We start from the raw sequence: 230,686 nt of genomic DNA, 5'->3' as shown, positions 1-230,686 counted from the left end.
CTAACAGGTGCGTATCGTGAATAACCAGAACCTGCTCTTTATCAAATCCCTGCGTTTTAGTCTGCATGAATTTGAGTTGCTGATACGAGACAATGGTGGCAATGATCAACGCCCCGGAAATAGCGAATTGGAAAACCACTAATCCGCTGCGCAAACCGCCCCGGCCGGCCGACTGAAGCACGGAACCGCCTTTTAAAACGGCGGTAATTTTGGAAAAAGCCAGGAAGAATGCCGGGTAGATTCCGGCCAGAATACCGACGAATAACCCCAGGATTAAAAAGCCCGCTATACTTTTTAAAGTGAACAACGTATAAACTTCGATTTGCTTACCCGCCAGCTCATTGAAGAAGGGTAAAAGCAGCACCACGAAGCCGATCGAAAGCAGGAGAGCCAGCAAGGTAATAATGATCGATTCGAGCAGAAACTGCCCCATTAACTGGGCTTTGATGGAACCCATCACTTTCCGGATGCCGATTTCTTTGGAGCGTTTGGCGGCTCCGGCCGTCGACAGGTTGGTGAAATTAACAATGGCCAGAAGCAAAATAAACAGCGCCAGAACGCTGAAAATATACACGTAATTGATGTTTCCGTTGGCTTCCAGTTCGTATTTCGTAGCCGAATGCAAATGAATCTTTGTCAGCGGTTGTAAATAGAACACGAACGTTCCGACCGATTTTTTGGCTTCGGCCAGACTGACGCCCATGTCGCGCTGGATTTCCGGCACAACGTGCTCGGAAACCAGTTGCGGAAATTTTGCTTCCAGTTTCTGCGGGTCCGCGCCTTTTTTCAGCACCAGGTAGGTGAACGTACCGACGTTGCTCCAGGTCTGGGTTTGGGCATAGGGGAAGTCGACCAAACTCAAAAAGGCATCAAAATGGAAATGCGAATTTTGGGGAATAGCCCCGATCACGCCCGTTACTTTACGAACGTCTTCGCCATTGCCAAACGTTAGAATTTTCCCGAGTGCCGGTTCATTTCCGAAATGCCGCTTCGCAAACGCTTTCGTGATGACCATCGAACGGGGTTCTTTCAGGGCGGTTTTGGCGTCACCTTCCAGAAACGGTATCGAGAAAACTTCCAGGAAGTTGGAGTCCACAATAGCAATCGACTTCTCCTTGATCTGCTTTTCTTTATAGCGAATAAACACCTGGCTCCACCGCATCAGCCGCGTGGCCGCTTCGACTTCCGGAAAAACGTTTTTAATGCCCTGACCAACGGCTACATCCACATTTGGAAAATCCGTTATGGCCCCATTGCCGAGCAAATGCAAGCCTACGCGGTAAATCTGGCCGGCTTGAGCGGGGTATTTATCGTAACTTAATTCATCGACTACATACGCCGTAATGAGGATGCAGCAGGTTAACCCGACCGATAACCCAATGATGTTGATGAACGAAAACACCTTGTTCTTCATCAAATTCCGCCAGGCGATTTTAAAATAATTTTGTAGCATTTTTAGGGAAGAGTTATGAGCTAAGAATTAAGAGTTGAAAAGCATCCTTTCTGTTTTTAATTCTTTATTTTTTATTCGGAACGAAGTGACCTAACCGGGTTCATCAAAGCGGCTTTTATAGCTTGAAAACTCACTGTTAACAGCGTTATTATGGCGGCTCCCAGACCGGATATGCCAAAAATCCACCAGGAAATATCGGTTCGGTATTCGTATTGTTTCAGCCAGTCACTCAGGAAATAATACGCAATGGGTATGGCGATGAGAAAGGAAATAATAACGAGCCTTACGAAGTCTTTGGACAACAGGCCCCACAAACTGAATACCGACGCGCCCAGTACTTTCCGAACGCCAATTTCCTTGATGCGCTGCTCGGCTACAAACGAGGCCAGCCCGAAAAGCCCGAGGCAACTGATGAATATGGCGAGGGTCGCAAAAATCCGGGCCAGCTTCCCGACGCGTTCTTCGGCCCGGAACTTGGCGTCGTATTCAACGTCGGCAAACTGAAAACTGAAGGGGCTATCCGGATCATGTTTTTTAAAGATCGCTTCGACTTTTTTAACGGCGGTTTCAACCGGAACATTAGGCATCAACTTGATATTGAAGACATTGGACCAGCCGTAATTGATCATAAAAATGGTCGGTTTGATGGGTGTATACGGCGACTCCATCACCATATCTTTCACGACGCCGACAACCTGACACGCCTTGCCGTTGTAGCGAATGATTTTGCCCACAATATTCTTGAGTCCGGTCAGTTTGACGGCTGCTTCGTTGAGGACAAAAGCGGTGGAATCGGTGGCGTAGTCCCGCGAGAAATCGCGTCCTTCCTTGATCTGCCAGCCGATGGTTTTTCCGAAGTCGTGCGAACAGGCCACCACACCGAACAGCGGAATTGACTGCGGGTCTTTGCCTTCCCATTCAAAACCGATCTGGTTGGAACTGATGTAGGTGGTTGGACTCGAGGATTTACTCACTTCAAAAACCGCTCCCGATTTCAGTAAATCATTCCGCAAAGGATCATACTTTTCGCGGAGAATACTGCCGATGTAAATTTGCAACAGACCCTCGCGGTTGTAGCCAACCGGGCGGTTTTTGGCGTGCTGAATTTGCCGGAAAACAATGAGCGTCCCAATGATGAGGGTAATGGAAACGGTAAACTGGATGACCACCAGTACTTTACGGGGGATTGTCGCCCAGCGGCCCACTTTAAACGTCCCTTTTAATACCTTCAGCGGATTGAACGACGATAGATAGAAAGCCGGGTAACTTCCTGCTAAAAGACCGGTGATCAGTGAAAATGAAAGGAGCAGTCCCCAGAAAGCGGGATCCTGATAAGGCAGACTCACCTTCTTTCCGGCTAGTTCGTTGAACGCGGGAATCGAAAGTAATACCATGACAATTGCCAGAAACAGGGCGAAAAAAACGACCAGCATCGACTCGCTGATGAACTGAAAAACCAGTTGCCGCCGTTGCGAACCGACGGCTTTGCGGATGCCGACTTCTTTGGCTCGTTTTTCGGAGCGGGCGGTGCTGAGGTTCATAAAATTGATGCAGGCCAGCAGCAATACGAACGCGCCGATGATGCTGAAAAGCCAAACGAATTGGATGCCGCCCCCGGTATTTTTCCCATCTTTGAAGTCGGAATACAAATGCCAGCGACTCATGGGATGCAGGAAATATTCGGGGTTTTCCTGGGCTGACGTATGCTTTTTCTCAACGTCGCGGATTTTCGCCGAAACACTTTCCATCGTGGCCTGGTCGGCTATTTGGGCATAACACTGAAAGGAGTGATTGCTCCATTGTTGCTGGGATTCTTTTACCCAGGACTCATCGGCCAGATAATCACTCCACGTCAAATAGCACTGCACCCGGTTGAATTCGGAATTGAAGGGGAGGTCTTCAAAAACCCCCGTTACTTTGACATTATTTCTAGCATCGACTTTGATGATCTTGTTCATCGGATCAGCCTCGCCGAACAGCGCTTTGGCAGCCGACTCCGCCAAGAGGATGGATCGAGGTTCTTTTAAGGCGGTGGCGGCATTCCCTTTGAGCATGGTTAGGGAAAGCATCTGCGGAAAAACCGGCTCGACATACATGCTTTCGCGGTTTATCTTCTTTTCCCCGTGCACTAGCAAATGGCCGAAGCTCCAGGACGCCATTGACACGTATTTGAAGTTGGAAGCGTACTTGGTTTTTATTTCGGTTGCCGACGGGATCGAAACCGCTCGCCCGGTGCCGGTGCTGCCGTTGAAGGTCTGGTGGATGTATAGTTGCGCCAGCCGGTCGTAATTCCGGTGAAATTTATTGAACGATAATTCGTCGTAAATCCACATTCCGATCATCATCGCCACGGCCATTCCTACGGCCAGGCCCAGGATATTGATAAACGAAAAAACCTTATTTTTAGCAAGGTTTCGGAGGGCAATTTTGACGTAGTTGCGTAACATAATCGGCCGGATTAGACGTGAGGAGACAAGTACCGCTCTTGCTCGACCAAATGACATACCAGAATTTTAATTAACTGATAATCAATTTTATACGCAGAAGAAATAAAATAAAATGTCCGTAAACGGACGCAGGGCGTACATTTACGGACAGGTTTACGAATGCGGTATTTTGCAGGCCGGTAGGGCCTCAATTCGGAATCATTCCGTGCGGATCGATTACGAATTTTTTGGCGGCTCCTTTATCAAAATCCTGGTAACCTTTCGGGGCTTTGTCCAGACTGATCACTTCCACGTTGACGGCTTTGGCAATCTGGATTTTGTCGTATAAAATGGCGTTCATCAACTGCCGGTGGTATTTCATCACCGGACATTGGCCCGTGTAGAACGAGTGCGACTTGGCCCAGCCCAAACCGATGCGAATGCTCAGGCTTCCCTCCTTGGCGGCATCGTCGGCAGCCCCCGGATCGCCCGTGACGTACAGGCCCGGAATGCCGAGCGCACCCCCGGCGCGGGTGATGCTCATGATGGCGTTCAATACCGTGGCCGGCCGTTCAACACCGGCATCGGAACCGTGGCCGCGGGCTTCGAAACCCACGCAGTCGACGGCGCAATCTACTTCCGGAACGCCAATTATTTCGGCAATCTGCTCAGACAAGGGCGTTTCTTTTCGTAAGTCAACGATCTCGCAGCCAAAGCTTTTCGCCTGCTCCAGCCGCTCGGGAATCATGTCGCCGACGATGACAACGGCCGCACCCAGCAGGTGACACGAAGCCGCGCAAGCCAGACCAACCGGGCCCGCCCCGGCCACATACACGATGGAACCCGGCCCCACGCCCGCCGTGACGGCACCGTGGTAGCCCGTTGGGAAAATGTCTGATAGCAGAGTAAGATCCCGGATTTTGGCCATCGCCTGGTCTTTGTCCGGAAATTTCAGCAGGTTGAAATCGGCATACGGCACCAGGACATATTCGGCCTGACCACCCACCCAGCCGCCCATATCGACGTAGCCGTAAGCTGCACCGGGGCGTGATGGGTTGACATTCAGGCAGATACCGGTTTGCCCCACCTTGCAGTTCCGGCAACGTCCGCAGGCAATGTTGAAGGGAACGGACACCAGATCGCCGACTTTGATGAATTCTACATCGCGACCAGCTTCGATGACCAATCCGGTAATTTCGTGACCCAGCACCAGGCCCGCCGGAGCGGTTGTCCGGCCCCGAACCATGTGCTGGTCGCTGCCGCAGATGTTGGTCGAGACGATTTGCAGGATGACGCCGTGCTCACATTTGCGGTCGCCGAGCGCCAGTTTGGGGTATTCAATGGATTGTACTTCCACCACACCGGGTTTGATGTACGCAACACCGTGGTTTTGACACATACTCCTAGGTTTAAAGGGTTATCGGTTTAGTAAATGAACTTTCGATTTACAAGATAATGCCAATAAATACTACTAATATCCAAGTTTATTATGCAGTAACCCGAACCTAGCCCGCCTGCGTACAGACGCGATTAATCGCGTCTCCGGCGATACCATTCCCCGTTATTCGCGCCTTTGGTGCTGATCATTTCTGATTTTAGACGCGAATAATAGGGGGCGAAACGTGGGTAATGGGGGGCGAAACGCGAATATTGGGGGTAGAGACGCGATTAATCGCGTCTCTACGTTGTGGGAATATGGATGATTTGTACAAACATAAATACCGGATTCCATCAACCCGACTGCAGTCGTGGGATTATGGAACCAATGCCGCTTATTTCGTGACGATCTGTACGCACGAACGCCATCATGCTTTTGGCAGCATTCAAAATGGGGAAATGCAATTGAACGCGGCCGGGAAAATAGCGGCCGAGATTTGGCAGTTCCTCCCCACCCAATTCCCATACGTTATACTGGATGAGTTCGTCGTTATGCCTAATCACATGCATGGATTGCTTTATATCGATAAACCGCCCATTGGTGGAGACGCGATTAATCGCGTCTCTACGGCGCATCAAATCACCGGCGGAATAACGGGCCACAAAAATCCCATGTTGCACGAAAACCTGTCCCGAATCATCCGGTGGTATAAAGGTCGAACCACATTCGAAATCCGTAAATGGAATGGGGGCGGAGAAAAATTTGCCTGGCAAACCCGTTTCCATGATCATATTGTTCGAACGAACGATTCTTTCCGGCGTATTCAGGCTTATATTGTGAATAACCCGCAGAAATGGAGCGAAGACAAATTTTATTTTAGTCACTACGCAGACTCTTCACCGGATTCATCAAAGCCGCTTTGATGCTTTGGAAACTGACCGTCAATCCGGCAATCAGCATGGCAGAACCGCCCGCCAGGGCGAACATCCACCACTGAATGGCCACTTTGTATTCAAACGCCTGCAACCACTTATCCATCGCGTACCAGGCAACGGGCGAGGCAATCAGCATGGACAGCACAACGAGTTTCAGGAAGTCTTTGGACAGCAGCGTGACAATCCCGGGGACGGAGGCTCCCAGCACTTTCCGGATGCCGATTTCTTTCGTACGGGCTTCCACCGAGAACGTAATCAGCCCCAGCAGGCCCAGACTGGCCACCAGCAGGGTCAGGCCCGTAAAGCCGTTAAACAACCGCATCAGCTGCTGCTCTTTGGCGTAGAGCTTATCGTAAGCATCGTCGAGAAAATAATAATCGAACGGCACCGCCGGTTTGCTGGCATCATAAAGGGCCTTCAGTTTTTCCAGTGATTTCGACACGTCCGTGTGGGGATTCAGGCGAACCAGCAGAAAACCGCCCCGGGCTACCACCGCTTTAGACGTATCGCTCACCACACTCAGTTGCATGGGCGAAACCGGTCCGTGCAGGCTGCGGACGTGGAAATCGGCGACAACACCGGCGGTTTTTACGTCCTTAAAGGGCGGGGCCTGGTGCAGCGGATTGCCTTTGATTCCGGCTTCCTTCATCAACGTCTGGTTGAAAACCGTTAGCTCGTTTGTGACCGGTTTTTGATCCCAGCCGACGGGCGCGTATAACCAGCGAATTCCCATCATTTTAAAGAACGTTTTGTCCACCGCCAGCACATTCACCATCACCTGCTTTTTGGTTTTTTCCGTCTTCATAAACCAGGTAGAGATGTTGTTGGTAAACAAAGCCGTATTGGAAACCGCCACGTTTTCGGGACCCGCCCACTGCCGGACTTCATCGCGCAAGGCCGGAAATTGCGTCGCCATTTCGGCATCGATCTTCATCGCAACGACTTGTGACCGGTTGATGCCCAGATTTTTAGTGCGTAAAAACCGCATTTGGGTATACAACACAATGCTGCAAATCAGCAGACCGATCGAGGTGGCAAACTGCATGGTGGTAAACACCCGGCGAACGGCGGCCCCGCTGCGGCCCGAACTCATGGTGCCTTTCAGGACTTCCTGTGGCCGGAACCGTGACAGTAGCAACGCCGGATAACTCCCCGCCAGCAGCGAACACCCCAGCCACAATGTCAGCAGCAAACCCCAATACGGCCCCTGTTGCAACACCCGGTTGTCCATGTGCAGGTCCAGTGCCTGATTGGCCCACGGAAACAACGCCTGCAAAACGCCCAGCGACAGGACAAAAGCCAGGGTAGTAGTCAGGAATGATTCGGTAAAAAACTGGCCGATCAACTCATTTCGCTGTCCGCCAACGGCTTTCCGAACGCCCACCTCGCGGGCGCGTTTGGTGGCGCGGGCGGTGGTCAGGCTCACGTAATTGATGACCGCCAACGCCAGAATGACCAGGGCAACGGTCAGGAGAATGTAGAGCGATTGCCGGGCGGTTTTGGGTGCCATCCGGCTGTCGAGGTGCAGCGTAGGCATCGCTTCGAGAACATAGTTGGCACTTATATCCACGAACTGAATACCGGCATTTACTTTTTTGAGCTTGGCTTCAACCCGGGCTATGTTGGCTCCCGGACGAAGCACCAGGTAATGGGTTAAAAAACCGGCTGATTTATAGATATTTTGCGCATTTGGCCCCAGCGTTGGCATCGAGCTTAAGGACACCAGCGCGTTGAACTGGAGCACCGAGTTGGTCGGCAGGTCGTCGAGCACGCCCGAAACCGTGAGTGTGTAGTGTTTGTCGTAGACCAACGGGCGTCCGATGGGATACTGGTTTCCGAAATACTTTTCAGCCAGGGCGCGGGTCAGCACGATACGGCCCGGTTCGCTGAGGGCGGTTTTCGGATTCCCACTGAGCAGGCGAAGGCCCAGAACCGACAGAGCCGGACTTTCGGCAATACCAATATTTTCTTCTTTAAACCGGTGTTTTTCATCCGACTGCAATACGACATCGCCAAACCCGTCGGATAACCGCACCACCTCTTCCGCTTCCGGAATCTGTTGTTTAATGGCCGTAGCGAACGACTCGTGCAAACCGGCCATCATGAACTCATCGCCACCGTATTTGGAAACTGACAACAGGCGGTAGGTCCGCCCGGCGAACGGATGATGGCGGTCGTAATGAAACTCGTGCCAGACGTAGAGGGCGATGAACGTGCTGACGGCCAGTCCGACGGTCAGACCGAGGATGTTCAGGAAGCTGAACAATGGGTTGGATCGCAGTTGGCGAAGGGCGATTTTGACGTAGTTCCGGATCATAACGTACCCACGGACTCAAGTCCGTATTTTTTGAAATGGTTGTTGAATAAATAAAAACACGGACTGAACGGGGCGGTCCGTGGGTACGCTATTCCGTCTTCAAGCTCTTGACCGGATTCATCAAAGCCGCCCGAATGCTCTGAAAACCGACCGTCAGCAAGGCAATGAAAACCGCCAGCGACCCCGCCAAAGCGAAAATCCACCACGAGAGATTTACTTTATAGGCGAATTGGCTCAGCCAGTCGTTCATCACGTACCAGGCCGGAAAAGACGCCAGGGCTATGGCGACCAGCACCAGGACCACAAACTCGCCGGAGATCAGCATAAAAATACCGGATAGCGATGCTCCCAGCACCTTGCGAATCCCGATCTCCTTCGTTCGTCGCTCAACGGCGAACGAAGCCAGTCCGAACAGGCCCAGGCAGGAAATAAACAGGGCCAGACCCGAAAACCAGGTAGCGAGCGTACTCACCTGTTGTTCAGTGCGATACATCCAGTCGTAGCCCTGATCCAGAAAAATATAGTTGAACAAAAAGCCCGGTTTGAGCGACTGATACGTTTTCTCCAGCGCACGGACCGTACCGGGTACGTCATGCCCGTCGATTCGGGCAAAAATCAACTGCGTCTCTGCCGGACGATACCGGATAATCAGCGGTTCGATGCGCATATGGATGGTGGACAAATGAAAATCTTTGACCACGCCGATGACCTTTCCTGAAATACCCTCTGCCGTCATCAACTGACCAATAGGTCGTTTCAGCTTCATTTGCCGGACCGCTTCCTCGTTCAGGATGACGTTGGCGGTATCGGTGGCGAAGGTGCGCGAAAAATTCCGGCCCGTTTTGAGTTGAATCCCCATCGTCGGCAGCAAATTAGCGTCGGCGTTCAGGATACCCGTCAGCACCTGGGCGTTGGCGGGTTGGCCGGGCCAGGTGGGGTAGCTTTTGCGCCCGATGCCCAGAAAATCGGTGTTGGCCAATGTAACGGCTTTTACGCCCGGTGTGTTAGCGATTTTTTGCAGGGCGTATTCCAACCGGTCGATGTCGATATCGCCCCAATTAAAGTACAAGACGTTCTCTTTCTGGTAGCCCAGGTTGATGGTTTGAATGAAACGGATCTGCCGGTAAACAACGACCGTACCAATCACCAACAGGACACTTGCCATGAATTGCACGACCACCAGCGATTCCCGGATGGTCGGCAACCGAAGCCATCCGGTCCGTACGGTATAGGTACGCAAACCCTTCAATACCCGAACCGGCTGGAACGACGACAAGACAAAAGCCGGATACAAACCCGCCAGCAAACCCGTTAGCAACAATACCCCGAAATAGGCCCCGTAGTACCCCGGGTTCTGCCAGTCGATAAAAATCCGGTTTTCAGCGGGTGCGTTGAAATACGGTTTTCCCAGCAGCTCATTGAAGAATGGCAACACCAGCAACACAAGCCCCACGGCCAGCCCGCCAGCCAGAAAGGTCAATAGCAGGGACTCGCCCAGAAATTGCCGGATCAGCATCGATTGGTTGGCCCCGATGGCCTTTCGAACCCCTACCTCCTTCGCCCGTTGCATCGCCCGGGCGGTGGAAAGGTTCATGAAATTAATGCAGGCAATCAACAGCACAAACAGAGCGACCAGGCCAAAAAGCCGGACGTACACGATGCGCCCGCCCCCGGCGTAGCGCCCGTTCCTGAAATCGGTACGCAAGTACCAGTCGTTCATGGCCTGGAGGAAGTACGCCCGGTCCTTCATGGTGGGCAGGTGCCGACGGGTCATCCGTTGCAATTGGGTTTGAACCGCTTCTGCGCTGGCCCCCGGCGTAAGCATCACAAACACCTGGATGTTGTTATCCGCCCAATCGGCCGATTGAATTTTTTTCGCTTGAAAAGGTCGGAGGTAATCAAATCGCAGGGTCGAGTTGGTGGGGATGTCGGCCAGTACGCCGACCACTTTACAATCCGTTGACTGATCGATGTGAATCACTTTCCCCACCGGATTGGTTGCTCCGAAGTATTTTCGGGCCAGCCGTTCCGTAATCAACAAGGTATTGGGTTCGGTCAATGCGGTGGCCGGGTTACCCCTTAGCAGCGGGAAATGGAAGATTTTCAAAAAGTCCGGTTCGACGGATCGCCCTTCCTCCGTGATCGATTTGTCGCCGAACGAAAACAACGTTCGTTCACCCCACGAAAAGCGCGTCGCCCGCGCCACGCCCGGTATCTCGCGCTTGAGGGCGTCGGCCATCGGCATCGGTACGCTCTCGTAGGTCTGCGTTGCGTCGGAAGGGGGCGACAGATTCAGCATCACCCGGTAGATGCGGTCGTGCTGGGTGTGAAACCGGTCATAACTGATCTCATGATGTATCCAGAGCAGAATCAAGAGCGTCGTCGCCAGACCCACGGCTAAGCCCGAAATGTTGATACCGGAGTAAATTCTGTGCCGAAGCAAGGTACGACAGGCGATTTTGAGGTTGTTTCGGATCATGCTCGTACCCACGAACTAAAGTCCGTGTTTTTGAACTACGTGTTGAATAAATAAAAACACGGACTGAACGGGGCGGTCCGTGGGTACGCTATTCCGTCTTCAAGCTCTTCACCGGGTTCATCAACGCGGCTTTGATGCTCTGGAACGAAACCGTTACAAACGCAATACCGACGGCAATGACGCCAGCGACGACGAAGACCCACCACTCCACGTCGATGCGGTAGACGAAGTCCTGCAACCAGCGGTTCATGGCCCACCACGCCAGGGGCGAAGCGAGAACGATCGCGATCAAAACCAGCTTCAGGAAATCTTTGGAAAGCAGTAGCACAATGTTGGGCACCGACGCGCCCAACACCTTCCGGATGCCGATTTCTTTGGTACGCTGCGCCGTTGTATAGGCCGACAACCCGAACAAACCCAGACACGCCAGCAGAATGGATAGAAAAGAGAAGACGCTGAAAATCTGACCGGTACGACTTTCGGCAGAATACAGTTTGTTGAATTCTTCATCCAGAAATTCGTACTCGAACGGACGCGACGGTACCAGGCTTTTCCACTTTTCTTCCAGAAACTGCAGCGTGTTGGGCAACTGGCTTCCCGACAGTTTTACCAGCAGCACGTGACCACCCTGTTCCGGAAAAATGACCAGCGGGCTGATTTTCTGCTTCATGGAGGCAAAATGAAAATCTTCGATCACGGCACCAACGATACCGGGTCTTTGCTTGCCCATATCCATTTTCTGGCCAACGGCTTCCCGGGCCGATTTCCAGCCCATTTCTTTCACCGCCGATTCATTCAGGATAAAATGAAAATGGCGCAAACTGTCGCTGCCGGGTGTGGTGGCCTGTTCCAGATCTGCGGGCGTCCAGTCGCGACCCACCACAATCCGCAGGCCCATCGTTTTGACAAAATCTTCGTCGGCGGGCAGGGCCGTTACCGATTTGTACTGGTCTTCGGGGGTGCCGGTGCGGTGCATGCCGTAGCCGCCGTTGATATACACCGGCGATTCGTAGGCCCGGGTCACCTGCTGCACATTCGCATTCTGCCGGAACTCGGATTTCAACGCCCGGATTTTTTCGTTCACATCCCGATCGGCAGGCAACACCAGCACATGATCTTTGCTGTAGCCGAGTTTTTTATCCTGAATATAGGACAACTGGTTGCGAACCAGCAAGGTACAGACAATCAGGAAGGCGGTAATCGCAAACTGAAACACGATCAGCGCCCGGCGGAAGTGCCCGGCTCCGGCGGTTTTTAAATGCCCTTTCAGAACACGAACCGGCTCAAACCGGGCCAGCACCAAAGCCGGGTAGCCACCCGCAATAAAACTGACCAGCAGCACAAGCGCGAACAATCCCAGCAGATTCGGCGGTTGCATCAAACTGGCGAATGAAAATGCCCGGTCGGTCAACTCGTTGAACAACGGAAGGGTCAGGTAAACCAGCAACAGGCCCAGGCCCAAAGCGGTGAAGGTGACTAGAACCGACTCGCCGATGAATTGTCCGAACAACTGCGCCTGCAACGCACCCATCACCTTCCGAACGCCCACTTCCTGCGCCCGCTCCACGGCCCGCGAAGTCGCCAGGTTGATGTAATTGACGCAGGCAATGACCAGAATCAGCAACGCAACGGAGCCGAAAATATAGATGTAAAGCAGGTCGCCGTTGGGTTCGAAATTCCCCTCGACGTCCGAATGAAGGTGCACACTCCGCAGAGGCTCGAGGCTGTAAGTCAGGTAATTACCGCCCGACATCTCTTCCTTGCTGAACTGCGTTTTCATAAAACCGGGAATCTTGGCCTGCAGCGTGGCAATCGACTCCGGTTTGCGCAGCAGTAAATACGTGGCATAATTGGCCGAAAACCACTGTTCATCTTTGGACGCGGAGAGCGTGGTAAACGACGCCAGCAGGTCGTATTTGATTTGGGAGTTGGCCGGACAATCCTGCACGACACCCGTCACGGCATACTCCTTGTCCCCACCTCCGGCGTTGATCCGCACGGTTTTTCCGACCGGATTTTCGCTGCCGAAATACTTTCGGGCCGACGTTTCCGACAAAACGACGAGGTTAGGGCCCGCCAGCGCGGTTTTGGGATTTCCCTGTTTCAATTGAAACGAAAAGATGGAAAACAGCGCCGAATCGGCATAAACTACCCGTTTCTCGCTGAACTTCTGATCCTTGAAACTAACGACGGCCTGGCGGTTTTCCAGCCGGACGCCCGCTTCGACCTCCGGAAACTGCCGCCCAAATTCCGGTGCCACCTTCGTTCCGGTGACGGGTACTTTATTGACCTGCCCTTCCATGCTGTACTCCATCACGACCCGCACCGTTCGGTCGGCTTTCTGCTGAAAGTTATCGTAACTTAACTCGTGCGAAATGTACAGGTACAGCAATAGGCATGACGCCAGCCCGACGGCCAGCCCAAACACGTTGATACCGGAGAAAACCTTGTTTCTCCACAGATTCCGAAAGGCGATTTTGAAGTAGTTTCTTAGCATAAGGTTAAGAGCGTTTTTTTGCGAAATGATGGAGTGAGTTTTATTCACCACGTAATACGTCTGCGGGTTTTATCCAGGATGCCCTGATGGTCTGCGACAACACCGTCAATGCGGCCACCAACGACACGAGTCCAAAAGCCATCAGCAGGTTTTCGGGCCCCAGGTCAACGCTGGACGCCATGCGGTCGCGCAACAGTTTTCCGCAGAACCAGCCCGCCGGTATGCCGAATGCGCCCGCCCACATGAGCAATTTTACAAACGTTTTCGACATGGTCCAGATTACTTCTCCAGGTCCTGCGCCCAGCGTTCGGCGAATGCCAATCTCCCGTGTGCGTACTTCCACAGCGTAGGCCGAGATTCCCAAAATTCCCAGGCAGGCTACCAGCATGACCAGTCCGCAGAAAAAGCCAAAAAAGGTATTCAATTGACCAAAACCGCTCTGGAAGTCCTCGTGAATTTTCTGATCGTATCGATACACTTCGGGCAACCGGTTGGGCACCAATTGCTGCCAGATACGGCGGCTGCGTTCCATCACGGCGGCTTCGCTACCCGGTTCGGTTTGTAGGGCCAGCAGAGTCGCCAGATTGGGCTGGTAGCGGTAAACGGTAGCCTGCGCAGGAGCCAGTTGAGCGTCGGGTTCCACCACGACACCCGCCACGAAAACTTCCGCCGAATCAAGGCGAATCCGTTGCCCTACGGCGGTTTCGGGTTTGTTGCCGGGAAGCTGCCGCGCCAGCATTTCATTGATCAGCACGTATTGCTCCCGGTTTGACGAACGATTCGGCGGCAGGTTTCGACCCGCCCGCATGGTCAGTCCGAAAACGGGAACATACGTTTCATCGATGGCTTTTGAAACCACCGTCCGGGCGGTCGGAACACCCGCTACCCGCAGCGTGCAGGTATTCATGGCGGGATAAACGGCTACCTGATTGGTGGCGGTTACGCGCCGAACCTGGCTAAGTTGCTCCAGTTGCAATCTGAGCGTTGCCGCCGACTCCCCCCGGAGTGAGAGCAGCACCACGTTGGTGGGTAATACGCCCCTTAAGCGGTCGCTGGTCTTGACACCGACGTCGCGCAACACCACCAGAAACACCATCAGCATGGTGGTAACGGCAAATTGAATAACAATCAGAACCCGATAAAAACCGACGCCCCGGAACAGGCGAATCGTCTGCAAATTGCGGAGCACCTCTACCGGCTGAAAACGCGCCAGGAAACCCGCCGGGATTGCTCCCGCTGCCAAACCGGTCAACAACGCATACAGACACAGCCAGCCCATCAACGAAGCATCGGGCCAGGATGCGCGGGCATCGGATTGTGGCAGCCAGCCCGAATTGATAACCGAATACCAGAGAAAAAAACCGACCAGCAGCGAAAGCAGGGCGATGAGGGTGGACTCGGTCAGAAACTGGCTCATAATCTGATTGCCCAGCGCACCACTCGCTTTGCGAATGCCAACTTCTTTCGCCCGGGTGAGCGATCGCGCCAACGACAGACTGGTGTAATTGAAAGCCGCCAGCAGGGTAAGAGCCGCTACTAAAAACAGGTTCAGCCCAATGCCCGACCAGTTTGTCCCGGCGTGCAGGTCATTCCGAATAGCCGGGTCCCAGGGGGTAATGTCTTCGAGGGGTTGCGCCGAAAAAGCCAGCGTCTGCCGTTGGCCGGCCTGTTGTGACTTTGGGTACAGACGACTTAGCAACTGATTGAAGGCCGGAGCATCGTCGGCCGAGCGTAACAGGGCATACGTGGCCGTGGATTTGTAGTCAGTCCACTCCTCCGACAACGCGGGAATACGCCCGTTTTTTTCCAGACTCCGGGCGGCTTGCAGGGAGAATACCGCTTCAACGGGCAGGTGCGTCCGTAAAGGCGGCTCCTGAATAATACCCGCCACCGTAAACAGTCCCAGCCCGTCGAACAAAACCGTCTGCCCCACCGCATCCTGTCCGCCAAAAAGCCGGAGCGCAACCGGTTGACTCAACAACACCGTTTGCGGTGACTGCAAAGCCATACTGGCATTTCCCGATACAAGCGAGAACCCAAAGACGTTGAAAAAGGAAGGTTCCGTAAAAACCGTCCTGATGTCGATTTCTCCTTTCCCGGTCAGTACCCGGACTGTGCCACCCTGCCTCACCTGTACCACGTCTTCGACCGGGCTCATTTGCCGGATGGAGGATGCGATTGGTTGCGGAGTGGTGGCCCAGCGCGTTTTGCTTTCGGGTGCCGTGGCATCCGTCAAAATGCGGAACGTGCGCTCCAGGTATGGATGAAAATGATCCGTCTCAAAATTAGCCTTCAGACTGGTCAACATCCCGATTCCGACGGCCATGCTCAAAGACAGTCCGATGATGTTAACCAGCGAAAATAGTTTGTTGCGCGAGAGGTTGCGCAGGGCAATCTTGAGGTAGTTGGTTAGCATAGGGTAAGAACGAAAAACGTTTATTCTGACTTCAATGATTTCACCGGATTCATCAAAGCCGCTTTGATGCTCTGGAACGAAACCGTGGCAAAAGCGATCAAAATGGATGCCGCGCCGACCAGCGCAAAAACCCACCATTCCACGTCGATGCGGTAGCTGAATTCGTTCAGCCAGCGGTCCATCGCATACCAGGCAATCGGCGTGGCGATGACGAGTGCCAGCAATACCAGTTTCAGGAAGTCTCTGGAAATCAGGGCCACAATTCCCGTAACGGATGCACCCAGCACTTTCCGGACGCCGATTTCTTTCGTCCGCCGTTCGATGGTAAATGTGGCCAGTCCCCATAAGCCTAAACAGCAGATTATCAGTGCAATACCGGCAAATACGCGCAAGAGTGAGAATTGCCGCTGCTCGTCTTCGTACAATTCCTGAAGGCTGTCGTCCAGAAATTTGGCTTCAAACAAGCCATCCGGGTAGATTTGTTTCCAGGCTTTTTCAAGGGCCGCCATCGTGGTTGCGTAGTTGCTCGTCCGCAGTTTGAGCCCCACGGAATAATAGAACTCCGGCAGGTTCATCATCACCATCGGCTCAATCGGTTTGTGCAGCGAACTGGTGTGAAAATCTTTCACGACGCCCACAATTTCGGCATCGATGTCGTTGATGCCCACCCGAATTTTACGTCCTAATGCCTGTTCCGGTTTGGCGTATCCCAGGGCTTTGACGGTATTTTCGTTGACGACAAAAACATACCTCCGTTTTTCTTCCGGAATGCTCCCCGAAATCGCCAGCGTATCGCGGTGTTCGAGGAATCGTCCGGCAATCAGTTTCAAGCCATACGTTTTCAGGTAATCGGCGTCGGCCAGTTTGAGCGAAATGGTTATTTTCTTCGCCGGGTTCGCCGGATCGGGGCGCATGTCGGTTCCGAAATTGTTGGGCGATGTGGGCGCTCCCAACGCAAACGAAAGGTGCTCGACGCCCGGAATCTGCCGCAGGGACTGACCCAGAACCGTCATTTTCTTCGAATCCGGAATACCGACCGTAACGATGGCATCTCGTTTGAAACCCAGGTCTTTGTGCCGGAAATAATTCATCTGCCGGTAAATAATCAGCACGCCCACCGCCAGAATCAGAGAAATTGAAAACTGAAAAACCACCAATCCCTGCCGCAACCAGACTCGGCCCGAGCGCAAACCATCTGCTTCCGTGGTGGTTTTCAGGGCCCGGATGGGCCGGAAGCGTGACAGGAAAAAAGCCGGATACAAGCCAGCCAGCAAAGCCGTGAACAACGCCAGAATCACCAGAATACCGCTGGTCTGGATTCCCGGTGCCGTAATCTGCTTCTGCAAAAAATCATTGACGACCGGTAACATGCCACGAGTCAGGAAAAAAGACAGCAGGGCCGAAATACCGGTCAGCCACAAGGCTTCGCTCAAAAACTGCCACACCAGCTGGCCTTGCGTGGCGCCGATCACCTTCCGGACGCCCACTTCCCTGGCGCGGGTCATGGCCCGGGCGGTCGACATGTTGATGAAATTGACGCAGGCAATCAGCAGCACGAACAGGCCGACGGCCCCAAATACGTAGAGATACGTCGGCGAAATGGCGGGAGCCAGGATGGTGCCGTCATAGTCCGGGTTGAAGTGAATGTCGTGCAGCGGCTGGAGAACAAAGGTGCTGGTTTCGCCGTCGCGCGTGGAAAAGTATTTTTTTTCGGCCTGCCGAAGCCGGGCGGCATACTGTTCCGGCGACTTGCCGTCGGGCAATACCGCAAAGACACTGCCGCCCGACCGAAGTCCCCACTGGTCGATGCCGAACGAGAAAAAGGTTTTCATCGACGAAAAGGAAACCAGCATCGTTACCGGGAAATTCGTCTGCGCCGGCGCATCCCGCATGACGCCCGCCACCTGAACCGTCAGGTCGTTGCCCAGCCGCAGCGTTTTGCCAATGGGCGAAGCGGAACCGAAGTACTTCTGAGCAGTTTTCTCCGTCAGAATCACCTGATTCGGTTCGGCGAGAATCTTTTTGCCGTTGCCCTGCACCATCTGAAAATCAAACAGATCGAGGAAGTCGGGTTCCGCAAAAACGACGTTATCTTCTTTCAGCACTTTCTGGGGCGAAACCAGCACGGAGAGGTCGCGGTCGGCGTGGATGCGCGTCACTTTTTGCCAGTCAGCAAAATCGGTTCGCAAGGCCGGAGCCAGCGGATACGGCGTAATGCCCGACTTCTCGACTTCCGCGCCCGTTGTCCGGATGAGGTTTACGCGGTACATCCGGTCGCCCAGCTTGAGCGTCCGGTCATAGCCCCATTCGTTTTGCACAAACAGCAGAATCAACAGGCAGGTGGTCAGCCCGAGCGTCAGCCCGATCAGGTGAATGCTGGTGGTGGTTGGATGCTTCAGCAGATTCCGCCAGGCTATTTTGAAGTAATTACGAAGCATATCGGTTTGTATTTACGTATCTTTGATTTACTTGACCACACGCAATTCCGACTTATGAACTATCCGAACGTTCCTTCCGATTACGCGTTTGTCCGCGAGGAGGAGATGGCGGTTTACGGCCTCAAAGACCATCAGCGCGTGATCAGTAAACTCAATACCCATTTGGGTCTATTGTACTACGTTGAAGGCACCATTACGCTCGAACCCTTCCCGGAAACGATGCTCGATGAATCCAAAGCCAGCCCGGTTCCGGATCTTTTGCTTTATGACAACGAAACCGCCGAAAGTCCCATCATTGTCGAAGTCTGCAATCAGGAGGGCCTGAAAAAAGACCTCAAAAAAGTAATGCAACTGGTCGACGAAGACAACTACGGAATCGTCGAAGGGTATGTTTACAATTACAAAAGCCAGCAATGGCACCAATATCACAAAGGCATCGGCTGGGTTTTGGATGAGCCTTCGTTTTCACAACTGCTCCAACTCGACCTCCACTCGTTTCTTTAGTGAAGCGTTAAGAGTTGGCTGACGCATACAGCTCATAACTCTTCACTAATCATTCTGAACGTAGTGAGTTAACCGGATTCATCAAAGCCGCTTTGATGCTCTGGAAACTCACCGTGATAAAAGCGATGAACAGGGCTAAGCCACCGGCGGCTACGAAAATCCACCACGGAATCGCAATTTTATAGGCAAAATCCTGGAGCCACTGGTTCATGGCCCACCACGAAACCGGCGAGGCAATCACAATGGCGATGATCACCAACCTCAGAAAATCCCTGGAAAGCAACAGCACAATGTTGGTTATCGATGCGCCAAGTACCTTTCGGACGCCAATTTCCTTCGTTCGTTGCTGGGCCGCAAAAGCCGCCAGACCGAACAAGCCGAGGCACGAAATCAGGATGGAAATGGCGGTAAAATAGGTGACAATACCGGATGTTCGAACTTCAGCCTGATAATTTTTCTGAAAATCCTCGTTCAGAAAGGTGTATTCAAACGGCTCGTCGGGGCGCAGGGCTTTCCATTTCTTTTCCAGAAAACTCAGCACATTTTCCATATTCTCCGTGTTGACGTGCGCAATCATGTAGTTGAAGTTCGGGCGGGTCATCAACATAAAGGCATAAGGTTCAATGGGTTGATGCAGACTTTCGTAGTGAAAATCTTTCAGGACACCAATCACTTCGTATTGATACGTCTGTCCCTGCCAGTTAAAGTTCAGCTTTTGCCCAATGGCTTTCTTGAGTGGAATCCGGAGTTTCCGCAGCGTTGATTCATTGACAACAAGCCGGTTATTGGTATCACCCGGAAACTGCCGCGAGAACAGCCGCCCGGCAACCAACTTGAAACCCATGGTTTGCAGGTAGTCGAAATCGACCTCGCTGTTTTTGATATTCTGCATTTCACTGACGGTTTGGTCGGGGCGATACAAACCGAAATCCGTGGGGTTGACAATGCCGGGGTAATACTGGGTTCCGGCCGCCGAAACCACCTGGCTATTTTGTAAAATCTCGTTCCGAAACACCGAATAAATCCCGCGCGACTCCGTGCTTCGCAGCGGAATGGCAATCTGCTGATCCTGCGTAAAACCCAGCGACTGATTCCGTAAAAACCGCATCTGTTCCTGAATAACGAACGTCGCCAGCACCAGACCGATCGAGACTACAAACTGAAAAACCACCAGTCCACGGCGCAAGGCCACCGCCGACAGACTGTTGACAAACCGACCTTTCAGCACTTGTACCGGATTGAACATCGACAGGAAAAAAGCCGGATAACTTCCTGCTATCAAACCGGTCAGTAGAGCTAGTCCGCTGAAAACCAGGACAATCTGCGGTTCCATCAACTCGGAAGTCTGCAAGTTTTTACCGGCCAGTTGATTGAATACCGGCAGAAGCAGCGAAACCAGCACAAAGGCAATCGACAGCCCAATTAACGACAAGACCATCGACTCGCCCAGAAATTGACCGATCAGCGAACTCCGCTCGGCCCCCATCACCTTCCGGATACCGACCTCAGCCGCCCGTTTGGCCGAACGTGCCGTCGAAAGATTCATGAAATTAATACAGGCAATCAGCAGCGTGAAAAGCGCAATCGACGCCAGGATGTACAGGTACTTCGTGCTGTTGGTCGGCGTCACGATGCTCTGAATCGAACTATACAAATGCAGTTTCGGAACCGGAATCAAGAACAGTTTTTTGTCGTATCCGTACCGTTTCAGTTCACTGCGCATGTATTTTTCGACAAACGCCGGTATTTTTTGTTCCAACTGCTTTGGATCGGAAGCTGGTCTTAACCGTAAGTACGTGTTAAACAGGTTATTATTGGTATAGTCCATTTTCCGATAACGCAGGTAATTGCCGATCATGCCCGCATAGATCGGCACAAAAAACCGGGCGTCGATGTGAGAATGGGAACTCTGGTCGCGGTAAACGCCGGTAACCCGGAAATTTTCGCCATTACCCGTCGATCCGCTGATCCGAACGATTTTATTCAGTGCCGGCGTTTTTCCGAAAAGTTTCTGCGCTACTTCTTCCGATAACACAATCGAGTTAGTCTGAAACAGCGCCTTTTGGGGCGTTCCCTCCGTAAATTCATAGGAAAACAGATCAAAAAAGGTTGAATCAACCTGATACCCCTGCGTTTCATAAAATGACTTCATTGGCTTGCCCGCTTCCTGCACCTGCAACAGCGTTTTGTCATCCATGATGTTTACGTAGAGCCGCGCGACTTTTTCAACCTCCGGAAATTCCGATTGAATGGCGGCTGCAAGCGGCCCCGAAAGGCGGGGATATTCTTCATCCAATCCGGGTGATTTTGCGGCACTCGCCATCAAATACAATTCCTTCGCGTGCTGATGGTGTCGATCGAACGATAATTCACTACGAATGTAGAGCAGCAGCAACATACAACACGTCATGCCGACCGACAGGCCGAGAATGTTGATGGCCGAGAACGTCTTGCTCCGCAGCAAATTCCGGATGGCGATTTTTAGATAGTTGGTCAGCATAATCGCTATAGTTATGAGTGAAGAATTAGGAGTTGTATGCGTCAGCCAACTCTTAATTCTTTATTCTGAACGCAGTGACTTAACCGGATTCATCAGAGCGGCTTTGATACTTTGGAAACTCACGGTGGCAAAGGCAATCAGAACCGCCAGCAAACCCGCCAGCGCAAACACCCACCATTCCAGGTCGATTTTGTAGGCAAACGCTTTAAGCCACTGGCTCATGGCCCACCACGCAATCGGTGAGGCAATCAGAATGCCCACTAATACCAGCTTCAGAAAATCTTTGGAAAGCAAGGCGACAATGCCTGTAATGGACGCCCCCAGCACCTTGCGGATGCCGATTTCCTTGGTCCGTTGCTGGGCCGTGAAGGTTGCCAAACCGAACAAGCCGAGGCACGAAACCAGAATGGCAATACCGGCAAAAAAGTTGAACAATTGCCCCGTCCGCTGTTCCGATTTATACATTTCGTTGTACTGGTCGTCCATGAACTGGTACTCGAACGGATAATCGGGACTGTAGCGTTTCCAGAGTTTTTCAGTTGCCGCAACGGCTTTGGCGGCATCGCGGCCGGTCGTTTTGATGTAAAGCCGACCGTAGTCATGATTCGGTCGGTAGTAGAAAACCGCCGGATCTACTTTCTGGCGCAGTGATGCAAAATGGAAATCTTTCACCACACCGATGATGGTGCCTTTGGTCTGACCCAGTGTAAAACTCTTGCCGATCGGATTTTTGATGCCCGCGTTTTTGACGGCGGTTTCGTTCAGGATGTAATGCATCGAATCCGCCGGCGAACCGGTAAAGGTTTCTCCCTGCGCCATTTTCAGGCCGAAGGTGGCCATGAAGTCTTTCTCGACCTGCATCCGGGTCACGATGAACATGCTGTTTTTCGGCTTCCCGTCCCAGTCCGTGTCGCCGGTGGAATTGCCTAAACTAAGCAGGTTTCCGTTCGAAGCGGTGACGCTCCGGACGCTGGGCTGGCGCGACAGTTCGGCTTTGACGGCATCGTAATGCTTCATCATTTCGCCGGTCATCCAGAAAGCGAAGACGTTTTCCCGGTCATATCCCAGGTTGCGTTCCCGCATAAACCGCAGTTGGTTACCGATAATGATCGTTCCGACAATTAAAGCGGTCGAAAAGGCAAACTGCGTCACCACCAGCGTTTGCCGGAACGTGACGCCTTTGCCACCCGTGGCCATTTTCCCGCGCAACACTTTCAGCGGTTCGAACGACGACAAAACCAACGCCGGATAGATGCCCGCAACGGCCAGGGTAAAGACCAGCGCGCCCACCAGCACCAGCCACGTCTGCGGATCGGCCAGGGAGAACGGTTGCGTTTTGCCGGTCAGTTCGTGGTAGGTGGATTCCATCCCCTTGATCAATGCGATGGCCAGCACCAGCGCCACGATAAAAATCAGCAGGGACTCGGCCAGAAACTGGCCGATCAGGTGTTCGCGACCCGCGCCTACCACCTTCCGGACACTCACTTCCTTCGCCCGTTGCGTGGCCCGCGCGGTGGCCAGATTTACGTAGTTGATACAGCCGATCGCCAGCAGAATCAAGGCGACGATGCCCATCATTTTCACTTCCTGCAGAGCTCCCGGTGTGCCGTCGGGGCGGTAGAGGTGGATGTCATCGAGGGGTTGCAGCCGGTAAACCGTCACCTGGTCGTACTTGTTACTGGCGTGGTGAACGTCGTTCAGCGTTTTGACGATCTTATCCAGGTTGGCACGCGGATCGATCCGGAAAAAAGTCTGGGCATACCAGTTGCCCCAATCCGAATCCATGGACTTCCAGTAGTCGTTGGCCTGATAGCCTTTGGCCACGATTTCGATGGGAAACAGCATGTTGCATTTGATGCTGGAATTGTCCGGAAAATCGCGGATAATACCGCTCACGACGAAGTTCTGTTTCTTGGGAATCGAATACAGGACTTTTCCCACCGGCTCGGCCCGGCCAAAGTATTTCAAAGCCGCCGATTCCGTCAGGACCACCGATTGTATATCCGGAAAAGGCCGCTGGCGGTTTCCTTTCACCCATTCAAAGTCGAAAAAGGTAAAGAAACCCGGATCGACGTAGACGGCTTTTTCTTCCACCAGGGTTTTGTCCTGTACTTTGAACGGCGACGTGTCGTAGTTATCCACGATTCGCACGGCGTCTTCCACCGACGGCATCTGTTGTCGGGCATGGGCCGCCACAGGAGCCACAATCCGGTTCGCAAACTGCTGGGCGTCCCCCGACCCGAATCCGCCATTGACGCGGTAAATCCGGTCGCCCTTCGTGTGAAAGCGGTCGAAACTCATTTCATCTTTCACCCACCACAGCAGCAGAATGCCGATTCCCAGCGCCACGGCCAGCCCGCCGATGTTGATGGCCGAATAGCCTTTGTTGTTGAGCAAACCACGCCAGGCGGTTTTGAAGTAATTGCGGATCATAAGACCGTTATTGATTCGTTTTCGTTATTTTTGAAAAAACCCCGTTGTGATATGGAAACGCCTTTTCATGATCTGATCGAAGAATACCACTCCGAAGACATTATGTCGCTGAACCATTCCCGCTTAATTTACCGGATCAGTGTCGCTCTTGGTCGGTATGATGGGGAATACGATATATTCCCCGAACTCGAACTTGAGTTATCAACCGGCAAGTGCAAACCGGATATTTGTGTCTATCCCAAAATGCCTTACGACTGGCTCAATGACGTTATTTATTTCAAGAAACCGCCGGTATTAGCCATCGAAGTCCTGTCGCCGAAACAGGGCTTGTCTGATATTACAGATAAAGTAACTAAAATCTACTTCCCTGCTGGTGTTGAAACCGTCTGGATTGTTGTACCCGGGCTTCAACTGATTCAGGTTATGACTTCCGATGGAAAACGCCTGACCTCAACGGAAGGCGTGTTAATTGATCCCATCACTGCAATTGAACTCGACACTTCGTATGTTTTTCGTTAAGTACCCCCGGACTTTAGTCCGTGAGATACTGGGCATAAATGTGGCATCAGAATAGGTGAGTATCTCACGGACTAAAGTCCGGGGGTACTATTCCGAACGCAGTGAGGTGACTGGATTCATCAAAGCCGCCTTCACCGACTGAAACGATACCGTCAACAGCGCAATGGCCAGCACCAGCACGAACGGCAGGACAAAAAGCCACCATTGCAGATCTGCCCGGAACGCATACGTGTTGAGCCACTGACTCACGGCCAGCCACGCCAGCGGAGTCGCTACCACGCAGGCAATCAGAATCAGGATGGCAAACTCTTTGTAAAGCATCTGCACGATTTCGGGTACCGACGCTCCCAGCACCTTGCGAATGCCGATTTCCTTCGTCCGCTGGGCCGTGGTGAACGATGCCAGCCCGAACAGACCCAGACAGGCCACCAGAATGGCTAAACCGGTGAACAACCCGAAGACTTGCCCAAACCGCTGGTCGGCCTGATACTGCGCATTGAAATGTTCGTCCAGAAAGAAATATTCAAACGGGTTACCGGGAAAAAACCGGTTCCATTCGCTCTGCACCGTCGCAATGGTGGTTTTCAACTCACTCGATGCCATTTTGATCGAGAAATAACCACCCGCGTCGGGAATCAACCGGAGAATCAAGGGTTCAAAAGCATCGCGCAGGGATTGCTGGTGGAAATTGTCAGTCACGCCAACGATCGTAAAAGGCTGGCCCCAGAAATCAATTTCTTTGCCAATGGCCTCCGCCGGGTTGTTGAACCCTAATTGCTTGATGGCCATTTTGTTGAAGATGACGGCTTTCTTTTCCAGACCGTATTCTTTCGAAAAATCGCGTCCGGCCAGCAGTTTCAGGTCGAAGGTTTTCAGGAAATCATAATCGACGGCAATGACCCGGTATTGGCTGCCTTTGCTTTCGTCGGCCCCTTTTAGTCGAATACCGCCCGCGTTCCAGTCCGACGCCTGGCCGGGAACAACCGACGACGCGGCCACGTGCCGAATGGTGGGTTGCCGCAACAGTTCTTCCTTGAAAGCCACCATTTGCCGCATAAAGGTGGAATCCGTCCGGATAATGGGCGGGTTGATCACCAGCGTCTGGTCGATGTTGATGCCCAGACTTTGCTCCTGCATAAAGCTGATTTGCCGGAATACCGCCAGCGTTCCGACCAGCAGAAACAGCGAAGCCGCAAACTGAAAAATGACCAGCGATTTCCGCAGAATAATGCCTTGCCGCGAAGTCACCATCTTGCCTTTCAAAACCGTTACCGGCCGGAAACCGGACAAGACAAAAGCCGGATATAAACCCGAAAAGAAGGTTCCGATGACAAATAAGGTGCTCAACGCCAGCCAGAACGTCCAGTTGCCCAGCAACGACAGCGTCAGATGCTGGCCCGATAACGAATTGAAAAGCGGCATGACGGCAACGACGAATCCCAGGGCCAGAACAACGGCCAACCCGTTGAGCAGTACCGATTCGATCAGAAACTGCCGGATCAATTGGCCCCGCTGCGACCCGACGGCTTTGCGAATACCGACTTCCCTGGCCCGGTTGATGGCCCGCGCCGTGGCGAGGTTGATGTAGTTGACCCAGGCAATGACGACGATGAAAAACGCAATCGCCAGCAGGAGATAAACCGTATTGCCGTCGCCGTTGGGTTCGGCCTCTTCCATCAGGTGCGAATAAAGGTGAATGTCTTTCAGGGGTTGAAGCGTATATACTGCACCGGCATCGTATTTTTTCAGTTCTGCGCCGATGGTTTTTTCGATATACGGAACAAATTTGGCTTCCAGGGCTTTCGGGCTGGCATCCGGGCGCAGCAGCAAATACGCCAGGGCACCGTCCCACATCCAGGCGTTATCCGGGTTGTTATCCGGCCCAACTTCCTTGATAAACGTCACGTGGGGAATCAGCAGATCGGCATGTAAATGCGTATTGGCGGGCATATCCCGGTAGACGCCCGCTACTTTGACGGCTTTTTGCTGGTTTAACCGAATGGTTTTGCCAAGCGGTTGCTCCTTGCCAAACAGCCTTTTAGCCACCGATTCGGACAGCACGATGGTATTGGGTTCGGTCAGCACGGTATTGGGGTCACCGGCCAGAAGCGGGTACGAAAAGATCTTGAAAAAGGACTGGCTGGCAATAAATACCTTCTCGACTTTCAGGCTTTTTTCGCCGTAATCGGCAATCAACGCCCGGCGTTTCAGCACTTTCACGTAATCTTCGACTTCCGGGAAGTTGGCTTTGAACGAATTTCCGGCCGCCTGTGCGCCCCCGGCCCACTGCGTGCTCAGCTTGCCTTTGTCGTACCGGTCCTGCTTGACGCGGTAAATCCGGTCGCCCTTCGCGTGAAAGTTGTCGTAGCTCAACTCAAAGTCGACGTACTGCAAAATCAGCAGGCAAGCCGCAATTCCGATGGCCAGCCCGACGATGTTGATGGCCGAGAACACCTTATGGCGTACCAGGTTCCGAAAAGCGATTTTGAAGTAGTTCGTTAGCATGTTGGTTGTACCCACGGACCGCCGGGCGGCCCCGTTTAGTCCGTGAGATTCTGGATGTATAGAGGTTTCACGGACTTTAGCCCGTGGGTACGTTATTCCGTTTTAAGGCTCTTCACCGGATTCATCAAAGCGGTTTTGATGCTGTGGAAACTGACCGTCACGAAAGCAATGACAATGGCGAGCAAACCGGCGAGGGCGAAAACCCACCATTCAATGTCGATCTTGAACGCGTATTCCTGCAGCCATTGGTTCATCAGCCACCACGCCAGGGGGGAGGCAATGACAATACCGACCAGGACCAGTTTCAGGAAGTCCTTCGACAACAACGCGACGATGCTGGCGACGCTGGCTCCCAGGACTTTCCGGACGCCGATTTCTTTGGTCCGCTGCGCCATGATCATGATGGCAATGGCGAATAAACCCATGCACGACAGCACAATGGCCACTCCGGCGGCTGTGATAAACAGTTTCGCCATTTGCTCTTCCGACTGGTATTGCCGGTCGGTATTTTCGTCGAGGAAGCTACCCTGAAATTCGGATTTGGGCGCAACATCCTCCCAGGCTCTTTTCAAAACCGCCATCGTGGCCGGTACGTTGTCCGGGGCAATTTTGACCAGAACGTACCCAATCGGCCACTCCTGGTTCATGAGCAGCGTATTGGGCTGGACGGTTTTCTTGAGCGATTCGTGGTGGTAATCTTTCACGACGCCGATCACCACCAGGGGTGGTTCGCCGTCGTTTACGTTCAGAAGGGTTCCGACGGGGTTTTTCTCGCCCAGTTCTTTCGCCATCGTTTCGTTGATGATGACGCTGGTGGTGGTGTCCGTGGCGTATTTCCGGGAAAAATCGCGTCCGGCCAGCAGCTTGATGTCGAGGGTTTTCAGGTAGTCGTAATCGATGGGCTGCCAGTGGCTCCGAACCACTTTGTTTTTGTGCTCAAAACCCACAATGGATGTAACGGTTGAACCGTCCAGACCGCGCCCAAAATTCTTGTAGGCTCCCGTAACACTCAGAACGCGGGGCTGTTGGGCGAGTTTATCCCGGAAAAGTTTCAGGACCTGCCGCCCGTTGACCGAGTTTCCGACAGGAATGCTAATCACCTGGTTTTCATTGAACCCCAGCGGCATATTCCGCAGAAACGTGACTTGCTGCCAGGCAATCAATGTGCAGGCAATCAGAAAGGTAGCAATGGCAAACTGAACAATCAGCAGCGTATTGCGAACCGCCCCGGTTTTGCCCAGCGACACCCGGCCTTTCAGAATCTGAATGGTGTTCAACCGCGCCACAAACAAGGCCGGATAGCCGCCGGCTACGAAGGTAATGAGCAGAAAAACCACCCCCATAGAAATCAGGACGCCGGGGCTGGTCAGGTACGAAAGGGATGCTTTCGTTTTTAAAATGTTGTTAAGTTCAGACACCAGACCCAGCACCAAAAGACTACCCAAGACCAGGGAAAGCAGGCAAAGAATAAAGGCTTCGCCCCAGAACTGGAAAACCAGCTGCTGTTTGAGGGCACCCAGCACTTTGCGCATACCGACCTCGCGGGAGCGCGTCATGGAGCGGGCGGTGGAAAGGTTGATGAAGTTGATGCAGGCAATCAGCACGATAAAACCGGCGACCACCAGCAGCAGAATCGGGTAGGATCGCTTGACGGGCGAGCCATTGCCTCCGCCAATTTCGGTGTCGAAATGCAAATCGGCCAAGGGCAGCAACCGCAGGCTGGTCAGGTCGCCGTTTTCGTCGGGTTGGCCGCCGTCGCGTTTCAGATTCCGGATGTTACCGGCAAAGTATTTGGCAACGAAAGGCCGGAGCCGTTTTTCAAACGCGGCCTGGCTGGTTTTCCGATCGACCTGGATAAAGACCGAGTGGAAGCGGTTGTCCCACTGATCTTTATTTTGCTGGTATTCCGGATAGGCTTCAAACCGGGCCAGCATATCGAATTTGAGACTGGAATTGGTGGGTGCATCGGCGACGACGCCCGACACCACGAACGGTTTCCAGCTTTCACCGACGCGCAGCGACAGTGTTTTTCCGACGGGGTCGGCCGTTCCAAAAATAGACTGGGCGGTTTTTTCGCTGATAACGATGCTGCTCAGGCTGTTGAGAACGGTGAGCGAATGGCCTTTCCGCAGCGGAAATGAAAACATCTCGAAAAAATCGGGATCGACAAACCGGATGCTTTTTTCAAATTCCTGATCGCGATACCGCACGGCACCGCCCCCGTCGACCACCCGCGTAATGTGCGCAATTTCCGGCAGGAGGTCTTGCCGCAGGGCCGGTGTCAACGGAGCGGGCATCGTGGCCGATTTTTCCTTTGGCCCCGATTGTTGATAAATCATGTACAACTGCTCGCCGTTGGCGTGGAAGTTATCGAATGTCAGGTGCGACCAGGCGGCCAGAAACAGCAACAGGCAGCTCGCAAAAGCTACCGACATGCCAATGACATTGACCAGTGCGAACGTTTTGTGTTTCCACAGGTTCCGCAGCGCAATTTTGATGTAGTTGAAAAGCATACGAAAGAAGCCGGTTCGCCGGTTCGGATAAACGTATAAACAGACCGGTACACAGGGTCTGGCTTCAAATGGCAACCCTGTGTACCGCTTCGAATGGTGTGGATGCGCTTAAATGGCCAGCGCCCGGACAAATTTTACCAAGGTCGGTTCCGGCAATTTGCAATCTGATCGTTGGCTGTCCCTCGTTTTCGGTACATACTGTTTCACCTTCCGGTGGGCCGAAAAAAGGTTGTGTGGATGGCCAATCGCGGAAGCAGACTGGCCCAGGCAAACCATCACGAGCAAAAGGAATAACGTTTTCATAGGAGTGGGGTCTTCCGGGCACAGCCGGGGAAGACCCGATTTTTAGACGTGGAAATTTTCCGTCACAATCTTGCCATCGAACAGGTTGACGATTCGGTGGGCAAAACCGGCATCGTAGGGTGAGTGCGTCACCATGATGATGGTCGTTCCTTCCGTATTCAACTGGTTCAGCAATTTCATCACTTCCTCCCCATTGGTAGAGTCGAGGTTACCCGTCGGTTCATCGGCCAGAATCATCTTGGGTTTGGCAACCACCGCGCGGGCAATGGCCGTCCGTTGCTGCTGCCCGCCCGATAATTGTTGCGGGAAGTGGTTGCGCCGGTGCATGATGTTCATCCGTTCGAGCACTTCCTCAACCGCTTTCTTGCGGTCTTCGGCCGGTGTTTTGAGGTACAGCAAAGGCAGTTCGACGTTTTCGTAAACCGTCAGTTCATCGATCAGGTTAAAGCTCTGAAACACAAAGCCGATGGAGCCTTTCCGCAACTGCGCCCGCTGGCGTTCCGACATCTTCGACACCTCGGTGCCGTAGAAGTGGTATTCGCCTTCCGACGGGTTGTCGAGCAGGCCGAGGATGTTGAGCAGCGTGGATTTTCCACAGCCCGACGGGCCCATCATGGCCACGAATTCGCCATCCTTGACATCCATGGAAATGCCGTGCAGCGCGGTGGTTTCGACTTCTTCAGTCGCAAAAACTTTCTGTAGATTTACGGTACGTATCATATTGCTGAACTGGTTTCTGATTGATTACTCTGCTATTCTCTGCGTAACTCTGATTTTCTCTGCTCAACTCCGCGTAACAAGTTAATTGCTATTTCGCGGAGGTAAGCAGAGAAAAGGGAGTTCAGCGGAGTTAAAATTCAAGGACTTCGTTGTCTCCAAAGTTTTCGTACGACGACGTAATGACCTGTTCGCCAGGCTCCAGGCCGGTCAGTACTTCGAAATATTCAGGGTTTTTACGGCCCAGCGTGATGTTCCGTTTCACGGCCCGGTTGCCCAGTTTATCCACTACATACACCCAGTTGCCACCCGTATCGGAGAAGAAACCGCCCACCGGCAGCAGCGTGGCTTTCGACGCTTTACCCAGTTCGAGTTGAATTGGGGTCGACTGGCCGCGTTTGAGACCTTCGGGAGCGGCTTTCATAAAAATCATATCGACATCGATCCGACCGTTGCGCGATTCCGGATAAACCCGGGTAATTTGCAGCGGGTGGTTGGCACCGTTGTATTCAAAAGAGCCATTCAGGCCGGCGAAGATGCGGTTGTTGTAGTGTTCGTCGACCCCAACCCGCATTTTGAAACCGTTCAAATCGTCAATCTGGCCGATGTTCTGGCCCTGGTTGATGTTCGAGCCCACTTCAATGTCGATCGACGAGAGTTGGCCGGAAACCGGTGCTTTCACCACCAGGTTGTTCAACGTCTGTTGCCAGAGTGCTACGTTTTTCTGCGTCCGGGCCAGCGTTTCTTCCAATTGTTTGATCTGGATCAGGGAGTTTTCCTGCTGGTATTTCTGCGATTCGACTTCAATTTTCCGTTGTTCAACCAGGCGGTCATAATCCCGTTTGGCGGTCAGATAATCCTGTTCGGGAATGGCTTTGTCTTTATACAGTTTCGACTGACGATCGAAAGCATCTTTGGCCTTGTCGAGTTGAAAATCCAGATCCGAGAGGGTTTTTTGCAGTGTATAACGTTCGACCCGCAACCGCTGGCGGGTGTTTTGCAAATCGTTGACCAATCGGTTGGCTTCGGTTTCAGACTGGAGGAAATTGAGTCGCAGATTCTGGTTTTCCAACCGGAGTAAAACCTGTCCCTGTTTCACCATCGCTCCGCCTTCCACTAATTTCTCCGTCACATAGCCACCGGCAATGGCATCGAGCCGAATGGTTTTCAAGGGCTGAACAACACCGGTTACCACAATAAAATCGTCAAAAGTCCCGGTTGAAACGGTTGAAATCGTAATTTTATCCTTCTCGACGTTCAGTTTCGAACGGTGATCGGCCCATAGAAAGTTGTACGCCAGCAACCCCACTACTGCTAGTCCACCGACTGCGATTGCAATCCGCTGGCTTGTCCAAAATCGTTTAGGTAATACGCGATCCATTAATTCTTAAAGATTGATTGGTTGAATAATTAAAAGTTGATAACGTTTAACTGACGGTATCTCGTTGATCATTCTAATGCCAATTGACGTGCCAGTAATTTACTGCTACTGATAATCAGTAGGTTATAATGCTTTTGAGGCCTAATTCCTGTCCACATGCGGACAGACTTTGTCCGAAAGCGGACACGGACAAAACGACCGTATCGGCCCTCATTCTACCGTCTGTGTAAGCCGTTTTGCAGCGAACCGGCAGACTGCCTATATTTAGGCTGTAAACAGGCATCCTGACTGACAAAACCGGGTTGTTTAGTGCACCGTCTTGAAAATTTTATGTCGAAACTTCTGATTATTGACGACGATGTCGATGTGTTGAGTGCAGCCAAACTGTTGCTCAAACGCCATTATCCCCAAGTTGATATTGAAAAGAACCCCGAACGGATTCCGTTTTTGATCACCAACGGAAGCTACGATCTGGTGCTGCTCGATATGAATTTCCAGCGCGACAACAGCAGCGGCCGGGAAGGTTTTTTGTGGCTCGACCGCATTCTGGACATTAAACCGACTACGGCGGTTGTTCTGATTACGGCCTACGGTGACGTCGAAATGGCAGTGCGGGCCATCAAGTCCGGTGCGCGGGATTTTGTGCTCAAACCGTGGGAAAATGACAAACTGCTCGCCACGCTGCAAAGTGCCCTGGAAGGACGCAAAGATGAGGGCAACGGATTGTCAAAAGCCGGTGCCCAAACCGGATCGCCGGACCGAGGATCCGCGGGTAAATCACAAAACCAGTCCAGTTACGTCGCCGTCAGCCCCGCCATGCGGCAGGTCTTTGCGACCATTGAGCGGGTTGCCGAAACCGATGCCAATGTACTGATTCTGGGCGAGAACGGGACCGGAAAAGATGTCGTGGCCCGGGCGTTGCACCAACGCTCGCTCCGGCGCGACAAACCGTTTGTGAGCGTCGATCTGGGGGCCTTGAGCGACAGTTTGTTCGAAAGCGAATTGTTCGGCCACGTCAAAGGGGCCTTCACCGACGCCCGCGAAGACCGAACCGGGCGGTTTGAGGAAGCGCAGGGCGGGACGATTTTCCTGGACGAAATCGGCAATATTTCACTGCCCCAGCAGGCCAAGCTCCTGACGGTGCTGCAACAGCGGGTCGTCACGCGCCTGGGGACAAATAAGCCCAAAAATATTGACGTCCGGCTGATCTGCGCGACCAACTCGCCGATTTACCAGCACGTCAGTGACCGGTCGTTCCGGCAGGATTTGCTATACCGGATCAATACCATCGAGATTCACATTCCTCCCCTGCGCGAACGGCCCGAAGACATTGTGCCGCTGGCCGAGCATTTTCTGAAGCAATACCGCAAGCAATACAACCGGAAAGTGGCTTCCATCAGCCCGGCGCTAACGCGGCAGTTGCAGCAATACCGCTGGCCGGGCAACATCCGCGAATTGCAGCACGCCATCGAACGGGCGGTTATTCTGGCGCAGGGAACTGTGCTCGAACCGGAGGATTTTTACTTTGGCGCCAATGCGCCGACGGCCATTCCGACGGACAAGGATTTGCCCTTTCAGGAAAATCTCCAGATTGAGGACATGGAGAAAAAGATGATTCAGCAGGCGATGCAGAAATACCACGGCAACATCACGGACATCGCCCGGGAGTTGGGCCTTTCGCGGCAGGCGCTCTACCGGCGGCTGGAGAAATACGGTTTATAAATCATGAAACGATTCGCCATTGGGCTCTTTATACGGATTTCGATCATTCTGGTTACTTGCCTGCTCATTGCCTACGTCTGGTGGAAAGTTCCGGCCAGCCGGTCGCTACTGGTGGGCGTCGGCATCATTTTATTGACGGTTCAAACGGCCAATTTGCACCGGTATATTACCAGCCTGAACCGCAAACTGACCCGCTTCATGGAGTCGGTCCGGTATTCGGATTTTGCGGTTGCCTTCAAAGCCGACAACGAACTGGGGCCGAGTTTTAAGGAATTGAACCAGCAATTCAACGAAGTGCTGGAAGCGTTCCGGCAGGCCCGCGCCGAAAAAGAAGCCAATCTGCACTACCTCAACACCATCGTTCAGCAGGTGAGTGTCGGACTGATTTCGTTCGATATGTCCGGTAATGTTGAGATGACCAACCAGGCGGCTTTGCGGTTGCTGGGTATCTACAGGCTACGGAACCTCAGTGATTTACAGACGGTTCATGCCGGTTTATACGAAATTCTGACCGCGACACCCAGCAGCACGCCCGCTATTTACCAATCCAGTTTTGAACAGGAACTGTCGGTGCGCTGTGCCACCGTCAGTTTGCGCGGCCGCCCGGTGACGGTGGCCTCCATTCAGAATATTCGCTCCGAATTGCAGCAGAAAGAGCTGGAAGCCTGGCAGAACCTGACCAAAGTACTGCGCCACGAAATCATGAATTCCGTGACGCCGATTGTCTCCCTGGTCGGAACCATGCAGCAGATTGTCAATACGGAACTGGCCGGTGCGGATACCGAAGCGGTCAACGACCTGCGCGAAGCCCTGACCACGATCGAACACCGCGGACGCGGCATCATGCGGTTTGTGGATGCCTACCGTAATTTTACCGCCATTCCGCAACCGCGTCTGGCCGAAATCTCCGTCGAAAACCTGCTGAAGAACGTCATTGCGCTGGTCCAGACCGAGTTGCAGCAACGACACATTATTCTGCAAGCTCCGCCCGTGCCGTCGTATCTGATGATTTTTGCCGATGCCGGTCAAATCGAAATGGTGTTGATCAACCTGATTAAAAACGCCATGGAAAGTCTGGATGGACACCGCAAACCGAAACTCCGGCTGGAGGTAAAATCGCAGGACAATCGCCTGATGATTTACGTTTCCGACAACGGGCCGGGCATCGAGCCGGAAGCTATCGAGAAGATTTTCATTCCCTTTTATACCACCAAAAAAACCGGTTCCGGGATTGGATTGAGCCTTTCGCGCCAGATCATGCAGCTCCACAACGGCCAGTTGAAAGTGACCTCGACGCCGGGACAGGGCAGCACGTTTTCGATGATTTTCTGATAAAGATTTGAAGTTATCGGTAGATTAAACTTTGTTGGTATTATCTACGTTTGGATTTTAGTATGCATCCTATTAATATTACAAGCGACCACTCCGGATTAAGTTTATGAAAGAAAAATTATAATTATGATTTTTCTTTTGGTCTGGTGTGTGCAGGGAGATATCACGAAAACAAACTAACTGGCTAAGGGGTAGTCAGAGCGAAAAACGGGTAAATTGGGCGATATTGGTCTATATCTGTTAACGCCATACCTCAAGCCGCAACACTTTTGAGACATGGCAGAAGTAATTGTAAGTCCTAAAGATGTCATCAAAAAGATGGCTGAGGACCAAAGAAAAATAGAAGAATACATTAAGAGTGGAGACAAGTCCAAGAAACCTGCCGGAATCAAATTTGTTAATCCCTTCAATGTATCTTCACGAAGAGGTTGATGAAGGGGAGTTTCTTTTTGTTACCGAAAGCGGTTCCAGCTACAATGTCTATTTTACAGATGGTTCTAATTACCTGCCTGACGAGCCCTTCTCTCCTTTGATTTATATGTTTGGTTTTGAGCGGGTGCAGCGCGTAAAAACCAAAATAGGGTCAGATCCAAGAATTTTACAAACCATTGTTCATATTCTTTCCTTAGTATTTGAAAAAAATCCTGATTCAATAATTGTATACGTTTGTAGTCAAACAGGGGGACTTCAACGAAAGCGGAGTCTGCTATTTGAAGATCTGTTTCACCAATTTGGCACAGGCTTCAAGAAAATAAATTACAGCGATAGTGAAAGTTTCTATTGTTCAGCCATTTTCAGAGAAGAAAATACTTATTCGTTTGAAATAGAGGAAAGCATTCGATCTTTTGTACGAAATAAACAAAACCCAGTTTAAGTTTTAGGGGATTTTTGCCTTGTACTGTTCAAGTATACAAGCCCGTTACCTACCTTGCTGACCATCAGCTTCTCGCCCAGAGGATGTAATCCGTCTTCGGGGCTTCGGCCAGTTGCGGACGAATCAGCTGCACAATCTGTCCGCGGTGGTAAGCCGCGTGGTGACTCATGTGAGTCAGAATATCGGTCATCTGGCTCATGAAGGGCTCCCCGGCCGAGTTGGTATACGAAATCAGGCGGTTTAAACCGGTTTCGGATTCGCTTTCCAGCATGCTTTTCAAACGCATGAAATTCCGGTCAGACGTTTCACCCATCCAGGCAATCGGAATATCCTCCCAAATGGCCACATAACTGATCTCACCCGTTATCCGCGACAGCCAAACCTGGTGCGCCGATAAAATGTGCCCCATCAGTTGCACCGCCCGCAGGGGCGGGTTGTCAACGCTGTCCAACGCATCAATAACGGCCCGGTTGGCCCACTGCTCGTACTCTACCAGGCGAATCAGATAGTCTTTCATTCGCAGTCAGGAGGTTTAGTTGCCTTGCAGAAAAAGGAATCGCGCTTACGGCGTCGCCAATATGCTGGCCAGATTAGACGACGGCCCCCGACGGATGGCCTCATACAGCGCATCGGCGATGTTAGTCCGGATGTTCAGGGTAATGAGCTTGGTGTGGGTGCGACTCGGATACACCCGGTTTGAAAAAAACACATACGACGTATTATACTGCGGATCAATCCAGATGAACGTTCCCGTATAACCCGAGTGTCCGAAACTCTGCGGACTGGCAAACCGGGGCGCATTGCCCGAATAGGTGAACGTCGGTTTATCAAATCCTAATCCCCGCCGGTTGCCTTTTTCGGGAAACTGGTAGCGGGTAAATTCGGTAATCGTCTCGGGGCTAATGAACTGTTTTCCACCATAATACCCTTTTTGTAAATACATCTGAACGAGTTTCATCAGGTCGTTGGACGAACCAAACAAACCGGCGTGTCCCGAAACGCCACCGAGCATGGCGGCTCCTTCGTCGTGAACCCGGCCCCAGACCAGCGTCTTGCGAAACACCGAATCATATTCCGTTGGCACCATGCGCGGCAACGGATAAAACCGCAGGGGATTGAAAGTCAGCGTCGTTGCACCCAGTGGCTCATACACATTTTGTTTCAGGTAGTCTTCAAACTTCTGGCCGGTCATTTTTTCAACGATCTGCGGATACAGAATGAACGACAAATCGCTGTAAACATAGTCTTTTTTGGCGCTCACCGGCGAATCGCGGATGGTTTCGAAAATGGTTTTCCGGTATCGGCGGTGCATGTACAGATTGTCCGTAATCTGGACTTTATACGGCCCGTGTTGTTTTTCATCGAACGTCTTGTCTTTCCAGGTTCCATCGGGATTTTTGGTGTCCACCCAGAATGCAATGGACGCCTTCAAACCAGCCTGATGGGTCAGTACATCACGCCAGACCAGATTCGCTTTGTTCGAGTTTTTAAAATCCGGCAGATAATCCGCCATGGTTTTTTCCAGATTGAATTTTTTCTCGTCAACCAGCCGCATCAGCGCCAGCGTCGAGGTGGTGACTTTGGTCACGGACGCAAAATCGAACAGATCGTCAACTTTCGTAGGCGTCAGTCCTTCATAGGTGTGCGTACCGTAGGCTTTCCGGAAAATCACCTTGCCATCTTTCGCCATCTGAACCACACCGCCCGGCGTGGCTTTTTCGGTGATGGCCACCTGCATGAGGGAGTCGATTTTGGCTGTCAGAAAATACGAATCCACGCCCACTTCTTCCGGAATGGTGTACTTCAACCGGGAAAGGGCCGGTGTGCTGATGCCGTCATTGAGTTTGTAGGTCTGATTCACTGTAACGGGCAATTTGCCTTTGGCCGGAATGGCCCCAAAAATCAGTTGAGCGGCCAGTTCTTCCGTAAACTGAGTCAGTTGATAAGCCAGAATCAGCCCCCGTGCTTTGTCGAGCCCTTCGAGTTTATCGAGCGCATACGGATTCCCGAAAACCGAGACGACGGCTTTTCCGGTTTCGCACAATTCTTTCAACACCGCCACGGTTTTCGGCGTAACGCCGTATTGCACCGCCGGGCGGATGTTGCTCAAATGCACCCCCACCAGCAACAAATCATACGACTTCAACTCGTTCCGAATCCGCTCCAGAGTCGTATCCGCCGTGGCTGCCGAGAGGTTAAAATGGGTGACAGCGGTGTAATTGGCGAGCATTTTCTGGAAATAGGTCTCCTGATCGGCGTCGAGCGAAACCGTCGCAATTCGTTTGGTACCGAGGTTCAACAACGGAATCAGGGGCTCGCCGGATGGCTCTTTATCATTTTTCAGAACGGTCAGGGCTTCTTCCGTCAGCAACCGATTGATCACGTTGGATTCCGGTTCGTTCAGATCCCGGACAAGATTCATCAGGTTGATGGGTTTGTAGCGATCCAGACCCGCCCAGGCTTTGGCTGCCAGCACTTTACGGCAACGGGCATCAATGTCGGTCTGTAAAAGCCGGCCGTCGGCAATGGCCTGTTTCACTTCCGCAATGGCGCGGGGAATATCCAGCGTATATTCCAGCACATCCATACCGGCTTCGATGCCCATCAGATCGGCAACGCCGGACGGATAATATTTCAGGACCCCCTTCATATTCATCGCATCGGAGAAGACCAGGCCGCCAAACCCCAGCTCGTTTTTGAGCAGGTCAGAAACCACCTTGTGCGAAAGCGTACTGGGTAAATTGGGCGTCGAGTCGAGAGCCGGGATGTTCAGGTGGGCGATCATGACGCCCGAAGCACCCGCGTCGATCAGCTTCCGAAACGGATACAGTTCCAGATCGTCCAGTTGCTGGCGGCTTTTCGAAATCAGGGGCAGATCATAGTGCGAATCCGTGCCGGTATCGCCGTGGCCGGGGAAGTGTTTCAACGAAGTCAGCAAACCGTTATTCTGCATGCCGTTCATGTAGGCCAGTGCCTTACGGGCTACGGATTCTTTGTCTTCACCAAAGGAACGGAAATTGATAACCGGATTATTGGGATTGTTATTGACATCGGCCACCGGGGCAAAATTGATGTGAATGCCCATCCGGCGGCTTTGACGAGCCACGGCGGCCCCCATTTTATAAAGCAGATCGTCGCGTCCCTGAATGGCGCCCAGGGTCATTTGATACGGAAACCGCACCGTACTGTCCAGCCGCATCCCAAGCCCCCACTCGCCGTCGATGGCAATCAGCATCGGAACCTTAACGACGGTTTGCAGCCGGTTGACCAACCGGGCCTGCCGGATCGGGCCACCCTGAAAAAATACGACTCCGCCAATCTGGTAATTCTTGATCAGGGTCATCAGGGAATCTTCGTAGCCCTTGCTCCGGTTGGAAAAACCCGCCACCATGATAAGCTGCGCAATCCGCTGGTCGGGCGTCAGGGCGTTAAAGACCGAATCGACCCAACGCGGATTTGCCTTTAAAAATGATGGTACGGTTTGAGAATGAGCCGTTTGAAATGATAGTAAAAAACACAGGGAGCAAGCCAGCAAACGCAGACGGACGGAGAAAGGCATAAGCTATAAATTCAATGGTTAGGCAAAAGTAACAAAAAGAGGGGCTAAATCTGCTCAAAAGCCAGTTTCAAATCGGCAATCCGTACGTCCGGTTCGGCCAGACCACGCTAAGGCCGGATCAGGTTGTCGCCCGGGTCGCCGGGTTGCGGATTTTTAGTTGAAAAGGGATGTAAACCTGCCGGACTTTGGGGTGGTTGTCGAAGAAACCGGCGATTTCGACGATCCACTGCGCCACAATGACCGGCTTCCGGACGACGCTGGCAACGTCGAAAACGGAGCGTTTCGGTTGAGTCATCGGGCGGTTATTTCTTGCGGTTGTTCCGGGCCGCCTGCGCTTTTTGCGCCTGTTCGCGTTCGTATTCCTGACGGTGGCGTTTTTCGGCCGACAGGTTGCGGTACAATCCGTTCAGAACGTAAACATCGTCCACTTCGTCGATGAGCAGATGCAGTTGTTCGCGTATTTCGTTGATGTTCATACTTAATCAATCAATTCAGTTTTGGGTACCGGTTAAAAACTCGTCCAGCGCGGGATGGTTTAAAGCTTTTTGCCGTAACCTGTTGCCTGCTCAATGAAAAAAGAAGTATCCCAGCGCAATACCGGCAATGACGCCCGCTGCGTCGGCAATAAGTCCGGCAACGATGGCATACCGGGTTTTCTTGATGCCGACCGACCCAAAATACAGGGCAACGATGTAGAAGGTCGTATCGGCAGCCCCCTGAAAAATACAGGACAACCGCCCCACGAACGAATCCGGGCCAAATTCCTTCATGGCGTCGATCATCAGCGCCCGCGACGCGCTTCCGCTCAGGGGGCGCATCAGCGCAACGGGCAGGGCATCGGTAAAGTCCGTATTGATACCGGCCATGCCGATCACGTATTTCATGCCGTCGACCATGTAGGCCATGGCACCGGAATTGCGCAGGGCACTAATCGCCACCAGCATCCCGACCAGATACGGAATAATCCGGACGGAAGTTTCAAAACCGCCCTTGGCACCTTCAATAAAGGTGTCGAAAATATCGACTTTCTTTCGCATCGCCCCCAGCAGAAACGCGACGATGATCACGAACAGAATCACGTTACCGACCACTTTGGAAACCTGCTCGATTTCTTCTTTCGGCAGCGACGACAAATACCACAACGCCAGCGCCAGAAAAGCTGTTATGCCGCCTAACCAGCCCATAACCAGCCCATTGAATAGGTTGATTCGTTGTTTCAGGGCCACCAGAAACATACTGAAAACCGTCGCCACGTAGGTCCCGATCAGGCAGGGAATAAAAATGTCGGAGGGGTCCTGCGCCCCCAGAATCGCCCGTTGCGCCATGATGCCCAGCGGCACGATGGTCAGGCCGGACGTGTGAAGCACCAGAAACATGATCTGGGCGTTGGAAGCGGTTTCTTTCTCCGGGTTCAGCTCCTGCAAACTCTGCATGGCTTTCAGTCCGAAGGGTGTGGCGGCATTGTCCAGACCGAGCATGTTGGCCGAAAAATTCATGATCATCTGGCCGTTGGCGGGATGATCTTTCGGTACCTCCGGAAATAATTTATTGAAAAACGGGCCGATGATTCGCGCCAGAAAATTGATGGCCCCGGCTTTTTCACCGATGTTCAGCAAGCCCAGAAAAAAGGTCATCACGCCCGCCAGGGGCAACGCAATGTCCATTACCGCCGTTTTGGAGGAGTCGAACAACCCCTCGACAATGATCTTGAAGATTTCGGTATCGCCCAGAAAAATCAGTTTAAAGAGCGCAATTAGAAAGGCAATCAGGAAAAAAGCTACCCAGATGTAGTTAAGGGCCATGTTACGGTGACGCGTTATTCGTAGCAAAATAGGTGGTTTTTCGTTATTTCGCAACGAATTAGCTTCTCTCTGCGAAACTCTGCTTTTCTCTGCTTACCTCCGCGAAAGAAGAAAAAGAGTTGTATCGCAGAGTTAAGCAGAGAACATCAGAGTTTATCAGAGCGCATAGAATGAAAAACCTCGCGTTATTACTTTTTGTCTTTCCCCAACTTCTTCTGGCGCAGGGCAAGCTGGAGCAGGCGATGGTCCGGCAGGGACTGGTAGATATTCAGACGGTTGACCGGAGTCTTCTGGTTGAGTTGAAGTATTCCACTACAGATAATTTTGTGGGGAAAGACGTCTATGGCGACCTGACCCGGGCCTATCTGCAACCCCTGGCCGCTCAGAAACTGGCAAAAGCCAGCAGACTTCTTCAGCAAAAGCATCCTGACCTCCGTTTGCTGGTTTACGACGCCACCCGGCCCCGCTCGGTGCAGTGGGATTTGTGGAACACGCTGAAACACCTGCCGGTGGATGAACGGGGAAAATACGTCTCCAATCCGCGCAACGGCTCGGTTCATAACTACGGGTGCGCCGTCGATCTGACCCTGGCCACCCAGGCCGGAAAACCGCTCGATATGGGCACCAAATTCGATTACTTCGGCGAACTGGCTTATCCCGAAAAAGAAGATCTGTTGCTGAAACAGGGAAAATTGACCCGCAAACAGGTCGAAAACCGGCGGCTGTTGCGCTCGGTAATGCGCTCGGCGGGGTTTTCTTCCCTGAAAGCCGAGTGGTGGCACTTCAACGCTTTATCGCGCGCGGAAGCCAAAAAGCGGTATAAAATCGTGGAATGAGATCTAAACGTTTACTCCTCCGAACCTGATCAGTCCCTGCAAGTCGTTCATCAGCAGCCGTTCGAAAAGCTGGACGGTGGCCGCTGCGTCGCCGTGGGCACGGTGGCGGTTGCTGACGGGAATCTCCAGCGAACGGCACAGTTTACCGAGGCTATAGGAAGGAAGCCCCGGAAAAATCCGGCGGCTGAGTTGCACCGTACAGAGCCGGTGACGCTCAAAGGGCAAACCAATCCAGGCAAATTCTTTTTTCAGAAAACCGTAGTCGAACGGGGCGTTGTGGGCTACGAAAACCGCCCCTTCCGTCACCCGGGCAATGTGATGGGCTACGTCGGCAAAGTCGGGAGCCGTCTCCACCATCTCATCCGAAATGCCGGTCATCCGCGCAATAAAAGGTGGAATCGGGCAGTGAGGGTTCAAAAGCGAGTGAAAGCTATCGACAACCTCAACACCGTCGTACCGAAAAATGGCCACTTCTGTCAGACGGGTTGGTCCACCGATTCCCCCCGTCGTTTCTACGTCAACAATTGAAAACATCGTTTTGCAAGATACAATTTTTTCTTTTTTCAGTAAGATTTTGGGGATGCATGCCGAAAAATAAGGTTGTACTACGGACTGATCCGTCCAACCAAACAACCGCCCATGAATCGTCGTGAAGCACTTGCCTCCATCGGGCTTTTAACTACCGGCCTGAATACCACCGAACTTTCAGATACCCACCGGCGAAAACGGGTGTTGCGCGTTGCCCATCTGACGGATATTCACATGATGCCCCGTCCCAATGCCGAAGTAGCGCTGGCAAAGTGTCTGCACCGCTTGCAATCGATGAAAGACCGTCCGGCGTTTATTCTCAACGGGGGCGACACAATCATGGATGCCCTGTCGCGGGACAAGAGCACGGTCCGAAAACAGTGGAACGTCTGGAACCGGATCCTCAAGCAGGAAAACGCCCTGCCCATTCACCATTGCATCGGGAATCACGACGTTTGGGGCTATGCTGGCTCCAAAAACGATCCGCTGTATGGCAAAGCCTGGGCCGTGGAGCAGTTGGGACTCGCCAACCGGTATTACAGTTTCGACCACAGTGGCTGGCATTTTATCGTGCTGGACAGTACGCAGCCCCGGCCCGAAGGCGGCTGGTATACCGCCCGGCTCGACGATCAGCAACGCGACTGGCTGGAGAAGGACTTGCGGAAAACCGACGCCAAAAAACCGGTGCTCATTCTGTCGCACATTCCAATTTTGTCGGCCTCCGTGCTATCGAACCAAAAAGTGCCGAAAAACGGCCGCCGGGAAATTTCGGGTGGGTTGCTGCACACCGATGCGGCCGAACTGATCCAGTTGTTTCACAAACGACCAAACGTGAAAGTGTGCCTGAGTGGCCACACCCATTTGCTCGACCGGGTCGATTACAACGGGGTGACCTACCTCTGCAACGGCGCGCTTTGTGGCGACTGGTGGGACAAACCGATGTACCACCAGACCCGCGCCGGTTATGCCTTGATTGACTTGTTCGATGACGGATGGGTGGAGCGGACGTATGTGGCGTATTGAGTCATTTGCGGACGTACTCACTGTTTCTCCAGTTTCTTCAACTCCTTCTGAATATACGCTTTCGACAGCCAGTTGGTCCCGATCATCACGCCTTCGATGTTTTTGGTCTGGCCGATGTCTTTCAGCGGATTGCCGCTCAACAAGACCAAATCCGATACATTACCGGTTTTGATAACACCCGAATCCGGTTTTTTGAGATACGAAGCCACGTTGACGGTTCCGGTTCGCAAGGTTTCATACGGCGTCAAGCCCGCGCCGACGAGGAACTTCATTTCGTGGTGGATCGAAAAACCGGGGACGTTGAAAACCTGGGGCGCATCGGAACCCAGCAGAATATCGACGCCGTTTTTCTGGCATTCGTAGAGGATTTTCCGGCGCATTTCAATGTACTTCCGGGCGTGTTCTTTCGTGAACTTCGGGTTGCTGTTGTAGTTGTTTTTGGTTCTCGTCCAGTTCTGCACGTCTTCCGGTTTCATGTATTTCATCTCGGGATCTTTCGTGAATTCCTCCGCCGGAAGGGGCGAGAGCCAGCGCTCGGCCAGGGCCTCCGTCGGAACCACGCGGATGTTTTTATCGTGCAATCCTTTCACCAGCTTCGGGATCATCGCCGGGTCGGCGCGGTAGCCAATCCAGGAGCCGAATAAACCGGTTTCCTGCTCCACCAGCGTGTCCGAACCGGGCGTAATGGCTTCCATAAAACTGTCCAGATGGTCGATGGAAGAATAGCCCGCGTCGATGGCCATCCAGGTCCCGACATTGAACGAAACGTGCCCCACAAACGGCATACCGACTTCCCTGGCGGTTTTGGCAATGGCCGGAAAAGTTTCTTTGGTCAAACCGGGGTGTAGTTTCAGGAAATCATAGCCGGCGGCTTTCTGGTCGCGCACCATTTGCGCACCCTGTTCCGCCGACTTGACGGTTTGTCCGCTAAACGACGGGCCAGACGGGTAAAAATGGGGTCCCAGAATTTCACCACTGTTGATTTTGCTGCGGAGTTCAAGGTGTTTGGGGTGGCCCAGCATGCCGCGAATGGTCGTAATGCCATTGGCCAGATACAGAATCAGCACGTCTTTCATCGGCTCGATGTCATCGATTGGCGGCACGTGGGCGTGAATTTCGGCCCAGCCGGGCGTCAGGTATTTGCCGCTGGCATCGATCACCTGCGCGTCTTTGCCATACTGTACTTTTCCTTCGGCACCCATGGCGGTAATCCGGCCATTTTTCACGACAACGGTCTGGTTTTCCAGAACCCGTTCCTGGTCCATCGGGATGACGTTGACCGATTTAAAAACCATCTCTTTCTGGCGGTTACTGACCAGTTCCTGCGCAAAAACCGATGGCGTCAGGAGAACAAATAGAAGGGATACGAGGCTGCGCATGAGTTGAACAGATTTGGAATAGCCGGATAGGGGAACGTTGACGTATATTTGCGGGAATCTCACCTTTTTTATACGCAATGTCTTTTAAAAAAATAATAAAAGGAAGTTTTAGTTGGCTGGTTTTTGCTATAATGCTCCAGCCGCTGGCGACCAAGGCCCAATTGGCGAAAACCGTTCCGCTGGCGCAACGCCAGCAGGATTTTGTCGATCTGCGGTTCGGAATGTTCATTCACTTCAACATCCCGACGTTCATGGAAGACGACTGGGCCGATCCTGACGCATCTCCTGCGTTGTTCAATCCGGCCAAACTGAATTGCGACCAGTGGGCCAAAGCCGCCAAATCGGCGAAAATGTCGTACGGTGCGCTGACCACCAAACACCACAGCGGTTTTTGCATCTGGAACACCAAAACGACCGATTACAACGTCATGAACAGCCCGCAGAAACGCGATGTGGTGAAGGAATACGCCGATGCGTTCCGGGCGAATGGCCTGAAAGTGATGCTGTATTATTCAATTCTGGATACGCACCATAAACTGCGTCCCGGTTTTATTACGAAGCAGCACGTTGCGATGGTGAAAGCGCAGCTGACGGAATTGCTGACCAACTACGGCGAGGTTTCGGCACTCATCATCGATGGCTGGGACGCGCCCTGGTCCCGGATTTCGTACGACGACATTCCCTTTGAAGAAGTGTACCGGCACATCAAAACCCTACAGCCGAACTGCCTGGTGATGGATCTGAATGCCGCCAAATACCCCGCCGAAGCCTTATTTTATACCGACATCAAATCGTATGAACAGGGTGCGGGTCAGCACATTTCGAAGGAAACCAACCGATTACCCGCGCTGTCGTGTCTGCCCATCAACAAGGCCTGGTTCTGGAAAACCACGTTTCCGACCGAACCCGTGAAAGATCCGGCGGTTTTAGTGAACGACAACCTGGTTCCGTTCAACAGAGCGTATTGTAATTTTATCCTGAATGTGGCACCGAATCGCGACGGTTTGATTGATGACAATGCCCTGACGGCGCTGGCCAAAATGGGTGAATTGTGGTCGGGAAGCGACGTTCGGGCCCTCTTGCCGGTTTTCGATGCGCCCATTATTTCGACCAATCTGGCCAAACACCGGCCAAGCAATGCGAGCTGGAGCAGCGACATGTGGATCATGGATTTTGGCAACGACGACAATTTCAAAACCGCCTGGATTTCCAATTCTTCGGTTAAAAAACCGTGGTACGAAGTGGTTTTTGATCAGGAAACAGCCTTCAATCTGATTACGGTTCTGGAAAAACAACCCGGTATTAGTAAGTATCGACTGGAATATTTCACCAATGGCAACTGGAAACCCATTCTGACGAGCACGGATACCGGCCCGGCCGGAATTAGTCGGGCAAAGATCAACCGGTTCAATACCGTAAAAGGAAGCCGGGTCCGAATCCTGATCGATGCGTTCACAACCCCGCCCGCCATTGCCGAATTTGGGGTGTATAACGAACAAAACTAATGCCCGAAAACCGCCCGTTCATTCTTTCTCACGTTATTTTCCCATGAAAACACTGGTAATCGAAGACGACCAACGGGTGGCCGACCTCATCAAGCGGGGGCTGGAAGAGGAAGACTGGCAGGTGGACCTCGCGTTCGACGGCGAAATCGGAAGCCGGTTGGCACTGACGGTGGACTATGATCTGGTTATCATGGATATTATCCTGCCCAAAATCAATGGGTTGGACATTTGTCAGCAGGTGCGGCTGGCCAAACCGAACGTGCCGATTATCATGTTGACGGCGCTCGGAACCACCGACGACAAAGTGGAAGGTTTTGATGCCGGGGCGGATGATTACCTGGTCAAACCGTTCGATTTTCGCGAACTGCACGTTCGCATCCGGGCCCTGCTGAAACGTCAGGCCCATGTGCCGATTGCGGCCACATCGGTTCTGAAAATGGCCGATCTGGAGATGAATCTGCGGAATAAAACCGTTGTTCGGAGTGGTCGGCCGATTAGTTTGACACCGAAAGAATTCAAGCTGCTCGAGTTTATGATGCTCAATTCCGGTCGGCTGCTGACCCGCACGGAAATCGCGGAAAAGGTCTGGGAAACGCATTTCGATACGGGGACCAATTTCATCGATGTGTACATCAATTATTTGCGAAAAAAACTGGACAAGGCGTTTGAAAAAAAGCTGATTCACACCAAAACGGGAATGGGATTTATTTTTGAGGAAGCCTGAACGATGCGTATCCGGACGAAACTGGCCCTGCTGTTTACCGCCATTACGGCGGCTGTGCTGCTGTTTTTTGCCATTTCGATTTACCTGTCCTACGCCGATTACCGGGAAGATGCCTACTACAAACGACTTAAACAACAGGCACTTACGAAGCTGCGGCTGTTGCTGGAAGCCAAAGTGGAACCGTCCGTTCTGAAGGTGATTTATCAAAACTCGCCGAATGCGCTGTTTCAGGAGGAGGTTGCCGTTTACGATGCCCGTTTCCAACTGGTTTATCACGACGATCAGCAGGGCGATTTCGTAAAAGAAACGCCGGAGTTTCTGCATTCTATCCAGCACCGGCCGGAAATTCAGTTCGAGCAGCAGGGGAGGCAGGTGGTGGGGTTTCCGTACCGGTTTCAGGGAAAAACATACCTGGTGACGGCTGCCGCTTACGATGAGGTGGGCCTTTCGAAACTCGAAAACCTCCGGATCACGCTGATCATCACCTTTTTATTAAGCTTGTTGATCGTGGCCCTGTTGAGCCGGCTGGTGGCCCGGCAACTGCTAAGGCCCATTTCGACCGTGGTGCGGCAGGTCGGGGAAATTACCGCTACCAATCTGGATCGTCGCGTCGATGCCGGCAATGGACGCGACGAACTGGCCGAACTGGCGATCACCTTTAACCAGATGCTGGACCGGCTGGAGCAGTCGTTCGATGCCCAGAAGCAGTTTGTCTCCAACGTCTCGCACGAACTGCGAACCCCCCTGGCCGCCATCACCGGCGAACTGGAACTGGCCGCCAACAAACCCCGGAGTGTGGCGCAGTATCAGCAGGTAATCGACCGGACGCTGCGGGATGCCCGGCGGCTGACGCACCTTTCCAACGGTCTGCTCGATCTGGCAAAAGCCAGCTACGATGCCAGCGAAATCGCTTTTCGGGACGTGCGGCTGGATGAGTTGCTGATGGACGCCCGCGGGCAGGTACTCCACCAGCAACCCGCGTATCGGGTGACGATTATTTTTGAACAGGAAATTGAAGACGATCAGTTGATTTCGGTGCGCGGCAACGCCTATCTGCTGCGGGTGGCGTTTAGCAATCTCATGGAAAACGGCTGTAAATTCTCCCCGGATCACCATTGCACCGTCACCATTACCTCCCTTCCGCAGCTCTGTCGGCTGCGGTTTATCGATCAGGGAATTGGCATTTCCGAAGACGATTTGCCGCATGTCTTTACGGCTTTTTACCGGGGCCAGAATCTGAATTATGCCGAGGGAAACGGCATCGGCCTCTCCCTGACGGACCGGATCATCAGTCTGCACAAAGGCGGTATTTCGGTGGCGACGCAACCGGGTCAGGGAACCACGTTCGAAGTGGAGCTACCGCATCTGTAAGGTTCTTTAACGGACTTTTAATAGCATTCTAATAACTCTCTAACGGTCTTCCGGTTACGTAAACTTTACTTTTGCGGCTCTGTGGCTTGCCTATCACACCACCGAATCAGCAAGGAATTATGAAAAACCGGATGGCGAACCCGCACACAGTACAGGTCTGCTTTCTCCTGAATTTTCTGGTGAGCAGTCTGCTTTACGCCCAAACGCCCCGCACGCTGACGCTGGCGGAAGCGGTGGCCGAAGCCCGGCAGAATAACCCGGTTTTACGGTCCGAACAGCTTTCGGTGCAGTCGGCGCAGGCGGATGTCGTAACGGCGGGGCTTCGACCCAATCCGGTGCTCAATAACCAGACGCTCCAACTCGCCAAACCGTCTTCGTTTCCGGAAAATACCAATGCCCTGAACGCCCGAAACCGGCAGGTCTGGTGGCAGGTAACAACGCCCGTCAATGTGGCGAAAAAACGCCAGAAAGCCGTGGCGCTGGCCGAGAAGAGCGTCGAACTCACCCGCCGGAATGTGGCCGAACTGGAACGGAACCTGCTGCTGGAAGTAGGAAATCAGTGGCTCGACGCCTGGAGCGCCCGCCGTCGGCTCGATCTGATTCTTCAGGCCCAGCGAAACGTCGATACGCTGGTGAACATAAACCAGGTTCGGCTTCGGAATCAGGTGATTACGCGGACTGACCTGCTGCGTACGCAGATTCTGGCCGATCAATACCGGCTACGCAGCCAGACCACCCGGCAGGAATACCTGAATGAATTGGCCGTACTGAAACGGCTTCTGGGCACGTCCGACAGCCTGGATGTGGCTCTGACGGATACGACGCTGGTTTGGAAAGCCGGCCCGACCGATACGCTCCTGACCCGCGCACACCTGACCCGCACGGACGTCCGGTTTGCCGAGCAGGCCGTTGAAGTGGCCGCCCAGAACACGCGCCTGCAGGAAGCTCTGCGTGCCCCTCAACCCGAAGTAGGCGCTATTTATAACCCGCAGAACAGCATACCGTATATCGGTTTTTACGGCACCTTGCCGCTCCCGTTTTTTAACAAAAATCAGGGCGAAATCCAGAAAGCGAAGGTGCAGCAGGAACAGACACAGCAGGTCGTTCGCTACACCCGGCAGCAGGTGCAGACGGAAGTGCAAACGGCCTACCGGAGCTACCTCACACAAGGCGAAAACATAAACCGGTACGGCGGTATTTTGCAGCAGTCCGAGCAAATTCTGACCAGTGTTCGCTACGCGTATCTGAAAGGCGGAACGACCATTGTCGATTACCTGGAGGCCCAGCGTTCGTGGCTCGATGTGCAGCAGGAATACCTCGATGCGCAGGAAGCCTACCGCCGGAGCCTGCTTCAACTTTGGTTTGTCACGGGTCAACTCCCGACCCTAACCCGATAACAATGAAAAAGATCAGTTTGGGATTGCTTTTGATGGTGTTCGGAACGGCCTGTCAGAAAGAAAAGCCAGCGGGCGGTGTGGTCCAGAAAACCGTACCCCGGCCCGTTGTGCAGGACAGTGGGCGGTTGATTGAAGTGGCACCGGATTCAACCACGATCCGGTTCTTCCAGACGGAAGCCGTGCAAAACCGCACCCTGACGGCTGATTATCAGGCGCCCGCCCACGTCGTTGCCACAGTGATTGGGTCGGAAGAAAGTCAGGGAAAGCCGATGGTGCTGTTCGACAACCCGGACCTGACCGATACCTATTCGCAGTTGCAGCAACGACTGACCAACATCCGCCAGATTCAGGACGTCAATATCAAGCAAAAAGAAATTGAACTGGGGCGGGCCAAAGACCTGGCCGAACACGGAGCCGCCACGGGCCGCGAAGTGCTGGAAGCGCAGTCGGCGCTGGCGATGGAGCGCACCAACCTGGCCAACGAACGCTCGTTGCTGGCCGAACACGAAACCAAGCTGAAACTCGCGGGCTTCGACCCGATGAGTCTCCAGCGCGCCCGGCCGGGGCAAGCCTGGTTGATTTGTGATGTGCCTGAAAGTCAGGTGAATAAACTTCGGTTGGGCAACACGGCCACCATCAGGTTTACGGCCTATCCCGACGAAACCGTCAGCGGACGCATCGAGTCGTTTGGGGATGTGGTCGACAATGTGACGCGGACCATCAAACTCCGGATTCGGCTGGATAATCCGCGCGGTAAATTCCGGGCCGGGATGTTTGCGACGGTCGCTTTCGGGATTTCCGAAGGCCAGTTTATGTCGCTGCCTCAAACGGCGCTGGTGACGGTTCAGGGGAAGGATTACGTGTTTGTTAAATCGGCACCCCGCCGGTTCGAACGCCGGGAGGTGACGCTGGGGCAGCAGATCGGAGACCGGATTGTGGTTTTTCACGGACTAAAAGAGGCCGAAGCGGTGGTGATCAAAGGCACGATGCAGTTGAAAGGTCTGAGTTTCGGGTATTGACTATGATACAAAACGCACTAAAAATCGCCCTCGCAAACCGCACCGGTTTTGTCGTTGCCGCCCTGGTTTTGATGAGCGCCGGGCTGGTTTGTTTCCGGTTTCTGAAAATCGAAGCCTATCCGGATATTGCCGATACCAACGTCATTGTCATTGCGCAATATGCCGGTCGGGCGGCTGAGGAAGTGGAGCAGCAGGTGACGATTCCGCTCGAACGGGCGCTCAACAACACGCCCCGCGTCATTGCCCGGCGGTCGCGCACGATATTCGGTCTGGCGGTGGTGCAGCTCAATTTTGAAGACGGAACGAACGATTATTTTGCCCGCCAGCAGGTTATCGAGCGGCTGGCTTCGGCGGATTTACCCGATGGTGTGACGCCGGAACTGGGTCCGTTGACGACGGCGGTGGGCGAAATTTACCGGTATGTGGTCGAAGCTCCGCCAACGTTTTCACCGATGGACTTGCGGGATTTGCAGGACTGGGTGATTCGTCCGGCGCTGACGCAGGTTTCGGGCGTGGCCGACGTGGTTACGTTCGGTGGTCCCGTCAAGCAGTTTCACGTACTGACGTCGCCGGATCGCTTGCGGAAATACAACCTGACGATGGAAACCATTATTCAGGCGGTGCAGGCCAATAACCTCAATACCGGGGGCAGCATTGTGGAACGCGGAGGCCAGGGATTTGCCGTTCGGGGGCTGGGCGCCATTCAGCGGGCAAGTGACATCGAAAACATTGTGCTGACGACGATCAACGGCGTTCCGGTCTACGTTCGGGATGTGGCCAGTGTTGAAATTGCTCCTCCGCAGCCGCAGGGGATTCTGGGGTACACGATTCCGGTGAAGGGCGTCGATGTTAATTCCGGCGTGGAAGGCATTGTCTCGTTGCGCCGGGGCGAAAACCCGACGGAGGTGCTGAAAGCACTCAAGGAACGGATTGCCGATTTGCAGGACAACGAACTCCCCAAAGGCGTCACCCTGCAAATCATCTACGACCGCTCGACGCTGGTCGATTACACGCTGGAAACCGTATCGCACACCTTGCTGGAAGGGATTTCCATTGTCGTGATTATTCTCGTTTTGTTTCTCGGCGACATTCGCTCGGCCCTGGTGGTGGCCATTACGATTCCGTTTTCGCTGCTGTTTGCCTTCATCATGATGAAGATGACCGGTATTCCGGCCAATCTGCTGTCGCTGGGAGCGATTGATTTTGGAATCATCGTCGATGGCGCCTGCGTGATGGCGGCCCATCTGATTCATACCTACCGGCACGCCCACGAATCGGACGAACCTAAAAAAAGCATTGTCGCGCTGACGATCGACTCGGCGGGCGAAGTCGGGCGGGAAATTTTCTTCGCCGTCATGATCATCATTCTGGCCTATCTGCCCATCCTGACCATGCAGCGGGTGGAAGGCAAACTGTTTTCGCCGATGGCCTTGACGCTGGCCTTCGCCGTGATGGGATCCATGCTTTTCGCGTTGACACTGATACCGGTTCTGATGACGTTCGTGTACCGGAAACAGGTGGAAGAAGTGGCGTCTGAAAAAAAGAAACGACGCACCCTTTTCGACCGGATTCAAAACCGGTATGAGCGACTCATCCGGCGAACCCTGAACCAGCCGCGCACGGTATTTCTGGTGGGAATAACCGTCGTCCTGATCGTCATTGGTCTGGGCGCGCGAATCGGTACGGAATTTTTGCCCACGCTCGACGAAGGTTCGATTTTCATGCGGTCGTTTTTGCCCGCCGGAACAAATATTACGGAAAACCAGAAAATTGCGCCCGTCATCCGGCGGGTGGCCGCGCGGCATTCCCAGATCGAAAGCATCATTACGCAATCGGGTCGAAATGACGACGGCACCGACCCGTTTCCGTCGAACCGCACCGAAATTCTGATGATTCTGAAACCGTATGGCGGCTGGGTTCACGACACGACGAAGCAACAGTTACTGACCACCATCAAAAGCCAGCTGGAAGAGCAGTTGCCCGGCGCCAACCTGTCGTTCGGACAGCCGATTATCGATCAGGTTACGGAAATCGTTACGGGTTCGGCGTCCGATCTGGCCATCAACCTGACCGGTTACGACCTGACCTTGTTACGTTCCAAAGCCGATCAGGTGCTGAAAATTGTGCGCGGCATCAACGGCAGTTCGGAATCCGGCATCGAGCAGGAGGGACCTCAGGCGCAACTTAGCATCAACATCAATCGCCAGCAGGTGGCCCGGTACGGCATCAACGTAGCCGCGATTCAAACCATGATTGAAGCCGCCATTGGCGGAAAAGTAATCAGCACGCTCTACGATGGTCCCCGTCGCTACGACATTGTGGTGCGGTATTTACCGGAAAACCGCAACAACATCGACGTCATCCGGAACTTGCAGGTGCCGTCGCCGGGCGGATCGCTGATTCCGATGAGCCAGCTGGCGGATGTGAAATTGATTGACGGTCAGACGAATATCTACCGGCTGGACGGCAAGCGGCTCGTGACGGTTCGGACCAACATCCGGGGGCGCGATCAGGGAAGTTTTGTGGCCGAAGCCCGGCGGAAAGTCCGGCAGGCGGTGACCCTGCCACACGGCTACGGCGTCGATTACGGTGGTCAGTTTGAAAACCTGGAGCGGGCCGGAAAACAGCTGATGATTGCCATTCCGCTGACGGTCGTGATCGTGCTGGCGGTTTTGTTTCTGCTGTTCCAGTCGGTTCGTTATGCGCTGATGACGGTCGTGTGCGTCCTGTTTGGACTGGCGGGCGGTATTGGGGCTTTGCTGCTGCGCGGCTACAACTTCAATGTGTCGGCGGGCGTCGGTTTTGTCTCGCTGTTTGGTTTGTCGGTCATGGCGGGTGTGCTGTTGATTTCGGCCATCAACCGGGAGCGGGAACTGGGCGGTTTGCCACTGAACCAGCTGGTAGTACGGGCGTCGGGTGGGCAACTGCGGGCCATCATGATGATGCTGATTGTTGCCATTATTGGTCTGATTCCGGCGGCAACCTCGTCCGGAATTGGCTCGGATGTGCAGCGCCCGCTGGCGACTGTGATCATTGGCGGATTAACCTCGACCTTACTTTTTACGCCCTTTTTATTACCGTCTTTGTATTTCTGGATGGAACGGAACCGGAAGAAAAAACCGGTTCCGGCGGCTGAGGAAGTGGGTAGTTGATTTTCGATTTCACCTCCTCAGCCGCTCTTCATCCCAATTTATCTGGTCGATGATGAAACCAGTGTGTCGTGTTTTCCAATTTTTACGGAAATGACGCGGGCTTTGATCCGTGGAGCCCTGTTTCAAACAGCCCCAAAAACCGGTGTTCGTCTGTTACGCCAGACTTAACCGAATCAAATCTCAGCGAGCTGAAGCAGGAGCTAAGCCCTGTCTTTCCCGGTATAAAACCATACCGGCGTGGTACAGAATGCCGTCCCGGAACTCGCCGTCGGCGGTAAAACCGGTGTCATCCACGTAGTCGATGTGATTTCCGGTTAGGGTGTAATTCCCCCGATAAGCACTTTTTCGGTTTCCGCGGGCTTCGTCGTAGCGCCCGCCCGGCAGGAGTTCATGGCGGATGTAACCGTCTTTGGTAACCCACATGCCAAGATAAGAGGGTGTTTCCATCGCAATAGATCGTAAATCAGTTGGTAATCGTTTCGGCGGTAAAACCGGTTGAAACCGTTACGTCCTTCCAGCTTTCCAGGTCATTCTGCACCGCGTTGATTTTCTGATAGGCCATATCGTACGAATCCTGACCCAGAAACAAATGCAGGGGCGGGTTGGCTTCCGATGCAATCCGGATCAGGGCCGCCACGGCTTTTTCGGGATCGCCAGGCTGGTTTCCGTTGATCTGGTTCTGGTGAACCTGTTGCGAATCCCGCACGTCTTTGTAGGCGTCGATCTGCTTTTTAGGAACGCCCAACGAACCGGAAGTCAGGAAGTCGGTCCGGAAATAACCCGGTTCGACCACCGTCACGTTGATACCGAGTGGTTTGGCTTCGGCCGCCAGCGATTCCGAGAATCCCTCGACGGCAAACTTGGTTGCGCAGTAGATTCCAAAACCGGGGAAGGCACCGGTAAAACCGGCGATGGACGAAATGTTGATGATGTGCCCGGATTTCTGTTCCCGCAAATACGGCATCACCTGCCGGATGACGTTCAGCGAACCGAACACATTGATGTCAAAATTCTCACGGGATTCTTCGTCGGACAGTTCTTCGATGCTGCCCAGCAAACCGTATCCGGCGTTGTTGACGACCACATCGATCTTTCCAAACTGGTCGATGGTTTTTGAAATCGCTTCCGCCACACTCGATTCGGTTTTCAGGTCGACCGCCAGCGGCAGGAATCGGTCGTTGGCCGGACCAACGGCCCGGCGCAGATCGTCGAGGTTGCGGGAGGTTGCGGCTACGCTATAGCCTGCGTGTAACACTTGTTTTACCAAAGATAGTCCCAGACCTTTCGAGGCTCCGGTGACAAACCAGACTTTTTGTGTGCTCATTTTTTTGTTTGTTTTGATGAAACAAAAGTAGAGCCGTGGAGCAGGCGGAGCATTGCGGTTTTCAAACCGATGCTTGCAAAATTCAAACAGCGCGGAAGGCCGAGGGCGTCAGGTGCGTCTGTTTCTTGAAAAAGTTGTTGAAATGGGCCGGTTCTTCGAAGCCGAGGGTATAACTGATTTCGGAGATGTTCCAGTCGGTGTGTTTCAGCAGCGCTTTGGCCTCGCTGGCCAACCGCTCGGCAATGTGGTCGGTCGTCGTTTTGCCCGTTGTTTCCCGAATGGAGCGGTTGAGGTGGTTGACGTGCACGGAAAGCTGCTCGGCAAAATCCTTCGCCGATCGCAAGCGGAACCGTTGCGACGGCGATTCGATGGGAAACTGCCGTTCGAGCAACTCCGTGAAAACGGCGGTAATCCGGGATTTCGCATCCGTGTGCTGATAGAGCGTCTCGGAGGGCTGCATTTTCAGCGCATAATGCACCAGTTCCGTCACGTAATTCCGCAGCAGATCGTATTTATACCGATAATCCGAATTGATTTCGTCGATCATCTTCTGAAACAGCTGGCTAATCTGCTCATCCTGAACGTCGTTCAGAACATACGCCGGTTTACCGCCGATGGCATACATGGGCAGTTCGTTAAGATTACCCCGCATTTTTTCGGTAAAAAACGCCTCTTTGAAAATGCAGAAAAAACCGCTCGTCTCCTCCGACAACGATTCCCAGCTGTAGGGCACCTGCGGATTAAAGAACATCAGCGTCGTTCCGTTGACTTCCAGGCTCTTATCGGCGTAATGGTAGACGTTACGGCCCCGGATCAGGGTGATTTTATAAAAATCCCGACGGCTGTACTGAACCGGTTCTTTCCCCTCACCGACGCAATCCTCCAGTCGGAACACGTTGAAATGCCCGATGTCCTGTTGCAGGTTATCGGGTAGCCAATTGAATTTGACCTGATAAAAATCTTCGAGCGATTCTGGTTTTGACATGCTGCGAAGTTACAAAATTCAAACCAATGTTAGCCAAAAACCAATCGAATTAGGGAACAGACGGCTGTTTAGACACCTTCCTGGTCATTAAGCGACGCCCTGGTAATGGCCTAATTTCAAGAAAATAGGTTAGGGAGCACGTTGCGATCAGACTTTTTATCAGATTACAACGCGACCTCTAATCTTATGCCATTGCTTGTCGCGAAGACACCAACTGCGCGTAGCTATAGACCGGGAATCAGCCCCTGGGTTAAAATAAAGTTCGTAGCAGGTACTAAAACCGTTGAAACGGTTTCGGTACCTGCCGACAGTGGAGCTTGCTGAAAATACGCGACAAATCACCCGCTGCTGAAGCGGATTTTTGTCATTTGAAGCTTGCTGAAGTACTTTTACCTAAAAACAGTCAGCCGGTTTTTAATACACTTCCATCTCCGGTTGCACATCGCGGGCCCAGCTGTTGATGCCGCCCTGAAGGTTCATGAGGTTGGTGAAATTGAACTCTTTCTGAAGATAATCGACCACATACTGGCTGCGAATCCCGTGGTGGCAATAGACCACCACCGGCCGATCGTTCGGAATGCGTTTGACGTTGTTGGCGATGATATTGACGGGGATCAAAACCGCATTGTCGAGGTGGCAAATGTTGTATTCGGGCCGTTCGCGGACGTCGAGCAGAAAAATATCTTCGTCCTGCGCCAGCCGTTCGGCCAGTTCGGTAGCGGTGATGGTTTTCCGGGCTTCAGTTTTGACGGCCACCCGCTGGCCTTCTTCCCACCCGTTCTGGGCGGCTGCTTCGGCATCGAGCCGACGGCGCACCCGGATTTTCTGGAACGACATCGCCAGCAAATCCACCATCAGCAGTTCTTCGCTGAGCAGGTGACCGATACCGGTAATGAGTTTGATCACTTCGTTGGCCTGATAGGTGCCGATGACACCCGGCAAAACGCCCATTACACCCGTTTCGGCGCAATTCGGGATCTCCATCTGGTTCGGAAATTCCGGGAACAAACACCGGTAGGTGGGTCCGCGACGCACTTCTTCCGGCTGAACGTCCGATGCCGCCAGCCGTGCGTTCAAAACCGCAACCTGGCCTTCAAACCGGTGAATAGCGCCGTAAATAAACGGTTTTTCCTGCATCACGCAGACGTCATTCACCAGATACCGGACCGTAAAATTGTCGGTACAGTCAACCACCAGATCATACTCGTCGATCAGCGAACGGGCATTGGAACGGTCGAGCGCATACGCGTACGAATTGAAACTGATTTCGGGGTTGATTTTTTTAAGTGAATTTACGGCAATCGTTGCTTTGGGTTTACCTACCTGTTCGGTCGTATAAAGGACCTGGCGTTGCAGGTTACTGATGGCAATCGTATCGGGGTCGATGACCCCGATGGTCCCCACGCCGGCAGCGGTCAGATACAGCAATACCGGGCAACCCAACCCACCTGCGCCTACGACCAGCACACGAGCTTCTTTTAGTTTCAATTGCCCTTCCACGCCAATTTCGGGAAGATTCAGGTGTTTTTCGTAACGGGCGTATTCCGCAGGTCGAAGCATAGTTGATTTGTTGTTGAGATACCGCACTACATTTTAAACGAAAAAGCAATTCGAATTACATTTCCACTTCTAATTTTATTTTACGACAACCCCTTAAGTAGAAATCCTGCTTTCGGACTTGCAAACCTGCTTAGGTGGTTTAACTTTGGTACTCAAACAATTAACCTTTCGTCATGAAACAAAGACTTGGATTTACCGCCCTCACGCTGATGCTCTGGATTTCAGTCAGCGGCTTCACCATCAAACCCAAAACCGTCGCTCAGATGACGACGGAATGGCAGCGCGCCAAAGAGTTTACCAAGGAGTATCTGGATGCGATGCCGGAAGACGGCATGGGGTACAAGCCAACGCCCGAAATTCGGAGTTTTGCGGAACAAATGCTGCATTTGACCGCAGCAAATTACAATTTTACGTCGGCAGCAACTGGAAAGGCCAATCCGATGCAGGGCAAAAAGCTGGAGACGATGGATGAGTTGAAGACGAAAACCGCCCTGACCAAAGCCGTTATGGACAGCTACGATTTCGTTCTGGATGGCATTAAAAGCCTGAGCGATGCACAACTGGCCGAGAATGTGAAGATGGGCCCGCGCGAAATGTCCCGGGAAACCGTGTTTGCCAAAGCCTTCGAACACCAGACGCACCACCGCGGACAGGCAACGATCTACATTCGGATGAAAGGAATCAAGCCACCGAATGAGAAGTTGTTTTAGAAGTGACGAGTGAAGAGTTGGCTGACGCGCGCTTGAATGCGTCAGCCAACTCTTCACTCTTAATTCTTCACTCTTCACTTTTTAGCTACTGCAATCTGCAACTCATCCAGTTGGGCCTGTGCAATGACGGCTGGGGAGTCGATCATGACGTCGCGGCCCGAGTTGTTTTTCGGGAAAGCGATAAAGTCGCGGATGGAATCGGCACCCCCGAAAATGGAGCACAGGCGGTCGAAGCCGAACGCAATACCGCCGTGGGGTGGAGCGCCAAACTCGAACGCATCCAGCAAAAAGCCGAACTGCGCCTTGGCTTCCTCGGGCGTGAAACCCAGTAGATCGAACATTTTAGACTGCAAATCCCGCTGAAAAATCCGGATTGACCCGCCACCCACTTCGGTGCCGTTGATCACCATGTCGTAGGCATTGGCCCGCACGGCACCGGGATCGGTTTCGAGCAGGGCAATATCTTCCGGTTTGGGCGACGTAAACGGGTGGTGCATCGCAAACCAGCGTTTTTCTTCTTCGCCGTATTCCAGCAGCGGGAAATCCAGTACCCACAACGCACTGAACGTATTGGGGTTACGCAAGCCCAGTCGATTGCCCATCTCCAGCCGCAATTCGCTCAATTGTTTGCGGGCTTTGTTGGTATCTCCCGACATAACCAGCAGTAAATCACCGGGTTCGGCCTGGAACTGGACCACCCAATGTTTCAGGTCTTCTTCCGAATAGAACTTGTCGACGGATGATTTAATGGTTCCGTCCTCGTTATAGCGGACATAAATCAACCCCTTTCCGCCAATCTGCGGGCGTTTGATAAAATCGGTCAATTCGTCCATCTGCTTGCGCGTGTAGTGGGCGCAGCCTTTGGCGTTGATACCGATGACAATCTCCGCCGAATCGAATACCGCGAAATTTTTGCCCGACGTTAAATCCACCGTATCGAACGCGCCTTTCAGCTCGACAAACGGCATACCGAAACGTGTATCCGGTTTGTCGGAACCATACAACCGCATGGCTTCCGCGTAGGTCATCCGGGGCACTTCGTCCAATCCAATGCCTTTCACGGTTTTGAACAGGTGGCGAACCAGCCCTTCGAACATTTGCAGAATATCTTCCTGCGTAATGAACGACATCTCGCAGTCGATCTGCGTAAATTCCGGCTGGCGGTCGGCCCGCAGGTCTTCGTCGCGGAAACACTTGACAATCTGGTAATACCGGTCGAAACCTGACACCATCAGCAGCTGCTTGAACGTCTGGGGCGATTGGGGCAGGGCGTAAAATTCGCCGGGATTCATGCGGCTGGGTACCACAAAATCCCGCGCGCCCTCGGGCGTCGATTTGATCAGAACCGGCGTTTCGACTTCGATAAAGTCCTGACCGTCCATGTAAATCCGCGTTTGCTGGGCCATTTTATGCCGCAGTTCGAGGTTTTTACGAACCGGATTCCGGCGCAAATCGAGGTAGCGGTATTTCATCCGCAAATCATCGCCCCCGTCGGTTTCGTCTTCAATCAGAAACGGCGGCAGTTTGGCCGGATTCAATATTTCCAGTTTTTCCAGCCGGATTTCGATATCGCCCGTTGGCAAATTGGGGTTTTTGGATTTGCGCTCGATCACTTCGCCGGTGGCTCGCAGGACGAATTCGCGGCCCAGCGTCCGAACCATCGCAATGGTTTCCGGGTCGGTTTTTCCTTCTTCGAGCAACAGCTGGGTCAGGCCGTAGCGGTCGCGCAGGTCGATCCAGATCAGACCGCCCTTGTCGCGGATACGCTGTACCCAGCCGCAGAGAATCACCTGTTTAGTAACGTGTTCGATGCGGATTTCTCCGCAGGTATGAGTTCGAAGCATACTCTTCAAAAGGTTCAATAAGCCGCAAATGTAGCCAAAGTATGTCCGCCTATCAAGCCGATTGTAAAATCGATACGGGATCAAGGTAACATTTATCGGGTAGCCGTAACCGGCTGCTTCTGTAAAAATGCCTGCGCAAAGAGTTGTGTATAGAGGGTAGCAGCGGTCTGATTCAGGTGCTGTTTGTCGTCGGAGCAGTCGGCGGGAAAAGGTGGCGTAAACTGGCGCCGGTAAGGCATGGAGATGCGGTAGCGCTCGGGCAGAGCGGCATAGATGTTGGGCAGGGTTTGTTTCTCTTCGTCCATCATCCGATTCGGCAAATAGAAATAAATGGCTACGTTTTTTGCTTCGCAGCGTTGCGCCAGCTGCATCAGGCGGTTTACATAAAACCGGTCCCGCTCGGTGAATGGAACACGCAACGTGGTCGTATCCGGCGGGGTTTGGGCACTTACCCGGTTGTAGTGCCGGTTAAGAAAGGCGCTGGGGTGAAAATACCGGTAGCCGGTGGGCGTCATGACAAAATTATCCCGGTCGTTTCTTACCACCGTCGCCACCAGCATAAGGATTGCACTTCTGAGCATGATAAAATGGGTCAGAAAGGAGTCGTACAGCGTGATTCCCCGTTGCACCCTTTCCCGTCCGAAGTTCTGTTCCCGCCTGAAATAACTGTTTTTGAAACTAAATTCATGGAATAAATTGCCCCTTCCAAAGGGGTCTTCGTGGGCTTTCAGTGGCGGAAATGATAACTCCAAAAAGATGGTTTTCAGGTGCAGCCCATCCATTTTTAGCAATTTTTCACATTCGGCAAACGTGTTGGGAGCAAACATCGCGCTGATGCCATGGTTGAAAGACCGGGTCTGGTGCTGGGTGGCTGAGTCGAAAACCGCGGGATTAACACTGTGAGCGGTTCGGCTTGAACCCACAAAAACCGTATTGATCTCCTGCCGGATTGGCTTCAGCATGGAATCGAGTTTATACCCGCTTTCGTCAAAACGTCGGGTTTGGTAGGTGTGCAAATAGGCCCAGATCGCCATTTTTACGCCCAGAAGAACTGTAGTCAACGCCAGCAATTTTAAGACGAGTTTCAGCATACCCTTCAAAACTGGTAGTAAAAAAAAGGCGTGTCAGTGATCCGGCCAAAGGTCAGAATCAGAATGCAAAGCGCCAGGTAAAAGCTCCAGCGGGGAAGCCCGTGATACGACGCCAGCAATTCGGGGAGTTCCCGACCGTTCAGGCGCCGGTTGACGATGTCCATCAACAGCAGCCCCAGGACGACCGGAATAAAGGGCTTTACACCCCCGATGGCACTCACTTCCCAGCGGTTTGCGGAGACCAGGCCGGTCAAAAAAGCTCCGGCTGCCCCAACGGTCGGAGCGCGCAGAAAAACACCCATCAGCGCTCCGGCATGAAAAACCAGGAGGGTCGATAAAAACCGGTGTGCGGGCGCATTCAGATCGGGCCATAAACGGCGAAAAAAGGACTGCCGCTGGGCTTTGGTGGCGTGTTCGGCAACGAGCCAGAGCCCGTTGAGCAGTCCCCACAGAATATAACCCCAGGTCGCACCGTGCCAGAGACCGGTCAGGAAATAGACCACCAGTAGGTTCATATACAGGCCCGTACGGGAACGCAGGGATTTGCTCAACGGGAAATAGACATAATCCCGAAACCAGGACGTCAGGCTAATGTGCCAGCCTTTCCAGAACTCGATGCGGGAGGAGGAGGCATAAACCCGGTCGTCGAAATTACGCATCAGATGAAGGCCCAGCATGCGGGCCGAACCCCGGGCAATGTCGGAATACCCCGAAAAATCGCAGAAAATCTGGAACGGAGCGAAAATCAAAGCACTGTACAGCACCAACCCGGACTGACTTTGGGGTTGGGCAAAAACCGGGTCGAGCAGGGCCGCAAGCTGGTTGGCAATGACCACTTTCTTGAACAGGCCCCAGGCAATGAGCTGCAAACCGGCCACGGCGTTTTCGTAGCGAAACGGCTGGGGCGTGTGCAATTGGGTCAACAGCCGTTTGGCGCGTTCGATTGGACCCGCCGACAGGGTTGGGAAGAACGCCAGGTAGGTGGCAAAATACCCGAAATGCCGCTCCGGTTTGAGGTAGCCCCGTCGAATGTCAATGAGATAACTGATGGCCTGAAATGTATAAAACGAAATGCCGACCGGCACCAACGGCGCCCAGGAGGGAAATGGACTGGAATGACCCCAAAAACCCAGCAGGCTGGTCAGATTCTGATTCAGAAACGCGTAGTATTTAAAAAACAGCAGCGGAAGCAGCAGCAGGCCGACGCCGGACCCGAGCAGAAGCCGGGATTGGGATGGCTTCACCAACCGGCCAAAACCGTAGGCAACGCTGGTCGAAACCACCAGCAGAATCAGGAAAAGCGGGTGGAAGGTGAAGTAAAAAAAATAACCCGCCAGCAGCAGCCAACTCCAGCGGAACCGGTGCGGAAGCGCGTAATAAACGGCAAAAACCAGCAGCAGGAAGAACAAATACAGGATTGAACTCAGCGACATGGTTTACTCGATTTGTGGTTTTCGATGTACTGAAAACGGCTTACATAAGATCGGTATACAACTGCCAGTATTGCTCGGCTGCGCGTTCCCAGCTAAACCGGGCGGCTCGCTGGCGGAGTCGATCGGCGCGGAAGGGGTTGGCCCGGAAATCGTTCAGGCCCTCAAAGACGGTTTCGGCCATCGACTCCGGTTCATCGGAATCGAAATAATACGCATCTTTTCCGCCAATTTCGGGCAGGCTTGTCCGTTGCGACAGGAAAACCGGTTTGCCATAGCTCATGGCCTCGACCACCGGGAGCCCGAATCCTTCGGAAATCGACGGAAACAAAAATGCGTCACAATGCTGGTAAAACCAACTTTTAGTCGGTTCGTCAACGGCTCCCGTTACCGTTAACCGCTCCTGGATACCGAGTTGCCGGGCCTGTTCCCGCAGGTAGGTCGCGTAGGGGTGGCGGTCGGGACCGGCCAGCACCAGTTGCCATTCCGGAAACGCTTCGAGCAGGGGCAAAAGCGTATGCAGGTTTTTTTTGGGATGAAGAACGCCGACGAACAGGAAAAATGGCCTGGCGACGTTGAACGGCGGAGCAATGGCCTGCTGGGGCAGGTTGTCGGGTGGTGAGTGGCCGTTGTGGATGACACGGAGCGGAATGGGGGCGACGTTCAGGTGATTACGGACAACGGAAGCGGTATACTCCGAGATGGTTGCGATGGCCGAGGCCCGGTCGACTTTGCGCTGCACGGCGGCCCGTTTGTGGGCTTTTTTCGCGTCGCTGTAATCGGGGCGTTCCAGAAAATTAAGATCGTGAATCGTGAAAACCAGCCGACTGTGTTTGGCGGCAGGCAGAAAATCAGAATCCTGATGCGTACAATGCCAGATATCATAGGCTCCGGGCGTATACCATTTGCGCCACCAAACCGCCGTTTGATAGCTCACGTCCGGGCCAAAAACGCCCTGCTGCCCCTGCGGAACCAGGAACGTAAGTTGAGCCGATGGCGGTCGTTGCCGGACCAGTTCGCGGCCCATTTGCAGGCAGAACTGCCCTAAACCGCTGTGTAAATCCCGCAGACGCTCGGTATCGATAAAGAGGTTCATCCCGTCAAATCAATTTTCCAATTCTCACTTTTCGGATAAACCGGCCCAGCGAATCGGTTCCGCGAATGTCCAGCCGTTGGAGCTCAAACCGGTTGCCAACCGGAAACCGGTTCAGGCGGTTTCCGATGCGGAAAGCCAGCCGGATGCCCGACTGTTGCATCAACTCCTGCATGGCCCGTTTGATGGCCGGATCGTTCGGTCGACCGCCGTACGGATACGCAAAGGCCCGGACATACGGTATCTGGAGCGTTTCGAAAGCCGCCAGGTTTTGAGTTAAATCCGCCCGGATTTCGTTCACAGTCAACGTTTTATAATTCAGGTGCTGGTGCGAATGCAGCCCAAACTCGAACGTGGGCATGAGTTGTTTCAACTGATCGGCTGTCAGCAAAGGATCGGTGCAGCCATCCCACTGGTTGCAAAGGCCCACAAAAGCCGTCGGCACAAAAAGTACCGCCTTCATGCTGAAGCGTTCTAATACCGGTAGCGCATACAGCAGGTTATTGACATACGCGTCATCGAAGGTAATTAAAATTGACCGCGCCGGCAATGCCCGGTTCTGCTCCACCGACGTCAGGAGTTCGGCCAGCGTAATGGTTTGGTAGTTATGGGTCTTTAACCAGTGCAGATGTTGTTCAAATTGCGGCAGGGAAACCGTCAGGGAATCCTGCCGTTTGGGGTCAATTTTGTGGAACATTAACACGGGTAAGGCTCGGGTAGTGCGGAAAAAATACCACACCAGGCCGGTGAGTAGCAGGCTGGCGATGAGCCAAATCATAATTTTTACTAGTTTTTTCGGATCAAAAGTCACGATAATTTGCGTTATATAACAAATTACTGCCCAATTGACAGCTTATTTTCGGCGCATTGCTTTCTATCAGTCATAATGACGCTAAAACCGGCCTGTTTAAATTAGGTACGCAATTTGTTTTATAGAACCGTATACAACCAACAAGTACGATTATGAAACCGATAGAAAATACGCTGAAGGGAATGGGCGGCCAATTCGATTTGCTGAACACGCTTTATGGTGGCTCGAGCATGACCCGTATGGAAACCGAGCAGGAAGATGACCGGTTGGTGATTAAATTGTCTGCTCCCGGTGTTGGCCCGGATGCGTTCAATGTACTGATCGATGGAAAAAAACTCGTTTTATATACTTTACTCCAACAAAAAAATGCACTGGAAGGTCAGAGCCTGGCCGTACCGATGTTTTTAAGAGTGATTGACATTCCGGATTTTGTCGATGCCGAACATATTGAAGCGGTGCAGGACCACGGACAGGTGTTGATCAACCTGCCGTTTAAGGACGGCCAGCATTTCCAGCGCCGGGTTGAGATTCAGAACCTGTTTTAAACCGTACGGGCCTCATCCCGGTAAACAAACGAGCACCCGTCAGGTTTTAGCAAGCTGACGGGTGCTCGTTTGTTTACCGGATAATCGGCTTGGTTAGGCCGACCCCCGAATAAAGTCTTCCAGGGCGTTTAAATGATCCGTAAAGGCCTGACGGCCAGCGGCTGTTGCGGTATAGGTGGTGTTGGGTTTACGGCCGACAAACTGCTTTTTCACGGAGACATACCCCTGCTCTTCCAGCGCCCGCAGGTGCGTCGCCAGATTCCCGTCCGTCATGTCCAGCAGTTCTTTGAGGGAATTAAAACTCAGGGTTTCATTCACGATCAAAACCGACATGATGCCTAACCGGGCCTTACTCTCGAATGCTTTATTAAAACCTATCAGGAACTCTCGCATCAGCGCTTCAGTTCGTCTCGTTCATACTTGAGATACATTACGGTGCCGTACACAATGTGCAGCACGCCAAATCCAACGGCCCACGTCAAGAGTGAATAGCCCGTCCAGAACAGGGCTATTAAACCCAGCATAATTTCGGACAGCCCCAGGTATTCAACGTCGCGGACGGTGTATTTACTGCCGCTGTAGAGTGCCATGCCGTAAAAGATGAGGGTTGTCGGAAACGTCAGCCAGATCAGGTTGAACCGGATCAGGGCCAGACAAAAAATACCGCCCGTCACCAGCGGTATGGTCAGCGCCCAGACCAGCCGTTTCGAGATGCTGTTCCAGACACCATGCCCCAGTCGCCGGGCCTTGCGGACCGTGAAAAAGATCCCGAGCAGCAAAGCCGCTATCAGCACGATGACCCCGTCGAGTATCAGAAAATTGACCATTTCCTGCCGTGCGACCCCGTTCAGGCGCGTTATGCGTTCATAGCTCATCAGCGACAGGTTGTTATTCTGGAGCCGGGCATACGCTACTCCCGCGCCTAAAAGAGCTACGACTCCCGCCGATATGCCTGATAACCCGCTCAATGACAGGAACTTCGATGAGCGTTCCATCAGGCTCCGTATCTCCGTCAGGGTCTGTAAATGTTCGTGCGATTCGGCCATCGGGAATAAGAGTGAATGGTTAAGTGGATTAAAAATGACTTTCCAGGTTTTAGAGGCTAAAAATGGTTGAACGTTCGCTGGTGCTCATCGGTTTGCCCATCAAACCATTAAAGCCAATCCGCTTTCGTAAAAATCATTTCGATCAATTTAGTGCCAAATATCAATATACCGACAACTACCGCCAGAATTACCACCAGCAACACGGCTCCCGCTGATAAATCCTTGACGGCTTTGATCAGCGGATGATGCTCCGGCGAAACGACATCGGCGAGTTTTTCGATGGCGGTATTAAACGCTTCGGCCGCCAGCACCAGCCCGATCTGCGTAAGGATCAAGGCCCACTCGACGCGATCAATCTGGAGCCAGATTCCGGCCACAACGACGGCAATTGCCGCTAATAAGTGAATTTTGGCGTTATTTTCAAACCGGAACAGGGCGATAATTCCCTCGGCAGCAAATCGAAAACTTCGTAAATTCTTCCGAACATCAATCCAGCGGCTCATGCGTTCGGCGTTGAACGTACTGGGTGAAGCCGACATAAAGCGTCACCAGGGCGAAAGTATACGAAAGTGTGAGCTTCAATGCAAACGGGCTAACCAGGCTCCGACCGATAATTTGGGCCAATTCCAGCGGATCGGTGAATAAATCCCAGCTGTTCAGGCGGATATACCGGCCGAGATAAACTCCGAAACTGGTCAGGATCAGACAACCGATCATCACCGCCCACGTCTGCGTGCGACCCAGGCGGGCGTTGAGCATCCGGTGCACCAGCAGTTGGGAATACAAACCCGCCAGCAAGCCCGTGAGGGCACACATGAAAATCATCATGGTATCGAACCAGACGGTTTCTTCCGAAACGCTCCGGACGTGGAACAGATCGGTGATGATATACGGCGAATTGGGCAGAAATAGCAGCCAGAACAGCAATCCCGGCCAGAGCGTCCATTTCGGCAAGTATCGGCTTTCCAGCCCTTCGTGCAGAAACAGGGCGACGACGAGGGGAATCCAGGCCAGAAACAAATTCCAGCTCAGCATCTTGAAGAAGAAGTAGTTGTGGCGGACTATCACCATCGCAATGCTCATTACCGATAATAAAATCAGCATCCGCAGGCCTTCGCCGGAGCGGTAAACGGCAAGTAGTTTGTTCAGCATAGCATAAAAGAACTTTGAACCACAAAGTAGCAAATTGAAGCAATGCGGGGCAAGTGAATGGGGAAAAATATTTAGGAATGGAGAATTCGGGCAATTTGGGGTCTGGGCAATTGTGTTGAGGATAAGTGTTTTTGTCGAGATTGAAAGGTGTAACTTTGTAAAAAATAATCCCGATGCAAACCAACCTGAATCAACAACTGGAAACGATGCCCCTTCGGCGGCAGGAACAATTACTGGCTTTTGACCGCCTGCTGACCATCATGGACGAATTGCGCGACCAATGCCCCTGGGACCGCAAGCAAACCATGGACACACTTCGGCACCTGACCATCGAAGAAACGTACGAACTGTCCGACGCCATTCTGGAAAAAGACCTGCCCGAAATCCGGAAAGAGCTGGGCGACGTCATGCTGCATCTGGTTTTTTACGCCAAAATTGCTTCAGAACCGCAATCCGGGGCAACCTTCGACATTGGCGATGTTCTGAACAGTGTTTGTGACAAGCTGATTTCGCGCCATCCGCACATTTATGGCGACGCCAACGGGAATACCGTGGTGGCCGATACCGAAGAAAAAGTGAAGCAGAATTGGGAGCAGTTGAAGCTGAAAGAAGGGAATAAATCGGTGCTGGCCGGAGTTCCGGGCTCTCTGCCGGCTTTAGTGAAAGCCATGCGGATTCAGGAAAAAGCGCGGGGTGCCGGTTTCGACTGGGAAGAAAAGCAGCAGGTTTGGGAGAAAGTGGAGGAAGAGATGCAGGAATTCAAGGACGAGTTCAACGCCGAAACCGATGAAGTTATCGACCTCGAACGCGCTGAGAAAGAATTTGGCGATGTGCTGTTTTCGCTGGTCAACTACGCCCGCTTCATCGATATCAACCCCGAAACGGCGCTGGAGCGCACCAACAAGAAGTTCATCAAACGGTTTCAATACCTGGAAGAACAGGCCCGAAATGCCGGTCGGCAACTGAAAGACATGACGTTGGACGAGATGGAAGTGTATTGGCAGGAAGCCAAACAGTTTACTTGAAGTTTACGGGACCAAAGGTTAGTTCAACTTAAAATAGTGAAGTTTATTAATTATAAAATTATATTGGAGTAAGTTCATTACTTTTTTAAAAACCGTGCGTCAAACGGGTGTTAGTATTCGCATTTCGATCCACTTAACACGCTGTGCCATGAAATACGGTTATCTTATTTCTGCCGGGTTTGTCGCTCTGCTGAATTTTTCATCTGCTTTTGGGCAAGATCTGGATTTTGCTACCACAGCACCGCTTTATCCGGCGGGAGCAACCTCACACTCGTATGTTGGAATTGGTACCCCTTCGGTCAATGTTGCTATCAATATCAGCGGTCCCGGGTTATTTTCAAACGCTTCGCCCAATGCGGTAGGGACAGGTTTATCGACACCCAGTGTGAACTTTTCCAATGCAAGTGAAACCAAAAATTACAGTTTCACCTTCGGTGACCCCGTTACCGGCCTGGAATTTCCCCTGAATGCGCTTCAATACAAAACCGATTTTACCAATCCGAACGGGAACTATCAGGATAAAGTAACCATCATTGCAACGGATGAATTCGGTAATCCGGTTATGCCGGTTATTACGGCCGGAGCAGGCTACAGTGTCAATGGGAACGAAATCCTGGCTACTTCCTCTACGGCATCGAATGTCAGTAAAGTATTTTTTCCAACCAAGGTCAAAACCCTCATCATCGTGTATGGGAATGGCCCCTTAGCGGGATCGAACCCGAATCCGCAGGGATTTACCATCGGCGATATGGACTGGTCGGGCGTCGTTCTGCCGGTTGAAATGTCGTATTTCCGGGCCAAATCCATCGGCAGTGTCATCCAGCTTGCGTGGGAAACGGTTTCAGAGCGCAACGCCAGCTATTTTTCGGTTGAGCACAGTTTAAATGTGGAGGAGTTTACGCCCATCGGCCGGGTCAGGGCCAGCGGGGATGCGACCCGCCGTCAGTTGTATTCCTTCGTCGATGACCAGTCGCACCAACTGACCAATTATTACCGGTTGCAGCAGGTGGATAAAGACGGTTCGAAGCAGTATTCCAAAATCATTTCCGTTCGGCACGACAGTCGGTTGCCCGACCTGGCGGTTTACCCCAATCCGTCGGATGGTCGGGCTATTTACCTGCAATTCAATGATATCGATTCGAAATCCATCAAAGTAACGGATTTGAACGGGCAAACTATCGAATTCAATTTGGTGGAAACCAGCACGGGACATCTTTCACTGGAACCCCTGACAGCTTTGAAAACCGGGGTGTATTTTCTGCAGGCAACCGGCCATAAAGCAATTCGCCTGCTGGTTGATTCAACTACGCGTATCCGCAATTAAATCCCTGCATCCATGAATACTATTTTACGATTGATCAGCCTGGCTGTCTTTATTTTCCTCGCGCCGAAACCGGTTATGGCGCAAACCATTTATTCCCAGAATTTTACCTCCGGTTTGGGCGGTTGGGTGCCAAGCAGCACAACGGCTATCGTTGTAAATTCCACCTCCCCAAGCGGGACTTACACCACACCGTTTACCGCTTCCGGAGGAAATAATTTATCACTCGGTGCCTGCGGAGGAAGTTCGGAACAGACGGCTACATCACCCGCCATCAGCACCGTAGGACAAACCAGTATTATGGTCGGTTTTGGTCGACGAAAAACGACCGCTTTCGCGCTACCGATCGCATTTGAATTCAGTGTTGATGGCGGAACAAACTGGACCACAATTTCGTCTGATATTTCAGGGCCCACATCCGCCACCTGGGGTGCTTCGGTTTTTAATTTGCCAACAGCCGCTGAAAATCAGGCCAGTCTAACTTTCCGATTTCGCTACACTCCCCCAAGTGGGGCTGCCTGCACCACCGCTTTCCGAATCGATGATTTTACCGTCACGGCCACCACTGCGCTTCCGGTCGAATTTGCTTTTTTTAAAGGTGCTGCAGAACGCAACGGCAATCAGCTTACGTGGGAAACCGTCTGGGAACGTAAGGCTAGTCATTTTGTAATTGAACGCAGTGCTGACGCAAAAGAATTTGGTGACATCGGGCAGGTGACAGCAGTCGGCCATACCGTCGGCAGGCAATTGTATACCTTTACCGATGGCGAAGCCCTGGCCGGAACGAGTTACTACCGGCTTCGGCAGGTGGATCATGACGGGACGACGCAACCCTCCAAACTGATTTCGGTCAGCCGCGCAGCGGAGCAAGTGGTGGTTTGCGATAACCCCACGTCCGGCCATGAAATTCGACTGAAAGCTGCCACCATCGACCCGGCCCGTTTGCAGTTGCTGACCGTTACGGGCCAGTTGCTTTCTTTCCAATTGATCCGGCAATCCGAGACCGATTGGCTCCTGCGCCCGGCCATTCCGTTGAAACCGGGTTTGTATTTGCTTCGGTTCGGCCAAACTAATCAGCAACGAACCATCAAGCTTGTTGTTCAATAAAACCGCTTTTCAGTGAACCGGTACTGAAACCGGCATGGCCTGGACGATTCGTCGCCGGACCTTGCCGATTTTTGTTTTCCGTACTACCTTTTTCTTTTTAATTTGCAGTATGAGTGAGAAACGCTGGCTATACCGACCGATTCCGGAGTCACCTGAGGAGTTACAGGCAGTGGAGAATTTGACGCGTGATCTGAAGGTAAATCCGTTCATGGCGATGCTGCTGGTCCAGCGGGGGGTGCATAACTTTGAACAGGCGCGCACCTATTTCCGCCCCGAACTCCCGCATCTCCATGATCCTTTTCTGATGAAAGACATGGAAAAGGCCGTTTTGAGGCTGCAAATGGCGATGGTCAGGGGTGAAAAAATTCTGGTCTATGGCGATTATGACGTGGACGGCACCACGTCGGTGGCGTTGTTCTACGGGTTCATGAAGACTCTGTATGACAATCTGGATTACTACATTCCGGATCGGTATAAAGAGGGATACGGTATTTCCTCTCAAGGTATTGAGTGGGCGGCTGAGAACGGTTTTTCGCTGATTGTCAGTCTGGACTGCGGTATCAAATCCGTCGATCGGGTGGATGAAGCCCTGGAGAAAAACATTGAATTCATCATCTGCGATCACCACCGCCCCGGCGCCGAACTTCCGCGGGCAGCGGCTGTGCTCGATCCCAAGCGGTCGGATTGCGACTATCCCTACAAAGAACTGACCGGTTGTGGCGTTGGTTTTAAACTGCTTCAGGCGCTGTGCCTGTTCCGGGGCATTCCGCTCGATCGCCTGTTTGGATATCTGGACTTGCTGGCGATCAGCATTGCGTCGGATATTGTGCCCATTGTGGGCGAAAACCGGGTGCTGGCTTATTATGGTCTGAAACGGTTGAATTCTTCGCCGGGTTTTGGCTTGCAGGCACTCATTAAAATTGCCGGGTTCAGCTCCGAACTGGACATTACCAACGTCGTGTTTGGATTGGGGCCACGGATCAATGCCGCCGGGCGGATTAAACACGCCAAAGCCGCCGTGCAGTTGTTGCTGGCCGAAACGGAAGAAGAAGCCACCGACTTTGCGTTCGCCATCAACGAACATAACAACAGCCGCCGGCAGTACGACACGAGCATCACTGAACAGGCACTGGCGATGATTCAGGGCGACGAATGGCTGCTGAACGCAAAAAGTACGGTGCTTTTCAACAATACCTGGCACAAGGGCGTGATTGGCATCGTGGCGTCGCGCTGCATTGAAAAATACCACCGGCCTACCATCATTTTGACCGAGTCGCACAACCGGGCCGCCGGCTCGGCGCGGTCAGTACCCGGTTTTGACGTCTACGAAGCCATTGAAGAGTGCTCTGATTTGCTCGAACAATTTGGCGGACATACGTTTGCCGCCGGTTTGACCCTCAAACTGGAGAACATCAAAGCGTTTCAGCAGAAGTTTGAGGAAGTTGTGACCCGGCGCATTCAGGCTGAGCAGCTTGTTCCGATGATTGAAATTGATTTACCGCTTGACTTCGACGCCATCGACCAGAAATTCTACAACATTCTGAAGCAAATGTCGCCTTTTGGACCACAGAATATGGCGCCGGTTTTTTCGACCAGTGACGTCTATCTGGTTGGGGAGCCGTACATTATGAAGGAAAAACATTTGAAAATAACCGTACAGCAGCAGGGGTCGTACCAGCGGTTTACGGCCATTGGTTTTAACATGGCCCACCACGCCCTTTTCCTCCGGCGCGACCAGCCTTTTGCCATTTGTTACCAGATCGAAGAGAATAATTATAACGGGAACAAATCGTTGCAGTTATATTTGAAAGATATAAAGGCAACCGTGGGCGCTGAACAGTAAGCCGCGGAATTCGCCGGATAAAAAACCGGCGAAAAACGGAGCCATAAAAACATGATTCTTCGAACCGAAAATTTAGTTAAAAAATACGGCTCCCGGCTGGTCAACGACCGCGTAACCTATCAGGTCGAACAGGGTGAGATTGTCGGTTTGCTCGGGCCCAATGGTGCGGGAAAAACCACCTCGTTTTACATGGCCGTCGGACTGATCAAGCCCAATAGCGGCAAAGTGTATCTGGACAATCAGGACATTACCAGTTTGCCCATGTACAAACGCGCCCGGCTGGGCATCGGTTATCTGGCACAGGAAGCGTCGATTTTCCGGGATTTGACGGTGGAAGAAAATGTGCTGGCGGTGTTGGAAATGACCGATCTGTCGCGGCAGGCGCAAAAAGAAAAAGTGGAGCAGTTGCTGGAAGAATTCAGCCTGACGCACGTTCGGAAAAACCGGGGAAAAGTGCTGTCGGGTGGTGAGCGTCGGCGCACCGAAATTGCCCGGAGTTTGGCCGTTGACCCCAAATTTATTCTGCTCGACGAGCCCTTTGCCGGTGTCGATCCCATTGCCGTCGAAGATATTCAAAGCATTGTGGCCCAGCTTAAACACCGGAACATCGGCATTCTGATCACCGACCACAACGTCAACGAAACGCTTTCCATCACCGACCGGGCGTACCTCCTGTTTGAAGGCAAAATCCTGAAGCAGGGAACCGCCGAGGATCTGGCCAACGACGAGCAGGTCCGACGGGTGTACCTGGGGCAGAATTTCGAGTTGAAACGGAAGATTTAGAAAGAGGTTGTTTCGCGGAGTTCAGCGGAGAAAGCAGAGTTACGCAGAGAAAAATAACTCCGTTAACTCCCTTTTTTCTCCGCTGAACTCCGCGAAACAACCTCTTTTTCAACTCAATACCTCCCGCAACACCGACAGCGACTTGATTTCGCCCAAACCGTCGATGTGAATCTGATAAAAAGCCACCAGCGCATCCAGCAATTCGGCGCGGGTCAGGCGGGAGATTTTAACGGGGGTCGCCAGGGGCTGGCGCAAAAAGTGATTCAGAGCTTTTTCGGCCGCGTCATCGGGCAGGAACGGGTATTTCTGCTCCTGCAACTGGCCTTCGAATTCGCGGGCGTTGCTCGGGCCAAACCCCAAGAAGAAAGCCAGTTTCAGTAAAAAAGCCAGATGGAAATTCTCATAATCGGCCTCCGCTTCTTCCAGATACAGCACGCTATCCATTAAAAAGTAAAACAAAGCCTGGTTGCTGGCTTCTTCCTTCAGCGTTTTGGTCAGCATTTCACTGACAAACAACGCCATACTGGATTTGGCAATGTCGAACGGAATGTGTTGAAACGGAAAATTGACCTTTACTTCCGAAAGCCGGTGTAAATCTTTGCCCGGTTTGTAATAAACCACCATGTCCAGCAGGGTCAACGGCTGGAAAAAAGCAATCCGGTTGGTTTTGCTTTTGGCCGACCGGACCCCATTAACGAGGTAGCTTTGTAGCCCGAATTCTTCCGTGTAGATGCGGACAATGATGGATGTTTCGCGGTAGCGAAAATAACTCAGAACGATTCCTCGGGTTTTGTGGAGCATTTTTTCAGTAAAAAGTTCTCCGCAGGTGACCCCCGAAGAAAGAGAGAACGGCCTGCCGGGAACTGACAATTTCGTTCTAAATTAATTCCTTTTGCCGGATTTTCCATTCGAAATTTCTTAAAATCCTGCGTAAAAATGTCCATTTTTGCGGTCTTTATAGTCAAACTCAATTCCTCAATCCTTCATGAAACTGTACCGCACCCGCCAGGGCATCGTTGTTGAAGATAACCGCACCGACGGACCATCCCTTTTTCACCGCGCTCCGAGCGACGACTGGGATTACCTCGTCAATCAGGACGATCTGTTCAATTTTCTACAGCAGGAAGTGCCTTCAACGACGGCTTCCGACGAATACCGCACCTGGACCGAAACCCAATTATTGCCGCCCATCAACCAGCAGGAAATCTGGGCGTCGGGCGTAACGTACCTCAAAAGCCGCAACGCCCGCATGGAAGAATCGAAAGATGCCGGGGGCGGGGATTTTTACGAACGCGTTTACGACGCCGAGCGCCCCGAGTTATTCTTTAAATCCACGGCCGCCCGCGCCGTTGGTTCGGGCGATGCCGTGCGCATCCGCAAAGACTCGACCTGGAACGTTCCGGAACCGGAACTGACGCTTTTTATCACCTCAAACGGCAAAATTGTGGGCTATACCGTGGGCAACGACATGAGTTCGCGGAGCATCGAAGGCGAAAACCCGTTGTATCTGCCGCAGGCAAAAACCTACGATGGTGCGGCCGCCATCGGGCCGTGTCTGTATGTTCCGGAAGCCCCCATTTCGCCCGAAACCCTGATTCGGATCGAAATCCGGCGCGATGGAAAGGCGGTTTTTGATGAGAATATTGCCATCAATCGCATGAAACGGCAGCATGACGAACTGGTTTCGTTTCTGTTCCGTGAAACTAGTTTTCCGCACGGGTGTTATTTAATGACCGGCACCGGTATTGTCCCCGGCGATGATTTTACGCTGGCCATTGGCGATGAGGTGCATATTACCATTGATGGAATCGGTACGTTAATTAATACGGTACAAAATTAAAAACATGAGTTTTCAAGCCATTAATCCTGCCACCGGCGAAGCATTAGCCGGGGCATTCAGTGAATCGACCGAGCAGGAAGTAGACCAGGCCTGTCAGCAGGCAGCCGCGGCTTTTCCGATCTATCGCAAACTTTCCGGCGAAGCCAAAGCGCAGTTTCTGGAACGCATTGCTGATGAAATCATGGCCCTGGGGCCGGAACTGCTCGAACGCGCCAATCTTGAAACCGCTTTGCCGCTCGGTCGGCTGACGGGCGAGCGCGGCCGGACAACGGGCCAGTTGCGGCTTTTTGCACAATACCTCCGCGAAGGTTCGTGGGTCGATGCCCGCATCGATACTGCCCTGCCCGACCGCCAGCCGCTGCCCCGTCCGGATTTGCGGCAGATGCTGATTCCGTTGGGACCCGTCGGTATTTTTGGGGCAAGCAACTTTCCCCTGGCGTTCTCGGTGGCGGGTGGCGACACGACTTCGGCCCTGGCGGCTGGCTGTCCGGTGGTCGTCAAAGCCCATCCGGCTCACCCCGGCACGTCGGAACTCGTCGGTCAGGCCATTCGCAAGGCCATAGCTGCCAGTGGATTACCGGAAGGCGTTTTTCAGATGGTACAGGGGACCGGCGTGGCCGTCGGGATGGCCATTGTGGAACATCCGCTGATCAAAGCCATCGGTTTTACGGGTTCGTTTCGGGGTGGCAAAGCGATTTATGATGCTGCCGTCCGCCGTCCGGAACCGATTCCGGTTTATTCCGAAATGGGAAGTACGAACCCGGTATTTTTCCTGCCGGCGATATTGAAAGAGAAAGGCTTGGATCTGGCGAAGGCCTATGTCGATTCGGTAACCCTCGGTGTTGGGCAGTTTTGTACGAATCCCGGTCTGGCGATTGTCAAACAGTCGGATGGGGGAGACGCCTTTTTGAGTCAGGCGCGGTTGGCGATGACGCAGACGCAGCCGACACCGATGCTGACGAAAGGCATTTATCAGGCCTACACCAGTGGACTGGAACGGCTTAATTCTGTTTCGCGGGTGTTAGTTGCCAGCACATCCGAAACCGTTGTCGATGGGTATGCGGCCGCGCATCCGACCTTACTTTCGACCACCGCCGATGTTCTGCTGGAACATCCGGAACTGACGGAAGAAGTATTCGGGCCGAGCAGCCTGCTGGTGACGGCTGATACGAAAGAGGAAATTCTGGCGGTGGCGCGGAGGCTGGAAGGTCACCTGACGGCGACGGTGTATGGCACACCCGACGAATTGCTGGAATACGCGGATTTACTGGAAATTCTGGAACAGAAAGTGGGCCGGGTGCTGATCAACGGTTTTCCAACGGGGGTGGAAGTCAGTCACGCCATGAACCACGGCGGCCCGTATCCGGCAACGACGGATGTTCGTTCGACTTCGGTCGGTACGAATGCCATCCGGCGGTTTGCCCGGCCTGTTTGCTACCAGAACTTCCCGGATGCGCTGCTGCCCGACGCACTGAAAGCCGATAACCCGCTGGCCATCTTCCGGTTGGTGGATGGGGAGTGGCAGAAATAGAGTTATTTCGCAGAGTTAAGCGGAGGACATCAGAGTTAATCAGAGAAAAAAAACTCCGCGTAACTCCCTTTTTCTCCGCTTAACTCTGCGAAACAATTTTCAGCGTCTCAAACGGCCTTCCCAAAACCGCCACGTCATCCACCTTGAGCCACTCACGGAGAAGCGTCGCGTAAATACTCCGGAAATCGACGGAGTATTTCAAATCCCCTTCATCCAGATTCGTCAGGTTCGGGGCTTCGTTGAAAACCCGGCCCGGTGTTAGTCCCCCGCCAATCAGGAACAGGTTGTTGGCCGTGCCGTGGTCGGTGCCGTTGCTGGCGTTCTGCTTCACCCGGCGGCCAAATTCGGAGAAGGTCATCAGCAGCACGTCGTTCAGTTTTCCGGTTGATTTCAGGTCTTTGGTAAAAGCCGCCACGGCTTCGGCATACTGGCGCAACAACCGCTCCTGCTGTCCCGGCTGGTTGATGTGCGTATCGAACCCCGAAATGGAAATATAATACACATTGGTATTGACCCCCGACGTAATCAGCTCCGATACGGTTTTCAGCCGGTTTCCCAATTCAGTGGTCGGATAGACGGTTTGGGTGTGCGTGACTTTTGATTTATCGTAGATATAATTGGCCGACGAAGCGGTTTCGGCCAGGGTTTTATACAAATACGAGACGTTTGGATGCGCTGCGGTCGTCTCCGCATCCGGCTTCATTTTGGACAGTTCCTGAACCAGCCCGTTGCGGGTTTGATTATACAATTTTTTGGGGTCGAGCAACGCCAAACCAGTCAGTTCCTGGCCCTTCAACGCCAGGCTCAGGGTGTCGTCTACTTCAATGGCCCGGTGCGCAAGGCAGTCGTTTCCGTGGCAATTGGCATCCAGATACCGACCTAACCACCCCGTAGTCAGGTATTTATTCGAATCGCTGGCGGTTTGCCAGATGTCCATCGACCGAAAGTGGGAGCGGTCCGGATTCGGATAGCCAACGTTGTTGACCACCGTCACCAGCCCGTCGTCATACAAACCTTTCAGCGCTTCCAGCGCCGGGTTGAAGCCAATTTCGTCGTTCAGTTTTAATACTTTTTCGGGCGCAATTCCAATCGTTGGCCGTTCGCGGTAATAGATGTCATTGCGAAAAGGCACTACGGTATTCAAACCGTCGTTGCCACCCGACAGCTGAACAATCACCAGCGTTTTTCCTGCCGACTGGCTGGCCCCGAAGGGATTAGCCTCGTAGGCTTTCAGAAAATGGGGAATCAGCATGGTTCCCACGGTGGCAAAGGCTGAGTTTTTGAAAAATTTCCGTCGGTTCATGGATGGAATGTATGGTTAAGAAGGGTTAAATGGGTTCTGGTCATTTTTAGCTATCCAGCCCATTCAACACAATTGATAGTCTGGTAATGACATGATGGCCGTTGTCAGCGTCCGGATTTGTTCACTGCGGGTGGCCTCTTTTTTTACCCGCGCCACCAGCAAACTGCGTTGAGAACCCGTCAGCGGTTGCGGCAATAAATACAGGGCCAGCTCATCGATTAGCTCCTCATCCCGGACTTTTTGAAAGGCTTTTTCAAAGGCTGGCCAGTCGATGGTGGCGGCAAACATCCGGTTTACTTTTCGGGCGAGGAGTTCGGTATTGACATCGCCGTCGTCTTTGGGTTTAATGGTTACTTCACCCTCTTTCAGAATCAGATCCGGCAGCTTCATCCGAAAAAGCAGGCTTGAGCTGTCGATCCAGTTGCGCCCGCCCGGCCAGCCTGCCACGTTGGGCGGATACAGTAAAACCTGCCCCAGCGTTCGCTGGACGTATAAAATGGGTTGTTTCTGTTCGAACTTAATACCCAGACTGCGCTGCAATCCGGCCAGCAATTCCACCGGCGATTTAATATGAGCGCCGATATTTTTCGGTTCATAAAACCAGTCGCTGGTAAAAATCGTCTCCAGCAACCCGGCAATGTCGTAGTTACTTTGATAAAACTGATCGGCAAGCTGGTCGATTCGCTGATGATCAGGTTGATCGGCAGGAAGGTCATCGTTGACCAGAAACCGGACCAATTTGGTGGTCACGAAAGTGGCCGTTTCCTTCCGCTCCAGCAGAAGTTTGATGATGTCTTCACCCTGGAAAGGACCGGTTTTTCCAAAGACGGTTTTCTCGCCGTCGTCGTGAACATTCCGGCGGAAAACAAACTCGCCCTGTGCGTTAAAACCCCAGCCGGTGAAGGCCCGGGCGGCTTCTTTGATGTCGTGTTCGGTATAGTTGGCGCGGCCCAGCGTAAACAATTCCATCACCTCGCGGGCGAAGTTTTCGTTGGGAGCATTTTTGCGGTTTTGCTGGTTGTTCAGAAATTGCAGCATGGCCGGGGATTTGGACACGGCCATCAGCAGATCGCCGAAATTGCCCAGCGCGTGTTCCCGGATGACGTTTGTATACTGCTGCACCATGCGAACATTATTCTGATTGCGGCAAGCGAAATGGCCGTGCCAGAACAGCGCCATTTTTTCGCGTAACGCACCCCGACCCGACGCCATTTGCTCCATCCAAAGCACATTCAGGTCGCGGATGGCTTCCCGGTTTTCGCGAATCCGGTCTTTCAGCTTGTCCCGATCCAGTTTGCCTTCTTGCAGCAGCCCTTTCAACTCCCTGCGGTTGGGTTGTTCACCGCCAACCGTTGGCAGCGGAGTGAACGACTGGCTATCGCTGAACAACTTGCGCACTATTTTTCGCACCGATTGATGTTCGGTCTCGCGAAGTCGGTCCGGGCTGGCACCAAAGCCCGCCCGCCAGAATAGGTGTTGTTTGTTGGCTCGCTCCTTCATGGGTCTTGATTTCCGCTTTGGACAAATCAAACGGTCAGAAGTTTAGTCTTTAGCGGTTTTAGTCACAAATTAGGAAGCCGTATCTGCCCGCTGCCTATTTTTAACGGTTTAAATGGGCGCTTTTTAGCCACTTATCATGCCTGAGCGACTCGGTATGGCCCAATGTGTACCAGGTATGGGTTCGTGCTGGCAGGCTGTGTGGGGTGAGTCTACATTTGCAGTGTTCGATCCGTATAAACTAAACAACACCGCAAATACCATGAACTTCATTGCCCAACTACGAATCACTTGCATTGGCCTTTTGGTTTTGACCGGGATCGTATCCTGCAACCGTGAAACGGCTATTTCTCCCGTTCAGCCGTCTACTCAGCAGCCCACCGTTGGGCTCGATGATGGCGAAATACTAGTAACTGCTGCCAAAAAATACCTTCTGACAAAGCAGGGGAACACGACACTGACCTATTATGCGAATGGTAAATTGAAGAGAGTTACCTACAGCCCCACCCGTTACATCGACTACACTTACCAGGATTCTACGCGCGTATTCTCATCAGAATATAACGATAATAAGCTGGATGTTGTGACGACCTATTATATCCATAAAGCCATGGCCGCTGGCGGACAACCAGTTCTAATTGAACCCGCTAATCCGTATTACAAAAATTATCCTGATCAGTGCTATCTGGTTAAAACGGAAAAATATATGCATTACAAGCAAGGTGATGAAATAGTCAAAACGGAACGCCTGTATACGTACAATGACAAGGGACAAATTGCAAACGTGAATTTGAGCAACTTTCAGGAAGCCTATTATCCGTATAAGCGCATTGACTTTACGTACAATACAAATGGCGATTTAACCAAGGCGACGGAGTACAACACGCAGAATGTGAAAATCCGTGAATCTACGTATGAATATACGGCTTTCGGCGACCCAATCCGGAACGACCGTAATCCGTTTAACCCGGAAGAATTGCAGGTCGATCCGTATGTGACGGTTTTTGGCAAATACAGCAAACACCTGGCGAGGGGTAAAAAAATGGAAACCTTTGCGCCGTATAACCTGGTTAGTAACTCGTACTATCAATACGCCATTAACCTGGATGGGTATGTAACTAAGCAGGATACATATGCCATTTTCAACGCCCAGCTAATTCAATCGACCCCCTACGAGTATTTCGTTACCAACCCCAGAATTCAATAACTAAAAACCTGCCTCAACAAAGTTGAACAATCTGCTAACACGGGAGAATGACTTTTTATACGGCTCATTAAGTGGATTAAAACGTAATGGATTGGCGTATTTCTCACTTAGTGATCCGTAGTTTATCCGAGTTAGTGCCTGAAGTATTCTCCTGTTAGTTTGGTATAACTTCTTGTTTAAGTGTGCCGTGTTGCGTATTATTTTTCATTACAAACAACAAAGCGAAATGAATTATTTTTCAAAGAATGCCCTTTTAATTTTTAGTCTTGCCGTTTCCCTAAGTCTGGTTTCCTGCGAAAAAAACACGCTGCTTAGCCCGGATCCGGGTACTACGGTTCCCCGTTCCAACGAACCAATACCGGGTACGGGACTGCCCACTACGATGCCTGCCGGCGGGGGTATATTGAATGCAAACCCTTATGTGTTAGATACATATGGCCACTGGAAGTTAAGCTACGATGCGGATGGTAAGCTGGTTAAACTGCAATCAACGGCGGACCCCAGCTTGATTCGGGAATACGTGAGAGCTTCCAATGGATCGGGGATGACTATTCGGGATTATGTTGGAGGCAGGCTAACGACGAAAACGCTGATCATTCTCGATGCGAAAGGCCGCTGTAAGGAGTCGTTTATTACCAACTATCAAATCGATAATGGGAAAGAAACCACGTCGAGTTCCCGATATAGTTATTTTTATAATTCGAAGAATCAACTGGAAATAATCAGAGATCAGGATGATTACCAGCATTTTGAATCGTTCAGTTATGTGGATGGAAATCTGGAAACTATCGAGTTTTGGAACCACGCAAGATTAGGCGCTTTTCACTATTATTATAAGAAACCAACTGACCCTAGCTGGCAACCCCTGATTCCGGATAAAAACCACATGAATATGCTTTATTCGTCGCTTTATGATGAGGTCGATGAATTTCAACCCATCTATGGAAAATTTCATAAATCGCTCCCCGTTCGCTGCGAATATGAAACCAAGGTGACGTATGTCATTATCGATGCGATCGACTACAAGTATACCTTTAACAGCAGCGGATACATCACCGAGCGCGAAAATACCCGTCACACATTACCCGAAAGTGGATACGTTGGCGGTGCCAAAACAATGACGGAAACCTTTGCATTTGGGTACAAATAAGAACAGAATAAGTAGTGTGTATTCGGTAATGCTTAAAACGTCCGGCCTTTGCCGGGCGTTTTTTTGTACCGTTGAGTAAAAGACGTACACAGCTTACCCGGCTTTTTCGACAGGTTATTGACAGGAAACTACCAGTTGTTGATTCGTTCTTTCAAAAGCAGATAATAAACTCTACTTTAGATCAACTAATCCGGAAGCGATTTTTACTCCATCAAACAACCTAAACGTGCTTAAAAATGAGAGACACAAGCAGGCAGATCAGGAAAGGAAGGCGTTAGAAGAAGAGCTCGAAAGCGAACGGGCCATCAATTTTTTTGCGATTTCACTTATTGATCAAACCACCGTGGAAGAGGTTCTGTGGGACGTTGTCAAGAACTGCATCGCCCGGCTCAACTTCGTCGACTGTGTGATCTATTTGCTGGATGAGAAACGGAATGTATTAGTACAAAAAGCCGCTCACGGCCCCAAAAATCCCCGGTCTTTTGAAATTCTCGAGCCCATCGAAATTCCAATCGGACAGGGAATCGTTGGCTCGGTTGTGATGACCGGACAGGCGGAACGGATTGGCGATACATCGAAAGACCCCCGCTACATCTGCGATGATGAGATGCGGTATTCCGAAATTACGGTCCCTATTATTCTGGAAGGGAAAGTGATGGGAATCATCGATGCCGAACATCCCGAAAAGAATTTTTTTCAGCCCCGACACCTGCACATTCTGTCCAGTATTGCCAAGCTTTGTGCTCAGAAAATCCGGCGGGTGCAGATTGAACAGGCTTACCAGCAAACCGAACGGCAATTGCTGGAAAACAATAAACGAATTGCCGAAACGAAACTGCTGGCCCTGCGGATGCAGATGAATCCGCACTTTGTATTCAACAGCCTGAACGCCATCAATAAATTTATTCTGCAAAACGACGTCGACGAAGCGTCGATGTATCTGACCAAGTTTTCGCGATTGATGCGGCAGATGATCGATAACACCCAAACCGAGTGGGTGTCGTTGCGCAACGAATTGAAGGCGCTGCAGACGTATATCGAACTGGAACAGTTGCGGAGTGATGATACCTTTGAATTTTCGCTGACGGTCAGCAAAACACTGAGCCAGGATACGGTGCACGTACCGCCCTTGCTGCTTCAGCCGTACGTTGAAAATGCGATCCGGCACGGACTGTTAGCCCAGAAAGCTGAAAAACCGGTTTTAAGTATCGATTGCCAGCAGGTAGCCGGTTTTTTGGTTATTTGCATTGTCGACAACGGAGTGGGACGCGAAGCCTCGCAGCGGTCGCAGATCAATGGTCTGATGGCCCACAAGGCGCACGGCAGCCGGATTGCGGAAGAGCGGCTCCAGATTGTCAATGAGATTTATGGGGTCGATGCCCGGATCGACGTGGCCGATCTGGTCGATTCAACCGGTGTTGCGGCCGGCACCTGTGTAACGTTCACCATGAAATTAAAATAAGATGACTGCCATTATTGTCGATGATGAAAAACATTGCCGTGACGTGCTCGCCCTGCTGCTCCAGCGGTATTGCCCCCAGGTACAGCTTCTGGCGTCCTGCGTCGATGGAACCGAGGGCTATCAGGCCGTTGAAATGCACCACCCGGACCTGGTATTTCTCGACATCGAGATGCCCGGTATGAGCGGATTCGATATGCTCGAAGCGTGCCGGTTTACCAAGTTCGACGTTATTTTTACAACGGCTTATAACGAGTACGCCATCAAAGCCATCCGTCACAATGCGCTGGACTATATCCTGAAACCCATCGATAAGGACGAACTGGTGCAGGCCGTTCAGAAAGCGGAGCAGGAGCGGTTGACCCGGTCGACGCCCAAAGTCGAGAGCTTCATCGACTACCTGCATCGGCAGAAAACCGGCGACCGCATTGCGCTGCCCACGATGGAAGGGCTGCAAATTATCAACAGCGAAGAGATTTACTACTGCGAATCCGACGGTGGCTACACCCGGTTTTTCCTGACCAACGGCAAAGTGGTGCTGATTTCCAAGACTTTAAAAGAAGTGGAGGACGTGCTGGAAACCAAGGGCTTCTGCCGGGTTCACCACGGCTACCTCATCAACCTGCGTTACGTTCAACGCTACATTCGGGGCGATGGGGGCGAGGTGATCATGGAAAACAACAAAAACATCCCGGTTTCGCGTAACAAAAAACAGGAGTTCCTGAATTTGCTGGAGAAGATTTAAACTCGGTATACGGTTTTTGGTTTACGGTATTCGGTTTACGTTGGCTGACGCGTGCGTCCAACACTTGCGTCAGCCAACCGAAAACCGTATATCGAAAACCGTATACTCTACACCTCTTTTTCCACCGCAATATAGTGCGTCAATTCGCCCCGGTGGTTCCAGATGGGATCAATTTCGAGGTCACAAAGATACGGTATTCCCCCTTTCCGGTAATTAATCAATTGCTGGCAAATGGGTGTAATACGCTGACTTTGAGAGGCTAAGGCCAGTTCGTTCGAGAGCTGACGAATCCGGGCCGGATCGGTATCGGGCCCTTGCAGAAAACGGGGTGTCCGACCGATTACTTCATTGGGACTGTAACCGGTCATGGCCAGAAACTGGTGGCTAACCCACAAAATCGATTTGGCCGCATTGGAAACAATGAGCGTATAGCCGTCATGGAGCACCTTTTCGTAATTGCGCCGAAGTTTCCAGTCAAAAACCTCGGCGAAGTCCTGGAGCGTTTCCACTTCACGCCGGTGGTGACGATCCTGCGCCTGATCGAGCAGAAAGACCTCCAGCGAAGCCGCCGGGAACGGCCGGGCCGAAATAGAAGTGTGCTGTAGATACTCCGCGTACGATTGATTCAGATGCATAAATTATAGCCTTTCAGGGCTTTACGTATAGTATGGATGAGTTCACGAAAGTGGAAAAGATACGTGGTTTGATGGTGGTTACCAAAAACCGCCCGTTATTTTACCTCTAAAATAAGGCCCGTTGTCCACCGAAAATCATTGTTTTTGCGACCCGCGGCCACTACACTTTCGTACGAATTCTGAACGGACGTCCGCACGCCGATGAGCGAGGTGAGCCGAATTTGAAACGCCACGTTGCCATTCCACCGGAGGTTGGGCTGGTTGAGGGCCGGTTGCATAAAAACGGTATGCGTTACCGAATACCGCCCGTTATTCCACTGATATTCACCGTATACACGAGTTGAGTTACGCAAAACATTGATGTCTTTTACTTCTGCCGAGTTGGTAATAAAATCCGTGTATTCGTACAACAGCACATTGGTTACGGACAGATAGGCATTCTTGCGACTGAGCAGTTTATAGCCCACACCCCCGCCACCGGTGAGTCGTTGCCGGATTTTCCGCAAATTGCTGATTTCTACCGCCCCAAAACCGAGGTAATAAAAACGCCGTTCCTGCAGGATGGTGGTTCGGAAGTCGGCCAGAATTTCCCGTTCATTCAGGAGCTGATTTTGCCGCCCGTAGGCGAAAGACGGGTTGCTGGCAAACCGGAACAGACGGCTCACGGCCCAGTCGAACGAACTCCCGATCTGAACCAGCGCCCGGTTGACATTGCCCGCGGTGATGGTGCCGTCGGCGGTAATTTTATAATGAAAACCGGTCGGATCGCTGGCGGCAACGGTATCGGATTGGGCGGCTTCGTCCGGATTCCGGTCGGCATCCGTCGTGTCGGTAGCGGCCGTGTCCGTTGGGACCACCGTTTGTAACGTATCCGGAGTAATGACTTGAGCGATAGCGGATACCGGCAAAAACAAACAAAATAGCAGGCTGATTTTAGAGAAAGTCATGGGCAAAAATACGATGGCTTCTTGTCTATAACCCATGATGCCGTACATTTGGTCTGCTGTTGGTACCAAAATGATTCAATTGCCCTGCTTATGGCCGTGATTCGTTGGGGTGTTCTGGGCCTAGGCCGGATTGCCCATAAATTTGTTCAGGATCTCCAAACCGTTCCGAATGTCGAACTGCTGGCGGTGGCCTCCACCAGCCAGCAGCGGGCCGATGAATTTGCGGCCCGGTACGGCGCCAAATACGCGTACGGATCGTACGAAGCGCTGATCACCTGCGAAGGCCTGGATGTGGTGTATATCGCCACGACCCACAATCATCATTTCGAAAACACGATGCTGTGCCTCAACGCGGGCGTGGCGGTTTTGTGCGAAAAACCGTTCGCCATGAACGCGGATCAAGTGCGGCAGATGGTCGAAACGGCGCGGTCGAAACAGGTTTTTCTGATGGAAGCACTCTGGACCCGGTTCATGCCGTCGATTCAGAAAGCGCTGGAACTGGCGGAAAATCAGTCGATTGGGCGGGTGACCGGTTTGCGGGCGGATTTCGGTTTTATTGCGCCGGTAGTACCCGAAAAGCGGATGTATAACAAATCGCTGGGCGGGGGCTCGCTGATGGACATCGGTATTTATCCCCTGTTTTTGTCTTATGTGTTTTTGGGAAAACCGCAAACCGTGAAAGCTACGGCGGTTTTTGGTTCAACGGGGGTCGATGAACAATGCGGCATGGTGTTGACGTACGCCGAAAATCAGCTGGCGGTTTTGAACAGTACCGTCGTGTCGAAAACCGAAACCGATGCGGTGGTATATGGCGAAACGGGCAACCTCTATTTGCCCGGTCGTTTCCACGAAGGCGATTCGGTTGTGCACAAGCCCGGCGAAGATGAACCGCAAACGTTTACCTTTGCGCGAACAACCTGGGGCTATGACTACGAAGCCGAACACGTTTCGGACTGTTTGCGCCAGAACAAAACCGAAAGCCCGCTGTGGTCGCTCGACGACAGCCTGAACCTGATCGGTTTGCTGGATGCCGTTCGGGCCGAAGCCGGGATTGTATATGATGAAGATAAATAGATAAATTCTACACTTGTTATGAAAAAATCACTCCTTGCCTTTTCCGTTCTGACCTTCCTCGGCCATTCCCTCGTGGCCCAAACCTGGGAGCAGGTTCACTACAAAAATGAGTGCGAAAAACGCCACGAAAATGCAGCCGCCCTTGTCGGCGACAGCCTGTATGCCATCGGCGGTCGCGGTATGAAACCGCTGGAAGCGCTGAACCTGAAGACCCTGATGTGGAAAAAACTGCCGACGCCACCGGTGGAAATGAATCACTTTCAGGCGATTACCTACAAAGGCGAAATTTATGTGATGGGTGCTTTTGAAGGCAAATATCCCCACGAAACGCCGATTCCGAACATCTATATTTATAGCCCGAAAACCGGTGTCTGGCGCAAAGGGCCTGAAATTCCAAAACCGCAACTGCGCGGATCGGCCGGTGTGGTGGTGTATAACGACAAAATTTACATGGTTTGCGGTATTATCGACGGCCATTTCGACGGCCACGTTTCCCGCCTGGATGAGTATGATCCGAAAACCAACACCTGGAAACAACTGGCCGATGCGCCCCGAACCCGCGATCACATCAGTGCCGCGGTAGTCGGCACCAAAATGTACCTGGCGGGTGGCCGCCGTTCGTCGGCTAAAACCGGTCATGTGATCGATACAACCCTGCCGGAAGTCGATGTATACGATTTCAAAACCGGGAAGTGGGAAACGCTCCCGGCCGAAAGCAACTTCCCGACGCTGCGGGCGGGCAGCACGGCGGTTACAAAAGACAATAAAGTGTGGGTAATTGGTGGCGAAAGCGAGCAATTGCTGTCGCACAATGAAGCCGAAGTGCTCGACCCCAAAACCAACCGCTGGACGTCGGGGCCGAAGCTCCACGAAGGACGCCACGGCACGCAGGCGGTGGTGTACAAGAATAGCATTTACATCCTGGCCGGATCGGCCAACCACGGCGGTGGACCGGAATTGAACACCGTCGAAGTTTTAAAATAACCAATGAATCAACCAACTGATCGTTACGCGCAACGGGGTGTTTCGGCTTCCAAAGAAGACGTTCACAAGGCCATTGCCAACTTAGATAAGGGGCTCTTTCCCAAGGCGTTCTGTAAAATTGTTCCCGATGCGCTGGCGGGCGATCCCGACTATTGCACCATCATGCACGCCGATGGGGCCGGAACCAAGTCGTCGCTGGCGTATCTGTACTGGAAAGAAACCGGCGATCTGTCGGTCTGGCGGGGCATTGCGCAGGACGCCGTCGTGATGAATACCGACGACCTGATTTGCGTGGGGTCTACCGGCCCAATGCTGTTGTCGTCGACCATTGGCCGGAACAAAAATCTGATTCCGGGCGAGGTCATTGCCGAGATTATCGACGGAACCGAGGAGGTTCTGGAGATGCTGCGGCAACACGGGATCGACATTTCCAGCACCGGGGGCGAAACCGCCGATGTGGGCGATCTGGTGCGAACGATCATTGTCGACAGCACGGTGATTGCCCGGATGCGCCGGGACGAGGTGATCAGCAACGACCGGATTCAGGCCGGCGACGTGGTGGTCGGGCTGGCGTCATTTGGCCAGGCTACCTACGAGAAAACGTACAACGGCGGCATGGGCAGCAACGGCCTGACGTCCGCACGGCACGATGTGCTGGGGCATTATCTGGCGGACAAATACGCCGAAAGCTTCGACCCTGCCGTGGACCGGAGCCTGGTCTACAGCGGCTCGAAACAACTGACCGACCCGGTTCCAACGACCGGTTTGAATGTTGGACAATTGATTCTGTCGCCCACGCGTACGTACGCGCCGGTTGCAAAAGCGCTGTTGGATGAGTTGCGAAGCCAGATTCACGGCATGGTGCATTGCAGTGGAGGAGCGCAGACCAAAGTGCTGCATTTTATTGACAACCTGCACGTTATAAAGAATAATCTTTTTCCGATACCGCCTTTGTTTGCGCTGATTCAGCAGGAAAGCGGCACGGATTGGCAGGAAATGTACAAGGTGTTCAACATGGGCCATCGTCTGGAAATCTATCTGTCCGAAGCGAATGCCCAGCGGGTAATCGACCTGGCTGCCCGGTTTGGCATCGAAGGCCGGATTATCGGTCACGTCGAAGCTTTTGAAGGAAAGCGCGTGACGGTGCAGAGCGAAGTCGGATCGTTTGTCTATTAGACATACGGCTTTTGGGTTTACTTCATTTGTCATTTATCTAACTTCTCTTGTCTGTTACCATGGGCCAGGTCAAGATTTACGGAGTTCAGGAACCGCTGCGGGCGATCCGCAATGCGCTGTCGGACGTCATTCATTCCTGCGTGGTCGATGCGCTGCAATTTCCGCCAAACAAACGCGAGCACCGGTTTTTTTACCTCGAACCGGACGATTTTTTTATGCCGGAAGGCCGTACGGAAAACTACATTATCATCGAGATTTTGATGATCGAAGGCCGGACGATCGAGACGAAAAAGAAGCTGATCAATCTGCTTTTTGAGCGAATTAACCAGCAAATCGGTTTGGCGATGGCCGACATTGAAATCTGCATTCTGGAAAGTCCGGCCTACCAGTGGGGTTTTCGGGGAAAAACCGGCGACGAAGCAGCAATCAATTACAAAATCAACGTGTAACCAGATAGTTTATCGTTTATGGTTTTTAGTTTTAATTACTGTTGATAATCATATAGTTACTGTTTTTTAACCATTAACTGTAAACTATAAACCGGATCGCTATCAATGGTGCTGCACATTAAAGTGAAACCCGGCAGCAAAATCGACAAACTCTTCTTCGATGCGGCCGGGCAGTTGAATGCCAAGATCAAAGCTCCGGCGCAGGACGGAAAAGCCAATGCCTATCTGGTGGACTATCTGGCCCGGCAATTCGGTATTTCAAAATCTTCCATTGAACTTGTTTCCGGGTTTACCAATCCCCACAAACGGCTGGAAATCAACGCGAAAGATGCTGAAATTGCCCGGATTCTAGCGGGTTTGGAAGGCGCTAATTAAAAATAACGCCGGGTGCGTGTGACTTTTTATGGCTTGCGGCAACTAATACGCTTGAATCCATTCGTTGACTTTATCCGTGGCCAAAGCATCCTTACAGCAGGAATTCGTTCAGCTCATCGCGCGGCATCAGAAGCTGATCCACAGCCTTTGCAGTCTGTATTATCCCTTGCCGGAAGATCGTAAGGATCTTTTTCAGGAAATTGTGCTTCAACTCTGGAAGTCTTATCCCGCTTTTAATCACCAGTCGAAAGTCTCTACCTGGCTGTATCGCGTGGCACTCAATACGGTTTTCGCCCGAATCCGGAAAGAAAAGACGCGTCCTAAAAGCGAGTCTTTTTCCGAGCATCTGTTTCAGGTTCCGGCGTCGGAACCGGATGACGATCATGCGCTGGCAACGCAGGAATTATACCGGGCCATAAGCCAATTGGCAGACATGGATAAAGCCGTAATTATGCTCTATCTGGACGAACACACGTACGAAGAAATGGCAAGTATTTTAGGCCTGAGCCGAACCAATATAAGCACAAAAATGAACCGGATTAAAGCCCGGCTGGGCAAACTGTTAAAAAAAGAACTGCTATGAATACCGACGATTTAAAACCGATCTGGCAGGCCTATAAAGACCAGGCAGGCAGGCAATTGCAGTGGAGCGAAGACGACCTTTTGGGACTGATTAAAACGAAAACCGTTGCGTATCCGTGGTATAAGCCGTATCAACACGCGTTTCTTAATATTTGCGTCAGTTTCTTTCTGATCGGGATCGTAACCGGTTGTTAATCAAAACTCTATGCTTTCTCGTCTGCTGGTATTTATCATCTGGGATATGGATCCCCGCGTGTATACGCTGAAAATTTTCGGTTCCGAATGGCCCATAGCCTGGTACAGTTTGTTGTTTGCCGCCAGCTTTTTGTGCGGTCAGCAAGTCATGCGTTATGTATATAAACGGGAGCATAAACCGGTTGCCGATGTGGAAATCCTGACGCTGTATGTCGTAATGGCCACCGTTGTTGGTGCCCGGCTTGGCCATTATCTGTTTTATGAATGGGAATTGCTGATTTCTGCGCCCGGCCAGTGGTTTAAATCAATGGTAAGCCTGCCGTTTCGCGGTTTGGCCAGTCACGGAGCGACTCTGGCGATTCTGGTGGCTTTGTATCTGTACAGCCGGAAACGAAGCGGTCAGCGTTTTCTGTGGGTGGTCGATCGGATGGTGATTGTCGCCAGTCTGAGCGGTGTCCTGATTCGGCTGGGGAATTTGATGAATTCAGAAATCTACGGGAAGCCCACGAACCTGCCCTGGGGTTTTGTGTTTGTTCGGGAAACGGACCCTGAACTGCTGCCCATCGTGCCGCGCCATCCCACGCAAGTGTATGAAGCGCTGTTTTGCGTGGTTTTGCTCGGCTTGACCGGGTATTTATGGAAGCAGAAACGCCATCAGTTGCCGGAAGGATTCATCACCGGGGTATTTCTTGTGCTGCTGTTTAGCTTCCGGTTTCTGGTTGAGTTTCTGAAAACCAGTCAGGAAAGCTTTGAAAACAGCCTGGCCCTGAACATGGGGCAACTCCTGAGCATTCCGGTGGTTCTGACCGGTATCGTCATCCTGATTCTTGTCAACAAAAAATCCGGACCGGTTTTAATGGCGAAAGGTTGACCGTGTAGTTACGGTTTCCATTCCTTCGGTAGGCCAATTTGCCGGGCATACGGCCCCGGCCCATAGGTATGAATGAAGTCCAGCGCCTGGTTGACGTCGGTCTCAAATTCGATGTAATAATCCGAATCGATCTTCTGGAGTTTTTTCAAAATCGTCTCCGCTTTCTTGCCGACGAAGGCACAGAGATTCTGATTGTGGTGGTTTAACCGGGCAAAATGGCTGGGCTGGACGTTAAAAAATGCCGTCAGAATGTACAGATTCAGTTCAACTTCCCCGTATTTGTCCTTTGTAATCTTGACGTGGTGCGTAATGGCCGACGTGAGCGAACGCAGGGCTTTCAGCATCCAGCCGTCGGGGTGCGTGTAATGGCCGTTGGCGGTTTCGGCAATCTTCTCCTTGAGGTCGTGCCGCCGTTCCTCCGTGGTCGTTTCGCCCTCGATCAGCACAAAATGCAGCCGCTCGACCAGATCCTTGTCTTTGGCAATCAGCCGCAGGAGCAATTTGTCTTTCTCGACTGGCGGGAGTTTCAGAATTTCCTTTTTGAGGTCTTTTTCGATGGCTGGCATCTCCTACTATTTCCAAATTTCTCCAAAGTTAGGAAATAGTAGGAGATCAATCGATACGGTCGAATACCTGTTGGACTGGACACCTGTCAGGTCTTAAAGACCTGACAGGTGTCCAGTCCAACAAGGGTTAGCTTCAAATCCGCTGAAAAGCCACAATGGCGTTGTGGCCACCAAAGCCGAAGGTGTTGCTCATCACGACATCGACCGGCGTTTGAACCGCCACATTGGGCGTCAGGTTTAGTTCGGAACTGATGCGTTCGTCGCGCTCCTGGAGGTTGATTGTCGGCGGAATCGTGTTGTTCTGAATGGCCAGAATACCGGCAACGGCTTCGATGGCTCCGGCGGCTCCCAGCAAGTGGCCCGTCATCGATTTGGTGGCGCTGAGGTGCAGCCGGGCGGGGTTCTGACCAAATACTTTCTGAATGGCCTGGGCTTCGCTGAGATCGCCAACGGGTGTCGACGTTGCGTGAACATTCAGATAATCAACGTCTTCCGGTTTTAGGTTGGCTTCCCGCAGGGCTTCATTCATCGCCAGCGTGGCACCCAGTCCTTCGGGGTGGGTGGCCGTCATGTGATACGCATCGGCGGTGGCACCCGTGCCCACCAGTTCGGCGTAAATTTTGGCACCCCGGGCTTTGGCATGTTCGTATTCTTCCAGCACGATGGCGGCAGCGCCTTCGCCCAGCACAAAACCGTCGCGGTTGGCATCGAACGGTCGCGAAGCCGTAGCCGGGTCGTCGTTGCGTTCCGACAGGGCTTTCATGGCGTTGAAACCGCCGACGGCCACTTCCGTGACGACGGCTTCCGAACCGCCGGCAATGATCACCTCGGCCTTGCCCAACCGGATGTAATTAAAAGCATCGATCAGCGCGTGCGTCGCAGAGGCACAGGCCGATACCGGCGCAAAGTTGACGCCCCGAAAACCGTACCGAATCGAGATCAGTCCCGACGCCATGTTCGCAATCATCTTGGTGATGAAAAACGGATTGAAGCGCGGGTTGCGGCCACCGGCTCCGTAGGCAATCACCTCTTCCTGAAAGCTATACATCCCGCCAATGCCCGACGCCCAGATGACGCCCACGCGGTTGGGGTCGACTTTATCGTCGATCAGGTGCGCATCCCGAACGGCTTCGTCGGCCACTACCAGCGCATACTGGCTGTATTCGTCCATTTTGCGGGCTTCTTTCTTCTCCAGAAACTGAAGGACGTCGAAGCCTTTCACCTCGCAGGCAAACTTGGTTTTAAACAGGGTAGTGTCGAATTTGGTAATCATAGCGGCTCCGCTACGGCCCTCGACCAGCCCGTTCCAATAGTCTTCTACGGTATTTCCAATGGGTGTCAATGCTCCCAAACCTGTTACAACGACTCTCTTCATTTGATCATGCGGATGGTTTTACCCGTGCTTTTAATAGATAATTTGTTTTGAAACTGCCTGAAAATGAGCAACTCGTGCGGTTTTACAGACGTTCCAGAATACGGTTTCGGCAGTCGGTCAGCAAGCGTTCATTTTGAAATAGTTTTACCAGCAATAACGAGCCCTGTATTTCAGCCGTTGCCTGTTCGGCCAGTTCCTGCGCTTTTTCCCGCGGATGAGTATGCTGGTATATGTGCGCCAGAGCGGCCATGGCGTTGTTGAAATGGACACGCAGCGGCTCTTTAAACTCTTCGGTTACTAAAGCCGTTTCCAGTGTGGTATTACCCATCAGACAACCGCCTTCTGACCGGTTGATGCCATTGAACAGGGCATCGAGCAGGTCTTCCAGTCGCTGTTGGGGTGGTTTTTCTTCTGCGTAGGCAAGCGAAAATAGGATCTTTTCATTCTGCTCATTCGAATGGCGCAGTACCTCTTTCATCAAGACTTCCTTGCTGCTGAAGTAATGGTAGAAGCTACCTTTTAGTAAACCGCACGCCCGCGCCAGATCTTCCATCGTGGTTCGGTGGTAGCCCTGCCGTTTAAAAACCAGCATGGCTTTTTGCAAAATCTCCTCCCGTGTGACTTTCTGAACTGGCATGCTGCAAAAGTAAATGGTTCTTTTGATTTTACCAAACGTTTGTTTGATAAAAGTAAATCTATTGAGGAAGAATTATTTCGCAGAGATAAGCGGAGAAAAAAGAGTTAAGCAGAGAAAAAAACTTCGTTAAACTCTTTTGTACTCCGCTTATCTCTGCGAAATAACCTGTTAACCCGACTATCTTTGCACTATGATGTTACAAAATGACCTGTTGCTGCGGGCGGCCCGTGGCGAAAACGTAGAGCGCGTTCCCATCTGGCTGATGCGGCAAGCGGGCCGGATTCTGGCCGAATACCGCGCCGTTCGGGAAAAAGCCGGTAGCTTTATCAAGCTGGCTACCACGCCCGAACTGGCAGCCGAAGTGACTATTCAACCCGTTGATATTCTGGGTGTTGATGCTGCTATTATCTTCTCGGATATTCTGGTCATTCCGGAAGCGATGGGGCTGCCTTATGAAATGGCCGAACAACGGGGACCGGTTTTTCCGCAAACCGTTCGTACGGCCCAGGACCTGACCCGGCTGAAAGTGGCTGATGCTGAAAGTGATCTGGCCTACGTGCTGGATGCCATCAAAATTGTGAAAAAAGAATTGAACGGCCGGGTTCCGCTCATCGGTTTTGCCGGGGCACCGTTCACGATCTTTTGTTACATGACCGAAGGCCGGGGTTCCAAGACTTTCTCGGTGGCCAAGAAATTGTTGTATACCGATCCGGCGTTTTCGCACGCCCTGCTCCAGAAAATTACGGATAGCACGATCGATTATCTGAAAGCCCAGATTCGGGCCGGGGCCGATCTGGTGCAAATTTTCGATTCCTGGGCCGGTATTCTGTCGCCCGACCAGTACCGCACGTTTTCGCTGCCGTATATCAAACAGATTTGCGATGCTCTGGCCGCCACAGCCGGTGTTCCAGTGACGGTATTTGCCAAAGGTGCGTTCTTTGCCCGGCAGGAAATCGGGCAGTTGAATTGCTCGGTGGTCGGCCTCGACTGGAACATGGACGCGGCTGAATCGCGGCAGCTGATTCCGAATAAAACCCTGCAAGGCAATCTCGATCCGTGCGTTCTATACGCCGATTACGGCCAGATCAAGGCGGAAGTAAAGAAAATGCTACAGACGTTTGGTACCCAGCGGTACATTGCCAATTTGGGCCACGGCGTTTATCCGGATACGGACCCGGAGAAGGTTAAATATTTTATCGAGACCGTCAAAGAGTACACCCTATGAGCGACAAGAAAAAAGCGGAAGCCGTGTTTACGCGGTTTACTGAAGCGGAAACGAAAGTATTTGACGCCCAGGAAGAAGCCATTCAGTATTTGGAACAAGGTGCCAAAGACAAGGAAATACAGCCCGTGGCGGTTATCGTCAATTATAAAGTGGTCTGGCGCTACCACAACAACCGGGGGAAAGAGTATACTGACGATTACATTAATGAAATCAGGCGACGGGCTCAGTAAAACACTCGAATCGACTGGCGTTTCCTGACCGGGTTCACAGTTGCGGCCCGGCGCTGTATTTATCTTCTTAAAACAAAAACCGGCTGATTTGGGTATATCATCAATACCCCTGGTTTAGGGGTGCTTTTTGACTCAATCCCACTTGGGTTAACTTCGTTTTACCCCTAACTAGTCAGTCGTCGTATGGAAAATATAGCCCCTTCACATTCTGGTAACAAAGGTTTTTTTGAGCGTTTTTCGACGAGCGTTGCCAAAGCCACAGGTTCGTCGCTGGCCTTTATTCTGGCTTTAGCGACGGTCATTGTCTGGGGCATAACCGGACCTTTGTTCAATTTCTCGGAAAACTGGCAATTGCTTATCAATACCGGAACGACCATTGTCACGTTTCTGATGGTTTTTGTCATCCAGAAAGCCCAGAACAAGGAATCGCTCTCCGTCCAGCTTAAATTGAATGAACTGATTGCGGCTACTAAAGGAGCCAGCAACCGCCTGATCGATAGCGAAGACTTGAGCGAGGAGGAGTTGGCGGTTTTATACCGGCATTATTGCACAATGGCCGAACTGACCAAAAAAACCAGCGACTTGCGCAAGTCCCACTCCGTGGAAGAAGCCATCAAAGAAACCCGGGAAAAATTGAAGGAAGAAAACGGATAAGGTTGGCTTATTGCCGAATGGCGTTATCATCAAATTTCTCCATCATCGTCTCCGGTTTAGCGAGTTCTGTAAAACCAAACTGCTGGTATAAACCGTGGGCGTCGCGGGTGGCCAGCAGCCAGCGACGGATAATCTGCAGATCGGGATGCGCCATGATGGTCGCCATGAGCCACTTCGAAAGCCCCTGACCGCGATACTTTTCCAGCACGAAAACGTTGCCCAGATACGCGAACGACGTGTAGTTGGTGAGCACCTGTGCGTAGCCAATTAGATTTTCGCCCTCATACAGACCGAAATGCAGCGTCGAATGGTCCATCTGTTTTTGCAGCGTTTCGCGGCTGATGCCGGTGGCCCAATACGAATGGTGGGCCAGAAAGTCGTGAATGACTTCAATTTGCAACCGCGACGGGTCGGTCGAAATGGTATACTTTCCCTGGTGTACTTCCATGATTTCAGAGTAAATTTTCCTTGATCGCTTCGACTTTTAATCGCGCTTTATCAATGGGGACGACGCCCAGCGATTCGCAGACCAGGCCCCCGGCCAGGTTCGACAGACCGGCGATGAAACGGGGTGGCAAACCGAGGGCGACACAACAGGCGGCAACGCTGATGACGGTATCACCCGCGCCCGACACGTCCGAAATCTGCCGGATATGGGCCGGAAACCGGTGGATTTCATCCTGGAAATCAATAAAAACGCCCCGCTCCGAGAGCGTTATCAAAGCGCCTTTGATGTTCAACCGGGATTTTAACTGATTGACGGCGGCCTGAAACTCCGAAGCCCGGGTGGCGTCAAAATCGATTTTCAGCCCTTCTTTCAGCTCTTTCAAATTGGGTTTGAATAAAGTGGTATCATGGTAGGCCAGGAAATTCCGTTTCTTGGGGTCAACCACCGTCGGAACGCCCTGTTCATTGGCAAAAGCCGTCATCTCGGCAATGGCTTCCGCGCTCAGAACGCCTTTGTCATAATCCTGAAAAATGAGCACCTGGCACGTCGGGATCAGCTCTTTTGCTTTGGTAATGAGTGCGTTGCGTTCCTGTTGATTGATGTACCGATCGGTTTCCGTATCCACCCGAACCACCTGCTGCGAACCGGCCATGATCCGCTCCTTGATGGTGGTCGTCCGGGAATCACTTCGGATCAGTCCGTCACAATTCAAACGACGCTCGTTGAGTTGCCCGATGAGCCGGTCGCCCGGTTCGTCGGTACCGATGACGGAACAAATAATGGCTTCGGCACCCAGCGCCTGTACATTCAGCAGAACGTTACCGGCTCCACCCAGCCGCAATTCCCGCCGTTGGACGGTTACCACCGGCACGGGAGCTTCCGGCGAAATCCGGTCGACGCGGCCCCAGACGTAGGAATCGAGCATCACGTCGCCGACGATCAGAACCCGGAGCGAATTAAACGCTTCAAAAATAGCTTCAATGGATGTGGTATCGACCCCTTTGGTCATAGTCGGCTTGTTTAGTTGGGATTACCCCTTCATTTCAAAAGAGGCTTCAATTTGGCGGTCCAGATCTCGTATCCTTTCGGGTTCATGTGCAGGCTGTCGGGCCGGAACAAGTCTCCCCGGATTTGCCCGTTGGCGTCGAGCATGGCCGAGTAGATATCCAGATACTGCGCCTGCGACTGCTTTGACAAATAGGTCTTGATCAGGCTATTCGCTTCCATCGTAATGGGTAAATACGGCCGGCGCGACGGGCTGGGTTTCATCGAAATGAAAACAACCGGCGTTTTAGGCAACGCTTTCCGGATCCTGGTGAACAGGGTGACAAAGCGGTCGCACACCTCCTGAGCCGTTACGGTGCCGCTGGCTACGTCGTTCTCACCGGCGTAAATAACAATCTGTTTGGGTTTGTAAGGAAGAATGGCGCGGTCGGCAAAGTGAATGACATCGGGCAATTTGGAACCGCCAAACCCGCGGTTGAGCACCTTTTTATCCGGAAAATCGGCCTGAAGGGATTGCCAGAGTTTGATAGACGAACTGCCGGTGAACAGAATGGCGTCTTTGGGTGGGGGTGTGGTTTGGTCCTGCTGCTCGAACGCTTTGATTTCATTTTCAAACGGAACCGGTTGCTGGGCAAAGGCAACGGATTGAAGGATGATGGTTAAGAGAAATAGAAATGAAGATTTTTTCATACAGGATTAGGAATCGTTTTAAAATTGCCTTTTGTTTTTAGCCTCAGCCCACGGTTTTAACGGTTTACCGTTTAGATCATCAAAAACCGTTAAAACGGTTGAATGGATCAATCCAATCGGTTTTCTTCGGTCCCACGGTTAAAACCGTGGGCTGTTATTCTTTCACAAAAACTGCACAACCGACTCCAGCCCCATGCCCCGCGAACCTTTGATCAGAATCGCCGTGTCTTGAAACGGATTGTCCATAATCCAGTTGTGTAACGAAAATTTGTCGGGGAAATAATACGCTTTCGGCAACGCACCCAGCGCATACCGCATGTCTTTTCCGGCCAGAATGACGGTATCGAACCGGCCCTGCGCAATCAGCTCACCCAACGCGGCATGTTCGGCCGGACTTTCGTCGCCGAGTTCGTACATGTCGCCCAGAATCAACACTTTATGAGCCGCATCCTGTTTCATAAAGTTCTGAATAGCCGCGGCCATCGAGCTCGGGTTGGCATTGTAAGCATCCATCACAATGGTGTTGCTGCCCTTTCGAATGATCTGCGAGCGGTTGTTGGTCGGGTTATAACTGGCAATGGCTTCGTTTGCGGCCTCCGCCGGGACGCCAAAAAACTTCCCCAGACAGAGTGCAGCCGCCATGTTGTCGAAATTATAGCGACCCGGTAAATGCGTCGTTACAACCTGACCCACTTCGTCTTTATAAACCACTACTGGATTGTCGGTCAGAATTTCGTATTGATCGGTGAGCTGATAGAAAACGGCCTCGCGAAAAAGCCGTTCCGCAAACATGGCCATCAAAACCTCACTTTGGGCGTTCACGAAAACCGTTCCGCCCGTGGTGGCCAGGAAATCGAACAGTTCGCCTTTGCCTTTCCGCACGCCTTCCACACCGCCAAAACCTTCCAGATGGGCTTTTCCGATGTTTGTAATCAAACCGTGCGTGGGCTGGGCAATGGAGCACAGCAACCGGATCTCACCCTGGTGATTGGCACCCATTTCCACGACAGCAATCTCGTACGTTTCGTCGATGCCTAACAACGTGAGCGGAACGCCGATGTGGTTGTTGAGATTTCCCAGCGTAGCGTACGTCCGGTATTTTCGCGATAGCACACTGGCGATCAGTTCTTTGGTGGTGGTCTTTCCGTTCGATCCGGTTAGGCCAATCACCGGAATGCCTAGCCTATTCCGGTGATAACGAGCCAGTTCCTGCAACGCCAGCAGGCTGTCATCGACCAGCAAATACCGATTATCCGTGGCCAGATCGGGGTTGTCGACCAGGGCGTAGCGGGCACCTTTTTCCAGCGCATCATTGGCGAATAAATTTCCGTCGAACTTATCGCCTTTGAGTGCGACATACAGACAACCTTCTGTAATTTTACGGGTATCGGTCGATACGCCCGCGCATTCGCGGTAGCGATCGTACAATTCAGGAATGGATATAACCATTTTCCGGAAAGAAGTAAACCAACGTTGTGAGTCTGTTCGTTATCAATTAACCGCACGGCCAGCGCGTCGATCGCTGTCAGGCGGTTAATGGGCCAAAGTTACATGAAAAAGCTGTTTACCATACTTTGTTTTCTGATTCTTCACATCGCCCGCGCGCAAACCGGCGGTTCCTTTTCGTTTCGATACGAGGCCGGAGCAACGGTCAAAATTGTGGGCCGGAACCTGACCAATCCGTGGGCGGGCGGCATCAACGGGGCGCAATATTCCACCATCCAGCTTAACGCCGACACGGTGCAGGACCTGGTCCTGTATGACCGGCAAACCAGTCGGATTATGACGTTTGTGGCTGAAAAACAGGCCAATGCGAGCTATTTGTGGCGGTATGCTCCGCAGTACGAACAGCAGTTTCCGGCCATCACCTACGGCACCTGGATGCTGCTGGTTGATTATGACCACGACGGTAGAAAAGACCTGTTTACGCACTCCAACGGCGGCCTGCGGATTCTGCAAAATACCGCAACGAATGGTAAATTATCGTGGAAAACCATCGCCGACCCGGTTTACCACGAAGGGCTCTCCGGAACCCTGAATCTGTACATCAACTCGGTCGATATTCCGGCGATTCTGGATGTGGACAACGACGGCGACATTGATATTCTGACGTATGACATCAACGGCGGAACCGCGAATTTGTACCAGAATATGAGCGTCGAACGCAAAAAAGACCCGAATGGGCTGGATTACAAACGAATCGGTTTTTGCTGGGGCAATTTCAAAAGTGACGATGACTGCGACGAATTTACGTTTGGACTGGACTGCGTTTACGTGGGCAACGAAACCGGGGGCGATAATGCGGGCGCGCGGGTGAAACACAATGGCAATTCGATGCTGGTGATCGACGTCGACGGGGACGGAAACAAGGATTTGCTGACGGCACACGTCACCTGTCCGCACGTTTCGATGCTGACCAACGTGGGCGGCAATGGAGCCTCCACGCGTTTTGCGAGTTATACCAACCGCTTTCCGGCTACCAATCCCATCTCATTCGATGTCTTTCCGGCGCTGTATGCCGAAGACCTTGATTTCGACGGCCTGAAAGACCTTGTGGCTTCGCCCAACACATACGGGAATGACGGCAATCTGATCGATTTTCGGGCTTCCAACTGGTTTTATAAAAATGCCGGAACCGCCAAACTGCCTAATTTTCAATATGGTAGTAAAAGTTTTTTGCAGGAAGACATGATCGATTTTGGCGAAGGCGCTACCCCGGTTCTGGCCGATCTGGACGGCGACGGCGATATGGATTTGCTGGTAGGAAATGCGGGCGTTCGGTCGGCGAGTGGCTACCGGGCCAGCATTGCGCATTTTGAAAATACCGGTACGAAAAGTAAACCGGCTTTTGAACTACGAACCACGGATTACCTGAAACTCTCCGAACAGTTTCTGTTGACGGATCTGAAAATCGCCGTGGCCGACATCGACGGCAACAACAGCTTTGATCTGATCTTTACCGGCAATTCGATCAACCGGGCGCCGGAAATGCGGTATATTCTGAATCAGGCCGGACGGGGTGCGGCTTTTCAACTCGACGCAACGAAAGTGCAGCAAATTCCGACGCCCGACCGGCTGGGGATCATCGACATGCCAACCTGGTTTGACGTGGACCGCGATGGAAAAACCGATTTGCTGATCGGCAAACAGAACGGCTCGATTGAATACCACCGCAATACCGGTACGGCGGCAGCACCAAAATACGCGTTGCAGCAACAGAACTACGGACAGATCAACGTTTTACCCGGCGCCACCAGCCCATCCATTGTGGTGATTGACCTCAACGGCGACCAGCGCCCTGAACTACTGACCGGCACCCGTGATGGCATCATGAAACTTTACCAACTGCCCGACCAACCCACCAACCCCATGCTCTTGCTGGATTCAACGCTGGTTATCAATGAATTGACGCAGACTGCGGATCAGGGTACCCCCGGTGGCAACCTGGCGCTAACGGCCGCCGATCTCGACGGCGACGGTTTGCCGGAAGTGCTGGCCGGCACAAGCACCGGCGGGGTTCGTTACCTCCGGAATACCTCCGAAAAAGTGATCATTACCGGCACGGAAGAGGAAGAAGCCAGGCTGCCCTGGGTCTATCCCAGTCCGACCGACCGGTTTTTACGGGTAAAGTCGCCCAACAACGGCGTGGTGCAGGTCCTCAACCTGCTGGGGCAACCCGTAACGGCCCGGCTGGCGGTGCAGGCTCATACCGAAGCCACGATTGATCTGGGGAATCTGCCGGTTGGCGTGTACCTCGTCCGTTTGCTGCGCGAAGGCCAGCCCGTTCGGCACCAGAAGGTAGTTTTGTCGAAATAGAAACGGTTGTTTCATTACTTTTGCGATGAAACACCTAACGCTCCTGGCATGATTGTTTTTGTAAATACCCCCTTGACCGATTCCGATAAAGCGTACTTCCGCGGGCAAGTGCCGGCTGACTTTGACGTTGTATTCAAAAAAGATCTTCCGGAAAACGAGCAGCCTGCGGCTTTTCAACGCGCCGATCTGGTGCTGGGCAACCCGCCGGTAGCCTGGTTTTCGGGCGGTACTAACCTGAAATGGTGGCAGCTGGATTCCGCGGGGTTCGATGCTTACAAGGCAATTCAATTGGATGCGCCGGTCACGAACATGGGCGACTATTTCGCCTGGCCCTGCGCCGAAACCATCGTGGCCGGTATTCTGGCTTTTTACCGCGGCATCCACGAACTGGCGGTATTGCAAACGCAGAAGAAATGGATTGGCGTACCGCTGCGGTTTAAACTGGGCTTACTCCGGAACAAAAAAGTTATCATTCTGGGATCGGGAACGATCGGCCAGGCTGTCCGGCAAATGCTGACCGGTTTTCAGTGCGACGTTCAATTTCTGGCCCGAACCAATCCCGAAGCGGAACTGCACACACCCGAAGAACTGAAAGCCGCATTGCCCGAAACCGATCTGGTTGTCAATTGCTTACCTGGAACCGCCAAAGGCTTTTTTTCGGCTGATCTGATTGCCGCCATGAAAACCGGCAGCGTCTACGCCAACATTGGACGGGGAACAACCACCGACGAAACGGCTCTGATCGGAGCACTAGAAAGTGGTCAATTGGCCGGAGCGGTATTGGACGTTACGGAGGTAGAGCCGCTTCCGGTCGACAACCCGTTGTGGACGATGCCAAACGTCATCCTGACCCAGCACACCGGTGGGGGCCAGGCCACGGAAGACAAAGGGAAAATGGATCAGTTTATTCGGAATCTGAACCGGTTTCTGAACGGGGAACCACTGGAAAATCAGGTCGATTTGTCGAAAGGGTATTGATGTTTTCTCATGCAAAAAACGCTTCTTTTTTTCTTCTTCATCTCGACATCCATCGGCTTCGGGCAGATGTTGTCGAATCCGTTATTGCCTTCGGGCGCTGATCCGTGGAGCATTCATAAAGACGGTTTCTATTATTACACGCACACCACCGGCCGCAACCTGACGCTCTGGAAAACCCGCTCACTGGCCGAACTGAAAACCGCCGAAAAGAAAGTGGTCTGGACTCCTCCCGCAACCGGGCCCTATTCCAAGGAAATCTGGGCTCCCGAACTGCATTTTCTTGGCGGGAAATGGTACCTGATTTTCGCAGCCGACGATGGCCATAACCGCAATCACCGCCTGTGGGTGTTGGAAAACGCATCCGCTGATCCGTTGGAAGGAACCTGGACGATGAAAGGTCAGATCAAAACGCCCGACGATAAATGGGCCATTGACGGTTCTCTATTTGAATACAAAGGGAAGCTCTACCTGGTTTGGTCGGGGTGGGAAGGTGACGAGAACGGGGAACAGGATATTTACATTTGCCGGATGGAAAATCCGTGGACGGCCACGGGCAAACGGGTCCGCATATCCTCACCAACTTACGCCTGGGAAATCGATGGTAAAATTCCCAGGCCAGGGCCCGACGATAAACCCGTTGTGCTGGTCAATGAAGGCCCGCAACCGCTCTGGAAAGGCAACCGCCTGTTTGTCATCTACTCCGCCAGCGGCTGCTGGACGGAAAGTTATGCCCTCGGAATGCTTTCCATGGACGGCAACAAAGACTTACTGGACGCCGGAAACTGGCAAAAACAGAAACAACCGGTATTCAAAGCAGTGAACGTTTCGGGAACGCACGCGGCTGGGCACAACTCCTTTTTCAAATCACCCAACGGCACGGAAGACTGGATTTTATACCACGCCAACCCCGAACCGGGGCAAGGCTGCGGGACCAATCGCTCACCGAGAGCCCAGAAATTCACGTGGACGGCCGACGGAATGCCGCAATTCGGTCAGCCGCTCTCCACGGATGTGACCTTGCCGATTCCGAAATAACCCCACGGCTACTGTAAAATAAACCCGGCTAACCCAGGCCGGGTTTCAATCGGTTTCAAAACGTCTTTTCAAACACCAATTTCGCCGATTCCACTGCGCCCAGACGTTCTTTAAACCGAATCAACCCCTCGTTCCGAACGCCCCGGCTGGTCGAAATGCCCAGATCGAGCAACGGTATTTGCTGCTGTTGACTGTATTCATACAAGCTTTCAACCAGCATCACGGACGGACTAAACTGCTGGTACGCTTCATGGTCGGCCGGGAGAAAATAATAGAGAATACCGGGCGAAACCCGAATTCCCAGACAGGAAGCAATGATCTGGTCGCCATTTTTTACCGTAAAAACCGGGCAGACATCGCCGAACTTGTTTAAGAGATTGGCAAGCTCTTTGCTGGTCATGGATAACGGCAGGTTTTTCCGCAACCGGGCTTTCTGAATGAAGGCAAATACCGCGTCGACGTTCGGGTTTTCCCAGAGTTGAGTCGTAAAACCAGCCTGTCGGCATTTCCGAAGTCGTCGACGTTCGGCAGCATGCAGGTGTTTGGCAAAGGGACGACCCGTAACCGGCAGGTGTTGATTTAATTCTTCATACGTCACCCCAAAGCCGGCAGTCGCCAGGGTGGTTTTAAGTCGCTGAGATTGAAGCGGTAAATAGCAATCCGGATAATTTACTATTCGAAGCCCCTGAACTGGTAATTGTTTACCATACGTCACGAGTGCGTCCACGAGCCGACCTAGTTCCTTGTCGGGCAAATCCTCCGAAAACTCGATCGATCCAAACGAAGCTGCGCACGGACTGACCGCCCAGCCATCGCGGATAAAAACCGCACTGTGTGCATCGACCCGACCGGTTTCGGAATTGAGGAGGGCAAAATAGTGGAGTGGTCGGCACGGCTGGTTGAGCAAATGCCGGGCCTTGAGAAACAAAAAACCGTCACGGAAGAAGGGTGGAAACTGTTCCGGAAGCGGGTTTTCTACATGGAGAATGTCGTACACAGGCCGTTAAAAAGTGGGCAATAACTGGTTCTCACAACCAACAGGCTATTTCTTCTTTTTTTGCTCCTTTTTGAGCCAGCGTTCGTAAACCAACTGAATAATGCCGTCTTTCAGGCCCAGGTCGGGCACCACAATGGTATCGGCTCCCGCCCATTTCATGACCGAAATGTAAATATCGGCCGCCGGGATGATGACGTCGGCGCGGTCGGCGTTCAGGCGAAGTTTGTTGATCCGATCCTCCAGGCTGTAGCCCGAGATGTAATTCCGCATCCGTTCAATTTCCGCCAGCGTGGTTGTATCCGAAACTTTCGCAACCAGATTGAAGATCTTGTTGATGTTTCCGCCGGTTCCGACGGCCACCAGTTCCTGCGAGGTCAGCACGTTTTCTTCCACCCATTCTTTCATCTTGTTCCAGGCACCCTTGGTTTCTTTTCCTTCCAGCAAGCGCACCGAGCCGATTTTGAACGACTTCGAATTGACTTTTTTCCGGTTCAGATACAGGTTCAATTCGGTGCTGCCGCCCCCGACATCGATGTGCAGAAACTGCCGCTCGTCGAGTGCCTGAACCACCACATTGTTAATCAGTTCGGCTTCTTTCTGGCCGTCGATGATGTGAATGTCGATGCTGGTTAGTTCCTTGATTCGGGTGGCTACTTTGTGACCATTCACCGCTTCCCGCATCGCAGAGGTCGCGCAGGCCATATAGTCTTCCACTTCGTGGAGTTCCATCAACAGCTTGTAAACCTGCATCAGTTTGTTGGTGCGGACTTCACTTTCGGGCGTAATTTCTCCGAAATTGAACACATCGTGACCCAGCCGAAGCGGAAAACGAACGTACTCGACCTTCTTAAAACTCACCACGTCGTCGACGTGCAGAACCGTGGAGATCTGAAGCCGGGCCGCGTTGGAGCCGATATCGATTGCAGCAATTTTCAAAGTGAAGTTGGGAAAAGTGGTACTGTAATGCCCAAATATACTGAATTTACATCCCCACACGAAATACGACGGCTTTTCTATAGTACGGTTGTCCGGATCACATTGCCCCCAAAACCGTATTTGATATTGGGGGAACAAGCTTAACTTTAGCGCCCGTTGGCGGGTTGTCACGCTTTACTTCACATGCTGATTTTAGGAATTTCCGCCTTTTACCACGATTCAGCCGCGGCTTTGGTCGAAGACGGACGAATTGTGGCGGCTGCGCAGGAAGAACGATTTACGCGCAAGAAACACGATGCCGGTTTTCCGGCCAACGCCGTTCGTTTTTGCCTGGAATACGGCGGAACGACCCTGAACGAACTGGATGCCATTGTCTTCTACGACAAACCGCTGCTGAAATTCGAGCGGTTGCTGGAAACGTATTACGCCTTTGCTCCGCGGGGATTACGGTCGTTTCTGATGGCCATGCCGATTTGGATGAAGGATAAATTGTTCCTGAAACGACTTCTGCGGGACGAACTGAAAAAGCTGGGCTACGATTCCAAAAAGCCGGTAAAGCTGCTGTTTCCCGAACACCATTTGTCGCACGCGGCCAGTGCGTTTTACCCTTCCGCGTTTGAAAAAGCCGCCATTCTGACCATCGACGGGGTGGGCGAGTGGGCAACGGCTTCGATCGGTTTGGGCGAAGGATCGACCATTACGGTTTTGAAAGAACTGCATTTTCCGCATTCGCTGGGATTGTTGTATTCGGCGTTCACCTATTTTCTGGGCTTTCGCGTCAACTCCGGCGAATACAAACTAATGGGCCTGGCCCCGTATGGCGACCCCCATTCCCCGGAGGTGGACCGGTACGTCGATCTGATCAAAACGAAGCTGGTGGAGATCAAAGACGATGGGTCCCTCTGGCTCGACCAAAACTATTTTGATTACGCGACGGGGCTGCGGATGGTGCACGAAAAAAAGTGGGAAACCCTGTTCGGGTTCCCTAAACGCAAGCCTGAAGACGAGCTAAAACCGGCGCACTGCAACCTGGGTCTGGCGATCCAGCGGGTGACGGAGGAGGTGGTGATCACGATGGCCCGTGAGGCTCAACGGTTGACGCATACCGAAAATCTGGTGCTGGCGGGCGGGGTGGCGCTCAACTGCGTGGCCAACGGAAAATTACAAAAATCCGGTATTTTTAAAAGGATCTTCATTCAGCCCGCTGCGGGCGATGCGGGCGGTGCGTTGGGGGCGGCTTTGGCCGCTTATTATGTTTATTTCGGCAAAGAACGAAATATTGATGACAATGACGACGCCCTGTGCGGCTCCTATCTCGGCCCGACGTTCTCCGATCTGGAGGTGGAATTAATGGCAAAAAAATACAAAGCGGTTTATTCGTATTACGACGATTTTGGCAACCTGACCGACGATATCGCCCAGCTGCTGGCCAACGAAAACGTAGTGGGCTGGGTGCAGGGACGGATGGAATTTGGGCCGCGAGCGTTGGGCGCGCGCAGCATTCTGGGTGATCCGCGCAGTGCCGGAATGCAGAAAAAACTCAATCTGAAAATCAAATACCGGGAATCATTCCGGCCTTTTGCGCCTGCGGTTCTGGCCGAAGACTGTGGCCAATACTTCAATTACGACGGGATTTCGCCCTATATGTTGCTGGTGCATCCGGTTCGGGAAAACCGCCGAAAACCGCTGCCTGCTGAGTATGACGGCCTTTCGTTACGGGAAAAACTGTACTTTCAACGCTCCGATTTGCCGTCAATTACGCACATCGACTTTTCCGCCCGAATCCAAACCGTTCACCGGGAAACGAACCTGCGGTTTTGGCAATTGATCGACGCGTTCAAAAAAAGGACGGGATGCGCGGTGTTGATCAACACCAGTTTTAATGTGCGCGGAGAACCCATCGTCAACACGCCGGACGACGCCTACCGGTGTTTTATGCGGACGGAAATGGATTATCTCGTACTCGGAAATTATATATTTGACAAAAAATACCAACCTGCCTGGCCGGAAAAAACCGAGTGGAAGTCGGAATTTGGGCTGGATTAATGCCTTTTCCCCAGACCCTGCAAGGGCGTTGTTGTCGCTAGCATCACCGTTATCGCTCGCGTGTCGCGAGTGATTTATATTCACAGGGCCTCCGGCCCGATGCATTGCTTTTTGATAATGTAGCTCCGGGCCAGAGGCCCTTGAATATTAAGTCACTCGCGATACGCGAGCGACAACAGCGTGACAACGGTGCAGTGCGTCGGGCCGGAGGCCCTGTGAATACAAATCACTCGCGACACGCGAGCAATAACGGTACCCGCGGGCGATAACTTTTAAAGAATAAATGATGAACCCAATAGATCGCGTCAAAGCCCAACTGGTGATCGTAACCGGTCTGGTCGTTTTCTATGTAATCTTTAAATCCGTTTACGGGCTGTATGCCGCAGCGGCTGTCGGGTTGCTGAGTATTTTCATTCCGGCAGCGGGCAACGGAATTGCCTGGCTCTGGTTCAAACTGGCGGAAATACTGGGGATCATCAACCGTAAAATCATCCTGACGGTTTTGTTTTGGGTGGTTTTGGTTCCGATCGCGTACCTCTACCGGCTTACGGCCAAAAATCCGTTGTCGATCAAGCGGACCCGGGACGCATCGCTTTACCACGAACGAAACCATACCTATACGAAGGAAGATCTGGAACATACCTGGTGACGGAATTTTTTGGGAAAACCGCCTGTTTCTCTCCTGACGGAATCGGTTTGGCGAAGACCGGCTCTTTTTCTATTTTTGTAAAACGCTTATCGAGAAAGACGGAGGGATTGGACCCGATGATGTCTTGGCAACCATTCATACTCCCTGAAAAAGGTGCCAAATTCCGCCCCGGAAACGGGGACAGATAAGTTGAAAGCTTGCACCCTGCTTCCTTTCTTCGATAAGCCGCATTGTCGTAGTTGCACCGGCCTGCTATAGACGGCTGATATACAGTAGTTTGTAGTCTTAATCAATACACCAACTTGGAAAAAATAACTGACCTTCTTCAGCAGCGTATCCTCATTCTCGATGGGGCCATGGGTACCATGATTCAACGGTATAAACTGGAAGAGGAAGACTATCGCGGAACTCGTTTTGCCGACTGGCCCCACGATTTGAAGGGCAACAACGATTTGTTGTCGATCACCAAACCGGAGATTATCAAGGAAATCCATCGTCAATATCTGGAAGCGGGGTCGGACATCATCGAAACCAATACCTTCAGCGGTACGTGGGTGGCGATGGCCGATTACCACATGGAAGAACTGGTGTATGAACTGAACTACCAGTCGGCCAAAATTGCCAAAGAAGTAGCGGAGGAAGTAACCCGCCAGAATCCGGATAAACCGCGGTTTGTGGCCGGCGCCATGGGGCCGACCACCCGGCTGGCGTCCATGTCGCCCGATGTGAACAATCCCGGTTATCGCGCCATTACGTTCGATCAACTCGTCGACGCGTTTTATACCCAGGTTTCCGGACTGGTGGAAGGGGGAGCGGATTTGCTATTGATTGAAACCATCACAGATACGCTCAACGCCAAAGCCGCGTTGTTTGCCGTGGATAAATATTTTGCGGATAAAGGGCTGCCACCGTTGCCGATCATGGTTTCGGGGACGATTACTGATGCTTCGGGCCGGACCCTGTCGGGCCAAACGACGGAGGCTTTCCTGTATTCGGTGTCGCACCTGCCGCTGCTCAGCATTGGTCTGAACTGCGCGATGGGGGCGGAATTGCTGCGGCCGTATGTACAGACGCTGGCGAAAGAAGCTCCGTTTTTTACGTCGGCGTATCCAAATGCCGGTTTGCCCAACGAAATGGGCGAATACGATCAGTCGCCGGAAGAAATGGCGGCCCAGATCGAGGGTTTTGTGAAAGACGGTTTTGTCAACATCGTCGGGGGTTGTTGCGGGTCGACACCCGATCACATTCAGGCCATTGCGCGGGCCATTTCGAAATATCCGCCCCGCCCGAAACCACAGGCCGAACCGTACCAGAAACTCAGTGGTCTGGAACCGTTGAAAATTACGGAATTGACCAACTTTGTCAACGTCGGCGAACGTACCAACGTGACGGGGTCCAAAGCGTTTGCCCGTCTAATCCGGGCCGGTGATTACGATGCGGCTTTGTCGGTGGCGCGTCAGCAGGTCGAGAACGGCGCGCAGGTGATCGATATAAACATGGACGAAGGCATGCTGGATTCGGTGGAGGTGATGACGACCTTCCTGAACCTGATTGCCGCCGAACCCGACATTGCCCGGGTGCCGATCATGATCGACTCGTCGAAGTGGGAAGTGATTGAAGCCGGCCTGAAATGCGTGCAGGGAAAGGCGATTGTAAACTCGATTTCGCTGAAAGAAGGCGAGGAAGCGTTTATCGAACGCGCCAACCTGGTTAAACGCTACGGAGCCGCTGCGGTGGTGATGGCGTTCGACGAAACCGGTCAGGCCGACAGCTATGAACGGCGGATTGAAATCTGCGAACGCGCCTACCGGATTCTAGTCGATAAAGTGGGTTTTCCGGCGCAGGACATCATTTTCGATCCCAACATCCTGACCGTGGCAACCGGAATCGAGGAACACAATAACTACGCCGTCGATTTCATCAATGCCACGCGCTGGATTAAACAAAACCTGCCGCTTGCCAAAGTCAGTGGCGGGGTTTCCAATATTTCGTTCTCCTTTCGGGGCAACGATGTGGTGCGGGAAGCGATGCACTCGGTTTTTCTGTACTACGCCATCAAAGCCGGGATGGACATGGGCATCGTCAATGCCGGTCAGCTGGGCGTTTACGACGACATTCCGAAAGACCTCCTCGAACGCTGCGAAGACGTGTTGCTCAACCGCCGTCCCGACGCCACCGAACGGCTGGTCGATTTTGCGGAAACCGTCAAAGCCAAAGGAAAAGCCATCGTTCAGGACGAAAGCTGGCGGCTTGAACCGGTCAACGAACGGCTAAAACATGCGCTGGTTCGCGGGATTACGGATTACATCGATCAGGATACCGAAGAAGCCCGGTTGCAATACGAACGACCCATCGAGGTGATCGAAGGGCCGCTGATGGACGGAATGAACGTGGTCGGTGATCTGTTTGGGGCGGGAAAAATGTTCCTGCCGCAGGTGGTGAAGTCGGCGCGGGTGATGAAAAAAGCCGTTGCGTATCTGTTTCCCTTTATCGAAGCCAGCAAGTCGGTAGGAGCCCGGGCTGCCGGAAAAATCCTGATGGCCACCGTCAAGGGCGATGTTCACGACATTGGCAAAAACATCGTTGGCGTGGTTTTGGGCTGTAACAATTACGAAATTATTGATCTGGGCGTGATGGTGCCGACCCAGAAAATTCTGGAAGAAGCCAAAAAACACAACGTCGATATCATTGGGCTGAGCGGTTTGATTACGCCCTCGCTCGATGAAATGGTGGGTGTGGCGAAAGAAATGGAGCGCCAGGGATTCACAATGCCGCTGCTGATCGGTGGGGCCACCACCTCACGCATTCACACCGCCGTCAAGATCGACCCCCATTATTCGGGGCCGGTGGTGCATGTGCTGGATGCCAGCCGGAGCGTGCCCGTGGCCGGACGGCTCATCAGCGAACAGGAAAGTACGCGCGATCTGGTTTTCCGCGAATTCAAAGACGAGTATACCAAACTCCGGGCGGACCACGCCAGACGCAAACAGGATAAAAAAACGCTGACGATCGATGTGGCCCGGAAGAACAAAACCGTTATCGACTGGACGGAGTTTGAGCCGGTAAAACCGCTGTTTCTGGGAAACCGCTATTTCCACGAGTATTCCCTGAAAGAAATTGCGGAGTTCATCGACTGGACACCGTTTTTCCAGACCTGGGAACTGCACGGGAAATACCCGGCGATTCTGACCGATGAGGTGGTTGGCGCTGAAGCAAAGAAGGTATTTGAAGATGCCAAACGGCTTTTGCAGAAAGTGATCGATGAAAAACTGCTGACGGCCAAAGCCGTGGTTGGTTTTTATCCGGCCAATTCGGCCGAAGATGATGTTCTGCTGCACGAGTTTGAGGAAATTGTTCGCGAGATTCCCTGCGAACGACACGGCTCCCACACGCATCTGGAGTATAAACTGAGCCACATGGCGGATCGCTCGGCCGAGTTCGGCCCGCGCTCGTCGGACCGTTCAAATCCCGACGAGCGTAAATCGACGGGCGAGTTGGTTTACGATACCAAAACCGTGCTGCACTTCCTTCGTCAGCAAAACCAGAAAGCCCCCGGTTTGCCCAACTTCTGCCTGTCGGATTTTGTGGCACCGATCGAAACGGGCCGCACGGATTACATCGGCGGTTTTGCCGTAACGGCGGGGATTGGCATCGAGAAGTTGATTGAAGAATTCGAGCGGGATCACGACGATTACAACAGCATCATGATCAAGGCCATCGCCGACCGCCTGGCGGAAGCCTTCGCCGAATTGATGCACAAGCGGGTTCGGACGGAGTTCTGGCCGTATGCGACGGATGAAAAACTGTCGAACGAAGACCTGATCAAAGAAGAATACCAGGGCATTCGGCCGGCACCGGGCTATCCGGCCTGCCCCGATCATACCGAAAAAGCCACCTTGTTCGAGTTGCTGGATGCCGCACAAATCGACATTCAATTGACCGAAAGTTTTGCCATGTATCCGGCTTCGTCGGTGAGCGGTTTTTACTTCTCGCATCCGTCGTCGCGGTATTTCGCCGTCGGTAAAATTAACAAGGATCAGGTGCTCGATTATGCCCACCGCAAGAATATGAGCGTCGACGATGTCGAACGCTGGCTGGCACCGGTTTTGTCGTACGACGCGTAAGCCGACCGCCGACCCACACCCAACACCTGATTCGCTCCTCCCCACCCCGAAGGGGCATCATCATTAGCCCCGGATGCAATCCGGGGTCCAATGATGATGCCCATGCCCGGATTCCAATGCCGACGATTCGGAGAGGTCATCACGCCCCGATCGTCCAACCCCGAAGGGGTATCATCATTAACCCCGGATGCAATCCGGGGCGCACGCGAAAATACGCGTCCACACAACCCTGAAAGGGTTGAATACCCATTGCAATATTCAACCCTTTCAGGGTTGTACTCCTGCGGTACCATCTAATATCCCCCGGATTGCATCCGGGGCTAATGATGGCACCCCTTCGGGGTTGGGCGAATTGGGTGCCGGATTTTTTTAATAAAATTTCTCCATCTTTTGGTATATATTAGAATCTTTTATATATTCACTTCATACAAATCAGTTAACGATCTATTTTCTGTTAGAATGGAACCATCAGGCAATGAATTTTTGCGGGGAACTCTGAAGACAATTGTGTTGAAACTGCTGACCGAACGGGGCCGGATGTACGGGTATGAAATTACGCAATCCGTAAAAGAGCGGACGCAGGGCGAAGTCATTCTGACGTTTGGCGCGTTATACCCGGTTTTACACAAATTGCAACAGGAGGGCTTATTGATTACGGAGTCGGTAGAAGTCGATGGGCGGTTGCGCAAATACTACACGCTGACCCCGAGCGGCAATGAAACGGCACTCCAGAAAGTGTCTGACTTCGAGCGCTTTGTTGAAGTGATGAAGGCTCTATTGCAACCGGTTCCGGCTTTGTCGCTGGGCCACTAAAATTCAAAACGATCAGCCGTTAAACCCGATATCCTATGGAAAAGCTCAACCCGCAACAAGTAGAAATCCTATATCGCCATCTGGTCTTGAACGGCACGGACGAAGCGTTGTTCGAAGAACTCCTCGATCACCTGGCTTGTGAGGTGGAGCATTACATGTGGATTGGTCTACCGTTTGAAACGGCTCTGGATAAAGTGCAGCTCGAAGCGAACGCCAAAGCCGTCAAATACCTGCGCAAAACGTACCAGATTGAGCTAACCATGAACGAAGACCAACTGCGGCAGGCGGATCTGGATGATATTGTGTTCCAGTTTCGGAATAAAGCCTACGGCGCGTATGACTTGCGGCAGGAATACCGGACCTCTTTGCGTACGGCCATGCTGATGACCGTCGGGCTGGTGTTGATGCTGATGGCTTTGTTAACCATTTTTAGCGCCGGTAAATGGTCGTATCTGAGCGTTTGGGGGGCGGTTTGGCTGGTTGGCCTGCTCAGTTTTTCGTATGCCGTCGGCACATGTATTCACCAACGGATCCAGCAAAAATACCGAGTCGTTCGGTAGTAGCAAAATCTTTCATAACCAGTACAGTATCGACTTTTAGTTTGTCCAAAATCCGGGCTTTGTGGGTACCGACCGTCGAGTGTGAACGTTCAGCGTATCGGCAATGTGGCTGACGGATTTGCTCCGCACGAGGTGAAAAGCAATTTCCAGTTCCCGATTCGGCAACACATCAAACGGGTCCAGTTCCCTGCTGTAGTGGTTATCCTCCTTTATTTTATCCTGCAATTCAGGACAAACACTGAGTTTTCCGCACAAAATAGTATGGACGGCTTTCCGAATTTCGGCGTCCTCGGCTTGCTTGCTGATATAGCCCTTGATGCCTAATTGTAAATACCGCTTGGCGAAGGCGTACTCGGTCATGATGGTGAAAATCATAATCGGCAGGTCAGGGGCCAGTCAACACACGACCTAGTCGTCGAGTTGCTCGCGGATTGCCTTGTTTTCCAGTTGGATCGGCGACCGGCCAAGCAGGTCTTCAATGCGGCTGTCGCGAATTTGAAACGAGTTCAGTCGGCCTGGCCTACCGGTTTCTAAATCCGCCAGAGCCGCCATCGAATCCCCGCGCCTTCTGAGGCAACGGGCCCGGTAGAGATACGCAATGCTTGCCTGGGGGTTTGCGCGAATTCGCTCCTTAAAATAGGCAAATGCAGCCTCAAATTGATGATGGCAGCCGTAACCAGAAGTTCCATAGTAGCTTTACAAGCCTGCTACCAATGTTGGTTTTGGGAATATAGGGTTACTTTCCAATACAGAAAGTGAGAATGTTAGTTAATGTACTGAAAATAAGCCTAATATTTATTATTTATGACCGAGTAGGTACAAATGAGGTCCAAATACTAAGTATTGTCTACTTCATTGTTGAATTGCTTTCTGAAATCATACCTTAATCTTTGAAAGAAAGTTCTTATTAAAGTATAAAATGTATTTATAGTCAGACCTTTAATGACAGTAAAAAGCCCGCCTTGTTCGGGCGGGCTTAAGTTTACTCTAGCAAGCTATAGATACACTATTCAATAGGGGCGGGGGCGTCATTCTCCAGAATATGAATCGGACTAGGTGATAGCGAATCTTTAGTTATTTGATTATTTTTGATGTAATAAGACAAGTTGTCTGTCTTGGCGGATAATGTCGGAGAAACTAAATTGCTGTTATTCGACAACGGTGTTGAATAATTAGCAGATGCAGAAGATTTAGTGCTGAATGTCAAGTGTTTCATAGTGTTAGTGTGATTAACGAAAGGTTATAGCTTTTTTAGCTTCTCTATCAGCATTATTCTATACTGAGACTTCCGGTTGTGCAATTTCTTGTTTTTGAGAGGGTTCATACTTCCATCCCTCAAATGTTCTATTGTCTTCAAAAACAGTTCTAAACGTCGCGGGACCATTTTGGAATTGAGGTTGAACGGGGAATTGGCTTTTGATCAGCATTCCTTCTGAAACAAAAACATCTGTTCCGCCTACAATACTTTCAATTAAAACCCTTCTAAATGAATAATTGACCGAATTGTGATTCCCTACTATTGTGCCAATGTCGAACATATTCAATAATTCAAGCTCCTCTTGAATTGAAGTAAATACTTCATCTATTACAGAATATAGCTCATCATTGGGTTTCTCAATGTTTAATCCCAGCTCATCTCTTGCTTCCCTACGATAAATGGGATAATCATGGCTACCTGAATCGGAGCATAGAAATGAAACTATTTTTTCAATTTGTTCACCATCAGTGGTATGCTGAGCTACTAATTTTCGGGACAAAGTCTTTATCTGGGTCCTGACACGATAAGTATCTCCTAATACCAACGGATGTACAAAGTTTGACAAATGTAAGAAAATATTGGTTAGGTTATTTTCACTCTGGACTCCAAGTTCCTGTTTTGCTAAATCAATATACCCCCTAATTGATTCAACACTAACTGGTAATCTAGCCTGAGGGTTTTGGGGAAAAGCAGGATTCTGCGGATTAAGTGGTGTATTCAAGCTAGGGTCAATAGGCCCTAGAGTAGCCTGCTTGGTCATTACTATCTTATTCGCTCCTAAAGAAATCAACGTTCCTGCACTTCGAGCTTTTGATGGGATTATGACTTCAAACTCTTTACAGAACTGTTTGATAAGATTAATGAGACTCCATGCAGCCATTGTGTCTCCACCGCGAGTATATAGAAACAGGGAGATTTTATCAGAATTCTGTAGATTATCAAGATGGCGAACAAAATACTCTAAAATTTCCGGCGAAATCTGCGTTTCTAATCCTGGTCGATCACCAGTCACATAAACGATAAGTTTTGATTGTCGAAGTTCTTCTAATTTCTGATAGCTATTTAGCCTATTAACCAACATAGAGTAAAGATTTAGGATACAGCACAAAATCAGGATTAAATATGATCAAAACAATCCTTATTTAGTGATCGGCATATAAAGATTTACATTGTTCATTCTGAGGACTTATTTCCCCTTTTTAACTGTAAACAGACAAAGTATATATGCATCACTAATCATACAGCATACTGGGTCGATTAAGTATATCATTACCTAAAAAAACTATATAGAACAGAATAGATCGAACTTATCGGTTTGAAAAACGACCCAATTTTTCTACGGAACGACTTCAGACTTTTATATTTAAGCTTTTGACAAGTCTACCCTACTAAAAACTCATTTACACAAATACTCATTTGAGTCATGTAGCCACAAAATTCACAGGTTTGGTTCAATAGCTTGATGGAATAAGGTACTATATTAATCGATTAATGCTTACATCAAAAGGCCAATTCCGGATAGAATTAGCCTTTTGATGTAAGCAAGAACGAGTCAGATTTAGTTGAAGGCCACCAGGCGGGGAGACGCCTAGGTCACCGGGGTGGTGGCCAGCGTCAATTCCTGGGTGGTGGTCTCAATGCCATTGCTGATGGCTACCTGATAAACCCCGTCGGGCAGGGCGCTGACATCCAGCCGCAGCCGGGCGGCTTCCTGGCGTTTGCCAATCGATTGCACGAAGACCTCTTTGCCGGCGCTGTTGGTGAGTCGAACCTCCACTTTCCCGCCGGTTTGCTTATTGACGGCAATCTGAACCTTGCCTGCATTGGTGGTGTACATGCTGCTTTGAAAAGCGGCTGCGTTCTTGGGCTTTCCAATGAGTTTGTCGCTTTCAGCCAAAGAAGCCGAGAAGGTAATAGCTGTTAAGGTAAAGGCAACGAGCAGGGAGTTGATGAGCGTTTTCATGGCGTATGAAGGTTAGTTTTTGTGTCCGTTTGAATGAATCAAAGGTCGGCTTCAACGCCCGGAAAAGCTGTCACAAATGAGTCAACTCCTGTTACTTTTGGGAAAGGGTGGGAGGGGAATACATTAATGATTCAACAGATTTAAGAAAAAGGCGTTTATACGGTTATTGAGGTCTTTCAATTTCCACTCTTGGGCCGTTGTGTCGGCCAGAATAAGTATACCGATGAAAGCAGATTACGATTTAAAACGGTTTTTGGACGCTCAACAACCGGTTTATTCTCAAGCCCTGACTGAAATCAAAAATGGCCGGAAGCAAGGCCACTGGATGTGGTACATCTTTCCTCAACTTTCGGGCCTGGGCTATAGTGAAATGGCTCGGTTTTACGCGATTCACAACCTGAAAGAAGCCCTGGCGTATCTGGATCATCCCGTTCTGGGTAGTCGGTTACTAGAAATTTCCAATGCCCTACTGGGTGTAGTTGGAAAAACCGCTAACCAGATTCTGGGCAGTCCGGATGATTTAAAGCTTCGGTCAAGTATGACCTTGTTTGGTTTGTCAAAAAACACCAATCCAGTCTTTCAGGCGGTTTTGGACAAGTACTTTAATGGCTTGATGGATCCGCGAACCGTTGAACTAGTTCGAGCTCGCGAAGGATAGCAGTCACCGGCACGTTTCTTACCTTACTGGCTCTACAACCCAGTGTCATACCCTAAGGACCGTTTTCATTCCCGTTATTCAGCGACAACCGCTACCTAGATAACTCTTCCAGCCAATGGGATGCTTATTCCATAATAGCGTGCTTTCAAATTGAAAGACAGGTCAACTCGATTTTACCTGTAGCTCATATTTCTTGGGGAAGTGTTCTGAGAAGCGGTTATTTGCGGTTGGCTTTAATATAGAGATAATAGTTAGATATCTATATAAAATTAAAATAACCGCGTTTTATTCTTTAATTAGTATCCAGCTCGTAAACTTTTAATAGTGTATATTAGCTCAATTATCGCCTTTTAAGAGGTAGGATAATTGTTTGCAAACCAGGTAGAAGATGGATGAATAATCTCAATTAGTTCTATCACAAGGCAATGTCTTATTGGTGAAGTTTAATTAATTTTTAATTTAAAAATTTTGCCCATTTTTGATACAAAATCACAAATCATCGGCTATCTCTGGATAAAGTTTTTTAAAGAAATCTTGGCCTCTTTGAAATTCCTTTATTTTACGGGAATAATCTAACCATTGGCGGTAGTATTGTTGATTTCCTATTTTATAATATGCATAAGCGAGAGCTATAGAATGCCATACCATAAATTTATCTTCGTGGATATTGCGTAATTCGTTCAATTGATCAATTGCATCTTGAAATTTATCTATACCAATAAGAGAGTAAGCTCGGTTTGAAAGTATTTTATAATAAGAATCATGGAAAGGTGAAATTTTAGACTTTAAATAATCAAATAATTTTAGTCCCATTTCAAATTCTCCTTCTTTAAAAAAAGTTCTTCCCACATTAACTGCAGAGTATATATCATTGAGTGCAATCAGACGATCGACAGTTCTTATAATCTCATCTATATTGGTTGAGGAGGTAATAGTTGCCGCATCCTGTTTAGCCTCAATGACAGCCACCTTTTGAAGTAGAATTTCTTTAAATGTTGTATCGTCGCGATAATCTCCCGGACTGTAGAGAGCCTCTCTTTTAAGCCAAAGAAGCACAAAAAAGGCAATAGCTATAAAAGTTGGGTAAATAATAATGAACCATATTAAATATATTACATATGGTGTTGTTGCGACTAATCCAAGCGAAACCGTGGCAATAGCTTCTATAAAAAATACAAATAGCGCAATAATGCCGAGTGGGTTCTGAGGTGTTACCTTGTTTTTTAAAACACTTGTCATTTTATAGAGTATTTCGTTACTCTGGATCAACAGAATATAGGAGCATTAATAATTAATGTGTTGTATTTATTATCTTCTCATTAATTTGAAAAAAACCTCATTTTCGGAATTTATATCCAATTAATGAGAGGGAACAAATCGTTTAAGGTGGTTTCAGCGTTATACATTTACTTACTGAAGGTTAAAGTTTTAATTTTTCTCTAACTTTATTATCTTTAAAAGCACAATTTGCAATGTAAAAACCCAGTTTTCTATAGCTTTCGAATTGTTCTTCGTCAAAAAATTGATCCCCAGTAGATTGATGTGGAAAGGTTTCATTTTTTGAAGCATACTCCTGAACGTCAAAAGGAATATTTCTATCTACTAGTGAAGATTTTATGTATAATAATTTACCAGTATTTTCTTTATTGCCAGCATAAAAAATGTCCCCGAGAGCATAATTGGCTGCCGAAAACCTATGATGAGCCCTTTCTGTGATAGAGGCCAGATTAATGACGATTTCGGCCCCAAAATCTATTCGACAACGTCGAATAGCATTGGCAAAACCTTCGCAGGTAAACTGGTCGTCTTGTTCTGCATCGCAAACAACGATAAAAGCACACCTTCTTCTTACCATTTCGTATAAGCCCATGTTATCAAAGTGACCACCATCTGATAATGCAATAAAATCGTTTCGGGTATTAGTTTTTCCGACTAAATTGTTTACAATGTATCCAAGACCAAATCCCGGATCGGCCAATTGCCAAGTACATTTTCGAGGATTCCCAATCCACCTTCCCAGTTGAACATTAAACACCGTCAATAAAAAGGCGGTCGCAGTGGAAGAGTGGTAACCTTGATTCGGATTAACCGCTGCCCCTGAAGTGGCCATGGCAGTGCCGATTGTGGGACCACCGTCTTTAAACGCATAATGCTCCGTTTCGCGGAAGGCATAATCGTAGGATTTCGTATTTACATCTACAGAAGCCTTTATCATGCTAAAATCGAATCCACAAAATAGAGGTGAGAATATAAACGACTCGGCCATCCGGTCTTGCCGGTCAAGGTCGCTTACTTGTGAAGCGTTGAGCGCTGTATTCAAAATTGGGTACGGACCGTAATAACCATACTCGTTCCGCATTTTACTTAGTTTTTCATCATCTAAGTTATCAAAACCCGTAAACGGGTTAGAGGTACGTTGCCGGTCCGTACTTCTGCGCGAAGCGCCCAAATAAGCTCTCACCAACCTGTTTCGGTAAAAGTGATACATCGAAAATTCATTTACACCAACCTGCTTGGCAAGAAAATAAGCTGACAAAACAGAGATCAACATAACGCATAAAATTTTCAGGTCGATATACAAGTGAGTGGTGACAGGAGGTTGGAAATCCGGACGAATCATTACTTTAGTTGCAAGACCAAGAATATTAACAGTTAGAAAATGCGCTGACCTCACTACTTGATCTGCCAGAAAAAGTATGGGGCGAATTAGCCCAGGAAGAAATATTAACAAGCCAAGTGCAAACAGATAAGGACCCGCTAAACTGAGCACATTTAGTAACTGAGACAAATAGCTATTTTCATCTTTTTTATTCGATGTTTTGGAACTAAAAGCGGCTTTAACTGTAGAACCGACTAAGGCTATCCACCCACCCGTAGCAGCAATACCTTTCCATACTTTCTCAAACAGAATATCGACGAACACCTGGCCCAATAGGGCGGACGTTGCAATTAAAATCCATAAGAAAGAAATTCGGTGAATGTAAGCGCCCATTCGGCCCCACCATTCCCTCCGCTCGTCTGGAAAATATTTACCGAGCAAAGCCATACGGACAACTACCGTAATGCTGAATACTTCGAGTACTAAAGGCAATCCGAGAATAAATTGAAGTTCATCCGCTACAGGAACCTCCGCCATACAGAAATTTTTTGCTTTAATATGTTCCAGGATGGTCCATGCTGCAACAAGGCATAATAACCCGATTACGGTAGCAATCAAGGTAGTCACAATCAAAATAACCCAAGTTCCAAAAACACCGTTACCAAATTTTCGAATATCCTGATCGTATTTACCCAAAACGGCAACAAGGAATAAAGACAAAAAGGTTATGAATGCGGAAGGAAGCAGTATGTCTAATTTACTTAGCGTAGAAGGCTCTATATGCGAATGCAGCCAAGCACTGAGCAGATAAGCTACCAGCGTACCAAAGAATATCATCAACTTGCTTAGTTTATTGGTATGCTCTCGTCGGATACCCACAAAGCGTATTGCTTCACTTGAATACATGAGCATACCAAAGCCTGCTAAAAGCGAAATGGGTATTAACAAAATAGCACTTATACTTAGTACGTACTGCCAGGATGTGTCTTTCCATTTAAAGTCGGAAAGCCACAATTCATATAATAAATTGCCCAAAAACAGCAAAGAAAGTAGCAACAGAAAAATGATAATCTGATTCAACAAGGTATTTCTCAACCAGGTCACACCAACGGTCCAGGCATCTGCTGACATAATACTGGACCGCGGGGCCAAATAATTGCTGAACATCCTTAACCAGCGAATGGGCTTCAATTCTTCTCCCAAGGGGTTGGGTGATTTGTCAGGACAAAGTCGGTTAGTGACTTTAACGACGGAGCCTTCTCTTTTTATCCAGGCTGCTAGCCAACTTCCAATATACCCTCCACCCGATACGGTGGACAAATAATCGAACTTATTAAGCAGATTGTGAGTGGCTAATCCCTGTAATACTCCTAAATTAAAGGTAGCGGAACGAATGCCACCACCTGAAAAAGCCAATGCGTACAAACCCATTTCTCTTCCCTTTTGAAAGGGGTCCCGAATAGGTAAATACTCCTCCGGTTCTATGTAATCGATAGAGCCTGTTACGTGCAATTCTTTTTGGCGCCAAGCGCGATTTTTCTGTATTTCCTTTAACTCTAATTTAAATACATCCTCAAACGACAAGGGTGCTTCATTTTTTAGTAAGTATTTAATAAGTTTATTATCATCTTTTAAAAGAGTTTCCACATCTACTTCTGAATCCTCCTCCAACTGTTTTACTTTTCTCAAAACTTTAATTTCCTCTGGAGTCAGCAGGGCTTTTTGGTCGACATCGCTGACATTCCACATTTGCATAATTCGTTGTGAATGCCCCTCGTAACTGCCCCCTCCCAGCGCTAATACAATCTCTATGGGAATATATTGCAAAGCCGAAGCCAACCGCACCCGTTCTTCAGGAATTGTGTATAAAATATTGCTTATTGCTTCACGCCAATTAAAAGGAGTGGGATATGATCCTTTTTCCTTTCGCAAGTCATTTATTCCATTTGCCTCGTTATTCCAGATCCAATTGATTAGAGCAACGCATAAATTTATAGTATATTCTACGGATTTTGGAGTGTCTACTTCCCGTTTACTGATCCACACCAGTTCTTCTGCCCGTAAAGTAAAACTGGCTTCTTTCGATTTTTTGCTTTCACCTAATATTACATTCTCCTCAAGCTCAATAATGAGTTTTAATGTTGATTCAAATTCCTTAGGCAAGATATTCAGTACACTGATTTCTTTCTCCCTGTTTATTTTTATATTACTATTAATCTGAGTTACTGAACCTCTTAAAAGTGACGTCTGAATAGCGGTGATGAGTGAAACGGCGCGAGCTGTTAAGTCAACAATGGCATTCATTTCTTGTATAGTTATGATTTAGAAAGTAATAAAAATAAATAATTATTCCTTAACTAAGCAGAAAGCTCATTGTTTGAAACAAAACTTTGATAGAGCTTCCCATGTAAATAAAAATGCGAATTAAAAAAAAACTTGATCGGTGCTAACTTTCATATGAAATGTTTTTTCAAAAAAACTTTTGCATTTTCAATTACGAAACGTTCGTAAAAATCGTCCGGTATATCGATTCGATCTTCGCCAGTATGTCGCTCGGCAATAAACTCGTTCAGTGTAGTCACCATACTAGTCATATATAGTTTAAAAAGGCGTTCCATGGCTGGGATAACCGATGCATTAGGCACGAAGTCAATGGAATTAATTAAACCATCATAATCGGAACCAATACAAATGCAGTCCCAAGCTTTAGAGCCACCGATGCGCACGGCATGTACTATGTTCTGGCAAAGGGCCATTAAATCAGTATGTTTCTTTAATTCCTCGCCAGAGGTAAATGGCACATCAAAGAAAGGTTTTTCCGGATAGCGGCTTTCACCAAATTCCTGTTTGTTTTGGAAAGGATATATTACCTCTCCATTTTCCAAATCAATTTCATTATCAAAATCAATTCCGGAAATAGATGGTAATGGATTCATTTCATGCTTACTAAACCGCTCACGGTCCACGACCTCATTCCCCAATATCCGACTGTCAAATGAGAAGCCAATCAAACCATCGGACTCAACTATCTCAGTTATATCCTCGTCAAATAGATTAATGGTCCACGGGTTAAATCGTAAAATATCAATTCTGGTATCAAAACTAGTAGTCACGAAAAAACCATTCAGACGTTCTGCATCCACATATTCAACCTCGAAACAGTTATCATCTTCGGGGAATTTGCGACAACCCGTTTCTGGCACGACAATGGCATCGTTTAAGGACAGCCCTGTTACGCCCATATGAGTGGCTAGTATCGGGAATGACGGATGACCCTCATTAATCATCTGTCGACGCAGTTCATAAAAGTCAAGTCGGGCTCTCAGGCTCAAATGTTTAACATCAATGAGTATGCGCTTTTCCTCATCGGTTTCTTTCAAAGCGGCCTGTATGAACGATATGCCCACATCAGTCAGACTATTTCCGGCAGGATTAAACCCTCCGGCTACGCTATTTTTACCCGCCCCGGCCAATCCTGGCGGCACACCAAATGAATGATTAGTTAGGCAATTCGTAGTATGATGAGTCAAAGTCGTGTAAAGTAGCCGGGGTAGCTGTCCTGTTTTAACTTTCTGCTTCCAGTCAAACAGAGCATCAACAACTTCATGGGCATTTGCGGCAGATTCTTGGTCGAGGACAGAAGGCCGCTGGTAGAAACAATGGCCCCCTTCAATTGACAGAATAATATTCAATAGTCCATCGTCCTTAATTTCATCGAAAGAATTGATGATTCTGTACTGGAGACCATTCAAATTATTTCCAGCAAAATCAATGGCCAATGATCGCTCTAATGACATAACATCGGCGTAGCTTATCTGACTTCTGCCTAGTCGCTCTAGTTGTGCCCTATTGACATTTTGAATGCGTTGAAATACATTCTTAAAAACACAAAACCCCAGATTAGCGTATGAATTCTCCATGGCTACAAGGCTGGCGACAATGATCTGACCACTACCCTGCGTAATTTGCTTAAGGCTTGATTGGGAGTCAAAGAATTTGATTTGGCTGCCACCAAATATCCGCAGGATCAGGTTGCCAACACCGGGTTTAAATTTGCTATCTATAACCGTGACGATGTTTTCTTCCAGCAACTTTTGGCGGTCGCCATTCATCCAGACTGCTTTGGTGAAAGGGTGACAATGTAAATCAAAGAAACTCATTATGGTAAGGAGTTAGGGATGGAGTTGGAAAACGAGAAAGTGAATGGAGATAATGAGCTCAGGTATAGTCGATATAACCCAGATTGATATTGAAAACTTTGCGCTTTCTCCGAAAAACACCATATCCCTCCCGGATCAGGCCTCCATCTGGTTTCGAGTTCCCTTCGATGGTATGAATTATACCATTATCGACAGAAGTGACAAGGCCCGTATGACCAAAACCACCACCAAAAGTGATGGTAAAAATCTGCCCGGGCTTCACTAAAGTCGGATCATTAACCGCCTTAACCGCAAAAATTCGTTTCGTGCCTGCTTTCCCGGCCTTCGTCCAGTGATCCAACACGCTAGCCGTTGGCACCACGGGGTTAGTTACATTTAGGTGGTTTGCTGCCTGATCGAAACACCAATGTAAAAAGGCGGCACACCAGGCATATCCTGGCCCTAGGGCTACACTGGCCAAATATTGATTTACCTCCGGTCCTTGATTAGAGAATAGTGGATTTTCCATAATACCCACCTGCGAAGTGGCAAACTTAATAGCTTCCTGCAGTAAATTAGAATCCGGCTGAATTGAAGGAGTTTCCTCGCCAAATAAAGCAGCCCAAGTTATCGGCCCAATCTGACCATCTAATTTCAACGGTATTTGCCGTATATCTACGGCACGGCTTTGGAAAACCTTAACGGCTCTTGCAGTTTTCAACCCAAAACTTCCATCAACCGAAAGTAGCGATTCACTGCACTTAAGTTCATTCAACCGTTGCTGAATAGATACCACAATCTGGGAATTTTTTTCTCCGGATTTAACAATTCGACCGGGATAAGGGAATATAGTTGACATAAGAAGAACGCAAATTAAAATACATGGATATTTTAATGTTAATCGCAAATAAAAGTAGATTTATTAATGGTTACAAGGGGGAATTACACGTATTTTACTGGTAATCCCTCACTTCTAAATTTGCACTCCTGCGACATTTAACACCATAGACAGATGTAACGGTCCGCCTTCATTCATTTTAATGTATAGAATTTATTCAGCCTGATTTGATTTTTTCAGGTATTTGCTGAAAGAAAAAACAAATTCAATGACCAGACAAAGGTGAATGTTCTCTTGCCTATGCACCATACCCCTTTTGGGGTATTTTGAAGACATTTTATATCTCTTATTTTCGTGTCAATTAGTTGTGCCTGCTTTAATTTTAGAGTACGATTTGTTGATTATCTTAGTAGACGCAGTGCCTTTTAATGGACAACGTTCGCCCTTGGCGATTTTAATCACGATCTAAGATGAGCAATCACTATTTACTTAGACTCATAGGTTTAGCTTTTTTAATCGGCTTTCATAATACAGCTACAGGCCAGTCACAACCCATTCAATTTGAACGGATTGGCTCAGAACAGGGACTATCTCAAACGGACGTCCATTATATCATTCAGGATCGCAGGGGCTATCTCTGGTTTGGAACTACTGACGGGCTTAATAAATATGATGGATATAGCTGTACAACTTATAAATATGATCCGTCAGATACGACTTCTTTAAGTCAGAATACCTGCTTAATGCTCTGGGAGGATAAACAAGGAATGATCTGGATTGGCTTGGTAGGCGAAGGGATCTGCAAATTCGATCCCACGACGGAAAAATTTACCCGCTACTTACCTAATCGATCCAACCATTTTGCCTTACCCGATGGAGTTGTTTTTGCATTTAATGAAGATGATGAAAACATGCTTTGGGTGGGGACAGGTAGAATAAGCGAGATTCTACGATTGGATAAGACGACTGGACAATTTCATCAAACGTCGTATAATCCACCTAATTCCAGAATTAATCAGGGAATCTATATGATTTATCAGGATCGATCCAAGATATATTGGATTGCGACCGAAAAAGGGCTACATCAAGCTTGGTTAATTCCAGCTAAGGGAAAGCAACCTTCTCAGGTTAAATTTATCTATAATCCCCTCCTTCACAAGGATCAAAATCTTTTCCGGGATTTAGATTTAAACGGTATTTATGAAGATCATGCAGGCATTCTCTGGTTTGGCACAGATAACAAAGGACTCATTAGTTATGACCGAAAGAATAACATTATTCGCCAATATAGACATAACCCAAACGATCCTAATTCATTAAGTAATAACACTGTCAGACGTGGTTCAATTGCCGAAGATCAACAAGGGAACCTTTGGGTGGGTACCTATGGTGGTGGATTAAATAAGCTAAATAAAGATCGAACAACGATCACCCACTATGTTTATGAACCAGAAAATACAACTGGTTTAAGCAGTAACAATATTCTGGGAGTCCTGATTGATCGATCAAATATTCTCTGGATTGGAACCGTTGGCGGGGGAATATCTAAATTTGATCCTAACAGACAGTCATTTCCTGTATATCGTCATTTACCACATGACCCTAATTCGTTGACACCTTATGGAATAAGAGCCCTATGCGAAGATAAGGCAGGAACGGTTTGGGTAGGTACTGAAGGCGGAGGACTGGACCGGCTTGATAAAAAGACAGGTCAATTTACCCACTTCCGGTATCAATCTAATAAACTTAAAAGTTTAGCCAATGACATTGTGACCGCTATTTTGGAGGACCGAAAGGGTACTTTATGGCTTGCAAATGCAAATCTGCTCTTAAAGCTAAATCGAATAACAGGCGCATTTGAACCTTATTTTAATGCTACTGGAGGGGTAATCGAGTCAGAAAACGATTACATTTTTACTTTATTTGAGGATCATGCTGGTTTAATTTGGTTGGGAACTACGAATGGACTCAAAAGTATTAACACTGCAACTGGAGTGGTCGCTCATTATGATCTTGATCCCAATGATGCGGAAAGTTTAAGCGATTATTGGGCGTATGTGATTCGTGAAGATAGCTATCATAATCTGTGGATCGGTACCTATGATGGCTTGAATTATTTCAATAGAAAAACCGGTAAGTTTAAGCATTATAAACATCGAAATGCAGACTCTCATAGTATTAGTTCGAACACTATTCGTAGCTTATTTATCGATGAAAAAGGTATTTTGTGGGTAGGTACATTAGGAGGAGGGCTCTGCAGGTTTAATGAAAAAACAGACTCATTTACCAACTTTACTGAGCAGGATGGGCTGGCAAATAATTCGGTTTATGCTATACAGTCAGATCAGGAAGGCGATCTTTGGCTAGCTACCAATAAAGGACTTTCACAATTTTCGCCCAGCGCCTATACATTTATCAATTTTGATATAAGTGATGGATTACAAAGTGATCAATTTGCCAGCGGCTACTTTAACGCAGGAGCTAGTTTCAAGGGCAAAGACGGTGTCCTGTACTTTGGAGGTATTAATGGCTTTAATGCCTTTAACCCTAAAAAAATTCAGTTAAATAGACAATTACCAGCTATTGTTATCACTAAATTTAAATTGTTTGACAGGTATGTATCCGGTAAAGCGGAGGCAGCATACATAAATCTAAATTACAACGAAAATTTCTTCTCCTTTGAGTTTGCCGCCTTAAATTATACGAATACCCCAAAGAATCGATATGCATATCAGTTAGAAGGTGTTGATTCAGATTGGATTTTTAGTGGCGCCCGGCGGTATGTCAGTTATACCAATCTAGATCCAGGAACTTATATTTTTAGAGTTAAAGGATCTAACAATGACGGACTATGGAATGAAAAGGGAATATCCGTCTTGGTTATCATTCATCCACCTTGGTGGCAAACATCTTGGTTTCGACTATTAGTGGTCCTTTGGCTGATTCTGATCACGGGTGTTTCCATTCGATATTATACACGGTTTAAACTACGTCGGCAACGGATCGAGTTGAAAAAAGTCCTTCAGGCTCAGGAAGAAGAACGACAACGGCTAGCGGCTGATCTACATGATGATTTAGGAGCCACTTTAGCGGCTATTAAAGGAACACTTGAAATAATTCATCCACCCACTGATGGTTTAGTCAAGCCTATCACCATGATGGAAAAAGCCATTCGCGACCTTCGCCATATCTCTCATAATTTAATGCCTCCAGAGTTTGCCAAACTAGGACTATCCGAAATTATACAAGAAACTGTTCGGCGAGCTGAAGAGGGCTCTGCACTTGAGTTTGAATTTATCACTTTTGGGCAGGAACGTCGATTAGACAACCAAACTGAGCTTACCATTTATAGAATTGCCGTTGAGTTAATGCAAAATGCCATTAGGCATTCTAAGGCCAGTCGTATAACTGTTCAGTTAATTTTTTACCCACAATACGTTACCTTATTAGTCGAAGATAATGGACGGGGCTATATGGTTTCTGAGGAAGAGAGTCAATCCGGCATCGGACTTCGAAATATTCGCTCCAGGGTAGCCTATTTGGGTTCGAGGTTATTAATTGATTCAGGCGAACGCGGCACGACAATTACCTTGCAAGTCCCACTTTAAACTCACAAATTATGGTTTCCGAAGCCAAGATCGCTACAATTCTAATTGCAGATGATCATCAACTCTTCAATGACGGTCTGCGCACGTTGCTGACGTTTGAAGGCAGCCCTTTTAAGGTTATTGAACAGGTGTATTCTGGCAGTGACGTGATTCCGGCTATTCATTTGGTAAACCCTGATTTAGTATTGCTAGACATTAATTTACCGAATCGGAATGGATTAGACATTGCACGGCAAGTAGCTAGCGATTTTCCTTCGGTTCAGGTAGTAATCATCTCAATGTATAGCTACCGGAAGTTTGTAGATGAATTAAAGAAAATAGGTGTAGCTGGTTATTTGCTAAAGAGTGCTTCTAAACAAGAATTGATCGCTTGTCTACAAAACGTGATGAAAGGGATAGCCTATTTTGATGCAACTTTGAATGGGAAATCGGCCACTCTTCACCAAGGAGATGATTTTGTGAAAAAGTTTAAACTCTCTTCACGTGAACTAGAAATCATTGTGTTAATGAAACAGGGATTGGCAACTCCTGAGATTGCTATACAACTCTTTCTTTCAGAGGAGACGGTCAAAACCCATAGAAAAAATATCTACTACAAATTGAAAATTAAGAATTTGGCTGAACTCATCCGATTTGTAAGTGAGCAAGGCATATGACTACAAGTACCTATTATTTTGGAGTATTTTCAGTGTATATTTCACAAAGGTATTAATGAATATATGGTTTTTTGAATACACTTACTGAGCCTTGTATTTCACATAGTTATAGGTAAGTTGGGAAATCCTTCGCCTTGTAAACGATCGAATCCTCTGCTTTTTTGAGTGTAAAGGTTTTAAACAGATTTGGTGTAACCCAGCCTCAACAACATCTTGACAACCGACGTCACGCCATCGCTGACCGGTTGGGCTTTTTCCGCTTCCTGACGGGTAATCTGTTCTGCCGTCAGCAGAACCCCTTCGAGTTCAAGAGGTTGAACCTGTTTGGTATCGTAAACGGGGATTCCGTTGACAAACGCCAGCACCCGGCATTCATTTTCGGCTACTTCGACGGAAAGCTCACAGAGAACCTCGTGGTGCAAAAAGCTTTTGGTGTAGACTTCCATTACTTCTCCGACAGAAACACTTCATTGAGCTGCCAGATCTGCTCGTCCAATTCTTCCTGAGTGATTTCGGTCCGGGGCTTACGCATGGTCGTTGAGGTTGTCTATTGCGCAAAGATAAAAACAGCAACCCACATGGGCGATCCCTTCCGGAAACTTCCTTTACATACCGGTATTTGATTTGGCAGTCGGCTCAATCGCCGTGTCGCTCTGACGATGCTGGAAAGCCAGTAAAACCCCCATTAAAAAATTGCCATGAGCGCTTAACAAATCCTATGCAGCCTTCCAGCCCGCAATAAATTCAGGTGAGTTGATTTCCGCGTGGGTTGACCAGTTGAACTCACCGGATGCGACTCGCTCAGCGGCTTTTGCCATGGTTTCTTCTGCCAGCCTTTTTGCGGTAGTCTTGTGTTTATGGTGGCTGCACTGCATACCGGTTAGGTAATCGGAAACGGTGTGCTCCCCTTGATTTCCTTCGTGTAGTACCAGTACCCGGCCTGAGGCTTCCCACTTTTCCACGACGGCCATTGCAGTTATTCCATCAGCGGTTCTTATAAAGAAATGCTGCCCAGGGGAAACGCCTTTTGCCATCGGATTTTAAGTCGTATAAAGATTGACACTCTCCACTACACGTATTACACACTTGGTGCCTGTTCCGGAATAGCAATACGCAAACCCCGAAACACCTGATCCCGAATGTCAGCATCGGCAAGCAACTGGGCAACCGACCCCGATACATTCAGCTTTTGACAGAAGAGCAACGCTTCATTGCCACTCATGGCGGTATTGGCCACCACCGTGAAAGAATGGCCAGGGATCATCGCGGCCAGGTGTTCGCCCGAAATAATCAGCATAGAATGTTGCGTAAAGCCGTTGAACAAAATACCCCAGTTCCAAACGAAACTGGGGTGATCCTACTTTCTGTTAACTTAGATTGTGCCCCCAAAGATAGCATAAATCAAGCTGCTATCATACCGTTATCTCAGGTTTATAATATATTTATGTTATATTAGTTGACATGAATTGATAAATTGTGTTATAGTTGCAACATGAGCAACATGTTAACATGATTGTCGATGATCTACTCCTACCTGATGAAATCATTCTGCTCGATTCCCGGGCTTGGGACGAGCAATTCCTGGGCTTTCAACCCACCACCGGCTTTGCCTCCCCCGCCAACCAGGATTTTAAACGAGCCTGTGATTTAAACGAGCTCGTCGTCACCAACCGGGATGCGACCTATTATGCCCAAATGACCACGGACAGCATGGAGGGTGACCGTATCCGGGCGGGCGACCGGTTGATTGTCGATGCCAGCCAGGAGGTGTTATCCGGTACCCTGATTATGGCGTGGGCCGAAGGTGGATACCGCATCCGGCGCATTCAAATGCTGGATCAAATGTCTGTGCTGCACGCTTCACACCCCGATTATCCACCGATTTACTGCCATGAAGGCGGCGATTTTCAGTTTGTCGGCGTGGTAACCTTTGTATTTTTCCCTCCTTACCAGCCTACTCAGGACGAGCTATGACCGAGGAAATCTGGAAAGTGCATGTGGATGTCAACAACTTCTATCCCAGCTGCCACGTATCGGTCAATCCGGCACTGAAAGATAAAGCCGTTGCGGTCCTTTCCAACAACGATGGCAATGTCATTTCCCGCAGTGTAGCCGCCAAGGCAATGGGCATTCCGATGGGGGCCGTCTTCCACGAAATCAAGCACCTGGTGACTGCCGGCAAGCTGATTGTTTTTTCCAGCAAGTATCAACTATACGGTGATTTTTCAACGCGGGTGATGAACATCCTGCGCCGGTTCTTTTCCGCCGTGGAACTCTACAGCATCGATGAGGCTTTTGCCGAGTTCAAAGGCACGCTGCGGGAAGTGATTGCCCTCGCCCGCAAGGTCAAGAACATTATCTTCCGTTGGCTGCGGCTTCCCGTATCGGTCGGCATTGCCCTCACCAAGTCATTAGCCAAAACCGCCACCTACGTGGCCAAGCGCAGGGAAGAACATGACGGGGTGTTTGCCTTCGGTGAGCCGGAGCAGACTCATGAGGTGCTGAAAAAAATGAAAGTCGGCGATCTGTGGGGCATTGGGTACAGTGGGGAAAAGAAACTCCATGGCATTGGCGTTGAAAACGCCTTGCAGTTTACCCAACTTCCTGACGGCTGGATTCAAAAGAACCTGACGGTTCAGGGCCTGCGGCTGGCCTACGAATTACGCGGGGAAGTCTGCCGTCCGCTGCAACTGGAGATCAAACCCAAAAAAGCAATCATGGTAGCTCCCAGCTTCGGGCGGATCGTCACCGATCTGGAAACAATGACCAAAGCCCTGAAGCGGCATATCACGAAGGCCGGGGAGAAACTCCGGCACCAGCATTCCAAAGCCGCCCTGATGACGGTGTTCATCAACACCAATCGCTATGCCAAACACAAGCCCCAATACAGCAATAGTTTGACATTTAGCTTACCCTTTGCGACGAATGAAAACGAGGTGCTATTTCGGTGTGCCGCCAGTGTACTAAGCCACTTATACACGCCCGGGTACGATTATCATAAGGTCGGGGTGATGCTCTCGGGACTGAGCCCGGATACGAGTCAACAGTTGAAACTATTCGTGGAGTCGCCCGATCCCCGCCGAAGTAGGTTGGAAAAGGTGTTCGACCGGATCAGGCTCAAGTATGGGCGGGACCTGGTGTTTTACGCTGACCGCATGCCTATTAACGAGCCGCCACCGGACTGGCTCACCCGGCAGCAGTATCCATCCGAAGCGCCAACAACCAGCTGGAAAGAAATTCTCAAAGCAGCGTAAATATTCCTCATCGAAACCATGATCATCAAAGCGTCAAACTTTCAGGCTCTGGACACCAGACAAATGCAGCGCTTCAACATCAAGGGACTGAAGGTCGAACTAATCAAAGAACTGATCCGGCAACAGTCGACCTATTTGTATCTTGATCAGAAGCCCATCCTGCCGAATCTGGACGGAGAGCAACGGCAGGGCATTGAAGTCGGTATCTCCTTTGTGGCCCTCCACCGGCGGGATTATAAACAAGTGCTGACGCTACTGCTTGATCTGGCCGGGGGCGATACGGAGAATGAGAACTACAAGCAAATTCGGGCGATCATGGAACGAAGTTAAATTTACCTGGCATCCACCCGGTGTTAACTTCGGTAGCTGATTGGCAAAAAGTCCTTTCTGAAAATGGATAAGCTGGCAACTGGAAGGAAGGTCAGAAAACTGATGTTTCATAACTCTGTAAACGAGACTCGCTTCCAGACGTTGATTAGTGGAACGGGTTATTTTACAGGATTGATTATCACATCTTTACTGTTTAGTAAATATGCCGACTATCAACAAACTCCACGTTTTATGGACTCATGTGAATACCAATAACTTTTTTGGTAATTTGGGCAACATAGCATTTGATTATACAACAGCGAAATGATTGATTCTGCTAGAGAATTTATTCGTCTTAGAAACAGTGAGATTATCGAAGAATATACTAGGGCTGCTCATGAAGAAGCATCGCTTCAAACTTGGAAAGAAGTGATCGAGCTATACCCCGATTACAAAACGTGGGTGATTCACAATAAGACCGTACCTTTAGAGATTCTCGAAGAACTAGCCTCTGATCCGAATTCAGATGTTAGAAGTAAAGTAGCCAGAAAGCGAAAGATCAGTCCGTTTATCATTGAAATTCTGGCTAATGATCCAGATGAAGAGGTTCGTTACGCACTTGCCTGCAATACCAAGATTAGTTTGATAAACATCAAGTTGATTAATCGAGCAGACTCGGATTGGTTGAAGCAGTCAATTGGTGAAATAATTACTCGAAAAGAAAACAAGCTAACATAACCTTTACTTATAAAACAAAAGCGGAGAAGATGGTAAAGGCTTTTTCTAAGTTCTCAGGCTATATTTCCCTTAAGTGGATATGTATTTATAGTTATCTATTTATCGAAGATGGATCGCGATGGAAGTGGAGTCAACAAACAAATTCTGAGGGACTTTTATTAGCAATATTTATGCTCCTTGCATTGCCGCTGCTAGAGCTTGTAGTATTGATTTGGCCTTTTGAGTTTGCATTAAAAAAGAGAGAGACTGTTCATTAAACTGTGTCAGAGTTAGTAGAAACTAGTAACTTAACTCCAACTCAGTTGTATCATGGCAGAGCAATTCGATTTCGACCATTTAAGGCACAAGCCATAAAAGACCTCTACGCAGGCAAGGCACTCACCGGTGAAAATGACGTTTTCGCTCCCTTACTGAAACATTTTCTGGAAACGGCCCTGTAAGGGGAAATGGACTTGCACTTACAAGAAGGCCAAGCCGCCGGAGTGCCTAATCGGCGCAACGGAAAAAGCAGCAAACGCGTCAAAAGTAGCGCTGGAGAGTTTGTCCTTGATACCCCACGCGATCGTAACAGCGAATTTGAGCCCTTAGCCGTTCCTAAACGCCAGGTTGTTCTGACCGAGCAGCTTGATCGGACCGCCGAAGCGGCAGTAGATCATTTCTATGTACGGCCGGGGGATGAGCTACTCGGCCATCAATGAGCATTTACAGGAGATTTACGGCTATAGTCTGTCGGCTGGGGAGATCTCCAGCATACCTGATAAGGTCATTCCGTTGCTAAGCGAATGGCAAAGCCGTCCGCTGGAAAGTGTTTATGCTGTTTTGTGGCTGGATGCGATGTACTATAAAATCCGGCAAGAAGGCAAAGTTGTGTCCCGTGTGCTTTACAGCGTCATAGGCTTGAGTTTGAAAGGGAAGAAAGAAGTCTTAGGTATTTACCTGACGGAAAGTGAAGGGGCCAAATTCTGGCTTTCGGTCCTAACGGACTTTCGTCAGCGTGGTGTGTCAGATGTCTTCATTGCCTGCGTGGATGGGCTGAAAGGCTTTCCAGAGGCCATTGAAGCTACTTTCCCGGCCACCCAGGTCCAGCTTTGCATTGTGCATCAGATCCGAACTAGTCTGCGCTTTATTTCCGATAAGCATTTAAAACCGTTCGTTCAGGATTTGAAATCGGTTTATCAGGCCGATGATCGGGCGATGGCGGAGGAAAACCTACTGCTATTGCAGGAAAAATGGGGTGGCATCTATCCCAAAGCCGTTCAGCCCTGGTTGCAGCAATGGGAGCGTTTAGCAGTCTATTTTGACGACCCGGCCGAAATCCGCCAGATCGTTTACACCACCGCTCGGGCGGCCCCGCAATACCATTGAGGCTTATCACCGCCAGATTCGAAAAATTACCAAAACAAAAGGCGCCTTCGCTTCCGATAATGCCTTGTTAAAGTTGGCCTTTCTGACCATCCGAAACATGGAAAATGTCTGGCAGAAAACCGTCTTCAATTGGAAGGCTATTTTATCCCAATTGGTGATTAACTTCGGAGATCGAATCCCACCGGATGGTTTTGATTAAAGCTCCCAAACCTGACACAGTTTATTGAACACTCCCACTTTCATTTAACGATATACAGACTACATACACTTTGTAGCTCGTTCACCAACTCGTAAAACAGTTCAAAAATAAAAACCCAATTCTAGGCTTACATATTTTAAGCTAGTTTGCTGTTGTTTAAATGGAGTTACTTGGGGAACTGTATTTGTTAACTCGTTACTATTAATAAAAGGGTCTAAAGCATAGTAGTAAGAAACGAGTAAGCGCATTTGCTTTGACTTTGCTCCCAAACCTATAATGGCCGCCCTTTGCCAAGTCTTTTGATTACTACGTAGTGGAACGGTATACGTTTTCCCTTGAAAAATGTATTCATATTTACCAGCAATCGTATTACTGACCGACCCATCTATTCGTAAAAAGAATGTGTTTGCCTTATTCGAAAAGTGGTAATCGAAGCCCACTGGAATTTCCAGGCTTTCCATATCCATATGAGTTAATGCGTAGTTGGCGTATTTGGAATCTTTTGCAAATACAACCTGATATTTGTTCCAACGTGGATCAGCATGTAAGATTAAACGTTGGAAGAGCCTGAAATTAAGAGTAAATGATATATACCCTTTTACTTTATTTTGATTATCAAAAGCAGGTGAAGCTGGTTTAGGTACAAAATTAAGGCCAAGACCGACACCAAAACGCAGGCGATGGACTTTATCGGGTTCCTCCGAAACGGTTGGCGTTTTACCGCCAGGGTATGTACTCCGATTTGTAATCTCTTCTGAATTGGTCACTGGAGTTGTTTCTCCCACATTAGTGACGATAATCTCATCTGATTCTCTATTAAAGGGTTCAGGATCAAAAAGTTCACTGTCATCCTTTCGAATCGCATCACGAACCACGCTTATAGGCGTAGTATTTATGTTTATGGCATCTGCTGAACTTATGACCCCAATCAACCCTCTATCTGGCAAGTAGACTGGCGCACCAATGATTTCATCTGATGGTTTATAATAGCTAGCAGGATTTAGTTTAATCGTACTAGGTGGATTACCGCTTATACGAAATGAAATGGATGTCGGGCTGTTTCCAGATTGCAAAGCAACAAGTTGACCTGGTACCGGACGGGTGAAATAAGTAATTTTATCTAACTTGTAGTTCGTTGGTTTGGGAATGCTTAGGAGCATCAGATTTGCGTTTTTTAGTGCCTTGTCATCTTTGTACCAGCGGCCATTGATTCTTTGTCCATCATTCATGATAGCCAAAATATCTATGGGGTACTCTTCTACTGGTTTGGTTAGTATGGTTATAATATAAAGTCTATTATTGCGCTCGCTTACAATAAACCCATGTTGCAATTTATTTCCTTCTGCTTCCAGCTTTACAATCCGATTTTTATAGCTAGCAGGTATTACCTGAGCCATCATACAGATTGGCAAGAAAAAAAGTACAAAAACGCAAAAAAGCAGATGTTGGTATATGTATCTCCTTTTTGGAAAATTCACCAATACGGTATCTCTAGACGCCTTTTCAATGACCATAGAAGGTAAGTTCGTTAATGCTAAATATAAGCTGGTTTGTACTGGGATACCATTTCTCGAAAATGACCTTCACCCAGCGTATATTGTGAGTTCGTGTAAGTGGAATAAGTTCAGTGAGTCTGTTAAATCCTTTCAGAACGTACCTTTCACTTTTGCTGCCATCGCTAAATTCAAGTCTAAGCTGAGTTACTGCATTGTTATCGGGCTGATTGCTAAGCCCTAATTGAGATACCTCTACTTCCTTGCCAAAATCGAATAGAAGCCATGGTTCATACGTGTTGACAGGTGCTGGAGACCAGGACGTACTTATAGTTGCATCATTAGCTTTAGCAGGTGAATGATAGTCGTTATATTGACTGCTGGACGTAATTTTACCGGGATTTCGCTCAGACCCGATTCTTGGGGGTAAAGCTGTCTCACTACTTAATAGCTGAACCTCATGCACATTAAAACTAGGCGTATCCATTTCTTTAGCTGTAAAGTGCACGATATCGGTTTTGACTGGATGCTGAAATAAAACTTCTTCCCAGCCGGGAATTCCCCTGAATTGTATACTCTCGGATTCATTGTTACCGAAGGTCACTAAAACTTTACCCAAACCCTTTTCTCCTTGTTTGTTAAAAATTCTGATTCCTTCTATACTAGCAGGCGTTTGTAGAAATATATCGAACCGAATCGGTTTCGTTTTATCTATCCCACTATACCAGCCATCATTGGTTATATCGTTAATTATTTGGTAAGCTCCTCGGGGATTAAGCATAGACTGAGCACCTGCCAATGGATAAGGCCGGAGTATTTTTTTAACTTTTACATCAACATTAATTAATTGCCGACCGAGTAGTTGAATTTCGCTTAACTGAATCGTTTTCTGATCGCTATAGGTATCCCAACCATCTTTGATAATAAATTTTATACTTCTGGCCTGCAGTCTAGGTTGAAGGGCTACCTGTTCCCAACCTTGTTTTCCTTTTAGTAAAATTTCATTACCAGCTAGGCCGTCGTAGTAGGGCAGCAGACGTCTTATTGTTCCATACGCGCTGTTTCCGCTATTGTGTATGCGTAGATGGGTTATAGCATATGACTCAGGAAGTTCAAGCTCAATAGTTGGCTCCAACTTGGGACGTTGCGTATCATTAAGATTTACATAAATATTACTTTCTAAAATACCATCAGTTAGATAATGTCCTTGATTTGGATCGCTATTGACCTTTGTTATCGTAGAATTAGTAAGAACAATTTGCTCAACCTGTTCTTTATCCGCATCGTCTTTGACCTCAACTGTCTCACCCCATATTTTTACCTCATCAACCCGGCCATACTGACGGATTGGATCACCCCCTTCGATTGATAATGTAAACGAAACAGTTTGCGTTATGTGAGGTGGTTGGGAAAAGCGACATCCGTACCAGGTACCGGCAGGCTCAGTTTTTAAGGCAGTGTATTTGATTCGGCGGGTCTCGTACAGATTTTTAGGTTCATACATACCGAAGCCGGCCCTGATATCTTCTTCACCAAAGGGTTCCGAAACTAAGTTAAAATATTTGTACTGGGTACCCCTGGGTATGAAAACGGCTATTGCCGTAACTTTTGTGGGCTTTTCAAGCAAGAAGTCAATGTAAGACTTCATAATTCGATTGCTAGGTGCTGACCGGCTATACCAGTAGGTAGTGGTATCACCATCAATCATCAGTTGCCGATTAATGTCGCTGTATGTAGCATGAACAGTGGCAATTTTCACTTCGTGTTCTTGGCTATAGCTGACGGATGATTTCTCCATATCTCGCTCCGCAATGGGTAAATCCCAAGGTTCATCCCATTCTTTTTTTACCAGTTGCCATATTATTTTTATGGGAAGGGCTAAAGTCTGGCCATCAATCTGTATATCTGTAATCATACCCACTATTCCTTTTTTTCCTATAAGGGGCCCACCTGAGCAACCAGTATTCACACCCGTCAGACGAGCGTTTAATTGTTTGATGGAAGCGGATGTGAGCACATGGCCCTCTGCACCATAAACGGGCAGAATCCTGCGTTCGGAAGTTGTTTTGATTGTAAACCAAAGGGGATCATTTATACGGGAATCAGTAAGATATGGAAGCGGTATCCAGTCAAAATCATTCGTTGGTACCTGGAGTAATGCTACATCAAACTCCTCTGATGTTTGTACTACTGTACCAATAGCTGGAGTTGAAACTTTGTCGTAGTAAACCTTTACGGTAGTTGACTGACCAACCACATGCTTTGCCGTTACTATGTAATAATATGTCTCTGACCTAGATTTAATAAATTTAGAAATGATAAAACCCATTCCTTTTTCATTATTATTTTTTTCTATGGCTATGGTGCCATTAAGGTAGCTAGACATCGTAGCCTGTTGAGCTAATAAGACTCGAGTAGTACTATTAATAAAAAATAGTAGGAGCAAGTAGTATTTAGTCATGATTAAAAAGTAAGTATCCTACAATCTGTTTCTAAAAATAAGGGGTACAAATAAAGTGGCTAGCAAACCTACTATTGCGAATAAGAGCGCTTTGTCTTTTTTTTCAGCCATCACTTCAATCTGTCTGGGCATCAAGTCTCTTGTGAATCCTTTCTGACTAATCTTTAACTCTTTAACTTGACACATTGCATCCGTAAACAGATCTATTGAATTGCCAGCTTCAAGATTGTCGTTTTTCGCTAACAGGCCCACAGAGGCTAGTGCCGTGTCGGCCAGGAGCATTCTCAAGACATCATGCTTACCTAATCTAATTGTATCGTCCGTCTGCAGAATATATATCCACCCGAACTCAATCGTTGATCGTTCGGTCGTGTCTGATATGGGTTGCGCGAAGATTATATTGTCCCGTAGGGAAATATCCTCCCAGCGAAACTGTAAGGGATTGTTTCCAGTTGTTCCATCACGTCTGGATATTCCTGAAAATGCCAGTTCCATTCGTTGTTTACCCTCTGCTTCAACACCAAAGTTGACGGACATGGTAGAGTCTAAATCGGAGCGGACACCGCTTGCATTCAATTCACCCGAGCAACCATTCTTACACAATGTTCCTTCTACGTTTATTGGTTGATCATCAGTTCCTATTGATAGATTTAGAGAATTATTTTTTATGTTTAATGAAAGATGAGCGTTAGAACCTATAAACGAAACGCCATCCAGACTTAGTTGACTGGGTCGCCCATTCAAATCAATCGATTTAAGTTTGAATCTCTTTTTATCTGCAGTCCCCAATTGGGATTTATTGTGATTGTGCTCAAGCCAGTCAACGTTTGCCACACTTATGGACTTATCCGTTCGTAGAATCTGGTCAGACTCTTCAGCTCCATCCATTGACCACGTAGGTAGTACACCCAGCAGATCAACCGATTGCGAATGAATGCCAATCTGAACCGTTACTTTTTGTTGGGGTTGAGTCGCTAGCCATAATAAGACTGAAACGATAACAGCCATTAGAATAATTAAAACAAAGTCATATAGACGCTGAACACTGCGCTTGTATACCTCTCTGACTAACTGAATCTGCTCAACCTGGAACTTTTGTTTTTCGGTCTCCTTTCGTAAACTAATTAACGAAGCATCATCCAATTCGGTCAATTTCAAGCTTTCACGTGTCTCCTGCAGCAAGGAATGATAACGTCTGTGAATTGCGCAAGTTGACACCAAGTACCTGATAAATTGCCATTCAGTTAGCCGCTTGACAACGCTATGAAACCAGCTTGTAATTTGTTGATACCAGCTTGAGTGGTCTCTGGTTGAATTTTTAGAAAGATCCTTCATCTAATCTTTAGGCTAAATCCACTCATTAATCGATCCAGATTCGTAAACTTTCTACCCGTTTACTATTAGTGGAATCGGTAGAAACTACACCCATTATATCAATACAATATTCACCGGGTTGAGGTGAGGAAGGGAAATTCAGTTCAACCGCAATGGGTGTATTTAAGTCAGATCCTGCACTATTGTTGACTTGAATCCAGTTACTGACGGCCCCTTTACTAACTCCATTTACGCAGCGTACATATCGCCAGGCTATGTTCTCTAACTCTTCATCAGCAAGCATATAAACAGTTACTAACTTTGATAAATTTGGAAAAGAGGCTGTAGAGAGTTGTAACGGTACGTAAAGACGTTTTTCCTCCGGCCCCACATAGCCAAAAATAAAAAGTTCATATGGCGAATAATTATTGGGTATTACAACCTCATTGATCTTCCAATAGAATGTCTCTGTACCAGCCAACTGAGCATCTAGGCGGTAGGTATAGCGCTTATCTTGGGCTTGAATAATTACGCCTTTTTGTGAGCTTGGAACCGTTATTTTAACTTCCCTGTCTTTTTTAGAATTAAAACGGAGCGATCCTTTTAGCACCGCTTTAACTTCAAATCGCTGTCCAGAGACGGGTTTTCGAGCGACAGTTCCTTCACAATATCCTCCTGATCTAGGTTGGTAATGATACCGATCTGACTTATCGATATACTTTTCGAGAATAGCTTTGCAAGGTTGCTGAGCAAGCAATGTACAAGGAATGAAAAAAAAGAGTAGTAGTTTTTGCATTGTACAACAGGTAATGATTTTAAAATAGGTTGTACTGAGTAAATAACTTGAGAAATATACTACGTCTAAGTTTGAAATAAAAGACCGTTTTAAATATGTTGTAAAGAATATATAAGCTTCACAAAAAAGGTGACCTGTTGAGAAATGAAGCTTTCCCTTTGTCAAAGGCTATTGACTGATCTTATCCCTAAAAACCGGATAATAATAGAAGAGAAAATTCGGGTGATTATGATGATTTAAACAATCAGAAAATCGCTTATGAAAAAGACCCGCGGCGGCGGACCGCAAATTCACGGAAGCACAAATTGTTTTTGCTCTCTGGCAGGTGGATACTGGCGTACTCGTAGCAGAGGTCTGCTAGAAGATTGGAGTCAGTGAAGCTACCTACTACAATTGGAAAAAAGATGGCATCGATGATAATTTAACAGTTAGCACCGTTGCGGTCGGTAAATTATACGTTCCGGCAGCTATTTGGAAAATACAAGAATACCCTCTAAAGTATAAGACGAATACTGTTATATTGTTGACCCGATTAGCCCTGACACTAGTCGATACAATTGTATAAAACCCATTTTATTCATCACGAGCAGCTTTGACTAGTTCGTTTCTCCCACCACAATGGCAAAAGAAAAAAAACAATCCAATCAGAAAAGCATTGAAGTTACCCTTTGGGAATCAGCCAATAAGCTGCGCGGTAGCGTCGAATCCGCCGAATACAAACACGTGGTGCTAGGGCTTATTTTCCTTAAATTTACAAGCGACAAATTTGAGGAACACCGCGCCAAACTCATTGCCGAAGGCAAAGAGAAATACATTGAGATGCCTGATTTCTATAACATGAGCAATGTTTTCTATCTGGATGAGGTGTCACGCTGGGATTATATCATTAAAAACGCCAAGCAGAACGACATTGCTCTAAAAATAGACACGGCCCTCAACAACATCGAGAAAAGTAACAAGGCCCTGAAAGGAGCTTTGCCCGATAATTACTTTTCACGGCTTGGACTTGATACCACCAAACTGGCGTCGTTGCTCGATACGATCAACGATATGGACACCCTGAAAGACAAATCTCAGGATATTGTTGGCCGGGTGTATGAATACTTCCTATCAAAATTTGCACTGGCCGAAGGCAAAGGTAAAGGCGAATTCTACACGCCCAAAAGTATTGTAAACCTCATTACCGAAATGATAGAGCCCTACAAAGGCATTATCTACGACCCCGCATGTGGGTCAGGTGGTATGTTTGTGCAGTCGATCAAGTTTATCGAGAGCCACCACGGCAACAAAAAAGAGGTGTCGATCTACGGACAGGAATACACTAATACCACCTACAAACTGGCCAAAATGAACCTCGCCATTCGGGGCATTTCGGCCAATCTGGGCCTGAAAGCCGCCGATACCTTTGGCGACGATCAGCATAAAGACCTGAAAGCCGACTACATCATGGCCAACCCGCCGTTTAACCAGAAAGACTGGCGGGCTGCTACCGAACTGCTCGACGACCCCCGTTGGCGCGGCTATGATGTACCCCCCAAAAGCAACGCCAACTACGGTTGGATTCTGAACATGGTTGCCAAACTATCCGACAACGGCGTGGCCGGGTTCATTCTGGCCAATGGCGCACTCAGTGGCGGTGGCGAAGAATATAAAATTCGTAAAACGCTGATTGAGAACAAGCTGGTCGAGGCTATTCTGGTGTTGCCGCAAGATATGTTCTACACCACCAACATCAGTGTGACGGTCTGGATAATCAATAGAAATAAGAAAAAACACAGCCGAAGCATTGGTGACGAACAACGGCACTACCGCGACCGGGAAGACGAAATACTATTTATGGATTTGCGGCAGATTGGCGAGCCGTTCGAGAAAAAATTCATTCAGTTCTCGGAAGAGCAGATAAAGTCGATTGGCAAAACCTACCACGACTGGCAGCAGGAGAACACGCCCTACGAGAACGTACCTGAATACTGCTACTCGGCCACGATTGAGGATGTGGAAAAGAATGATTTCTCGCTTGTACCCAGCAAATACATTGAGTTTGTGAACCGCGACGAAAATATCGACTTCGACGAAAAAATGAAAAGTCTTCAAACTGAGTTTGTTGACTTACTGCAGGCCGAAGCGAAATCTAAAAATGAGTTATTAACCGTATTTAAAGAGCTGGGTTTTGAAATCAACGTATAAACGAATCGGTAATTACATAGAACTGGTTGATGAGCGGAACTCTGGACTAAAAGTAAAGCAGCTTCTGGGGTTAAGTATATCAAAACAGTTTATTCCATCTGTTGCCAACATTATTGGTACGGACATGGAGAATTATAAAATCATCAGCAAAAATCAATTCGCCTGTAGTACAATGCAGGTACGGCGTGACAAGAAAATGCCTGTTGCGCTTTTGCAGGAAGTAGACAAAGCTATTATTTCTCAAGCGTACCCCGTATTTAAAGTAAAAGACGAAACGCAGCTTTTACCCGAGTATTTAATGATGTGGTTTACCCGCTCTGAATTTGATCGGGAAGCCTGTTTCTATGCTGTAGGGGGCGTGCGTGGCAGTCTTGAATGGGAAGATTTTTGCGATATGAAATTACCCGTTCCCCATATTGACAAGCAACAGCAGATTGTGGCCGAATACAACACGATCGTTAACCGCATCAACCTCAACAAACAACTGATTCAGAAGCTGGAAGAAACCGCGCAGACCATCTATAAGCAATGGTTTGTCGACTTTGACTTCCCCGGCGAAAACGGCCAACCTTACAAAACCAGCGGGGGCGAAATGGTTGAAAGCGAGTTGGGGGATATTCCGAGGGAGTGGGAGGTTAGAAAGTTTGGTAATATCGCAACTATTAAAGCAGGTGGTGATAAGCCAAAGGACTTTACATCTTTCTCGACAAACCAATGTCCTATTCCAGTTTATTCAAATAGTTCAGCAAACGAGGGCCTTCTTGGTTACACGAGTAAGCCTACAATAATGGATAATTGTATAACAGTCTCTGCAAGGGGAGCCATCATAGGGTATACTGTGTTAAGAAAAAAGCCATTTATGCCAGTAATTAGATTGATTATTATTATTCCAAAAGTTGAAAGTCATCTGAATTATATTTATGAGTGTATTAGGCGCTTGAAGTTTGATCAATCAGGGTCTGCCCAAGGACAGCTCACAGTTCCCGATGTGTCTTCTTATAAAATACTTATGCCTGATTCTGTTACACTTAATAAGTACCAGAAGATCGCAGCAGCACAAACAGATTGTATTGATTTAAAAAATCGAGAAACCGAAAAATTAACCGAACTTCAAGCCCTCCTCCTTTCAAAACTCGCTACGGTAGAAAACGACGTCAATGGCCAAGTATAGTGTTCATCAGCAACCCATCGAAACGCTGTTGACTTGGATAAAATCCGGCGAGATTGCCATTCCTGAAATTCAGCGGCCGTTTGTCTGGAAAGCCTCCAAAGTCCGCGACCTCATCGACTCGCTCTATCAGGGCTACCCCGTGGGCTACATCATCACCTGGCGCAACCCCGACGTGAAACTAAAAAACGGCGAGTTGTCGGCCGGTCGTAAAGTGCTTATCGACGGGCAGCAGCGGGTTACGGCTCTCACGGCCGCCATTGTGGGGCAGCGCGTGCTGGATACCAACTATAAGCAAATCAGCATCCGCATTGCTTTCAACCCGCTCACCGAGAAATTCGACGTGCTGAACAAAGCATACGAAAACAGCCCGGAGTGGATCAACAGCATTAACCCCATCATTAACGACGAAATATCCATCAGCAAAGCCATTCGGACGTACCTGACCGCCAACCCCGACGCTAATGAAGAGCTGGTAGAGGCACGCATTGAAAACCTGAAGCGCATAAAAAGCAAGCAGGTCGGCATTATTGAACTCGATCATGCGCTCGATATCGACACCGTCACCGAGATCTTTATTCGCATTAACCAGAAAGGCGTGGTGCTAAGCAACGCCGATTTTGTGATGTCAAAAATTGCCGCCGATGAACAGCACGGCGGCAACCGGATGCGCAAACTCGTCGACTATTTCTGCCGCCTGATTGTCGACAAAGATTTCAATAAGCACATTCTCGACAACGACCACGGTTTCTACGCCCACGACTATTATAAGGCCATTAGCTGGATGGCCACCGGTCACGATACCCTATATGTACCCAACTATATCGACTTTTTGCGGGTTGCGTTTACCTACCAGTTCAGCCGGGGCCGTTTCAGCGATCTGGTGGCCCTGCTGTCAGGCCGAAATTTCGAGACCCGTACTTATGAGGGCGAGATTGCCGAGCGCAGTTTTCAACGGCTATCCGCTGGCCTGCTCGACTTTGTCAACAGGACCAATTACCAGCGGTTTACCATGCTGGTCACCTCAACGGGCCTGATCAACAGCAAGTTGATTTCGTCTAAAAACAGCCTCAATTTTTCGTACGCACTTTACTTAAAGCTCCGTAAAGATGGTCTACCCGATGCTGAAATTCAGCATTACGTGAAGCGGTGGCTCATTATGTCGCTGTTGATCGGGCGTTATTCCGGCTCGTCGGAGTCGATGATCGACGAAGACATCAAGCAAATCAATGAAAAGGGCGTAGCAACGTACCTGACTCACATGGAGCAGGCTCACCTGGGCGCAGGGTTCTGGGAGTTCAGGCTAGTAAGCGACCTCGAGACATCTGGTACCAACAACAACGCCTACAACGTGTATCTGGCGGCTCAATGCAACGGTAGGGCGCACGCGTTTCTGGCGAAGAGCATGCAAACCAGCGCCCTCATCGAGCAACGTGGCGACATTCATCATCTGTTTCCGAAGAAGTACCTCATCAAACACAACTTTGCGCAGAAGCTCTACAATCAGGTAGCCAACTATGTATATACCGAACAATCGACCAACCTGAAAATCGGCACGATGGCCCCCGCCGATTATATTGGCAAAGTACGTGAGCAGATAGAGTTGGGTACGTTCGATATCTGTACACTTAGCACCTCGCAAGAGCTTCTGGATAATCTATCGCAAAACGACATACCATCCAGCTTCCTGCAAGCCACCCACCTCGATTATGAAGCCTTCCTGACCGAACGGCGGCAACTCATGGCCAGTAAGATCAGAGTCTTTTACGAGCATTTGTGAATCAACTATGAAATTCACCGAAACAAAGTTAGAACTGGTCTTTACCGAGTTGCTCGCCAATGAGCACTTTCCGCACCAACTGGGAATCACCATTGCCCGCCTGCCGGAAGAGGTACTTATTGAGGCCGATCTGCAAGCCTATCTGCTTCGGCGATATACGCCGGAGGCTCTTACCGTAACCGAAGCTCAGTCGATCATCAATCAGTTGAAAGCCTTGCCGGCCTCAGACTTGTATGAGACCAACAAGACCATCATGAACATGCTGGCCGATGGCTTTATTCTGAAGCGGGAAGACCGAAGTAAAAAGGATATTTTTATTGAACTCATTGATTACAAAGGGCTACAAGAACAACGTCAGGCTGATTCAGGTAAACTGGCCTATCTGGTTGCTGACCCCGAAAACCCGTACATCGCTGATCAGAACATCTACAAATTTGTTACCCAGTTAGAAATTCTTGGCACAGAAAAACGCATACCTGATGGTATCGTGTATATCAATGGTTTGCCAGTGGTGGTGTTTGAATTCAAAAGCGCCGTTCGCGAAGAGGCCACCATCTACGATGCCTATACCCAACTCACCGTCCGCTATCAGCGCGACATACCAGAGTTATTTAAATACAATGCGTTTTGCGTCATCAGCGATGGCGTAAACAACAAAGCCGGTTCTTTTTTTGCGCCATACGAATTTTACTACGCCTGGCGTCGGGTGGCCGGGTTAGCCAAAGACGTCGATGGCTTCGATAGTATGTTTACGCTGGTGCAGGGTATGTTTCAGCATAACCGCCTGCGCGATATTATCCGCAACTTTATCTATGTACCGGATAGCTCAAAGAAAAACGAGAAAGTGGTTTGCCGCTATCCGCAATACTATGCCGCCCGCAGTTTGTACGATCAGATAAAGAAGGCACAGCGACCCGATGGAAACGGCAAAGGGGGCACTTATTTTGGTGCCACCGGTTGCGGAAAAAGCTTCACCATGCTCTTTTTGACGCGCCTACTGATGAAAAGCACCTGGTTCGAGAGCCCAACCATCATACTGATTACCGACCGTTCGGACCTCGACGACCAGTTGGCGGGGCAGTTTACCAACGCTAAAAACTACATTGGCGATGAAACGATTATCAGTGTCGAGAGCCGCGAGCAGTTACGCATGTTGTTGGCCGGACGGAAAAGCGGTGGCGTATTTCTGACCACCATCCACAAGTTTACTGAAGACACGCAACTCCTCACCGATCGGACCAACGTTATCTGCATTTCTGACGAAGCCCACCGAACCCAAACTAATCTGGATCAAAAAGTAAAAGTGACGGCCGAGGGCGTTACCAAATCTTACGGGTTTGCCAAATACCTGCGCGACTCACTGCCCTACGCCACTTACGTAGGCTTTACAGGTACGCCCATTGATGCAACACTGGATGTCTTTGGCCCGGTAGTGGACTCGTACACCATGACCGAATCGGTCCGCGACGAGATCACCGTCAGAATCGTGTACGAAGGTAGAGCAGCCAAAGTAGCCCTAAATAACAGTGAACTGGAGAAGATAGAGCGCTACTATGAAGAGGCCGCCGAAGCCGGTGCCAATGCCTACCAGATTGAGCAAAGCAAAGAGCAAACAGCCAATATGAAGGCCATTCTGGGCGATCCCAAGCGGTTACAGGCTTTGGCCGAAGACTTCGTGAAGCATTACGAGAATCGGGTTGCAGAAGGGGCCAGCATTCTGGGCAAAGCCATGTTCGTCAGTAGCACGCGCGAAATTGCCTACGACTTTTATACCCGAGTCATTGCGTTGCGGCCCGCCTGGAACGTAAAACAAATCGCCGACGAAGGCATAAGCCTATCGGAGAAAGAAAAGAAAGAGATCAAACCCATGGAGCGGGTCAAGATGATTATGACTCGCAGTAAAGACGATCCCAAAGAAATGTATGACCTGCTGGGCACCAAAGAGTACCGGCAGGAATTGGACCGGCAGTTCAAGAATGAAAAATCTAATTTCAAGATTGCCATCGTGGTCGATATGTGGCTCACTGGTTTTGACGTGCCGTTTCTTGACACCATATACATCGATAAGCCCATTCAACAACACAACCTGATTCAGACTATCTCGCGGGTAAATCGCAAGTTTAAGGAAAAGGAAAAAGGGCTGGTTGTCGATTACTTTGGCTTTAAAACACAGATGAACCTGGCCTTAGCCAAGTTTGGCAAGGATGAAGAAAAGAACAACGAAGACGTCACGGAATCGGTAACGATCGTAAAAAACTACCTGGACTTGCTGGCCAGACTCTTCCATAAGTTCGACAGTACAAAATACTATTTCGGTACGACCCTTCAGCAGTTGAACACGCTGAATCTGGCTGCCGAGTATGTGCAGTTGACGAAAGACATTGAAACCCGGTTTATGGGTTTCGTTCAACGACTCAAAGCTGCCTACGACATTTGTAGCGGTAGGGAAGAGATCTCGCAGGCCGAGCGAGACAGCATTTATTTTTACCTGGCTGTTCGGAGCATTGTCTTCAAACTGACTAAAGGCACCGCACCCGACACCGCCCAGATGAACGCCCGTGTGCGCGAGATGATCAAAGATGCTCTAGCCAGCAGTGGCGTAGAAGAACTGTATAAAGTTGGTGATGATCAGCTAACGGAGCAGGACTTGTTTGATGAAGATTTTCTGGCCAAAATTGATAAGATCAAACTGCCTAACACCAAAATTAAGCTGCTTCAGGAGCTACTGGCCAAGGTAATCAGTGAACTGAAAAAGGTCAATAAAGTAAAAGGGGTCGACTTCTCCCAGAAGATGCAGGCGCTCGTCAATCGATACAACGACCGGAGCGAAAACGACATTCTACGGAGCGAGGTATATGAAGAAATTGCTGAGCAGCTAACTAACCTGATTTGGGAGGTACACCGGGAGTTTTCGGCTGGTGACGAGTTAGGCATTGACTTTGAAGAAAAAGCCTTTTATGATATTCTCAAACAGCTATGTGCCAAGTATGACTTCAACTATCCCGAAGAGAAGCTGATCGAGTTGGCCAGGGCCGTAAAGGATCTGGTGGATGGACAGGCTAAGTTTCCTGACTGGAATAAACGGGACGATATTAAATCGGCTTTAAAAGTCGGTTTGATCTTGTTGCTGGACGAGTTTGGATACCCACCCGTAGAGCGAGATGAAGTGTATGATGAGATTTTCGAACAGGCGGAGAATTTCAAGAAGAACAGTTTACTTAAGTAGAAATTGAATGTCAGCTATTAGATCATTGAATAGTCTGCATGGCCTATTATGAAAGTGATTAAATTTCTATGAATAGCTTCAGCGGCAAATTGCAATCTATACTGAACAATTGTATCTTTTGAGGCACACAAATCTAATTTCCTTTCATGTGTAATAAAATTATATAAAAACCCAAGATCATTTTTAACCAAAGTTAGTAGCTTAATAAGCCTGGTTTAAATACAGATGGATTTAGCATCCACCGGGAACGACTTCGGTTTTTACGGGCGATAAAATCGTGCTTCTGCAACTCGGCTAACCCTCGCCGAATCAATCTGGGTGACACTCTCAATTCTTCAGCAATATCGGACGTTTTCCATTCAACAGACCCGTCTGGTTCCAAGCGAGAAGCTAAATGGAGAAATACACAAAGTGATACCCGCTGCATTCGGGTTGTTTGGGCCAGAAAGTATAAGCTAGGCTCAAAGAGCACCATTGGACGTTCCTTTTCCTGATATTTCCACATAGATGGAACCTATTTATCCGCCTAGATACAGTAGCCGGAATGAAGTCATTGCATTACCGAAAGAGTATCAGTAAGATACTCTTTTTAACGACATTTCCCAAGCAAATTTTTATCAAAAAATGGGAGAATTAACAGTCGAAGGCCACGATTTAACTTGCGAATTCCAAGTATATGACAACCTTCTTAAATGAAGTTCAAAGAATTTCGATTTAACTAACTCATACCAATATACGAAAAACCCTATATTTAGATAAATAGTCATACTCGTAGTATCTTCAACTAAACTATATAGGGCGAGTGCCAGTTTTGGGCCATCCTCAGTGTGGAATCCTTGGGTGCAGTTCCGCCAGTTTTGATTCCTAAGTTAGTGGCAACCTCTATCCCGAGTTGACAACACCCGTCTGGTCGCCTGAAATCACTTTTTCAATTCGGAAAACCAGCTTTTTTTTGCAAATTAGTAGCTGATTAAACTACATGGAAATAGCGATAATCCCAACAAATAACGGAAGTTGATTCTGAGAGAAAATGAATAAATCCATCAATGTAAATACTGATGGATTTATTAAAAAGAGTATCAATTACAAGAAAAGTCAGTAGGGAGAACGAGGAACGTAGGTTTTGTTTCCGTTGCTGTTGATATAATATTGACCGCCACGTGGTCCAGTATGAACCTCCCTGGGCTGAGTGTTAGTAGTCGGGTAAGAATAATGCGGAATAGAAACTGGCTGGGTTTGATAAGAGTCAATGGTTGGCTGGGTTATCCTGTCATTAGACTTATAAAGTGACTTGTTTGGATCAGGGTCCTTATCATTGTTATCATAAAAACCGCTTAGACCGTCTTTGTCTGCATCTTTATTCAGGTTCTCCGGTTTTGAATAGGAGTTGTTGAATGAATCTTTATATGGTCTTGGCGTATAAGTCTTTTGCTGATAAGTTGGATATTGAGCGTAACACGCCAGATTAGATAATAGAATAATAGAGATAAATAGTAGTTTTTTCATATTATTTTATTTTTATCCAACAAGATACCGTATTTTGATTAAAACTATCTGAAAAGCAGGGCTTTTATTTATTGATGATTCTAAAATTAGCCGCAATTGTAGGTGCCAAAACTTCCAAATCTTTTATGAATCATCGAAAATAGGCCCAATTTTAAAATTGGATATGCAGCTTTTTCGGAAAAATACAAATGCTCTACCATACCCTCGGCCTTAGTTGGATTTTCAGCTAGAAAAAAGGATGTTATGTTAGACAAATTGACTGGACCAGCTGGTATTGAAATTTCCAGATTACTTTTACTGAATCTGATCGAACGAGCGTCGGTGGGGACTGTAGTAACACCATGCCCAGGGCCACACGCTATTTTTTGCATACCCCCGGGGTTCTCGGGTTTCGGTCTAGAATAAGGGATTCCTTACTTGTAGTTTGTGCGATTCATTTTGTCTTTCAACATTTGAAAATCCTCGACGGCTACAGCTGCCACCGATGGGGAAGGTAGGTGTCGGCAGGGTCAAGTGGCACTGGCTGGTCGTTCAAGCTTCTTAGTTCTAAGATTGATGCTGGCTAGAATATTGTAAGTATGATGGATAAGTATCTTTGCCCAGAAAGTTACTTCTTTTGCTTCCTATACCCTGCTCTCATGAATAACTATGTTCACCTCCTTTTCGGTCTTCTGGCTGGTTTATTAGCCGTTCAACCTGAGTTTTCATTTATAGCGGAATCGCATACCACGGCTGTGGCACACAGGGAAACTTCAGAGCCAAAAGTCCAGGTTGATAAGCAGTATAACCATTTTTTCATCCGCTACGATGGCTGGAATGGTGGTGATGGGGTTTATTCCACGCTACTTCCTAACGGTCGGATCGTCTGGACGTTCGGCGATACGTTCCTGGGGCTTGTAAAACCGGACCGTACTCGCTTGCCGGATCAGAACGTGATGGTTCGAAACTCGGTGATGGTTCAAACGGGCGAAACATTCGACAGTATCAAGACACTGAATCAAGGCGCTTCGACCACCAATTCGGCTCAAACCTTCTTTACCCATGCGAAGCAGAAAGGCGGCAAAGACTGGTACTGGCCGTTGGATGCTACGGTCTACGCCGGAAAACTGCAGGTTTTGCTGAGCCACATCCAAAAAACCGGGTCAGGTGCCTGGGATTTTAAGAATGCTTCAATCGATATCGCTATCTGCTCGCCAACAACAGGAACCTTCGAAAAAATCATTGCCAACAAGTACCAAGGCCCCTGGGGATACGGTGGTGCCGTGTGCGAAGCGGCTGATGGCTACACCTACCTGTATGGGGTCATCCACGGCAACCTGACAACGAATGTCGTCGTAGCCCGCGCTCCGAAAGGAGACCTGACGGGGAACTGGCAATACTAGAACGGCCGCCAATGGGGGAGCCAGCCGAACGACTATTCAATCTACAAGGATGCTTCCGATCAGTTCAGCGTATTTCGATCCGGCACCCGGTATTATCTCTTCACGCAGGAAATCGTTTTCGGCCGGCGGTTATTTCTGTCGGAATCGACCAGCCCGATTGGCACCTGGACGGCGAAACGACTCCTCTACACGGTTCCCCCAGAGCAGGGTACGGGCAAAGTTTTCACCTACAATGCCCTGGTGCACCCTGAACTGTCAAGAAATGGCGACTTGATGATTTCGTATTGTGTCAACGCAACCGATTTTGCCGACCATTTCAACAGTCCGGGTAGCGCGGACCGCTATCGCCCCTATTTCATTCGGGTCAATAACTGGCAATACACTGAATTGAAACTATTTACTTTTTATAATAACCTGACTATAGCCATGGACAATTTTGACGAACAGGAAGACAACATATTCCTTCCCAATGAGAATAAACATGAAAAATTAAGAGAAGCCTTCATTAATCTCCTCAGCAGTGTTGACTCCACCATTAACTGGTCGAAAGTTCAATGGGACTATAAAGAGGGTGAAGGCTTTGGTTCATGCACGTCCGATGATCTGGAAACAAGAAAGAAATTACAGGCTGCTTTTTATTTTCTAAACCCTGATTGGTCCAGAGGCCTTGAACAATCCTAATATTTGAGTAGCACAACCTTGCACATCGTCTATCTTTTGATACGAATAAATCAACTGCCGCACACGCTGATAAAATTCATTGTACCCATCTAAACAATGGTCAATAGCAATCTCATATAATTCCGTTTCGATATCTTCGTCGATGCCAATTACCTCGTCTGCTTCTCTCTCTTTGTGCTCCATGCCAATACTTTGCCGCCAGCGTTTTTGTGATTCTGAAAACCCTTGTACCATCTGAATCAGCTCTATATACTGTTCGATTTTCGGAGGAAGTATGAAAGGATTAAACAAATAATCTAAATTTGGCCGTGAATGCGATGAATTAACAAAGAAAGAAATCAGTTTGGCAAAAGGGTTAAATTCTTGGCCCTCTTCGATGGCTTTTATACGGTATTCTTCAAAACGGCCCTGAGCAAATTGGGTACTAACTTCAAAGAGGTTAGTTAATTGTTCATCCAGGTTATAGGCCTGATGATACATTTTAACTCGGGTAATAAAATCCTCACCTTTCACATCGGCAGATCGATTCCAGTTAAAGTAGCTACATTGTACATTATGGAATAAAAAGTGCGCTTCAGGTTCCAGACGCTGAATTAAATGTAAGTCAATCAAAGCGGTCATAGTATTAGCATTTAGATGGTGAACATGTAAAGAATTTTAGCCGCACAGGTATGGACATCGCCAGTTGGTCGGTATGCATCGATCAGGTTACGGCAGAGCCAATAAAAATGATCCTACTTATCTATGTAGTAGTGGTATTTGATCTCGGTGAGTTCGTTGGCTATTTCATTAGGATCAGTAGCCACATCACAGTATTGACTATGCTCGCTCTGTCGAAAGATTCTATGCGATTCAGAATAAGCTGACACCACCATAGGGAGCTCTGTATACTGCTCGATCCGTTCGGGTAATCGATTTACTGTTGAGGGTAAGGATTCGTCAGTAAAAAAGCGCGTCAGGTCATTAAAGGGATCGTACGGGTGTAGATTATCGGGATCAACGCATTGTTGTGCTTATCCATATAAAGCTGAAAATTACCTGCCACAAAATCGGAGCAAACCTAATGGAGACCTGATAAGCTGTTCTTCAGGTTACTTGTCTGAAAATAAGTCTAAACACATTTGATAAAGTTTTCACCTTGTACTTCAGCAGAGTGGTTCCAGGCATAGAAACTACCCTCTACCCATCCCACATACCGCCTACCCTGGGACTCCAACTCTTCCATTAACTTCAGATTTATGAGTGCTGCCATTGAATTTGTTGTTTTGGTGTTTGTTTTTAGCAGAGGAGTGAGTCAGAATGAACTCCTTTGCCTCTTAGAATTTCTTATAAAGAAATTTTTATAATATCTTACGTGTAAAAGAAGCGTTGTAAAGTATTGAATATCATATCAATACGTACTACCACTCCGCATTTAGGTACGTAGATTCCGCACTTAGGTACGTAAAAAGCCGTTTTTTTTCGCACTTAGGTACGTAGATTCCGCACTTAGATACGTTGTTATCATTGAAAATTTCCGCATTTAGGTACGCAGTTTTATACCCAATTGGGATTGATCCTAAATCGATATTTAGGCTCTCCACTTTTGTCGGGAATGATCTTCCAGTCCAATAACAAGCCGATGGCTTTCATATGCTGTAACCCTTTGTCAACATATTTTTTAACATGTTTTTTGGATCGCTTTGAATCCTGCATCCAGTCCTCTGCTAACTTCCAGTAGAGTTTATCAACGCCAGTTTCAAATACATACTTTTGGCTACTTCTAAACGTATCAAAGTGCCTAAGCAGACCGAACGTAACGCTTGAAATATCTTTTTTCCCACCATTAGCCTCGTATAACATTCCCAATAACGAGTTTGGATATCTGTGGAATTTCTGGTCAATCTGGTCAACGAATAGAGCGTTCAGCCGAATAATAATTTGGGTTGTGGACGAAATGACTATATCGTCCACCGACGTAATTTCTCTTGTGCCCGAGTAAACATTTAATAAGGGCTCGAATCCTTCGACTCTATCGACGATCCTCCTGCCATCCTTTAATGGCTGCTCCCTTTTATATTTAACAATTATTCTTTTTTTTGGATCGTCAGCTAATTGGTTAAGCAGTTTCAAAACAGTCTTCATTTCCGGACCCGCAACTTTTGCGCCACCATTGTATGCACGAGTGAGTTCGTACAATGTCAAATCCAGCGTTGGGGTTTTTCTAATGAGTGGATCCGTTGTAACAGGATGATCTGCCGGACGTTTATGTATATTAATCCTAAGATCGTGTTTGCCCGCCCATGGGAAAGGCAAGCTATTTGGGTCACTCACATTACCAGCGAAATAATCAACAGCGGCTTTGTCAAGCGTTTGGCTTTTATGATGTAGAAGCATCGAAAGACAAAAAACTAATTTCTCTTCCGCAGGAGTCAATTTGATACCCAATCCACGCTCATTGGCCCATTCTTTATCCAGGTTTTTGGCTAGTATACTTGCCTGTGTGTTTGGCCCTAGTTGATCAAATATATCCAGTTGCTTAGAATCCAGTTTTCTTTTTTGCTTGTCTGGATACCTGTATACGCTTTGTTGTTCACCAAAAACAGCAGAACGCATAAACGACCCTTTGACGGTTATCGTAGTCTCTGCTTCATCTCTTTTTTCTACAACAACTGAATTCTCGACATCTACTTTATTTATGGCTTTTGATTCATTTTCAGGCGTTATTGCTGAATCGGTTTCTATTTCACCCGGTAACCTTATTTTTCCCCGACAAACAGCACCATAAAAATCCACCGCCAGCCGTAGCGGCTCTTGTGTAAAAAAGAAATCGGTCATGCTCGTGAAGTATCTCCAAAAATCTTTTTCGTCCTCCATGGGCGGAGGTAGTTCGTTGTTCGAATCATCAAAGGCGCTAACCGGGATAGCTGTAACGTTTCTGTAATTCATTACAATTTTATCACTATCAGCATCGACCGTTATTGTTAACTCTTTTATGAAGTTGTAAATCAGGATGTGCGAACAGTCAATATAATCCCTTAATTCCGGGTCTAATTCCTTCACCCGCGATAGCCTTTGTAAATAACCGAGCAGATATTCACGACCTGGCATTTTCATTAACTCCTTTAAGGTAGGGTCCGGGTCAATAAAAAATGAACGGAAATTACAATATTGGTTCTCTCTTGGCCACTCGAATTTGTATTCTATAAACTTGCTCGTTTTTAAGTTTTGTTGGGATTCCATAATCTGCTGATACATATCCATTAAAATCCAGGTCCATCATCATCATCATCGTCGGAAGTTACCTTTGGAACGAGTTGGACCTTGGGTAAAATCGGGTGAGGGGATTGCCCTGTTACCTGTACAACCCGATTTCGGATAACACCGGTATTGCCATCAAAAGTCCAACTTTCTCCTTGCCCCATTCCAGTTGTTTTACCGCCCCGAAACTTCAAGATTTCGGCATAGACATCGCCATATTGGGCTAATGCTGCAGCGGCATCGAGGTCTTCTTTTGTACCCATTGGTTTCTTTGCCAAATTCCAGAAGCCGACTATACAATTAGCGATTTTTTCGATATCTGATGCATCGGCGATTTGGGTAGGATGAAGCCGTAGAGGACTGGTAACCGTTCGATTGAACTGCGCACCAAGTACAACGGGTAATCCCGTATCGACGGCGGCATTTTTCAAATCCAGACAAACCCGTTTTAATTCCTCTGCTCTGGTTCCGGCTTTAAAACCTTCTTTATTAATCAACTGCACATAATCGATAAAAACACCACCAGCGTTTCCATATTTGGCAACATAGCGGATTGCATCAGCCAGCGCTTCAGAACCATATTCAACATATTTGATAGCCACCCTTCCCGTATCAATCAGGCTTTCAAAGAAATTTCTTCGAGCCACCTCAAAAGTTTCTCGGTTGTATTTGCCGACCCACTCAATACCATGCTGGTCATCACGGTAATAGGATCGGATACTAGCCCGGTTGTTTTTACTGATACTATGATCGATATCGATGCTCAGTGCGGTTATGAGAATACTGTCCGAGTCTTCTTCAAAACTGAAAAGATAGAACGACTTTTCAGAATTCTGCTTCGAAACATTCAGTAAGGCATTTAAAAGTAGCGTGGTCTTTCCGTGGTTGGTCGGCGCACAAATTAGAGAAATAGCCCCCGCCGGAAATTGAAGCTCCTCACCGTTTATAGTAAGACCCGTATTCAGGCTGTCGGGTTTCAGTTTGAGACGCTCGGCAAAATCTTTTTCGGTCGTTGGCACCAACAAATTCGCATAGTTGTCTTTACTAGTCCGGGATTTTATTTCCTGAATCCCTTTTGTCAGATCAACCAAAGCTCCATTTGTATCGCCAATCTCCTGTTTTGCGCGAACCCGATCGAGCAGCGCCGACATTTCTTCATTTTGGGCTTCCAATGCCCGATCGAAGCGGATTCTCTCCGTAATTTCCTGATAAATTTCCGATGTAATCCCCAGTCGGTTTTCTTCGCTGAATGCCAAAAGCAGTAACCGATACCGTTCTCTGTCGTGCGGATCCTTTATCTTTGCGCCCGCATCGTGGACGGCAACAAAGAACCGATCTTCCTGTTCGGCTGTCAGATAGCCGCCGTTTTTATTATACAATTCAGCATAGTGTCGAAGTAACCGATTCAGTATAAACTCATACGGACGTACAGATTCACCCTCGTTTGAGTTGATGTCCTGAACCTGACGGATATAAATCCGGGCATCGGTCCAAGCTTCTAACGCTTCAATAGTTTGTAGAACTTCTTTTTCGGCGGATATATCGGTAAAGTAGATGTAAATGTTATCCAAATCCGCAGACTTGACATTTTCAATTTTAATTGTCTGGGTACTGCTAACGAGATTGATTACCTCAGCATTTATACTGACACCTTCGACCCGAATACGGTCGGCTTTGACTTGGGTCGGTAGAGTGTCCAGCTTTCGACGAGTGCTAATCTGACCAAATCCTATTTCGGCCAACCGCCGTGCTGCTATCTTTTTATCACCACTACATTCCAGTAAAATAAATACATCAGATGGGCTGTAAGCCACTTGTGGCTCAAACGCGGTAGAGGAGCTGAAAACATACAACTTCCTTTTCCCTTCGTGAAAATTGCCCGACGTTTCAGCATCGCTTTTGCCTGGACGTTTCAGGTGAATGCGGTCACCCTGCCGCTTTACAAACTTCCAGTCGTGTTGTTCCAGTAAGGCGACCACATCCCCACGTTGGTTGTAGGCGGCAAAAGGTGAGTCATCATTCTGTTCAAAAAATTCGCTGTTACGAACCGGCAATCTTTCTGGATATTGCTCCTCATCCGGCATCATGTCAAAACTTCGGGCAATGGCTATTAGCGTATTCCGCTGATCTGGAGTAATGGTCGGGATCGTATCGAATGAACCGGAAATTAATTGATAGTTCGTCGATGGCGGGGCGACGATGAAACCACCTTCTCCACGCGTTTCGATCAGCACCAGCCGTTTTTCTTTAGTCTCTGATTCAACGGGTAGCCGCTGGGCCAATTTCTTATTACCTTCAATCTGTGAGCACCGGTAATAAAGGTGATAACCACCACTGGGAGTTTTGACCATAACCAGTTTAGCGGCAATAGTGGGTAGTGCTCCTTCAATACTACTCATCAAATCCTGCATCAGTTTTCCAGTCAAGTCGTACTTGCAATCGACGTCAATTACCTCCAGACCGCCCGATACGTTGCCGCAGATAATTCCGACATTGACCGACGCCGGGGGTTCAAACATTTTCCGCAGGGTTGCCTCGTCCATCAAAGTCTGTTGATGAGCTTTCCACCCCCCAACAGGCCGTTTATCTACCAACGACGGAACTGCTTGCAAACCGGCATGTAGGTATTGTACTGCTATTTCAACTATTTCATTTGCCATCGCTCAACGACTAGAATGGAGTGGATGATCCCAGGTAAAAAAGGTCTGGGTTTAAGGTTGGTTGTATACCCTTGGCCTGAAGCATTAAATCGAACCCATTTTCTGCCCGCGTTCGATCTTTGGTTCTTGTCAACAGCAGCGAAATGATTTCTTCTTTGGTATACATCATACTGGGTTTTAATAACTTGTCTGCTGTATCCCGGTATTGCGTAAATAATTTAGCTTCATTGCAGCCTGCTGGTATAAGGTCAAGTGCACTGATCAATTCCGCTAATGCCGGATTTTTGGTTTGCATTTGACGTATAAATCGCTCAGCTTCCAAAATCTCTGGTTCACTCTCGGTATACACTAGGATAGGTGTACCAACCAATGGTCTATTCCACTTAGACTTCCCAAATAGCCTTTTATCTGGGATTATACAGGTGTCGCTTTCGTTGACTACCAACTCTAATACGGTAGAGGAAGGCGCCTTACGCCTGCCACGGAGAACGCGGATGTCAGTCACTAAACTTTTCATTATTTTAAAAATTGTAAGTGGTTGGCTATCTGAGTTGATTTCTCATGCTGATTTTCAGAGTTACCCCGATTTAGTTTGCTGGTTGTACAGAATCAGCCCCAATTCACTTCCAGAAGGGTCTTTATTTTTTAGCAATGATGTGGGTTTAACTGTTAGCTTTCAATTAGCGTATGAAGCCAGGCAATAAGCCCATCAATGCTTTTGACAATGTGGCTGTTTTTTTCAATCAGGATATAATCCCCCCTTTCACCAGGTCGCGGAATAATGATACTGAAATTAACCTTCCTAATACTGGCTCTAATAACAGTCCCAAACTCGACAGAATCGATAGCCCAGATTGTACCGCTTATGGCTAAAATCACCTTTTTAACATCAAAGAGGTACACAGAAACTGTTCGTGCTGATGGTGTTTGTATCGCCATTATTTGAATATTTTTGCCTAACGAACACCTTTATACGCAGCTGTGATTCACTCTTTGTTTTTTGCAATTAGACGGCTAATTCTAGCCTGCGGAACGCCAAGTTCCTGAGCAATTTTTCGCTGACTTTTGCACTGCTGAATCAACTTAACTACTTTGAGAATCAGGGCTTCATCGGGTAATTCATTGTTCTGAATCACTGGATCAACTGAAAACCTCATTTCTTCTATTGGAACAATAGGCCGGGTAAAATCCTGCTTGATCATAGGATCGTGTCCTACACGAAGGCGGGTGTTGATATCACTGGCATCAAGCGCCGGAACAAGTATGTAACGTTGCCGGTAGTATTCAGAAATCCGGTCGTAGGTAATTCTGTAATGATCTTCATCACGAATTCCAGACGTACGGATGATCAGTACAAACTGCGATTCCTGCCGGATTGCGGTATAGGAATTTTCATCCTTTAAAACTTCATCCACATCTCCATACAGAAATGGTAATGCTACGAATCCTGAAGGCAACCCAGCCATATCCAATCCCCAGGTTATAACGTAATTAGCCCACTTTGAGGAATGTCGAAACAACCATAACAGGTGGACTCCGGGAAACGCTTTTTCCGGCACTTTATCGTCTTCGTTTAGGTAAATAGAGATTGAAGGGAGAGTTTTTGCCGGATTGGAAGTAGATACCGGCTTGTTGGCATTTATAAAGGTTTCCAATTTTTGAAAAACCTCTTCCAATATCGGATGGTTGACTGTGTCAGCTTTTATTTCGGAAAGTGTCTTTAAAAGTCGGACACTTTCATCTTGTGAGAATGTCAATTGAGAGCTCATACTACCTGTTTACGCCCTCCTTTGCGCTCCTTTGATTGAATGTAATGATCTGCTAGCTCTGCACTGAGATTAGAATGGCCGTCGATCAACCATTGGTCAATGTCTGCCTGACGGAAAACAAGGCGTTTGCCTTTGCGAGAAAAAGGTATTTGACGTCTTTGTACTTTACCGTACAATGTTGTCACAGCAGGCTTACCAGGCAGGTAATTACTGAGTTCTTCAATTGTGAAAAAACGCTCAGGAGCAGGCGGTGCCTGAAACCGTAAAAATGCCATTAAATCATCGAACTTGCGGCCTAACTGATAAACATAGGCGGGAAGCTGATCGAATGTAATCGGGGGTTGTTTCATTACTGACAGTTCTTTGTGTGAAACTTGTCAGCAATACTATTGCTTTATCAGGAGGTCTGCCGAAATTAGTAACTTAGGTAAAAACAAAAGTAAGATATGTAAGACAATAGGCTATTTTAGTCAGTTCCACTCTCCTACAATACTGTTCGATTTCGCGAAATTTGCCTTTACTTCATCGAAAGTAAAGTTTGTAAAGTTGTCCGTAAGTAGTCTTATATATTTATCACGGCATTGCGTACCACGTTCAACACCAGTTTCAATACAAATACAGTTTAGATAATATTGGTAGAACAACTTCCAAACAAATAACTTTTCCTTTGGTCCAAAATTAAGGGTTAGTTTTTTAACTCCAGTTTTTTTTAAAAATGCTCTGTCAATGAATAATTTCAAATCGTTTACAGAAAGAAATAGTCGCCCATTATTACTAGTGTTAGTCGATAATTTCATGAACCATTTCTCTACTTCGTCCAATGACATACCATTAAACTTATTTACTTTTATCGAACTATTAAAATCGGAATTTATAGAATTATCTCCTTGAGATTCATTTACTTTTAAATTGTAGTGTCCACCTTGTATAATCTTTCTTACGATTCGACTTTTAGCATAAGATTTATTAAAATCTGAAACTAAGATTTCATAAGTCAAATTGTTTTTTATCCACTCTAAGGAATGATTACTATGAAAATGTTTAACCCAACTCCAAAACTCTTCAAAAGACACGCCTAAGCCAAACTCTTTAAAGTAAAATTCTTTTTCATTTTCATAAACTTCTTTAGCAAGTGGCTTATAGTGATTTGCCCCGATTAGTTTTTCAATGAAATTCTCTAAAGCTTTTTGAGTTATCGGATAATTTTTATTTTGATTTACTTCCGGATTATTTTTAGTCTTAGGATTGGTGTCTCTTATTTCAAAAATTATATTAAGAAACTCTTCTTCGTATTCATTCAATTTTACCCCTGATTTTTTCATTTCAATAAGGATATGCAGCGGCCATCTGTCCCGATTTTCCATATCTAATATGCTTAATTTTTAATGATAATTTTTATCCTATTTGTAGCCTCCTGCTTTTTCTGATCAACGATTTTAGCGTAAATCTGAGTTGTCTTCAGTCCACGGTGACCCAGCATTTTGGAAACCGTATAAATATCGGTCCCCATTGTCAGTTGTATGGTGGCATAGGTATGCCTAAAGCAGTGGAATGTGATATCTTTCGTAATTCCGGCGGCTTTAATCCATTGCTTTAAAATCTGGTTGTGGTAGGCAGAATAGGAGAGGTCCGGAAACACCCGGCTATCTGGTTCACCACGCGGACCCAACAATTCGTAAGCCTGCTCAGGAATCGGCAAAAACTCGACACCCTGAGTCTTTTGTTGCCGGAACTGGATACTATAAACGCCCGCGGCCGTGTCCCGGACTTCACCCCAGGTGAGGTTTTCAATATCCGAAAACCGAAGCCCGGTCAGGGCCGAAAACAATGCAGCTACTTTCATCACCGGCATTGAACACTCTGTATTGGCTACGGCCTGCAACTCCTCCAGTGTAAGAAACTCCCGACTTGTTTCTTCCGGTTTAATCGATCCTACTTTTGCGTTCAAGTCGATGGGTAGCAACCCATCACTGAAAGCATCCTTCAGAGCGGACTTAAACTTGTTGAAATAGGAGAGGGCCGAATTAATGGCCAGCAGATCGCCGTTGCGCCGGTTAGGTGCCGACAACAGGTATTCCCGAAACTCAGTGCATTTCTTTACTGTTAGCTCGGACATTTTAATCGTGCCACCCGTGAACTCTTCCAGGTATGCCTGGGCACTCGTCCAGTTATCCTGGTTACTACCTTTGCGTTTGGAGGTCTGCTGTTTGAAATAAGCTACAAAACACGTTTTTCGCTGACGGTCGGATAAAAAGCCATAAGCGCTGAGTTGGACGTCGAGCTGGCGTTTTGCCCGGATATTCTCGGCTAATCCAATTGTCTCCTTGTTCTGATCTTTATCAACAATTGTTTTGGGCTTATTGAATATGTATAGCCCCAGAAATTCCCGCCGGGTTGGTTTACCAGTGTCCGGATGAGGGATTGCTGGATAAAAATCAAGGTACAGACTTGAGCGCCCATCCGAAATCGGTTTCTTACGGAGTTTGACCTTGATCATGATGGGGTAACGGTTGGAGAAAGAAGTTGGTCGATTCGGAATTTGGGCACATAAGCATAAATCCCATTGTACTGCTTTGGTATTTCGTTTCTCCTGATCAAATTGTGCAGCGCTTTTTCGGATATTCCATATTTCTGAATCACTTCTTTCATAGTGTAACAATCAGAGAGTTGGATTACAACTGTCATAGGTCTTGAAACCGATTTGGGTTGTTCGAATAAGCGATCAATATCTAACCGGGGAATGACGGTCCGGCGGCCGAGTTTGACAAATCGTAATTCACCCCGCTCATTCATACGGTATAAGGTTCGGCGACTTATGCGTATCAGACGGGCTGTTTCGTCGACGGTTAAATACACCTGAGCTTTCAGGTCTTCAATGGGTTTCGCTTTAATTCGCTCAACCTGTTTATTGCTTCCCTCTACCTTTTCAGCGCGTTTACGGGCTTTGTATGCTCGTTTGGCGCAATCATCACTGCACGTTTTGGACGTAGTTTTACGGGCCTCAAACTCAATACCACACTGTTCACAAATACGAATAATACGGAGATTAGAACTCATAGTCAGTAATTGCCAGATTGTGCCAGTAAATTATTTGGTGTGTCAATATGTGCCATTAATTCGCCAAAAAAACGAGCATTTACTATTAGCCCGTCATTAAGGTACAACTAAGGTACAAATTACCACTGAATAACCAATCGGTATTACTCAGAAAAGTTGCAATGTTTAAGCTATAAATGGCCTATTGATAGGGGTTTACTGAGGATTAGAAAAGATATATAATATCTTTGCTACGTGAAGTTACTTTCCAATACAAAACTTGCTGAAAATCGTCGCCAGCAGATCATCGTTGGTGATCTCGCCCGTCAATTCGCCCAGATGATGGAGCGCGTCGCGGAGTTCGAGGGCGATCCAGTCCTGGGTGGTGCCGTCGTCAATGCCGTCGAGGACGCGGACGAGTGCGGCATCGGTTTGGGTCAGGTGTTGGTAGTGACGTAAATTTGTAACCACCGTGCTGCCCGGAATCGCGTTGGTTTTCACAAAACCGGTCATGCGCCGGGTCATTTCGTCGAGATTTTTGCCCGTATTGGCCTGAATGGGAACGAGTTCTTTTCCAAAATCGAGCCGCCACTGGTCAATTTCATCGCTGGATAATTTGTCCATCTTATTGGCAACCAGTAGGTAAGGTACATTCCGTTGCTTCAGTTCCGTTTCAACTTCGGTTATTTCCGCTACCGCGGTTTCGGCCACATCGAAGAGGTAAATAATGATAGCGGCTTTGTCGAGCTGCTGCCGGGTACGCTCCACACCGATGGCTTCGATGGTGTCGGTGGCTTGGCGGAGCCCGGCCGTATCGATGAGCCGGAAACGAATCCCGTCAATGAATAATTCGTCCTCGATTACATCGCGGGTGGTACCGGGAATATCCGAAACAATGGCTTTCTCTTCGTTCAGCAACGCATTCAGCAAGGTCGATTTGCCGGCATTGGGTTTGCCCGCAATAACCGTTGCGACACCATTCTTGATGGCATTGCCGACCGAAAACGATTCGATTAATGGCCGTAATACGCGCTGGATGGCGAACACGAGTTTCCGCAGATCGTCGCGTTTGGCAAACTCCACGTCCTCCTCGCCAAAATCCAGTTCCAGCTCAATCAGGGCTGCAAACTCGATCAGTTGCTGCCGAAGGGTTTTGAGTTGTTTGGAAAAACCGCCCCGAAGTTGCGTCAGGGCGGCCCGGTGGGTAGCTTCGGAATCGGCGGCAATGAGGTCGGCGACGGCTTCGGCCTGCACCAGATCGAACTGGCCGTTCAGAAAAGCCCGCTGCGTAAACTCGCCCGGTTGCGCCATCCGAACACCTTCTTTGAGCAATAACCGCAGAATTTGCCGGATCACATACTCCGAGCCGTGGCAGGAAATTTCAACCACATCTTCTCTGGTGAACGAAGCCGGACTGCGGAATAGAGAAACCAGCACCTCATCGATGATGGCGTTTTCCTGATCCCGAATGGTGCCGAAATGAACGGTGTGGGAGGGTTGCTGATTCAGATCTTTGCCGCGAAAAATCCGGCTCGTCAGATCGATGGCGTTGTTGCCCGACACCCGAATAACGGCAATGGCTCCAATGCCCGGCGCGGTGGCCAGGGCCGCAATCGGCTCCTGTTGTAAGATGGTCATTATAAACTCGGATAAACTCTAAAGTTTCTGATAAGCTCTGATTCACAACTGGTTACTCAGAGATTATCAGAGAGAATCAGGGTTTATCAGAGGCTGGAATTCAATAATTTTGGAAAAATAGGCAGCGAAGTAGCCAGTCCAACCAGCCGTTTCTCCAGCGGGACGGCGGGAATCCCCAGCAAATTGGCCAGTTCGTCACCAAGGAAGTAACGCATTTGGGCCGCCGGGAGGTTCCGCAAGGCCGGTGGAGCCAGATTTTCGAGGGCTTGAAGCAGTGAGTGGGTCAAACTTTTCCCTTGTTCTGACATCCGAAACTGGCGCCGGGCAATCGTACGTTCAAGGTGGAAGGCTTCGCGAAGATTGCGGGGTAACAAGGCTTCCGACACGCCCAGTAAAGAACCGGCTACGTTGATCTGGTGCAGGTAAGCCTCTTCCTCTTCTTCGGTCATCGAAATACCGGCTTTTCGCAGCCCCCGCACCACAATGTAGGAAAAGGCCAGGTTGGTAGCGGCCATATCTTCCTGGTTGATCGGATACCCCCAGGCCAGATCCCACTGCCCGCCGTGGAGCGTAAACCAGCGGATGGAGGCATGTAACAAACGGATTTTCAGGGTTCGGCGAATGGCTTTTCCACTTTCCCAATCCCTTCTTTTCATCACCCCAAATACCCATTCGCCGGTTTCTTCCAACCGCTTTCGGGTGTCGTTATGAATGCGTTGGGAGATCCACAGCACCCGGGCACCATCCGCACCGGCGTAGCAGTACGGTAAGGAATAGCAGCCCAGCGTTAAACCCACCGCCACCTTATTTTTTTGAAAAAACCGCATGGCGATCTCCATCCGGCGATGGTCGGCCCAGTCGGGAAGATGCGCATGGGCGTTCATAAACTGCTGAACAGCCGGGTGTTGGTCAGAATCGTCCAGCTCCGTAGCCGTGCCCAGCCAGCGCATCAGCGCACCGACGCCTGCCCGATTGCCTTCGGCGGCCACCGACGCAATAACCGCATCCGCCGACGCGTCGCCCTGCTGCCGGTAGCGGTCCAGTAATTCGTCCGAAAATAGGCGGTTGAGACTGATGGTTTTCAACATAGGTACCGGCGGACTTGAGTCCGTAATGTATAGGTCATTGCACCGTGCTCACAGACATGAGTCCGGGATTTGTTCTACAGCGTGTCACCGCGCAAGGTATCAACCGGCGCAGGCAGCGATTGTTGCGCCGGCGGTGTTTGCGGAGCAGGTTGGTTCGGATAAACGGGTTGGCCCGGGACACCGTACCGGTACTGAGGATCAACAATTTCGACGCCCGTAACAAAGTATTTGGTTTCTCCATTCCAGGGCAGTTTTACCAGCTTTTCCTCATAATGCAGCGTCACCCGCTGACCGGTTTTGACGGCCTGGTTGATCTGTTGGGCCACGGAGTCATCTTTCACCGAAAAATCAAAATATTGCGGAGTCAAAGAACCCGTTTCGCCCGAAAAACCGCCCACATTCAGCACTCCTTCCCACGTTTTAAAAACATACCCCCGGCGGCTGTATTTGGAGATGGTTCCGGCCCGTTCGCCATCACTGTAACTCCAGGCGGTCAGGTAATAAAATATACCGAATACAAACAGCAGAAAGACAATAGGGATTAGAAAGCGTCTCATGAATACGGAATGGTTTTGTTTGACAGGCAAATGAATACGTTACGGAGTGGAATTACAATCCGGTTTATTTTGAACGGATGGCAATGACCGGGTCCATCCGGGCCGCCACCAGCGCCGGAAGAATACCGGAAACGGTCCCGATAATGCTCGATACGCCCAATCCCAACAGAATATTGGCCGGCGACAGAATAATCACCAGACTACCCAGCTTTATGAATGACAACAAATAAACGAGTAAGATGCCGACGCCACCGCCAATTAAACTTAAAAAAACGGCTTCGAACAGAAACTGAAACAAAATTACGTAATTTTTAGCCCCCAGCGATTTCTGAATACCGATCAGATTCGTACGCTCTTTTACCGACACAAACATGATGTTGGCGATGCCGAATCCTCCTACCAGAATCGAGAAACTACCAATTACCCAACCGGCCACCGTCAGAACGGCAAAAAGCCCGGAAATGGCTTTGGCGGCTGCATCGGGGCGATTGAGGGCAAAATTATCTTCCTGCAACGGTTTCAAGCCCCGTCGGGCGCGCATCAGCCCCCGGATTTCGCTTTCCAGTTCGAGCAGACCTTCGTCCTGGTCGAAGCCTTTCACGGCAATATCGATGCTGGGATAAACCGAATGGTACATTTTGGCGAAGGCGCCGATTGGAATCAGGCATTTATTGTCGGGATTGCCGCCAAAATTGAGCAAGCTCTCGCCTTTCCGCTCCTGCACGCCAATGACGACGTATTTTAACCCATTGAGCTTAAACTCCCGGCCCACCGGATTCTGACCCGGAAACAGGGTTTCGGCAATATCGGCACCGACAATGGAAACATTGCGGGCGGCATCGATTTCCTGTTGAGAAAAATACCGTCCCTGCTCCACGGGCACATCCGAAATCTTATTATAGTCCATGGTCGTGCCCTGAATCAAGGCATCGATGCTGTTATTGCCGTTTTTGACCGTAACCTGCCCCTTAAAATCCATGGCAACGACGGCCTGAGCGGTTTCTAATCGCTCGGATAAAAATTTAAATTCACTGAGTGAAGGTTCAGGGCGTTGAAAATACTTCCACCACTGAAAATTGCCGTCAAACACCCAGGGCCATTTCTGGACGTATAAAACTTTGTCGCCAATACCGGACAGGCTTTCCTTGATATTCCGTTCCAGCGAGTCGACAATGGTGAAAACCGCAATGATGGCAAAAATACCGATGGTCACGCCCAGCAGCGAGAGCGTTGTTCGGAGGAGGTTCGAGCGCAGGGCCTGCCACGCGAACCGGAAGCTTTCGTAAGTCTGGCGGAGGAATTTCAAGGGATTGACCGGTTTATAGTGGATTAAAGGTATCAGACCCAAGTGAATCTACCAAACGATTTGAAAGCGAAGGTAGTTTCGGCGGATGTTTGGTTACTTTTTGTAGATTAGTGGTTTACGACTGCCTGAATTATGAAAAAGTTAAGTCTATCTTTCAATAATGCAATTATCCTGACTTTCGTTCTGCTGAGGGCCTGCCGAACGGGTCAGCAGAAGCCGGGCGTTCGGCAGAGTACGGGTGTTTATCAGTACGATAACGAAAAAAAAACGGCCGTTGCGCGTAAATCCGGGCCTTATTATTCGGATCGGCAGGCGGTTACGGGCAAAAACGGAATGGTAGCGTCGGCGCATCCGGAAGCGTCGCAGGTGGGTGTGGCTATTTTGAAAGCAGGTGGCAATGCGGTGGATGCGGCCGTGGCCGTTCAGTTTGCGCTGGCGGTTGTTTATCCCGGCGCGGGCAATATCGGCGGGGGCGGTTTTATGGTGTTCCGGGATAAAACCGGGCAGGCTTTCACCCTCGATTACCGGGAGAAAGCGCCCGAAAAGGCTGACAAAGACATGTACCTGGATTCGGCGCAAAACGTCATTCCCCGCCTTAGTATTACCGGGCATCTGGCCAGCGGGGTGCCGGGTTCGGTCGCCGGAATGGCGGAAGCCCACCGGCGGTTTGGCAAATTGACGTGGGCGCAGGTTTTGCAACCGGCTATTGATCTGGCCGAAAAAGGCGTGGCCCTGACCGAGCGCGAAGCCCTGGGACTAAACCGCACCAAAAAATCCTTTTTGCAGGTGAATCCGGAGAAACGGTATTTCATGAAGGCCGATACGACCGACTGGAAAACCGGTGAGTTGCTGATTCAGAAGGATTTAGGTCAAACGCTGCGCCGGATTCAGCAACAGGGCCGGGCCGGTTTTTACGAAGGCGAAACCGCCCGGTTGCTGGTAGCCGAAATGCAGCGCGGGGGCGGTATTATCACGGAAAACGATTTGAAAAATTACCAGGCTGTCTGGCGTGATCCGCTGGTGGGCACCTTCCGAAACTACAAAATCATTACCATGCCGCCGACTTCCAGCGGGGGCGTGGCGTTGTTGCAGCTATTGCGGCTGGTCGAACCGTATCCGCTGCGCCGGTGGGGCTGGAACAGCGATTCGACGGTGCAGGTGATGATTGAAGCCGAACGCCGGGTGTATGCCGACCGGGCCAAGTTTCTGGGCGATCCGGATTTTGTGAAAGTGCCGGTCAATCAGCTCATCGACAAAGACTACCTGAAAACCCGCTGGTCGGATTTTACGTTTGCCAAAGCCACCGACAGCCGGGCCATCAAAGGCGGCACCTTGCCGGGTTACGAAAGTCTGGAAACCACCCATTTTTCCGTGGTCGATCAGGAAGGCAATGCGGTTGCGATCACAACCACGCTCAACGGCGGCTACGGCAGTCGCGTGGTGGTGGGTGGAGCCGGGTTTCTGATGAACAACGAAATGGACGATTTTAGCGTAAAACCGGGCGTGCCGAACATGTTCGGACTGATTGGGAATCAGGCCAATGCGATTGCGCCCGGCAAACGGATGCTGTCGTCGATGACGCCAACGATCGTGGAGCAGGCCGGTAAATTGTACATGGTGGTGGGAACGCCGGGCGGTTCGACCATTATTACGTCCGTCTACCAAACGATTCTGAATGTGCTGGAACACGGCATGACGATGCAGCAGTCGGTGAACGCGCTGAAGTTCCACCACCAGTGGTTGCCCGACAATACCCTCTTTGAAAACGGGGCTTTTTCGGACGAAACCATCCAGAAACTGCAATCGCGTGGCTACAAGCTCGAACAACTGACCAATTCGCTGGGGCGGATGGATTGCATTTTGCTCCGGCCCGACGGCACACTCGAAGGTGCATCGGATCCGCGGGCGGACAATACATCGGTGGGCTTTTAAGTACCCACGGACTCAACGGGGCCGCCCGGCGGGCCGTGGGTACGAAAAAATTAAACCTTGCAGGCCGAAAAGCGGTTTTTATCAAATCACATGTTACTAAGCTACTGATTCACAATCATGAAAACAAAATTTCTTTCTCTGATTATTCTGTGTCTGATCAACACCGGTTTATGGGCACAAGCCACCAAAAGTGCCGCCAATACGGCCGACGTTCGCAAGCGGCTGACGCAGATTTACGAAAAAGACCAGAAAGAACGGGCGGCCTATGACGCCATTGAGCGGCAATACGGCTGGGGCGCGAAAGAAGCGCAGGATGCCCGGCAAAAAATCAAGGACATGGACAAAGAACACCTGGCCGAAGTTGAAAAAATCATCGCGCAGGTGGGCGGTTATCCCGGCAAAAGTGTGGTTGGCCAGCCGCTGGATCAGGTCGCGTTTCTGATCATTCAGCACAGCGTTGATCGGGCGGTTCACGAAAAATACTTGCCAATGGTCACGGAAGCTGCCCAAAAAGGTGAACTGGACAAAGCCGGTGTCGCTTTTTTAACTGACCAGGTGAAGGTTCAGAAGAAAGAAAAGCAGATTTACGGAACCCAGATCCACATCAACAACCAGGGTCAGAAAGATGTGTATCCTATTGAAGATGAGGCTAATCTGGATCAACGACGCAAGCAGATGGACCTGGAACCCATGGCGGCTTACCTGGCTCGGATGGGCGTGAAGAAATAGCGAAGCAGCATGACATTATCCAAGGATGAATCCCAGCCAGAAGCGTTTGAAATCTGCTGACCCGACACTTTTAGCGTTAAAATTCATCCCTGGATAGACGTTATTGCTGGCAAGGCTAAAATTCCCCGTGATTTTTGGCAATTTCCAGCAAATCCGTAATGCCTGGTGTGGTAACTTCTTCCGGCGATGCGAATTTGATGTGCCGCAGGAGTTTGCCGGTTCCTTTCAATAAACCGTTGGGATCGGGCAACTTGGTTCCGTAAAGAAAGCCCAGATTGACGCTCGACGTGAGCGGGGCAATGTAACAGATTTCGTCGGACATGCGGGGGCCGGTTCCGTAGGTGATGGTTTTGTAACCGGTATGCACAGACTCATGCGCTTCGGGCAGGATGCTTCGTACCAGCTCCCTGACCTTCAGGGTCAGGTCGCGGACTTCCGGCTTGTAGTCGGCTAAGAAGGTTTCTACGGCTTGTGTCATGGTCGGGTTTAGTTAAACAAAAGTATAGTTTGTCCATAAAAAGTGCAATAATCGCGCCGATTATAATTGTTTAATGCTAGAAAACCGCCTTTAAGCGTTAACGACTCCCTGCAAAGCTGTATTTTACCCGTAAATGATAGCAAAAGTGATTTTCTGGTTTTGGCGAAAAACCGGGAATGGAGCTGAACGCGTTGGCAAGGACTTTCAGGCCGTTATGATTCCGCGGACTTCGCCAAAGTCGACTTCTTTTTCGCCCGCCCAACCGCGCAGAATAACCGTATCACCGTCTTGCAGAAACGTCCGGGTCGAGCCGTCGGGCAAATGTATCGGGCGGGTGCCGTTCCAGCTTAGTTCGAGCAAAGAGCCGTAGCTGTCGGGCGCGGAGCCGGAAATGGTGCCGGTAGCCAGCAAATCACCGACGTTCAGGTTGCAGCCATTGACCGTATGGTGCGCAATCAGTTGGGCCACATTCCAGTAGAGATGCCGCGCATTCGTTCGGGAAATTACCACGTCATCAGGCCGATCGGGCGTTTGTAAAACCACCTCCAGGTGAATGTCAAAGTGATTTTTTCCGGTCGATTGCAAATAGGGAAGGGGCGTTGGTTGCTGTGGGGGGCTGTCGATCCGAAAGGCGTCGAGGGCTTCGAGCGGGACCACCCAGGGCGAAACGGAGGAGGCAAAGTTTTTGCCCAGAAAAGGCCCCAACGGCTGGTATTCCCAACGCTGGATGTCGCGCGCCGACCAGTCGTTGAACAACACAAAACCGAATACGTGGTCTTCCGCTTCACTGACCGAAACCGGTTCGCCTAATCCGGACGATTTTCCAATCACAATACCCAGTTCGAGTTCAAAATCCAGCGCATTGGATGGTCCGAAAACCGGCTGTTGATCCGGCCCTAAAAATTGCCCATTTGGCCGTTTAATCGGGGTGTCCGAAACGACAATGGACGACGCCCGGCCGTGGTAAGCCACCGGCAAGTGCTTCCAGTTGGGCAGCAGCGGCTCGGCTTGCGGGCGGAACATCCGGCCCACATGGCTGGCGTGCTCCTCGCTGGCGTAGAAATCCGTATAATCGCCGATGCGAATCGGCAGGTGGAGCGTTGTAGCTTTGGCATCGATCAACACGAAGTTGGCAAAGGCTTCGAGCGGTTTTTCCGGATCGGTCAGCAAGTCGATCAGGCGCTGACGAACCGCCCGGCAAACGGGTTTGCCCAATTCCATAAACTCATTCAGGACCGGTTTTTGAAATACCGCCCGGTTGAAAGCCAGATCATCGAAAAATCCCAGACGACCCACCATGTCCAGGTCAAGAATCTGGTTGTCAAGCCGTACGCCCACGCGGGGGGCGGAATCGCCGGTGCTGAAAATACCGTAGGGAAGGGTCATTCACTGATGTTATTGTAAATCGAATCCATGATTCGGACAAAATGCTGGTAATCGTCTTCGCTGAGGTCGCCCCAGCCTTTGCGCCGGATGTCGACCACCGTGGGCAGCACCTCATCGTATTTGGTCTGGCCTTCGGACGTCAGAAAAATCAGGAATTTCCGGCGGTCGTCTTCCGCCATTCGCCGTTCGGTCAGGCCTTTTTTGCAAAGCAGATCGATCATCCGGGTGACGGTCGGCGCGTCTTTCGTGGTCAGATCGGCCAGCACATTCTGGCTGATTCCGGGGTTGCGATGGAGGTGATCGATGAGCACCCATTGATCGACCGTCAGATCAAAACCGGTTTCGTTGAACTGCTTCTGGAGCGCATTCCGAATCTTTTTAATGGTGGTGTCAATCTTAAAAAAATAAGCCCGGTGATCGGAAGGATGCGTCATTCGTCAGTTTCTGTTAGCGTTTTTTCCTGAACCGGATCAGACAGCCCTGTTCATCCGGTTTCGAAATTCAACCACAAAATTACGCCAAACTAACTGACTAACAATTCTTCCAGTTTCTCCTCGATTTCCGGAATGGATTGGTACAACTGCTCATACGATTCGATCACAAAATACCGGTCCTGAAACCGGTCAATCACGTACGGCGTTTGCAGCAATTTTCCGACGTCATACGGAATGCGGCTGGGACGCGGGTCCTGTAAGCTGTACGTGGTTTCGCCCGTCGAAGACAGTATGCCCCCGCCGTAAATCCGCAACTGATCGTGGCCCGACCTTTCGTGGCCCGACCGATCGTGGCCCGCCCCGCCCGATTCCCGAATCAGCCCGAACTCCACCGTGTACCAGTACAGCCGCGAAATCATGTCGATCGCTTCCGGGTGATCGACGTGCGCCAGCGCAATGCGGCTCAGAGCCGCCAGAAAATCGCAGAAAGCCTGGTTCGACAACATTGGCACATGTCCGAACGTGTCGTGAAACATATCCGGCTCCTGGAGATAATCCAGTTGCTCCCGCCGACGTAACCAGGTGGTTGCCGGGAAGTTGCGGGCCGACATCAACTCGAAAAATTCGCGGTTGGAGATCAAACCCGGCACCGCCGAAACCCGCCAGTTGGTGAGTTGCTGCAGGCGCGGATTCAGTTCACGTTCAAAATCCGGAATGTGGTCGGCCACAAAACCGACTTTATCGATTCCGTCGAGGTAATCCTGACTGGCTTTTCCCGGCAGCAAAGCCATCTGCCGTTCAAAGAGCAACCGCCAAACGACCTGGTCGTCAGCGGTATAGGTGTCGTATGCCTGGATCATTTTTCATTGAGTGAATGAGCGATTGAGCGAATAGCTTCGCAGGGAGCAGGAAATGGCGGAGCTATTCACTCAATCGCTCATTCACTCATTCACAATTGTTAAAGCGTTCCCCGCAATTCCTGCTCGTGCTCGATGGCTTCGAAGAGGGCTTTGAAATTGCCTTTTCCGAATGATCTGGCGCCTTTTCGCTGGATGATTTCGAAAAACAAGGTCGGTCGCGGACCCACCGGTTTTGTGAAAATCTGAAGCAGATACCCTTCGTCGTCGCGGTCGACCAGGATGCCGAGCGACCGCAAGGCGTTCATTTCTTCATCGATATGACCCACCCGGTCGAGCAGATCATCGTAATAAACCGCCGGAACTTTCAGGAATTCGACACTCCGGTTGCGTAAATCCGTGACGGTCTGCACGATGTCGTCCGTCGCCACGGCAATGTGCTGAATACCGGGTCCGCCGTAGAAATCGAGGTATTCTTCCACCTGCGACTTCTTCCTGCCTTCGGCGGGTTCATTGATCGGGAATTTGATGCGCCCGTTGCCGTTGCTCATCACCTTACTCATGAGGGCGGTGTAATCGGTTGAAATGTCTTTGTCGTCAAACGAAACCAACTGGTTGAATCCCATCACGTTGGCATAGAAATTAACCCAGGTGTTCATCTCGTTCCAGCCCACATTGCCGACCATGTGATCGACGTACTTCAGTCCCACATCGTCGGGATGATGTTCCGGTTCCCAGGTTTTGTAACCGGGCAGAAAAATACCGGTATATTGGCTTCGTTCCACAAAAACATGCACCGTGTCGCCGTAGGTATGAATGCCCGACCGAACCACAAAACCGTCCGCATCCTCCTCGCGCGTGGGGTCCATAAACGGGATGGCCCCCCGGCGGGTGGTTTCTTCGTAGGCTTTCGTCGCGTCGTCGACCCACAGGGCCACCACCCGAACGCCATCGCCGTGTTTATCAATGTGTTGGCCTATTTCGGTCCCGCCGTGGAGGGGCGAGGTGAGCACCAGCCGGATTTTTCCCTGAACCACCACGTACGATTCCCGATCCCGCCAGCCAGTTTCGAGCCCGGCGTGGGCCAGCGGCTGAAAGCCAAAAGCCGTCTGGAAATAATGCGCCGACTGGAGCGCATTGGCCACGTATAATTCAATATAATCCGTGCCGTTGAGCGGCAGAAAGTCGGTTGCGGGGTCAGCAACTGGTTTTGATTGTGTTAATTCCAGCGTTTCCATGTGTTGATGAAGTTAGTCAATCCAGGACTTGTAATATTTCCCATCGTCCAGCCGAAGGGCCGCGTCTGTCAGCATGAGCGGGCGGAAGGTGTCGACCATCACGGCGTATTCCTGCGTTTCCTTTTTGCCAATGCTTCGCTCCATCGCGCCGGGATGCGGCCCGTGCGGAATACCGCCCGGATGCAGTGTGATGTGGCCCGGCGCGATGTCGTTGCGGCTCATAAAATCGCCGTCTACGTAATAAATCACTTCGTCAGAATCGATGTTGGAGTGGTTATACGGTGCCGGAATGGCTTTCGGATGGTAATCGTAGAGCCGCGGACAGAACGAGCACACCACAAATGCGTCGGTTTGAAACGTCTGATGCACCGGCGGGGGCTGATGAACGCGGCCGGTTATCGGTTCAAAATTAAAAATCGAAAAACCGTACGGGAAGTTGTAGCCATCCCAGCCCACCACATCGAACGGATGCGTGGCATACACCAGGGAATGCAGCGCACCCTGCTTCTTGATTTTGATCAGAAAATCGCCGGTTTCGTCGTGGGTTTCAAGATTTTGCGGACGTTTGATATCGCGTTCGCAAAAGGGCGAATGTTCGAGCAACTGACCAAACTGGTTGCGGTATCGTTTGGGGGTGTAAATCGGTGAATGGGACTCTACATAGAGCAAACGCGGCTGCACACCTTCGTCGAACTCGATCTGGTAGATCATGCCGCGCGGAATGATCAGATAATCACCGTATTCAAACGGGATGGTGCCCAGCAACGTGCGGAGCCGTCCCGAACCCCGATGAACGAAAATCAATTCGTCGGCATCGGCATTTTTGTAAAAGTAAGTGGTCATCGACTGCGTCGGCGCGGCCAGACCCACAATCAAATCCTTATTGATTAGTAAAGGAATGCGGCTTTCCAGAAAATCGGCCGGACTCGGTTCGAGGTTGAAACCGAGCAGTTTGCGCGAAAGGATATTCTTCTCAACCGCCACGACGGGCGTTGTATCGACACTCTCCAGCACGGCTTTCACCATCGTGGGCCGGTGAAGGTGGTAAAGCAACGACGACATGCCCTCGAATCCGATGGTGCCGAACAACTGCTCGTAATACAGTCCCGCTGCACCATCCCGGCCCGGGGGCTTTTCAAACTGCGTGTGTCGCTTGGGCGGAATCTGACCCAGTGTATGATAGAAAGGCATGGCGGTCGATGAAATACACTTACAATACTTGTTTTACTAATTATTGTTTTACTTACAATGTTACCATAAATTTTAAAAGTATTGAACAATTGGAAGAAATAATTTTCTTATAAACTGATTTTATGGATATTCGGGGCCTATCGAGCATTAAATGAGAACCGATATAGAGACCCAATAGCATTTCCTTATTTTTGTCGGCACATTACCCCAACCCGAACGGGGGCTTCTAAATCCGTATTCTCAGAGCTTCTTTCGGGAGGAATAAACTTTCAACTGACGTAAACCTGATGCAACCCACACTTCTGATTTTGGCCGCCGGGATTGGTAGCCGCTACGGTGGAATCAAACAACTGGATCATTTTGGTCCCAACGGCGAAACGATCATCGATTATTCGTTATATGATGCCATTCGGGCCGGTTTTGGCAAAGTCGTGTTCATTATCCGTGAAGAATTGCGGAAGGATTTTGAAGAAATTTTTCTGCCCAAATTAGCCGGTAAAATTGACGTCGATTTTGCCATTCAGTCCCTGACCTCCTATGTGCCGGAAGATCTGGGCGTCATTCACCGGACGAAGCCCTGGGGAACGGGCCACGCGATGCTCTGCGCCAGCGAGCATACCGATACGCCCTTTGCCGTGATCAACGCCGATGATTTTTATGGTCAGGAAGCTTTCAGGATTCTGGCCGATTTTCTGGTGAACAATACCGAGGATGATCTTCACGCGCTGGTCGGCTACGAAGTCCGGAATACGCTGTCGGACTATGGTTCGGTATCGCGGGGCGTTTGTGATCTGAATGCGGATGGAACCCTGTCGTCCGTCATCGAGCGCACCAAAATCTACCGCCAGAATGAAGGCGACCAGGCCGGGCAGATTGTTTTTGAAGAACCGGAGGGGCTAACGGTGCTGGCCCCCGATACGCCGGTTTCGATGAATTTCTGGGGTTTCAAACCGGCGGTATTTCCGTTGGTTCAGGAGCAGTTTACGGCGTATGCCCGCGCTCATGTTGACTCGCCCAAAGCCGAGTTTTACATTCCGACTATTATGACGAATCTGATTCAGCGGAATCAGGGACGGTGCCAGGTATTCCGCAGTCGATCCGAATGGTTTGGCGTGACCTATCCCGAAGACAAACCGCTGGTACAAGCTTCGTTCAAACGGTTGCACGACGAAGGAATGTACCCGGAAAAATTGTGGTAGTTTTTTAAGAATCCGGTAGTTTGGAGTCGGGCTACCTTTATTTTACCACCAAAAATGCCGGAATTAGCTTTGATGGTGATAAAATACGATAAATTGTAGGGTTAAAATCCGGTAATGAAAAAAGCGCTAAACGTGATGTTTGGCGCTTTTTTCATTACCGGACGAATGAATTGTACTATTTTATAAAACCTGGTATTTATCTTAGAAAATAAACATTTCACTATTTAAAGTATTAGTAGTAAACAACCGTAAACTATTGAACTTTTCTAAGTTTTACCTTCAAATAATAAACAACTTTTGATTTCGTAATAATTTGGTAATTGACTTGTATTCAATGTTGTATACATTTGTATCAACAAAGGGGCCGACAAGGGTTCAGTAGGGTAAGCAATTAGTTTATTGTACTATATCAAGTCTGAATACAACCTAGTTTGAATACAACCTTAGAAAAATTATGAAAACGAATTTTGTAAATAATAATGTAAAGTTGGGCTTAGCGATGCTGGCCGCAACGACCTTAGTAGCCATTGCTCCTTCATCGGCTGAGGCCCGTGTGTTGGATGGCCCGAAAGCCGAAACGAAAGCAACTCCGGTTTCTATCCGTGAAGTTGGTAATCTGAAATTTAAAGTAACGGTCAATCAGCCGGTTAATGATAAAATCGTCGTATCCATCGTTGACGATTCCAACAACAAGCTGTACAACGGCACGTTGACCAAAACGGAACAATTAGGACGGGTGTTTGACTTCTCCCAATTGGCGGACGGTAAATATGTAATCGAAGTAGCGTACGGCAAAGAGAAAGTGTCTCAGTCATTCGCTATTCAAACGCAAGTAAGCCGTGTGGTTCTGGCGCGGAACTAAGCCTTCGGGCCTTTCCGCTTTAACCCACTAATTCTCGTCCACCTTTGTACAGTAAAACAGCCGGTCAGATTTTCGAATCTGACCGGCTGTTTTAATTAGACGGAATGCCAACAAGGTCGCCGGCGACATTTCCGGCAGAAAAACGCATCGTCGTTTTTGAAGGCCATTCGGTTTTAAACCGCATCCGAAAAGTGGACAATCAGCATTGAAAACCGGTTTATTCCGTTTGGTTGCCCCCGGTATTGGGAAAGAACCGGGTGCACCACGACCGGGGAATCCGTTGCGGCTTCCAGTCAGAAGCTTCCTGATAAATTTCACGGCCCTTTTTTCGTATATAAAACCAGAACGGCTTACTTGCCGTTATTCTTCAAACCAGAAACGCATGGAACCAAACGAAACCGCACCGGATTCCGACAAACTCGATCGCATCATCGACGCCCGTATGAAGCTGAAACGCCGGTTTGAGGAAGCTATCCAGAACACGCCGTCGATGGCCGACGACAAACCGCTGGGATCCGGTCCGCCGAATCGCCACGGGATGCCGCAGGTGCCAAAAAGTCAGACGGTTACGAAAAAATGGCCGGTTCTCGACCTGGGTCACCATCCCAACATCCCATTGACCAAGTGGCAACTCGCCATCGATGGTGAAGTTGAACACCCGATTCGGCTGAAATGGGCCGATTTTATGGCCTTACCGCAAACGAACGATGTGAGTGATTTTCACTGCGTGACGACCTGGTCGAAGCTGGATATGGCCTGGGTGGGCGTCCGGTTTGCGGATCTGGCCGCGCTGGTGATGCCCAAAGAAACGGCCACGCACGTGATGTGTTACGGTTTCGATGGGTATTCGACCAATATGTCGCTGGAAGAAGCGCTGAAATCCGACGTGTTGCTTGTTCATACCGTTGATGGCCAGCCGCTTCCGATTGAACACGGTGGCCCTGTCCGGATGATTACCCCCCAGCTCTACGCCTGGAAAGGGTCCAAATGGATCAAACGAATTGAGTTTATGGCCGGAAACCGCCTGGGATTCTGGGAAGAACGCGGCTATTCCAATACCGCTTACCCCTGGCGGAATGACAGATACAGTTAAAAGTTGTTTCGCAGAGTCAAGCAGAGAAAAACTCCGCTTACCTCTCTTTTTCTCTGCTTAACTCTGCGAAATAACGTTCAAACTTAGATACTGTTTTCCATGAAGGCGTAGCACAGCATGTGGCAGATCGTCATGTGGGCGTCTTCCACGCGGCCGTAGTGCTGGGAGTCGATGACGATGGTTTCGTGGGCCAGATCGGCGAGCGTTCCGCGTTTGCCGCCCACCAGTGCGACGGTCGTCAACTCGTGGTCGTTGGCCCACTGAACGGCTTTGACGAGGTTGGGCGAGCTGCCGCTGACACTCATCGTCAACACCAGATCACCCGGTTGGGCGTAATTCTGCAGCTGCCCGACGAACACATCATCGTAGGAATAATCGTTGCCAAGTGCCGTTATCCAGGCGGTATTATCGTTCAGCGACAGGCAACGAAACCGCTTGCCGAGCCGATCGGAGGCACCTTTGCCCAAATCCGTGATAAAGTGCGACGCATTGGCGGCACTGCCGCCGTTGCCAAACACGAAAAATTGCCGGTTTTCCTCCCAGCAGGTTTTCAGCAGCTTGACGATTTGCGCTACACGGTCGACCGGAATGGAACGGATCGCGGCCTGATGATGATCCAGGTATTGTTCAAAATACGTTTGCATACAAAAAATAAAAGTTGAAGACTGGGCGAGTTACCAAACCGAAACGCGCGTTTTCCGGCTCGACCCCTCATTTTACAAATTTAAAGCACCAATGGGGACGGTATTTTCGCCTAATTCGGCCAGCCGAATAGCCGGGCCCGGCTGAAAAGCACCCATGATATACGCAGGAAGCGCCTTTTCAACAGCCGCCCGCAGCGGTTCGCCGGTCAGCGACAGACCACCCCCTAATACAATTACTTCAGGATGCAGCAAATGGACCACGTGTGACAGCGCAAAAGCCAGATCATCGGCTATCCGTTCGAAAATCTGCCGGGCTGTCGGATCGCCCTGATCGAAGGCGGCCCGGAGAAACCGGGCTTCACCGGTTTCGGCCGGACCGACCAGTTTCTTCAAAATGGAGTCCGTCGATAGGTCCGCAAGGGCCCGCCGAATTTCGTTATCGACTGCCCAGCCAGAACAGGCCGACTCGAGTGTTTTTCCGGATTTGTCCAGCCGAATGTGGCCAATTTCGGTTTCGCCCGGCGGCATTCCGTGGTAAATTTGACCGTCGATCACCATTCCGCCCCCAACGCCACTGCCCAGGGTGACGTAGAAAACCTGACGAAATGTGCGCCCGGCTCCGTAGAGCGCTTCGCCCAGAGCCGCCACATTAGCGTCGTTTTCCACCCGGATTCGGTCGGCTGACGTCCGCTGCCGGAGCCAGTCGGTCAGGCTAAATCCGGACCAGCCTTCGATCTGGTGGGAAGTGGCAATCCGGCCGGTTTGTGTGTCGACCGGCCCGCCAAATCCAACGCCGACGGCCTGGACCGGTTCAGCAAGTTGGCCAATAGCCTCCTCGATGTGGGCTAAAATACCGGCGGCCCCGCGCGCTTTGTCGACTGTATATCGATATTGTTTTACAAGGGTTGTTCCTTCGCCCGCTACGACTTGCAGTTTTGTACCGCCTATTTCAATGCCAAGATTCATTCTGTTGGACGGAGTTACGATCCGCCATGCCAAAGGCCCAGTGGTTGGTTTGAGAAAAATCGATTGCCTGTGACGCTGAGTCACGCGGCAAAGTAAACAAGAAAATGCTTACTGGAGGGTATCTTTTTGAAGATGCGGGTAATTTCGTCCCGTCAGCGCCGGAAGTTGAATAGGGAAGCCGTTTTGCCAGGAATCGGCCCCGGAAACCGGGGGGCGGCCCAGGATGTCGCTGCGGAGCTGCCGCGTTTTTGCCGATGATACGTTGAGCCGTTTGTCACGGTTTTGCAACAGCGTTGGATCGAGCTGGCCGTCTCTCGTAAAGCCCATCATGAGGGCGGGGCCGCCGTAAGGCAGGGTCGAATCCTGGTCGGAGTGCCACAGTTGCCAGGTTTTTCCATAACTGGTTACCAGTTTTTCCATCAGGTTGTGTTCGGTTGCCGGGGCCAGGCCGGGCGCCACCAGCACCCCGCTTTTGACATCGTACCGGTAACTATGCCAGAGCTTTTTTTCATCTTCCGGCAGCGTTTTAAACAGGCGCTCCGAAATGATGTATTCCAGGCCCGTGGCCCGGGCGTTCTTCCCATTGCCGTCAAAGAGAATACATTGGGCTACATCCTGGCTAAGCGGTGAACAGTAGCGGTGAACTTCGAGCTGGCCCGCCCGGTGTCCATTGTAAAAATGAAAACCGGTTGTGTATACTTGAAACTGGTTGACCGGGCTTGTTCCGACACCGGAATTGACGTTTAACTTCTCGGTTTGAGTCGTTTTGGTTGAATCGGCAGATTGAGTTTGGGAAGCCGTATGATCTCCTCCACAGGCCAGCATGAATACCGTCAGTCCTACATAAAACCCGAATTTGATCATTTTAACTGGCGATACATTTCCTTTGCTCTATCCTGAACCACAACGGGTAGAATTTGTTTGCAGCGAATTTTAATTGAGTACCTGCCCGTTCAGGAATGCATTTGATCGGCCATAAAACCGGGAAGGACTGGTTTAAATTTCTATTTGCTTGTATATAAAAATGTAATTGCGTTAGTTTAAATGAAAAGGTTGTCGTTCGTGATTACTAATTTTAGAATTGTGAATGAGCCCTAATATCAGTAAACCAATGACAATAGCAACGGCAATCTGCAGATGCGAAATCAGATTAAACTGGGATGACTCGCTTTTTGATTCCTTAACAAGACTCTGACCTTCAGTATATTGTATTTTAATTAAATCATTCAGGCACTTGATCGACTGTTGGAAAAGAACCAGTCCGTGTTCATTAAAAAGCGCACTGCCAGCTTCCTTGTTTCCGGACAGACTCAGCCGCAGGATGTCGTTTTCTACGGAAGCATAGTCTTTGAGCCGGTTTTTAAATGTTTGCAGGCTTTTAGCTTCTTCGGCAATCAGGAATGTTTTTTCATAATTTCTGATCAGTGAATCGATAGACCGGTTTTGTTTTTTTAGCTGTAACGCCATTTCTGCCGGTAAGGGCGTGGTCGTTGAAAAAAGATAGTTTTCAACTAAAAGCCGTTTGGTGTATAAATTTTCGCTTAAATAAACCATGTCGACGGCGGGAATAAGCCGGTCCTGATAAATGGACGCAAACGACTTATCTATTCCTTTTATCGTACTTCTTGAGAGAAATGTGCTCAGCACAACCAATACCATAATTCCGGTCAGAAGAACGGCTGCCTTTACTTTTTGCTGAATGACAAATGACCATTTCATAGGCTACATAATTTATAGTGGGGCGAAAATACCGCTTCTTCTTGCTATATACTGAACGAAAATAAGGGTAATTCCATATAGTTTTTAATGATTGCTGACGGGTTGCCCGATTATCCTGCTGCGGTTCCCGAAAAAGACGACACCGGCCAGGCGGTTGGATTTTGGTGCCAACTTAAATTTGTCGACAATGGATTTTCTCCTAATTTTAAAGTAAATATTCCTAGACAACTTACGATCCGGTTCCCATGTACAAATTTCTTTTGCTTGTACCGTTCCTTTTTGTCATTCTTTCCATCTCCGGGACGGACAACCGATCGGCGTGGTTTTCTAAAACCACTCTTCAGGATACGGCCAAAATAGATCGCGATTATGCGCTGGAAGCGACAATGACGGGCTATTTTGGCAAGGATGGCGCCCGAAACCCCACTTTACGGGCCAATAAAGGCGACCGCGTCCGCATCACGATCACCAACGGTGAAACGATGACGCATGACATCAGCCTGGAAAAACTCAAGGTGAAGAGTAAGACCATCCTGGAAAAAGGGTCCAGCACCAGCATTACCTTTACGGCTGGCCAGAGCGATACGTATTTCTGCTCGGTTCCGGGCCACCGGGCTGCGGGTATGGTCGGCAGCTTTGAGGTGGTGGAAGGCGTGATCACGAATGCGACGATTGCCGGACAAATACCGATGAAAGACGGAAAACCGCTCAACCTGAATTTTGAGACGGGTACTTTAAACGACTGGACCGCCACCGGCGACGCGTTTGCCAACCCGCTTTTCGGCGAAGATCCTTCGCCGGTTCACGAGAAAGACATGCACATCGGCTTCGAGGGGAAGCATTTTCTGAGCAGCGGAGGAACCACAAACTACAAACTGACCGGCACCTTGACCTCCGTGCCCTTCAAAGTAACCCAGCCTTTTGCCGCTTTCCGGGTTTCGGGCGGGGCATTGCAGGATACACGCGTTGAACTCGTTCAGGCGGGCACAAACAAGGTTATTTATCACATCACGGGGCAGGGCAGGGCTACGCTTCAACCCGCTGTCGTGGATTTGCAGCCTTATCTGAACCAGGATATTTTCATCCGGATCATCGACAACGAAACCGGGATTTCGCAGATTCCCTACATTCCGAATGACAAATGGGCGCACATCAATTTTGATGATTTTGAATTTTATGCCACGCGTCCGAATTTTCCGAATGAGCTGAATCAGAAGGACATCATTATTCTGCCGCCCCTCGACCCCGTTCTGAACGCCGGTCTTTCGGGAATTGAAGCGGCCAGGGTAATGACCCCGCCCAAAGGCTTCAAAATTACGCTGGCAGCGGCCGAGCCGGCGATTGTCCGGCCCATCAGTTTCACGATTGATCCGCGGGGGCGGCTTTGGGTGGTTGAGGGCCACACCTATCCGGTTCCGGCCCCGGAAGGGCAGGGGAGAGACCGCATCCTGATTTTTGAAGATACCAACGGCGACGGCACCCTGGACAAGCGAACCGTTTTTGCCGAAGGACTGAATCTGGTCAGTGGTATCGAAGTCGGAATGGGGGGCGTCTGGCTCGGTGCGGCACCGTATCTGTTGTTTATTCCAACCGATTTCAAGAACGACAAACCGACGGGGCCGCCCCAAAAACTGCTCGACGGCTGGGGCACGCAGGATACGCATGAAGTACTCAACAACTTACGCTGGGGACCCGACGGCTGGCTTTATGGCAACCACGGGGTTTTTACCCATTCCAATGTTGGCAAACCGGGGGCTCCGGATTCGGAACGGACGAAAATCAACGCGGGCGTCTGGCGGTATCACCCAACGACCCACCAGTTTGAGGTATTTGCCGAGGGCACCAGCAACCCCTGGGGAATTGACTTCAACGACTACGGCCATGCCTTCATTACCGCCTGTGTGATTCCCCATATGTACCACATGATTCAGGGCGGGCGGTATTTCCGGCAAGCCGGCAAACACTTTAACCCCTATACGTACGACGACATCAAAACCCACGCCGACCACGTTCACTGGTTGGGCGAACGCGGCCCCCACGCCGGTAATTTCAGGTCGGCTTCGGCGGGTGGTGGTCATGCCCACGCGGGAGCCATGATCTACCTCGGCAATAGCTGGCCGCAGGAATACCGCAACGGTATTTTTATGAACAACATCAACGGCGCCAAGCTGAATCACGACCGCCCGACGCGCGCCGGATCGGGGTATATGGTGACGCACCGGCCGGATTTTATGGCCATGAACGATTCCTGGTCGCAATGGCTGAATATGAAATACGACGCCAGTGGTTCGGTGTGGGCCATCGACTGGTACGATAAAAACCAGTGCCACAGCTCCAATCCGGATGTGCATGACAAAACGATGGGGCGGATTTTCAAGATTACCCATGAAAATGACAAGTGGGTGCGGGTGGATCTGTCGAAGGCGTCGGATAGGGAACTGGTTGCTTATCAGTTGAATCCGAACGAATGGTATGTGCGACAAGCCCGCACGATTTTGCAGGAGCGCGGCCCGAATAAGAAGGTGCACAAGGCCTTGAAAGAAATCCTCGCTAAAAATCCGGATGCAACCCGGAAGCTGCGGGCTCTGTGGGCGCTTCATGTGACGAAAGGCCTTACCGAAAATGAGCTTGTGGATTTGCTGGCCAACGAGAATGAATACGTCAGAAGCTGGGCCATTCAGCTCCTGGCGGAAGACAAAGCGGTATCGCCGGAAACCCTGAAACGCTTTGCGGCTCTGGCACAAAATGACAATTCGGCGCTGGTACGACTCTATCTGACATCGGCTCTGCTTAGGCTGGAGCCAACTCAGCGTTGGGCCGTGCTGGAAGCTCTGGTTCAGAAAGCACAGGACAAGGAAGACCATAACCTGCCGCTGATGGTTTGGTATGCCACTGAACCACTGGCGGTTGTGGATGCAAAACGGATGCTTCAACTGGCTGAGAAAGCCAAATTGCCCAAAATTCTGCCGTATACAGTTCAGCGCATTGGCGCTATCGGAAGCGACGATTCTAAAAAATTGCTGAAAGAATTTAACGACCGTGTAGGCAAAATGGAACACTCGCACGAACAGCATGAGGTACAGATGCTGCTCGCCAGGCTGTTGGAAAAGTAACCCGGGATCGGGGCGGTTCTCGCGAAACCCGCAGCAGAAAAATGATCAAATTAATAGTGGCCCGGTTTTGATGGTCAAAACCGGGCCACTGGCTTTTAGCACCTGAGTACGTCCTGATTCTGCACCGCTTAGTGCGTATAACAACGACCGGTTTTGCTCTGAATCCGGATTCGATACACGACCGGATACACCGCTTTGTGATCCGGGGGAGTAATTTCTCCGGGATACCCCATTTTTTCACCGGCGAAGACCGGAATTTTTCGATGCTCGAGCAGGTATAGGGCGTAATCCCGATCATCCCCTTCCAGTTCCTCAAACGTGCCTTCGATGAGAACGCTGCGCCAGACGTTCTCACTCAGCATTTCATCAATTTCAAACGCGACGTGGGGATTCTTCCGCAATAGCTGGGTTTTGGTGCCCTCGCGGGTGAGACCCAAAATGACGTTGCCGTCATAATAATACATGACCGGCTCAATCAGAATGCGATCATCAGCGGCACAGCCGATGCGGCCAAAATACTGGTTGACCAGCATGGAGTCGATTACTTCGGGAGTTAGTTCGGTTAACATAGGATTTAGAGTTTTACAGTTTGCCAGCCATACACATCCGGGTATAAAACCAGGGTGCCGGCCGGATCGACTTCGACGGTTTGGTACGTAATGACGACGGGGACCGGGCTGGGCAAGACCACCGTTCGGGAGGGAAGATTGACTTGACGACTTTCCAGAAAAGCCGGGGTAAAAACCGGTGCCAGCAAGAGTAGATTCGCCAGTTCGACGGGCTTGGCGACCCGGATGCAGCCGTGACTTAAAAACCGATTGGTGTGACTGAACAACTCGCGGTGATTGGTATCGTGCAGGTAAATATCATACGGACTGTTGATGTCGAACTTCATCACGCCCAGGGCGTTGTCGCAGCCGGTCGACTGGCGCAGCCGGTAAGGAAAATTTTGGGCCGAGAGCGCATTCCAGTGAATGGACTCCGGGGCCACGGCTCGACCTTGAGCATCCAACACCTGCAACTTCATGGCATCCAGAAACCCGGACGGATTGCGCTTTATTTTGGGCAGAAATTCGTTGACGGCAATCGACCGGGGTACGTTCCAGTAGGGATACGTAATGATTCGGGTCAGTTGCGCGCCAAAAAGCGGGGTTGGCGTGTGTGGATTTCCGACAATAACCCGCGACCGCAGAACTTCTGTTCCCTGCCGATTCAGAACCCGAAGCGTAGCCGATGGAATGTTAACGACCACGATGAGGTCGGCAGACAGGCGATTTAGCCAGCGATAGGCGTTTAAGGCAGACTGGAGCTGTGCCCGGTATGGTATGGAATCAGTCCCGGCAGCGAGCAGCGGGTCGAGGGTGGCCCGCAAAAGCCGATACGGTTCGAATACCGGTTCCAGCGATTGCCATTGAGCGACCCAATCGGGCGTTTTTGTCAGGATGCCGTTCACAACCCGGGCCACTTTGACCGAATCGATTTGCTGCGGCAGTTGCCAATGGCTCAGCCGGTCGGGTCGGTTGCCATAGGCCAGTTCATACGCCACGCGGCTCACGGTAGCACTATCCAGCCGGATTCCGGTCGAATCCAGCCCCGACCGCAGGAGAAGCTGGTGCCATTCGGTCAGGGTTTGGCCAAATACCGTCTGCAATCGCACGGCCAGGATAAGCAGCACTACCCATAGTCTCTTTGAATTCATCGTTGGAGCAAAGTTGACAGGAACAGCTCCAAAGTACGGCAATGTTGATGCTACCTGCGCTAACTATACTAAGGTTCTAAACTGATTTAAATCAGTTGGTTAGAAAAGCAATGTCAGGGCAAACCCGGAGAACGCCGTCTAGTTTTGTCCTGCTCTTCAGCATTTCTGATCCATTCCAAACCTTAACCCACAGCCATGACTTTTGAACCGAACCGTCATCAACTGGCCTTCGTGCTGCCCGAATCCTTCCGGAAAGCGGAGGTGATTTTTCAGAAACGATTTGACGACAAGCAGGAAGTACACCTGGTTGTTGAACCCAATCGGTGCCCCCGGCAGGTGGTTTCTACCCGACATCTGAGCAGCGGCCTCTGGCATGTTATTCTGGATTGGTGGGACGGGAAACGGCATTACTGGGCCGAAAAGGATATTCTGGTCGACTAAGCGATGATAAACGCTCCAATTGCCACTGTGTGTAATCCAATCTGATATGAAAACCATCCTTTTAGCAACAGATTTTTCAAAAAGTGCCAAACCGGCTTCTGAGTTTGCCCTCCGGCTGGCCGAGTTATTGAAAGCCCGGCTTGTGCTATTGAATGTGTATCACCATCCGCTCCGTATCCCGGTTTTACAGGCGGTATTTACTCCCCTGGAGGAAAAAAATAAAGTGCGCGCCCGGCGGAAACTGTACCGGCTGCGTGACCAACTGGGGGAAAAAAGCACCGGAAGTGTGCCGATTTCGGTGTTGGTCCGCGAAGGCGAGACGCTAGTTACCATCGAAGCCGTCGTAACCGAACAGAAGGCGGATTTGCTGATCATGGGAACCGCCGGAGCCAATTCCCCCGGAGCGCAGTATTTTGGCAGTCAGGCTACCGAAATGATTCTTCGGACCCCGGTTCCGCTGCTGCTGGTTCCGCCCGCTGCCCATTTTGTGCCGTTTAAAAACATCGTGGTAGCCCTCGATCTCGGACAACCGGTGGATGCGCTGGCACTGGATGGCGTACTCCGGTTTACCGCCCGTTTCGATGCGTTTCTGACGATTCTCTGCGTGAGCGACAAACCGGCTGATCCACTGATCAGGCAGGCCGCGGAAGCCATTCGGGACTTGCTGCGCCACCAGCCCCACACGCTGACGGTGGTGAGTGGAACCGATTTGACCTCCACAATTCTGCAATTCACGACCGAAAACCGGGCGGACTTGATCATGATGGTACCTAAATCCCATAACCGATTCCTGTTTTCCATTCTCGAAAGCAATACGCAGCAGATAGCCCGGCAATCCGATGTGCCGGTATTGGCCATCCGATAATGACCCGGTGAACGGAAATGAGGCCCTTCCGGCTGGCCCCAAAAAGGTGTTTTGACGGGGATAAGACTTAAAACTACAATCAAAAAACGGACTACTATGAAAAAAATACTGCTATTAACCGACTTTTCGGAAGCGTCTCAAAAAGCGATTCATTTTGCCCAGGCCTTGTTTGACGATACAGCGGCAGAATTTTATTTGTTACATGCCTATCCCATCGAACCCGATGCCATGTACGGAACGGCTTTTCTGATGGAAGAGGCCGAGCGAAGCGCGCGCCAGAGTTTGCAGGAACTGTTGTCGGAACTGATGGCCAATTTTCATCCGCCCTATCATTCCTTCCACATTCAAACCGCTCCCGGTAGTCCAATCGGCGCCGTGGAAGCGGCACTGGAACAGGATGCCTACGATTATGTGGTCGTAGGTGCCAGTGGCTCCGGATTTATGCCGGTGTTGGGCAGCGTGGCCACGGGCCTCATCCGGCATGCCAAAACCAACGTGCTGGTTGTTCCCCAAACGACGGCCATCAAACCCATCCGCGAAGTTGTGCTGGCAACGGATTACAGCACGCTCAACCACGTGTCCTGTTTACAACCCCTCAACGAGCTGGTAACCCGAAAAAATGCGCGGTTGACGGCTTTGTCAATTGTAAAAAGCCAGACGCCGGGGCTAATTGCGGCAGGATTTGAGCAGTATAACCGGCAACTCGCCCAGGTATTTGATTCCGTGGAATCGGGACCTTATTTCATTCTGGACAACGATGTGGAGCACGGTATTACCACCTATCTGACCACCCATTCCGTCGATTTAGTCGTGACAGTTCCCCACCGGAAAACGCTGTTGGATGCGGTTTGGAACCGAAGTCTGACACGACGGCTGGCCTATAATCCGCAGGTTCCGTTGTTGGCCGTATATGATCCGGAACTCGTTGATCAGGTACAGGCTGAAAAGAATCTGGTGAAGGAAGTCTAATGAAGAGTAAGCTGAGTAAATAGAAAAGCAGGGATCGGTTGGTTCCTGTTTTTTTTGCATCAGCCAGCCTGGTGAATTCAATGCTGCTGTGGCTTTCCGTACTACTGAATAACGACGGATTATTTCCTGATTTGTATCGATCAAACTAGTGATATTAATCATAGTATTGGTCAGGTCGGATCATTAAAAATCGGATTTCCCTACTTTAATTTTGTCCGACAACCGCGCCATTTTCTTCAGGAATCTGAACCATCGTCTGTAGGATGGTTTGTTCACTACCGCAAGTAAACCACCGTTATACGTACGCAGGCAGATTATGTCGACACAACTATTGATTATTGAAGACGAAGAGCAAATTCGTGAAAATGTGGCCGAGTGGCTGCGCCTGAATGGCTTTGAAGTAGAGACGGCTGCGGATGGAAAACAGGGCGTTACCAAGGCTTTTTTGCAGCGACCGGATCTTATTTTGTGCGACATTATGATGCCGAATATGGACGGTCATCAGGTGCTGGAAACGATCCGGAACAATCGCTCGCTGGCCAGTGTACCCTTTATGTTCCTGACGGCTAAAACCGAAATGAGGGACCTGCGCCGGGGTATGGCGCTGGGAGCCGATGATTATCTGACCAAACCGTTTACGGGCGAAAGCCTGTTGCAGGCTATTGAAAGCCGGCTACAGCGCGAAGCCTTACGAAAAGCCAGTCTAAAAGCCCGCATGGCCGAACAACGCCTGAAGATTGCCCAGACGGCCGGGCACGAATACAACACGTCGCTCAACGGCGTGATTGGACTGTCTACGCTGCTGAGGGATCACCTGGATGAGTTTGCCGGTGAAGATGCGGTATCGATGCTGGAGACCATACGCGTTTGCGGTTTGCGACTGAAACGGTCGCTGGATAACATTCAGCTGATCGATACCCTGCAATACATCGATCCCGGCCACGCGGCCTACGATTTTTTTACGAGCGGTACGGCTCTTATTAATTTAGAACAGGTAAAAGAGCAAATCCGGCTGGTTGAAAGCCGTCAGGAGGAAACAATTCGCTGGAAAATCGATGTCATGGACGCCCGACTCCGGATCGCAGACGAAAATCTGTTCACCATTTTAGATGAATTGATTGATAATGCGGCCAAGTTTTCGGATCAGGCGGAAGTGATGATCAAAGGGTATTTGGACGAAGGCGGCTATCGGCTTATCGTGTCGAATAAAGGCCAGCTGTTTAAGCCCGAAAATACGGCTCAAATTGCACCCTACACCCAGTTCGAACGAAAAAAGTACGAACAACAGGGGTTCGGGCTGGGATTGGCCATCGTTAAAAAACTGGTTGAATTAAACAATGGGTTGCTGTCGATCGTTTGCAAGCCGGATGGCTGGACGAACGTGATGGTTTGGCTTCCCTGCCAAATCACTCAGCCGGACGTTTGACCGGGTGATTATTCGCCCAGGGCTTGCTTTCCGTCCGAGAAAAACGGCCGGTTTCGGGTTGCTTCGAGAAACCAATGAAACGGATGTTCAGTATAAAACCGGATTGGCGGTTGAACTTCACCCCATCGGGCGGCTGGCCGCCCGGAAGAAGTGGCGGAACTGATCATCGGGCTTTCGTCGGGTAAAGCATCGTTCGTGACGGGGTCGTGGTCGTATTATCCCGTTGACGGTGGCTATCTGGCCCGGTAATCGGGCGGTATTGACTCACTCTGTAACCAGCCATCGGAATCTGTGGATTTGCCACGGACTCCGATGGCTGGTTTGTTTTATCGGGCCAGGGAATAAATGATCTATCGGGTGAGCAGGCCATCCGTTGAGGGCTCTATAAGTTAATTTCGGTGACTTGGAAGATAGGGATGATATTTGAAACATATTTCGGGGAAACCGGTTAAATTCAAGATTAATTACAACTTAATCTTAAAAAATTTAAACGTATAGCTATCAATTTATCAACGTATAATATAGTACTTTGGTAAGGAGATTCCCGTCTGGCAAATGCCTGATAAAGAATATACCCCGGACCTATGTTGACAAACCTATACTCAGAGGCATTAATTGATCTACTTTTCGAAAAAAGTGATGACTTCTTTGGTATTTATGATTTGAGCGAAGAACATTTCGTTCATGTCAACCAGGCGGGCGTGCAGATGCTTGGGTTCACTTCCGAACAGGCTTTATTAGCGCATCCGGTCCGGTCGCGTTCCGTTCGGACGCAGCCTCTGGAGGAAGAATCCTGGAACCGGCTCATCGGGCTTCTGATTCGGGACGGACACTATGAAGAAAAAACGCAGATTGAGCGCGAAAATGGGCAGACGTTCTGGGGGCACCTCATCATCAGTACGTTCACAACCCGAAACCGCCCGTATGCGCTCATTCAGCTCATCGACCAGGAGCGTCTGCACCAGGCCGAACGCGAACTGGAACACAGTGTGCGACGCTATCAGGGAATTTTCTCCAATGCCACCATCGGTATTATAGTCTGCGATCAACAGGGCCACATCGTTTCAGCCAATCAAATGGCCGAACACCTGTTTGGGTATACGAGCGAAGAGTGGCTTAAGCTGACGATTGAACAACTCGTGCCCAGGGAGGTCAGCAAGTACCACGAAAAACTCCGGCAGTCTTTCAACGCCCAGCCGCAGGTGCGGGCGATGGGTCATAACCGCGACCTCCATGCGCAACGGAAAGATGGCTCCGTATTTCCGGTCGAGATTAGCCTGAGTTACTTCCGGCTGGAAAATGAGTTATACGCCGTAGCCTACATTGTCGATATCACTTTCAAGAAAGAAGCCGAGCGGCAATTGCTGACCCACCGCGATCATATTGAGCGGCTCAATGCGGATCTGGAGCAGAAAGTGGCCGACCGCACCCAGGCGCTCATGGCCACACTGGAGCAACTGGAGCAGTCGAAAGACGAACTGGCGAAGGCTCTGGTTGTGGAGCGGGAATTGGGTGAGCTCAAATCGCGCTTTGTTTCGATGGCTTCGCACGAGTTTCGCACCCCTCTGACGGTGGTGCTGACATCGGCTGCGTTGATCGAACGCTACCCCGGAAGCGAGCACCAGATCAACCGCCAGAAGCACCTCAACCGCATCCGGGCATCGGTGAATCACCTCAATGATATTCTCGAAGAATTTTTATCAGTCGATAAACTGGAAGAAGGAAAGGTCGTGGCCCACCCCGTAGCGGTCAATATTCCCCAACTGGTGAACGAAACCGTGGCCGATATGCAGGAGTTGTTGAAACCGCTGCAAACGATAAAAACCGAATTGGCCTGCCAGACACCGGTTTGGCTCGATCCTTCCCTGCTGCGTAAAATTATAGTCAACCTGCTCTCCAACGCCGTGAAATATTCCGGACCCGGATCAACGGTGACCATCAGGGCAACGGACACCGAGGGGAAGTTGACCCTCTCGGTGGCGGATCAGGGTGTGGGCATTTCTGCTGAAGATCAGGAGCACCTGTTCGAGCGGTTTTTCCGGGCTAAAAATGTGACGGATATATCGGGTACGGGCCTGGGCCTGCACATTGTGGCCCGGTATGTGGAGTTGATGGGTGGCCAGGTGTCACTACAGAGTGCATTGAATGAAGGGACCTCTGTTACGCTAGTTTTTCCGTATGAAAACCATTCTTTTGATTGAAGACAACGACGCTATCCGCGAAAATACCGCCGAGATTCTGGAGCTGGCGGGCTATCGGGTTTATACGGCCGAAAATGGAAAGATCGGCGTGGAAAAAGCCCTTGCCGACAAACCGGATCTGGTGATCTGCGACATTATGATGCCCGTGCTCGATGGCTACGGCGTACTGCATATTTTCAATAAAAATCCCCAGCTGGCGGGCGTGCCTTTTATTTTCCTGACCGCCAAAACCGAACGGACCGAATTCCGGAAGGGTATGGAATCAGGAGCGGATGATTACCTGACCAAGCCGTTCGAGGAGTCGGAATTGCTGAGTGCCATTGAAGGCCGGCTAAACCGTTTCCGAAACGTGGAAGCCAACTACAATCTTCAGCAGGACGGGTTGAATCATTTTCTGGCCCATGCCCGCCAGGTGGCCAATCTGGAAACGATCTCCGCGGATCGCAAGGCCCATGTGATGCGTAAAAAGCAATTTGTGTATTCGGAAGGTGACACGCCAACGCGATTGTATTTTCTTAAAACCGGCAAAGTCAAAACCATCCGGACCAACCAGGATGGGAAAGAATTCATTACCGGTCTTTACAACGCGGGGGATTTTTTTGGTTACCTGGCTTTACTCGATAACAGTGATTATACCGACTCGGCGGTAACGCTGGAAGATTCTGAACTGGTTTATATTCCGAAAGAAGATTTTCAGCAATTGCTGCTGGCAAACCCGGAAGTGAGCGGCCAGTTCATTAAAATGCTGGCGGGTTACGTTGACGAACGGGAAAAACAGTTGCTCAATATGGCCTATGATTCGATCCGGCGACGCGTGGCCGATGCGCTGCTCCGTCTTTACAAGCCTGATCAGGAGGAGGTTATTCAGCTGACGCGGGACAACCTGGCGGCAATTGTCGGCACCGCTACCGAAACCGTGATTCGTACGTTGAGTGAATTCCGGCAGGATGGTTTGCTGGAAATGCCGGCAACGGGCGGCATCCGGTTGCTCCAACCCGAAAAGCTGCGCAAGGCTAACTGGTGACCCTTTGGCAGTGGCGAGTGACCCATCGGGACCGGCGGTTTTGGGTAGTCGGGGCGCTACTGTCCAGTCGGTTTTCAGGAAGCGGGTCTGCCAATAAAATAACCAGACCGCAGCGCTATCTGGTTATTTACACCCTCGAAAGACCTTCGCGAGAAGATCCTTTTATACATAGCTCCTAACGGCTTGTAGGAAAAGATGTTGTTGAAAAACCCACTAAAGCTAGGATTTGGCCCCTTTGCGGTTCGGGCTATAGTTGCCTGTATCGGCATTTGGCAAAGGGTTACTTCGTGGTTCTGAAACAGGCTTACCGTTTAGTTAACCGCGACCAGTCTGGTGGCCGCCACGGTTTGCCGGGCCGTTGCCAGCGTTAGCGCCTGCGTCGTGGTTTCAACACCATTGGTGATGGCTACCTGATAAACCCCGTCGGGCAGGTCACTTACGTCCAGACGGACACGAGCCGCTTCCTGGCGTTTGCCAATCGACTGCGCGAAGAACTCTTTCCCGGCGCTGTTGGTCAGTCGAACCTCCACTTTTCCGCCGGTTTGTTTCTTGACGGCAATCTGAACCTTGCCTTCAGTGGTGGTATACATACTGCTCTGAAATGCCGCAGCCTGTTTGGGCTGGCGGGCCGGTTTATGGCTTTCTGCCTGCGAAGCAGAGACGGTAGCGGCAGTCAGAGAAAAGGCAACGAGCAGGGATTTGATGAGCGTTTTCATGGCGTATGATGGTTGATTTTTGTGTCCGTTTGAATGAATCAAAGGTCGGCTTCAACGCCCGGAAAACCTGTCACAAATGAGTCGATACCTGCTACTTTTGGGAAAAACCGGTCGGAGGGTGGTGGATTTCGGAGTGATTACGGCACCCGAAGTCCGTATACAAACTGCCGTTGCCTAAAACCGCTTGAAAAAGAGGCTGGAATTTAGAGCCCCCGGATTGCTAAGCCGCTTGATTTTAAGTAGGTTACGAAAGTTAAATCCAATCCATCTCTCATGATCTCTAAATATACCTTCCTGTTCCTGATGGTCTTCGGTGTTGGTAATGCTTTCGGCCAAACACCCGATGATGAGGCCGCAATCAAAGCGACAATACGGCGCGAAACCCAGTCTTACTTTGCCGCTGATGCGAAGACCTGGCGCGATTGCTGGGCTGCGCTGCCTGAATCCACTAATCTATATTACAGCGCACAATCGCATCAGGTTGGGCAGACAGCAATGGCTAAACCGGATCACAATGGCCACTTTGTAGATCTTATTCTTGATATATTTTAGTTACCTAATCCGAGTCAGACAATCCGTCTGGTGAAATACTAGTGATGTCTGACTCCACCACTAACATTGTTGCCTTTTAGCGATATGACATTCATTGAAAGGATAGATACATTTCTTTAAAATTCAAGGTCATTTCGTCAAATTGATTAATCACATCCTGGCCAATATTGCCATAATAGGGCTGACCCTGATAGGAGGGCGTTGTATGCACTGCAATGTCCCTGAGCGTTACTTTTTTAGGGCCAATAGACAGCGTTACTAAAGGTAGCGTATAGACCCTGCGTTGGGCCATACCGCCTGCACCACCTGATTCAATCCGTTGGGTAAGGCCTTGCTTGAGAATTCTGGTTTTGTATTTGTGGAAATAGTTGCTGTAAAACTCGGTGCCGGTTGCCCCCGTATCAAAATGATAAGGTAAGGTATCTTCCTCACACTTTAACGAAACGACCGTCGTTGACCCATCAAAGGCCAAATTACGAAAGGGCATTTTTACCGCTTTTTCACCAATCAATAGCCGACCATCTTTAATGAATCGAACCTGATTCAAAGCGGTTATAACCGGAAAGCCCAGAATCCCCTGGATCTGAAAATGGATGGGGGGGAAATAGAGCATCTCATCGGGGAGCACTTGGAATACGACATGTCTGATCAGAATATGACCAACATACAGACTGTCGGCAATGCCCAGTTGCGATTTAAACGTTTTGCCCGTGATTCCGCTTGACTCTTCATACGTCACCGGCAAAATGGTCAAGCCTATCCGTTTAGCAAAGCTTTTCGTTACGGTGGATAGATGCGCGCGTGTATCAAAAATAATGTTCCTGGGCTGATTGTTTAATTGGATGGGTATTTCGACCAGCCCGATCCGGTTTCGTCTCCAGTGTAGGCTGTCCGGCTGAACACGTACTTGTTGAGGGGGTGTATTCGCCAACGCCTGATGGATAAGTAGTGTGTTTTGTACATTATGAAGCTGGCTTCCTAAAATAGTCTCGTACTTTTCAACCAATTCTTTTCCTAGTAAGGCCGCTTTCTGGTAGTGAAATGTTTTGAAATAGTTGTCACGCTGAAGCATCAGTAAGGCCACGCGTATAGAATCCCCGATAAAGGGAGTCCTTTTTTTTAGCAGTTGATCCGTTAGTACAATGGCCTGTTGAGGCTGATTAAAAGCACTAGCGACAAAGGCAGAGAAATAGGTTCTTTTTTCGAGGCTTATTGCTTCTCCACTATTTTCAAGTAATTGATTTACTTTAAAATAATCTTTTTCCTTCAGACTGTAATGCAATTGTCTCTCCAGTAAGGCATTAGCCGACTGGCTATCCGTTTTTTTGCTAGTACAACTTGCCTGACCTATTAATACCGCCCCTATAAGAAGCATCCCTAACTGTCTCATAACTCGCTCTAGATATGACAAATAACTGTTGTTTTGCCGTATGCTACGGATGGTAGTTTACAGGTGTTAAAATAAGCTGTCCGATCAAATAGTCAGATTGAAGAAGCTGATCGGACATTATTTAGTCTCATGTAGGAGTCTTCTGATTTGAGTAGTTTTATAAGTTAGCTTATTCCTAAAAACTAATTATGGCTCCTGAGTAAGATAAGACTATGTTTGTCACACGGCTTGGCCTATAATGAATAATATGCCTCCAACAAAGCTGATTAGCAAGGCTAGTACAAGGCGAACCGTTCTTGTAAACTGCATCGTAGGGAGGTGGGATAAATTTGTGGTATACGCAACCATTATGTTAGCCAAAGTACAAAACTTCAAGCAAAATACGTTAGGGTGAACCGTCTCGATACTAGCCCCATTCGATAAGCATGAGCGCTTATCAGTCTCAAGGAGGAGCCTTTTTTTGAGAAAGCCGTTGAGAAGGATTTTAAGCGAAGCAATCGGCTTGGCCTCATGGAAGAGATGGAGATGAAAAACCAAATCTATTTCTAATTCTAACGTCAAACATTTGACTCCCTTACCGCAAAATGGCTTGATCACCCCCTTAATTTGTCGCATTTCGCCCAGGCTCCTTTCGAAAGGAGCCGTAGCTTTGTGACCTTTAATCATCAAGATGAGAAAGTTAGTTTTATTCGCCCACATCTCTTTAGATGGCTTTGCCGCCGACATCCACGGTGGCCTGGGTTTCTTATCCTACAATCAGGAGCTCCAACACGTTGCTGATGAACTGGTAAAAACCGTTGGCACGCCGGTTTACGGCAAGCATACCTATCAATTAATGGCAGGCTACTGGCCTACCGTTTTAGCCGATCCAACGGCCAGCCAACAGGAACTTAACCATGCTCGTTGGGTGGAGCAGATTCCCAAAATCGTTTTTTCCACAACCCTGCCCAGTGCGGACTGGCTTAACACGAGGCTGATCAGAGACAATGTGGTCGATGAGATCACCCGACTGAAACAGCAACCCGGCAAAGATCTGGTGATTTTCGGCAGCCCTGGCCTAGCCAAAAGTTTCATGTCACTGGGCCTCATTGATGAATACAAATTAACACTGCATCCGGTCCTACTTGGGGAAGGGATTCCCCTCTTTGACAGACCTACCCCAATGAATAAGCTGACGTTGCTTACATCAAAAACGCTCGGTTCGGGAGTAGTGACGTTACATTATGCGGCTCGAGAATAAGCCGGAAAAAGACTATTAAGATTCACCGGTGCAACCTTTGTCAGTTAATCATTACTCGTATTTTACGCTATTCATTGGTCACTTATGAGCGCCCTGGACAATAAACACCTGATGGAAACGATTTTCGCCCAATTAGCCCTAGGCAATGATCAGCCTTTTCTGGAGGCTATGGCCGACGACATGCAGTGGACCTGGATGGGTAGTAACCAATGGTCGAAGACCTTTGCGGGTAAGCAGTCGGTGGTCAATGATCTATGGGGGGCAGTCAAGACGAGCTTACGTCCTCCCTATAAAGTGAGCGCTAGGCGTATTATAGGGGATGGGGATTATGTAGTGGTTGAAGCCGTTGGTGCGAACACGACGCCTGAGGGCAAACTGTATAACAATCGCTACTGCTGGGTATGCTTTCTGAGAGAGGGTAAGCTACGGGCGATCAATGAGTACATGGATACGGAACTAGTGACCCAAACCTTCCAACAGTAGTCTTTTGAGTGGGTTTCCCATGAGCTACGTCAAACAGTAGAAATGAGCCTTTTTGGGAGATCTCATCTTTAGAATCCAAAGTTTTTGTAGATTGGCTAACCGGTAGATGCATATACAACAGAAGAACTTGAAGAGCAACTCAAGATCAAAACCCCACCACCTTCTGTTGAGTGGTCGAGTGATTACTTATAAAACCTGTTTCCCCATTATCACTAGCACAGCAAAACTATTCTCCAGTTTAGGGCATCCCTTTCTTCCAATTACGTTATTTGCCCTCAATGTAACGTTCCGACAGTTGCCGATCAGGAATGCAATGACCATCTCCGCAGTGCTACTGGTTGGGGTGGTGCATGTCAATTATTGATCCTGGCCTCACGTTGAGGCTTAGCAAGCGGCCCGGACTGGCCTCGTCCTGATCCAGCGACCGGTGCCGTCTTTAAACTTGCTTCTGCAACCCGTTTGATGTTTTCCGGGCGGCTGCCTAACTCAGACCACTTCCCATCAGCCGCTGCTTTCCAACCGAATTTAGTCGCAATGATTACGTGCCCTTTAAACGGTTGCAGGGCTTCCCCAACCAGTTGCTCATTGGTGAAAGGTCCATACACTTCCGCTGTATCAAAGAATTTTAATCTACATCAATTGAAAGAACGTCTGAAATCCAGGGGCGACACACTGGTTTTGAGCTTAAATAGTTTACTAAAGGACTGGGGATGTTCAAATCCTAAGCCATAGGCGATCTCGCTGATCGAAGCCTGGCTCGTCGACAACTGCTCCTTCGCTTTTTCGATGAGGTAGTTATGAATGTGCTGTTGGGCATTTTGCCCGGTAAGTGATCGCAGCATATCACTTAAATAACTGGCACTCACGTTTAATTGCGCCGAAAGAAACTGAACCGTTGGGAGCCCCTGTTTTAACACGTTCGGTTCCTGGAAATAGGCGGTCAAAATCTCTTCTGCCCTTTGAAGTAAATCGCTGCTTACCGCCTTACGGGTGATAAATTGCCGGCTGTAGAACCGGTTGGAGTGATTCAGCAGCAATTCAATCTGTGAAATAATAACATCCTGGCTGAAATGATCAATTCTGCTTTTTAATTCTTCTTCAATACTCTCAAAAACAGCAATGATCGTGGCTTTCTCTTTCCCCGACAGATGCAACGCTTCATGGATAGAATACGAAAAAAAACCGTACGCTTTGATTTTCCTGGCGAGGTCGTAACCCAGTAAAAAATCCGGGTGGAAAAGTAACGTATACCCAGACTGATCGCTTAATGGTGCATGACTGCCGGTGATTTGATTCGGCGCAACAAAAAACATCCCTCCCTCATCGAAATCGTAGTAATGCTGCCCATATTTGAACTTTCCCTGGAAGTTCATCTTGTAAGAAACCTTGTAAAAATTTAAAATATGGGGGCTGGGAAGCCTTTCCAGCGGTATGGTCCCTGTGGCATTATTGATCAGACTGACCAATGGATGCATAGGTGCCGGCATATCCAGCACCTTATGCAACCTTGATAAAGAATCGAATCGATGCTTAGCAATTTCGTCCTTCATAATCTGTGTTTATAATTTGCTTTCAATGCTGCCCAATGCACCCTGTACGCCGTTAAGGGCTTTCTTTGCGTCATCCCAACTTGAATCGTTTGGATCGAGTGCACTCCGAATATACGCAAGGATACTTTCACACACAAAGGCAACCCGCCCGGGGTTTTCATCACTTGTTTCGCGGGCATCATAACCGGATATCCCGCCAAAAATGTGTTCAGCGCCGAATACGGTCAGCAGATCCTTGGGGCCGGGACTTTGATAATAAGCGTCTGCGCGCCAATTGTCCACATCAGAGAACATAAGGTTTTTGTCCTGGTCTCCATTTACAATGAGTGCTGGCAAAGTCATAGAGCCAAAATTGCCGGCCGCCAACACCGGGTAATGTTGTCTGTTTACTCCATTAAATCCTTCGGGTCCACCAGACGCGCCAATGAGCACCCGGGCCTTTAATCTTGGTTCAGCGGCATTCACTAGTTTACCTGTTGCGGGGTCCGTTACCTCCATGCCGGCCAGCATGGCTACAGTCTGGCCACCCATAGAATGGCCGATGGCAGCAATTTTTGCTTGATCGACTCTTCCGGTTAAGCCGGGCACTGTGGCAATAATTTCGTCCAAATGATCCAGGATAAATTTCATGTCCGTTGCCCGTGAACTCCAGAACAGGGGTGCTTCAGGAAGGGATGAGGAAAGGCCGAGTGCTTTGGAATTTTGATGAGTAGGTTGGATGACGACAAATCCTTGTGCCGCAAAAAAATCAACCAGGGGGGCATATCCTCTGTACGAAGAGAGAAAGTTGGAGGGTCCATGTCCATGCGAAAGAAGGATGACCGGCAGGTTGTTTCCGCTAGCAGGAGCAGAAACTTTCATTTCAAGGTCTACGTGACGGCCGGGAACCGGTATTACAACCGGACTAAAGCTCATGATCGGTGTTTGTGAGAATTTCATTTTAGTATTGATTTTGATATCGGCAAAGTTCAGCAGCCTTCAGTTCCCCGGCGTAGTGAAATCGGGGCATTGCGTAGCCAAACTCCGGAAAAGGTATCCAGCGCCTGATTAAGGATGTTAGAGGGAGAGTAAAGAGCGTGACAAGCATTCACGTCTAAACACGAGTTGTCTTACCTTGAAATAGGTTGTCAGATTTTTACCAAAAATCGACAACCATGCAAGATCCCATTCGAGACCTTTTGAGCCGCTTTCAGTACAGGGGTCGCCCTTGCGATTCCATGGAGGAATCAAGAACATGGTACCTACTCAAAAAGGCAGGAAGGCATAACATTAGAGTCAGAGCAACCATAGAATCAGCCGAATTGGGAAGCTGTTAAAGCCGCCTGACTGACTAATCGCACCGGCATCCCGGCTGTTTTGAAGAAATACTCCAACTTAATAGGGGTTGATACACTATCAATTGTGTTAGGCTTATCGCTACTTTCTATGACGTAAGATGCTAAGCGCTGATTGTATTTAACGATTCCCTTTTGATGCTGCCCCTATCCCGCAAATGAGGAGGCTTCGAATGTTGGTGAACAAGGAGGACCAAAAGAGGAATAGGTTCAAGCTATGAAACCTAACCCCGGTAGGCCCGGTAACCCCAGGGTTAAAATTCGGCTTGATCATCAAGTTGCCTTTCAGTGTGGCGATTTATAAGCACGTTAATGAATATTCGCGTACTGTTCATCGGACCTCGATGATGCGCTCAAACGGCTCGCTGCGTACGTTCAGTTTGGAATACGTAGTGCCTTCCAGCACCAGTAGATACCGACCGGGGGCAAACGTGGCCGGAATCGTGAAAGACAGAGCCGACGTTCCGATTTCGCAGTTACCCCCTTCCACAACCTCTACCGACCCTTCGACTAGGGGGTTATCGACCCGAATGAATTTTAATTTCGACTGGAGCAGGCAGTACGGACCGATACCGAACCGGTAGGATTTTGCGCGGTTGACCACCACCGGGGCTTTGGCGTAAGGATCAAACGTATAACCTTCCAGACCGCTGAAATAAGGTTGTACCGGGCTATTGATTACCGGCAACCGCAGGTATTCCGCCGTCACCTGCCCCTTGCGAACCAGTTGAAGGGCGTAATAACCCGCTGGGGTATCTTCCGGAAGCGCAACTTTTAGCCACTTCCCATCGGCGTCATATTCTGCTGGTTTAATCCGACTCTCGCGGCCGTCGGCATCGATCAATTGCACTTCAAGTTGTTCATCCCCAAACAAATTGACACCACCAAGGGCGACATTCCGATTGGGCGTACCCATTACGTAATTGCCGTTGAAGGACAGTTTTGGAGCACCTCGTTTGACCAGCAGCGGTTGGGATAGGGTGGCCTTACGACCATTTTCCTTCTGAATCTCCACCGCGTATTCGCCGGGCGGGATCGCGTACTGTTCGATGAGGGGCCAGAACAGCAACGGGTCAACGATTTGGGTACTACTGGCCGACGGGTAATCGAACACATTAATTTTAGTGACTTCGCCGGAACCTTTCCGGGTCAGCACCAGGTACGTCGTGTAGCTGCCGTCGTAAAAGTTATAGATCGGCAGGCCCAGGCGTGATCCCGTCTCGTACACGAACGGCGTCGGTATGGAACCAATGGCCAGATCACCGGCCGGTTTGAGCAGGATTTTGTAGGAAACGTTGGTCGTCGGCAATCCGCCGATGTTCAGGTCAATCGATCCCGGATGAAGCAAGTCCAGGCCCATCGGCCGCACCACCCTTGCACTGTCCGTCACCCGGAACATCGTGGCCGGCAGGCGGGAAGCGATAGCGGTGGGAACGATAACCGTTACCTCTTTTTTCGCTTCGTCAATGTTGATGTTTTCTTTGGGAATGCCCTCAACGGTCATTTCGAGTAGTTTCGGCAGAACGGTAGCCGCTGAAGAACCACCGGGGAGACTCGTTCCGGGCACTCCGACAACGACGGCCGGCTTATCGTGATCGGGTTTGCACGTTGCCAGCAGCAGCGGCAACAACAGGCTCAGGTAAACCAGTGAACGTCGGCTCATATTCAGATAAGTTTAGGCGTAAAAATGTACCGATAATGATTCCTATTGGCAAGAAACCGTTGTAAATCAGAACTATTTTATCTTCAATTAATGGAAAATCTTCTTAAAACTGTTCAATATCTGAGAAATTCTATGGTTGGGCTCTGAGTTAATGGCTCTTCAAATCTTGTACCGCGATATAAACTGTTGGAAAACCGCCAAGGGCACAAACAAGTCCGGAAGGGTCGGCAAGCTCTTGGCAGGTGAATGCTAATGTGTCTCCAGCGACGACTGGTGGCGCATCGACCCTGGGCAGGATCGTTCCTGCCCAGGATTGATTGAGAACCCCCGCTTTCACCACCTAACCGCCAAGGGCCAAGTCTTCTCTGGAATAAGAGAAAGCGGGTAATAAAAACAGTAGCAGCAGGCTTATTCGTTGCATATCGTTTCAAAAGCTAACAGTGAGCCAATAAAAACAGGGGAGACAACGGTAATCAAATAGCCCGGAAAGGACCATAGCAGACCGCTTGGAACCGTACCCACTACCAATCAAATCCGACTCGGTAATGGGTTGGTCACCGTAGCATACCACAGACATTCCAAAAGTGAAATCACCACAAGAGTCCCGTAAACGTATTTCAATTCGATGGGACCCGCGTGGACCGGGCGGCCAAACGAGTATTTAGGTAACACCAGTAGGTATGTCACCGATCAGCGTTTTGTCCAGAAGGGTGCTCCTTTTACCATGTCTGACTCGGTCGCTATACCGTCGCTCGACACGACGAATACGTTGCCTTCAACAGGGGTAGGCCATTGCCTGGCGAAGGCCACAACGGCGTCCGCAACGTCTTCTTTGGTTTGCGCCTGAGTCATTCCGGCTACGAAATCTTCTTCCAAAACGCCCGTAAACGCTGCGTATTTTGGCACTACCACATCACCAACGCCGGTATTTTTCATGAGCCGAAAGGGGGCCAACGTCAGAAAGCGCAGGCCGAGCCCCCCTCGATTCGAAGCGAGCTGAGCGTAGTTGGCCAGAAACATCTGCATTCGCTTGGAACCCGCATAACCGCCCGAAATCGGTGAGCCACCGATGGCCGCCCCACTGGACAGGAACAGAATCAGGGTGCCCGCCTTGGCTGGTCTTGTGAGAGCATACTGGGTCAGCAAATAGGAGGCCTTCACATCGGTATTCCAGTTCGTACTGAAGGTCTCCCAGTCCAGATCGACGATCGATTGGGAAGGGGGCATTGCCCCGCCTGCCAAAACCACTACGTCGGGAGCGTCCTGAAACACGGTTTCAAGGGTGCTTGTATCCGTCATGTCTGCCTGTAAGGTGCGTACAGAGGGCCATTTGCGGACAAGCTCGGCGAGCGAGTCGGGTTTTCTTGCCACGACAAGTACATCGGCACCTTCCTGCAGAAAGGCTTCTACAATGGCGCGACCGGTGCCCCGGCTACCGCCTATAACTACTGCTTTTTTGCTGTTTAGAGGTTGCATAAATAGGTTGCGTGCTTCACGCAGCACGGGGTACAGGATGGATTTATTTCGCCGTAAATCGCCCATTTACCAATGATGCGAATGGCTTTCGTGAGAGATCGTCACTACAGCATTTTCTAATAGAAGAATTGTTCGACTACGATCTGACCGTCTTTCACTTCGTATACCATGAGTTCCTCAATCTTTATTCGGCCAAACCCGTCTACCGTAATATCGAAGCTCCTGCCAACCGCGAAATGATTGCCGCCAATGACGGGGTGGGTCGTGTGAGCGCCATGAAAATCCAGTACCTTTTTGACCCAGTTTTCGCCCTTTTGGCGAACGGCGAGTTTACCTTCCGCAGTTTTAAAATAGGGGGAATTGGGTGGTTCAATGCTTCTCACAGTATCGGCAAAAAGTTCGTCGTGAATGTCGAACCACTTTTCCTGCTGGGCGAGTTCGTCAAACCGTGCTGCAACCTCCTCAGTCGTAAGTCTTGTTTTGTCTGGGGTCATGTGATTTATTTTTAGATTGATTTAATCCATAGCGGTTTTACTTTTGGCCACTGACTTGCCGGGGTTTCCCTTACCCGTTGTGAACAAGTGGAGTAAACTGCCGTTGATAAAATGCGTCCAGCCTTGTGTACAGGAGGTATAGCACTGCACATCGGGCACTAAACCAACGTGCGTGAACCGAAGCTCGGTTTTGTCTCCTTTCGACGTAATGTCGAACTGGATGGTTGTGCCCGTCCATTCCTGTCTTTCCTGAAAGCGGGTGAGGTCACTTTCCGTAACCAGCCACTCGATTTTCTGGCCCGGAATCAGCGTTACCACCTTCTGGGTCGATTCATGAATACCGGGAAAATGGACCGTAAATTCATCGTTCAACTGGTGAGATGTACCGTGTAGGTTTTCGGTCCACCACCGGTCAACGTCGTTGATTGTGTTAAACACCTCGTCCGGAGATTGGTCGACAAGGAGTGTCGTGGTGAAATCTGATGGGGTCATGGCAGTTTGAAGTTGTGTTGTTGAGATCAGTGGTAGTTTCAGCATGGCCTGCATGCCAAAAGCGGTCAGGAATTGCTCGTACTGTTTCTTTACGGAATCGTTCGAACCACTGTTCGTGCCGGTGATTAGAATGACTTTTTTGTTCATGTTTTTTGATTGGTCAATGAGGTAGATGTATCCGATTTTTCGGATCTCTGCCCAGTACTTAAGGAAACGACTTAGTCGGCAATAGCGCCGAGGCTCCTGTTTACCACGGTGCCCATCATGGCGCTTGCGTTGCCAGAAGCCATAAATGCCGCCACATCGGCCATCTCCTGAAGCGAGGGCAGGCGCTTGCGATGCGTCCGCTCGGCAACCAACTCCTGAAATTGCTCGCGGGTCATGTCGTACGCCCTGGCGTGAAGACCAAAGACCTCTTTTATGGTGTCGCTGTCTGGCATTCCGTGGGTCCGAATCCCCAGCACTCGAACGCCTTTCGGCCCCAGTTCGACCGACAGATCACGAATCAGCGCTTCTTGGGCGGCCATCGCTATGGCTACTCCGCCCATAAGAGGGTTGGCAACCCGGGAGGGCGTCGACGTAACGGTCATAATTACACCCGATCCAGTGACAGCCATTAGCCGTCCGGCAAGTCGTGCGGTGATAAAATTGGCTTGAACATGGGTCTGGATGGGGGCCATAAACTGGTCAAGCGCCAGGTCGGTGAGTGGAACGCCCTGTAAGGTGGTGTTGCGAAGCCCAACTGCATTGAATGAAATGTCGAGCTTACCCGCTTGTTCGATCACTCCTTTAAGGTGCATCTCAACGGCTCTTTCGTCCAGCGCATCGACCTGGGCTGCTTCGGCAGAACCCCCGGCGACTTTAATTTTTGCGGCCAATTCTTCTACCCCTGTCCGTGATTGGCCGGTCAAAAAAAGCGTGGCCCCCTCCCGGGCTAAGGTCATAGCAACGGTACTTCCTACCGCACCGCTGGCTCCGTAGATAACAGCTACTTTGTTTGTTAATAACATCGTTTCTACTAGGTTTACTTACACCTAATCGGTAAGAACGAAGCAAAAGTAGTGTCTTGATTTCGGTATAGCATGGTGTAAAACAGACATTTTTCCGGGTTGATTTGGACAAAAATTAGCTGTAGATTTGACCAAAAACAGAGTATGAAACACGTCACCATACTGGTCCCGAAAGGCAACGCCAACCTCAGCAGTATAACCGGTTCGCATGAAATCCTGACCAGCGCGAACGCGTACTGGCGAAAGCAGGGCAACAAACCCAGGCTGGAGGTCACCCTAGCCAGCACGGAGTCTGAACTAAAGCTGGATGCCGGGTTTGTTACAGTGCATCCGATCCATATCCAAACGATTCAGAAAACGGACCTGCTGATTATTCCATCGGCACCGTACTCGGCGCAATTGATCCGGGAGAACGAAGCGATGATCGGCTGGATCAGGGAGCAGTATCTGGGCGGGGCCGAAATTGCCAGTATGTGCACAGGTGCTTTTTTGCTGGCGGCTACCGGCCTGATGGACGGCAGAATGTGTTCGACTCATTGGAGCGCAGAAGCCAGTTTCAGGCAGCTATTCCCCAAAATTAAGCTGCAGGCGGATAAACTCATTACGGCCGAAAAAGGCATCTATACGAATGGAGGAGCTTACTCTTTTTTGAACCTGATCCTGTTTTTAGTCGAAAAATATTTTGATCGGCAGACCGCTATCTACTGTTCCAAACTATTTCAGATCGATATGGAGCGCAGCTCGCAATCGCCTTTCTTTATTTTCCAGGCGCAGAAAAATCATGGCGATTCCCTGATTGAACAGGCGCAGACGTACATTGAAGAACATCTAAGCGGAAAGATCTCATTTGAGGAATTAGCGGCAGAACTGGCCATCAGCCGACGTAATTTTGACCGGCGTTTTATCAAGGCTACAGGCAATACACCTGTCGAGTATTTGCAGCGGGTAAAAATCGAAGTAGCTAAAAAGTCTTTGGAGAAAGGACGAAAATCAATATTCGAAGTGATGGAGGAAGTGGGCTATTCCGACGACAAAGCGTTCAGGGAGGTGTTTAGAAAGATAACCAGCTTATCGCCTTTGGAATATAGAGCAAAATACAATCGGGGAGCTACGTCTGCATAGCGATGGTTGGCAGAAACGGCCACCTTAACTGGCATTTTTTGAAAGCAATAGTCCAATCAGTTCAACTGAGAAGGTCCCGTTTTGCGCTGAAAACAATTAGGCAATGCACTAAAAGAACGCTATTCAAAAGCCCGGTAAGTTTAACCGGGCTTTTGAATGGCGTGGGAAAAGGGATAAAAGAAACGGAGCACAATCGTCAATTCATACCTTTCCAGACCTACCATTGCTGAACGAAAGCCAGGGGCCCATATGAGATCAAGATATCGGTTCGGAAAAAGGGTATCGATCAGCAGAAGTGGAAAAGGCACTGTCCTTTTTTCACGGCGAATCGTTCGCCGTGCGGTTCCCCGCATCAGCGGACCGTGCCGTGCCGGATCACTAGTGCGACGTCCAATCCCTTTGCCTTCTTTCGGGGAATAGGGTTGTCTTTTGAGTTGTGCACCTCCCTGGGCGTTTAACGAGGTCCCTGATGAGCGCCAGTTAGTACGACATACATTTCTTCCAGTGTTTTATTTTTTAAATCAATCGCTAGTCTGGCATGCTTCTCCTCGATCGGGGACAGCAGGCGAGTGCAGAGCTGAACGATTTCAAGGGGTACATCGCTCAGCATCATTTGATTCACCATCCGCTGCCTAGCATAACATTGGGCCAGTTTACTTTTGCCAGCCTCAGTCAGTTGAATCAGTTTGGCTCGCTTGTCATTGGGAGCGGGCCTTTCTTTCATCAGGTTATGATGGACTAACTTACTGATGGCATCCATGCCCGTCGTCGTTTCAGCAAATAAATAATGGGAATGATATACTTATATAACCCAAGTAAGATAGGAACAAAAAAAGCCCGTCAAAATCTGACGGGCTTTGAGTTTCGGTCACCGGTAAGAAGCGTCTTAGGCCACTTACCGGTGGGAATCGAACCCACATCTAACCCTTAGTAAGAGGGTCATTCTATCCGTTGAACTACGGCACTGCTTTGTATACACGGATACGAAAATAATGGTTCCATATCCCTAGTTTAAAGGTACATAGGAGCTTTATTATCCTCTTTTCCTAAAGCGTATTTTATTCGTTCCTCCAAATAAACTTCAAGCTCATCTGAATATGATTCCCATTTTGTGACGGAAGTTTGATGGTCGTTGTGTTCTTCCTTTGTTTCGGATACTTTTGAAGCTTCTTCAAAAGCATCCGCCATATCTATTGAGAACTGATACATAGAAGCTAGTTCAGAAAATGGCAATTCTTTTAGTCTTTTCATGGTATTAGAGTTGTTTAAATTCCTATTTTTAAGAAATCTCCTAAGTTCAACACTTTCACAACTGTTACTTTTTAAGCGGTTTACTTGCCTTCTTCAACGCTTCGTTAAACGAGATTTGCCCCGGTTCACGCTTAATATCCTCTTTGACGTTAATTCCCTCCTGCTGTTTCTTAGGCTTTGGTTTGTTTGATTTCATAACTAGCGGTATTTAATGGAAAATTTCACTTAGTTTCAATCCATAGTGATTTTTCAGTAATTCGGGTAGCGTACAACACTCTATAGGCAATAGACCGCATATAGTTGGTATTTTCTTAAAGGGTTTATTGTCATTGCCAGTACTCGATTCCTCAGAAACAACAACAATTTTGTTTCACTTTCTAAAAGTAATGTTTGGCCTTTAATCTGTGCATCTGCATACAGAATTATCTTAGCATCTGCACTCTTTAAATATTCGGTTTTAATGGCTTGATATAAAGCGTCACCTTGAACTATGCCCTTACCTCTTAAATAATCATGATCACAAAATTCATTATCCAGCCGTCTATGAAATTTAGCCGTCGGGACTAAGCTACTTGTCGAAGTTATTTTCTTTGCATTTGAAGAATTATATATAAACTCCAAATTAGTACTTATTGCCTTCTTTGCTTGATATTTAGCTTCGTTAGCTACTACATCTAATATGATTAAACTGCCATTTTCAAAATTACTTTTAAAGAGATTCTTTAATGAATCGTTTTTATCGAATGGCAAATAGTATCTCACTAATGCCCTTAATGATGAAGTATCAATTATGGCATTCATATTTGAAGATAGCTATCCAGATTTTTTGAGCTAAGATATAGTCTTTTACAAAAGTCCCTTTCAGTAATTAAACCATTATATAATGCGCCTTTTAGGGTGCGTTTATATAATGGGGAAATTATAGGCTTAGGTGGTGGCAAAAAAAAGGTTCGCCCTTCTGCTTCTGCTTTGCGTTTTTCTTCTTCAAGCTTCGCCTTACTGGCTTTATCTCTCTGTATCTTACTTTCTAACCACTGCTTATCCAGCGTTGCAATGACTTTGTTATAGTATCCTGCATCTATTTTATCATTAAGTAACAGTCGGGTATATATGGATGCTTTACTTAATTGTGTAGCAATGCCAATATCCTCAATTATATCATGGTGAAAATCATTTTCAGGGTTTGCTTGACCGAGTTCATCAATTATCTCACTGTATTTTCCTGCTAAAAAATAATAAGCAAAATCGCTACACCACCTTTCAATAGCATTCCCTGCATTGTAGTTACTGGCTCGAACAATTATATTATCGTCAATTTCCTCTTGATTTAACAGATAATGACCCAATTCATGTGCAAGTGTAAATATCTCCTGCTTTCGTGAATCTTTATTTCTATTCAACGCTATTACATTGGGAGCTAAGAACATGCCTTTAATATTAGCCCGCTCTTTTGTTCCAGGATGTTCAATAAATTCAAATACAAGGATATTATTCTCCGCTAATTGATCAATAAAGTTTTGCAAAAACTGTTTAGCATCAAAAGCATGTTCAGGATTAAGGAACTCTCTTACTTTATCTGCAACGTTCCTTGCCTTTTCATTTATTTTGAAGACAGGTAATTTACGATCAACCTTATAATCTATCATTCTATTTAAAGCCAAAAAAAACAGTTTGTCTTCCTCAAATTTATTGACAAGTCTTTTGGCTCCTAAATTGAGATCTGCGTTAAATATGTCTTTTCTGAAAAATATACTTTCACTCTTAGACTCAATAGGGTCGCTTGGATCAGTGTAATACTCTAAACCCTTATTGAATATTTTATCAATTTTCTTTAATGTTCCAAGTTTTATTCTGCCCCTAAATACATCCTTTTCAGTAATAGGCTTTTTTAATTTTTCACTTATTTTTGACAAAAGCTCATTTTTTGACACTCTAAATTGTGTCATTAAATGGTCAAGCCTTTTGACATTAAACTCAATTGCTTTCAAAGTATGAATAAAGACTTATTTAGCTTCTTCTTTGTTAATCAACTCTTTATAAGTAATCCCTTTGTTATTGGTGTTTGCCAAATATACATCAAAGCGCAACCCCTCACTCATTTCCCGGTTATTAAATCTGAATGTAAACTCATTTACATAAAAATGAAGGTGTTTTGAACTGGTATGGTGATAAATGCCGGTTATACCTCGCTTGAATAAAGCCCAAAAGCTTTCCATGCTATTCGTATGTACTTCACCGTCAACATATTGGTCGGCACTGTGACGAACGAACGAGTGTTCGAAGTCTTTTCCTAATGCCCGATATGTCAGAAATTCGTCGGTATAAACCTTGGAACCAGCTTCGACCTTTGATCTAATAATCGGTAAAATAGTCTTTCCTTTGGTATCTACTACCGGAACGGCGAAAACTTTTCCGTCACGCTGTATAATCCCTAATACAGGCGTTTTTGTTTTCGTGCTTCGCCCTTGTGTTCCGGGTTTCCGTTTCGATTCATGCTTGTTCTTTTCCTTACCACCAACAAACGTTTCATCAATCTCAACTTCATCAGTTAGTTGAATGTCTTCAGGAGCGAAGGCCAACCGAATGCGTTGCAGCATAAACCATGCTGTTTTTTGGGTAACGCCCAAATCACGACTTAATTGGTGTGAAGAGATGCCTTTTTTGTGGGCGGTAGCGATGTAAATAGCGAAGAACCATTTACGGAGCGATATTTTACTGTCTTCAAAAATAGTGCCCACACGAACGCTGAATTGTTGGCGACATTCCGCACATTTCCAGCGACGTGTTTTACCTTTTAATTCGTAAACGTGATCATGTTCACAATAAGGGCATTGTGCTTTTCCATTCCAACGGATTTGGGCTAAGTGCTGAACACACTTTTCCTCTGTATCGAAGTAATTTACTAATTCAAAGAAGCTATCAAAATCTCTTAAGTCGTTAATTTTCTTTTTCTTGCACATGGCGCGTATCATTATGTTGTAAAGATACGTATAATATTTGGGTTACACAAGTATATCATTTCCAAAAATATTATAGCTTTCTGGACCAATCATTTCGTTATGCAAACCAGGGCCTCATAGGAGATCAAGATACGGGTTCAAAAAATAGGTGGTGGTTTAGTTCGACAACGGTATTCTATAAATACCTGATCGAGAAATTTGTTTTAGAAGCGATGATAGTGAAAATAACCCTTACCTTTTACGTTGGGCTCACTGGGTTATATGGAAACAAGTACTTTTTTTCTTAAGAACGTTTCAACCGATACCGCTTACGTATTCTTTTTTACCGACAAAAAGTCGGTTAGATCCCCTGAATACGTGACTTTGAGCCGGTGCATCGCTCGTGTACAGGCTATATAGAGCATTTGCTTTTCTACCTCTGTTTTATAATTATCTGCGGAAGCAAATGGGACCACGACCTCATCAAATTCCAGGCCCTTTGCCAAATGAGCCGTCGTAATGATAACGCCTTCTTCAAATGCTACCGAGTCGGCAGTAAGCAAATGAACGCCGGATGCTTTGAGAGCCTCAAATGTATCCGTTGCTTGCCGGAGGGTTTTGCAGATGATTCCAAGGGACTGATATGGTGATTTTTGGAACGTTTTGATTTGCTGTTTAACGGCTTCTATTTCCTCTTTGCGGCTGCTAAAACCGGCTATTAGGGGTTGCTGACCATGCCTTTCCATCGGAATAATCTTAGGGTTGGGTAGGATACGCTGCGCAAAAGCCGTAATTTCTACGGTGGACCGGTAGCTTCGATAAAGCCTGACGACATCGGCCTGAGGAAACACGCGTTCAATTGTTTCGGCGGATGAAGCGCTGTACGGATTCACGGTCTGGCTTACATCGCCTAAAATAGTCTTTCTGCAAAGGAACAATCTTGACAATACTTCATATTGAATGGGCGTATAATCCTGCATCTCGTCGACCAGCAAGTGCTTGACATGCGTAAAGGTGGTGCTACCCTCCAGGCGTAGCTGAACATAAATCACTGCAAATACGTCGGCGTATTCTAACGTCTGGCGTGGATCGATTTTGAAAAACTCCGGTTTGCCGATCCAATCATAAAAATCTCGGTAGAAGTCCAGTATAGTGTTAAATTTAATCATGCGTGGAACGGCTTCCCAGATTTTTGCTTTTTCCGGCCCGGTCAGCTTGTGGCTTGTTGCGGCTTTGACATAGTCCTGAACCTCTTTCACGACAAGCGCGAATCTTTTCAAGATAGGAACACGGTGGTAGGCCTTAAACCGCCCAAGAAGGAACCGGGAGGAGACGACGGTTTTACCGACCACGAGGTCCGTACAGGTAAAGTAATTATTCTCAACATGGATGAGATATTGATTCAATTTGCTGAGGAAATCAATCGACGATTTAAACCGAAGGCGTTCGATGAAAGCGGGATCATTTTCCTCCAGCAACGAGGATACCTGGTCGAAGAAGGTCTGAAACTGGTATTTTTTTTGGAGCAATTCCGAGGCAAGCTCTTCCATACCCATCTCCGGGATGTATTCTTCCCCCAGTTCGGGCAAGACGTTAGAGATATAATCCGCAAATACTTGGTTGGGCGAAATGATGAGAATGTCTTTTGCCGAGATCGTCTCTCTGAAGCGATACAACAGGAAGGCAATTCGATGCAAGGCAATCGATGTTTTACCCGAACCCGCCACGCCCTGGATGACCATCACCTGGGCGCTCTCGTTTCGGATGACCGCATTCTGGTCCCGTTGAATTGTCGCGACAATGTTCTTCATCTTGTCGTCCGATGATCGGGCAAGCTCTTTTTGAAGAATGTCGTCATGAATGTTTACATCGTTTTCAATCATAAACTCCATGTGGCCGTTTTTGATCTTATACTGGCGCTTCAAGGCGATGTTGCCTTGTATTTTTCCGCGTGGTGTTGCGTAGGATGCCTCCCCCAGCTCGAAGTCATAGAACAGCGAGGAGATGGGGGCACGCCAATCGTAAATTAAGTTCATCCGCTGCCTCTCGTCGGTGAAGGAAAAAATGCCGATGTAAATCATGGATCGTTGATCATCCTGCGTAATGAAATCAACGCGGCCAAAATACGGGGATTGGCCCATCTTAATCAGCTTACGTTTTCTGGCTACGGCGGCTTCACCGGTAAGGGCCATTCGGTTTATGGATTGGTCCGCAGCCACCATATCGGCTTCATCCATGCCCGACTGGTGTTCATGAATATATTGCTTTTTCTCTCGGAGCTCGTTAGAAAACTGTTTCACGGCGTCATCAATCCGCCTGATGGCCAACGTAAGTTTTTCCCTGATCTGGGCAAGGAATTCTCTTTCTTGTTGTTCTGTTGCGTTAATCATTTGCTGTTTTGAAAGATTGAACCTTGGATTCTGTTCACTAAATGAATTTTAGTTTTAAAATTTCTCCCTCCTTCTATCGCCGGTTTGCAAACTAGTGCGCCACATGGCCAACGCCGGGAAACCGGAACGCTTGTCATCAATTTTACCCCTCGGGAGACGGTTGTTGACGGCCTTTTAGCTAAGAATAAAAGACGGTTTAAGACTAATTCAGGGTGCGAATATAGACCAAGTAATTTTAAATAACTAGCTGTAAATCAACTAATTAATTTACAGTTTATTCGAACAATATTCCTTAAAGCAATGCGTTTTTTAAATGAGGGGGCACTGTATTGACGGCTAGTTTTATTCTCTTTATTCATGGGCGAATGATCCCCTCCAGCAGTGCTTTATCGAGACGGCCGACTGATAGATATTCCGTTTGCAAATCAGTTAAGGCAAAGGGGTTAATTGCGTACGTCGTTAAATTAAAGTGGACAACTGCGAATAGGAAACTAGTTAGGTAGGGGTAACAAGATCAAAAAGAAAGCATACCTTTTTGGACATATTATTTCTCCCTGTAAATGACGAGCCTATTTTGGGTCAACAAGTCAGTTCACAAGTATATCGACGTTAGTAGGTGAACAGACAGGACGAACGAGACATTTTTCGTCGCAGAATAAGGAGCGCAGCTGCGGCCGCTGGCGGACCACCCGTCGCACGGTTGCACGCCGTTTCCCCTAACCACACTTGAAACAGTTCGAGCCCGCTTCTGCGGATTTTTTCGAACTGCGGTTCCCCTCAATCGGTATGCCGACCCAGATCGGACCATGCCAGGTCGCCGTTGCAGCACCTCACTCCGGCCAAACTGCAATTACCCACTGTATATAAGCCTCACCTGCTGATCGAGTTGGCTTGTGCCGATCCAGTTCTATTTGATTGAGTCCGGCAAAGGAGAGCGAGGGCCCCCCGTCACGGTCGGGTTGAAAGACCTTAAACCGCTGGCCATCGTAGCGACACAATCCATCGCGGGTGGCGCGACCCAGATGAAGCCCTGTTTATCCTGAAGAAGGCACAAAGGCCTGGGAGTGTTACTCCGGGTTGGGGCAGGCGAAACAATTGCGCAAAAAGCCAGCCGGATGTGGTCAGCAGACTCAGCAGAAAGACAAAAATTCGAACCAACGGAGGTATATGAACAGGCCATGTGAATGACAGAGTTGTAAAGTAGAAATATCTATTGGTTTAGTGATTGGAGCCAATTAAAACATAGCTTTTACCGGTGCGGATTCTAAATGTTTCCGGATAAGCTGATCACCTCGGGTTAATTTACTTCTCTCCCCGCAAGTGAGCCCCAGCGACTTTATGGGGTAGTGCTAATGCGAGTGCCTTCCCCCGCTTTTTTGGTGTTTTAGTCCCTAATGGATCATTTGTTATCGGATTTGGACCATTTGTTATCGTCTGATGGGGTAGTCATACCCGACCTTTGGCCTGATCTTGGGCAAGGACAGCCCCACTTCACTTTTGGGAAAATCAATGCAGCCCGTCTACTCCCCCCAGTGGTAGAAGCCGGGAAAGCCGATCGGTCGATGACCAGGCAAGATCAATGCTCCGCCAAGGTAGCCCGTTGGTGGCAGGTACGTTCAATTCATCTTTATCATTTTACCCAGCATGAGACAACACTACTCATTTGCCCCTCAACCACGACACGTCCATACCCGCTTGTTGGGCAGGCTGCTGTCGGGCTTGCTTTTGCTGCTGACCGGGTTAAGCGCGCAGGCGCAAAAAACCTGGATCGGGACAACGTCGAACTGGAACACCGCCAGCAACTGGAGCCCGGCTGGCATTCCTACGGCCAGCGACAATGTTGTGATTGCCGCCAGTGCCGCTACACAGCCCGTTCTAAGTGTCCCGGCGGTGGCTGGTTCCGTAGAAGTTCAGAGCGAAGCCACACTGAGTATTACCAGTGGTGGTAAGCTAACCTTAAACGGCTCCAGGGATTTTGGTCAGGGCCAAACAACGGCTTTCTACACGGGTGGCACGGTCACCAACGCGGGGCAGTTAGTGATTGGCAACACCGCAGCGGTAGGTAGATATGGACTTATAAACAAGGGAAGCTTCTCTAACGAAACGGGGGGGCATATCGCCATCGACCGAACAACCGGCTATGGTTTGCAAAACAGTGCTACTACAGGAAGGCTATTCACGAACTCAGGGAAAATCATCATCGGGGCTAACACAACCGTGGGAATCGTAGGCCTGGCAAACGCGGCTCGCTTCGATAATAATCCGGGGGGTGTTATTTCCATTAACGGAACAGAATGGTACTGCTTACAAAACAGTGGGACGTTCAATAACGCGGCTCAGATTTCCATCGGAGCCACTGTAGAGGTGGGGTACGTTGGTTTTTTTAACCTGGGCTCCCTGGACAATAATCCGGGTGGCATTATCACCATTGACCGAACGTCCAAATTTGGTATGTGGAACCTTGGCATCGTCACCAACGCAGCCAAAATTACGATTGGCAGCATCGCACAAGCAGCCTATTGGGGACTCTATAATCAGACAACATTCAACAACAATCCGGGCGGAGTTATCGCCATTGACCGCACAACCAACCTTGCCTTGAAGAACGAGGATAACCGGATTGTGCCAGTTAGTGATGCTACTGATAATATATTTCCTTATCCTGACCGTATACCACAGCTCGCTGGCCCTGGCAATGATACATATGCCGAGTTCACCAACAAGGGTAAGATTATTATCGGAGCCATCGAACAATTCGGCTTGAATGGTATTCGTAATGTAGGCAATTTTTACAACACCGGTTGTGACGCCTATATCGAGAGCTATGGCAACGTAAGCCATTGGTTTTTACGCCGGGTAAGCAAGCCAAACCAAAACTTTGATGTATATACCAATTTTAACAACTCCGGTTTCATCATTGAGCATGCGCCTTGCTGTAGTGGCAATATTACTTATAATTCAGGGGTAATACGAAATCTCAATGGGGGCTATTTTGATGTTGACCACAACACAGGCTTACTGACCACTACCCCAGGAGGTGGGCCCAATGACGGTCCCATTGTGACGGCAAACCCCTCTCTGACCATCAGCCAGGGACAGACGACTACCCTGACCGCTTCGGAAGCGCTTAGTTACCGATGGTCGACCGGGGAAACGACGGCCAGTATTTCGGTCAGTACGCCGGGCACCTACTCCGTGACGGGTACCGTTGGAGAATGTTCGGGCACCACCAGTGTGGTCGTGAGTGAACGGACAGAGGCTCCTTCGGTCAGCATCACTCCCAGCAGTGCGACCCTGAGCTGTTCCACTCCCACCGTGAGCCTGACGGCCAATGGCACGGGGAGTTTCCGTTGGAGTACGGGGGCGACCACTGCCCAGATCAGTGTCAGCACGGCGGGTACCTACTCCGTAACGGTAACGTCATCCGATAATCGTACGGCCACGGCCAGTGTGGAAGTGAGTGGCACGACCAACGCTCCTTCGGTCAGCATCAACTCCAGCAGTGCAACCCTGAGTTGTAGTAGTCCTACGGTAAGCCTGACGGCTCTCGGCACGGGTACGGTACGCTGGAGCACGGGATCGACCAATGCCCAGATCAGCGTGAACACGGCAGGCACGTACTCGGTGACGCTCACCTCACCGGGTGGCTGTACGGCCACGGCCAGTGTGACCATCTCGGGAAGTAGTGAAGGGCCGGTGGCCCTCATCACGCCCAGCAGTGCAACACTGACCTGTGCCAACCCGTCGGTTGAGCTGGTCGCCAGTGGGGGCACTACCTACCGCTGGGAGGATACCTCTACCAGTGCCAACCGCACCATCACCACGGCAGGCACCTTCTCAGTGACGGTCACGACCGGTGGCTGTTCAGCCACCAAGACGATTACCATCTCGGGCAGTAGTGAAGGGCCGGTGGCCCTCATCACGCCCAGCAGTGCAACATTGACCTGTGCCAACCCGTCGGTTGAGCTGGTCGCCAGTGGGGGCACCACCTACCGCTGGGAGGATACCTCTACCAGTGCCAACCGCACCATCACCACGGCAGGCACCTACTCGGTGACAGTCACCACCGGGGGCTGTTCGGCCAACGCCAGTGTGACCATTAGTGGAGCTCTAACAAAACCGCCCATTCCGAATCTGGTCAGTTCGACCGTCATCCAGGGAGCACCGGCCGTGATGCTGACCGCCACCAATTGTAGCGGAATCATCAACTGGAATGGACCGGGAGGTACTTCGGGGACCGGCACCATTACCGTTGCGACCACGACGCCCGGATCGTTTGTCTACCAGGCCACCTGTACCCTCAATAGCTGTACCAGTGATCCCGCCAGCGTGACGGTGGTGGTAACGGCTCCGACGGTGACGGGTTCCTTTGATGGTTTCATCAACGGGGCGGACTGCTCGACCTTCCGGGGCTGGGTCTGGGACCGCAACAAACCTACTACCGCTATTTCCATCGACATCCTTGACGGAGCAACCATCCTTGCGACCATCCTGGCTAGTGAGTTTCGGCAAGACTTGCTCGACGCGGGCAAAGGCAACGGGAAGCATGCCTTCCGGTTTACAATTCCCGAGAGTGTCAAAGACGGTTTGCCGCACAGTCTCTCCGCGCGGGTGACGGGCAACAGCTTTGTGTTAAAAGATTCACCCAAAACCCTGATCTGTCAGGGGAATCTTACACCTGAAAGTAACCAACCCCCGAAACCCCCAACGCCGACGGTTTTGGTTACGCCCGTAGTGGCCCAGGTTGGCGTTCCTTTCTCGGCCATGTTGGTTGCCTTCACCGACCCGGAAGGCGGAACCTTGAGCTACGGCTTGAGTGGTTTGCCGGAGGGCTTAAGCCTGCAACTGCCGAACCGGATCATCAGCGGCACACCGACTCAGCCGGGTGTATTTGTCTTGACCTATCAGGCGACCGACCCGCTGGGAGCCAGCAACAGCGTAAGTTTTCAGTTGACGGTCAATCCGGCCGAAACGACGACGGTGACGGGCAGCTTCGAAGGCTATCTGGACAAACTGGATTGCGGAGGAATTCGGGGCTGGGTCTGGGACCGCAACAAACCCAATACCCCGCTCACGGTCGAGTTTTACCTCGAACCCAGTCCAGGCAATGTGACGGTGTTGGGCAGCACCGTGGCCAATATTTTCCGACAGGACCTGAAGGATGCGGGCAAAGGAAATGGTGCCCATACCTACAACTTCACCCCGCCATCCAATGTGACCAACGGAACTCCCGTACTTGCCCGGGTGTTGGGGTCAACGTATTTACTGAAAGGCTCGCCGAAGGTATTCCAATGCAATGCCCCGGCGCGCTTATCAGCCGAAGAAAACCCCCAACTCCAGGTGAGCGTGCTGGGTAATCCGGTGAGTCGTGAACAGGTCATGGTGGAAGTGCGGGGAGTTCAGGGTCAGCCGCTGCGGTTGGCTTTGTTTGATCCAAAGGGCCAACTGGTGACGGAACGGCTCATCGATCAGGCCCAGGCGGTCGAACACCAGACGCTGGCGCCTGGCGCTCGTCGGGCGGGGGTGTTGCTGCTGCAGGTCACCAGCGGTCACCAGATGCGGACGGTGAAGGTGCTCATTCCTTAAGCACCGGGTGGTGTCCCAATCGGCCTAATAAAAGTATCCAGTCAAGTCCAGATACGCCTAAACCTTTAGGTGATTATTATGAATGCCTGATTTTTGGCTTCAATCTGAAAGATGGATTCACTTGGTTTGGAGAGCAAAGAGCGGTAAATCATTCAGTGATACAACATTTTTAGTGAAATAATTATATTTAGTAGGCCATTTTATGTGAACTTTAAGCTTTTACACGTTTTTAGGATGATTATAATAAGGTAATGTTTAAATATTTTATTGGCTGTTCCCTTGGACTTATTTGCTTTTTTTCGTGCGCACAACCGAAAAAAAGCAGGTATACCATTGGCTTTTCGCAGTGCCTGATGAGCGACAATTGGCGAAAAGACATGGTACAGGGTATGAAACGAGAGCTGTCGTTTTATCCTGATATTGCCATGGAGATGAAAGTGGCCAATGGCGACACAAAAAAGCAAAATCAACAGATCAAGGAGTTTATAAGACAAAAAGTAGATTTATTAATTGTATCGGCTAATGAGAAAGAGGCACATACCTCCCTCATTGAAGAGGCCTATTCCTCGGGAATACCGGTCATTATTCTCGACAGGCGCATTTCCTCGACGCAATACACCGCTTTTGTGGGAGCCGAAAACTACCTGGTCGGTCAAAACGCGGGCATCTATGCCAACACATTGCTCAAGGGAAAAGGAACGGTGCTGGAAATCAGCGCTGCTCCCACTACGTCCCCATCCATCGATCGGCATCGGGGCTTTATACAAGCTTTAAAAACATATGCTGGGATACACTACTCCGGGATCTTATGGCAAACGGATACGTTTGATTCCACGGTAACCAACTACTTAAAGGCAAACCCTCAAATTGATCTCATCTATTCCCATTATGATCGCCTGGCCTTACGTATTTCTAAAATCAGTGCAGATTTAGGAATACGAAAAAGAATAAAAATTATTGGCGTCGATGGCTTGCCGGGCCAGAATGAAGGCCTTGAACTGGTTAAAAAAGGCTTGATTGATGCGACTATCCTTTACCCAACGGGGGGCGAGGAGGCCATACAAACGGCTGTCAAAATTCTACACAAGCAGCCCTTCAGCAAAGAGAATGCCTTATTCACGACCGTCGTCAACCCCGATAATGTGAATATTATGCTGGCCCAGTACCAAAAAATGGGTGAACAGCAGCGGGCTATTGAACGGCAGACCACTAAACTGCTGGACCTCAATCAAATTTACTCCTCCCAACGGCAAGCCTTAACGATTGTCGTTGCGTTATTGACCCTGGTGGTCGTATTTGGTGCGGTATTGTTGCTACTTCTGCGGGAAAAACAACAGTCCAATAAATTACTGGCGAAACAGAACGAAGAGATTGAACGAATTTCGGGGCAGGCCAGGCAAGCTACCGAAGATAAAATGCGCTTTTACTCCTATATCTCGCATGAATTCAAAACGCCACTCAGCCTTATTCTGGCGCCTACGGAAGATTTGCTTCATCGGAAGTCCTATGACAGTAAAGAAACAAAGCGCGTGCTGGAGCTTACCCGGAAAAATGCGAATCGTTTACTGAAGCTGGTCGATCAAATTTTAGATCTCCGGCGAATCGATGCCGGCAAAATCGAGCTTCGTTCGGCACCTCACGATCTGGTCCATTTCATTCAGCAAATCATAGACGACTTTTCGTACAAAGCTCAAAACCAGCAGATTGATCTGCAATTCATTCACGCCTTCGCCGAACTCCCTTACCGCTTCGATGCGGAAAAATTAGACAAAGTCGTATTCAACCTACTCTCGAATGCCTTTAAATACACGGCCGCCGGGGGCTTTATTCACGTGACCCTGCTTCGATCCGTCAATCACATCCAGATCGTGGTGGCCGATAATGGGATCGGCATGGAACCAAATGACAAAGCTCACGCGTTTGATCTGTATTACCGGGGCAATCAATCCAGTTCCTTAGGTGCCGGATTGGGACTTGCTCTATCACAGGAGTTTGTGCAGCTCCATCAAGGCGATATCGCCCTTGAATCAGAAAAAGGCAAAGGCACCACCTTCACCATTACTTTACCCTACTCGCCCCAGCTGGCAGGCAGCGAGCTACTGCCCGTTCCTGCATTTTCTCACCTCATCGAGTTGGAAAAACCGTTTTCAGACGTCTCGTCGTCTTCCAGTGTTGAGGGGTCACTTGAGCAGTCAGTGGTCATCATTGAAGATAACCAAGACCTGTTATCGTTTTTACAAAGCCGGTTTGCGCCAACCTACCGGACGCTTACCGCCGAAACGGCCGAAAAGGGGTGGGATTTCGTCCTCCAAAACATCCCGGATATTATTATTAGTGATGTTACTTTACCTGGGCAGGATGGTATCTGGCTAACCCAGCGGGTGAAAGAAGATTTTCGTACCTCACACATTCCGGTCATTTTATTAACCGCAAAGGGGCAACTCGAACATCAGATCGAAGGGACTGTTGCCGGGGCCGATGCGTATATTCCCAAACCCTTCAATCAGCAGTTGCTGGAAGAAAAGGTAAAAAATTTACTGGGGAATCGGGACCGGATGCGAAGACGGTTTTCCAATGAGATCACCAACCCCCAGCAGGTACCCGCTAAGGAACGTAAGTTCTTACTGGATTTTGAACTGCTCATCGAAAAACACATCCATTCCGGTCAGTTATCGGTTGAGAACCTAAGCCGGGACCTGGGTATGTCGCGGGTCCAACTTTACCGCAAAATTACGGCGTTGACTAATAAAAATGTCAATGAGTACATTGCCGAATACCGTATCAAAAAGGCCAAAGACCTTCTGGGCGACCGGACCAAGAACATCTCCGAAATCGCGTACGAATTAGGTTTCAAGGACCCGGCTTACTTTACAACCTTCTTCCGACAGAAGGCTGGCCAGACCCCGTCGGAATGGCGCAATACGTAATGTATCAGGAGCACAAATCCTGTATCAATTTCACAATCTTTAGCGGTTAGAGCGATGGGTAACCGCCTGTTAATCTGAGATATAGCTCAATGTATCAAGTTTATAATTCTTTGATGGAATTCTACAGGAAGATATTTTTTTAAGTGCGGACATTTGATTCATCGAAAACGCTAAACCGGTTTTCAATCTGATGAGTCAACAACAACGTATCTTTTTCTGGTCGATCACAGCCGCCCTGGGCGGCTTCCTCTTTGGCTTCGATACCGCCGTTATCTCGGGCGTCGAGCAATCCCTTCAAACCTTATGGCATCTGAGTGTATGGGAGCATGGATTGACCGTATCCATTGCCCTTATTGGCACGGTACTGGGCTCGATGCTGGGGGGCATTCCGGCCGAGCGGCTGGGTCGTAAAAAAACACTCTTCTGGATAGCCATCCTGTACCTGCTAGCCTCGCTGGGCACGGCCCTGGCGCCAAGTTGGGGTGTCTTTCTCCTTTTTCGCTTTCTGGGCGGTTTGGGGGTGGGCGCTTCGTCGGTGGCGGCTCCCATGTACATTACCGAGATTTCACCGGCCCGCTCCCGTGGCAAGCTGGTTGGGCTTTTTCAGTTCAATGTCGTATTCGGTATACTGATTGCCTATCTGTCCAATTTTCTGCTGTCCGATATGGGTACGCAATCCTGGCGCTGGATGCTGGGAGTGCAGGCCTTGCCTTCCCTGATTTTTTTGATCGCGGTTCTCATCATTCCCGAAAGTCCCCGCTGGTTACTGCTTAAAAAAGGAAATCTGCGTGAAGCGCGTGAGGTACTCACTATGATTGACCCCGCCACCGCCGAACAAACGCTCCTGGCCATTCAGCAGAGCCAATCGCAGACGGCCGCATCGTCCCGGTTGTTTTCGGGTCAGTACGGCACCCCAATTAGGCTGGCGGTCCTGTTTGCGGTCTTCAATCAGGTGTCGGGTATCAATGCTATCATTTATTACGCTCCCCGCATTTTTGAAATGACGGGACTGGGAAAAAGCTCGTCGCTGCTGTCCTCGGCGGGCATTGGACTGATCAATCTGGTTTTTACCCTGCTGTCGATGAACCTGATTGACCGCTACGGTCGACGCACGCTGATGAAAATAGGATCGGTCGGCTTAATCCTGACGCTGGGGTTAGTCGCCAGGGCCTTTTACCTGCAAGATTTTGGAATGACCGTGCCCGTCCTGCTCTTTGTCTACATTGCTTTCTTCGGCTTCTCGCAGGGGGCCGTCATCTGGGTATTTATTTCCGAAATCTTCCCCAATGAGGTCCGGGCCAGTGGTCAGGCGCTGGGCAGCTTCACCCACTGGCTGATGGCCGCCATCATTACGTTCACCTTTCCCTACCTGGCCGAGCACTTCGGCGGGGGCAATACCTTCCTGTTCTTTACCCTCATGATGGTATTACAACTTCTGTTTGTGCTCCGGCTGATGCCTGAAACCAAAGGGACCAGTTTAGAAAAAGCAGAGAAAACCGTATTCGTCCACTAAACCAGACTCCGTATGACACCCATTATTACTTGCTTCGGCGAGGTCCTCTGGGACGTTTTGCCCACCAGCAGACAACCCGGCGGGGCACCTATGAATGTAGCGGCTGACCTGCGCAATTTTGGCCTGAATGCTCAGCTCATCAGCCGGGTGGGCAGCGATGATCTAGGTCAGGAATTACTGGATTTCTTAGCTGCTAAGCAGCTGCCGCTAGACTTAATTCAGACGGGCCAGACGCATTTAACGGGTATCGCCAAAGCGAATTTGTCGGACACCCATGAGGTGACGTATAAGATTGTTCAACCCGTGGCCTGGGATTACATTAGTATGGACTCTCTGCTGCTGAGTGCCGTTGAAAAGAGCACGCTGTTCGTCTATGGCAGTCTGGCGGCCCGTAGTCCCCAGACCCTCGAAACGCTGCTGGCACTTCTGGAAGTAGCCCCCCGTACGGTGTTCGACGTCAATCTGCGGGCTCCCCATTACCAGCGGGCATCGGTCGAACAACTGCTCCGGCAGGCCGATATCGCCAAGCTGAACGAGCATGAACTGAGCGAATTAGCGACCTGGTACGGCCCCGAGCCGGACGTGCAAAGTGCTATGTACCAAATACGGGAGCGCTATCAACTGGACCTGCTGTGCGTGACGCTTGGCGAAAAAGGGGCCGCCCTACTGGATAAAACCGGCTTTTATCAGCAACCCGGCTTTGCGGTGGAAGTCGAAGATACCATCGGGAGTGGGGATGCGTTTCTGGCGGCTTTCCTCTATAAACTATTGCAGGGTGAAGCTCACCCAAAAACCCTTGAATTTGCCTGCGCCACGGGGGCTTACGTCGCTACCCAGCGGGGTGCTACGCCGGCCTTTTCGGAAGCTATGATCCATGCATTCCTGAAAAAAGTCTCTCTGACAATTAATTAACTTCCTGATAACGAAAAACATGAAACTACCTATAATAATCCTGCTCCTGGTCCTGCTAACGGGGCCTCTGGCGCTGGCCCAGACCAAAGTAGCCGTATCGGGCCTGGTTACGGCCAAAACAGATAACAAAGGCATACCGGGGGTGACCGTCCTTGAAAAAGGAACCCAGAACGGCACCACAACGAATACCGACGGCAGCTATAAACTCACCGTTTCTTCGGGCGCTACGCTGGTGTTTTCCTTTGTGGGTATGATAACGAAAGAAGTGCCGGTTGGCAACGCCAGTGCAATCAGTGTGGTATTGGAAGATGACCTGCAAAACCTGAATGAAGTTGTCGTAACGGGCTACAAAGAAGAGCGTAAAGCCGATTTGACCGGTGCGGTGGCGGTGGTGAAATTAAGTGACGTGCAAACGCTGCCTTCTCCCAACGTCATGCAGAACCTCCAGGGACGGGTCGCGGGGGTTTACATCACCACCGACGGAAGTCCTGGCGCACCCGCGAATGTGCAGATTCGGGGGCAGAGTACCTTGTCGGGCGGTAGCGGCCCGCTTTACGTAATCGACGGTGTACCGACCACGGAGGGCCTGCAAACCCTGAATCAGAATGACATCGAATCCATTCAGGTGCTTAAAGATGCCTCCGCAGCGAGCATCTACGGGTCGCGGGCGGGTAACGGCGTTATTATCGTAACGACCAAACGAGCGAAACAGGGAGTGAGCCGCGTCGATTTTACGGTGTCTGGTACCGCGCAGCAGTACACCTCCAAGCTGAAAGTACTCAATACCGAGCAGCGGGCGCGGGTGTTCTGGCAGGCAGCCGTCAACGACGGGGTGAAACCAACCAGCCCCCTGTATCAGTTTCAGTCGCATGTGGATGCCAACGGGCAGCAAGTGCTGGATAAAATTACCTTCCCCGAGTTTATTGATCCTCAGCATACCATGCGCCCGGCCGATACCCGCTGGTTTGACGAAATCGCCCAAACCGGTATTATTCAGTCGTACAACCTGAACCTATCGAATGGGAGTGAGCGGGGAAACATGCTCTTTTCGCTGAATTATTTCAACCACGACGGTATCGTGAAAGGAACGAACCTGAACCGGCTGATTGCCCGCATGAATTCGGACTATAGTTTTCTGAAGGGAAAACTCAAAATAGGGGAAAATTTCATGTTTACCAAAAGTCGGCAGACTGAGATTCCGACTGGGGACGTGTTGTATCTGGCCCTCATTCAGCAACCCATTGTACCGGTTTATACCGTAAATGGCGGCTGGGGTGGGCCAGCCCCAAGCATGAGTGACCGGCAGAACCCGGTGCGGCTTATTGAAGATAACAAGCAAAACCATACGTTCCTGGGCCGCCTGTTTGGTAATGCTTTCATCGATCTGGAAGTACTTCCTAAGTTACATCTGCGATCCAACATCGGTGTTGACTACACCATGACCAGCCTGCGGTCGATGTACAAAGCCTACACCTCCGGATTTTTATCCGACCCCACCAATCGGGTCACCAATACGGATAATTTCTTCGGCAACTGGGTGTGGCAAAATACGCTGAATTACAACCTGGCCACGGGTAAGAGTCGCTTCGACGTCGTACTGGGCACTGAGCAGATCAAGTTTAATAGCCAGATTTTCTCGGCCAGCCGCCAGAATTTTGCGCTGCAAACGCCCGATTATATGTATCTGGATGCAGGTTCGGGCAATAAAGACAACGGGGGTACGGGTTCTGCCTACGCCTTGATGTCCTACTTTGGCAAAATCAACTATGCCTACAACGATAAGTACCTGGCTTCGGTAACGGTTCGTCGTGACGGATCCTCGCGGTTTGGCCAGAATAATCAGTATGGCGTTTTTCCGGCTCTGTCGCTGGGCTGGCGAATCAGTGACGAAGTGTTCCTGAAAGATCAGCTACCGTCTTTGTCCGAATTAAAGCTACGGGTGGGCTGGGGCCAGACGGGCAACCAGAATATTGCCAACAATGCGATCTACTCGCTGTATACCGCCAATTATGGGATCGATCCGACCTGGACCGAAGATACCGGTACGGCTTATGATATCACGGGCGTGAATACAGGTAGCCTGCCATCGGGCTTTCAGCGGACCCAACTGGGTAACGCCAATTTAAAGTGGGAAACGCTGACCCAGACCAATTACGGCATCGACTTTGGTTTTTTCAATTACAAACTGACCGGTTCGGTGGATTATTTTATCAAAAACACCAGCGATATTCTGGTCCAGCCGCCTTACCTGGGCGTGGTGGGTGAAGGAGGTGGCCGCTGGGTAAACGGGGCTTCCATGCAAAACAAAGGCGTTGAGATTCAGCTCGGTTATCAGAACCGGATTGGCGGATTGACCTATAACCTGTCGGGCAACCTGTTTACCTACCGCAACAAAGTGATCAGCCTGCCCGAGGAAGTGGTAAATGCCTACGGCGGGAATGGCACGGACGTCAACATTTTGGGTCGGTCGGTCAATTCGATTTACGGGTACGTAACGGACGGAATTTTTCAGAATCAGGCCGAGGTGGACGCGGCTGGCCAGCAGGTTGGGAAAGGCATTGGGCGGCTTCGTTATAAAGACCTCAATGGCGATGGCAAAATCGATGCGGTTGACCGGACCTGGATTGGCTTAAGCGATCCCAAGTTCAATTATGGCTTTAACGCCAGTCTATCCTACAAAGGCGTTGATGTTGCATTTTTCTTCCAGGGCGTCCAGGGCAATGATGTGTATAATAATAACAAGAGTCAGACCGATTTTGCCTCTCTATTTTCGGGTACCAACCTGGGCGCTCGCACGCTGAATGCCTGGTCACCAACCAACACCGGCACCACAATTCCGGCGCTGACGCTGACCGATAAAAACAACGAAGCGCGTGGCTCCACGTATTTTGTCGAAAACGGCTCCTACCTCAAATTGCGCAATATCCAGGTAGGCTATAACCTGCCGCTCACGCTGGTGCAAAAGTTAAAAATGCAACGGGCCCGCGTGTACGTCCAAGGACAAAACCTGCTGACGATCAGGCCCGCCAGCCATTCCAACGCCTATACGGGCGTCGATCCGGAAACGCCAAACTCCAATTACCCCATTCCGGCCATGTATACGGCTGGCGTCAATTTCTCCTTCTAATCGTTTGAATCGACATCGACTATGAAAACAATAAAACAGTGGCTGCTTACGGGCGCCTTGATGAGTGTTACGCTGGCTTGTCAGAGTACCCTGGATGTTACGCCCAAAGCCGTCATCAGCAGCGAGGAATTAAATACGCCCGAAAACATCGACAAAATGTGTGTAGCGGCCTATTCAGCCCTGGGCAACGATCATTATACCGCTCCGTTTACCCTCTGGCCATACGGTAATTTACGCTCGGGGGATGCCTATAAAGGTGGGGCTGGAACGGCCGACATCTCTGAATTTCATTTCTTTGAAACCTTCTCCTACATCCGCCCCGACCTGGGGCCGGCCGACGAGATCTGGTTTCGCTTTTACGTCTCCATCTCCCGGGCCAACGACGCGTTGCGCCGGCTGAATGCCATTAGTGAAGTGGATTACCCGAACAAGAAAATCCGGCAGGCTGAGATGCGCTTTTTGCGGGGTCATAACTACTTCGATTTAAAGATTATGTTTAACCGCGTGCCCTATATCGACGAAACCGTAGCCGTTGATCAATACGCGACCATCCCGAATGACGCGTTAAGCAGCGATCAGCTCTGGGATAAAATTTCCGCTGATTTCCGGGTGGGTACTACCGATCTGCCCGCTACGCAACCCGAGGTGGGCCGGGCCAATCAGGTAGCCGCTAAGGCCTATCTGGCCAAGACGCTGTTGTATCAAGCCTACAAGCAGGATGCCCGGTATAACGTAACCGGCATCGACCCGGCCAAATTAGCCGAAGTTGA

186 protein-coding genes, 4 pseudogenes and 1 riboswitch (2 of these 191 running past the window's edge) are annotated in these 230,686 nt (G+C 49.7%); of the genes and pseudogenes, 80 read left to right on the top strand and 110 right to left on the bottom strand.

What is annotated here, in order from left to right; all coding sequences use genetic code 11:
- The 9 genes from EHT87_RS12415 to EHT87_RS12375 all read right to left on the bottom strand — a co-directional run.
- Window positions 1-1,453 carry the 5' portion of an ABC transporter permease gene (locus tag EHT87_RS12415; RefSeq protein ID WP_124906936.1) on the bottom strand. It extends 974 nt beyond the left edge of the window, so only the first 1,453 of its 2,427 coding nucleotides appear in the window; it begins with the start codon at window positions 1,451-1,453; its stop codon lies beyond the left edge, outside the window.
- Window positions 1,454-1,524: 71 nt separating this feature from the next.
- The gene (locus EHT87_RS12410) at window positions 1,525-3,900 is read right to left on the bottom strand and encodes an ABC transporter permease (RefSeq protein WP_124906935.1); all 2,376 of its coding nucleotides are present in this window, start codon (window positions 3,898-3,900) and stop codon (window positions 1,525-1,527) included.
- A gap of 187 nt (window positions 3,901-4,087) precedes the next feature.
- Entirely contained in the window at window positions 4,088-5,278 is a 1,191-nt protein-coding gene (gene fdhA, locus EHT87_RS12405; RefSeq protein ID WP_124906934.1) for a formaldehyde dehydrogenase, glutathione-independent, read from the bottom strand.
- A gap of 332 nt (window positions 5,279-5,610) precedes the next feature.
- Complete coding sequence (locus EHT87_RS31265; RefSeq protein ID WP_185716198.1) at window positions 5,611-6,042, bottom strand: hypothetical protein; 432 nt, start codon at window positions 6,040-6,042, stop codon at window positions 5,611-5,613.
- 91 nt (window positions 6,043-6,133) lie between these two features.
- On the bottom strand, window positions 6,134-8,509 hold the full coding sequence (locus EHT87_RS12395) for an FtsX-like permease family protein (RefSeq protein WP_124906933.1): 2,376 nt from the start codon (window positions 8,507-8,509) through the stop codon (window positions 6,134-6,136).
- 88 nt (window positions 8,510-8,597) lie between these two features.
- Window positions 8,598-10,952 carry an ABC transporter permease gene (locus tag EHT87_RS12390; RefSeq protein WP_221622014.1) on the bottom strand — a complete coding sequence of 785 codons (2,355 nt, stop codon included), beginning with the start codon at window positions 10,950-10,952 and terminating at the stop codon, window positions 8,598-8,600.
- A 124-nt stretch (window positions 10,953-11,076) separates the two neighbouring features.
- Window positions 11,077-13,485, bottom strand: coding sequence for an ABC transporter permease (locus EHT87_RS12385; RefSeq protein ID WP_124906931.1), 2,409 nt, complete (start codon window positions 13,483-13,485; stop codon window positions 11,077-11,079).
- 40 nt (window positions 13,486-13,525) lie between these two features.
- The gene (locus EHT87_RS12380) at window positions 13,526-15,901 is read right to left on the bottom strand and encodes an ABC transporter permease (protein WP_185716197.1); all 2,376 of its coding nucleotides are present in this window, start codon (window positions 15,899-15,901) and stop codon (window positions 13,526-13,528) included.
- A 20-nt stretch (window positions 15,902-15,921) separates the two neighbouring features.
- The gene (locus EHT87_RS12375; RefSeq protein WP_124906929.1) at window positions 15,922-18,339 is read right to left on the bottom strand and encodes an ABC transporter permease; all 2,418 of its coding nucleotides are present in this window, start codon (window positions 18,337-18,339) and stop codon (window positions 15,922-15,924) included.
- A 54-nt stretch (window positions 18,340-18,393) separates the two neighbouring features.
- On the opposite strand from EHT87_RS12375, the gene EHT87_RS12370 reads away from it, so the two are divergent.
- Entirely contained in the window at window positions 18,394-18,843 is a 450-nt protein-coding gene (locus EHT87_RS12370) for a hypothetical protein (protein ID WP_124906928.1), read from the top strand.
- Between the two features lie 49 nt (window positions 18,844-18,892).
- Here the strand turns inward: EHT87_RS12370 and EHT87_RS12365 are convergent, their stop codons facing one another.
- Together EHT87_RS12365 and EHT87_RS12360 are read right to left on the bottom strand one after the other, a co-directional pair.
- Window positions 18,893-21,343, bottom strand: coding sequence for an ABC transporter permease (locus EHT87_RS12365; protein WP_124906927.1), 2,451 nt, complete (start codon window positions 21,341-21,343; stop codon window positions 18,893-18,895).
- 60 nt (window positions 21,344-21,403) lie between these two features.
- Complete coding sequence (locus tag EHT87_RS12360; protein WP_124906926.1) at window positions 21,404-23,776, bottom strand: ABC transporter permease; 2,373 nt, start codon at window positions 23,774-23,776, stop codon at window positions 21,404-21,406.
- Between the two features lie 51 nt (window positions 23,777-23,827).
- On the opposite strand from EHT87_RS12360, the gene EHT87_RS12355 reads away from it, so the two are divergent.
- Window positions 23,828-24,295 (top strand): Uma2 family endonuclease, encoded by a 468-nt coding sequence (locus tag EHT87_RS12355; protein ID WP_124906925.1) that lies wholly within the window; start codon window positions 23,828-23,830, stop codon window positions 24,293-24,295.
- Between the two features lie 87 nt (window positions 24,296-24,382).
- Here EHT87_RS12355 and EHT87_RS12350 read toward each other — a convergent pair whose 3' ends face one another.
- The 5 genes from EHT87_RS12350 to EHT87_RS12330 all read right to left on the bottom strand — a co-directional run bounded on the left by EHT87_RS12350 (window position 24,383) and on the right by EHT87_RS12330 (window position 31,714).
- Entirely contained in the window at window positions 24,383-26,800 is a 2,418-nt protein-coding gene (locus EHT87_RS12350) for an ABC transporter permease (protein WP_124906924.1), read from the bottom strand.
- A 92-nt stretch (window positions 26,801-26,892) separates the two neighbouring features.
- Complete coding sequence (locus EHT87_RS12345; protein WP_124906923.1) at window positions 26,893-29,313, bottom strand: ABC transporter permease; 2,421 nt, start codon at window positions 29,311-29,313, stop codon at window positions 26,893-26,895.
- A gap of 108 nt (window positions 29,314-29,421) precedes the next feature.
- The gene (locus tag EHT87_RS12340; RefSeq protein WP_124906922.1) at window positions 29,422-29,616 is read right to left on the bottom strand and encodes a hypothetical protein; all 195 of its coding nucleotides are present in this window, start codon (window positions 29,614-29,616) and stop codon (window positions 29,422-29,424) included.
- A 42-nt stretch (window positions 29,617-29,658) separates the two neighbouring features.
- Window positions 29,659-30,336, bottom strand: coding sequence for an ABC transporter ATP-binding protein (locus EHT87_RS12335; RefSeq protein ID WP_114403935.1), 678 nt, complete (start codon window positions 30,334-30,336; stop codon window positions 29,659-29,661).
- Window positions 30,337-30,466: 130 nt separating this feature from the next.
- Entirely contained in the window at window positions 30,467-31,714 is a 1,248-nt protein-coding gene (locus EHT87_RS12330) for an efflux RND transporter periplasmic adaptor subunit (protein ID WP_124906921.1), read from the bottom strand.
- 330 nt (window positions 31,715-32,044) lie between these two features.
- Between EHT87_RS12330 and EHT87_RS12325 the strand changes: the two genes are divergently transcribed.
- The 3 genes from EHT87_RS12325 to EHT87_RS12315 all read left to right on the top strand — a co-directional run bounded on the left by EHT87_RS12325 (window position 32,045) and on the right by EHT87_RS12315 (window position 35,642).
- Window positions 32,045-33,436 carry a sigma-54-dependent transcriptional regulator gene (locus EHT87_RS12325; protein WP_124906920.1) on the top strand — a complete coding sequence of 464 codons (1,392 nt, stop codon included), beginning with the start codon at window positions 32,045-32,047 and terminating at the stop codon, window positions 33,434-33,436.
- Between the two features lie 3 nt (window positions 33,437-33,439).
- A complete protein-coding gene (locus EHT87_RS12320; protein ID WP_124906919.1) occupies window positions 33,440-34,768 on the top strand; it encodes a sensor histidine kinase in 1,329 nt (442 codons plus the stop codon).
- Window positions 34,769-35,177: 409 nt separating this feature from the next.
- Window positions 35,178-35,642: a hypothetical protein gene (locus EHT87_RS12315; protein ID WP_124906918.1), complete on the top strand. Its 465-nt coding sequence runs from the start codon at window positions 35,178-35,180 to the stop codon at window positions 35,640-35,642.
- A gap of 64 nt (window positions 35,643-35,706) precedes the next feature.
- On the opposite strand, the gene EHT87_RS12310 is transcribed toward EHT87_RS12315, so the two are convergent.
- The 5 genes from EHT87_RS12310 to EHT87_RS12300 form a co-directional block, all read right to left on the bottom strand.
- Complete coding sequence (locus EHT87_RS12310; protein ID WP_124906917.1) at window positions 35,707-36,159, bottom strand: DinB family protein; 453 nt, start codon at window positions 36,157-36,159, stop codon at window positions 35,707-35,709.
- Window positions 36,160-36,204: 45 nt separating this feature from the next.
- Window positions 36,205-39,201 carry a serine hydrolase domain-containing protein gene (locus EHT87_RS12305; RefSeq protein WP_124906916.1) on the bottom strand — a complete coding sequence of 999 codons (2,997 nt, stop codon included), beginning with the start codon at window positions 39,199-39,201 and terminating at the stop codon, window positions 36,205-36,207.
- Between the two features lie 118 nt (window positions 39,202-39,319).
- Window positions 39,320-39,496 (bottom strand): hypothetical protein, encoded by a 177-nt coding sequence (locus EHT87_RS31260; RefSeq protein ID WP_185716196.1) that lies wholly within the window; start codon window positions 39,494-39,496, stop codon window positions 39,320-39,322.
- Between the two features lie 7 nt (window positions 39,497-39,503).
- Complete coding sequence (locus tag EHT87_RS31255; RefSeq protein ID WP_185716195.1) at window positions 39,504-39,677, bottom strand: hypothetical protein; 174 nt, start codon at window positions 39,675-39,677, stop codon at window positions 39,504-39,506.
- A gap of 90 nt (window positions 39,678-39,767) precedes the next feature.
- The gene (locus EHT87_RS12300; RefSeq protein WP_124906915.1) at window positions 39,768-41,003 is read right to left on the bottom strand and encodes a spore maturation protein; all 1,236 of its coding nucleotides are present in this window, start codon (window positions 41,001-41,003) and stop codon (window positions 39,768-39,770) included.
- Between the two features lie 170 nt (window positions 41,004-41,173).
- On the opposite strand from EHT87_RS12300, the gene EHT87_RS12295 reads away from it, so the two are divergent.
- Window positions 41,174-41,839 (top strand): M15 family metallopeptidase, encoded by a 666-nt coding sequence (locus tag EHT87_RS12295; protein WP_229321018.1) that lies wholly within the window; start codon window positions 41,174-41,176, stop codon window positions 41,837-41,839.
- A 3-nt stretch (window positions 41,840-41,842) separates the two neighbouring features.
- On the opposite strand, the gene EHT87_RS12290 is transcribed toward EHT87_RS12295, so the two are convergent.
- Window positions 41,843-42,373 (bottom strand): 3'-5' exonuclease, encoded by a 531-nt coding sequence (locus EHT87_RS12290; RefSeq protein WP_124906914.1) that lies wholly within the window; start codon window positions 42,371-42,373, stop codon window positions 41,843-41,845.
- A gap of 105 nt (window positions 42,374-42,478) precedes the next feature.
- Here EHT87_RS12290 and EHT87_RS12285 point away from each other — a divergent pair, with 105 nt between their 5' ends.
- Window positions 42,479-43,390, top strand: a complete 912-nt coding sequence (locus EHT87_RS12285; RefSeq protein WP_124906913.1) for a metallophosphoesterase family protein — start codon at window positions 42,479-42,481, stop codon at window positions 43,388-43,390.
- 17 nt (window positions 43,391-43,407) lie between these two features.
- Here the strand turns inward: EHT87_RS12285 and EHT87_RS12280 are convergent, their stop codons facing one another.
- Window positions 43,408-44,769 (bottom strand): amidohydrolase family protein, encoded by a 1,362-nt coding sequence (locus tag EHT87_RS12280; RefSeq protein WP_124906912.1) that lies wholly within the window; start codon window positions 44,767-44,769, stop codon window positions 43,408-43,410.
- A 77-nt stretch (window positions 44,770-44,846) separates the two neighbouring features.
- On the opposite strand from EHT87_RS12280, the gene EHT87_RS12275 reads away from it, so the two are divergent.
- The 6 genes from EHT87_RS12275 (at window position 44,847) to EHT87_RS12250 (ending at window position 53,937) form a co-directional block, all read left to right on the top strand.
- Window positions 44,847-46,274, top strand: coding sequence for an alpha-L-fucosidase (locus tag EHT87_RS12275; RefSeq protein ID WP_221622013.1), 1,428 nt, complete (start codon window positions 44,847-44,849; stop codon window positions 46,272-46,274).
- A gap of 43 nt (window positions 46,275-46,317) precedes the next feature.
- Window positions 46,318-46,998, top strand: coding sequence for a response regulator transcription factor (locus EHT87_RS12270; RefSeq protein WP_124906911.1), 681 nt, complete (start codon window positions 46,318-46,320; stop codon window positions 46,996-46,998).
- A gap of 3 nt (window positions 46,999-47,001) precedes the next feature.
- Window positions 47,002-48,369, top strand: a complete 1,368-nt coding sequence (locus tag EHT87_RS12265) for a HAMP domain-containing sensor histidine kinase (RefSeq protein WP_124906910.1) — start codon at window positions 47,002-47,004, stop codon at window positions 48,367-48,369.
- Between the two features lie 119 nt (window positions 48,370-48,488).
- Window positions 48,489-49,766 carry a TolC family protein gene (locus EHT87_RS12260; RefSeq protein WP_124906909.1) on the top strand — a complete coding sequence of 426 codons (1,278 nt, stop codon included), beginning with the start codon at window positions 48,489-48,491 and terminating at the stop codon, window positions 49,764-49,766.
- A gap of 2 nt (window positions 49,767-49,768) precedes the next feature.
- A complete protein-coding gene (locus EHT87_RS12255; RefSeq protein WP_124906908.1) occupies window positions 49,769-50,785 on the top strand; it encodes an efflux RND transporter periplasmic adaptor subunit in 1,017 nt (338 codons plus the stop codon).
- A gap of 2 nt (window positions 50,786-50,787) precedes the next feature.
- Window positions 50,788-53,937 (top strand): efflux RND transporter permease subunit, encoded by a 3,150-nt coding sequence (locus EHT87_RS12250; RefSeq protein ID WP_124906907.1) that lies wholly within the window; start codon window positions 50,788-50,790, stop codon window positions 53,935-53,937.
- Window positions 53,938-54,117: 180 nt separating this feature from the next.
- Here the strand turns inward: EHT87_RS12250 and EHT87_RS12245 are convergent, their stop codons facing one another.
- The 4 genes from EHT87_RS12245 to moeB all read right to left on the bottom strand — a co-directional run bounded on the left by EHT87_RS12245 (window position 54,118) and on the right by moeB (window position 57,806).
- Window positions 54,118-54,384 (bottom strand): Atu4866 domain-containing protein, encoded by a 267-nt coding sequence (locus EHT87_RS12245; RefSeq protein WP_124906906.1) that lies wholly within the window; start codon window positions 54,382-54,384, stop codon window positions 54,118-54,120.
- 16 nt (window positions 54,385-54,400) lie between these two features.
- A complete protein-coding gene (locus EHT87_RS12240; protein WP_124906905.1) occupies window positions 54,401-55,261 on the bottom strand; it encodes an oxidoreductase in 861 nt (286 codons plus the stop codon).
- Between the two features lie 82 nt (window positions 55,262-55,343).
- Window positions 55,344-56,246, bottom strand: coding sequence for a helix-turn-helix domain-containing protein (locus EHT87_RS12235; RefSeq protein ID WP_124906904.1), 903 nt, complete (start codon window positions 56,244-56,246; stop codon window positions 55,344-55,346).
- 414 nt (window positions 56,247-56,660) lie between these two features.
- The gene (gene moeB, locus EHT87_RS12230) at window positions 56,661-57,806 is read right to left on the bottom strand and encodes a molybdopterin-synthase adenylyltransferase MoeB (protein WP_124906903.1); all 1,146 of its coding nucleotides are present in this window, start codon (window positions 57,804-57,806) and stop codon (window positions 56,661-56,663) included.
- A 209-nt stretch (window positions 57,807-58,015) separates the two neighbouring features.
- Here moeB and EHT87_RS12225 point away from each other — a divergent pair, with 209 nt between their 5' ends.
- Complete coding sequence (locus tag EHT87_RS12225) at window positions 58,016-58,516, top strand: DinB family protein (protein ID WP_185716218.1); 501 nt, start codon at window positions 58,016-58,018, stop codon at window positions 58,514-58,516.
- A gap of 74 nt (window positions 58,517-58,590) precedes the next feature.
- Here EHT87_RS12225 and aspS read toward each other — a convergent pair whose 3' ends face one another.
- The 5 genes from aspS to EHT87_RS12200 all read right to left on the bottom strand — a co-directional run bounded on the left by aspS (window position 58,591) and on the right by EHT87_RS12200 (window position 64,752).
- Window positions 58,591-60,360 (bottom strand): aspartate--tRNA ligase, encoded by a 1,770-nt coding sequence (gene aspS / locus EHT87_RS12220; RefSeq protein WP_124906901.1) that lies wholly within the window; start codon window positions 60,358-60,360, stop codon window positions 58,591-58,593.
- A 92-nt stretch (window positions 60,361-60,452) separates the two neighbouring features.
- The gene (locus tag EHT87_RS12215) at window positions 60,453-61,451 is read right to left on the bottom strand and encodes a hypothetical protein (protein WP_124906900.1); all 999 of its coding nucleotides are present in this window, start codon (window positions 61,449-61,451) and stop codon (window positions 60,453-60,455) included.
- Between the two features lie 5 nt (window positions 61,452-61,456).
- Complete coding sequence (locus tag EHT87_RS12210; RefSeq protein WP_124906899.1) at window positions 61,457-62,884, bottom strand: MBOAT family O-acyltransferase; 1,428 nt, start codon at window positions 62,882-62,884, stop codon at window positions 61,457-61,459.
- 40 nt (window positions 62,885-62,924) lie between these two features.
- A complete protein-coding gene (locus EHT87_RS12205) occupies window positions 62,925-63,977 on the bottom strand; it encodes a glycosyltransferase family 4 protein (RefSeq protein ID WP_124906898.1) in 1,053 nt (350 codons plus the stop codon).
- Between the two features lie 4 nt (window positions 63,978-63,981).
- Complete coding sequence (locus tag EHT87_RS12200; RefSeq protein ID WP_124906897.1) at window positions 63,982-64,752, bottom strand: polysaccharide deacetylase family protein; 771 nt, start codon at window positions 64,750-64,752, stop codon at window positions 63,982-63,984.
- A gap of 185 nt (window positions 64,753-64,937) precedes the next feature.
- On the opposite strand from EHT87_RS12200, the gene EHT87_RS12195 reads away from it, so the two are divergent.
- The gene (locus EHT87_RS12195) at window positions 64,938-65,330 is read left to right on the top strand and encodes an Hsp20 family protein (RefSeq protein ID WP_124906896.1); all 393 of its coding nucleotides are present in this window, start codon (window positions 64,938-64,940) and stop codon (window positions 65,328-65,330) included.
- Between the two features lie 93 nt (window positions 65,331-65,423).
- Here EHT87_RS12195 and EHT87_RS12190 read toward each other — a convergent pair whose 3' ends face one another.
- From EHT87_RS12190 to EHT87_RS12175, 4 genes are all read right to left on the bottom strand, one after another.
- Complete coding sequence (locus EHT87_RS12190; RefSeq protein WP_124906895.1) at window positions 65,424-65,723, bottom strand: winged helix-turn-helix domain-containing protein; 300 nt, start codon at window positions 65,721-65,723, stop codon at window positions 65,424-65,426.
- Entirely contained in the window at window positions 65,723-66,376 is a 654-nt protein-coding gene (locus tag EHT87_RS12185; RefSeq protein WP_124906894.1) for a hypothetical protein, read from the bottom strand. The genes EHT87_RS12190 and EHT87_RS12185 overlap by 1 nt, the downstream gene beginning before the upstream one ends.
- 107 nt (window positions 66,377-66,483) lie before the next feature.
- Window positions 66,484-66,879, bottom strand: coding sequence for a diacylglycerol kinase family protein (locus tag EHT87_RS12180; protein WP_124906893.1), 396 nt, complete (start codon window positions 66,877-66,879; stop codon window positions 66,484-66,486).
- A complete protein-coding gene (locus EHT87_RS12175) occupies window positions 66,863-67,528 on the bottom strand; it encodes a DUF1361 domain-containing protein (protein ID WP_124906892.1) in 666 nt (221 codons plus the stop codon). Before EHT87_RS12175 ends, EHT87_RS12180 begins: the two co-directional genes overlap by 17 nt.
- A 173-nt stretch (window positions 67,529-67,701) precedes the next feature.
- Here EHT87_RS12175 and mazG point away from each other — a divergent pair, with 173 nt between their 5' ends.
- From mazG to lptB, 5 genes are all read left to right on the top strand, one after another.
- Window positions 67,702-68,553, top strand: a complete 852-nt coding sequence (mazG, locus tag EHT87_RS12170; RefSeq protein WP_124906891.1) for a nucleoside triphosphate pyrophosphohydrolase — start codon at window positions 67,702-67,704, stop codon at window positions 68,551-68,553.
- Window positions 68,554-68,701: 148 nt separating this feature from the next.
- Window positions 68,702-69,877, top strand: coding sequence for a T9SS type A sorting domain-containing protein (locus EHT87_RS12165; protein WP_124906890.1), 1,176 nt, complete (start codon window positions 68,702-68,704; stop codon window positions 69,875-69,877).
- 12 nt (window positions 69,878-69,889) lie between these two features.
- On the top strand, window positions 69,890-70,981 hold the full coding sequence (locus EHT87_RS12160) for a T9SS type A sorting domain-containing protein (protein ID WP_124906889.1): 1,092 nt from the start codon (window positions 69,890-69,892) through the stop codon (window positions 70,979-70,981).
- 109 nt (window positions 70,982-71,090) lie between these two features.
- Complete coding sequence (gene recJ, locus EHT87_RS12155; protein ID WP_124906888.1) at window positions 71,091-72,824, top strand: single-stranded-DNA-specific exonuclease RecJ; 1,734 nt, start codon at window positions 71,091-71,093, stop codon at window positions 72,822-72,824.
- 51 nt (window positions 72,825-72,875) lie between these two features.
- Window positions 72,876-73,607, top strand: coding sequence for an LPS export ABC transporter ATP-binding protein (gene lptB / locus EHT87_RS12150; protein WP_124906887.1), 732 nt, complete (start codon window positions 72,876-72,878; stop codon window positions 73,605-73,607).
- 108 nt (window positions 73,608-73,715) lie between these two features.
- On the opposite strand, the gene recO is transcribed toward lptB, so the two are convergent.
- Entirely contained in the window at window positions 73,716-74,408 is a 693-nt protein-coding gene (gene recO / locus EHT87_RS12145) for a DNA repair protein RecO (RefSeq protein ID WP_124906886.1), read from the bottom strand.
- A 184-nt stretch (window positions 74,409-74,592) separates the two neighbouring features.
- Here recO and EHT87_RS12140 point away from each other — a divergent pair, with 184 nt between their 5' ends.
- Together EHT87_RS12140 and EHT87_RS12135 are read left to right on the top strand one after the other, a co-directional pair.
- Window positions 74,593-75,447 carry a fumarylacetoacetate hydrolase family protein gene (locus EHT87_RS12140; protein ID WP_124906885.1) on the top strand — a complete coding sequence of 285 codons (855 nt, stop codon included), beginning with the start codon at window positions 74,593-74,595 and terminating at the stop codon, window positions 75,445-75,447.
- A 4-nt stretch (window positions 75,448-75,451) separates the two neighbouring features.
- Window positions 75,452-76,978: an aldehyde dehydrogenase (NADP(+)) gene (locus EHT87_RS12135; RefSeq protein WP_124906884.1), complete on the top strand. Its 1,527-nt coding sequence runs from the start codon at window positions 75,452-75,454 to the stop codon at window positions 76,976-76,978.
- Window positions 76,979-77,057: 79 nt separating this feature from the next.
- On the opposite strand, the gene EHT87_RS12130 is transcribed toward EHT87_RS12135, so the two are convergent.
- Both EHT87_RS12130 and EHT87_RS12125 read right to left on the bottom strand, forming a co-directional pair.
- The gene (locus EHT87_RS12130) at window positions 77,058-78,281 is read right to left on the bottom strand and encodes a DUF1501 domain-containing protein (protein ID WP_124906883.1); all 1,224 of its coding nucleotides are present in this window, start codon (window positions 78,279-78,281) and stop codon (window positions 77,058-77,060) included.
- A 63-nt stretch (window positions 78,282-78,344) separates the two neighbouring features.
- The gene (locus EHT87_RS12125; protein WP_124906882.1) at window positions 78,345-79,781 is read right to left on the bottom strand and encodes a DUF1800 domain-containing protein; all 1,437 of its coding nucleotides are present in this window, start codon (window positions 79,779-79,781) and stop codon (window positions 78,345-78,347) included.
- A 259-nt stretch (window positions 79,782-80,040) separates the two neighbouring features.
- On the opposite strand from EHT87_RS12125, the gene EHT87_RS12120 reads away from it, so the two are divergent.
- From EHT87_RS12120 to EHT87_RS12105, 4 genes are all read left to right on the top strand, one after another.
- Window positions 80,041-80,985 carry a hypothetical protein gene (locus EHT87_RS12120; RefSeq protein WP_124906881.1) on the top strand — a complete coding sequence of 315 codons (945 nt, stop codon included), beginning with the start codon at window positions 80,041-80,043 and terminating at the stop codon, window positions 80,983-80,985.
- 421 nt (window positions 80,986-81,406) lie between these two features.
- A complete protein-coding gene (locus EHT87_RS12115; protein WP_124906880.1) occupies window positions 81,407-82,135 on the top strand; it encodes a hypothetical protein in 729 nt (242 codons plus the stop codon).
- Between the two features lie 226 nt (window positions 82,136-82,361).
- Entirely contained in the window at window positions 82,362-83,597 is a 1,236-nt protein-coding gene (locus EHT87_RS12110; RefSeq protein ID WP_124906879.1) for a histidine kinase, read from the top strand.
- 1 nt (window position 83,598) lies between these two features.
- Window positions 83,599-84,339, top strand: a complete 741-nt coding sequence (locus tag EHT87_RS12105; protein ID WP_124906878.1) for a LytR/AlgR family response regulator transcription factor — start codon at window positions 83,599-83,601, stop codon at window positions 84,337-84,339.
- 107 nt (window positions 84,340-84,446) lie between these two features.
- Here the strand turns inward: EHT87_RS12105 and EHT87_RS12100 are convergent, their stop codons facing one another.
- Together EHT87_RS12100 and EHT87_RS12095 are read right to left on the bottom strand one after the other, a co-directional pair.
- On the bottom strand, window positions 84,447-84,974 hold the full coding sequence (locus EHT87_RS12100) for a PAS domain-containing protein (protein ID WP_124906877.1): 528 nt from the start codon (window positions 84,972-84,974) through the stop codon (window positions 84,447-84,449).
- A 95-nt stretch (window positions 84,975-85,069) separates the two neighbouring features.
- Entirely contained in the window at window positions 85,070-85,957 is an 888-nt protein-coding gene (locus EHT87_RS12095) for a DUF481 domain-containing protein (RefSeq protein WP_229321016.1), read from the bottom strand.
- 54 nt (window positions 85,958-86,011) lie between these two features.
- Between EHT87_RS12095 and EHT87_RS12090 the strand changes: the two genes are divergently transcribed.
- The 8 genes from EHT87_RS12090 (at window position 86,012) to lgt (ending at window position 91,627) form a co-directional block, all read left to right on the top strand.
- Window positions 86,012-86,995, top strand: a complete 984-nt coding sequence (locus EHT87_RS12090; protein WP_310587545.1) for a Gfo/Idh/MocA family protein — start codon at window positions 86,012-86,014, stop codon at window positions 86,993-86,995.
- 18 nt (window positions 86,996-87,013) lie between these two features.
- Window positions 87,014-87,979 (top strand): Kelch repeat-containing protein, encoded by a 966-nt coding sequence (locus EHT87_RS12085; RefSeq protein ID WP_124906875.1) that lies wholly within the window; start codon window positions 87,014-87,016, stop codon window positions 87,977-87,979.
- A gap of 3 nt (window positions 87,980-87,982) precedes the next feature.
- Window positions 87,983-89,155 (top strand): AIR synthase related protein, encoded by a 1,173-nt coding sequence (locus EHT87_RS12080; RefSeq protein ID WP_124906874.1) that lies wholly within the window; start codon window positions 87,983-87,985, stop codon window positions 89,153-89,155.
- A 47-nt stretch (window positions 89,156-89,202) separates the two neighbouring features.
- On the top strand, window positions 89,203-89,604 hold the full coding sequence (locus EHT87_RS12075; protein ID WP_229321014.1) for a tautomerase family protein: 402 nt from the start codon (window positions 89,203-89,205) through the stop codon (window positions 89,602-89,604).
- Window positions 89,605-89,709: 105 nt separating this feature from the next.
- Window positions 89,710-89,979 carry a DUF167 domain-containing protein gene (locus tag EHT87_RS12070; protein WP_124906873.1) on the top strand — a complete coding sequence of 90 codons (270 nt, stop codon included), beginning with the start codon at window positions 89,710-89,712 and terminating at the stop codon, window positions 89,977-89,979.
- 64 nt (window positions 89,980-90,043) lie between these two features.
- Complete coding sequence (locus tag EHT87_RS12065; RefSeq protein ID WP_229321012.1) at window positions 90,044-90,562, top strand: RNA polymerase sigma factor; 519 nt, start codon at window positions 90,044-90,046, stop codon at window positions 90,560-90,562.
- Window positions 90,559-90,756, top strand: coding sequence for a hypothetical protein (locus EHT87_RS12060; RefSeq protein WP_124906871.1), 198 nt, complete (start codon window positions 90,559-90,561; stop codon window positions 90,754-90,756). The genes EHT87_RS12065 and EHT87_RS12060 overlap by 4 nt, the downstream gene beginning before the upstream one ends.
- Before the next feature lie 10 nt (window positions 90,757-90,766).
- A complete protein-coding gene (gene lgt / locus EHT87_RS12055) occupies window positions 90,767-91,627 on the top strand; it encodes a prolipoprotein diacylglyceryl transferase (RefSeq protein ID WP_229321010.1) in 861 nt (286 codons plus the stop codon).
- 8 nt (window positions 91,628-91,635) lie between these two features.
- Here lgt and EHT87_RS12050 read toward each other — a convergent pair whose 3' ends face one another.
- The 3 genes from EHT87_RS12050 to EHT87_RS12040 form a co-directional block, all read right to left on the bottom strand.
- Window positions 91,636-92,193, bottom strand: a complete 558-nt coding sequence (locus EHT87_RS12050) for a hypothetical protein (RefSeq protein WP_124906870.1) — start codon at window positions 92,191-92,193, stop codon at window positions 91,636-91,638.
- A gap of 133 nt (window positions 92,194-92,326) precedes the next feature.
- A complete protein-coding gene (gene fabF / locus EHT87_RS12045; protein ID WP_124906869.1) occupies window positions 92,327-93,568 on the bottom strand; it encodes a beta-ketoacyl-ACP synthase II in 1,242 nt (413 codons plus the stop codon).
- 82 nt (window positions 93,569-93,650) lie between these two features.
- Window positions 93,651-94,205 (bottom strand): TetR/AcrR family transcriptional regulator, encoded by a 555-nt coding sequence (locus tag EHT87_RS12040; protein ID WP_124906868.1) that lies wholly within the window; start codon window positions 94,203-94,205, stop codon window positions 93,651-93,653.
- Between the two features lie 190 nt (window positions 94,206-94,395).
- On the opposite strand from EHT87_RS12040, the gene hemE reads away from it, so the two are divergent.
- The 3 genes from hemE (at window position 94,396) to EHT87_RS12025 (ending at window position 96,314) form a co-directional block, all read left to right on the top strand.
- Window positions 94,396-95,430, top strand: coding sequence for a uroporphyrinogen decarboxylase (gene hemE, locus EHT87_RS12035; protein ID WP_124906867.1), 1,035 nt, complete (start codon window positions 94,396-94,398; stop codon window positions 95,428-95,430).
- Window positions 95,427-95,660 carry a hypothetical protein gene (locus tag EHT87_RS12030; RefSeq protein ID WP_124906866.1) on the top strand — a complete coding sequence of 78 codons (234 nt, stop codon included), beginning with the start codon at window positions 95,427-95,429 and terminating at the stop codon, window positions 95,658-95,660. Before hemE ends, EHT87_RS12030 begins: the two co-directional genes overlap by 4 nt.
- A 183-nt stretch (window positions 95,661-95,843) precedes the next feature.
- Window positions 95,844-96,314: a low affinity iron permease family protein gene (locus EHT87_RS12025; protein WP_124906865.1), complete on the top strand. Its 471-nt coding sequence runs from the start codon at window positions 95,844-95,846 to the stop codon at window positions 96,312-96,314.
- Between the two features lie 7 nt (window positions 96,315-96,321).
- On the opposite strand, the gene EHT87_RS12020 is transcribed toward EHT87_RS12025, so the two are convergent.
- The 4 genes from EHT87_RS12020 to EHT87_RS12005 form a co-directional block, all read right to left on the bottom strand.
- The gene (locus EHT87_RS12020) at window positions 96,322-96,762 is read right to left on the bottom strand and encodes a GNAT family N-acetyltransferase (protein ID WP_124906864.1); all 441 of its coding nucleotides are present in this window, start codon (window positions 96,760-96,762) and stop codon (window positions 96,322-96,324) included.
- 4 nt (window positions 96,763-96,766) lie between these two features.
- Entirely contained in the window at window positions 96,767-97,771 is a 1,005-nt protein-coding gene (locus EHT87_RS12015; protein ID WP_124906863.1) for a bifunctional heptose 7-phosphate kinase/heptose 1-phosphate adenyltransferase, read from the bottom strand.
- Between the two features lie 29 nt (window positions 97,772-97,800).
- Window positions 97,801-98,457, bottom strand: a complete 657-nt coding sequence (locus EHT87_RS12010; protein ID WP_124906862.1) for an SGNH/GDSL hydrolase family protein — start codon at window positions 98,455-98,457, stop codon at window positions 97,801-97,803.
- Between the two features lie 162 nt (window positions 98,458-98,619).
- Window positions 98,620-99,906, bottom strand: coding sequence for a UDP-N-acetylmuramoyl-tripeptide--D-alanyl-D-alanine ligase (locus EHT87_RS12005; RefSeq protein WP_124906861.1), 1,287 nt, complete (start codon window positions 99,904-99,906; stop codon window positions 98,620-98,622).
- Window positions 99,907-100,008: 102 nt separating this feature from the next.
- On the opposite strand from EHT87_RS12005, the gene EHT87_RS12000 reads away from it, so the two are divergent.
- From EHT87_RS12000 to EHT87_RS11990, 3 genes are read left to right on the top strand one after another with little or no spacing between them, the layout of a single operon-like run.
- Window positions 100,009-102,273, top strand: a complete 2,265-nt coding sequence (locus tag EHT87_RS12000; protein WP_124906860.1) for an FG-GAP-like repeat-containing protein — start codon at window positions 100,009-100,011, stop codon at window positions 102,271-102,273.
- A gap of 48 nt (window positions 102,274-102,321) precedes the next feature.
- Window positions 102,322-103,251: a D-2-hydroxyacid dehydrogenase gene (locus tag EHT87_RS11995; protein ID WP_124906859.1), complete on the top strand. Its 930-nt coding sequence runs from the start codon at window positions 102,322-102,324 to the stop codon at window positions 103,249-103,251.
- A gap of 9 nt (window positions 103,252-103,260) precedes the next feature.
- Window positions 103,261-104,286 (top strand): glycoside hydrolase family 43 protein, encoded by a 1,026-nt coding sequence (locus EHT87_RS11990; protein ID WP_124906858.1) that lies wholly within the window; start codon window positions 103,261-103,263, stop codon window positions 104,284-104,286.
- Between the two features lie 55 nt (window positions 104,287-104,341).
- On the opposite strand, the gene EHT87_RS11985 is transcribed toward EHT87_RS11990, so the two are convergent.
- Together EHT87_RS11985 and EHT87_RS11980 are read right to left on the bottom strand one after the other, a co-directional pair.
- The gene (locus EHT87_RS11985) at window positions 104,342-105,283 is read right to left on the bottom strand and encodes a GNAT family N-acetyltransferase (RefSeq protein WP_124906857.1); all 942 of its coding nucleotides are present in this window, start codon (window positions 105,281-105,283) and stop codon (window positions 104,342-104,344) included.
- 45 nt (window positions 105,284-105,328) lie between these two features.
- Window positions 105,329-106,219 (bottom strand): Ppx/GppA phosphatase family protein, encoded by an 891-nt coding sequence (locus EHT87_RS11980; RefSeq protein ID WP_124906856.1) that lies wholly within the window; start codon window positions 106,217-106,219, stop codon window positions 105,329-105,331.
- A gap of 183 nt (window positions 106,220-106,402) precedes the next feature.
- Here EHT87_RS11980 and EHT87_RS11975 point away from each other — a divergent pair, with 183 nt between their 5' ends.
- The 3 genes from EHT87_RS11975 (at window position 106,403) to metH (ending at window position 113,038) form a co-directional block, all read left to right on the top strand.
- Entirely contained in the window at window positions 106,403-108,265 is a 1,863-nt protein-coding gene (locus EHT87_RS11975; protein ID WP_124906855.1) for a carbamoyltransferase family protein, read from the top strand.
- Window positions 108,266-108,548: 283 nt separating this feature from the next.
- Window positions 108,549-108,914, top strand: coding sequence for an SxtJ family membrane protein (locus tag EHT87_RS11970; protein ID WP_229321008.1), 366 nt, complete (start codon window positions 108,549-108,551; stop codon window positions 108,912-108,914).
- 83 nt (window positions 108,915-108,997) lie between these two features.
- A riboswitch (SAM riboswitch) is annotated at window positions 108,998-109,105 on the top strand.
- Between the two features lie 165 nt (window positions 109,106-109,270).
- Window positions 109,271-113,038 carry a methionine synthase gene (gene metH / locus EHT87_RS11965; protein WP_374756029.1) on the top strand — a complete coding sequence of 1,256 codons (3,768 nt, stop codon included), beginning with the start codon at window positions 109,271-109,273 and terminating at the stop codon, window positions 113,036-113,038.
- On the opposite strand, the gene EHT87_RS11960 is transcribed toward metH, so the two are convergent.
- Window positions 112,963-113,331, bottom strand: coding sequence for a hypothetical protein (locus EHT87_RS11960; protein ID WP_221622012.1), 369 nt, complete (start codon window positions 113,329-113,331; stop codon window positions 112,963-112,965). The genes metH and EHT87_RS11960 overlap by 76 nt on opposite strands.
- A 166-nt stretch (window positions 113,332-113,497) precedes the next feature.
- Here EHT87_RS11960 and EHT87_RS11955 point away from each other — a divergent pair.
- Window positions 113,498-113,749 (top strand): annotated as a pseudogene (locus EHT87_RS11955) (PadR family transcriptional regulator); the annotation flags it as partial.
- On the opposite strand, the gene EHT87_RS31840 reads toward EHT87_RS11955, so the two are convergent.
- Entirely contained in the window at window positions 113,691-113,858 is a 168-nt protein-coding gene (locus EHT87_RS31840; protein WP_374756028.1) for a 2Fe-2S iron-sulfur cluster-binding protein, read from the bottom strand. The pseudogene EHT87_RS11955 and the gene EHT87_RS31840 sit on opposite strands and share 59 nt — an antisense overlap.
- 28 nt (window positions 113,859-113,886) lie before the next feature.
- On the opposite strand from EHT87_RS31840, the gene EHT87_RS11950 reads away from it, so the two are divergent.
- The gene (locus tag EHT87_RS11950; RefSeq protein ID WP_124906851.1) at window positions 113,887-114,411 is read left to right on the top strand and encodes a DUF423 domain-containing protein; all 525 of its coding nucleotides are present in this window, start codon (window positions 113,887-113,889) and stop codon (window positions 114,409-114,411) included.
- A gap of 36 nt (window positions 114,412-114,447) precedes the next feature.
- Here the strand turns inward: EHT87_RS11950 and EHT87_RS11945 are convergent, their stop codons facing one another.
- The 3 genes from EHT87_RS11945 to EHT87_RS11935 all read right to left on the bottom strand — a co-directional run bounded on the left by EHT87_RS11945 (window position 114,448) and on the right by EHT87_RS11935 (window position 117,632).
- Complete coding sequence (locus EHT87_RS11945; protein ID WP_124906850.1) at window positions 114,448-114,786, bottom strand: response regulator transcription factor; 339 nt, start codon at window positions 114,784-114,786, stop codon at window positions 114,448-114,450.
- Between the two features lie 899 nt (window positions 114,787-115,685).
- Complete coding sequence (locus EHT87_RS11940) at window positions 115,686-116,777, bottom strand: SDH family Clp fold serine proteinase (RefSeq protein ID WP_262707748.1); 1,092 nt, start codon at window positions 116,775-116,777, stop codon at window positions 115,686-115,688.
- 480 nt (window positions 116,778-117,257) lie between these two features.
- Complete coding sequence (locus EHT87_RS11935; protein ID WP_124906848.1) at window positions 117,258-117,632, bottom strand: T9SS type A sorting domain-containing protein; 375 nt, start codon at window positions 117,630-117,632, stop codon at window positions 117,258-117,260.
- 223 nt (window positions 117,633-117,855) lie between these two features.
- Between EHT87_RS11935 and EHT87_RS11930 the strand changes: the two genes are divergently transcribed.
- On the top strand, window positions 117,856-118,290 hold the full coding sequence (locus EHT87_RS11930) for a DUF1810 domain-containing protein (RefSeq protein WP_124906847.1): 435 nt from the start codon (window positions 117,856-117,858) through the stop codon (window positions 118,288-118,290).
- Between the two features lie 489 nt (window positions 118,291-118,779).
- Here EHT87_RS11930 and EHT87_RS11925 read toward each other — a convergent pair whose 3' ends face one another.
- From EHT87_RS11925 to EHT87_RS11910, 4 genes are all read right to left on the bottom strand, one after another.
- Entirely contained in the window at window positions 118,780-119,529 is a 750-nt protein-coding gene (locus EHT87_RS11925; protein ID WP_124906846.1) for a hypothetical protein, read from the bottom strand.
- A gap of 181 nt (window positions 119,530-119,710) precedes the next feature.
- A complete protein-coding gene (locus EHT87_RS11920) occupies window positions 119,711-123,193 on the bottom strand; it encodes a patatin-like phospholipase family protein (RefSeq protein ID WP_124906845.1) in 3,483 nt (1,160 codons plus the stop codon).
- Between the two features lie 149 nt (window positions 123,194-123,342).
- Window positions 123,343-125,049 carry a membrane dipeptidase gene (locus EHT87_RS11915; protein WP_124906844.1) on the bottom strand — a complete coding sequence of 569 codons (1,707 nt, stop codon included), beginning with the start codon at window positions 125,047-125,049 and terminating at the stop codon, window positions 123,343-123,345.
- A gap of 58 nt (window positions 125,050-125,107) precedes the next feature.
- The gene (locus tag EHT87_RS11910) at window positions 125,108-125,887 is read right to left on the bottom strand and encodes a peptidoglycan-binding domain-containing protein (RefSeq protein ID WP_124906843.1); all 780 of its coding nucleotides are present in this window, start codon (window positions 125,885-125,887) and stop codon (window positions 125,108-125,110) included.
- A gap of 449 nt (window positions 125,888-126,336) precedes the next feature.
- On the opposite strand from EHT87_RS11910, the gene EHT87_RS11905 reads away from it, so the two are divergent.
- Both EHT87_RS11905 and EHT87_RS11900 read left to right on the top strand, forming a co-directional pair.
- Window positions 126,337-129,474, top strand: coding sequence for a ligand-binding sensor domain-containing protein (locus EHT87_RS11905; protein ID WP_124906842.1), 3,138 nt, complete (start codon window positions 126,337-126,339; stop codon window positions 129,472-129,474).
- 11 nt (window positions 129,475-129,485) lie between these two features.
- Window positions 129,486-130,130: a response regulator gene (locus EHT87_RS11900; protein ID WP_124906841.1), complete on the top strand. Its 645-nt coding sequence runs from the start codon at window positions 129,486-129,488 to the stop codon at window positions 130,128-130,130.
- 176 nt (window positions 130,131-130,306) lie between these two features.
- Here EHT87_RS11900 and EHT87_RS11895 read toward each other — a convergent pair whose 3' ends face one another.
- From EHT87_RS11895 to EHT87_RS11885, 3 genes are all read right to left on the bottom strand, one after another.
- Entirely contained in the window at window positions 130,307-130,576 is a 270-nt protein-coding gene (locus tag EHT87_RS11895; RefSeq protein ID WP_124906840.1) for a hypothetical protein, read from the bottom strand.
- A gap of 270 nt (window positions 130,577-130,846) precedes the next feature.
- A complete protein-coding gene (locus tag EHT87_RS11890) occupies window positions 130,847-131,164 on the bottom strand; it encodes a hypothetical protein (RefSeq protein ID WP_124906839.1) in 318 nt (105 codons plus the stop codon).
- Between the two features lie 44 nt (window positions 131,165-131,208).
- Entirely contained in the window at window positions 131,209-131,427 is a 219-nt protein-coding gene (locus EHT87_RS11885) for a hypothetical protein (protein WP_124906838.1), read from the bottom strand.
- A gap of 188 nt (window positions 131,428-131,615) precedes the next feature.
- On the opposite strand from EHT87_RS11885, the gene EHT87_RS11880 reads away from it, so the two are divergent.
- From EHT87_RS11880 to EHT87_RS31935, 5 genes and pseudogenes are all read left to right on the top strand, one after another.
- Window positions 131,616-132,104 (top strand): LexA family protein, encoded by a 489-nt coding sequence (locus EHT87_RS11880; RefSeq protein WP_124906837.1) that lies wholly within the window; start codon window positions 131,616-131,618, stop codon window positions 132,102-132,104.
- Window positions 132,101-133,384, top strand: coding sequence for a Y-family DNA polymerase (locus EHT87_RS11875; RefSeq protein ID WP_124906836.1), 1,284 nt, complete (start codon window positions 132,101-132,103; stop codon window positions 133,382-133,384). The genes EHT87_RS11880 and EHT87_RS11875 overlap by 4 nt, the downstream gene beginning before the upstream one ends.
- A gap of 18 nt (window positions 133,385-133,402) precedes the next feature.
- Window positions 133,403-133,714, top strand: a complete 312-nt coding sequence (locus tag EHT87_RS11870; protein WP_124906835.1) for a hypothetical protein — start codon at window positions 133,403-133,405, stop codon at window positions 133,712-133,714.
- A 303-nt stretch (window positions 133,715-134,017) separates the two neighbouring features.
- Window positions 134,018-134,431, top strand: coding sequence for a HEAT repeat domain-containing protein (locus tag EHT87_RS11865; protein WP_185716194.1), 414 nt, complete (start codon window positions 134,018-134,020; stop codon window positions 134,429-134,431).
- A gap of 302 nt (window positions 134,432-134,733) precedes the next feature.
- A pseudogene (locus EHT87_RS31935) lies at window positions 134,734-135,995 on the top strand (IS256 family transposase).
- Between the two features lie 101 nt (window positions 135,996-136,096).
- Here the strand turns inward: EHT87_RS31935 and EHT87_RS11855 are convergent.
- From EHT87_RS11855 to EHT87_RS11840, 4 genes are all read right to left on the bottom strand, one after another.
- Window positions 136,097-137,395 carry an outer membrane beta-barrel protein gene (locus tag EHT87_RS11855; RefSeq protein ID WP_185716193.1) on the bottom strand — a complete coding sequence of 433 codons (1,299 nt, stop codon included), beginning with the start codon at window positions 137,393-137,395 and terminating at the stop codon, window positions 136,097-136,099.
- A 103-nt stretch (window positions 137,396-137,498) separates the two neighbouring features.
- Entirely contained in the window at window positions 137,499-139,874 is a 2,376-nt protein-coding gene (locus tag EHT87_RS11850) for a discoidin domain-containing protein (RefSeq protein WP_185716192.1), read from the bottom strand.
- Window positions 139,875-139,967: 93 nt separating this feature from the next.
- Window positions 139,968-141,284, bottom strand: coding sequence for a hypothetical protein (locus EHT87_RS11845; protein ID WP_124906832.1), 1,317 nt, complete (start codon window positions 141,282-141,284; stop codon window positions 139,968-139,970).
- Between the two features lie 25 nt (window positions 141,285-141,309).
- Window positions 141,310-142,059, bottom strand: a complete 750-nt coding sequence (locus tag EHT87_RS11840) for a hypothetical protein (protein ID WP_124906831.1) — start codon at window positions 142,057-142,059, stop codon at window positions 141,310-141,312.
- A gap of 618 nt (window positions 142,060-142,677) precedes the next feature.
- On the opposite strand from EHT87_RS11840, the gene EHT87_RS11835 reads away from it, so the two are divergent.
- From EHT87_RS11835 to EHT87_RS11820, 4 genes are read left to right on the top strand one after another with little or no spacing between them, the layout of a single operon-like run.
- Window positions 142,678-144,246 (top strand): type I restriction-modification system subunit M, encoded by a 1,569-nt coding sequence (locus tag EHT87_RS11835; RefSeq protein WP_124906830.1) that lies wholly within the window; start codon window positions 142,678-142,680, stop codon window positions 144,244-144,246.
- On the top strand, window positions 144,230-145,417 hold the full coding sequence (locus EHT87_RS11830; RefSeq protein ID WP_124906829.1) for a restriction endonuclease subunit S: 1,188 nt from the start codon (window positions 144,230-144,232) through the stop codon (window positions 145,415-145,417). Before EHT87_RS11835 ends, EHT87_RS11830 begins: the two co-directional genes overlap by 17 nt.
- On the top strand, window positions 145,404-147,194 hold the full coding sequence (locus EHT87_RS11825) for a GmrSD restriction endonuclease domain-containing protein (RefSeq protein WP_124906828.1): 1,791 nt from the start codon (window positions 145,404-145,406) through the stop codon (window positions 147,192-147,194). The genes EHT87_RS11830 and EHT87_RS11825 overlap by 14 nt, the downstream gene beginning before the upstream one ends.
- Window positions 147,195-147,201: 7 nt before the next feature.
- On the top strand, window positions 147,202-150,420 hold the full coding sequence (locus tag EHT87_RS11820) for a type I restriction endonuclease subunit R (protein WP_124906827.1): 3,219 nt from the start codon (window positions 147,202-147,204) through the stop codon (window positions 150,418-150,420).
- 1,095 nt (window positions 150,421-151,515) lie between these two features.
- On the opposite strand, the gene EHT87_RS11815 is transcribed toward EHT87_RS11820, so the two are convergent.
- The gene (locus tag EHT87_RS11815; protein ID WP_124906826.1) at window positions 151,516-151,926 is read right to left on the bottom strand and encodes a hypothetical protein; all 411 of its coding nucleotides are present in this window, start codon (window positions 151,924-151,926) and stop codon (window positions 151,516-151,518) included.
- A 578-nt stretch (window positions 151,927-152,504) separates the two neighbouring features.
- Between EHT87_RS11815 and EHT87_RS31575 the strand changes: the two are divergent.
- Window positions 152,505-153,989, top strand: a pseudogene (locus tag EHT87_RS31575) (DUF5005 domain-containing protein).
- Here the strand turns inward: EHT87_RS31575 and EHT87_RS11800 are convergent.
- The 14 genes from EHT87_RS11800 to EHT87_RS11735 all read right to left on the bottom strand — a co-directional run bounded on the left by EHT87_RS11800 (window position 153,951) and on the right by EHT87_RS11735 (window position 169,283).
- Complete coding sequence (locus EHT87_RS11800) at window positions 153,951-154,610, bottom strand: hypothetical protein (protein ID WP_124906823.1); 660 nt, start codon at window positions 154,608-154,610, stop codon at window positions 153,951-153,953. The pseudogene EHT87_RS31575 and the gene EHT87_RS11800 overlap by 39 nt on opposite strands.
- Before the next feature lie 915 nt (window positions 154,611-155,525).
- On the bottom strand, window positions 155,526-157,211 hold the full coding sequence (locus EHT87_RS11795; protein WP_185716190.1) for a hypothetical protein: 1,686 nt from the start codon (window positions 157,209-157,211) through the stop codon (window positions 155,526-155,528).
- A 20-nt stretch (window positions 157,212-157,231) separates the two neighbouring features.
- Entirely contained in the window at window positions 157,232-159,889 is a 2,658-nt protein-coding gene (locus tag EHT87_RS11790; protein ID WP_124906821.1) for a bifunctional DNA primase/polymerase, read from the bottom strand.
- A 10-nt stretch (window positions 159,890-159,899) separates the two neighbouring features.
- Window positions 159,900-160,406 carry a hypothetical protein gene (locus EHT87_RS11785; RefSeq protein WP_124906820.1) on the bottom strand — a complete coding sequence of 169 codons (507 nt, stop codon included), beginning with the start codon at window positions 160,404-160,406 and terminating at the stop codon, window positions 159,900-159,902.
- Window positions 160,407-160,558: 152 nt separating this feature from the next.
- Window positions 160,559-160,828: a hypothetical protein gene (locus EHT87_RS11780; protein WP_124906819.1), complete on the bottom strand. Its 270-nt coding sequence runs from the start codon at window positions 160,826-160,828 to the stop codon at window positions 160,559-160,561.
- A 47-nt stretch (window positions 160,829-160,875) separates the two neighbouring features.
- Window positions 160,876-161,658: a helix-turn-helix domain-containing protein gene (locus EHT87_RS11775; RefSeq protein ID WP_124906818.1), complete on the bottom strand. Its 783-nt coding sequence runs from the start codon at window positions 161,656-161,658 to the stop codon at window positions 160,876-160,878.
- Entirely contained in the window at window positions 161,655-162,008 is a 354-nt protein-coding gene (locus tag EHT87_RS11770; RefSeq protein ID WP_124906817.1) for a helix-turn-helix domain-containing protein, read from the bottom strand. The genes EHT87_RS11775 and EHT87_RS11770 overlap by 4 nt, the downstream gene beginning before the upstream one ends.
- Before the next feature lie 120 nt (window positions 162,009-162,128).
- A complete protein-coding gene (locus EHT87_RS11765) occupies window positions 162,129-163,022 on the bottom strand; it encodes a hypothetical protein (protein WP_124906816.1) in 894 nt (297 codons plus the stop codon).
- Between the two features lie 11 nt (window positions 163,023-163,033).
- The gene (locus EHT87_RS11760; RefSeq protein ID WP_124907236.1) at window positions 163,034-164,155 is read right to left on the bottom strand and encodes a site-specific integrase; all 1,122 of its coding nucleotides are present in this window, start codon (window positions 164,153-164,155) and stop codon (window positions 163,034-163,036) included.
- The gene (locus EHT87_RS31735) at window positions 164,152-164,715 is read right to left on the bottom strand and encodes a helix-turn-helix domain-containing protein (protein WP_124906815.1); all 564 of its coding nucleotides are present in this window, start codon (window positions 164,713-164,715) and stop codon (window positions 164,152-164,154) included. The genes EHT87_RS11760 and EHT87_RS31735 overlap by 4 nt, the downstream gene beginning before the upstream one ends.
- Before the next feature lie 240 nt (window positions 164,716-164,955).
- The gene (gene mnmE, locus EHT87_RS11750; protein WP_124906814.1) at window positions 164,956-166,332 is read right to left on the bottom strand and encodes a tRNA uridine-5-carboxymethylaminomethyl(34) synthesis GTPase MnmE; all 1,377 of its coding nucleotides are present in this window, start codon (window positions 166,330-166,332) and stop codon (window positions 164,956-164,958) included.
- Window positions 166,333-166,418: 86 nt separating this feature from the next.
- Window positions 166,419-167,420, bottom strand: coding sequence for an oxygenase MpaB family protein (locus EHT87_RS11745; RefSeq protein ID WP_124906813.1), 1,002 nt, complete (start codon window positions 167,418-167,420; stop codon window positions 166,419-166,421).
- Between the two features lie 74 nt (window positions 167,421-167,494).
- Window positions 167,495-167,977, bottom strand: coding sequence for a DUF8785 domain-containing protein (locus EHT87_RS11740; protein WP_124906812.1), 483 nt, complete (start codon window positions 167,975-167,977; stop codon window positions 167,495-167,497).
- A 64-nt stretch (window positions 167,978-168,041) separates the two neighbouring features.
- A complete protein-coding gene (locus EHT87_RS11735; RefSeq protein WP_124906811.1) occupies window positions 168,042-169,283 on the bottom strand; it encodes an ABC transporter permease in 1,242 nt (413 codons plus the stop codon).
- A gap of 132 nt (window positions 169,284-169,415) precedes the next feature.
- Between EHT87_RS11735 and ggt the strand changes: the two genes are divergently transcribed.
- Both ggt and EHT87_RS11725 read left to right on the top strand, forming a co-directional pair.
- Window positions 169,416-171,215, top strand: a complete 1,800-nt coding sequence (ggt, locus tag EHT87_RS11730; RefSeq protein ID WP_124906810.1) for a gamma-glutamyltransferase — start codon at window positions 169,416-169,418, stop codon at window positions 171,213-171,215.
- A gap of 117 nt (window positions 171,216-171,332) precedes the next feature.
- Entirely contained in the window at window positions 171,333-171,944 is a 612-nt protein-coding gene (locus tag EHT87_RS11725) for a DUF6624 domain-containing protein (protein ID WP_124906809.1), read from the top strand.
- A gap of 115 nt (window positions 171,945-172,059) precedes the next feature.
- On the opposite strand, the gene EHT87_RS11720 is transcribed toward EHT87_RS11725, so the two are convergent.
- The 6 genes from EHT87_RS11720 to EHT87_RS11695 all read right to left on the bottom strand — a co-directional run bounded on the left by EHT87_RS11720 (window position 172,060) and on the right by EHT87_RS11695 (window position 177,528).
- Window positions 172,060-172,422 (bottom strand): DUF1801 domain-containing protein, encoded by a 363-nt coding sequence (locus EHT87_RS11720; RefSeq protein WP_124906808.1) that lies wholly within the window; start codon window positions 172,420-172,422, stop codon window positions 172,060-172,062.
- A gap of 204 nt (window positions 172,423-172,626) precedes the next feature.
- Window positions 172,627-173,808 (bottom strand): fumarylacetoacetase, encoded by a 1,182-nt coding sequence (fahA, locus tag EHT87_RS11715; protein WP_124906807.1) that lies wholly within the window; start codon window positions 173,806-173,808, stop codon window positions 172,627-172,629.
- Window positions 173,805-174,242, bottom strand: a complete 438-nt coding sequence (locus tag EHT87_RS11710) for a MarR family winged helix-turn-helix transcriptional regulator (RefSeq protein ID WP_124906806.1) — start codon at window positions 174,240-174,242, stop codon at window positions 173,805-173,807. The genes fahA and EHT87_RS11710 overlap by 4 nt, the downstream gene beginning before the upstream one ends.
- A gap of 89 nt (window positions 174,243-174,331) precedes the next feature.
- The gene (locus EHT87_RS11705) at window positions 174,332-175,102 is read right to left on the bottom strand and encodes a phenylalanine 4-monooxygenase (RefSeq protein WP_124906805.1); all 771 of its coding nucleotides are present in this window, start codon (window positions 175,100-175,102) and stop codon (window positions 174,332-174,334) included.
- Between the two features lie 98 nt (window positions 175,103-175,200).
- Complete coding sequence (gene hppD / locus EHT87_RS11700) at window positions 175,201-176,337, bottom strand: 4-hydroxyphenylpyruvate dioxygenase (protein ID WP_124906804.1); 1,137 nt, start codon at window positions 176,335-176,337, stop codon at window positions 175,201-175,203.
- Between the two features lie 12 nt (window positions 176,338-176,349).
- The gene (locus EHT87_RS11695; protein WP_124906803.1) at window positions 176,350-177,528 is read right to left on the bottom strand and encodes a homogentisate 1,2-dioxygenase; all 1,179 of its coding nucleotides are present in this window, start codon (window positions 177,526-177,528) and stop codon (window positions 176,350-176,352) included.
- Between the two features lie 287 nt (window positions 177,529-177,815).
- On the opposite strand from EHT87_RS11695, the gene EHT87_RS11690 reads away from it, so the two are divergent.
- The 3 genes from EHT87_RS11690 (at window position 177,816) to EHT87_RS11680 (ending at window position 180,682) form a co-directional block, all read left to right on the top strand.
- On the top strand, window positions 177,816-178,727 hold the full coding sequence (locus EHT87_RS11690; RefSeq protein WP_124906802.1) for a nucleotidyltransferase family protein: 912 nt from the start codon (window positions 177,816-177,818) through the stop codon (window positions 178,725-178,727).
- Window positions 178,728-179,181: 454 nt separating this feature from the next.
- On the top strand, window positions 179,182-179,589 hold the full coding sequence (locus EHT87_RS11685) for a T9SS type A sorting domain-containing protein (RefSeq protein WP_124906801.1): 408 nt from the start codon (window positions 179,182-179,184) through the stop codon (window positions 179,587-179,589).
- Window positions 179,590-179,971: 382 nt separating this feature from the next.
- Window positions 179,972-180,682 carry a sulfite oxidase-like oxidoreductase gene (locus EHT87_RS11680; RefSeq protein ID WP_124906800.1) on the top strand — a complete coding sequence of 237 codons (711 nt, stop codon included), beginning with the start codon at window positions 179,972-179,974 and terminating at the stop codon, window positions 180,680-180,682.
- Between the two features lie 83 nt (window positions 180,683-180,765).
- Here the strand turns inward: EHT87_RS11680 and EHT87_RS11675 are convergent, their stop codons facing one another.
- From EHT87_RS11675 to EHT87_RS11660, 4 genes are all read right to left on the bottom strand, one after another.
- Window positions 180,766-181,326: a D-sedoheptulose-7-phosphate isomerase gene (locus EHT87_RS11675; protein ID WP_124906799.1), complete on the bottom strand. Its 561-nt coding sequence runs from the start codon at window positions 181,324-181,326 to the stop codon at window positions 180,766-180,768.
- Window positions 181,327-181,398: 72 nt separating this feature from the next.
- Window positions 181,399-182,292: an ROK family protein gene (locus EHT87_RS11670; RefSeq protein WP_124906798.1), complete on the bottom strand. Its 894-nt coding sequence runs from the start codon at window positions 182,290-182,292 to the stop codon at window positions 181,399-181,401.
- A 108-nt stretch (window positions 182,293-182,400) separates the two neighbouring features.
- Window positions 182,401-183,156, bottom strand: a complete 756-nt coding sequence (locus EHT87_RS11665; RefSeq protein ID WP_124906797.1) for an OBAP family protein — start codon at window positions 183,154-183,156, stop codon at window positions 182,401-182,403.
- Between the two features lie 171 nt (window positions 183,157-183,327).
- Complete coding sequence (locus EHT87_RS11660; RefSeq protein ID WP_124906796.1) at window positions 183,328-184,011, bottom strand: MCP four helix bundle domain-containing protein; 684 nt, start codon at window positions 184,009-184,011, stop codon at window positions 183,328-183,330.
- 245 nt (window positions 184,012-184,256) lie between these two features.
- On the opposite strand from EHT87_RS11660, the gene EHT87_RS11655 reads away from it, so the two are divergent.
- Complete coding sequence (locus EHT87_RS11655; protein ID WP_124906795.1) at window positions 184,257-187,124, top strand: PVC-type heme-binding CxxCH protein; 2,868 nt, start codon at window positions 184,257-184,259, stop codon at window positions 187,122-187,124.
- Between the two features lie 128 nt (window positions 187,125-187,252).
- On the opposite strand, the gene EHT87_RS11650 is transcribed toward EHT87_RS11655, so the two are convergent.
- Both EHT87_RS11650 and EHT87_RS11645 read right to left on the bottom strand, forming a co-directional pair.
- Window positions 187,253-187,693, bottom strand: coding sequence for a pyridoxamine 5'-phosphate oxidase family protein (locus EHT87_RS11650; RefSeq protein ID WP_124906794.1), 441 nt, complete (start codon window positions 187,691-187,693; stop codon window positions 187,253-187,255).
- A gap of 5 nt (window positions 187,694-187,698) precedes the next feature.
- Window positions 187,699-188,823 carry a L,D-transpeptidase family protein gene (locus tag EHT87_RS11645; protein ID WP_124906793.1) on the bottom strand — a complete coding sequence of 375 codons (1,125 nt, stop codon included), beginning with the start codon at window positions 188,821-188,823 and terminating at the stop codon, window positions 187,699-187,701.
- A 195-nt stretch (window positions 188,824-189,018) separates the two neighbouring features.
- On the opposite strand from EHT87_RS11645, the gene EHT87_RS11640 reads away from it, so the two are divergent.
- The 6 genes from EHT87_RS11640 to EHT87_RS11610 all read left to right on the top strand — a co-directional run bounded on the left by EHT87_RS11640 (window position 189,019) and on the right by EHT87_RS11610 (window position 195,749).
- Window positions 189,019-189,264, top strand: a complete 246-nt coding sequence (locus tag EHT87_RS11640) for a hypothetical protein (protein ID WP_124906792.1) — start codon at window positions 189,019-189,021, stop codon at window positions 189,262-189,264.
- Between the two features lie 46 nt (window positions 189,265-189,310).
- Window positions 189,311-190,129 carry a universal stress protein gene (locus tag EHT87_RS11635; protein ID WP_124906791.1) on the top strand — a complete coding sequence of 273 codons (819 nt, stop codon included), beginning with the start codon at window positions 189,311-189,313 and terminating at the stop codon, window positions 190,127-190,129.
- Between the two features lie 96 nt (window positions 190,130-190,225).
- Window positions 190,226-191,098 (top strand): universal stress protein, encoded by an 873-nt coding sequence (locus EHT87_RS11630; RefSeq protein WP_124906790.1) that lies wholly within the window; start codon window positions 190,226-190,228, stop codon window positions 191,096-191,098.
- Between the two features lie 316 nt (window positions 191,099-191,414).
- Window positions 191,415-192,524, top strand: coding sequence for a hybrid sensor histidine kinase/response regulator (locus EHT87_RS11625; RefSeq protein WP_124906789.1), 1,110 nt, complete (start codon window positions 191,415-191,417; stop codon window positions 192,522-192,524).
- 584 nt (window positions 192,525-193,108) lie between these two features.
- Window positions 193,109-194,725, top strand: coding sequence for a sensor histidine kinase (locus tag EHT87_RS11615; protein WP_124906788.1), 1,617 nt, complete (start codon window positions 193,109-193,111; stop codon window positions 194,723-194,725).
- Window positions 194,703-195,749: a response regulator gene (locus EHT87_RS11610; protein WP_124906787.1), complete on the top strand. Its 1,047-nt coding sequence runs from the start codon at window positions 194,703-194,705 to the stop codon at window positions 195,747-195,749. The genes EHT87_RS11615 and EHT87_RS11610 overlap by 23 nt, the downstream gene beginning before the upstream one ends.
- Window positions 195,750-196,060: 311 nt before the next feature.
- Here the strand turns inward: EHT87_RS11610 and EHT87_RS11605 are convergent, their stop codons facing one another.
- A complete protein-coding gene (locus EHT87_RS11605) occupies window positions 196,061-196,465 on the bottom strand; it encodes a T9SS type A sorting domain-containing protein (RefSeq protein WP_124906786.1) in 405 nt (134 codons plus the stop codon).
- A 273-nt stretch (window positions 196,466-196,738) separates the two neighbouring features.
- Here EHT87_RS11605 and EHT87_RS11600 point away from each other — a divergent pair, with 273 nt between their 5' ends.
- Window positions 196,739-197,017, top strand: coding sequence for a hypothetical protein (locus EHT87_RS11600; RefSeq protein ID WP_124906785.1), 279 nt, complete (start codon window positions 196,739-196,741; stop codon window positions 197,015-197,017).
- A gap of 91 nt (window positions 197,018-197,108) precedes the next feature.
- Here EHT87_RS11600 and EHT87_RS11595 read toward each other — a convergent pair whose 3' ends face one another.
- Window positions 197,109-198,407 (bottom strand): pepsin/retropepsin-like aspartic protease family protein, encoded by a 1,299-nt coding sequence (locus EHT87_RS11595; RefSeq protein ID WP_124906784.1) that lies wholly within the window; start codon window positions 198,405-198,407, stop codon window positions 197,109-197,111.
- A gap of 670 nt (window positions 198,408-199,077) precedes the next feature.
- On the opposite strand from EHT87_RS11595, the gene EHT87_RS11590 reads away from it, so the two are divergent.
- Both EHT87_RS11590 and EHT87_RS11585 read left to right on the top strand, forming a co-directional pair.
- A complete protein-coding gene (locus EHT87_RS11590) occupies window positions 199,078-199,647 on the top strand; it encodes a dihydrofolate reductase family protein (RefSeq protein WP_124906783.1) in 570 nt (189 codons plus the stop codon).
- Between the two features lie 84 nt (window positions 199,648-199,731).
- Entirely contained in the window at window positions 199,732-200,130 is a 399-nt protein-coding gene (locus EHT87_RS11585; RefSeq protein WP_124906782.1) for a nuclear transport factor 2 family protein, read from the top strand.
- A 353-nt stretch (window positions 200,131-200,483) separates the two neighbouring features.
- Here EHT87_RS11585 and EHT87_RS11580 read toward each other — a convergent pair.
- The 8 genes and pseudogenes from EHT87_RS11580 to EHT87_RS11545 all read right to left on the bottom strand — a co-directional run.
- Window positions 200,484-200,744 (bottom strand): annotated as a pseudogene (locus tag EHT87_RS11580) (aldo/keto reductase); the annotation flags it as partial.
- A gap of 21 nt (window positions 200,745-200,765) precedes the next feature.
- Entirely contained in the window at window positions 200,766-201,680 is a 915-nt protein-coding gene (locus EHT87_RS11575; RefSeq protein ID WP_124906780.1) for a helix-turn-helix domain-containing protein, read from the bottom strand.
- Between the two features lie 9 nt (window positions 201,681-201,689).
- Window positions 201,690-202,619, bottom strand: a complete 930-nt coding sequence (locus EHT87_RS11570; protein ID WP_124906779.1) for an alpha/beta hydrolase family protein — start codon at window positions 202,617-202,619, stop codon at window positions 201,690-201,692.
- Window positions 202,620-203,345: 726 nt separating this feature from the next.
- On the bottom strand, window positions 203,346-204,677 hold the full coding sequence (locus EHT87_RS11565) for a hypothetical protein (protein ID WP_124906778.1): 1,332 nt from the start codon (window positions 204,675-204,677) through the stop codon (window positions 203,346-203,348).
- Window positions 204,678-205,367: 690 nt separating this feature from the next.
- Entirely contained in the window at window positions 205,368-206,153 is a 786-nt protein-coding gene (locus EHT87_RS11560) for an SDR family oxidoreductase (RefSeq protein ID WP_124906777.1), read from the bottom strand.
- Between the two features lie 116 nt (window positions 206,154-206,269).
- Window positions 206,270-206,647, bottom strand: coding sequence for a SnoaL-like domain-containing protein (locus EHT87_RS11555; protein ID WP_124906776.1), 378 nt, complete (start codon window positions 206,645-206,647; stop codon window positions 206,270-206,272).
- 21 nt (window positions 206,648-206,668) lie between these two features.
- On the bottom strand, window positions 206,669-207,286 hold the full coding sequence (locus tag EHT87_RS11550) for an SRPBCC family protein (protein WP_221622009.1): 618 nt from the start codon (window positions 207,284-207,286) through the stop codon (window positions 206,669-206,671).
- Window positions 207,287-207,357: 71 nt separating this feature from the next.
- Window positions 207,358-208,149 (bottom strand): SDR family NAD(P)-dependent oxidoreductase, encoded by a 792-nt coding sequence (locus EHT87_RS11545; protein WP_124906775.1) that lies wholly within the window; start codon window positions 208,147-208,149, stop codon window positions 207,358-207,360.
- 144 nt (window positions 208,150-208,293) lie between these two features.
- Between EHT87_RS11545 and EHT87_RS11540 the strand changes: the two genes are divergently transcribed.
- Entirely contained in the window at window positions 208,294-209,271 is a 978-nt protein-coding gene (locus EHT87_RS11540) for a GlxA family transcriptional regulator (protein ID WP_124906774.1), read from the top strand.
- A gap of 454 nt (window positions 209,272-209,725) precedes the next feature.
- On the opposite strand, the gene EHT87_RS11535 is transcribed toward EHT87_RS11540, so the two are convergent.
- The 7 genes from EHT87_RS11535 to EHT87_RS11505 all read right to left on the bottom strand — a co-directional run bounded on the left by EHT87_RS11535 (window position 209,726) and on the right by EHT87_RS11505 (window position 215,851).
- Window positions 209,726-210,031 carry a winged helix DNA-binding protein gene (locus tag EHT87_RS11535; RefSeq protein WP_124906773.1) on the bottom strand — a complete coding sequence of 102 codons (306 nt, stop codon included), beginning with the start codon at window positions 210,029-210,031 and terminating at the stop codon, window positions 209,726-209,728.
- Window positions 210,032-210,282: 251 nt separating this feature from the next.
- Window positions 210,283-210,522: a hypothetical protein gene (locus EHT87_RS11525; RefSeq protein ID WP_124906772.1), complete on the bottom strand. Its 240-nt coding sequence runs from the start codon at window positions 210,520-210,522 to the stop codon at window positions 210,283-210,285.
- Window positions 210,523-210,586: 64 nt separating this feature from the next.
- Entirely contained in the window at window positions 210,587-210,718 is a 132-nt protein-coding gene (locus EHT87_RS31730) for a hypothetical protein (RefSeq protein ID WP_262707747.1), read from the bottom strand.
- Window positions 210,719-210,798: 80 nt separating this feature from the next.
- Window positions 210,799-211,323 (bottom strand): hypothetical protein, encoded by a 525-nt coding sequence (locus tag EHT87_RS11520; protein WP_124906771.1) that lies wholly within the window; start codon window positions 211,321-211,323, stop codon window positions 210,799-210,801.
- Window positions 211,320-212,510, bottom strand: coding sequence for an ImmA/IrrE family metallo-endopeptidase (locus EHT87_RS11515; RefSeq protein WP_124906770.1), 1,191 nt, complete (start codon window positions 212,508-212,510; stop codon window positions 211,320-211,322). The genes EHT87_RS11520 and EHT87_RS11515 overlap by 4 nt, the downstream gene beginning before the upstream one ends.
- 15 nt (window positions 212,511-212,525) lie before the next feature.
- Entirely contained in the window at window positions 212,526-213,494 is a 969-nt protein-coding gene (locus tag EHT87_RS11510) for an IS1595 family transposase (protein ID WP_221622008.1), read from the bottom strand.
- Between the two features lie 296 nt (window positions 213,495-213,790).
- Window positions 213,791-215,851, bottom strand: a complete 2,061-nt coding sequence (locus tag EHT87_RS11505; RefSeq protein ID WP_124906769.1) for a HelD family protein — start codon at window positions 215,849-215,851, stop codon at window positions 213,791-213,793.
- A gap of 1,644 nt (window positions 215,852-217,495) precedes the next feature.
- On the opposite strand from EHT87_RS11505, the gene EHT87_RS11500 reads away from it, so the two are divergent.
- The 6 genes from EHT87_RS11500 to EHT87_RS11475 all read left to right on the top strand — a co-directional run.
- On the top strand, window positions 217,496-221,437 hold the full coding sequence (locus EHT87_RS11500) for a putative Ig domain-containing protein (protein WP_124906768.1): 3,942 nt from the start codon (window positions 217,496-217,498) through the stop codon (window positions 221,435-221,437).
- A gap of 251 nt (window positions 221,438-221,688) precedes the next feature.
- Complete coding sequence (locus EHT87_RS11495) at window positions 221,689-224,364, top strand: hybrid sensor histidine kinase/response regulator transcription factor (RefSeq protein WP_124906767.1); 2,676 nt, start codon at window positions 221,689-221,691, stop codon at window positions 224,362-224,364.
- Window positions 224,365-224,554: 190 nt separating this feature from the next.
- The gene (locus tag EHT87_RS11490) at window positions 224,555-225,877 is read left to right on the top strand and encodes a sugar porter family MFS transporter (protein WP_124906766.1); all 1,323 of its coding nucleotides are present in this window, start codon (window positions 224,555-224,557) and stop codon (window positions 225,875-225,877) included.
- A gap of 12 nt (window positions 225,878-225,889) precedes the next feature.
- Window positions 225,890-226,789 carry a carbohydrate kinase family protein gene (locus EHT87_RS11485; protein ID WP_124906765.1) on the top strand — a complete coding sequence of 300 codons (900 nt, stop codon included), beginning with the start codon at window positions 225,890-225,892 and terminating at the stop codon, window positions 226,787-226,789.
- Between the two features lie 19 nt (window positions 226,790-226,808).
- Window positions 226,809-229,916: a SusC/RagA family TonB-linked outer membrane protein gene (locus EHT87_RS11480; protein WP_124906764.1), complete on the top strand. Its 3,108-nt coding sequence runs from the start codon at window positions 226,809-226,811 to the stop codon at window positions 229,914-229,916.
- A gap of 21 nt (window positions 229,917-229,937) precedes the next feature.
- Window positions 229,938-230,686, top strand: partial view of a RagB/SusD family nutrient uptake outer membrane protein gene (locus EHT87_RS11475; protein ID WP_124906763.1) — the start only. 973 nt of this gene lie beyond the right edge of the window; only the first 749 of its 1,722 coding nucleotides appear in the window; its start codon is at window positions 229,938-229,940; the stop codon falls past the right edge of the window.

Source organism: Larkinella knui, assembly GCF_003858645.1.
In the GTDB taxonomy this organism is placed as follows: Bacteria; Bacteroidota; Bacteroidia; order Cytophagales; family Spirosomataceae; genus Larkinella; species Larkinella knui.
Note: the sequence above shows the minus strand (reverse complement) of the source record. Positions and strands in the feature narration are given on the sequence as shown.

What these genes read in the sequence shown, in the direction of transcription:
- EHT87_RS12165 (WP_124906890.1), top strand. Translation starts at nt 68,702, where the DNA reads ATGAAATACGGTTATCTTATTTCTGCCGGGTTTGTCGCTCTGCTGAAT.
- EHT87_RS11610 (WP_124906787.1), top strand. Translation starts at nt 194,703, where the DNA reads ATGAAAACCATTCTTTTGATTGAAGACAACGACGCTATCCGCGAAAAT.
- EHT87_RS12005 (WP_124906861.1), bottom strand. Translation starts at nt 99,906, where the DNA reads ATGGTTATATCCATTCCTGAATTGTACGATCGCTACCGCGAATGCGCG.
- EHT87_RS11945 (WP_124906850.1), bottom strand. Translation starts at nt 114,786, where the DNA reads ATGATTTTCACCATCATGACCGAGTACGCCTTCGCCAAGCGGTATTTA.
- EHT87_RS12070 (WP_124906873.1), top strand. Translation starts at nt 89,710, where the DNA reads ATGGTGCTGCACATTAAAGTGAAACCCGGCAGCAAAATCGACAAACTC.
- EHT87_RS11645 (WP_124906793.1), bottom strand. Translation starts at nt 188,823, where the DNA reads ATGAATTCAAAGAGACTATGGGTAGTGCTGCTTATCCTGGCCGTGCGA.
- mnmE (WP_124906814.1), bottom strand. Translation starts at nt 166,332, where the DNA reads ATGACCATCTTACAACAGGAGCCGATTGCGGCCCTGGCCACCGCGCCG.
- EHT87_RS12205 (WP_124906898.1), bottom strand. Translation starts at nt 63,977, where the DNA reads ATGAACCTCTTTATCGATACCGAGCGTCTGCGGGATTTACACAGCGGT.
- fahA (WP_124906807.1), bottom strand. Translation starts at nt 173,808, where the DNA reads ATGACCCTTCCCTACGGTATTTTCAGCACCGGCGATTCCGCCCCCCGC.
- EHT87_RS12295 (WP_229321018.1), top strand. Translation starts at nt 41,174, where the DNA reads ATGAAAAACCTCGCGTTATTACTTTTTGTCTTTCCCCAACTTCTTCTG.
- EHT87_RS11675 (WP_124906799.1), bottom strand. Translation starts at nt 181,326, where the DNA reads ATGCAAACGTATTTTGAACAATACCTGGATCATCATCAGGCCGCGATC.
- EHT87_RS11970 (WP_229321008.1), top strand. Translation starts at nt 108,549, where the DNA reads ATGATGAACCCAATAGATCGCGTCAAAGCCCAACTGGTGATCGTAACC.
- EHT87_RS31265 (WP_185716198.1), bottom strand. Translation starts at nt 6,042, where the DNA reads ATGGAAACGGGTTTGCCAGGCAAATTTTTCTCCGCCCCCATTCCATTT.
- EHT87_RS12130 (WP_124906883.1), bottom strand. Translation starts at nt 78,281, where the DNA reads ATGAACCGACGGAAATTTTTCAAAAACTCAGCCTTTGCCACCGTGGGA.
- EHT87_RS11765 (WP_124906816.1), bottom strand. Translation starts at nt 163,022, where the DNA reads ATGGAAAATCGGGACAGATGGCCGCTGCATATCCTTATTGAAATGAAA.
- EHT87_RS12320 (WP_124906919.1), top strand. Translation starts at nt 33,440, where the DNA reads ATGAAACGATTCGCCATTGGGCTCTTTATACGGATTTCGATCATTCTG.
- EHT87_RS12120 (WP_124906881.1), top strand. Translation starts at nt 80,041, where the DNA reads ATGAACTTCATTGCCCAACTACGAATCACTTGCATTGGCCTTTTGGTT.
- EHT87_RS31255 (WP_185716195.1), bottom strand. Translation starts at nt 39,677, where the DNA reads ATGAACATCAACGAAATACGCGAACAACTGCATCTGCTCATCGACGAA.
- EHT87_RS12245 (WP_124906906.1), bottom strand. Translation starts at nt 54,384, where the DNA reads ATGGAAACACCCTCTTATCTTGGCATGTGGGTTACCAAAGACGGTTAC.
- EHT87_RS11790 (WP_124906821.1), bottom strand. Translation starts at nt 159,889, where the DNA reads ATGGCAAATGAAATAGTTGAAATAGCAGTACAATACCTACATGCCGGT.
- EHT87_RS12040 (WP_124906868.1), bottom strand. Translation starts at nt 94,205, where the DNA reads ATGCCAGTTCAGAAAGTCACACGGGAGGAGATTTTGCAAAAAGCCATG.
- EHT87_RS11520 (WP_124906771.1), bottom strand. Translation starts at nt 211,323, where the DNA reads ATGAATGCCATAATTGATACTTCATCATTAAGGGCATTAGTGAGATAC.
- EHT87_RS11525 (WP_124906772.1), bottom strand. Translation starts at nt 210,522, where the DNA reads ATGAAAAGACTAAAAGAATTGCCATTTTCTGAACTAGCTTCTATGTAT.
- EHT87_RS11780 (WP_124906819.1), bottom strand. Translation starts at nt 160,828, where the DNA reads ATGGCGATACAAACACCATCAGCACGAACAGTTTCTGTGTACCTCTTT.
- mazG (WP_124906891.1), top strand. Translation starts at nt 67,702, where the DNA reads ATGCAAACCAACCTGAATCAACAACTGGAAACGATGCCCCTTCGGCGG.
- EHT87_RS12125 (WP_124906882.1), bottom strand. Translation starts at nt 79,781, where the DNA reads ATGAAGGAGCGAGCCAACAAACAACACCTATTCTGGCGGGCGGGCTTT.
- EHT87_RS11625 (WP_124906789.1), top strand. Translation starts at nt 191,415, where the DNA reads ATGTCGACACAACTATTGATTATTGAAGACGAAGAGCAAATTCGTGAA.
- EHT87_RS12180 (WP_124906893.1), bottom strand. Translation starts at nt 66,879, where the DNA reads ATGAGCCGCTGGATTGATGTTCGGAAGAATTTACGAAGTTTTCGATTT.
- EHT87_RS12200 (WP_124906897.1), bottom strand. Translation starts at nt 64,752, where the DNA reads ATGATTTGGCTCATCGCCAGCCTGCTACTCACCGGCCTGGTGTGGTAT.
- EHT87_RS12140 (WP_124906885.1), top strand. Translation starts at nt 74,593, where the DNA reads ATGAAACTGTACCGCACCCGCCAGGGCATCGTTGTTGAAGATAACCGC.
- EHT87_RS11575 (WP_124906780.1), bottom strand. Translation starts at nt 201,680, where the DNA reads ATGAAGGACGAAATTGCTAAGCATCGATTCGATTCTTTATCAAGGTTG.
- EHT87_RS12090 (WP_310587545.1), top strand. Translation starts at nt 86,012, where the DNA reads ATGGCCGTGATTCGTTGGGGTGTTCTGGGCCTAGGCCGGATTGCCCAT.
- EHT87_RS11640 (WP_124906792.1), top strand. Translation starts at nt 189,019, where the DNA reads ATGACTTTTGAACCGAACCGTCATCAACTGGCCTTCGTGCTGCCCGAA.
- EHT87_RS11590 (WP_124906783.1), top strand. Translation starts at nt 199,078, where the DNA reads ATGAGAAAGTTAGTTTTATTCGCCCACATCTCTTTAGATGGCTTTGCC.
- EHT87_RS12345 (WP_124906923.1), bottom strand. Translation starts at nt 29,313, where the DNA reads ATGCTTTTCAACTACATCAAAATTGCGCTGCGGAACCTGTGGAAACAC.
- EHT87_RS11925 (WP_124906846.1), bottom strand. Translation starts at nt 119,529, where the DNA reads ATGACAAGTGTTTTAAAAAACAAGGTAACACCTCAGAACCCACTCGGC.
- EHT87_RS11935 (WP_124906848.1), bottom strand. Translation starts at nt 117,632, where the DNA reads ATGAAAACGCTCATCAACTCCCTGCTCGTTGCCTTTACCTTAACAGCT.
- EHT87_RS11485 (WP_124906765.1), top strand. Translation starts at nt 225,890, where the DNA reads ATGACACCCATTATTACTTGCTTCGGCGAGGTCCTCTGGGACGTTTTG.
- EHT87_RS11595 (WP_124906784.1), bottom strand. Translation starts at nt 198,407, where the DNA reads ATGAGACAGTTAGGGATGCTTCTTATAGGGGCGGTATTAATAGGTCAG.
- EHT87_RS11705 (WP_124906805.1), bottom strand. Translation starts at nt 175,102, where the DNA reads ATGATCCAGGCATACGACACCTATACCGCTGACGACCAGGTCGTTTGG.
- EHT87_RS12385 (WP_124906931.1), bottom strand. Translation starts at nt 13,485, where the DNA reads ATGCTAAGAAACTACTTCAAAATCGCCTTTCGGAATCTGTGGAGAAAC.
- EHT87_RS12300 (WP_124906915.1), bottom strand. Translation starts at nt 41,003, where the DNA reads ATGGCCCTTAACTACATCTGGGTAGCTTTTTTCCTGATTGCCTTTCTA.
- EHT87_RS12335 (WP_114403935.1), bottom strand. Translation starts at nt 30,336, where the DNA reads ATGATACGTACCGTAAATCTACAGAAAGTTTTTGCGACTGAAGAAGTC.
- EHT87_RS12025 (WP_124906865.1), top strand. Translation starts at nt 95,844, where the DNA reads ATGGAAAATATAGCCCCTTCACATTCTGGTAACAAAGGTTTTTTTGAG.
- EHT87_RS11680 (WP_124906800.1), top strand. Translation starts at nt 179,972, where the DNA reads ATGGAACCAAACGAAACCGCACCGGATTCCGACAAACTCGATCGCATC.
- EHT87_RS11820 (WP_124906827.1), top strand. Translation starts at nt 147,202, where the DNA reads ATGAAATTCACCGAAACAAAGTTAGAACTGGTCTTTACCGAGTTGCTC.
- EHT87_RS12365 (WP_124906927.1), bottom strand. Translation starts at nt 21,343, where the DNA reads ATGCTGACCAACTATCTAAAAATCGCCATCCGGAATTTGCTGCGGAGC.
- recO (WP_124906886.1), bottom strand. Translation starts at nt 74,408, where the DNA reads ATGCTCCACAAAACCCGAGGAATCGTTCTGAGTTATTTTCGCTACCGC.
- EHT87_RS12190 (WP_124906895.1), bottom strand. Translation starts at nt 65,723, where the DNA reads ATGCGAGAGTTCCTGATAGGTTTTAATAAAGCATTCGAGAGTAAGGCC.
- EHT87_RS11650 (WP_124906794.1), bottom strand. Translation starts at nt 187,693, where the DNA reads ATGTTAACCGAACTAACTCCCGAAGTAATCGACTCCATGCTGGTCAAC.
- EHT87_RS12235 (WP_124906904.1), bottom strand. Translation starts at nt 56,246, where the DNA reads ATGTCAAAACCAGAATCGCTCGAAGATTTTTATCAGGTCAAATTCAAT.
- EHT87_RS11725 (WP_124906809.1), top strand. Translation starts at nt 171,333, where the DNA reads ATGAAAACAAAATTTCTTTCTCTGATTATTCTGTGTCTGATCAACACC.
- EHT87_RS11960 (WP_221622012.1), bottom strand. Translation starts at nt 113,331, where the DNA reads ATGGTACCGCAGGAGTACAACCCTGAAAGGGTTGAATATTGCAATGGG.
- EHT87_RS11630 (WP_124906790.1), top strand. Translation starts at nt 190,226, where the DNA reads ATGAAAAAAATACTGCTATTAACCGACTTTTCGGAAGCGTCTCAAAAA.
- EHT87_RS11930 (WP_124906847.1), top strand. Translation starts at nt 117,856, where the DNA reads ATGAAAGCAGATTACGATTTAAAACGGTTTTTGGACGCTCAACAACCG.
- EHT87_RS11510 (WP_221622008.1), bottom strand. Translation starts at nt 213,494, where the DNA reads ATGATACGCGCCATGTGCAAGAAAAAGAAAATTAACGACTTAAGAGAT.
- EHT87_RS11800 (WP_124906823.1), bottom strand. Translation starts at nt 154,610, where the DNA reads ATGACCGCTTTGATTGACTTACATTTAATTCAGCGTCTGGAACCTGAA.
- EHT87_RS11770 (WP_124906817.1), bottom strand. Translation starts at nt 162,008, where the DNA reads ATGAAACAACCCCCGATTACATTCGATCAGCTTCCCGCCTATGTTTAT.
- EHT87_RS11550 (WP_221622009.1), bottom strand. Translation starts at nt 207,286, where the DNA reads ATGAACAAAAAAGTCATTCTAATCACCGGCACGAACAGTGGTTCGAAC.
- EHT87_RS12290 (WP_124906914.1), bottom strand. Translation starts at nt 42,373, where the DNA reads ATGTTTTCAATTGTTGACGTAGAAACGACGGGGGGAATCGGTGGACCA.
- EHT87_RS12250 (WP_124906907.1), top strand. Translation starts at nt 50,788, where the DNA reads ATGATACAAAACGCACTAAAAATCGCCCTCGCAAACCGCACCGGTTTT.
- EHT87_RS11870 (WP_124906835.1), top strand. Translation starts at nt 133,403, where the DNA reads ATGATCATCAAAGCGTCAAACTTTCAGGCTCTGGACACCAGACAAATG.
- EHT87_RS11660 (WP_124906796.1), bottom strand. Translation starts at nt 184,011, where the DNA reads ATGAAATGGTCATTTGTCATTCAGCAAAAAGTAAAGGCAGCCGTTCTT.
- EHT87_RS11535 (WP_124906773.1), bottom strand. Translation starts at nt 210,031, where the DNA reads ATGGATGCCATCAGTAAGTTAGTCCATCATAACCTGATGAAAGAAAGG.
- EHT87_RS11745 (WP_124906813.1), bottom strand. Translation starts at nt 167,420, where the DNA reads ATGTTGAAAACCATCAGTCTCAACCGCCTATTTTCGGACGAATTACTG.
- EHT87_RS11600 (WP_124906785.1), top strand. Translation starts at nt 196,739, where the DNA reads ATGATCTCTAAATATACCTTCCTGTTCCTGATGGTCTTCGGTGTTGGT.
- EHT87_RS12010 (WP_124906862.1), bottom strand. Translation starts at nt 98,457, where the DNA reads ATGAAAAAATCTTCATTTCTATTTCTCTTAACCATCATCCTTCAATCC.
- EHT87_RS12260 (WP_124906909.1), top strand. Translation starts at nt 48,489, where the DNA reads ATGAAAAACCGGATGGCGAACCCGCACACAGTACAGGTCTGCTTTCTC.
- EHT87_RS12015 (WP_124906863.1), bottom strand. Translation starts at nt 97,771, where the DNA reads ATGACCAAAGGGGTCGATACCACATCCATTGAAGCTATTTTTGAAGCG.
- EHT87_RS12050 (WP_124906870.1), bottom strand. Translation starts at nt 92,193, where the DNA reads ATGCCAGCCATCGAAAAAGACCTCAAAAAGGAAATTCTGAAACTCCCG.
- EHT87_RS11885 (WP_124906838.1), bottom strand. Translation starts at nt 131,427, where the DNA reads ATGCTGATTATTTCGGGCGAACACCTGGCCGCGATGATCCCTGGCCAT.
- EHT87_RS12330 (WP_124906921.1), bottom strand. Translation starts at nt 31,714, where the DNA reads ATGGATCGCGTATTACCTAAACGATTTTGGACAAGCCAGCGGATTGCA.
- EHT87_RS11570 (WP_124906779.1), bottom strand. Translation starts at nt 202,619, where the DNA reads ATGAAATTCTCACAAACACCGATCATGAGCTTTAGTCCGGTTGTAATA.
- EHT87_RS12355 (WP_124906925.1), top strand. Translation starts at nt 23,828, where the DNA reads ATGGAAACGCCTTTTCATGATCTGATCGAAGAATACCACTCCGAAGAC.
- EHT87_RS11710 (WP_124906806.1), bottom strand. Translation starts at nt 174,242, where the DNA reads ATGACGCATCCTTCCGATCACCGGGCTTATTTTTTTAAGATTGACACC.
- metH (WP_374756029.1), top strand. Translation starts at nt 109,271, where the DNA reads ATGGGTACCATGATTCAACGGTATAAACTGGAAGAGGAAGACTATCGC.
- EHT87_RS12315 (WP_124906918.1), top strand. Translation starts at nt 35,178, where the DNA reads ATGTATCTTCACGAAGAGGTTGATGAAGGGGAGTTTCTTTTTGTTACC.
- moeB (WP_124906903.1), bottom strand. Translation starts at nt 57,806, where the DNA reads ATGCTTCGACCTGCGGAATACGCCCGTTACGAAAAACACCTGAATCTT.
- EHT87_RS11850 (WP_185716192.1), bottom strand. Translation starts at nt 139,874, where the DNA reads ATGTCTAGCTACCTTAATGGCACCATAGCCATAGAAAAAAATAATAAT.
- EHT87_RS12370 (WP_124906928.1), top strand. Translation starts at nt 18,394, where the DNA reads ATGAACTATCCGAACGTTCCTTCCGATTACGCGTTTGTCCGCGAGGAG.
- EHT87_RS12095 (WP_229321016.1), bottom strand. Translation starts at nt 85,957, where the DNA reads ATGGGTTATAGACAAGAAGCCATCGTATTTTTGCCCATGACTTTCTCT.
- EHT87_RS11690 (WP_124906802.1), top strand. Translation starts at nt 177,816, where the DNA reads ATGCAACCCACACTTCTGATTTTGGCCGCCGGGATTGGTAGCCGCTAC.
- EHT87_RS11950 (WP_124906851.1), top strand. Translation starts at nt 113,887, where the DNA reads ATGGAAAAGCTCAACCCGCAACAAGTAGAAATCCTATATCGCCATCTG.
- EHT87_RS11865 (WP_185716194.1), top strand. Translation starts at nt 134,018, where the DNA reads ATGATTGATTCTGCTAGAGAATTTATTCGTCTTAGAAACAGTGAGATT.
- EHT87_RS11915 (WP_124906844.1), bottom strand. Translation starts at nt 125,049, where the DNA reads ATGAGTTTCTTTGATTTACATTGTCACCCTTTCACCAAAGCAGTCTGG.
- EHT87_RS12100 (WP_124906877.1), bottom strand. Translation starts at nt 84,974, where the DNA reads ATGCATCTGAATCAATCGTACGCGGAGTATCTACAGCACACTTCTATT.
- EHT87_RS11635 (WP_124906791.1), top strand. Translation starts at nt 189,311, where the DNA reads ATGAAAACCATCCTTTTAGCAACAGATTTTTCAAAAAGTGCCAAACCG.
- EHT87_RS12195 (WP_124906896.1), top strand. Translation starts at nt 64,938, where the DNA reads ATGAAACCGATAGAAAATACGCTGAAGGGAATGGGCGGCCAATTCGAT.
- EHT87_RS11825 (WP_124906828.1), top strand. Translation starts at nt 145,404, where the DNA reads ATGGCCAAGTATAGTGTTCATCAGCAACCCATCGAAACGCTGTTGACT.
- EHT87_RS31735 (WP_124906815.1), bottom strand. Translation starts at nt 164,715, where the DNA reads ATGAGTTCTAATCTCCGTATTATTCGTATTTGTGAACAGTGTGGTATT.
- EHT87_RS12060 (WP_124906871.1), top strand. Translation starts at nt 90,559, where the DNA reads ATGAATACCGACGATTTAAAACCGATCTGGCAGGCCTATAAAGACCAG.
- EHT87_RS12255 (WP_124906908.1), top strand. Translation starts at nt 49,769, where the DNA reads ATGAAAAAGATCAGTTTGGGATTGCTTTTGATGGTGTTCGGAACGGCC.
- EHT87_RS12175 (WP_124906892.1), bottom strand. Translation starts at nt 67,528, where the DNA reads ATGCTGAACAAACTACTTGCCGTTTACCGCTCCGGCGAAGGCCTGCGG.
- EHT87_RS11815 (WP_124906826.1), bottom strand. Translation starts at nt 151,926, where the DNA reads ATGAAAAAACTACTATTTATCTCTATTATTCTATTATCTAATCTGGCG.
- EHT87_RS12340 (WP_124906922.1), bottom strand. Translation starts at nt 29,616, where the DNA reads ATGAAAACGTTATTCCTTTTGCTCGTGATGGTTTGCCTGGGCCAGTCT.
- EHT87_RS11655 (WP_124906795.1), top strand. Translation starts at nt 184,257, where the DNA reads ATGTACAAATTTCTTTTGCTTGTACCGTTCCTTTTTGTCATTCTTTCC.
- EHT87_RS11495 (WP_124906767.1), top strand. Translation starts at nt 221,689, where the DNA reads ATGTTTAAATATTTTATTGGCTGTTCCCTTGGACTTATTTGCTTTTTT.
- EHT87_RS31730 (WP_262707747.1), bottom strand. Translation starts at nt 210,718, where the DNA reads ATGAAATCAAACAAACCAAAGCCTAAGAAACAGCAGGAGGGAATTAAC.
- EHT87_RS11480 (WP_124906764.1), top strand. Translation starts at nt 226,809, where the DNA reads ATGAAACTACCTATAATAATCCTGCTCCTGGTCCTGCTAACGGGGCCT.
- hemE (WP_124906867.1), top strand. Translation starts at nt 94,396, where the DNA reads ATGATGTTACAAAATGACCTGTTGCTGCGGGCGGCCCGTGGCGAAAAC.
- EHT87_RS11500 (WP_124906768.1), top strand. Translation starts at nt 217,496, where the DNA reads ATGAGACAACACTACTCATTTGCCCCTCAACCACGACACGTCCATACC.
- EHT87_RS11910 (WP_124906843.1), bottom strand. Translation starts at nt 125,887, where the DNA reads ATGTCAACTATATTCCCTTATCCCGGTCGAATTGTTAAATCCGGAGAA.
- EHT87_RS12105 (WP_124906878.1), top strand. Translation starts at nt 83,599, where the DNA reads ATGACTGCCATTATTGTCGATGATGAAAAACATTGCCGTGACGTGCTC.
- EHT87_RS12020 (WP_124906864.1), bottom strand. Translation starts at nt 96,762, where the DNA reads ATGGAAGTACACCAGGGAAAGTATACCATTTCGACCGACCCGTCGCGG.
- EHT87_RS12410 (WP_124906935.1), bottom strand. Translation starts at nt 3,900, where the DNA reads ATGTTACGCAACTACGTCAAAATTGCCCTCCGAAACCTTGCTAAAAAT.
- EHT87_RS12210 (WP_124906899.1), bottom strand. Translation starts at nt 62,884, where the DNA reads ATGTCGCTGAGTTCAATCCTGTATTTGTTCTTCCTGCTGCTGGTTTTT.
- EHT87_RS11785 (WP_124906820.1), bottom strand. Translation starts at nt 160,406, where the DNA reads ATGAAAAGTTTAGTGACTGACATCCGCGTTCTCCGTGGCAGGCGTAAG.
- EHT87_RS11975 (WP_124906855.1), top strand. Translation starts at nt 106,403, where the DNA reads ATGCTGATTTTAGGAATTTCCGCCTTTTACCACGATTCAGCCGCGGCT.
- EHT87_RS12350 (WP_124906924.1), bottom strand. Translation starts at nt 26,800, where the DNA reads ATGCTAACGAACTACTTCAAAATCGCTTTTCGGAACCTGGTACGCCAT.
- EHT87_RS11545 (WP_124906775.1), bottom strand. Translation starts at nt 208,149, where the DNA reads ATGTTATTAACAAACAAAGTAGCTGTTATCTACGGAGCCAGCGGTGCG.
- EHT87_RS11905 (WP_124906842.1), top strand. Translation starts at nt 126,337, where the DNA reads ATGAGCAATCACTATTTACTTAGACTCATAGGTTTAGCTTTTTTAATC.
- EHT87_RS12310 (WP_124906917.1), bottom strand. Translation starts at nt 36,159, where the DNA reads ATGAAAGACTATCTGATTCGCCTGGTAGAGTACGAGCAGTGGGCCAAC.
- EHT87_RS12325 (WP_124906920.1), top strand. Translation starts at nt 32,045, where the DNA reads ATGTCGAAACTTCTGATTATTGACGACGATGTCGATGTGTTGAGTGCA.
- EHT87_RS11835 (WP_124906830.1), top strand. Translation starts at nt 142,678, where the DNA reads ATGGCAAAAGAAAAAAAACAATCCAATCAGAAAAGCATTGAAGTTACC.
- EHT87_RS11490 (WP_124906766.1), top strand. Translation starts at nt 224,555, where the DNA reads ATGAGTCAACAACAACGTATCTTTTTCTGGTCGATCACAGCCGCCCTG.
- EHT87_RS12375 (WP_124906929.1), bottom strand. Translation starts at nt 18,339, where the DNA reads ATGCTTCGTAATTACTTCAAAATAGCCTGGCGGAATCTGCTGAAGCAT.
- EHT87_RS11760 (WP_124907236.1), bottom strand. Translation starts at nt 164,155, where the DNA reads ATGATCAAGGTCAAACTCCGTAAGAAACCGATTTCGGATGGGCGCTCA.
- EHT87_RS11615 (WP_124906788.1), top strand. Translation starts at nt 193,109, where the DNA reads ATGTTGACAAACCTATACTCAGAGGCATTAATTGATCTACTTTTCGAA.
- EHT87_RS11840 (WP_124906831.1), bottom strand. Translation starts at nt 142,059, where the DNA reads ATGCAAAAACTACTACTCTTTTTTTTCATTCCTTGTACATTGCTTGCT.
- EHT87_RS11995 (WP_124906859.1), top strand. Translation starts at nt 102,322, where the DNA reads ATGATTGTTTTTGTAAATACCCCCTTGACCGATTCCGATAAAGCGTAC.
- EHT87_RS12000 (WP_124906860.1), top strand. Translation starts at nt 100,009, where the DNA reads ATGAAAAAGCTGTTTACCATACTTTGTTTTCTGATTCTTCACATCGCC.
- EHT87_RS12275 (WP_221622013.1), top strand. Translation starts at nt 44,847, where the DNA reads ATGTCTTTTAAAAAAATAATAAAAGGAAGTTTTAGTTGGCTGGTTTTT.
- EHT87_RS12030 (WP_124906866.1), top strand. Translation starts at nt 95,427, where the DNA reads ATGAGCGACAAGAAAAAAGCGGAAGCCGTGTTTACGCGGTTTACTGAA.
- EHT87_RS12265 (WP_124906910.1), top strand. Translation starts at nt 47,002, where the DNA reads ATGCGTATCCGGACGAAACTGGCCCTGCTGTTTACCGCCATTACGGCG.
- EHT87_RS12280 (WP_124906912.1), bottom strand. Translation starts at nt 44,769, where the DNA reads ATGCGCAGCCTCGTATCCCTTCTATTTGTTCTCCTGACGCCATCGGTT.
- EHT87_RS11875 (WP_124906836.1), top strand. Translation starts at nt 132,101, where the DNA reads ATGACCGAGGAAATCTGGAAAGTGCATGTGGATGTCAACAACTTCTAT.
- EHT87_RS11685 (WP_124906801.1), top strand. Translation starts at nt 179,182, where the DNA reads ATGAAAACGAATTTTGTAAATAATAATGTAAAGTTGGGCTTAGCGATG.
- EHT87_RS12085 (WP_124906875.1), top strand. Translation starts at nt 87,014, where the DNA reads ATGAAAAAATCACTCCTTGCCTTTTCCGTTCTGACCTTCCTCGGCCAT.
- EHT87_RS11585 (WP_124906782.1), top strand. Translation starts at nt 199,732, where the DNA reads ATGAGCGCCCTGGACAATAAACACCTGATGGAAACGATTTTCGCCCAA.
- EHT87_RS11670 (WP_124906798.1), bottom strand. Translation starts at nt 182,292, where the DNA reads ATGAATCTTGGCATTGAAATAGGCGGTACAAAACTGCAAGTCGTAGCG.
- EHT87_RS12135 (WP_124906884.1), top strand. Translation starts at nt 75,452, where the DNA reads ATGAGTTTTCAAGCCATTAATCCTGCCACCGGCGAAGCATTAGCCGGG.
- EHT87_RS11795 (WP_185716190.1), bottom strand. Translation starts at nt 157,211, where the DNA reads ATGGAATCCCAACAAAACTTAAAAACGAGCAAGTTTATAGAATACAAA.
- EHT87_RS12380 (WP_185716197.1), bottom strand. Translation starts at nt 15,901, where the DNA reads ATGCTAACCAACTACCTCAAGATTGCCCTGCGCAACCTCTCGCGCAAC.
- EHT87_RS12240 (WP_124906905.1), bottom strand. Translation starts at nt 55,261, where the DNA reads ATGAGCACACAAAAAGTCTGGTTTGTCACCGGAGCCTCGAAAGGTCTG.
- ggt (WP_124906810.1), top strand. Translation starts at nt 169,416, where the DNA reads ATGAAAAAGTTAAGTCTATCTTTCAATAATGCAATTATCCTGACTTTC.
- EHT87_RS11775 (WP_124906818.1), bottom strand. Translation starts at nt 161,658, where the DNA reads ATGAGCTCTCAATTGACATTCTCACAAGATGAAAGTGTCCGACTTTTA.
- lgt (WP_229321010.1), top strand. Translation starts at nt 90,767, where the DNA reads ATGCTTTCTCGTCTGCTGGTATTTATCATCTGGGATATGGATCCCCGC.
- EHT87_RS11990 (WP_124906858.1), top strand. Translation starts at nt 103,261, where the DNA reads ATGCAAAAAACGCTTCTTTTTTTCTTCTTCATCTCGACATCCATCGGC.
- recJ (WP_124906888.1), top strand. Translation starts at nt 71,091, where the DNA reads ATGAGTGAGAAACGCTGGCTATACCGACCGATTCCGGAGTCACCTGAG.
- EHT87_RS12270 (WP_124906911.1), top strand. Translation starts at nt 46,318, where the DNA reads ATGAAAACACTGGTAATCGAAGACGACCAACGGGTGGCCGACCTCATC.
- EHT87_RS12305 (WP_124906916.1), bottom strand. Translation starts at nt 39,201, where the DNA reads ATGCCTTTCTCCGTCCGTCTGCGTTTGCTGGCTTGCTCCCTGTGTTTT.
- EHT87_RS11695 (WP_124906803.1), bottom strand. Translation starts at nt 177,528, where the DNA reads ATGCCTTTCTATCATACACTGGGTCAGATTCCGCCCAAGCGACACACG.
- EHT87_RS11605 (WP_124906786.1), bottom strand. Translation starts at nt 196,465, where the DNA reads ATGAAAACGCTCATCAAATCCCTGCTCGTTGCCTTTTCTCTGACTGCC.
- EHT87_RS11890 (WP_124906839.1), bottom strand. Translation starts at nt 131,164, where the DNA reads ATGGCAAAAGGCGTTTCCCCTGGGCAGCATTTCTTTATAAGAACCGCT.
- EHT87_RS11920 (WP_124906845.1), bottom strand. Translation starts at nt 123,193, where the DNA reads ATGAATGCCATTGTTGACTTAACAGCTCGCGCCGTTTCACTCATCACC.
- EHT87_RS11895 (WP_124906840.1), bottom strand. Translation starts at nt 130,576, where the DNA reads ATGGAAGTCTACACCAAAAGCTTTTTGCACCACGAGGTTCTCTGTGAG.
- EHT87_RS12080 (WP_124906874.1), top strand. Translation starts at nt 87,983, where the DNA reads ATGAATCAACCAACTGATCGTTACGCGCAACGGGGTGTTTCGGCTTCC.
- EHT87_RS11900 (WP_124906841.1), top strand. Translation starts at nt 129,486, where the DNA reads ATGGTTTCCGAAGCCAAGATCGCTACAATTCTAATTGCAGATGATCAT.
- EHT87_RS12160 (WP_124906889.1), top strand. Translation starts at nt 69,890, where the DNA reads ATGAATACTATTTTACGATTGATCAGCCTGGCTGTCTTTATTTTCCTC.
- lptB (WP_124906887.1), top strand. Translation starts at nt 72,876, where the DNA reads ATGATTCTTCGAACCGAAAATTTAGTTAAAAAATACGGCTCCCGGCTG.
- fdhA (WP_124906934.1), bottom strand. Translation starts at nt 5,278, where the DNA reads ATGTGTCAAAACCACGGTGTTGCGTACATCAAACCCGGTGTGGTGGAA.
- EHT87_RS12215 (WP_124906900.1), bottom strand. Translation starts at nt 61,451, where the DNA reads ATGCTGAAACTCGTCTTAAAATTGCTGGCGTTGACTACAGTTCTTCTG.
- EHT87_RS11505 (WP_124906769.1), bottom strand. Translation starts at nt 215,851, where the DNA reads ATGATTAACGCAACAGAACAACAAGAAAGAGAATTCCTTGCCCAGATC.
- EHT87_RS11720 (WP_124906808.1), bottom strand. Translation starts at nt 172,422, where the DNA reads ATGACACAAGCCGTAGAAACCTTCTTAGCCGACTACAAGCCGGAAGTC.
- hppD (WP_124906804.1), bottom strand. Translation starts at nt 176,337, where the DNA reads ATGGAAACGCTGGAATTAACACAATCAAAACCAGTTGCTGACCCCGCA.
- aspS (WP_124906901.1), bottom strand. Translation starts at nt 60,360, where the DNA reads ATGCTTCGAACTCATACCTGCGGAGAAATCCGCATCGAACACGTTACT.
- EHT87_RS11855 (WP_185716193.1), bottom strand. Translation starts at nt 137,395, where the DNA reads ATGATGGCTCAGGTAATACCTGCTAGCTATAAAAATCGGATTGTAAAG.
- EHT87_RS11665 (WP_124906797.1), bottom strand. Translation starts at nt 183,156, where the DNA reads ATGATCAAATTCGGGTTTTATGTAGGACTGACGGTATTCATGCTGGCC.
- EHT87_RS12395 (WP_124906933.1), bottom strand. Translation starts at nt 8,509, where the DNA reads ATGATCCGGAACTACGTCAAAATCGCCCTTCGCCAACTGCGATCCAAC.
- EHT87_RS11540 (WP_124906774.1), top strand. Translation starts at nt 208,294, where the DNA reads ATGAAACACGTCACCATACTGGTCCCGAAAGGCAACGCCAACCTCAGC.
- EHT87_RS12185 (WP_124906894.1), bottom strand. Translation starts at nt 66,376, where the DNA reads ATGGCCGAATCGCACGAACATTTACAGACCCTGACGGAGATACGGAGC.
- fabF (WP_124906869.1), bottom strand. Translation starts at nt 93,568, where the DNA reads ATGAAGAGAGTCGTTGTAACAGGTTTGGGAGCATTGACACCCATTGGA.
- EHT87_RS31260 (WP_185716196.1), bottom strand. Translation starts at nt 39,496, where the DNA reads ATGACTCAACCGAAACGCTCCGTTTTCGACGTTGCCAGCGTCGTCCGG.
- EHT87_RS12285 (WP_124906913.1), top strand. Translation starts at nt 42,479, where the DNA reads ATGAATCGTCGTGAAGCACTTGCCTCCATCGGGCTTTTAACTACCGGC.
- EHT87_RS11845 (WP_124906832.1), bottom strand. Translation starts at nt 141,284, where the DNA reads ATGAAGGATCTTTCTAAAAATTCAACCAGAGACCACTCAAGCTGGTAT.
- EHT87_RS11740 (WP_124906812.1), bottom strand. Translation starts at nt 167,977, where the DNA reads ATGAGACGCTTTCTAATCCCTATTGTCTTTCTGCTGTTTGTATTCGGT.
- EHT87_RS12360 (WP_124906926.1), bottom strand. Translation starts at nt 23,776, where the DNA reads ATGATCCGCAATTACTTCAAAACCGCCTGGCGTGGTTTGCTCAACAAC.
- EHT87_RS11555 (WP_124906776.1), bottom strand. Translation starts at nt 206,647, where the DNA reads ATGACCCCAGACAAAACAAGACTTACGACTGAGGAGGTTGCAGCACGG.
- EHT87_RS12225 (WP_185716218.1), top strand. Translation starts at nt 58,016, where the DNA reads ATGCTCTGGATTTCAGTCAGCGGCTTCACCATCAAACCCAAAACCGTC.
- EHT87_RS11565 (WP_124906778.1), bottom strand. Translation starts at nt 204,677, where the DNA reads ATGAGCCGACGTTCACTGGTTTACCTGAGCCTGTTGTTGCCGCTGCTG.
- EHT87_RS11560 (WP_124906777.1), bottom strand. Translation starts at nt 206,153, where the DNA reads ATGCAACCTCTAAACAGCAAAAAAGCAGTAGTTATAGGCGGTAGCCGG.